At 71.2% G+C, this 230686-nt stretch carries 169 protein-coding genes and 2 tRNA genes (2 of these 171 only partly in view); 86 read left to right on the forward strand and 85 right to left on the reverse strand.

Translation table 11 applies throughout. The annotated features are described in order from the left end of the window. On the reverse strand, window positions 1-1541 hold the 5' end (the start) of the coding sequence (locus tag OOJ91_RS06800) for a S8 family peptidase (RefSeq protein ID WP_266243681.1). It extends 1810 nt beyond the left edge of the window; only the first 1541 of its 3351 coding nucleotides appear in the window; the start codon lies at window positions 1539-1541; the stop codon falls past the left edge of the window. Window positions 1542-1917: 376 nt separating this feature from the next. Between OOJ91_RS06800 and OOJ91_RS06805 the strand changes: the two genes are divergently transcribed. From OOJ91_RS06805 to OOJ91_RS06815, 3 genes are all read left to right on the forward strand, one after another. After that, window positions 1918-3801 (forward strand): Xaa-Pro dipeptidyl-peptidase, encoded by a 1884-nt coding sequence (locus OOJ91_RS06805; protein WP_266243684.1) that lies wholly within the window; start codon window positions 1918-1920, stop codon window positions 3799-3801. Between the two features lie 234 nt (window positions 3802-4035). Further along, window positions 4036-4929: a DUF1996 domain-containing protein gene (locus tag OOJ91_RS06810; RefSeq protein ID WP_266243686.1), complete on the forward strand. Its 894-nt coding sequence runs from the start codon at window positions 4036-4038 to the stop codon at window positions 4927-4929. A gap of 75 nt (window positions 4930-5004) precedes the next feature. Further along, on the forward strand, window positions 5005-5640 hold the full coding sequence (locus OOJ91_RS06815; RefSeq protein ID WP_266243688.1) for a DUF305 domain-containing protein: 636 nt from the start codon (window positions 5005-5007) through the stop codon (window positions 5638-5640). Between the two features lie 84 nt (window positions 5641-5724). On the opposite strand, the gene OOJ91_RS06820 is transcribed toward OOJ91_RS06815, so the two are convergent. Both OOJ91_RS06820 and OOJ91_RS06825 read right to left on the reverse strand, forming a co-directional pair. After that, window positions 5725-6465, reverse strand: a complete 741-nt coding sequence (locus OOJ91_RS06820; RefSeq protein WP_266243691.1) for an alpha/beta fold hydrolase — start codon at window positions 6463-6465, stop codon at window positions 5725-5727. Beyond that, window positions 6458-7081, reverse strand: coding sequence for a TetR/AcrR family transcriptional regulator (locus tag OOJ91_RS06825; RefSeq protein ID WP_266243694.1), 624 nt, complete (start codon window positions 7079-7081; stop codon window positions 6458-6460). The genes OOJ91_RS06820 and OOJ91_RS06825 overlap by 8 nt, the downstream gene beginning before the upstream one ends. A gap of 107 nt (window positions 7082-7188) precedes the next feature. Between OOJ91_RS06825 and OOJ91_RS06830 the strand changes: the two genes are divergently transcribed. After that, the gene (locus tag OOJ91_RS06830) at window positions 7189-8283 is read left to right on the forward strand and encodes an aldo/keto reductase (RefSeq protein ID WP_266243697.1); all 1095 of its coding nucleotides are present in this window, start codon (window positions 7189-7191) and stop codon (window positions 8281-8283) included. Window positions 8284-8356: 73 nt separating this feature from the next. Here the strand turns inward: OOJ91_RS06830 and OOJ91_RS06835 are convergent, their stop codons facing one another. The 5 genes from OOJ91_RS06835 to OOJ91_RS06855 form a co-directional block, all read right to left on the reverse strand. Beyond that, window positions 8357-9343: an alpha/beta hydrolase gene (locus OOJ91_RS06835; RefSeq protein WP_266243699.1), complete on the reverse strand. Its 987-nt coding sequence runs from the start codon at window positions 9341-9343 to the stop codon at window positions 8357-8359. Between the two features lie 79 nt (window positions 9344-9422). After that, window positions 9423-10319, reverse strand: coding sequence for an acetyltransferase (locus OOJ91_RS06840; RefSeq protein ID WP_266243700.1), 897 nt, complete (start codon window positions 10317-10319; stop codon window positions 9423-9425). A 156-nt stretch (window positions 10320-10475) separates the two neighbouring features. Then, on the reverse strand, window positions 10476-11675 hold the full coding sequence (locus OOJ91_RS06845; protein ID WP_266243701.1) for a low temperature requirement protein A: 1200 nt from the start codon (window positions 11673-11675) through the stop codon (window positions 10476-10478). Window positions 11676-11754: 79 nt separating this feature from the next. Then, window positions 11755-13158 (reverse strand): hypothetical protein, encoded by a 1404-nt coding sequence (locus tag OOJ91_RS06850; RefSeq protein ID WP_266243702.1) that lies wholly within the window; start codon window positions 13156-13158, stop codon window positions 11755-11757. A gap of 48 nt (window positions 13159-13206) precedes the next feature. Beyond that, window positions 13207-14100: an NAD-dependent epimerase/dehydratase family protein gene (locus tag OOJ91_RS06855; protein ID WP_266243703.1), complete on the reverse strand. Its 894-nt coding sequence runs from the start codon at window positions 14098-14100 to the stop codon at window positions 13207-13209. Window positions 14101-14219: 119 nt separating this feature from the next. On the opposite strand from OOJ91_RS06855, the gene OOJ91_RS06860 reads away from it, so the two are divergent. The 4 genes from OOJ91_RS06860 (at window position 14220) to OOJ91_RS06875 (ending at window position 17131) form a co-directional block, all read left to right on the forward strand. Further along, window positions 14220-14630, forward strand: coding sequence for a VOC family protein (locus OOJ91_RS06860; RefSeq protein WP_039908518.1), 411 nt, complete (start codon window positions 14220-14222; stop codon window positions 14628-14630). A 78-nt stretch (window positions 14631-14708) separates the two neighbouring features. Next, window positions 14709-15164 carry a pyridoxamine 5'-phosphate oxidase family protein gene (locus OOJ91_RS06865; protein ID WP_266243704.1) on the forward strand — a complete coding sequence of 152 codons (456 nt, stop codon included), beginning with the start codon at window positions 14709-14711 and terminating at the stop codon, window positions 15162-15164. Window positions 15165-15265: 101 nt separating this feature from the next. Further along, window positions 15266-15685, forward strand: a complete 420-nt coding sequence (locus tag OOJ91_RS06870) for a PPOX class F420-dependent oxidoreductase (protein ID WP_266243705.1) — start codon at window positions 15266-15268, stop codon at window positions 15683-15685. Window positions 15686-15805: 120 nt separating this feature from the next. Then, the gene (locus OOJ91_RS06875; protein WP_266243706.1) at window positions 15806-17131 is read left to right on the forward strand and encodes a glycoside hydrolase family 18 protein; all 1326 of its coding nucleotides are present in this window, start codon (window positions 15806-15808) and stop codon (window positions 17129-17131) included. A gap of 32 nt (window positions 17132-17163) precedes the next feature. Here OOJ91_RS06875 and OOJ91_RS06880 read toward each other — a convergent pair whose 3' ends face one another. Next, window positions 17164-17529, reverse strand: a complete 366-nt coding sequence (locus OOJ91_RS06880) for an effector-associated constant component EACC1 (protein WP_266245296.1) — start codon at window positions 17527-17529, stop codon at window positions 17164-17166. A 203-nt stretch (window positions 17530-17732) separates the two neighbouring features. Here OOJ91_RS06880 and OOJ91_RS06885 point away from each other — a divergent pair, with 203 nt between their 5' ends. The 3 genes from OOJ91_RS06885 to OOJ91_RS06895 all read left to right on the forward strand — a co-directional run bounded on the left by OOJ91_RS06885 (window position 17733) and on the right by OOJ91_RS06895 (window position 21678). Beyond that, complete coding sequence (locus OOJ91_RS06885; RefSeq protein ID WP_266243707.1) at window positions 17733-20507, forward strand: M14 family zinc carboxypeptidase; 2775 nt, start codon at window positions 17733-17735, stop codon at window positions 20505-20507. Window positions 20508-20713: 206 nt separating this feature from the next. Beyond that, the gene (locus OOJ91_RS06890; protein WP_266243708.1) at window positions 20714-21160 is read left to right on the forward strand and encodes a hypothetical protein; all 447 of its coding nucleotides are present in this window, start codon (window positions 20714-20716) and stop codon (window positions 21158-21160) included. Window positions 21161-21438: 278 nt separating this feature from the next. Beyond that, entirely contained in the window at window positions 21439-21678 is a 240-nt protein-coding gene (locus OOJ91_RS06895) for a hypothetical protein (protein ID WP_266243709.1), read from the forward strand. Between the two features lie 194 nt (window positions 21679-21872). Here the strand turns inward: OOJ91_RS06895 and OOJ91_RS06900 are convergent, their stop codons facing one another. After that, window positions 21873-26165, reverse strand: a complete 4293-nt coding sequence (locus OOJ91_RS06900; RefSeq protein WP_266243710.1) for an FtsK/SpoIIIE domain-containing protein — start codon at window positions 26163-26165, stop codon at window positions 21873-21875. Window positions 26166-26175: 10 nt separating this feature from the next. Further along, complete coding sequence (locus OOJ91_RS06905) at window positions 26176-28725, reverse strand: WD40 repeat domain-containing serine/threonine protein kinase (protein ID WP_266243711.1); 2550 nt, start codon at window positions 28723-28725, stop codon at window positions 26176-26178. A 171-nt stretch (window positions 28726-28896) separates the two neighbouring features. Between OOJ91_RS06905 and OOJ91_RS06910 the strand changes: the two genes are divergently transcribed. The 6 genes from OOJ91_RS06910 to OOJ91_RS06935 all read left to right on the forward strand — a co-directional run bounded on the left by OOJ91_RS06910 (window position 28897) and on the right by OOJ91_RS06935 (window position 34643). Continuing rightward, complete coding sequence (locus OOJ91_RS06910) at window positions 28897-29208, forward strand: hypothetical protein (RefSeq protein ID WP_266243712.1); 312 nt, start codon at window positions 28897-28899, stop codon at window positions 29206-29208. Further along, the gene (locus OOJ91_RS06915; RefSeq protein WP_266243713.1) at window positions 29201-29497 is read left to right on the forward strand and encodes a WXG100 family type VII secretion target; all 297 of its coding nucleotides are present in this window, start codon (window positions 29201-29203) and stop codon (window positions 29495-29497) included. The genes OOJ91_RS06910 and OOJ91_RS06915 overlap by 8 nt, the downstream gene beginning before the upstream one ends. 12 nt (window positions 29498-29509) lie before the next feature. Further along, window positions 29510-30862, forward strand: a complete 1353-nt coding sequence (locus tag OOJ91_RS06920; RefSeq protein WP_266243714.1) for an EndoU domain-containing protein — start codon at window positions 29510-29512, stop codon at window positions 30860-30862. Between the two features lie 5 nt (window positions 30863-30867). Then, on the forward strand, window positions 30868-31461 hold the full coding sequence (locus tag OOJ91_RS06925) for a hypothetical protein (protein WP_266243715.1): 594 nt from the start codon (window positions 30868-30870) through the stop codon (window positions 31459-31461). Window positions 31462-31686: 225 nt separating this feature from the next. After that, window positions 31687-32298: a hypothetical protein gene (locus tag OOJ91_RS06930; RefSeq protein ID WP_266243716.1), complete on the forward strand. Its 612-nt coding sequence runs from the start codon at window positions 31687-31689 to the stop codon at window positions 32296-32298. Next, window positions 32295-34643, forward strand: a complete 2349-nt coding sequence (locus OOJ91_RS06935; RefSeq protein ID WP_266243718.1) for a VWD domain-containing protein — start codon at window positions 32295-32297, stop codon at window positions 34641-34643. Before OOJ91_RS06930 ends, OOJ91_RS06935 begins: the two co-directional genes overlap by 4 nt. Window positions 34644-34718: 75 nt before the next feature. Here OOJ91_RS06935 and OOJ91_RS06940 read toward each other — a convergent pair whose 3' ends face one another. Further along, complete coding sequence (locus OOJ91_RS06940; protein ID WP_266243719.1) at window positions 34719-36779, reverse strand: cellulose binding domain-containing protein; 2061 nt, start codon at window positions 36777-36779, stop codon at window positions 34719-34721. A 315-nt stretch (window positions 36780-37094) separates the two neighbouring features. Between OOJ91_RS06940 and OOJ91_RS06945 the strand changes: the two genes are divergently transcribed. The 11 genes from OOJ91_RS06945 (at window position 37095) to OOJ91_RS06995 (ending at window position 45914) form a co-directional block, all read left to right on the forward strand. Further along, on the forward strand, window positions 37095-37988 hold the full coding sequence (locus OOJ91_RS06945) for an ABC transporter ATP-binding protein (protein ID WP_266243720.1): 894 nt from the start codon (window positions 37095-37097) through the stop codon (window positions 37986-37988). 1 nt (window position 37989) lies between these two features. Continuing rightward, the gene (locus tag OOJ91_RS06950; protein ID WP_266243721.1) at window positions 37990-38721 is read left to right on the forward strand and encodes an ABC transporter permease; all 732 of its coding nucleotides are present in this window, start codon (window positions 37990-37992) and stop codon (window positions 38719-38721) included. Between the two features lie 20 nt (window positions 38722-38741). Beyond that, a complete protein-coding gene (locus OOJ91_RS06955) occupies window positions 38742-39893 on the forward strand; it encodes a sensor histidine kinase (RefSeq protein ID WP_266243722.1) in 1152 nt (383 codons plus the stop codon). Further along, a complete protein-coding gene (locus tag OOJ91_RS06960) occupies window positions 39890-40495 on the forward strand; it encodes a response regulator transcription factor (RefSeq protein WP_266243723.1) in 606 nt (201 codons plus the stop codon). Before OOJ91_RS06955 ends, OOJ91_RS06960 begins: the two co-directional genes overlap by 4 nt. A gap of 319 nt (window positions 40496-40814) precedes the next feature. Further along, entirely contained in the window at window positions 40815-42179 is a 1365-nt protein-coding gene (locus OOJ91_RS06965) for an extracellular catalytic domain type 1 short-chain-length polyhydroxyalkanoate depolymerase (RefSeq protein ID WP_266243725.1), read from the forward strand. A gap of 167 nt (window positions 42180-42346) precedes the next feature. After that, complete coding sequence (locus tag OOJ91_RS06970) at window positions 42347-42745, forward strand: YbaB/EbfC family nucleoid-associated protein (protein ID WP_266243726.1); 399 nt, start codon at window positions 42347-42349, stop codon at window positions 42743-42745. After that, a complete protein-coding gene (locus OOJ91_RS06975; protein WP_266243728.1) occupies window positions 42732-43052 on the forward strand; it encodes a type VII secretion target in 321 nt (106 codons plus the stop codon). Before OOJ91_RS06970 ends, OOJ91_RS06975 begins: the two co-directional genes overlap by 14 nt. After that, window positions 43049-44332, forward strand: a complete 1284-nt coding sequence (locus OOJ91_RS06980) for a WXG100 family type VII secretion target (RefSeq protein WP_266243730.1) — start codon at window positions 43049-43051, stop codon at window positions 44330-44332. The genes OOJ91_RS06975 and OOJ91_RS06980 overlap by 4 nt, the downstream gene beginning before the upstream one ends. 4 nt (window positions 44333-44336) lie before the next feature. Further along, on the forward strand, window positions 44337-44567 hold the full coding sequence (locus tag OOJ91_RS06985) for a hypothetical protein (RefSeq protein WP_266243731.1): 231 nt from the start codon (window positions 44337-44339) through the stop codon (window positions 44565-44567). A gap of 41 nt (window positions 44568-44608) precedes the next feature. After that, the gene (locus OOJ91_RS06990; protein WP_266243732.1) at window positions 44609-45163 is read left to right on the forward strand and encodes a Uma2 family endonuclease; all 555 of its coding nucleotides are present in this window, start codon (window positions 44609-44611) and stop codon (window positions 45161-45163) included. A 43-nt stretch (window positions 45164-45206) separates the two neighbouring features. Next, a complete protein-coding gene (locus OOJ91_RS06995; protein WP_266243733.1) occupies window positions 45207-45914 on the forward strand; it encodes a SanA/YdcF family protein in 708 nt (235 codons plus the stop codon). A gap of 36 nt (window positions 45915-45950) precedes the next feature. Here the strand turns inward: OOJ91_RS06995 and OOJ91_RS07000 are convergent, their stop codons facing one another. The 4 genes from OOJ91_RS07000 to OOJ91_RS07015 all read right to left on the reverse strand — a co-directional run bounded on the left by OOJ91_RS07000 (window position 45951) and on the right by OOJ91_RS07015 (window position 50204). Further along, the gene (locus OOJ91_RS07000; RefSeq protein WP_439117051.1) at window positions 45951-46931 is read right to left on the reverse strand and encodes a LacI family DNA-binding transcriptional regulator; all 981 of its coding nucleotides are present in this window, start codon (window positions 46929-46931) and stop codon (window positions 45951-45953) included. A gap of 90 nt (window positions 46932-47021) precedes the next feature. Then, entirely contained in the window at window positions 47022-47861 is an 840-nt protein-coding gene (locus OOJ91_RS07005; RefSeq protein ID WP_266243735.1) for a carbohydrate ABC transporter permease, read from the reverse strand. Further along, window positions 47858-48856 (reverse strand): carbohydrate ABC transporter permease, encoded by a 999-nt coding sequence (locus tag OOJ91_RS07010; protein WP_266243736.1) that lies wholly within the window; start codon window positions 48854-48856, stop codon window positions 47858-47860. Before OOJ91_RS07010 ends, OOJ91_RS07005 begins: the two co-directional genes overlap by 4 nt. Before the next feature lie 52 nt (window positions 48857-48908). Continuing rightward, window positions 48909-50204 (reverse strand): extracellular solute-binding protein, encoded by a 1296-nt coding sequence (locus tag OOJ91_RS07015; RefSeq protein ID WP_266243737.1) that lies wholly within the window; start codon window positions 50202-50204, stop codon window positions 48909-48911. Between the two features lie 248 nt (window positions 50205-50452). Between OOJ91_RS07015 and OOJ91_RS07020 the strand changes: the two genes are divergently transcribed. After that, window positions 50453-52078: a glycoside hydrolase family 43 protein gene (locus tag OOJ91_RS07020; protein ID WP_266243738.1), complete on the forward strand. Its 1626-nt coding sequence runs from the start codon at window positions 50453-50455 to the stop codon at window positions 52076-52078. Between the two features lie 33 nt (window positions 52079-52111). On the opposite strand, the gene OOJ91_RS07025 is transcribed toward OOJ91_RS07020, so the two are convergent. Then, on the reverse strand, window positions 52112-52990 hold the full coding sequence (locus OOJ91_RS07025) for a dihydrodipicolinate synthase family protein (protein WP_266243739.1): 879 nt from the start codon (window positions 52988-52990) through the stop codon (window positions 52112-52114). Between the two features lie 70 nt (window positions 52991-53060). Between OOJ91_RS07025 and OOJ91_RS07030 the strand changes: the two genes are divergently transcribed. From OOJ91_RS07030 to OOJ91_RS07045, 3 genes are all read left to right on the forward strand, one after another. Next, window positions 53061-53960, forward strand: coding sequence for a LysR family transcriptional regulator (locus OOJ91_RS07030; RefSeq protein ID WP_266243740.1), 900 nt, complete (start codon window positions 53061-53063; stop codon window positions 53958-53960). A gap of 41 nt (window positions 53961-54001) precedes the next feature. Further along, entirely contained in the window at window positions 54002-55300 is a 1299-nt protein-coding gene (locus OOJ91_RS34345) for a chitosanase (protein WP_323178422.1), read from the forward strand. Window positions 55301-55583: 283 nt separating this feature from the next. Continuing rightward, window positions 55584-57197 carry an FAD-dependent oxidoreductase gene (locus OOJ91_RS07045; protein ID WP_266243741.1) on the forward strand — a complete coding sequence of 538 codons (1614 nt, stop codon included), beginning with the start codon at window positions 55584-55586 and terminating at the stop codon, window positions 57195-57197. A 72-nt stretch (window positions 57198-57269) separates the two neighbouring features. Here OOJ91_RS07045 and OOJ91_RS07050 read toward each other — a convergent pair whose 3' ends face one another. After that, a complete protein-coding gene (locus tag OOJ91_RS07050) occupies window positions 57270-57962 on the reverse strand; it encodes a type 1 glutamine amidotransferase domain-containing protein (RefSeq protein ID WP_266243742.1) in 693 nt (230 codons plus the stop codon). Between the two features lie 320 nt (window positions 57963-58282). Here OOJ91_RS07050 and glsA point away from each other — a divergent pair, with 320 nt between their 5' ends. The 4 genes from glsA (at window position 58283) to OOJ91_RS07070 (ending at window position 63165) form a co-directional block, all read left to right on the forward strand. Further along, complete coding sequence (gene glsA, locus OOJ91_RS07055; RefSeq protein ID WP_266243743.1) at window positions 58283-59968, forward strand: glutaminase A; 1686 nt, start codon at window positions 58283-58285, stop codon at window positions 59966-59968. A 65-nt stretch (window positions 59969-60033) separates the two neighbouring features. Next, window positions 60034-61053: a glutamine synthetase gene (glnII, locus tag OOJ91_RS07060; RefSeq protein ID WP_266243744.1), complete on the forward strand. Its 1020-nt coding sequence runs from the start codon at window positions 60034-60036 to the stop codon at window positions 61051-61053. An 80-nt stretch (window positions 61054-61133) separates the two neighbouring features. Then, the gene (locus tag OOJ91_RS07065; RefSeq protein ID WP_266243745.1) at window positions 61134-62453 is read left to right on the forward strand and encodes an ammonium transporter; all 1320 of its coding nucleotides are present in this window, start codon (window positions 61134-61136) and stop codon (window positions 62451-62453) included. 259 nt (window positions 62454-62712) lie between these two features. After that, window positions 62713-63165 (forward strand): GNAT family N-acetyltransferase, encoded by a 453-nt coding sequence (locus OOJ91_RS07070; protein ID WP_266243746.1) that lies wholly within the window; start codon window positions 62713-62715, stop codon window positions 63163-63165. 244 nt (window positions 63166-63409) lie between these two features. On the opposite strand, the gene OOJ91_RS07075 is transcribed toward OOJ91_RS07070, so the two are convergent. Then, window positions 63410-63841, reverse strand: a complete 432-nt coding sequence (locus OOJ91_RS07075) for a cold-shock protein (protein WP_266245297.1) — start codon at window positions 63839-63841, stop codon at window positions 63410-63412. A 297-nt stretch (window positions 63842-64138) separates the two neighbouring features. Between OOJ91_RS07075 and OOJ91_RS07080 the strand changes: the two genes are divergently transcribed. Beyond that, complete coding sequence (locus OOJ91_RS07080) at window positions 64139-66031, forward strand: ABC transporter ATP-binding protein (protein ID WP_266243747.1); 1893 nt, start codon at window positions 64139-64141, stop codon at window positions 66029-66031. A 64-nt stretch (window positions 66032-66095) separates the two neighbouring features. Here OOJ91_RS07080 and OOJ91_RS07085 read toward each other — a convergent pair whose 3' ends face one another. Both OOJ91_RS07085 and OOJ91_RS07090 read right to left on the reverse strand, forming a co-directional pair. Then, on the reverse strand, window positions 66096-66581 hold the full coding sequence (locus tag OOJ91_RS07085; RefSeq protein WP_266243748.1) for a PepSY domain-containing protein: 486 nt from the start codon (window positions 66579-66581) through the stop codon (window positions 66096-66098). Window positions 66582-66711: 130 nt separating this feature from the next. Continuing rightward, entirely contained in the window at window positions 66712-67191 is a 480-nt protein-coding gene (locus OOJ91_RS07090; RefSeq protein WP_266243749.1) for a GNAT family N-acetyltransferase, read from the reverse strand. A gap of 70 nt (window positions 67192-67261) precedes the next feature. On the opposite strand from OOJ91_RS07090, the gene OOJ91_RS07095 reads away from it, so the two are divergent. Beyond that, window positions 67262-68143 (forward strand): LysR substrate-binding domain-containing protein, encoded by an 882-nt coding sequence (locus OOJ91_RS07095; protein ID WP_266243750.1) that lies wholly within the window; start codon window positions 67262-67264, stop codon window positions 68141-68143. Window positions 68144-68177: 34 nt separating this feature from the next. On the opposite strand, the gene OOJ91_RS07100 is transcribed toward OOJ91_RS07095, so the two are convergent. From OOJ91_RS07100 to OOJ91_RS07115, 4 genes are read right to left on the reverse strand one after another with little or no spacing between them, the layout of a single operon-like run. Next, the gene (locus tag OOJ91_RS07100; protein ID WP_266243751.1) at window positions 68178-68732 is read right to left on the reverse strand and encodes a DUF5872 domain-containing protein; all 555 of its coding nucleotides are present in this window, start codon (window positions 68730-68732) and stop codon (window positions 68178-68180) included. Between the two features lie 28 nt (window positions 68733-68760). Then, window positions 68761-70050, reverse strand: coding sequence for a sensor histidine kinase (locus tag OOJ91_RS07105; RefSeq protein WP_266243752.1), 1290 nt, complete (start codon window positions 70048-70050; stop codon window positions 68761-68763). After that, complete coding sequence (locus OOJ91_RS07110; RefSeq protein ID WP_266243754.1) at window positions 70047-70730, reverse strand: response regulator transcription factor; 684 nt, start codon at window positions 70728-70730, stop codon at window positions 70047-70049. Before OOJ91_RS07110 ends, OOJ91_RS07105 begins: the two co-directional genes overlap by 4 nt. Before the next feature lie 24 nt (window positions 70731-70754). Next, window positions 70755-71453, reverse strand: coding sequence for an SDR family NAD(P)-dependent oxidoreductase (locus OOJ91_RS07115; RefSeq protein WP_266243756.1), 699 nt, complete (start codon window positions 71451-71453; stop codon window positions 70755-70757). 105 nt (window positions 71454-71558) lie between these two features. Between OOJ91_RS07115 and OOJ91_RS07120 the strand changes: the two genes are divergently transcribed. From OOJ91_RS07120 to OOJ91_RS07135, 4 genes are all read left to right on the forward strand, one after another. Then, on the forward strand, window positions 71559-72485 hold the full coding sequence (locus OOJ91_RS07120) for a helix-turn-helix transcriptional regulator (protein ID WP_266243758.1): 927 nt from the start codon (window positions 71559-71561) through the stop codon (window positions 72483-72485). 57 nt (window positions 72486-72542) lie between these two features. Then, window positions 72543-73040, forward strand: a complete 498-nt coding sequence (locus tag OOJ91_RS07125) for a septum formation initiator (RefSeq protein WP_266243760.1) — start codon at window positions 72543-72545, stop codon at window positions 73038-73040. Window positions 73041-73152: 112 nt separating this feature from the next. Beyond that, window positions 73153-73563 (forward strand): hypothetical protein, encoded by a 411-nt coding sequence (locus OOJ91_RS07130; RefSeq protein ID WP_266243761.1) that lies wholly within the window; start codon window positions 73153-73155, stop codon window positions 73561-73563. Beyond that, the gene (locus tag OOJ91_RS07135; RefSeq protein ID WP_266243762.1) at window positions 73521-73871 is read left to right on the forward strand and encodes a hypothetical protein; all 351 of its coding nucleotides are present in this window, start codon (window positions 73521-73523) and stop codon (window positions 73869-73871) included. Before OOJ91_RS07130 ends, OOJ91_RS07135 begins: the two co-directional genes overlap by 43 nt. Window positions 73872-73915: 44 nt before the next feature. Here the strand turns inward: OOJ91_RS07135 and OOJ91_RS07140 are convergent, their stop codons facing one another. From OOJ91_RS07140 to OOJ91_RS07155, 4 genes are all read right to left on the reverse strand, one after another. Next, window positions 73916-74560: a LysE family translocator gene (locus OOJ91_RS07140; protein ID WP_266243764.1), complete on the reverse strand. Its 645-nt coding sequence runs from the start codon at window positions 74558-74560 to the stop codon at window positions 73916-73918. Between the two features lie 159 nt (window positions 74561-74719). Further along, window positions 74720-74920 (reverse strand): helix-turn-helix transcriptional regulator, encoded by a 201-nt coding sequence (locus OOJ91_RS07145; RefSeq protein WP_266243765.1) that lies wholly within the window; start codon window positions 74918-74920, stop codon window positions 74720-74722. Between the two features lie 717 nt (window positions 74921-75637). Beyond that, entirely contained in the window at window positions 75638-79561 is a 3924-nt protein-coding gene (locus OOJ91_RS07150) for a ThuA domain-containing protein (protein ID WP_266243766.1), read from the reverse strand. Window positions 79562-79716: 155 nt separating this feature from the next. Further along, the gene (locus OOJ91_RS07155) at window positions 79717-80310 is read right to left on the reverse strand and encodes a hypothetical protein (RefSeq protein ID WP_266243767.1); all 594 of its coding nucleotides are present in this window, start codon (window positions 80308-80310) and stop codon (window positions 79717-79719) included. A gap of 287 nt (window positions 80311-80597) precedes the next feature. On the opposite strand from OOJ91_RS07155, the gene OOJ91_RS07160 reads away from it, so the two are divergent. Both OOJ91_RS07160 and OOJ91_RS07165 read left to right on the forward strand, forming a co-directional pair. Then, the gene (locus tag OOJ91_RS07160; protein ID WP_266243769.1) at window positions 80598-80990 is read left to right on the forward strand and encodes a hypothetical protein; all 393 of its coding nucleotides are present in this window, start codon (window positions 80598-80600) and stop codon (window positions 80988-80990) included. Beyond that, window positions 80987-81517, forward strand: coding sequence for a DUF6036 family nucleotidyltransferase (locus OOJ91_RS07165; protein WP_266243770.1), 531 nt, complete (start codon window positions 80987-80989; stop codon window positions 81515-81517). The genes OOJ91_RS07160 and OOJ91_RS07165 overlap by 4 nt, the downstream gene beginning before the upstream one ends. A gap of 169 nt (window positions 81518-81686) precedes the next feature. Here the strand turns inward: OOJ91_RS07165 and OOJ91_RS07170 are convergent, their stop codons facing one another. The 3 genes from OOJ91_RS07170 to OOJ91_RS07180 all read right to left on the reverse strand — a co-directional run bounded on the left by OOJ91_RS07170 (window position 81687) and on the right by OOJ91_RS07180 (window position 84536). Beyond that, entirely contained in the window at window positions 81687-82829 is a 1143-nt protein-coding gene (locus OOJ91_RS07170) for a caspase family protein (protein ID WP_266243771.1), read from the reverse strand. Beyond that, a complete protein-coding gene (locus tag OOJ91_RS07175; RefSeq protein ID WP_266243772.1) occupies window positions 82826-83215 on the reverse strand; it encodes an effector-associated constant component EACC1 in 390 nt (129 codons plus the stop codon). Before OOJ91_RS07175 ends, OOJ91_RS07170 begins: the two co-directional genes overlap by 4 nt. A 91-nt stretch (window positions 83216-83306) precedes the next feature. Beyond that, entirely contained in the window at window positions 83307-84536 is a 1230-nt protein-coding gene (locus OOJ91_RS07180; RefSeq protein WP_266243773.1) for a low temperature requirement protein A, read from the reverse strand. 84 nt (window positions 84537-84620) lie between these two features. Between OOJ91_RS07180 and OOJ91_RS07185 the strand changes: the two genes are divergently transcribed. Next, window positions 84621-85217: a class I SAM-dependent DNA methyltransferase gene (locus OOJ91_RS07185; RefSeq protein ID WP_266243774.1), complete on the forward strand. Its 597-nt coding sequence runs from the start codon at window positions 84621-84623 to the stop codon at window positions 85215-85217. On the opposite strand, the gene OOJ91_RS07190 is transcribed toward OOJ91_RS07185, so the two are convergent. Beyond that, the gene (locus tag OOJ91_RS07190) at window positions 85214-85825 is read right to left on the reverse strand and encodes a TetR/AcrR family transcriptional regulator (protein ID WP_266245298.1); all 612 of its coding nucleotides are present in this window, start codon (window positions 85823-85825) and stop codon (window positions 85214-85216) included. The two genes, OOJ91_RS07185 and OOJ91_RS07190, sit on opposite strands and share 4 nt — an antisense overlap. A gap of 66 nt (window positions 85826-85891) precedes the next feature. Here OOJ91_RS07190 and OOJ91_RS07195 point away from each other — a divergent pair, with 66 nt between their 5' ends. The 12 genes from OOJ91_RS07195 to OOJ91_RS07250 all read left to right on the forward strand — a co-directional run bounded on the left by OOJ91_RS07195 (window position 85892) and on the right by OOJ91_RS07250 (window position 104101). After that, complete coding sequence (locus OOJ91_RS07195) at window positions 85892-86833, forward strand: NmrA family NAD(P)-binding protein (protein ID WP_266243775.1); 942 nt, start codon at window positions 85892-85894, stop codon at window positions 86831-86833. 249 nt (window positions 86834-87082) lie between these two features. After that, window positions 87083-87898, forward strand: a complete 816-nt coding sequence (locus tag OOJ91_RS07200; protein ID WP_266243776.1) for a thioesterase II family protein — start codon at window positions 87083-87085, stop codon at window positions 87896-87898. After that, complete coding sequence (locus OOJ91_RS07205; RefSeq protein WP_266243777.1) at window positions 87895-94536, forward strand: condensation domain-containing protein; 6642 nt, start codon at window positions 87895-87897, stop codon at window positions 94534-94536. The genes OOJ91_RS07200 and OOJ91_RS07205 overlap by 4 nt, the downstream gene beginning before the upstream one ends. A 12-nt stretch (window positions 94537-94548) precedes the next feature. After that, complete coding sequence (locus OOJ91_RS07210; RefSeq protein WP_266243778.1) at window positions 94549-95937, forward strand: MFS transporter; 1389 nt, start codon at window positions 94549-94551, stop codon at window positions 95935-95937. After that, window positions 95934-96164: an acyl carrier protein gene (locus OOJ91_RS07215; RefSeq protein WP_266243779.1), complete on the forward strand. Its 231-nt coding sequence runs from the start codon at window positions 95934-95936 to the stop codon at window positions 96162-96164. The genes OOJ91_RS07210 and OOJ91_RS07215 overlap by 4 nt, the downstream gene beginning before the upstream one ends. After that, window positions 96161-97732: a hypothetical protein gene (locus tag OOJ91_RS07220; RefSeq protein ID WP_266243780.1), complete on the forward strand. Its 1572-nt coding sequence runs from the start codon at window positions 96161-96163 to the stop codon at window positions 97730-97732. Before OOJ91_RS07215 ends, OOJ91_RS07220 begins: the two co-directional genes overlap by 4 nt. Beyond that, window positions 97729-98757 (forward strand): 3-oxoacyl-ACP synthase III family protein, encoded by a 1029-nt coding sequence (locus OOJ91_RS07225; protein WP_266243781.1) that lies wholly within the window; start codon window positions 97729-97731, stop codon window positions 98755-98757. The genes OOJ91_RS07220 and OOJ91_RS07225 overlap by 4 nt, the downstream gene beginning before the upstream one ends. A gap of 80 nt (window positions 98758-98837) precedes the next feature. Beyond that, the gene (locus tag OOJ91_RS07230; protein WP_266243782.1) at window positions 98838-100721 is read left to right on the forward strand and encodes an HAD-IIIC family phosphatase; all 1884 of its coding nucleotides are present in this window, start codon (window positions 98838-98840) and stop codon (window positions 100719-100721) included. Then, window positions 100714-100962 carry an acyl carrier protein gene (locus OOJ91_RS07235; protein ID WP_007461643.1) on the forward strand — a complete coding sequence of 83 codons (249 nt, stop codon included), beginning with the start codon at window positions 100714-100716 and terminating at the stop codon, window positions 100960-100962. Before OOJ91_RS07230 ends, OOJ91_RS07235 begins: the two co-directional genes overlap by 8 nt. Beyond that, a complete protein-coding gene (locus OOJ91_RS07240) occupies window positions 100959-101897 on the forward strand; it encodes a thiamine pyrophosphate-dependent dehydrogenase E1 component subunit alpha (RefSeq protein WP_266243784.1) in 939 nt (312 codons plus the stop codon). The genes OOJ91_RS07235 and OOJ91_RS07240 overlap by 4 nt, the downstream gene beginning before the upstream one ends. After that, complete coding sequence (locus OOJ91_RS07245; RefSeq protein WP_266243786.1) at window positions 101890-102903, forward strand: alpha-ketoacid dehydrogenase subunit beta; 1014 nt, start codon at window positions 101890-101892, stop codon at window positions 102901-102903. The genes OOJ91_RS07240 and OOJ91_RS07245 overlap by 8 nt, the downstream gene beginning before the upstream one ends. Continuing rightward, a complete protein-coding gene (locus OOJ91_RS07250; protein WP_266243787.1) occupies window positions 102896-104101 on the forward strand; it encodes a 2-oxo acid dehydrogenase subunit E2 in 1206 nt (401 codons plus the stop codon). Before OOJ91_RS07245 ends, OOJ91_RS07250 begins: the two co-directional genes overlap by 8 nt. A gap of 8 nt (window positions 104102-104109) precedes the next feature. Here OOJ91_RS07250 and OOJ91_RS07255 read toward each other — a convergent pair whose 3' ends face one another. Continuing rightward, window positions 104110-104544: an Rv0361 family membrane protein gene (locus OOJ91_RS07255; protein WP_266243788.1), complete on the reverse strand. Its 435-nt coding sequence runs from the start codon at window positions 104542-104544 to the stop codon at window positions 104110-104112. 126 nt (window positions 104545-104670) lie between these two features. On the opposite strand from OOJ91_RS07255, the gene OOJ91_RS07260 reads away from it, so the two are divergent. Further along, entirely contained in the window at window positions 104671-104979 is a 309-nt protein-coding gene (locus OOJ91_RS07260) for a hypothetical protein (protein WP_266243790.1), read from the forward strand. 92 nt (window positions 104980-105071) lie between these two features. On the opposite strand, the gene OOJ91_RS07265 is transcribed toward OOJ91_RS07260, so the two are convergent. Continuing rightward, a complete protein-coding gene (locus OOJ91_RS07265) occupies window positions 105072-105683 on the reverse strand; it encodes a TetR/AcrR family transcriptional regulator (RefSeq protein WP_439117052.1) in 612 nt (203 codons plus the stop codon). 151 nt (window positions 105684-105834) lie between these two features. Between OOJ91_RS07265 and OOJ91_RS07270 the strand changes: the two genes are divergently transcribed. After that, window positions 105835-106854, forward strand: a complete 1020-nt coding sequence (locus OOJ91_RS07270) for an aldo/keto reductase (RefSeq protein ID WP_266243792.1) — start codon at window positions 105835-105837, stop codon at window positions 106852-106854. 213 nt (window positions 106855-107067) lie between these two features. Here the strand turns inward: OOJ91_RS07270 and OOJ91_RS07275 are convergent, their stop codons facing one another. Genes OOJ91_RS07275 through OOJ91_RS07290 form a run of 4 tightly spaced genes read right to left on the reverse strand, consistent with a single transcriptional unit; the run spans window position 107068 to window position 116150 of the window. Next, window positions 107068-107259, reverse strand: coding sequence for an MbtH family protein (locus OOJ91_RS07275; protein ID WP_266243793.1), 192 nt, complete (start codon window positions 107257-107259; stop codon window positions 107068-107070). Beyond that, entirely contained in the window at window positions 107252-110359 is a 3108-nt protein-coding gene (locus tag OOJ91_RS07280; protein WP_266243795.1) for a type I polyketide synthase, read from the reverse strand. Before OOJ91_RS07280 ends, OOJ91_RS07275 begins: the two co-directional genes overlap by 8 nt. Beyond that, window positions 110356-113646 carry an amino acid adenylation domain-containing protein gene (locus tag OOJ91_RS07285; RefSeq protein WP_266243796.1) on the reverse strand — a complete coding sequence of 1097 codons (3291 nt, stop codon included), beginning with the start codon at window positions 113644-113646 and terminating at the stop codon, window positions 110356-110358. Before OOJ91_RS07285 ends, OOJ91_RS07280 begins: the two co-directional genes overlap by 4 nt. After that, window positions 113643-116150: a non-ribosomal peptide synthetase gene (locus OOJ91_RS07290; protein WP_266243797.1), complete on the reverse strand. Its 2508-nt coding sequence runs from the start codon at window positions 116148-116150 to the stop codon at window positions 113643-113645. The genes OOJ91_RS07285 and OOJ91_RS07290 overlap by 4 nt, the downstream gene beginning before the upstream one ends. A 300-nt stretch (window positions 116151-116450) precedes the next feature. Between OOJ91_RS07290 and OOJ91_RS07295 the strand changes: the two genes are divergently transcribed. The 4 genes from OOJ91_RS07295 (at window position 116451) to OOJ91_RS07310 (ending at window position 120664) form a co-directional block, all read left to right on the forward strand. Next, entirely contained in the window at window positions 116451-118772 is a 2322-nt protein-coding gene (locus OOJ91_RS07295; protein WP_266243798.1) for a BTAD domain-containing putative transcriptional regulator, read from the forward strand. A 308-nt stretch (window positions 118773-119080) separates the two neighbouring features. Next, the gene (locus OOJ91_RS07300; protein WP_266243799.1) at window positions 119081-120490 is read left to right on the forward strand and encodes a hypothetical protein; all 1410 of its coding nucleotides are present in this window, start codon (window positions 119081-119083) and stop codon (window positions 120488-120490) included. 20 nt (window positions 120491-120510) lie between these two features. After that, window positions 120511-120582: transfer RNA gene (locus OOJ91_RS07305), tRNA-Lys, on the forward strand. A gap of 10 nt (window positions 120583-120592) precedes the next feature. After that, a tRNA-Pro gene (locus OOJ91_RS07310) sits at window positions 120593-120664 on the forward strand. Window positions 120665-120735: 71 nt separating this feature from the next. Here the strand turns inward: OOJ91_RS07310 and OOJ91_RS07315 are convergent. Together OOJ91_RS07315 and OOJ91_RS07320 are read right to left on the reverse strand one after the other, a co-directional pair. After that, complete coding sequence (locus OOJ91_RS07315; RefSeq protein WP_266243800.1) at window positions 120736-121809, reverse strand: glycerophosphodiester phosphodiesterase family protein; 1074 nt, start codon at window positions 121807-121809, stop codon at window positions 120736-120738. 191 nt (window positions 121810-122000) lie between these two features. Further along, entirely contained in the window at window positions 122001-124067 is a 2067-nt protein-coding gene (locus OOJ91_RS07320; protein ID WP_266243801.1) for a PQQ-dependent sugar dehydrogenase, read from the reverse strand. Window positions 124068-124966: 899 nt separating this feature from the next. Here OOJ91_RS07320 and OOJ91_RS07325 point away from each other — a divergent pair. Next, window positions 124967-126013: a polysaccharide deacetylase family protein gene (locus OOJ91_RS07325; RefSeq protein ID WP_266243803.1), complete on the forward strand. Its 1047-nt coding sequence runs from the start codon at window positions 124967-124969 to the stop codon at window positions 126011-126013. Window positions 126014-126168: 155 nt separating this feature from the next. Here the strand turns inward: OOJ91_RS07325 and OOJ91_RS07330 are convergent, their stop codons facing one another. Next, window positions 126169-126339, reverse strand: coding sequence for a hypothetical protein (locus tag OOJ91_RS07330; protein ID WP_266243804.1), 171 nt, complete (start codon window positions 126337-126339; stop codon window positions 126169-126171). 222 nt (window positions 126340-126561) lie between these two features. Between OOJ91_RS07330 and OOJ91_RS07335 the strand changes: the two genes are divergently transcribed. Both OOJ91_RS07335 and OOJ91_RS07340 read left to right on the forward strand, forming a co-directional pair. After that, window positions 126562-128682 carry a copper resistance protein CopC gene (locus OOJ91_RS07335; protein ID WP_266243805.1) on the forward strand — a complete coding sequence of 707 codons (2121 nt, stop codon included), beginning with the start codon at window positions 126562-126564 and terminating at the stop codon, window positions 128680-128682. 129 nt (window positions 128683-128811) lie between these two features. After that, the gene (locus OOJ91_RS07340; RefSeq protein WP_007461709.1) at window positions 128812-129183 is read left to right on the forward strand and encodes an ArsR/SmtB family transcription factor; all 372 of its coding nucleotides are present in this window, start codon (window positions 128812-128814) and stop codon (window positions 129181-129183) included. 34 nt (window positions 129184-129217) lie between these two features. Here the strand turns inward: OOJ91_RS07340 and OOJ91_RS07345 are convergent, their stop codons facing one another. Then, window positions 129218-130036 (reverse strand): SAM-dependent methyltransferase, encoded by an 819-nt coding sequence (locus OOJ91_RS07345; protein ID WP_266243808.1) that lies wholly within the window; start codon window positions 130034-130036, stop codon window positions 129218-129220. Window positions 130037-130112: 76 nt separating this feature from the next. Continuing rightward, the gene (locus tag OOJ91_RS07350; protein ID WP_266243810.1) at window positions 130113-131126 is read right to left on the reverse strand and encodes a PaaX family transcriptional regulator; all 1014 of its coding nucleotides are present in this window, start codon (window positions 131124-131126) and stop codon (window positions 130113-130115) included. A gap of 278 nt (window positions 131127-131404) precedes the next feature. Between OOJ91_RS07350 and OOJ91_RS07355 the strand changes: the two genes are divergently transcribed. Beyond that, window positions 131405-132814: an extracellular catalytic domain type 1 short-chain-length polyhydroxyalkanoate depolymerase gene (locus OOJ91_RS07355; RefSeq protein WP_266243811.1), complete on the forward strand. Its 1410-nt coding sequence runs from the start codon at window positions 131405-131407 to the stop codon at window positions 132812-132814. 148 nt (window positions 132815-132962) lie between these two features. On the opposite strand, the gene OOJ91_RS07360 is transcribed toward OOJ91_RS07355, so the two are convergent. From OOJ91_RS07360 to OOJ91_RS07370, 3 genes are all read right to left on the reverse strand, one after another. Further along, a complete protein-coding gene (locus OOJ91_RS07360; RefSeq protein WP_266243812.1) occupies window positions 132963-133577 on the reverse strand; it encodes a dihydrofolate reductase family protein in 615 nt (204 codons plus the stop codon). A 276-nt stretch (window positions 133578-133853) separates the two neighbouring features. Next, on the reverse strand, window positions 133854-136130 hold the full coding sequence (gene katG, locus OOJ91_RS07365; RefSeq protein WP_266243813.1) for a catalase/peroxidase HPI: 2277 nt from the start codon (window positions 136128-136130) through the stop codon (window positions 133854-133856). 23 nt (window positions 136131-136153) lie between these two features. Beyond that, entirely contained in the window at window positions 136154-136582 is a 429-nt protein-coding gene (locus OOJ91_RS07370; protein ID WP_266243814.1) for a Fur family transcriptional regulator, read from the reverse strand. Window positions 136583-137017: 435 nt separating this feature from the next. Here OOJ91_RS07370 and OOJ91_RS07375 point away from each other — a divergent pair, with 435 nt between their 5' ends. Next, window positions 137018-138058, forward strand: a complete 1041-nt coding sequence (locus tag OOJ91_RS07375) for a glycoside hydrolase family 11 protein (RefSeq protein WP_266243816.1) — start codon at window positions 137018-137020, stop codon at window positions 138056-138058. Between the two features lie 102 nt (window positions 138059-138160). Here OOJ91_RS07375 and OOJ91_RS07380 read toward each other — a convergent pair whose 3' ends face one another. Genes OOJ91_RS07380 through OOJ91_RS07395 form a run of 4 tightly spaced genes read right to left on the reverse strand, consistent with a single transcriptional unit; the run spans window position 138161 to window position 141855 of the window. Next, complete coding sequence (locus OOJ91_RS07380) at window positions 138161-138670, reverse strand: VOC family protein (protein WP_266243817.1); 510 nt, start codon at window positions 138668-138670, stop codon at window positions 138161-138163. Then, window positions 138667-140406 (reverse strand): multicopper oxidase family protein, encoded by a 1740-nt coding sequence (locus OOJ91_RS07385; protein ID WP_266243819.1) that lies wholly within the window; start codon window positions 140404-140406, stop codon window positions 138667-138669. The genes OOJ91_RS07380 and OOJ91_RS07385 overlap by 4 nt, the downstream gene beginning before the upstream one ends. Continuing rightward, entirely contained in the window at window positions 140403-140855 is a 453-nt protein-coding gene (locus tag OOJ91_RS07390) for a DUF6220 domain-containing protein (protein WP_266243821.1), read from the reverse strand. The genes OOJ91_RS07385 and OOJ91_RS07390 overlap by 4 nt, the downstream gene beginning before the upstream one ends. After that, window positions 140848-141855, reverse strand: a complete 1008-nt coding sequence (locus OOJ91_RS07395) for a carboxymuconolactone decarboxylase family protein (RefSeq protein ID WP_266243823.1) — start codon at window positions 141853-141855, stop codon at window positions 140848-140850. Before OOJ91_RS07395 ends, OOJ91_RS07390 begins: the two co-directional genes overlap by 8 nt. A 143-nt stretch (window positions 141856-141998) precedes the next feature. Between OOJ91_RS07395 and OOJ91_RS07400 the strand changes: the two genes are divergently transcribed. Both OOJ91_RS07400 and OOJ91_RS07405 read left to right on the forward strand, forming a co-directional pair. Continuing rightward, window positions 141999-143261 (forward strand): sensor histidine kinase, encoded by a 1263-nt coding sequence (locus OOJ91_RS07400; RefSeq protein ID WP_266243825.1) that lies wholly within the window; start codon window positions 141999-142001, stop codon window positions 143259-143261. Continuing rightward, complete coding sequence (locus OOJ91_RS07405; RefSeq protein ID WP_266243826.1) at window positions 143258-143920, forward strand: response regulator; 663 nt, start codon at window positions 143258-143260, stop codon at window positions 143918-143920. The genes OOJ91_RS07400 and OOJ91_RS07405 overlap by 4 nt, the downstream gene beginning before the upstream one ends. 69 nt (window positions 143921-143989) lie before the next feature. Here the strand turns inward: OOJ91_RS07405 and OOJ91_RS07410 are convergent, their stop codons facing one another. Beyond that, window positions 143990-144658 (reverse strand): SAM-dependent methyltransferase, encoded by a 669-nt coding sequence (locus OOJ91_RS07410; protein WP_266243827.1) that lies wholly within the window; start codon window positions 144656-144658, stop codon window positions 143990-143992. Window positions 144659-144719: 61 nt separating this feature from the next. Between OOJ91_RS07410 and OOJ91_RS07415 the strand changes: the two genes are divergently transcribed. Continuing rightward, on the forward strand, window positions 144720-145358 hold the full coding sequence (locus OOJ91_RS07415; RefSeq protein WP_266243829.1) for a TetR/AcrR family transcriptional regulator: 639 nt from the start codon (window positions 144720-144722) through the stop codon (window positions 145356-145358). 243 nt (window positions 145359-145601) lie between these two features. Here the strand turns inward: OOJ91_RS07415 and OOJ91_RS07420 are convergent, their stop codons facing one another. The 3 genes from OOJ91_RS07420 to OOJ91_RS07430 form a co-directional block, all read right to left on the reverse strand. Continuing rightward, entirely contained in the window at window positions 145602-148601 is a 3000-nt protein-coding gene (locus tag OOJ91_RS07420; protein ID WP_266243831.1) for a glycoside hydrolase family 95 protein, read from the reverse strand. A gap of 316 nt (window positions 148602-148917) precedes the next feature. Then, window positions 148918-150108 (reverse strand): MFS transporter, encoded by a 1191-nt coding sequence (locus OOJ91_RS07425; RefSeq protein ID WP_266243832.1) that lies wholly within the window; start codon window positions 150106-150108, stop codon window positions 148918-148920. 69 nt (window positions 150109-150177) lie between these two features. After that, complete coding sequence (locus OOJ91_RS07430) at window positions 150178-150669, reverse strand: MarR family winged helix-turn-helix transcriptional regulator (protein WP_266243833.1); 492 nt, start codon at window positions 150667-150669, stop codon at window positions 150178-150180. 103 nt (window positions 150670-150772) lie between these two features. On the opposite strand from OOJ91_RS07430, the gene OOJ91_RS07435 reads away from it, so the two are divergent. The 3 genes from OOJ91_RS07435 to OOJ91_RS07445 are packed head-to-tail and all read left to right on the forward strand — an operon-like array spanning window position 150773 to window position 153585. Further along, window positions 150773-151822: an LLM class flavin-dependent oxidoreductase gene (locus OOJ91_RS07435; RefSeq protein WP_266243834.1), complete on the forward strand. Its 1050-nt coding sequence runs from the start codon at window positions 150773-150775 to the stop codon at window positions 151820-151822. Further along, window positions 151815-152846, forward strand: a complete 1032-nt coding sequence (locus OOJ91_RS07440) for an LLM class flavin-dependent oxidoreductase (RefSeq protein ID WP_266243835.1) — start codon at window positions 151815-151817, stop codon at window positions 152844-152846. The genes OOJ91_RS07435 and OOJ91_RS07440 overlap by 8 nt, the downstream gene beginning before the upstream one ends. A 31-nt stretch (window positions 152847-152877) precedes the next feature. Further along, window positions 152878-153585, forward strand: coding sequence for an NADPH-dependent F420 reductase (locus OOJ91_RS07445; protein ID WP_266243836.1), 708 nt, complete (start codon window positions 152878-152880; stop codon window positions 153583-153585). A 190-nt stretch (window positions 153586-153775) separates the two neighbouring features. On the opposite strand, the gene OOJ91_RS07450 is transcribed toward OOJ91_RS07445, so the two are convergent. From OOJ91_RS07450 to OOJ91_RS07475, 6 genes are all read right to left on the reverse strand, one after another. After that, entirely contained in the window at window positions 153776-154495 is a 720-nt protein-coding gene (locus OOJ91_RS07450; protein WP_266243837.1) for a tetratricopeptide repeat protein, read from the reverse strand. Window positions 154496-154575: 80 nt separating this feature from the next. Next, window positions 154576-155334, reverse strand: a complete 759-nt coding sequence (locus tag OOJ91_RS07455) for a GNAT family N-acetyltransferase (RefSeq protein WP_266243838.1) — start codon at window positions 155332-155334, stop codon at window positions 154576-154578. Window positions 155335-155424: 90 nt separating this feature from the next. Next, on the reverse strand, window positions 155425-156114 hold the full coding sequence (locus tag OOJ91_RS07460; protein ID WP_266243839.1) for a TMEM175 family protein: 690 nt from the start codon (window positions 156112-156114) through the stop codon (window positions 155425-155427). Window positions 156115-156243: 129 nt separating this feature from the next. Beyond that, window positions 156244-157797, reverse strand: coding sequence for a pectate lyase family protein (locus OOJ91_RS07465; RefSeq protein WP_266243840.1), 1554 nt, complete (start codon window positions 157795-157797; stop codon window positions 156244-156246). Between the two features lie 388 nt (window positions 157798-158185). After that, on the reverse strand, window positions 158186-159976 hold the full coding sequence (locus OOJ91_RS07470; RefSeq protein ID WP_266243841.1) for a peptidoglycan recognition protein family protein: 1791 nt from the start codon (window positions 159974-159976) through the stop codon (window positions 158186-158188). A gap of 303 nt (window positions 159977-160279) precedes the next feature. Then, window positions 160280-160756 carry a hypothetical protein gene (locus tag OOJ91_RS07475; RefSeq protein ID WP_266243842.1) on the reverse strand — a complete coding sequence of 159 codons (477 nt, stop codon included), beginning with the start codon at window positions 160754-160756 and terminating at the stop codon, window positions 160280-160282. An 894-nt stretch (window positions 160757-161650) separates the two neighbouring features. On the opposite strand from OOJ91_RS07475, the gene OOJ91_RS07480 reads away from it, so the two are divergent. Both OOJ91_RS07480 and OOJ91_RS07485 read left to right on the forward strand, forming a co-directional pair. Further along, window positions 161651-163399: a cellulose binding domain-containing protein gene (locus OOJ91_RS07480; RefSeq protein WP_266243844.1), complete on the forward strand. Its 1749-nt coding sequence runs from the start codon at window positions 161651-161653 to the stop codon at window positions 163397-163399. A gap of 238 nt (window positions 163400-163637) precedes the next feature. Continuing rightward, the gene (locus tag OOJ91_RS07485; protein ID WP_266243846.1) at window positions 163638-164591 is read left to right on the forward strand and encodes a hypothetical protein; all 954 of its coding nucleotides are present in this window, start codon (window positions 163638-163640) and stop codon (window positions 164589-164591) included. Window positions 164592-164639: 48 nt separating this feature from the next. On the opposite strand, the gene OOJ91_RS07490 is transcribed toward OOJ91_RS07485, so the two are convergent. The 3 genes from OOJ91_RS07490 to OOJ91_RS07500 form a co-directional block, all read right to left on the reverse strand. Beyond that, the gene (locus tag OOJ91_RS07490; RefSeq protein ID WP_266243847.1) at window positions 164640-165722 is read right to left on the reverse strand and encodes a glycosyltransferase family 2 protein; all 1083 of its coding nucleotides are present in this window, start codon (window positions 165720-165722) and stop codon (window positions 164640-164642) included. A 60-nt stretch (window positions 165723-165782) separates the two neighbouring features. Then, window positions 165783-167567: a hypothetical protein gene (locus tag OOJ91_RS07495; RefSeq protein ID WP_266243848.1), complete on the reverse strand. Its 1785-nt coding sequence runs from the start codon at window positions 167565-167567 to the stop codon at window positions 165783-165785. A gap of 171 nt (window positions 167568-167738) precedes the next feature. Next, window positions 167739-169205 carry an endo-1,4-beta-xylanase gene (locus tag OOJ91_RS07500; RefSeq protein WP_266243849.1) on the reverse strand — a complete coding sequence of 489 codons (1467 nt, stop codon included), beginning with the start codon at window positions 169203-169205 and terminating at the stop codon, window positions 167739-167741. 605 nt (window positions 169206-169810) lie between these two features. Between OOJ91_RS07500 and OOJ91_RS07505 the strand changes: the two genes are divergently transcribed. Then, window positions 169811-170617 carry a hypothetical protein gene (locus tag OOJ91_RS07505; RefSeq protein WP_266243851.1) on the forward strand — a complete coding sequence of 269 codons (807 nt, stop codon included), beginning with the start codon at window positions 169811-169813 and terminating at the stop codon, window positions 170615-170617. Between the two features lie 12 nt (window positions 170618-170629). Then, window positions 170630-170911, forward strand: a complete 282-nt coding sequence (locus OOJ91_RS07510) for a hypothetical protein (RefSeq protein WP_266243852.1) — start codon at window positions 170630-170632, stop codon at window positions 170909-170911. Between the two features lie 59 nt (window positions 170912-170970). Here the strand turns inward: OOJ91_RS07510 and OOJ91_RS07515 are convergent, their stop codons facing one another. The 10 genes from OOJ91_RS07515 to OOJ91_RS07560 all read right to left on the reverse strand — a co-directional run bounded on the left by OOJ91_RS07515 (window position 170971) and on the right by OOJ91_RS07560 (window position 181182). Further along, the gene (locus OOJ91_RS07515) at window positions 170971-171357 is read right to left on the reverse strand and encodes an AtzH-like domain-containing protein (RefSeq protein ID WP_266243853.1); all 387 of its coding nucleotides are present in this window, start codon (window positions 171355-171357) and stop codon (window positions 170971-170973) included. Between the two features lie 80 nt (window positions 171358-171437). After that, window positions 171438-173081 carry a regulator gene (locus OOJ91_RS07520; RefSeq protein WP_266243854.1) on the reverse strand — a complete coding sequence of 548 codons (1644 nt, stop codon included), beginning with the start codon at window positions 173079-173081 and terminating at the stop codon, window positions 171438-171440. 12 nt (window positions 173082-173093) lie between these two features. Continuing rightward, window positions 173094-173786 (reverse strand): cysteine hydrolase family protein, encoded by a 693-nt coding sequence (locus OOJ91_RS07525; RefSeq protein ID WP_266243855.1) that lies wholly within the window; start codon window positions 173784-173786, stop codon window positions 173094-173096. 9 nt (window positions 173787-173795) lie between these two features. Beyond that, window positions 173796-174485 carry a biuret amidohydrolase gene (biuH, locus tag OOJ91_RS07530; protein ID WP_266243856.1) on the reverse strand — a complete coding sequence of 230 codons (690 nt, stop codon included), beginning with the start codon at window positions 174483-174485 and terminating at the stop codon, window positions 173796-173798. Window positions 174486-174523: 38 nt separating this feature from the next. Continuing rightward, window positions 174524-176326: an allophanate hydrolase gene (gene atzF, locus OOJ91_RS07535; protein ID WP_266243858.1), complete on the reverse strand. Its 1803-nt coding sequence runs from the start codon at window positions 176324-176326 to the stop codon at window positions 174524-174526. Window positions 176327-176416: 90 nt separating this feature from the next. Continuing rightward, window positions 176417-177073: a GntR family transcriptional regulator gene (locus tag OOJ91_RS07540; protein WP_266245299.1), complete on the reverse strand. Its 657-nt coding sequence runs from the start codon at window positions 177071-177073 to the stop codon at window positions 176417-176419. Window positions 177074-177220: 147 nt separating this feature from the next. After that, complete coding sequence (locus OOJ91_RS07545; RefSeq protein ID WP_266243860.1) at window positions 177221-178144, reverse strand: SpoIID/LytB domain-containing protein; 924 nt, start codon at window positions 178142-178144, stop codon at window positions 177221-177223. Window positions 178145-178150: 6 nt separating this feature from the next. After that, window positions 178151-179035, reverse strand: coding sequence for a peptidase inhibitor family I36 protein (locus tag OOJ91_RS07550; RefSeq protein ID WP_266243862.1), 885 nt, complete (start codon window positions 179033-179035; stop codon window positions 178151-178153). A 36-nt stretch (window positions 179036-179071) separates the two neighbouring features. Continuing rightward, window positions 179072-179926: a peptidoglycan-binding domain-containing protein gene (locus tag OOJ91_RS07555; RefSeq protein WP_266243863.1), complete on the reverse strand. Its 855-nt coding sequence runs from the start codon at window positions 179924-179926 to the stop codon at window positions 179072-179074. Window positions 179927-180144: 218 nt separating this feature from the next. After that, the gene (locus OOJ91_RS07560; protein ID WP_266243864.1) at window positions 180145-181182 is read right to left on the reverse strand and encodes an NBR1-Ig-like domain-containing protein; all 1038 of its coding nucleotides are present in this window, start codon (window positions 181180-181182) and stop codon (window positions 180145-180147) included. 137 nt (window positions 181183-181319) lie between these two features. Here OOJ91_RS07560 and OOJ91_RS07565 point away from each other — a divergent pair, with 137 nt between their 5' ends. Further along, a complete protein-coding gene (locus OOJ91_RS07565) occupies window positions 181320-181736 on the forward strand; it encodes a hypothetical protein (RefSeq protein ID WP_266243865.1) in 417 nt (138 codons plus the stop codon). Window positions 181737-181856: 120 nt separating this feature from the next. Here the strand turns inward: OOJ91_RS07565 and OOJ91_RS07570 are convergent, their stop codons facing one another. The 5 genes from OOJ91_RS07570 to OOJ91_RS07590 all read right to left on the reverse strand — a co-directional run bounded on the left by OOJ91_RS07570 (window position 181857) and on the right by OOJ91_RS07590 (window position 185257). Then, window positions 181857-182435, reverse strand: a complete 579-nt coding sequence (locus OOJ91_RS07570) for a dihydrofolate reductase family protein (protein ID WP_266243867.1) — start codon at window positions 182433-182435, stop codon at window positions 181857-181859. Continuing rightward, entirely contained in the window at window positions 182432-183631 is a 1200-nt protein-coding gene (locus tag OOJ91_RS07575; protein WP_266243869.1) for an RNA polymerase sigma factor, read from the reverse strand. Before OOJ91_RS07575 ends, OOJ91_RS07570 begins: the two co-directional genes overlap by 4 nt. A gap of 19 nt (window positions 183632-183650) precedes the next feature. Then, window positions 183651-184004 (reverse strand): YciI family protein, encoded by a 354-nt coding sequence (locus OOJ91_RS07580; protein WP_266243870.1) that lies wholly within the window; start codon window positions 184002-184004, stop codon window positions 183651-183653. 39 nt (window positions 184005-184043) lie between these two features. Next, the gene (locus tag OOJ91_RS07585) at window positions 184044-184454 is read right to left on the reverse strand and encodes a DUF6069 family protein (RefSeq protein WP_266243871.1); all 411 of its coding nucleotides are present in this window, start codon (window positions 184452-184454) and stop codon (window positions 184044-184046) included. Window positions 184455-184606: 152 nt separating this feature from the next. Then, complete coding sequence (locus OOJ91_RS07590; RefSeq protein WP_266243872.1) at window positions 184607-185257, reverse strand: TMEM175 family protein; 651 nt, start codon at window positions 185255-185257, stop codon at window positions 184607-184609. A 256-nt stretch (window positions 185258-185513) separates the two neighbouring features. Here OOJ91_RS07590 and OOJ91_RS07595 point away from each other — a divergent pair, with 256 nt between their 5' ends. Together OOJ91_RS07595 and OOJ91_RS07600 are read left to right on the forward strand one after the other, a co-directional pair. Next, window positions 185514-186992 carry a DUF1996 domain-containing protein gene (locus OOJ91_RS07595; RefSeq protein ID WP_266243874.1) on the forward strand — a complete coding sequence of 493 codons (1479 nt, stop codon included), beginning with the start codon at window positions 185514-185516 and terminating at the stop codon, window positions 186990-186992. A 189-nt stretch (window positions 186993-187181) separates the two neighbouring features. Next, window positions 187182-188267 (forward strand): hypothetical protein, encoded by a 1086-nt coding sequence (locus OOJ91_RS07600; protein WP_266243875.1) that lies wholly within the window; start codon window positions 187182-187184, stop codon window positions 188265-188267. 178 nt (window positions 188268-188445) lie between these two features. On the opposite strand, the gene OOJ91_RS07605 is transcribed toward OOJ91_RS07600, so the two are convergent. Beyond that, complete coding sequence (locus tag OOJ91_RS07605; protein ID WP_266243876.1) at window positions 188446-190077, reverse strand: hypothetical protein; 1632 nt, start codon at window positions 190075-190077, stop codon at window positions 188446-188448. Between the two features lie 316 nt (window positions 190078-190393). Further along, window positions 190394-190804 carry an allene oxide cyclase barrel-like domain-containing protein gene (locus OOJ91_RS07610; protein ID WP_266243877.1) on the reverse strand — a complete coding sequence of 137 codons (411 nt, stop codon included), beginning with the start codon at window positions 190802-190804 and terminating at the stop codon, window positions 190394-190396. Between the two features lie 191 nt (window positions 190805-190995). Here OOJ91_RS07610 and OOJ91_RS07615 point away from each other — a divergent pair, with 191 nt between their 5' ends. After that, window positions 190996-191793 carry a 4'-phosphopantetheinyl transferase family protein gene (locus OOJ91_RS07615; protein ID WP_266243878.1) on the forward strand — a complete coding sequence of 266 codons (798 nt, stop codon included), beginning with the start codon at window positions 190996-190998 and terminating at the stop codon, window positions 191791-191793. Window positions 191794-191815: 22 nt separating this feature from the next. Here OOJ91_RS07615 and OOJ91_RS07620 read toward each other — a convergent pair whose 3' ends face one another. Genes OOJ91_RS07620 through OOJ91_RS07635 form a run of 4 tightly spaced genes read right to left on the reverse strand, consistent with a single transcriptional unit; the run spans window position 191816 to window position 195181 of the window. Next, window positions 191816-192835, reverse strand: coding sequence for a 2-oxoacid:ferredoxin oxidoreductase subunit beta (locus OOJ91_RS07620; RefSeq protein ID WP_266243879.1), 1020 nt, complete (start codon window positions 192833-192835; stop codon window positions 191816-191818). Then, on the reverse strand, window positions 192828-194681 hold the full coding sequence (locus OOJ91_RS07625; RefSeq protein WP_266243881.1) for a 2-oxoacid:acceptor oxidoreductase subunit alpha: 1854 nt from the start codon (window positions 194679-194681) through the stop codon (window positions 192828-192830). The genes OOJ91_RS07620 and OOJ91_RS07625 overlap by 8 nt, the downstream gene beginning before the upstream one ends. Before the next feature lie 12 nt (window positions 194682-194693). Then, the gene (locus OOJ91_RS07630) at window positions 194694-194912 is read right to left on the reverse strand and encodes a DUF5988 family protein (protein ID WP_266243882.1); all 219 of its coding nucleotides are present in this window, start codon (window positions 194910-194912) and stop codon (window positions 194694-194696) included. After that, the gene (locus OOJ91_RS07635) at window positions 194909-195181 is read right to left on the reverse strand and encodes a hypothetical protein (RefSeq protein WP_266243883.1); all 273 of its coding nucleotides are present in this window, start codon (window positions 195179-195181) and stop codon (window positions 194909-194911) included. The genes OOJ91_RS07630 and OOJ91_RS07635 overlap by 4 nt, the downstream gene beginning before the upstream one ends. A 318-nt stretch (window positions 195182-195499) precedes the next feature. On the opposite strand from OOJ91_RS07635, the gene OOJ91_RS34350 reads away from it, so the two are divergent. The 4 genes in view from OOJ91_RS34350 to OOJ91_RS07670 are tightly spaced (at most 5 nt apart) and all read left to right on the forward strand, a layout consistent with a single transcriptional unit that may run on beyond the window. Then, window positions 195500-209068, forward strand: coding sequence for a type I polyketide synthase (locus OOJ91_RS34350; RefSeq protein WP_323178424.1), 13569 nt, complete (start codon window positions 195500-195502; stop codon window positions 209066-209068). A 5-nt stretch (window positions 209069-209073) separates the two neighbouring features. Beyond that, a complete protein-coding gene (locus tag OOJ91_RS07655) occupies window positions 209074-219834 on the forward strand; it encodes a type I polyketide synthase (protein WP_266243884.1) in 10761 nt (3586 codons plus the stop codon). Window positions 219835-219839: 5 nt separating this feature from the next. After that, the gene (locus OOJ91_RS07660) at window positions 219840-230534 is read left to right on the forward strand and encodes a type I polyketide synthase (protein WP_266243886.1); all 10695 of its coding nucleotides are present in this window, start codon (window positions 219840-219842) and stop codon (window positions 230532-230534) included. Then, window positions 230521-230686, forward strand: partial view of an SDR family NAD(P)-dependent oxidoreductase gene (locus OOJ91_RS07670; RefSeq protein ID WP_439117053.1) — the 5' portion only. It continues 6425 nt past the right edge of the window; the window shows 166 of its 6591 coding nt (coding positions 1-166); it begins with the start codon at window positions 230521-230523; its stop codon lies beyond the right edge, outside the window. The genes OOJ91_RS07660 and OOJ91_RS07670 overlap by 14 nt, the downstream gene beginning before the upstream one ends.

The raw sequence follows: 230686 nt of genomic DNA on the forward strand, positions 1-230686 counted from the left end.
GTGCCGGACTGCGGGTACGCGAACGTGCCGAGGTTGACCACCGGCTGGCCGCTGGTGGGGCCGCCGAGGGCACGGGCCGCGTTGAGGCGGCCGGCCCCGACGGCGTACGGGTCGATGCCGGTCAGCGGGTCGGACGCGCCGACGAGGGCCGCCTTGATCTTCTCACCGGTCCAGTCGGGGTGCCGCTGGACGAGCAGCGCGGCGGCGCCCGCCACGTGCGGGGTCGCCATCGACGTGCCGCTGAGGGACTCGTAGTACCTGTCGATCGGGTCCTGGAGGTTGGTGCCGGCGGCACGGGCGGCGACGATGTCGACACCCGGGGCGACCAGCTCGGGCTTGGCGGCGTGGCTGTTCACCAGCGGTCCGCGGCTGGAGAAGTCGGCGAGTTTGTCGTCGCGGTCGACGGCGCCGACGGTGAGCGCGCTGGCGGCCGAGCCGGGTGAGGAGATCTGCGCGCCGCTGTTGCCCGCAGCGATGACGAAGAGGACACCGGTCTGCTTGCTGAGACCGTCCACGGCCAGCGAGAGCGGGTCGCTGCCGTCGTCGGCCTCGCTGCCGCCGAGGCTCATGTTGATGACGTCGGCGCGGGCCGCGGCCCACTCCATGCCGGCGATGATGCCGGAGTCGGCGCCGGAGCCGTGGTCGTCGAGGACCTTGCCGATCACCAGCTTGGCGTCGGGCGCCACGCCGCGACGCTGGCCGTGGGCGGCGGCCCCGGTTCCGGCGATCGTCGACGCGACGTGCGTACCGTGGCCGTTGTGGTCGACGGCGTCACCGCCCTCGGCGGTGAAGTCGGCCCGCTCGACGACCCGGCCGGCCAGGTCGGGGTGGGTGAAGTCGGCGCCGGTGTCGAGCACCGCGACCCGCACGCCCGTGCCTGTGTAGCCGGCCTTCCACGCCTCCGGCGCGGCGATCTGGCCCAGGTTGCGGTCCAGTTTTCCGCGCTCGTCGGCGCCGGTCAGGGCGGTGGCGTGGACCTTGCGGTCGAGCCAGACCTTCTTCGCGCCGGCGAGCAGCGAGTTGGTCGCGAGCTTCGCGCTGGCCGGGCTCTTCTTGGGTACGTGGCCGGCCACCGCGCCGATGCTGGGCAGGGACCGCACGTCGCCGAGCGCGGCCACCCGGGCCGACGCGGTGGCGGGCTGCACGATGACCGGCAGGTTGGCGGTGGTCTCGTCGTCGTACCCGTCGGCGATCAGCGCGGTGACGTCGAAGAGGTCGGGGTCGAGGGTCGAGCCGATCTGGGACTCGACGCGGGCGGGCAGGACGTGCAGGTGGCCGTCCGGGCCGCAGGTCTGGCGGATGACTGTGTTCGCGTCGACGGGCCGTACCGTGGCCTGCGGGCATCCCGACCCGGTGCTCCGGACCGTCACCACGTCCCCGGTGAGCAGGGTGACGGTGTGGGTCGTGGGGCTGGCGGAGGTGCCGGGTGTGCCCGGCAGGGCTCCTCCGCTGGGACCGGCTGTGGCAGTGCCGCCGGGCACGGCGGTGAGCGCCGTGGCCGTGACGGCGACGGCCAGCAGCCAGCGCGTTTTCCTGAGCATCTAGTTTCCTGTCTCATGTGGACAAATGCGCCTCTTGGGCGACTTTTGCAAGATCATAGGTCCGCGTACGGGATCTTCAAGGGTTCGCGAGGGAGCAATTTCTGCCCGGCCCGCGCGGGATTTCCGCCGCGTGTCGCCGCCGGTCCCGGTTCGATGTCGGTTCGATTACCGCCGCCCGCGCCCGGTCTTCCAATGTGAACGAAAGCCGCATGCCCGTCCGAAGGGATCGACGCGTCCGCCCACCCGGCCCAAGGTTTTGTGTCAAAGCCTCGGTCGAGCCGAGGCTTTGACACAGGCCCTAGCATGGCGACGAATGGATCTTCGTGATTGGCCCGTGCCGAGACCCGGCAACCAGCCCGACCGAAGGGAGACGCGCGTGCGTCGACCCCGCCATCTGGCACTTCTCAGCGTCGGCGTGTCCGGCGCCCTGGTGCTGAGCGCCGCCCCGACCGCGGCGGCCGCCCCGCCCACGCCTCCCGCGCCCACCGGCATCGTGGTGGCCGACGGCATGACCCAGCCGGTGTTCTCGCTCGCGGACGCGATCGAGGAGCGGGTGTTCGTCCAGACCCCGGTGGACACCGACCACGACGGCCGTCCCGACCGGGTGGCGATCGACATCTCCCGACCCCGGGAGACCGCCACCCAGGGCTTCAAGGTGCCTGTCATCTTCGAGCACAGCCCGTACCGCAAGGACACCTGGGGTGACGTGCCGTACCCGAGCGTGCTCGTCGACGACCTGCCGCAGAACGGCCGGACGGACCGCGACGGGCGTCGCGCGCTCGACGCCGGCACGCAGCGGGCGCAGGCGAAGGCGAACCTGCCCGGCTCGCTCGACGACTACTACGTGCCGCGCGGGTACGCGGTGGTGCTCGGCCAGAGCGTCGGCACCGGCGACTCGGACGGCTGCCCGACCAGCGGCGACCAGGCCGAGACGCTCGGCACCAAGGCCGTCATCGACTGGCTCAACGGCCGGGCCAGGGGGTACGACGCCAGCGGCGCCCCGGTCACCGCCGGTTGGACCACCGGCGCGGTGGGCATGACAGGCGTCTCCTACAACGGGACGCTGCCCAACCAGGTGGCCACCACCGGGGTCAAGGGGCTGAAAACCATCGTGCCGGTCTCGGCGATCAGCAGTTGGTACGACTACTACCGGGCCAACGGCCTGGTGGTGGCGCCCGGGACGTTCCAGGGCGAGGACCTCGACATCCTGGCCCAGTACACGGCCGGACAGGAGCGGGCCGAGGGGCCCTGCGCCGACGAGCTCGCGACGATCACCGCGAAGCAGGACCGAGCCACCGGCGACTACTCGAAATTCTGGCAGGACCGCGACTACCTCGACGCCCGCGACGTCAGGGCGAGCGTCTTCGTCGTGCACGGCCTCAACGACTGGAACGTGAAGACCGAGCACTTCGCCGGCTGGTGGGACGAGCTGGCGAAGCGCGACGTGCCGCGCAAGATCTGGCTGCACCAGGGCGGGCACGGCGGCCCGGGCAGCAGCGCATCGGTGACCCTGCCCAGCGGCCAGACGTGGACCTACAAGCAGACCGAGAACCGCTGGTTCGACTTCTGGCTGTGGAACGTGCGCAACGGCATCATGGACGAGCCGACCGCGGTGCTCCAGCGCGAGGACCGGGCCTACACCACGTACGCCAACTGGCCCGACCCGGCCGCCCGCGAGGTCGGGCTTCGCTTCGCCGCCACCGACGCCAGCGCCCCGGGCACGCTGACCACGGGCAAGCCGCCGAAGGCCCGCGTCGAGCAGAGCTTCGTCGACGAGGGGCGGACCATCCACCCGGACACCCTGGTCGCCGATCCGGACACGGCCAGCGCCAACCGCCTCGCCTACCGCTCCCCCGCGCTGACCCAGAGCGTACGCATCTCCGGCCGCCCGGAGATGCGGGTGCGGATGGCGATCGACAACAAGCCGGACGCGAACCTCACCGCGTACCTGGTGGACTACGGGGCGGCCGGGTCGACCGACGCGCCCACAGTCGTGACGCGCGGCTGGATGGACCCGCAGAACCGTAAGAGCGCCGTGCGCACCGAGCCGGTCAAGCAGGGCAAGCTGTACGACTACCGGTGGACCATGGAGCCGAAGGACTACATCTTCCCGGCGGGGCACCGGATCGGCGTGGTCGTCTTCTCCACCGACCAGGAGTACACGTTGTTGCCGTTGGGCGGCACCGAGCTGCGGGTCGCCCCGAACGACAGCGAGCTACGGCTGCCGGTGGTCGGCGGGCGGGCCGTCCTCGGTTTCTGATCTCAGCGCGGCACAGGTGGGGCGGTCCGGCTCGTCGGGCCGCCCCACCCGCGTCATGTGCACCAACTGCCGCATGTATTGACAACTGTCGACTTGAGGGTGACGCTGGGGTGGTGAGAGCGCTCTCTCGCCTCGGGCCGACAGGCCCACCGCCACATCCGGCCAGGCCAGACCCCGACGTCTTCGGCGGCGGCGTCGGAGCTGCCCCTGGCCCGTCCCGACAGGAGTCACGCGATGGACAGGGCCGCACCCCTCTCCCACCTCCCCCGCCGGCTACGCCTCGCCACGGCGATCGGCGCCCTGCTGGCGCTCCTCGGCACCTACCTGGTCTCCACCACCGACCGGGCCGACGCCGCCCCGGTCGCCAATGTCATCCGGGTCGCCGAGTTCCCCGCCGACTGCACGTACAGCCACCGGCTCCCCGACGACCCGATCGTCTTTCCCGGGCTGCCCGGGGCCTCACACATGCACAGCTTCTTCGGCAGCACGGTGACGAACGGCAACACCACGCTCCCCGACCTGGTGAAATCCACAAGCACCTGCAACCCGGCGGTGGACGTCTCGTCGTACTGGGTGCCGACCCTCTACCGGGACAACGTCGCTGTGGAGCCGGCCATCGCCACGTTCTACTACCTCGGTGAGGGTGTCCGCGCCGACGTCGTCGCCAACACCCAACCGATCCCGCAGGGCCTGCGACTCGTCGCGGGCAACGCGAAGGCCACCGGGGCGAACGACAGCATCGCCCGCTGGTCCTGCCTGCACGCCGGGCAGGTGCCACCGTCGAAGGACTTCGTCAACTGCCCGGCCGGCACGATGCTGGAGTCGTACCTGGACTTCCCGCAGTGCTGGAACGGTCGGGACCTGGACTCCGCGGACCACAAGAGCCACCTCGCGTACCCGGTGAACCAGGCCTGCCCCAGCACCCACCCGGTGCACGTGCCGAAGCTCCGGCAGGTGCTGCGCTACCCGGTCAACGGTGACCCGTCGCACTTCCGGCTCGCCTCCGGGCCGGGCTACACCATGCACGGCGACTTCTTCAACGCCTGGCCGACCGCGGAGATGGCCCGCCGCGTCCAGGACTGCATCCGCCCGGTCATCAAGTGCGGGCACGACGGCCGACCCATCTGAGCCGACACCGTCGCACCCGAGGCGGCGGGCCCGGTCACGCCGGGCCCGCCCGCCGCGGGACGGGAAGGAGGCCGCGTGCGCGCCCACGTCGCGCTGCTCACGGTGACGGTGCTCATCGCCGGCTGCGCGGGTGGGTCACCCGGCACCGCGGACAGCGCCGCGCCACCGACGGTCGTGCCACAGTCGGCCGCGCCACAGTCGGCCGCGCCGGCCGCGTCCACAGCGTCGAACGTCTCATCGCCAGGCGCCTTCAGCCCCACCGACATCGCCTGGCTGCAACTGACGGCGGCGATGACCCAGCGACTGCTGCCGGTGCTGGACCTGGTGCCGACCCGGACCACCGACCCCACCTGGCGACGGCTGGCCGCCCAGGTGCGGGCCAGCAACAGTGCCGACCTGACCCGGTCCCGCGAGCTGCTGGGCGAGGCCGGAGCGCCGACGACCAACCCGCACGAGGGCCACGACATGCCGGGCATGGTCACGGCCGACGAGCTGGCCGCGCTGCGGTCGGCCACCGGGAACACGTTCCACCGCCTGCTCGCCGCGCACCTGCGCGCGTACCTCACGCAGACGGTCCGAGTCGCCACCGCGGAACAAAAAGCCGGCACCAACCCCACCACCAAAACCCTGGCCACCACCCTGATCCACACCAACCAGACCCACCTGAACAACCTCCCCAACCCCAACCCCAACCCCCGCCCGCCTCGGTGATCAAGAGGTTGGCGTCACGACACGCCGGTAGGGATGACGCAAACCTCTTGATCAACGGCGAGGGGGTGGGCGTGCGGGCGGGGGTCAGTCGGTGGACAGCAGACGGGCGATCGTCGCCGGCTCCGCCAGGTGCGGGAAGTGGCTACCGGGCAGTACGGTCACCGTGACCTCCGGCAGGGTTTCCGTCAGCCAGGCCCGGTAGCGGGCCGGCGGCTCGGCCGAGGTCACCCAGCGGTAGGGGATCGCCCGCTCGCCGATGGACCGCAGGTCCCGACGTCGCGCGGCGGCGATCTCCTCGTCGGATCCGTGCAGGATCTCGTCCCAGTAGCCGAGCAGCAGGTCCGGTCGGGGATCGGTCGCCGTCGTCACGACCTCGCGCGCCTCGGCCGGCAGCGACTCGATGCCCATCCCCGCCAGCATGCGATCCCACACCTCCCGCCACTGCGGGCCGCGCAGCGTCGGCTCGGCCAGACGTACCGCCGCACCGAACGGGCCGGGCAGCAGGATCTGGTCCAGATTCACCACTCCGCGCACCGGATAGCGTGCCGCGTACGCCGTGGCGACCACCGCGCCCACCGAGTGCCCCACCACGACCGGATCGGCGAGACCCGCAGCGGTCACCTGGCCGTGCACGACCGCGGCGACCTCCGCCATCCGGTAGGAGTCCCGCCGGGGTGAGTCGCCGTGACCAGGGAGGTCGACGGCGAGGACCCGCCGGGTCGGTTCGATCACCGCGAGTTCGCTGCGGACCGGATCCCACTGCCGCCGGTCGAAGGTGAGGCCATGCAGCAGCACCAGCGGCGGACGGTCGCCGTCCTCATTCATTGACGTGCCTTCCCCGATTTGTCGGTGCCGCCCGCAGGCGTTCGATGGTGAGGTCGAGAGCCGCTTCGAGGTGGTCGATCTTGCCGGTGGAGAGCAGCAGCAGCACGCCACCCTGGATGCCGGCCAGCAGCGCCGCCGCGGCGCGGTCGGCGTCCACCTCCCCGGCGATGTCGCCTGTCGACTGCATGTGCCGAATGCCCACGGCGATAGCCTCCTGCCACCGCCACATGAGCCCCGTCACGATGGCCTGCGCGCCCGGAGCGCGTCGGCCGGTCTGGCCGAGCAGACCGTTGAGCGGGCACTTCACGCCCTGCGCGAGGTAGCGCTCGATGAGCCGGTCGCGCCACGCCTGCCAGGCCGACCAGGACGTCAGGTTGCTGAGCATCGGCTCCTGGTCGACGAGCACCTGGTCGGCCTCGTGCTGGGCCACCGCGAGCAGCAGCTCCTCCTTGCCGTCCGGGAAGTAGTGGAAGAGCTGGCCCTTGCTGGTGCCCGTGTGGGCCATCACGTCCTCGAGGCGTACCTCGTCGACGCCGCGCTCGCGGATCTCGGCCGCCGCGCCGGCGACGATCCGCGCCCGGGTCGCCTCGCCCTTGCGGGTCAACGCGCGTGTCATGGCCCCACCCTAGCCCAGTTCTGGACTTGCAGGTCCAGATTTGCCGAGCAATGGTCGGGGACGCGCGGTCGGGTCCGCGCCCCCATCACGATCGAGAGGGCACCACGATGAACCACTACTACCTGCTCGGACGTTCGGGTCTGCGGGTGAGCCGGCTGGCGCTGGGCACCATGAACTTCGGCGTCGACGGTTTCCACGCCGCGTACGGCAAGACCGAGGAGGAGTCGGAGCCGATCTTCCGCAGGTATCTGGAGGCGGGCGGGAACTTCATCGACACGGCGGACTTCTACACCGCCGGGGAGAGCGAGAAGATCCTCGGCCGCCTGATCGACAGGGCCGACGTTCGCGACCGGCTCGTGCTCACCAGCAAGTTCACCAACACCGTCGACCCGACCGACCCGAACGCCAGCGGCAACGGCCGCAAGCACATCATGCGGGCAGTGGAGGCGTCGCTGCGCCGGCTCGGCACCGACTACCTCGACCTGTACCTGCTGCACACCTGGGACCGGATCACCCCGATCGAGGAGGTCGTACACACCCTCGACGACCTGGTGCGCTCCGGCAAGATCCGGTACGCCGGGCTCTCCGACGTGCCGGCCTGGTACGCGGCCCGCGCGCAGAGCTACGCCGAGGCGCACGGCCTGGCTCCGATGATCAACCTGCAGCTCCCCTATTCCCTGGTCGGCCGGGGGATCGAGGCGGAGTACGTGGCGATGGCACAGACCGTGGGGATGGGGCTCACCGCGTGGAGCCCGATCGGCGGCGGCCTGCTCAGCGGCAAGTACCGGCGCACCGGCGACGGCCTGAGCGGTACCGGCCGGTTGACCACCCCCAACGCCGCGGGTCGGGAGATCAGCTCCGACGACTGGAAGGTCATCGAGGCGCTGGAGAGCGTGGCGGCCGACCTGGGACGCAGCATGGCGCAGGTGGCGATCAACTGGGTGGTCACCCAGCCCGCCGTCGGCTCGGTGATCATCGGGGCGAGCAGCGCCGAGCAGGTCGGCAGCAACTTCGAGGCACTCGACTTCGAGATCCCGGCCGACGCCCGCCGTCGGCTCGACGAGGCAAGCGCCCCGAACCTCGGACTGCCGTACGGCATGTTCACCCCGCAGTACCAGTCCTGGGTGGTGAGCCCCGGCCTCGGCATCGGCGACAAGCCCGCCGGTTACGCCCCGCCGGTGTTCAACGCGGCGGCGCGGTAGTCGCGGCCCGCAGCGGTGCGCCGCGGAGGCATGTCGACTGCTCCGCGGTGCGCCGCCGGGTCGGCGGTCGCGCTCAGCCGCCGACGGTGACGGTCTCGACGAGCCCGGACGTCGGCGCCGGACCACCCTCGTAGAGGTCGACGTAGAGCCGGAGCAGCTCGGCGGCGTCGGCGCCGAGCGCGGTGAGGTCGAGGGTGTTGTGGCGGACGCCCCACGACTCCGGCAACGCGCAGACCCGCAGTGTGACGCCGTTCGCCCGCGCGATCCGGCGCGGCACGGTCACCGCCGCGCCGGGGTCCACCACCGCGTCGAGCGGGCTGATCGCCACGGCCGCGCTCAGCAGGCCGGTCCGTCGTGGCGGACGCGGCAGCGTCCGTGCGATCGTCAGGTACTGCGTGACGGCGGAGAACGAGTATCCCCGCGAGGTGACGCGATCACGCAGGAGACGACGCCCGTACAGCGTGATGAGTGGTCGGACCGCGAAGGCCGGCGCCTGCCGGGGATCCGGGCCGAAGAACGGCGACAGCACCAGCAGCCGCCGCACGACGTCGCCACGGACCTGGGCCAGCCAGGCGGCAAGCACCGCGCCGCCGGAGATGCCCACGACACCCACCTCGTGCCCCAGGCCCGCCGCGACCGTCACGGCCTGCGCGGCGTACGTCGTCAGCTCGGCGGCCTCGACCCGGTGGTGGGCCCGCGTGTCGACGGTGCCGTGGTGCGGCGCCCGCGGTATCCACACGTTGTAGCCCCGGGCGAAGAACACCTCGGCCAACTCGTCGTACTGCTCCGGCGCGAGGGTGTATCCGTGCAGCAGCAGCACTGCCCTGTCGGTACGCGAGCCGTGGCTCAGCAGGCGGCTGCGCGACTCCGGCCGGATGTCCGGGTCCGCGGTCTCCGCCGCCCGGATGGTCTCGGCGACGCGTGTGGCGGCGTCGAAGTCCAGCGGGTCGGCCGGCACGAGCCGCAGCTCACGGCGGCGCAGCGGCCAGAGGTAGAGCCCGGCGACGGCCGCCACGACAAGCGCCGATCCGCCGACGACGAGGGCGATGATCTCCGGCATGGGCACAGATCCTGGCAGGAGGCGGCGTTGCCGCCGGTGCGGGGTGCGCCCCGGGTGACGCGGGGCGCACCCCGAGTGGCTACGCCGTCTCGGCCGGCGGCTCGAACAGCACGCGCGAGCGGAGCTGCCGGAACCCGGTGCGTTCCAGCTCGGCGAGCACCGCGACGCGGTGGGCGTCCACGTCGGCGATCACCTCCCGGGCGCCTCCGGCGGCGAGCACCCGGACCGCCTCGGCCAGCAGCTCACCGCGCGCCGCGTCGTCGAGCAGGCCGAGGTACGCCAGAAGTGGGTAGCAGGCGTCACCGGCGGTGCCGACCAGGCCCACCGGTTGCCCGGCCCGCACCCCGACGCGCCACTTGTCGGTCGACTCCCCCAGCCAGGCGAGCGGATCGCTGGCCAGGTCGACGCCGGCGACGGCACGCGCGATCTCCATGCCGGTCAGCACGTCCGGCTCCGCGACCCGGGCGACCAGGGCGTTGATCTCGGCCGCGTCCACTGGTGGACGGAAGCTGTACCGCCCGGAGGTCGTCGGCAGCGGCGTGCCCGTCCACGAGCACCTCAGCCGCTCACCGTGTTCGACAAGCCCGGCGAGCCGCGCCGCCTCCATCGGCGCGGTGACGACGGCCAGCACCTCGGGTCGGCGTCGCCAGTGCGCGGGCAGGGCGGCGTAGTACCGACGGGGACCGCCCAGCGCCTCGTGGGCGGCGTGCAGCAGCGCGGCGCCCACCTCCGGCTCGGCGGCCAGGTCGAACCGTTCCAGCCAGGGGGCGCCCACCGCCCCGGGCGGGAGCAGCCACGCCGCCCGGCCGACCACCCGGCCGCCGCGCAGGGCGACCCAGGTTCTCTCGGGCCGATAGCCGCCGCCGGTGATGCCGTCGGCGTACGCGATCTGCCGCAGCTGGGGCAGCGGATCGATCATGGAGTCGAACAGGTTTTCCTCGCCCGCGACGAGCGGGCGGATGACCAGAGTGGTCATTGGTGGACCTCCGGAAAGCGAGCGCCCCGGGTCAGATCCGCGTGGACGCCTGTGCGCGGAGGGGGCGCAGAACATCGGACATTGTTCTGACCTCCTCTCGGCTCGACGGCGTGCCCGCCAACATACGCGAAACGCCAGCACCCCACAATGCCCGGCTCACAACGTCGGGTTGGTCTCCGAGCCGCGTCTGTGGACCTGCCCGTCGGCGACGGCGATGCCGGCGAGGATCAACGCGGCCACGGCGGTCACGGCGACCGGTGGGAGGAAGACGCTGGGCAGCGCGGCCACCGCCAGCACCAGCGCGCCGACGAACAACATCTGGCAGCGCGGAGCGGACCGGTACCTGCGCTCCAAATAGCTCCGGCCGATCAGGAACAGCACCGGGCCGCCGAAGATGATGGCCACCAGAGCCCAGTCGATGGGCGGGTGGGGATCCTCGATGACCTGCCCGAAGCCGACGGCGGTGCAGATGATGCCACCGACGATCAACAGCAGGCTGTAACTCGCCCACCGGGACAGCTCCAGGCCCTCGCCGGTGGCGCTGCCGGTGGGCTGCCGGCCCGGTCCGACGTGGTAGAAGTAGATCCGCCAGAAGGCCACCACCGACACGAACGCCGCGACCAGCGTGATGGTCCGTCCGGTCGAGAAGCCGGGAAAGCTGACTGCGGCGCCGGCTTCGAGCACCACCTCGGCCAGCGCGATCATGAAGAACTGGTTGAACCGCTCGGCGAGGTGCACCTGAGAGACCTCGGCCATGCTGGCGAGCGGTCGTCGGCCGCGCCGGGGCACGGGCCAGGTGGTCGCGGCCCCGATCAGCTCGACGGCCACCGCGAGGGTCCAGAAGACGCCCCGGCCGAGGCCTCCGTCGATGCCGCCACTGATCCAGAGCGCGCCGGACACCGTGTGCCAGGTGAGCACCCGGACCGCGAACGACTGGCTCGGATGGCCCCGCAGCGCGAACGTCAGGTAGAGCGGTCTGCCGATCTGGATGAGGACGTAGGTGCAGGCGAAGATCACGCCGCGCTGGCCGAACGCCTGCGGCAGGGAGACCGCAAGCACCAGTGTGCCGAACATCGTCGCCAGCAGGACGACCTGCAGATCGGTGCGCCGGGGGTCGTAGGTGCTCGCCAACTGGGCGTTGAGGGCCCAGATCATCCACACCGCAGTGAAGAACAGCAGCGTCTGGCCCGCTTCGGACAGCAGTGTGTGCCGGACGATGGTCAGGTCGTCGGCGACCCGCCCGGCGAGACGGGCGAGCGCGAAGACGTACACGATGTCGAAGAGCAGCTCCAGGACGGTCGCCGAGCGCGGGCTCCTGCTGTCGGCCAGCCCGCGCATCCAGGTGCGCGTCAGCATGGCCGCACCCCCTCGCCGACCGGTCCCGCCTCGTACCCGTTGAGGGGACTTTATCCCGGTCTGTCGGTACGCCCGGCGGTTATGCCGGATCGCCCGGCGGACGGTCGCCGATGCCGCCTCGCGCTCGACCGACCCCGCGCCGCCACCGCCTCGGACGCCTCGTCCGGGCCCGCCGCCGCGGTCGCACCCGCCGGTCCGTCCGCAGGCCCGCGCGGCCGAGCAGCCGGATCAGCAGCCAGCAGAACAGCGCCAACGCGCCGAACAGAGCGATGGTCACGATCCGCCAACGCATGCTGTCGACCTGCAACATCTCCGGCAGGAGCGCCGCGACGCCGGCGACCGCGGTGACCGCGAACAGCCACTGCAGACGCTGCTGGAACAGCGCCGTCTGCAACCCGAAGAGCTGGCTCAGATTGCTGCGCAGCAGTTCGAGGCGCTGCCGGGCCGCCTGGAGGTGCCGGGGAACCCGCAGCCCGTCGATGAGGAACGTGGCAACCGCGATGCGCATCGGATCGCGGTACATGAGGTCCACGTTGCCGACCTCGGCCAACCCTCGGCTCAGTTGCAGTTGGACCCGCGCCAGTTGGGTGATGCGCGCGCCGAGCGAGTGACCAGGCCCGACGAGTTCGTCGCGGTCGTTCGGGTCCACCCCCACCCACAATTGGCAGAAGAACCACTGGGCGTGGATCTGGCCGTACATGTCCTGGACCATCCGTACGGCCGTCGGCGCACTCTCCACCCCGTCGTGCAGGACGGCCACGGTGGACCAGCCGGTGGTGCGGACCAGCAGGCCGGGCAGGCGCAGCGGCCCGTCGTCGGCCGCCGAGCCCGAGGTCACCGGCAGGGCGGAGAGCCGCAGCAGCGACTCGACGAGCGGGTCGTTCTCGTTCCGCTCGGGACCGCGCAGGACGAAGAACTGACGCATGTTCTGGAACGGGTAACGGCGTTCCCGAGGCTCGAAGCCCTCCGACGCGCGCAGGATGGCGCGGACCGCCTGCACGTGGGCGGCCACGGTCAGCCCGCCGTGCTCCCGGGGCTCGGCCTCGATCACGCTGAGGTGCCCGGCCAGGTTCGGCGGGAAGGTGTCCAGGTCGCGCAGGTGCCGGAAGTAGTCGAGGGTGTTCTCGCGCACGAGGTCGTCGTAGAACCGGCAGATCTCCTCGGTGCCGACCGCCGGCTCCGGCGCGGCGAACCGCAGATCCACCGAGATCACGCCGAGCGCCGGGTAGATCACGATCCGGGTGCTTGTCGCCCAGGTCGTACGGCCGATCCGCACCGGCGACGTGCCGAGGGAGATCTGCAGCACCGGCGGATGGGTGGCCAGGTAGGAGATGTTGTACGCCCGGGTCTCCTCGTGCTGGACGACGTCGACCGAGGTGGCGCCGAGCCTGGCCAGCAGCGGGAGCGCCGGCTCGACGTCCTGCACCGTGCCGCCGAGGTCGAACTTGACAGGCACGTACACGTGATCGATATCGAGGGCCACGTATACATTCTGGGCGTACGGCACAACCGGGTTACCCGCCGAGGTGACCTACCGGAGGTCGACGTGGTCGCGCCACGAGTGCCGGGGCTCGTAGCCCAGCACCCGCCGCGCCTTGTCGATGCTGAGCAGGGTCTCGTGCTCGCCGAGGTCCTTACGGATCTCGACACCCGGGTAGACCTCGGCCATCAGGCTGGCGCTCGACGAGGTCATGACGGTGTCGGCGTTGGCGATGATGAACACGTCCGCGCCGGGCCGGTCGTACGCGAGCGCCCGCTCGACCGCCTGGGCGCCGTCGCGGGCGTCGATGTAGCCCCACAGGTTCCACCGCCGGGAGTGCGGGTCGGCGTCGAAGGAGGGGAACGGCGCGTAGTCCTCGACGTCCATCACGTTGGAGAACCGCAGACCCACCATGACCAGCTCCGGGTCCCAGCGGCAGAAGTGCCGCGCCATCTCCTCCTCCAGGGCCTTGTTCAGCGAGTACGTCGACTCCGGTCGCGGCGCGTACTCCTCGTCGACGGGCGCGTACGGCGGCGGGGTGTCGAACGGCAGCCCGAGCACCGTCTCGCTGGACGCCCACACCACCCGCCGGATGCCGGCCGCCCGGGCGGCGGCGAAGACGTTGTACGTGGCGGCGGAGTTGTTCGCGAACGTGGCCGCGTTGGACATCAGCCCGGGCGCCGGAACCGCGGCCAGGTGCACGACGGCCTCGACGCCGCCGGCGTGCTCGTCGGCCCCTCCGGTGAACGCCTCCACCACCTGCCCGTAGTCGGTCAGGTCGACGAGCAGGAACTCGCCGTCGACGTCGCGGGGGTCGCGCCCGCCGACACGGTCCACGGCCAGCACGTCGACGCCCACGCCGCGCAGGTGGGCGACCACGGCGCGGCCGAGTTTGCCGGTGGCGCCGGTGACGACGACGCGTCCGGGGAGTACGGAGTCGGTCATGGCCCCATCCTCTCCGGCCGGCCGGGACACCCCGCACGCGGGTGCGTCCGCGCCGCCACCAGCCGCATCGATCAGGAATCGAGAAGTACGGGCCGGGGGTCCTACCTAGCATGGCCAGCATGGACATCACCATTCACACGACAGTTCTTCCGCACGTCGACCCGGACGCCTCGGTGGCCTTCTACCGCGACGTCCTCGGCTTCGAGGTCCGCACCGACGTCGGTCAGGGCACGATGCGGTGGATCACCGTCGGCCCCGTCGACCAGCCCGGCACGTCAATCCTGCTGGCGCCGCCGGCCGCCGACCCGGGCATCACCGAGGACGAGCGGCGCACCATCGCCGAGATGATGGCCAAGGGCACCTACGGGTGGATCCTGCTGGCCACCCACGACCTGGACGGCACCTTCGAGAAGGTGCAGGCCGGCGACGCCGAGGTCGTCCAGGAGCCGACCGAGCAGCCGTACGGCATCCGCGACTGCGCCTTCCGCGATCCGGCCGGCAACATGGTCCGCATCCAGGAACTGCGCTGAGCCATGTGTCTCGCCGCCTGGGGACGTGCACGCGCCGAGGCGCAGCACCAGAGGATCACGGATCTGACTGGAGGAGACATGGCGGGCGTGCCACCGCGTGGGCTCGAGGAGCGGCTGAGAGACACGCGCGAGAGGCTGGAGAGCGACATCGATCTGTGGGTCGCGACCTCGGGCTCGCCCGGCGGCGTACACCTCATTCCGCTGTCGTTTCTCTGGGACGGGACCGCCTTCCTTATCTCGACGCCGCGCGACTCGGTCACCGGCCGCAACCTTCTGGCGGATGCGCGGGTGCGGCTCAGCCTGGGGCCGACGCGCGACGTCGTCATCGTCGACGGCGTCGCCGAACCGGTGGACAGCACCGACCTCGGCCCTCGAAGGCGCGACGCGTTCGCGGCCAGGACGGGCTTCGACCCGAGCGGGCTGGACGAGCCCTACCAGTACTTCGTGATCCGGCCGCAGCGCATCCAGGCCTGGCGGGAGGCGAACGAGCTGCGGGGACGCGTCCTCATGCGCGACGGTCGTTGGCTCGACTGAGCCACTCGGCCTCCCGCGCGCCGCAATCCGCGTCCTGGCGTGCGCGGGCCGGGCGGGTGCGTACCGTGCAGGGGTAAACGCTCATGCGAGGAGGAGCCCTCATGTCCAAGCCACCGCTTCCCGAGGCCGCGGTCGAGATGCTGCAGAAGCCGAACCCGGCAGTCATGACGACGCTTCGCAACGGTGGTCAGCCGGTGTCCGCCGCGACCTGGTACCTGTGGGAGGACGGTCGGATCCTGGTGAACCTGGACGAGAGCCGCCGCCGGTTGGAGCACATCCGCAACGACCCCCGGGTGTCGCTCACGGTGCTTGACGAGGCCGGCTGGTACACCCACGTCAGCATCGTCGGGCACGTCGCCGAACTGCGCGCCGACGAGGATCTCGCGGACATCGACCGGCTGTCCCGGCACTACACGGGCAATGACTATCCCCGGCGGGAACGCGCTCGGGTCAGCGCCCTGATCGAGATCGACCGCTGGCACGGCTGGGGCTCGCTCAAGGACAACAGCCAGGTCGGCTGACCGCCCGCCGCAGGGACGGCGGCGGAGTGACGGCTCTTGACCGCAGAGCGTGATCGGCTTAACTTCATCAATCAGATAAGTGTCTTTACTAATTCTGCTTGATCCCTCGTGGGAGTGCCGATGCGACAACTGCGCCACCGCCGTTTCACCGCCGTCGTCGCCCTGGCGACACTGCTGCTCACCGCCGCCCCGCCCACCGTGGCGAGCGCCGGCGGCAGGCCCGACCGCCAGCCCGGCTACCACCGGGTCGGCTACTTCACCCAGTGGGGCATCTACGGCCGGGCCTTCACGATCAAGAAGCTCGACGCCTCCGGGGCGGCGAGCCGCCTCACCCACCTCAACTACGCCTTCGGCAACGTCAGCGAGGACGGCCGCTGCTATGTGGACGGCGGGCCGGGCGAGGGCGACGCCTGGGCCGACTACCAACGGCCGGTCCCCGCCGAGGAGAGCGTCGACGGCGTCGCCGACGCCCCCGGGCAGGCGCTCAACGGCAACTTCGGCCAGCTCGCCAAGCTGAAGGCCAAGCACCCCGACCTCAAGGTGCTGATCTCGCTTGGCGGATGGAGCTGGTCGACGTACTTCTCCAACGCCGCCCGCACCGACGCCTCCCGCAAGGCGTTCGTCGCGTCCTGCATCGACCTGTACCTCAAGGGCAACCTGCCCGGCAGCCCCGGTGCCGCGGCGGGCGTCTTCGACGGCGTCGACCTCGACTGGGAGTGGCCGAACTGGGACGGCGAGCCCGGCAACGTCATCCGCCCGGAGGACCGGGAGAACTTCACCAAGCTGCTCGCCGAGTTCCGCCGCCAGCTCGACGCGTACGGCCGCACGACAGGCGCGCACCACCCGCTGACCGCGTTCCTGCCCGCCAACCCGGCCACCATGGACGCCGGCTACGAGGGCCGCAAGATCTTCAAGTACCTCGACTTCGGCACCGTGCAGGGGTACGACTTCCACGGCGGCTGGGAGGCAGTTGCCAACCAGCAGTCCGCCCTGCGCGTGCCGGCGGGCTCGCCGGACAACCCGGACTTCTCCGTCGAGGTGGCGATCGACGGCTGGCTCGACCGTGGAGCGCCGCGCGGCAAGCTGGTCCTGGGCATCCCCTTCTACGGTCGCGGCTGGACCGGCGTCACCGGCGGCGGCAACGGGCTGTTCCAACCGGCCGCCGGGCCCGCCCCGGCGACGTACGAAGCCGGGTACGAGGACTACAAGCAGCTCAAGACCCTCGCCGGCAACGGGTACACCGTGCACCGCGACCTGCGCGCCGGACACGCCTGGCTCTTCGACGGTACGACCTTCTGGACGTACGACGATCCGGCAGTCGTGTTGCAGAAGATGCTCTACATCAGGCGTACCGGCCTGGGTGGCGCGATGATCTGGTCGCTCGACGGCGACGACGACAACGCCACGCTGACCAAGACGATCGGCCTGGGCCTGACGACCCGGTAGGCGTACCCAGCGCGGCTCCCCTGATCAGGTGATCAGGGGAGCCGCCCCTTTTCCGGGGTCACCGAACGCACCGCGGCCTCGATGACGGAGGTCACCTGGTCCATGTCACGAGCCTGGTGGACGTCCAACTCAGCCGACCACCCGCCCGGGCCGGCGAGCCGCACCGTCACGTCCTCGCGACGATGGGTCAGCCAGCCGGCGACCGCCTGGACCAGCACCATGGCGGACGCCGCGTCGCCGACTCCCACCCGCAGCACGTCCGTGTCGTCGGCCGACACCTCATCGGGCGGCGTTGACCTCACCCCGTCGCGCAGCCGGTCCTCGGCACGCAGCCAGGACGCCAGCGACCGCCGAGCATCGGCGGACGGAGAATCCGGATGGACCGAGAGCCTGATCATCTCCGACACGGCCTGCTCCTTCGAGAGGACGACGAGCCCACCGCATCATCCTGCCAGTCCGCATCGGTACCGGCACGCCGTGTAGTGAAGAATGTCGATCAACCCTTGACCGTCGTGTCGGCCGGTTCATAGGCTCCGGCCACTGCGAGGCTTTCCCCGAGAAGGGAACCCGAGACATGGCCCCATCGTCACGTCCGTTCTGGATGGTCCCCCCGAAGCGGCTGGCGGGCGCCGCCACGATCGCGCTCCTGGTCGGCATGACTCCCCTGCTCGGCGGCACGTCGGCCGCCGGCGCCGCCCGACCCGCGCCGTGCAGCGACGACCCGACCGCACGCATCAGCACCGTGCCGAGCCCGGAGGCCGCGCTCGGCTTCCCCCTCGGCGCGGGGCAGGAGCGGGTGGTCACCAACGACGAGGTCCGCGCCTACCTCGGGGCTGTCGACAGGGCCTCCGACCGGGTCGTCACGGGCGTGACTGCCACGAGCGTGCTCGGCCAGCCCCTGCCGTACGCGGTGGTGTCCAACGAGCGCCACGTGCGACCGTCCGCCCTGCGAAAGATCGCCGACGACGTACGGGACCTGCGCGATCCCCGCCGTACGAGCGCTCGGACGGCCGCCCGTACGGCGAAGGACGGCCCGGCCATCGTGTGGGTCACCGCGAACGTGCACGGCGGTGAGAAGAGCGGCACCGACGCGGCGCTCAAGACGCTGTACGAGTTGGCCGCCGGCCTGTCCTGCGAGGTCGCCCGGCGCAACGACAACCTGGTCACCATCATCGTCCCCACGCAGAACCCGGACGGCCGCGACGCCACCAGGCGGCAGAACGAGTTCGGCTTCGACCTGAACCGGGACTGGTTCGCCCGCACCCAGCAGGAGACCGACGGCAAGCTCGAACTGCTGCGCCGCTACCCGCCGCAGGTGTTCATCGACGCCCACGAGATGGGCGGCAGGCAGTACTTCTTCCCGCCCAACGCCGACCCGATCCACCACGAGATCGCCGGCGAGGCCGTGGACTGGATCAACCGGATCGGCGAGGCAAACAAGGCGGGCTTCGGCTACAACGGCGCCTGCGACGACACGGTCACCACCGAGTGCTACTTCAACTACGACACGTACGACCTGTTCTTCATGGGCTACGGCGACACCGTGCCGACCGCCGGCTTCGGCGCTGCAGGCATGACGTACGAGAAGGGCAGCGCCTCGGCCGTCGCCGACCGGGTGCAGCAGCAGTTCCACACCCAGTGGTCGACGCTCGGCTGGGCCGCCGCGAACAAACGTGAGGTGCTGGACGGCTACTTCGACATCTGGACCGACGCGCTCGCCGAGGGCCGGGCGGGCATGCTGGAGCCGAACGAGGTGGTGCAGCCGACCAACGAGGTCCAGTTCCCGGTGCCGGCCGTCACGATCCGCTCCTACTTCCTGCTGCCCGACAGGCAGCTCGCCGACGTCCGCCGGCTCGTCGAGCGGCTGCGCCGCATGGACGTCGAGGTGTACGAGGTGCGGCAGCCCACCCGGGTGCCCACCGCGCGGGTCTTCGGCGGCCGGAGCGCCACGAACGTGACGGTGCCGAAGGGCGCGTACTGGATTCCGATGGACCAGCCACAGAAACACTGGATCCAGGCGATCATGGGCGAGGACCCGTACGTCCCGTTCCCCTACTTCTACGACGTGTCGTCCTGGAGCAACCCGCTGCTGATGGGTGTGTCCACGATCTACACGGGGGACACCGTCCGGCCGAAGGCCCAGCTCGTCCGGGGCGTCACCGGCGGTCGGAACGGGCTGGCGTGGCCGTGGGGCTCCTACACGTACCCGCTTGACTCGGCCGCCGCCGCGGAGTTCACCTTCGCCCTGCTCGGCCGCGGCGTGCCGCTCGTGCGGGACCTGACCACCAGCCGGGTCGCGATCCCGGCGGCCAGACTGAGCCGTACTGTCGACGACCTGGCGAAGGCGGCCGGGGTCACCCTCACCCCGGGTGGACGACCTACCGGCACGAGCCTCGCCCTGCCCGACGTGGGACTGTTCCAGGGCACCGGCATCTCCACCACGTCCGGCTCGCACGGTGAGGCCCGCTACGTGCTCGGCAAACGGTGGGGCCTCGACCTGAAGCCGGTCACCACCGCCGACATCAACGACAACACCGAGGCGTTCACCGGGCGTACGGTGCTGCTGGTCCCCGACGGCAGCAGCGCGACAGGCGGTCTGACCGCCACCGGGCAGGCCCACCTGCGCGACTGGATCGCCCAGGGCCACACCTACGTCGGGCTGCGCAACGAGGGCACGCGGCTGGCCCGCGCCGCCGGGCTCACCTCCACCACGGAGAAGACCACACCCGCCGACTACCTGGTGATCGGCTCGCACCTGCGGGTCGACGTCGACACCGACAACCCGGTCGCCCTGGGCCGCCCCGCCGAGGACTTCGAGTTCAACAACAGCGACCCGATCCTCAACCCCAGCACCACCGGGACGAACGTGCTCACCTACCCGACCGGCGACACGTTCTGGGCCAACGGCTACACAGTCGGCGCGGACATACTGAAGGGCACGGCTGCCGTCGTCGACGAGCCGACCGGCGCCGGCAGGTCGGTGCTGTTCGCGTTCAACCCGCTCTTCCGGGCGTACAACGAAAATGGTCTGCACCTGGTGGCGAACGCGCTGCTCTACCCGCCCGGCGTGCCCGACGCCCGACGCGCGCCCGGCATCGACGCGGCGCGCGCGAGCGCCGCCGCCGCGCCGGTCGCGGCGGACCTCGGCGGCGGATGGCGGCCGATCACGATCGAGGTGGCGGCGACGGACCTGGCTCGCACGCGGGCCATCGTCGAACGCTTCGCCACCGACGCACAGACGTCCGCGAAGGGCACCTCGGCGTACGTCGTGATCCCCAACCCGCGAGGGCTACAGGCCGACGAGCACCCGTTCACCGCCGATCTGGTACGCGCGCTGCGCGCCGCCGGAGTGCCGCTGCGATCGGTGGTCGCCTGACCGTCCCCCGCACAGCGAAGCGCCTGAGCGACGTCTTGTCCCGAACGAACTGTTCGGGACAGGCCCGAACTCGCCGTTGACCGGGCCGGACAGCCGCCGCCTGTGCGGAACAGACCTCAACGGTGGAAGTGTGTCGAACCGCGTCAATACGCTGGTGCCGGCCGCCGGATCCGTCGGCCCGACAGCACCACTCTCGGAGGTGGCACATGCAGGTCCAGCGTCTTGCGCTCACCATGTCGATGGCGCTCGCGGCGGTCGCCGGCGCCCTGGTCGTCGGCGCCGCACCGGCCTCCGCGGCCGTCAACGACGACCATTACGTGACCTATTGGGACAGCAACGCGGGCTGTCAGGCCGGTCGCCTCGACTTCGTCGACTACGGCGAGGGCGCACCCGGCGGCGGCATGAACGACGACTACTTCGTCGTGCGGGACACCTGCGCCAACGGTGACGGCGTCCTGGGCCGCTTCTACCTCAATGGCGTCCTGACGGACACCAGGTACAACGGCGGCGGCTCCGGGAGTTCGGTCATCTGGGACCCGGCTCAGATCTACGCGAACGACGTCGTCCGGATGGAGATCTGCGGGGCGGACGGTCCTCAGGACTACACGGGCTACTCCTGCAACTCCACCACCTTCCGCAGCGTCGACGGCTGACGAAGCGCTCGTCGGCATCGAGCATGCCGACCACGTCACGCCGCGTTCGACGTCACGGCCGACCGGGGGGCGGTAGAGAGGTTCGGAGGCTGTGGAGCTGATGTCGTCAACGAATCAGGTGCGCGCGTGGGGCGCCGGGTGATTCGTTGGCGACATCAGCTCCACAGCGTCGATCCGATGGTGGTGCCCTCCGATGCGGGGGCGATCATCCGTCCGCCGGTCACGACCGCCGGGCGACCTCCGAGACGAACCCCTTCCCAACGCCTGCAGGGGGGATCATGCCCATCGACCAGCAACCACAGGTGCGGTCCGGTGACCTTTTGCACCTGACCCGCGCCGCGAGCCCGCAGTTCGCCCGGCCCATCATCGTCCGCGTGATTCGCGCCCTCACCGACCGACACACGTACCACGGTTGGTTGTGGATCGACGCCTACGGCCGGTCCTCGACGTGCGACGTCAACGGCTCGATCACTTCCGCACTGTCCGGCGGGCAGTGGGGTCGGCGCCTTTGGACCTGATGCCGTAAACGAATCACGCGGGCGGGGCGAGAGGGTGATTCGTCTACGACATCAGGTCCAAAGGGTCTCGACCAATGGCGCCGCCCTTTCGGGGGCGGGCGGTGAAGCCCGGCGCTACGCCGAACACCGTGAGGACGGCGGCTGCGATCCGGCGGGCTCGTCCTGACCACCGCCAGCGCCCGCTCGCGGCTTCGTCATGCCATCGCGGGAGATGCGGGTGGGCGCGATGCCGCCACCTGGATCAGTACCGGGGTACGGCCCGTGGAGAGGTAGCCGCGCCCTGGTGGGCCGGTGAGGTACTGGTCGGCTTCCAGGGTGATGCTGTGGGCCACCGCCGTCGTCCGGTTGCTCGGGGCCAGCACGAGTCGCGTCCCGGCCATCATGACGGCGTTGACCAGGCGGGTGAGCGGACTGGGGAAGCCGGTCAACAGGGGCGTGGCGTCGGCGGTGACGATCAGGGCCCGCCGGCCGCGAGCCGCGGGCTGGGCGATGTCGTCGAGCAGCGTGGGGCTGCTCGCGAAGCCCTGTTCGGTGGGCAGCACGGTGAGCCGGTCCACGTCGTCGACGACCACCGCGTACGGGTCGTCGCCGAAGGGCGTGACGGCGTCGCGCAGGTCGGTGTCCCTGATCGCGACGCCGGTGAGCACCCGAAGCCCGGGGTCGTCGGGGAGCAGCCCCGGCAGCGGGGACTGCGGCGGCGCGACGGCGAGTACGGCGATGCCGCGTCGGCGCAGCGCGTGTGCCACAGTGGCGGCTGCCGTCGTACGGCCGGTCCCGCCGGTCCCGGAGATCAGCATCAGGTGCGGCCCGGCCTCGAACAGGTCGACGCCGATGGCCGTGGTGTCGGGCCCACCGACTCCCAGCGGTATCCACGTCGACGGGCCCTGGTCCGCCGCAGGGGTGTCGAACGCGGCGAGGTCGATCCGGGACGGCAGGGCCGGGAACCGCCGGGGCAGCCGGTGGGCGGGCGTGTCGGGCGACGCGGCGGCGAGGTCCGTGGCCGACCGGGTCGGTAGGCACATCTGCACGTGCCGTCCGCTGCCGGCGTCGACGGCCCTCCCGGGCAGGACGGGTGGACTGGCCATGCCGCTCTGCAGATGCGCCCGCCGGGTCTCCTCCTTGGGGAACGGCAGGAGCAGCCGCCTGTTGTAGAGGGTCGGCAGCCGGTGGTTGAGCATGTCCTGGCCGCCGATCGGCACGACGTGCACCCCGAGTGGCGTACCCGCGCTGATGACGCCGCGCAGCGTGGCGACCAGGGACGTCTCGACGAAGGCCGGGTCAGCGTGGTCCTCGAAGTGTTCCCAGCCGTCGATGACGACCACGATGTGCGGTCGTGCCCCGTCCGGCGAAGACGCGGTGCCGGTGCGGCGCTGAATCTCCTCGTCGAGCCATGTGACCAGGCGACGGATCCGGTCGGGCTCCGCAGGCGAGAAAACCCCGCCGCAGTGCGGCAACGCCGCGTACTCGGCCAGGCCCGCCGGGTGCCGTTCCACGACGTACAGGTGGGCCTGGTCGGGCCGGAACCGGCCGGCCAGTCCGGTGATCAAGGTCCGGGCGAAGGTCGTCCGGCCGGACTGCGGGCCACCGGCGACGAGGAGCCGGTCGACACCGGCGAGGTCGAGAAAGTCCGCCGGCTGCGCCTGGCGTGCCGGGTCGTCGGCGAGGCCGAAGGGTACGGCAGTCGTCGGCGCGGCGGTGGTCTCCCGCGTGGGAAGCTCGTCGACCGGAAGCGTGGCCGGCAGCGGGGGCAGCACCGGTCGGAAGGGGGCCGCCAGCCCGGAGCGGCCGGCGGCGTCCTCGATCGCCGCGATGGTGAGCTCCTGGTCGGTGGGGCCACCGCCGGCCGTCGGCGCGACGGTGGGTCGTGGGGCGCCGAGGTCCGTCGGGCTCAGGACCCGGACCACGGCCGGGGCCGCCCCACCGGCGGGCGGCGGGTCGCCGAGATAGCCGGACTGGAACGGTTGCGGGACGCGGCTCTCGGCGGTGGTGCACAGGATCATGCCGCGCCCGCGCAGCGCGCCGGGGATGCGTGCGGCGTCCGCCACACCGAGCACCTCGGTGCTGTCGGCGGGTTCGTTCTGCCGCAGGCTGATCCGCAGGGACACGTTGTTCTTCAACTCCGGCGACAGCTTGCCCTGCAACGACTGTGTGGCCAGCACGAGGTGCATGCCGAGCGAGCGGCCCTTCGCAGCGACGTTCACCAACTCCCTGACGAAGGCCGGAGAGGCGTCCAGCACCCGGCCGAACTCGTCGAAGATCAGCACGAGTCGGGGCAGCGGCGGCAGGGCCGCGCCGCCCAGGCGCTTCTGCCAGTACCTGTCGATCTCCCCGTCGTAGCGGGCCAGCAGGGACTCGCGTCGGCTCACCTCCGCCCGGATGGAGGCGAGGACCCGGGCCGCCGCCGCCTCGTCGAACACGTCGGCGGGGGTCTCCCCGGTGGATCGGATGAGGGCGACGACGTGTGGGCAGTGTTCGAAGGGCAGGAAGGCGCTGCCGCCCTTGAAGTCGACGAGCACCAGGTTGAGCTCGTCGGGCCGGTTGGCCAGCAGCAACGACGTGACAAGGGTTTGCAGCAGGATGCTCTTGCCGGCGCCCGTCGCGCCGCCCAGCATGGTGTGCGGACCCTGGCCGGCGAGGTCGACCGACACCGGCCCGGTCGCGTCCGCGCCGAGCACGACACGGGTACGCGGACCCCGGCCCCTCTCCCACAGCGCCAGCACGTCGGCGGCGGTAGGTGTGCCGAGGTCGAGAAGGTCGAGCAGGCGTACCGCGCGCGGGATGGCGTTCTGGGTCGCCCCGAGGGTCGCCCGGTCCCGCATCGGCGCCAACGCCCGCGCCAGCCGCTCGGCGGTCGCCGCATCGATCCGGTCGGCGTCGACAGTCACCGCCTGGCCGTCGGGGCTACCGGTGAGCCGCGCCGAGTCCCCCGACACCTCGATCAGTCCCCGGCACTCGTTCATGCTGTGCCGGTCGGCGCAGATCAGGTGCACCCCGACCGCCGGCCCGTCCCGCAGCACCTCGTCCATCCCGGGCAGGTCGCGCAGCGCCAGCGCGCCGTCGAGGACGACGACCACCTCCGCGAACCGCTGCGGGTCGCGCTCGGCACGCCGGGACGCGACGAGGGTACGCAACTCGCGGACGCGCTCGGCGCGGGTGGCGGCGGTGTTGCCGATCCGGCACGAGTAGGGCGCGGCGTCGCCCGCGTCGACGTGCGGCAGCCAGCGTGCCCAGGCCAGGGCGCCCACCTCGGCGGTGCTGAGCAGCACCATCCGCAGTTCGTCGGGGCCGCGCAGGGTGGCCAGTTGCAGCAGCAGCCAGCGCAGGACGTCGCGGACCGCCTCGTCCGGGCCGATCACACCGAGCACACCGACGGCGCCCAGGTCGACGGTGATCGGGACAGCCGACAGCTTCGGGGGGCGGAACTCCGGCCAGGGCTCACCGCGTACCGTCACCGACGCCGGCTGGTCGGCGGTGCCGACCCGCAACGTCAGCGCCTGCGGTGACCCGGCCCGCCGGGTCCACAGACCGGATCGCACACCGCCGGCGATGTCCACGATCTCGGCAGGGCTCGGCGCGAGTGCCAGGCGTACCCCCTGCTCCGCCTCGACCTGGGCGGCGATGGCCGATTGGACGGCCTTCTTCGTCGTGGTGAAGGCGGCCTCGCGCTCCGCGTCCTGCTTCTCCTGCGCGGACTGGTTGAGCAGGAAGCCGACGAACGACAGCGCCGTGCCGACCAGCAGGATCGGCTGGTGAGCGAGCAGGGCGGCCCCACCGAATCCCCCGGCCGCCGCGAGGATCCCCGCCGCCGCGGGACCGCGCGCCATTGTCGTTCGCACCGGCATGGTCACCCCGGTGGTGGGGATGACCGGAACGCGGGCGAAGGCGCTGTCGAAGTCGATCCGAGCATCAGGGGCCCGGACGAGCCGCCGCGCCCCGGCGGGCAGGGGCGTCCACCGCAACTCGTCGCCGCCGATCTGGACGACGCTTGTCGACGACACGGGGATCGTGTGGGTGACCGCGCCGCCGTCGACGAACGTGCCGTTGCTCGATCCGCCATCCGTGATGGTGGCCGTGCCGTCCGGCGACACCTCCAGCAGGGCGTGCGTGCGGCGGGAGACGTCGGCGTCGCGCAGCGGCAGGGCCGCGCCTGAGCTGCGAGCTATCGGGTGGGTTCCGGGCCGCAGCGCGACGGCCAGGCCCGCGTCCGGGCCGGCAACCACATCGAGTACGCCCACCGCGCCGTCCGTGACGAGGCGACCGGCCGGGCCGGGGCCGCCCACGCTGAGCACCGAGCCGGCCAGCAGTGGGGTGTCGGCCAGGCGCGCGGCCGGGTCCAGCGCGACGGCACCGGCGAAGCAGCGGCGGCCCGTGGCCGGAATGGGCAGCACGGCCAGCAGGGATCGCACACTTGTGGCAGGCGTCGCGGTGATCTCGACGTCGTGCGTCGCCCCGGTGTCGACGTCCCGCACTGTCATTCGCAGGATCATGTCCGAACCTTCACGAGCCGTACGTCCACAGCCGAAGCCCCTCGGCGCCGCCGAGGGCCACGGTCTCGCCGCGCGGGGCCATTGCCACCACGTCGGACGGCAGGATGTCGGAGTCCAGGAAGCCCTCCTTGTACCTGTGCGCTGTCCGGGCAACCGTGGTGTGCCAGATCCGCACCTCTCCCTCTTCGGCCGTGACGAAGAGGTCCCCCGGCCCGAAGGCTGTCGCGTCGGGAGGGCGCGACCCTCCGTCCAGGATCGCCACGACGTTGCCGGAGCCGGAGGCCCGGATCACCGTCTCCCCGTCGGACCTGATGTCCACCCACGGCGCGATGGGTCCAGTGATCCGGGCGGCGCTGCGGCCGCTGGCGGCCTCCCAGGCCCGCACCGCCCCCTTCCCATCGAGGCCCACGAGGACGCGTCCGTCCGGAGTGAAGCGGATCATCTCGATGTCCACCTCCCCCGCCGACAGGGTGACCGGCTTGCTCAGCGCGGCCATCGGCCAGACCTTGACGTCACCGGATCCAACGGCCGCGATGCTGTCCCCGGTCGGCGAGAACAGCACGCGCGTGACCGTGTCGTACTCGCCGACGACGAGGGTCGCCCTGACCTGCTGATCGGCGACGTCCCAGAGCTTGACGGCGCCGTCACGCCCGCCGCTGGCGAGGGTTTTCCCGTCGGGGCTGAAGGCGAGCACCGTGACTTCCTCGCGGTGCCCCGCGGCGACGGCCTTCGTCTTCCCCGTCGCCACATCCCAGAACGTGATCGCGAACGTCCCGGCGTCCGCGCTGGCGAGCGTGGCGCCGTCCGGGCTGAACGCCACCGCGCTCACCGCGTCGTCGTCGAGCGTCTCCATCGTGGAATTGCGCTGGTGCAGGACCAGGTGGCCGCACAGGATGACGCCGGCCAGCAGCGTGAACCACAGCAGCGCCCGTGGTCGCCGTTGGCCGAACGGTCGAAAGGCCCGCGCGGACCAGGGCGGCACCTCCCGGGACCGATCGACGCGGACGTGGTCAGGGACGACCGCGTCCAGTCTGGTCGCCATGGTCGCGGGGCCGAGGCCGATGTCTCCGACGATCCACGTCGGCCCGCGGCCGCCCTGCTCCGGGGGAGCCTGAAAGATCTTCCCTGGCGTCGGCCCGGGCGTCGGCGCACGTGCCGACAGCTCGATTCCCAGTCTGGAACCGCCTGTCGACGACGCTGCGCCCGGCCAGATGGCGATGGTGGCCACGTGCTCCCAGGGCAGATCAGGCGGTGATCCGCGGGAGCCGGCAAAGTGGAGGCCGCGCGAACCGAACCCGATGGTGCCGTGCCACGGGTCCACGATGGTCTCCGCCAGACTCCACACCAGTAGCCCCAGCATGACGACGACTGCGGGTATCGACATCCACTCGGGAAGGGCGCTGGCCGTCACCAGCTCGACGAGCAGGACTACCGCCCAGAACACGAGGACGAGCAGGGCCAGCCGAGCCCACGCGTGGGCACCTCGGGTCTTTTCGGGTACCGCGACCGGGAACGTCGTCGTCTGCGCCCCGGTCGACTGTGGCGGCGACCCCGCGCTCTGCCGCTGGCGAGGTGGCGTGGACCGGTCCGGGTGCACGGTCGTGGCCTGCCGTTCCCAGGATTCGCCCACCGGGGCGGCGTCGGCATCGGCCTCGACGCTGTCCGCCGCGGGAGGGTCGGCCTCCGCGGCTGCGGCGGAGGCCGTGCTGTCCCGGCGTCCCGTCGCCCCGGCCTCGACCGGAACGGCGAGCAGGTCGCGGGCCTGCTGAACGGTGAGCCGTTGCGCCACATCCCGGATGAGCAGACCACTGATCACCGTGGCCAGTGGGTCCCCACAGGTCATGGCCGGGATGTCGTCGTAGAGGATGGCGTGCAGGGTGGCCGCGGTGGACGCCCGCTCGAAGGGCAGCTCACCGGTGACGGCCTGGGCGAGAGTCACGCCCGCCGACCAGAGATCGGCGGCGGGTGTGGGGTCGCTGCCCTGAAACAACTCCGGCGCGAGGTAACCGGTCGAGCCCATCACCCCGTGGCGGGTCAGACGTGCGTCCCCCGCGGCCTGCGCGATGCCGAAGTCGAGCAGCTTCACCGCGTCGCCGGGGAGCACCATGATGTTGCCGGGTTTGACGTCGCGGTGTACGACGCCGACCGAGTGCGCGGCGTCCAGTGCGTCCAGCATGCGTACGCCGATCGCCGTCACGCGGGCCGGCGACAACGCCCCCTCCCGATCGAGGAGATCGGCCAGCGTGGGCGCGTCCACCAGCTCCGTCACGATGTAGACGGCCTCGTCGTCGCCGCTTGCCGGCACGAGGTCGTGGATCGCCACGACCGCCGGATGGTTGATCCGCCCGGCGGTCCGCGCCTCCCGCAGCGCCCGCTCGCCGAACAGCCGCCGCTCGTCGCCGGTCAGGCCACCCGGGGCGCGGACCTCCTTGACCGCGACGACGCGCCCGATCAGCTCGTCGGTCGCCCGCCAGACGACACCCATGCCGCCCCGGCCGAGCACACTCTCCAACCGGTAGCGGCCCGCGACGAGCCGCTGCGCCGACTGGGGATCTGGCACCCTCGCGCTCCTTGCCGTCGACCACTACAGTCGGCGCGTACGTTACTCCGCCCGATCGTGGGTCGGTGTCCGTCCACAACAGACCGGATCCGCTGCGTGAGCCGGTCCCAGTGGTCCGCGAGGCCAACTCCGATCGTACGAGAAGGCGGCTTCCGGAGGGGTCACGGGGCGATGGCAACCGGGTTCGGTTTTGATCGGGACAGGGTCGTCGACGCCGCCCGGCAGTTGACGCACGTACGCTCGGATCTGGAGTCGGCCGGGCAGCGGACCCCGCGCCTCGCGCCGACCGGCTCGAGTGAGATCGACGCCGCGCTCCAGCAGTTCAGCACGGCGGCGACGCGGCACCAGACCGGCCTGCTGGCCGCCGTGACGGCGGCCGCGGCCCGGCTCGACGGTGTGGTCGCGGGCCACGCCCAGCTCGACAGCTCGCTCGGCAGTCAGTTGCCGACCAACAAACCCTCGAAGGGAAAGACTCATGAGTGACGTCAGCGTCGGCTACGAGGGTCTCCAGTCGGCGGCCCGGAGCCTGACCAGCGGGCAGGAGGAGATGACCCAGAAGCTGAGCGCACTGAAGGCGATGATCGACCAACTGGTCAACAGCGAGTTCCGCACCCAACTGGCCTCGGGCCGTTTCCAGGACTCCTACCAACAGTGGACGACAGGCGCCCAGAACATGATCGGTGGCCTGGAGGGCATGTCGTCGTTCCTGGTCGGGGTCGTCCGCGAGCACCAGGAGCTGGACGCCAGGCTGGCCGGGGGCATCAACGGCTGAGCGCCTGCCGACATGGACGACTGGCAGGTCCTCGACCTCTACGACGGTGACCCGACCCCGGGCGATCCGGCCTCGATCCAGGCGATGGTGGCCGATCTCCAGCGTCGGGCCGGGGAAGCCAACGGGCACAGCGCCCGGCTGCGATCCGTCGCGGCGAACAGCGGTGCGCTGGCCCTCCGGGGCGACTTCGCCGCGACCGTGGACCGCGAACTCGCACAACTGCCCGACGACGCCAAAGCCCTGGCCGACGCTTACCTCGCCGGCGCACAGGCGCTGTCCGTCTTCGCCAACGAGCTGGCGCGTGCCCAGGCACAGTCCCGGGCCGCGCTGCGTCTCGCGGTGGCCGCTGACAGTCAGTACCGGAACCTGCTCGGTCAGTTCTGTGGTCTGACCGGTCGGCGCACCTACGGGCCGGGTGTCTGGCGAGGGCTCAACGAGTCGTACGCGGCGGGGCAACGCGAGCCGGTCTTCACGATGGTCGTCCGCATCGGTCAGGCCGCGCGGTTGTGTGAGACGGAACGCGAGCAGGCTCGGGCCTCCGCGCTGCAGGCGAAGGGCCTCTATCAGGCTGCCGCAGCGCGGTGCGCCGCCGCGATCCGCGCCGCGGTGGTGCCCCTCGGCCGTCTGCAGTCCGGAGGCTCACCGATCTCGGGGGGCAACCCGGCGACCGGGCGGGTGTCGCAGCAGAGGCACCCGGCCGGGTCGAGCGGCTCGGGAGCCACCACCGCCGCGCCGAAACAGCGCAGCACGCCACCCACACCGCCCAGCACGCCACCCACACCGCCCGCGCCGACACAGACCAACCGGCCGCCCGCGCCGACGCGGCCGCCCGACCCGGGCGACATCCGGTACACCGATGCGTCGAAGAAACACATCGTCGAGGGTGAGGGCAGCCGGCAGGGCGGCCACCTCGCGGGCACCGGCCTGCCCGGCAAGACGGAGTTCCCGAAGGACTGGGACGAGTCGAAGATCCGCGATGCCGTGCTCCAGGTGACGCAGCAGGGCCCGCCAATGAAGGGGCCGTACCTGACCAAGGACGCGGACGGCAATCGGCGGTGGGCCTACGACTACGAAGGCGTGGTCAACGGCGTCAAGGTCAAGACGACAGTGCTCGCCGACGGCGAGATACGTACGTCCTACCCGACGGACCCCAGCGATCCGGGTGTCATCAGGAACCCGAACGCGCCGACGCCTGCTCCGCGGGGAATCCCGAACAGCACCACGCCTCGTTACAGTAATCCCGCTGTCGGTGGCGACGGCAGTTGGACCTGGGAAGGCCCGAAGGGCAGAAAGATCATCAGGGTCGTCCAGGACGCTCAGGGGAACGTCACGACGACCGAGCTCGGCGACTACAACAAGAGATGAACACCATGGATGTGAAGTCCTACGCGGCGGTCGCCGAGGTGTGTCGACGCCTCGCGGGCCGGCTGGCCGACGACACCCTCGGCACCGTGCGGGAGCACTATTCCGCAGGCGAGTCGGCCCTGGCCGACGACACGCTGCTGCTCAGCCTCGCGTACCACGGGGTCGGCATCACCGTCGAGGAACAGGCACTGATGCGCTCCTTCCTCGGTGACCCCGACGGCCCCGACCTGGCCGAGGTGCCGATCATCGCCGAGGTGCCGACCCCGCCGTACCGGTTCAGCCCCACCGGGCCGACGGACGCCCCCGACCCGACCGCGGCCGACGACCTCCTGTCGACCGATGCCGCGCGTCGGAACGGCCGCAGCCTGCACCGCGTCTGGCGGGCCCCGCTCGACGGCGCACCGGACGAAGCGGCCTGGCTCTACGTGCTGCGGGTGGCCGAGGGCACCGACGAGCTCGCGACGTACGCGGGCGTGACGGCGCAGCTGTGGACGACGCTGCGGCAGAGGTGGCCGGTCGAGGTCGTCGCCGACGGCTCGACGCGGACGCCGTACCAGGAGGCCGCCCTGGCCGGCGCGGCGACGATCTGGCACACCTGAGGGCAACGCCCGACGGTGTCCAGGGCGGCGCCGGGGCGGCGTAGGAACCGATCCAGTCCGGCCCGGCTCTGCCGCAGCGTAACCACCACGATGGTGGGTCGACTGCCCCTGGGGTCGGCTAGCGGACATCCGCCAGGCCCAATCACGACAGCACCCGCCGTCCTCGACGGCCAGGCTGGCCGGGATCGCCGACGACGGACGTCGGTCCGAGGAGGCGCGCGGCCCATGGGCGTACCCCGGGCAGGGTCGGTAGGGCGTGTGGCGCTCGCCGGCTGCCTCGCCCTGCTGCTGCTCGCCACGACGGCCGGATGCCGCAGGTCGCGTCCCAAGCCGGCCCCCTCCGGCGGTACGGCGACTCTCGGCCTCACCGTCACGGCGTCGCAGCCGGTGTACCGGGTGGGTGAGCAGGTCACCATCCGGCTCAAGCTGGTCAACAACAGGGACGCCGAGTGCAGGCTGAGCCGGGTGCCGGCCGGCGCGGTGACGGTCATGGCGCTGACCCGTGACGGGGCGCCTGTCGCCCCCGCCATCGGTGCTGCCGCCTACTACCGGGACTTCACCGCGTACCTCATCGAGAACCTGGTCGCGGTGCCACCGCGCGGCGCGGTGGAACTGACCGTCGACAGTGACCCGCAGAGCCCCGTGGGAGCGGCCGTGACCACCTCCGCCTCCGACGGGCGCGGCGGGGCCACCGTGACGTGGTGGCCAGTGGATCAGCCCGGGGCGTACCGGCTGGTGGTGGGTTACCTGCGGGCGCCCCTGCCGGGGGTGCCGGCGGACGCCTGCGCCGCGACGGCCGAGCAGGGCACTGTCGAGTTCGAGGTGAGGGGCGGGTGAGCGGCGTGCGCGCGATTCGGCTGGGCGTGGTCCTGGCGGGGGTGCTGGTGCTGTTGGCCCCGCAGTCGGCGTCCGCCGTGGTCACCGTCAATTCCGACGTGCAGACGGAGTACGCGGGCTGCGTCGGGCAGATCCGCGGCTCGGGCAACGGCGCGGTGCTCGACGAGTTGGAACGCTCCGGTAAGGAGATCAAGGTCCGCAAGCCCATCTTCGGTTCGGAGAGCGACACCACGACGTACATCCCGGGCAGTGACGTGCAGATCAACTGGGTGCCGGGCAACGACGGGCGGAAGCTGCCGGAGGAGGGCCCGGGGTTCACCGAGGACCAGTGCGCCACCCTCATCCACGAGATGAACCACGCCCTCGACATGGTGAACAACACCGACCGGGGCCAGTTCTGCACCCAGGGCGGTCAGTTCGCGAGCGGGGCGGACCCCGGCGAGGTGCACGCGGTGCTGGCCGAGAACGCGTACCGCAAGGCCGTCGGGGTGCCGCTGCGCACGACGTACGGCGGCTTCCCGCTGCCGACGAACGGCAAGGACTGCGACCCGCCCGGCCCGCAGACTCCCCGTGGCGGCTGCTCGATCTCGGTGGTCGGCAAGGGTTATCGCTGTGCGAACAGCAACGGCGACCCGCACCTGCTCACCTACGACGGTCTCCGCTACGACTTCCAGGCCGCCGGTGAGTTCGTGCTCAGCCGCTCGACGACCGACGACTTCGAGGTCCAGACCCGGCAGACGATGTTCCCGGCCAGCTCGGTGGTGGCCGTCAACGCCGCCGTCGCGGCGCGGGTGAAGGGTGACCGGGTAGGCGTGTACGCGACACCCGGCGGCCCGGTGGTCCGGGTGAACGGCGCACCGCCTGTCGTCACGCCTACCGGGACGAAGCTGCAGCACGGCGGCACGGTCACCACCTGGGGCGACGGCACGGTGACTGTGGACTGGCCGGACGGCACGCGGCTGACCGCGCACCCTCTCGGCGTCTGGGGGCTGAGCGTGAGCGTCAGCGCCCCGGACGCCCGGGCCGGGACGCTTGAGGGGCTGCTCGGGGACCGCGACGGCGACCCGGGCGACGACCTGGCCGTCCGCGGCGGCAAGCGGGTGGCCCTGCCGCTCACGTTCGAGGCGCTCCACCCCGGCTTCGCCGACAGTTGGCGCGTCGAGGCACCTCGGTCGCTGTTCGACTACGAGCCGGGTCAGGACACCGGCACGTTCACCGATCGGCGCTTCCCCGAACGGCTGCTCACCGTCGGCGAACTGCCCAACCGGGCCACCGCCGAACTCGTCTGCCGGCGGGCCGGCGTCACCGACCCGCAGACCCTCGCCGACTGCGTGCTCGACGTCGGGCTCACCGGACAGGTCGCGTTCGCCACCGACGCCGCGCGCGCCCAGCGGGACGCCCCCGCCGCCGGCGACGTCACCCTGGAGGTCACCCGACCCGGCGCCACCGCCGCCCTGAAGGTGCCCGGTCGAGCCGGCCAGAAGATCTTCGTCGAGGTGCCGACCGCGACCACGCCGGATCGGTGCGGCATCCTGCTGCTGCTCGACCCGCAGGGGCGTCAACTGGCGAGCGGCTGTGTCATCTCCGGTGTCGGCTTCATCGACACCACCACGCTTACCGAGACCGGCGACCACCAGGTGGTGCTCGACCCGTGGGGCACCGACCTCGGCCGCGCGACGGTACGGGTCGTCACCGTCACCGACGAGGAGAAGACGCTCACCCTGGACGGGCCGGCGGTGCGGGCGACGCTCGCCCAGCCGGGAGCGGTGAGCCGCCTGGCCTTCGACGGGCGTACCGGCCAGAAGGTCTTCCTCCAGGTCACCGGCGCGACCCTGCCGGACCGGTGCGGCCTGCTGCGGCTGCGCGACCCGGCGGGCGCGGAGGTGGCCACCGGCTGCGTGATCGGCGGCCTGGGCAACGTGGACGGGTTCGTCCTGCCGGCCACCGGCCGCTACGTCCTGGAGGTCGACGGGACCTCCACCGACACCGGCTGGGCGGACGTGCGGCTGCGCGACGCCCACGACGAGCAGGCCGACACCGTCGCCGACGGGCGGGCCGTCACGCTTACCGTCGGCCGGCCGGGCGCGGTGAGCCGGCTGCGGTTCCCCGCCGACGCCGGTCGCCGCGTCACAGTCGAGGTGACAGGCGCCAACCTGCCCGACAGGTGCGGGATCCTGCTGCTGAACGGTCCGGACGACGCGACGGTGGCAAGTGGCTGTGTGATCGGCGGAAGCGGCAGGTTCGAGGCGGGTCCACTGCCGAAGAAGGGCACCTACACACTCGTTCTCGACCCGTGGGCGGACGACACCGGGTCCGCCACGGTCACCCTGCGCCAGGCCGGATGACCCGCCGCCTGGCGCAGGGTGACCGGGAGGGCCCGGTCCGGCCGGCCCGGCGAGCGGGCCGGCCGGACCGCGGTGTCAGCCGGTCGTGCAGACGGTGCCGTTGAGTCTGAACGCGGTGGGCAGCACGTTCGGCCCGCTGTACGCGCCGACGAAGCCGGCGCTCACGCTGGCCCCCGCGGCGATCTGCCGGTTGTCGTCGGTCGGGGTGACGCGCACGGACGCGCCGACCTGCTCCCAGGTGGCGCTCCAGCCGCTGCTCACCTGCTGCCAGCCGGTGGGCCAGGTCCAGGTGAGCGTCCAGCCACTGATGGGCTTCGTCCCGTTGTTGGTGATCTCGACGCCGCCGATGTAGCCGTTGCCCCAGTCGTTGGCGGTGGTGAAGCGGACGGTGCACGCGCTGGCCGCCGGGCTGCCGGTGGCGAACGTCAACGGCGGTGAGGCCCAGGACACCCGGCCGGCCGTGTCGCGGGCCAGCACGTTGACCGTGTACCTACTTCCCGGCACCAGGTTGCCGACGGTGAACGACGTGGTCGCCGTCTCGCCGAGCTGCTCGCTGACCGCGCCGTTCTGCCGGAACACCTCGTACTTGGCGATCGGGCTGCTGCCTGCGGTGGCCGCCGGCCAGGTGATCGTCGCGGCCCGGTCGGTGACGGTGGTGGCGGTGGGCTGGCCCGGGGCCGAGGGCCGCCCGGCGGTCGCGCCGGCCGGGCGCAGCACGAGCGTCGTCAACGAGTACGGCGGCAGCGTCCGACTGGTCGCCGAGCCGGACTGGCCGGTGGCGATGCCCGTCGCGCCGTTGGTGAGGGTGGACACCGTCGGCGCGGCTGTCGACGGCGTGAACCCGGCGTAGTCGATGGCGACGTCGTGGGCCGCGTCCGGGTCCTTGTTGACCAGGAGCACGGCCAGGTCGCCGTTGGCTCGCCGCACGGCGTGCGCGCTGACCAGCGGCTCGTCGGTGCCGGCGCGCACGAACTGGTCGCCGGTCGTCGCGAACAGCTTCATCATGCCCAGCGCGTGGTACGGCGCGAACGGCGTGTTCAACGGCGGTTCGCACACCGAGCCGTCCGCCGTGCAGCCGCCACTGGACAGCATCCCGAAGTCGCCGTAGTCGGTCTGGCCCGCCACCTCGCTCACGGTGCCGATGCCGTTGTGCACGTTCCACCACTGGGCGGTGAAGACGCCGTTCTCCAACAGCCCGCTGTACGCGTCGGCCAGGAACAGCGCCCCCGGCTGGGTGTTCTGGCCGGTGCCCACGTTCAGTTCGGTGAAGCTCATGCCGATCCGGTCGGCGTTCGGGCCCGCGTACCGGCTGAGCTGCTGCCGGAGCAGGTAGGTCGCGTCGGGAAGCTGGTTGGTGCGGGTAAGCGACTCCGCGGCGGTGCCACCCGGGTACCAGTGCACGTCCACGAAGTCGATCTTCGGGCCGGCGAGGGAGAGAACTGTCTGGTTCCACGGACCCGGGTCGCTGCCGGCGGTGATCCCGTCCGGCCAGTTGCCAGGCATCGTCAGCACCGCGCCGACCCTGATGCTCGGGTCGACCGCCTTCATCGCGTCGGCGTACTCGACTACCAGCCGCGCGTACTGGCTGGCGCTCTTGTCCGGGTGGTCGTCCGCCTCCCACGCCGACCCGTAGAGCCCGTTGCCGTAGTTCTCGTTGCCGATGGTCCAGTACCGCGCGCCGTAGCCCTTTGTCACATTGGCGTAGCGCACCCATTCGGCGGCCTCGGCCGGTGTGCCGGTGCCGTAGTTAGCGATGATCATCGGTTGGGCGCCGACCCGCTCGACCGCCGCCATGAACGTGTCGAAGTCGGTGTTCGGGGCGACGTACCCGCCGGGAGCAGTGTGGTCCTTCCAGTGGTAGATGTCCGCGTACGAGCCGCCGGGATAGCGCATCATCTGCACGCCTGCGTCGCGCAGCAGGTCCGACGTCTCGGTGGTGCCCAGGTTCTGGTCCCAGATGGCATGGTTGACGCCCAACGCGGTGTCGGGCACCGTCGCCAGGCCGGCGCGGGCGTTCACTGTCACGGCGACCGGGTCGGGCGCCGCGCTGGCGGTCGGGGGGTTGATGCCGGAGAGCGCGCCCGCGGCAAGCAACAGGCTCGCCAGGACTGCCGTACGGCTTCTCGGGATGTGCATGGCTGGGTTCCTTCGCGATGAACGACAGTGAGTCGCCCAGCCGGCAGGGTGCGGCGCGGTGACGGGCGGACTCGTGGACGGACAGGCCCCGGCGTCCCGTCGCTCGTGCCCCATCCCCCGGGTGTCCTGCTCGGACCCCGGTTGCCCAGTGGATGGGCGTCAGCCCCGCGCGCAGCAGGTCATCGACGGCCAAGAATGTCACGGTCGAATCAGGGATCTCAAGGGGTACGCGGCGGCACCCAGGGACAAATGTCCTGGCCGACTGCGTATCGGTGGCTCTGCCGGCCCCGCTGGCCCGCGCCTAGCGTGCTGGACATGGATGACACAGCCGTACGCCTCACCGGACTGACCCGGCGGTTCGGCCCGGTCCGAGCCCTCGACGGAGTCGACCTCAGCATCGCGCGGGGCAGCACTGCCGCCCTGCTCGGCCCCAACGGCGCAGGCAAGACCACCGCCATCTCGATCATGCTGGGCCTCGACCCGCCCGACGGCGGCGAGGTGACCCTGTTCGGCCGGCCTCCGGCCGATGCTGTCCGGGCCGGGCAGGTCGGCGCGATGCTCCAGGACGCGGGGTGGGTGCCGGCCGCGACGATCCGGGAGGTGGTCGAGCTCGCCCGGGCGCTCTACCCCCGCCCGCTGGCCACCGACCGGATACTCGCTCTGGCCGGGCTGACCGACCGGGCAGACCGCCGACTCGACAGGCTCTCCGGCGGTGAGGCGCAACGCGCGCGGTTCGCCTTCGCGCTGGCCGGTGGCTCGGACCTGCTGATCCTCGACGAGCCCACCGCCGCGATGGACGTCGCCGCCCGGCAGGCGTTCTGGACGGCCATCCACCGGTACACCGCGGAGGGGCACACCGTCCTGTTCAGCACCCACCATCTGCACGAGGCCGACGAGTTCGCCGACCGGGTCGTGGTGCTCGCCGCGGGTCGGGTGGTCGCCGATGGACCACCGGCCCAGATCCGTGCTCTGGCTGGCGGGCGCACGGTCTCCTTCGACCTCGCCGGGAGACCGGCCGAGGGGCTGGAGGCACTTCCCGGCGTCCGGTCGGTGCAGGTCCGGGGCGACCGGGTCGTACTCACCAGCGACGACTCCGACGCCACCGTGCTCGCCCTGGCCGGCACCCGCGGGTTCCGGAGCCTGGAGGTCAGCACCGCCGCGCTGGAGGCCGCGTTCCTCACCCTCACTGCTACTCCGCCGGAGCACTGACATGCGCGCATACCTACGATTCGAGCTGCGTCGGCTGGTCCGGGACCCACGGCTGCTGCTGTTCAGCGTCCTCGGACCCGTGGTCACGTACGTGATCTTCTCGATGCTGAGCGCCGACGGTGATCAGCTGGAGGGCGTGGACGCGTCGGCCGCTCTCATGGTCGGCCTGGCCGGCTACGGCGCGCTGGCGGGCGTTCTCTCGGTGGGTTCGTCGGTCTCCCAGGAACGGGCGGTGGGCTGGCTGCGCCAACTTCGCGTCACCCCGCTGCCCGCCGGGCAGGCGGTGATCGCGAAGGCGCTGGTCTGCACGCTCAGCGGGGTGCCGTCGGTCGTCGCGGTCGGCGTCGCCGGGCGGATCCAGCACGACGTCGACCTGGGTGCAGGCCGGTGGGCCGCGCTGCTGCTGCTGATGTGGGTCGGCACGTTGCCGTTCGCGCTGCTCGGGCTCGCCATCGGGTACGGCCTCACTCCCCAGATCGCCCAGCCGGTCAACTTCCTCGCCTTTCTCGGCCTGTCGGTGCTCGGCGGTCTGCTGGTGCCGGTGGCGTACTTCCCCGCCGCGCTGCGGCACCTCGCGCACGCCCTGCCGACGTACCGGTTCGCGGAGCTCGGTTGGCGGTCGGTGGCCGGGCTGGCGCCCTCCCCCTCCGGTCTCGGCGTACTCGCCGCCTGGGGCCTGGCCTTCGCGGCGCTCGCGGCGTGGGCGTACCGACGGTCGACCGTCCGCCGTTGAGCCTCGCTACCGTGGCCACCATGTCGTCAGGTACGGAGGAATCCGTCGGGCGGGTTCGGAACCGTCGCGGTTTCCTGCTCGTCGCGGCGCACACGCTGTGGCTCTGGCTCCTGCTGACACCGGCCGCAGCCATCGCACGCGGGCAGGTGCACCCCGCGGCGGCGGCGACCGTCGGGCTTGTCGTCTTCGCGCTGCTCTACCTCGCCCTGGTGGCCGTACCCGTGGCCGACCTGGCCGTCCGACCAGCCCTGCACCACGCCGGCCTGGCGGCTTTCGCGCTGCTCGCGGTCGGGCTGGCGGTCGCGTACGGCGGCGGGCCGGAGGGCTGGCTGGTCCTGTTCATGTACGTCGCCGCGGCCGGCGCGGTCGGTTTCGTCCGAGCGGCCTGGGGGTTCGGGTGGGTCGGCGGGTCCGTCGCCGCCGTCGTGGCGATCGGAGTGGCGCACGGTCTGCCCGCCGCCGACACCGCTCAGACGGCACTGATCACCGTGCTCGCGGGCACCCTGACGTTGGCGTTCTCCCGGACGGCCCGCCTGGTGGAGGAGTTGCGCCGCACCCAGCGGGAGTTGGCCCGGACGGCGGTGCAGCAGGAACGGCTGCGGTTCGCCCGGGACCTGCACGACCTGCTGGGCCACACACTGTCGCTGGTAGTGGTGAAGGCGGAGGTGGTGCGCCGGATCGCCCCGACGGATCCACTCCGAGCCGCGGCGGAGGCGGCCGACATCGAGCGGATCGGTCGCACCGCCCTCAGCGAGGTCCGCGAGGCGGTCACCGGTTACCGGGAGCGCAGCTTCGGCCGGGAACTTGACAGCGTCCGGACGGCACTCGCCGACGTCGGGATCTCGGTCACCGTACGGGAGACACACCATCCGCTCGGCGTGGAGGCCGACGACGCGTTCGGTTGGGCGCTCCGGGAAGGGGTGACGAACGTGCTGCGGCACAGCCGCGCGTCGCGATGCGAGATCGAGGTCGCCGCCGACGCCCGCGAGTCGGTACTGACCATTCGGGACGACGGGGTGGGCGGCCGGCCGCAGCCGGGTAACGGCCTGCGCGGCCTCACCGAGCGGCTGGAGCAGGCGGGCGGCGAACTGCACGTCGCGCCGGTACGCAGCGGCGGAATGCTGCTCACCGCCCGGGTCCCGCACTCCCCCGCCGGACGGTGGCCCCGATGATCCGGCTGCTACTCGCCGAGGACCAGGGCATGATGCGCGGCGCGCTGGCCCTGCTGTTGAACCTCGAAACCGACATCAAGGTGGTGGCCGAGGCCGCCACCGGGGCCGAGGCGACCGAGGCCGCCCTTCGGGTCCGTCCGGACGTGGCCCTCCTGGACATCGAGATGCCCGACGGCAGCGGCCTCGACACGGCCGCCGTCCTGCGGGACAGGCTGCCCTCCTGCCGGGTGCTGATCCTCACCACGTTCGGTCGGCCCGGCTACCTACGGCGGGCGATGGAGGCCGGCGCCCGTGGCTTCCTGGTCAAGGACGGGCCGGTCGAGGAGTTGGCGGTGGCCGTCCGACGGGTGCTCGCGGGCGACCGGGTGATCGACCCGGCCCTCGCGGCGGCAGCCCTGTCGGCCGGCCCGAACCCGCTCACCGACAGGGAACGGGACGTGCTCGCCGCCGCCGTGGACGGTGCAACGGTCGCGGACATCGCCGCCGGGCTGCACCTGTCGGAGAGCACCGTCCGCAACTACCTGTCCGCCGCCATCGGAAAGACCGCGACCCGCAACCGGATCGAGGCGGCCCGCACCGCGCGCGCCAACGGCTGGCTCTGATGCACTGCGGTCGGCCAGGCATGTCATGGTCTCCGGAGGACCCGCCGGACGCAGGCCGCTCACCCACGTGAACTGACGTCATACGTTACGTCTTGACGAACAGCATGTTATCGCTCACAGTCGATGCGGGGCGATCAGCGTCCACGGCTCACCGGGAGAGCCTTCGCTGGTCAGGGCACCCTTCGGCGGGCGGGCGGCGCAACAGGACCAGTCAGCAGCCGCGCATGACGCGCGGCAGACGTCGCGCGTCCGGGCCTCCTTCCCGCGCGGCATCCCCACCCCCACCACCCCCGCTGCACTCACTGCGAAGGAACCGCCGATGAGAACAAGACTCGCTCTGCTGGCCGCCGGGTTGGCGACGGCTCTGGCCACGATGACGGCTGTGGTCACGCTCGCCACCCCGGCGTCTGCCGCGACGCTCACCCAGGTGAGCAACTTCGGCACCAACCCGACGAACCTGCAGATGCACCTGTACGTGCCCGACCGGGTCGCGGCCCGCCCGGCGCTGCTCCTCGCACTGCACTACTGCACCGGCAGCGGCCCGGCCGTGCACAGCGGTTTCGGCCTCAGCTCCCTGGCCGACCGCTACGGCTTCATCGTGATCTACCCGTCGGTGACCCGCAGCAGCAAGTGCTGGGACGTCTCCTCCCCGCAGGCCCTGCGCCGCGACGGCGGCAGCGACCCCGTCGGCCTGAAGTCCATGCTCGACTACGTCCGCGGCCGCTACCCCGTCGACTCGACACGCATCGCCGTGGGTGGCTTCTCCTCCGGCGCCATGATGACCAACGTCATGCTCGGCCTCTACCCGGACGTGTTCAGCGCCGGCTTCAGCTCCTCCGGAGTCCCGTTCGGCTGCTTCGCCACCACAAACGGCGCGGAGTGGAACAGCGAATGCTCCGGCGGACGCATCACCAAGACCCCGCAGCAGTGGGGTGACCTGGTCCGCAACGCCTACCCCGGCTACACCGGCGCCCGCCCCCGTGTCCAGATCTGGCACGGCACCACGGACACCACGCTGAGCTACGTCAACTTCGGCGAACAGATCAAGCAGTGGACAAACGTGCAGGGCGTCTCCCAGACCCCCAGCTACACCGACTACCCCCAGACAAGCGCCACCCGCACCCGCTACGGAGGCACCGGCCCCACCGCCCCGGTCGAAGCGATCAGCTTCCAGGGCTACGGCCACTCCATTCCGTTCGACGCCGCCCAGGCCATCCGCTTCCTCGGCTTCGACACCACCAACCCCACCACCCCGCCGCCGACCACCGCGCCGCCGACCACCCCGCCGCCGAGCGGCACGGCTGCGCCGCTGCGCAACGTCAACGCCGGCCGGTGCCTGGACGTCCCCTCCAGGTCGCAGACGAACGGCACGCAGGTGGCGTTGTGGGACTGCAACGGCGGCACCAACCAGCAGTGGACGTCGACCGCAGCCAGGCAACTCCAGGTGTACGGCACCAAGTGCCTGGACGCCGAGGGCGCCGGGACGTCCTCCGGCACCCGGGTGATCATCTGGGACTGCAATGGTGGCACCAACCAGCAGTGGAACATCAACACCGATGGCACGGTCACTGGAGTGCAGTCCGGCCTGTGCCTCGCACCGAACGCCGCCGGCACCGCCAACGGCAGCCAGGTGGTCCTCTCGACCTGCAACGGCGGCACCAGCCAGCGGTGGACCCGAAGCTGACGCGGTAACCCGATCGGCGCTGCGGCCCGGCCCGGGATCCTTCCCGAGCCGGGCCCCGTAGTCGATGCGTCGCAGCGCCGCCACGGGGGACGACACGCAGCGCCACCGGTTGGTAACGTGGCGACGGCTTGACGGTGATGGGCGCCGATGTTTCGCGGGGGGTCGGCATGTGGGCGGACGACGCCGCGCTCGACGCGGCGGGGCGTCGCCTCGACGAGTGGGAAGCCTCCGTGACCGAGCGGGCCGCCCGGGCGACAGCCCTCTCCGCACGGCTGCGGGCGCTCACCGGCACCGCCACCAGCCCCGACCGGTCCGTCGTGGTGACCGTCGACTCGTCCGGCCTGCTGACCGGTCTTCGCCTCGACGAACGGGTCCGGCAGCACTCCTCGGCACACACCGCCCGGCAGATCCTGGAAACCACCACCGCCGCGCACGCCGACCTGCTGCGGCAGATCACCGACGCCACCGCCGAGACCCTCGGCGACGAGGTGAGCGCCCAGGCCATCGTCGACTCCTATCGCAGCCGACTCCGGCCCGACCCGGGGTCGTCCGATGCCCGGCGGTGATGAGGTGCGGGTCGATCCCGACGCCCTGATCGCCCACGCCGCCCGCCTCGACCGCATCGCCGACCGGGTCGACACCGCCCGTCAGGCCGGTCAACACGTCCGGCTGGACGCCGACGCGTACGGGCAACTCTGCGCGGTCATGCCCACCCTGCTGGACGGGCTACAACGCACGCTTGTCAACGGCGTCGGCGCTGCCGCCGAATCCGTACGGGACACCGCCGGGAAACTGCGAGTCGGCGCCGACCGCTACCGGGCCTCCGACACCCGCGCCGACCAACGTCTGCGCCAGCCTCGGGGCGGACTGTGACGGTCAACCCGCTCGTCGCATCGGCCCCCGACACGCCACCCACCGCCTGGGCCGGCATCTGGATCTGCGAGGACATCGACCTCATCGCCCAGGGCGTACACAACGGCAGTTGGATCGACGGCAGCCTCGGCGTCGTCAGCGCCGGTCTGGACGCCCTCGCCTTCGTCTCCGACCCGGCCGGCGCGCTACTCCAGTACGGCATCGCCTGGCTCATCGAACACGTCAAACCCCTCAGCGAAGCCCTCGACTGGCTCGCCGGCGACCCCGCCCAGATCACCGCCCACGCCCAGACCTGGCGCAACATCGCAGCCTCCCTCCACACCGAGGCCGCCGCGCTGGGCGCCGCCGTTCGCGCCGACGTCGCCGGCTGGGGCGGCAGCGCCGGCCCCGCCTACCGCACCTGGGCCGCCCAGCAAAACCAGGCCATCATCGGCCTCGCCCAAGGCGCCGACACCATGGCCGCGATCACCGAAGGTGCCGCCGGCCTCGTCGCAGCCGTCCGACTCCTCGTCCGCGACGCCATCGCCACCTGCGTCTCCCACCTCATCGTGTACGCCGGTGAACTCGTCGCCACCGCCGGCCTCGCCACACCACTGGTCGTGGAACAGGTGACGACGCTGGTCGCCTCCTGGGGAGCGCGGATCGCGCGACTGCTGCGGGCGCTACTGGCAAGCCTCCGCCGACTCAGCCCGGAAGTTCGCCGCCTCGGCGACCTCATCGAGAAGCTGAGGCAGGCATTGGGTCGGCTGCAACGTGGCAGCCCTACCCAGTCAGCCAGGACTCGCGCGGAGCAACGTGATGTTCATGGCGGTCACAGCACGCGTCCTCGGAAGGTCGATGACTACGGACGGCAGGAACGCTGGGCAGGAGAGGCGTATGACGCGATCCGTCAGCACGACGATGTGAACACGATCGCTGATCACCTCGGGGCTGCCCCTCGTCTCGACGGCTCCACGGGCTTCACCCGGGAGGAGGTTGCGCAGATCCGGCGGCACGTCTTCTTTGACGAACATCCGATGGACGACTATTCAGGTGGGATCATCCGTCAACGGTACGATCCAAGCGCACCAATGGCCGAGGCGTGGCTCCGTCTGCGGCGCGGCGATCCGTTACCGGAGGACTACGTTCTTCTGGAACACGAACTGGCTGAACTGCGGTACTACAGGACACATCCGCAGGCCGACTACCGGGAAGCACACCTGGCAGCCAACAGGGTCTCCAACTGGGAGTCGTCGATTCCCGGGCCCACCTACGAGGACTACGCAACCACGGGGAGCTAGCGCGATGGGCATGATGGTGGCCGCCAGGCGGATCGACGCCACCGCGACCGGAGTCCGCTACGAGTTCGGATTCGAAGACAGGTTCGATCGGATTCTCACGATCGACCCCAGCACTCTTGAGGCACAAGTCGAGGATGGAGACTTCAACTCGGCCGCCAGCGCGATCACGGCGAAGATCGTCAACGCCTGGCGTTCAAGCGGCGAATTCCCCCCGAGGATGCTGTTCGCCAGTTGACGCAACCGCTGTTCTCCACCACAAGCCGGTACGATGCGTGCATGAGCTCCGAGGCCGTCGGCAGGTACATGCCCCCTGTCGTGACGCTCGACGACCTCACCGCGATGATGGCCGCAGACGAGAACCACAGGTATGAAATCAGCCCCGAGGGAGTCGTCTCGATCATGCCGCCGCCGGGATACGCCCACGCGATCATCGCGACCCGGCTCATGGTGTGGCTCGCGCAGGGCGGTCTCCCGGCCGATCGTGTCGCGCAGGCGGTCGGGCTTCGAATCCCCGGTCGCGACGGCGGTGTGGGTGGACGAATTCCGGACCTGGTGGTGTGGAGCAAGGCGCAGACGGACGCTGTCTGGCTGCCCGTCGCCGACGTGCTCCTCGTGATCGAGATCATCTCGCCAGGCTCGGAGGGTGTCGATACGGTGACCAAGCGCAATGAGTACGCTGCCGCCGCCATCCCTCAGTACTGGGTGGTCGATCAGGATTCGACGCAGACCGTCACCATGCACCGGCTGGAGGGCGACCACTACGTAGCCCGCGCGACCATGCCGCTCGCCTGGATCCTCAACACCTCCCCCGAGGAGCACGACCTCGGCTGAACCCGGGCCGTTCTTGACGGCGCGGTCCGCATACTCTCGCGGGATGCGGGGACGATTCGGCACTGTCGCGCGGTGGTACGGGAAGCATCGGCGGTTCGTCCGTCGTACCTCATTGGCCTTGGTCGTGGGTGCGGTGCTGCTGGCCGGAGGCACGGTCGCCAGCGTGGCCTGGGTCCGCGGCGCCGCGGAGGGCCACCTCTATGACGAGGCCGAGGTGCCGGCCGCGCCGGTCGCCCTGGTGCTGGGCACCCAGGTGGACGCCGACGGCACGCCGTCACCCTTTCTCGCGGCCCGCCTGGACATCGCCCGACGACTGTTCGAGCGGGGCAGGGTGGGCGCGATCCTGGTGTCCGGCGACAACATGAACGTTGACTACAACGAGCCTGCGGCGATGCTGCGGTGGCTCGTCGAGCGGGGTGTGCCCGCGCGGAAGGTGGTCCTGGACTACGCCGGCTTCGACACGTACGACTCCTGCGCGCGGGCGCAGCGGATCTTCGGGGTGAGGCGCGCGACGGTCGTGACCCAGTCGTTCCATCTCCCCCGCGCCGTGGCGCTGTGCAGGCGTCTCGGCATCGACGCCAACGGTGTGGGTGACGAGACCGCGAAGCGGTACGCGCCGACGTGGCGGATCAGCGCCACCCGGGAGAACGGCGCCTGCCTGAAGGCGGCGCTGGATGTGCTCTCCGGCCGGGACCCGGCACACCTGGGCCGCCGCGAGACGGGGGTCGACGACGCCCTCCGCGACACCTGACGTCAGCACCGAATCCTGTCGCGCCGACCGCGCCGGTCACCGGGGTGGTCTGGCGCTGTCGCGGACGACGAGTTCGGTGGCGAGTTCGATGCGCGGGCTCTCGGTCTTCTCGCCCCCGGCGAGCCGCAGTAGCGTCCGGGCGGCAAGCATGCCCATCTCGGCCAGTGGCTGGCGGACGGTGGTCAGCGGCGGGGAGCACCAGCGAACCTCCGGCAGGTCGTCGAAGCCGACCACGCTTATGTCGTCGGGCACCCGCAGGCCGCGTTTGCGGACGGCCTCGTAGACGCCGAGCGCCATCTGGTCGCTGGAGGCGAAGATGGCGGTGGGTGGGTCGGGCAGGGCCAGCAGTTGCGTACCCGAGGTGAAACCGGCCTCGTGATAGAAGTTGCCGGGTCGGATGAGGGCGTCGTCGACGGCGATGCCTGCGGCGCCGAGCGCGGCGCGGTAGCCGTCCATCCGGGCCCGGCTGCACATCAGGTGTGGTGGGCCGGCGATGAAGCCGATGCGGCGGTGACCGAGGCCGAGCAGGTACTGGTTGGCGCTCAGGCTGCCCGCCCAGTTGGTGGCGCCGATGGTGGGTGACTCCTGCGGGTCGACACCGGCCGGGTCGATGATGACCACCGGCAGGTGCAGCCGGCGCAACTCCGCCTGCAGAGGAGGGTTCACCATCGAGGTGACGAAGATGACGCCCTCGGTGGATCGGGTCCGCATGTTGTCCAGCCACTGCTTGGCCGAGGAGATGCGCCAGTGGATGGCGGAGACGACGGTGCCGACGCCATTGGCACGGGCGACGTCCTCCACCCCGCGGATGATCTCCACGGCCCAGGGGCTGTCCAGGTCGTTGAAGACCAGGTCGATAAGTGCGGCCTCGGTCCGCCGGGCCTGGGTACGGCGGCGGTAGCCATGGTGGTTGAGTAGCGCCTCGACGCGCTCCCGGGTCTCGGGAGCGACGTCGGAGCGGCCGTTGATGACCCGGGAGACCGTGGGCACTGACACACCGGCCAGTCGCGCGATCATTGCGATGGTGACGTTTCGGCCGTTGTCGGAGCCCACGGTCCGCTCCTTCGTCTGGCGGGACTCTTCAGGTGGCTTGGCGATCCGGTGCCGTCACCCCTTGACGCTGCCGGTCAGGCCCCCGATGAGTTGGCGTTCGGCCACGGCGTAGAAGCCCAGGGCGGGAATCATGGACAGCACGACGTAGGCGAGCACCCGTGCGGTGTCGTCGGCGTACTGGCCCTGGAAGGCCTGGACCCCGACGGGGAGGGTCCACCAACTCTGGTCGCTGAAGACGACGAGCGGGAGCATGAAGTTGTTCCAGCTCGTCACGACGGCCAGCACCGAGACGGTGGCCAGGGCGGGACGGGCCATCGGCAGCAGGACCCGCCAGAAGAACCCGAAGGAGCTGCAACCGTCGAGGACTGCGGCCTCCTCCACCTCGGCGGGGATGGTCCGGAAGAACTGGCGCAGGATGATGATGGTGATCGGCAGCCCGAACGCGGCCTGGGGCAGGATGACGCCGAGTGGGTTGTCCAGCAGGCCCATGCTGCGGAGCAGGACGAACAGCGGCAGGATGGCCACCGCGAACGGGAACATCAGGCCGATCGCGAACAGGGTGACCAGGAACTCGCGGCCCCGGAAGGCGTAGCGGGCGAAGACGAACGCCGCCATCGCCGCGGCGCCGACCACGATGACGGTGCTGCTGACGGCGATGAGCAGACTGTTGCCGAGCTGTCGCCAGAACACCCCGGAGGCGAAGAGGTCGGTGTAGTTCTGCGGCACCCACGGGTCGGGTAGGCCCAGCGGGTTCGTCGACAGTTGGCCGTTGTCCTTGAAGCCCCCGATCACGCCGAACCAGACCGGCACGACGATGAGCGCGCCGACGCCGATGCAGATGAGGTGCAGGACGAGGCTGCGGGTCCGCTGGGCGCGACTGGTCGTGGCGGTCATCGCTGGCCTCCCTGGTTGGTGATCGCGCCCGCGGTGTCCCGACGCAGGACGATGCGCTGGTAGAACAGGGCGAAGACGAGGCTCAGCAGGAACATGACGATGCTGATCGCGCTGGCGTAGCCGACCTCGAAGCGGCGGAAGCCGTACTGGTACATCGTGACGGCCATCGTCTCCGAGGTGTGGATCGGGCCGCCGCCGGTCAGCACCCAGACCATGTCGAACAGCTGGATGGTGCCGATGACCGACAGGAAGATGCTGATCCGGATCGTCGGGCCGAGCAGGGGCAGGGTGACGTGGCGGAACGCCTGCCAGGCGGTGGCGCCGTCGGTGACCGCGGCCTCGGACAGCTCCTTCGGGATGCCCTGACGGGCGGCCAGGAAGAGCATCATGTAGAGGCCGAAGTACTTCCAGGACACCACCAGGAAGACGGCGAACAGCACGGTGTCCGGGTCGGCGAAGACGGCGCCCGCGTCGGCGCCCAACCACCGGGAGACCGACTCGCCAAGGCCCCGGTTGGGCGAGAAGACAAGGGTGAACAGGACGGCCGTAGTGACCTCGGAGAGCACGTACGGGGCGAAGAAGATCAGCCGGTACGCGGCCCGGCCGCGCAGCGGCTGGTTGAGGAGCATGGCCAGGGCCAGCGCCGCGGGCAACTGCACGGCAAGCGACAGCAGCACCAGTACGAGGCCGCGCCACAGGTCGCCCCGGAACGTCGGGTCGCTGAAGGCGCGTGTGTAGTTGTCCAGCCCGACGAAGTTCTCCGGCAGCCCGAAGCCGTTCCACTTGTAGAGGCTGGCGTAGCCGGCCACCAGGATGGGCGCGACCACCAGCAGCAGGAACAGCGCCAGGGCAGGCGCCAGGAAGACGGCGAGGACGCCACCCCGCCCCGGCCGGGGCTGGCGGCCACGCTGACGCGTGGTGCCCGGCCCCGGTGCCGGCGGATCGGTCGCCGTGTCGCCGCGCCTCGTGTCCGACACGGTCGATGGCCTGGTCATGCCTACTCCACTCGGGTTCTATCGCCGGCTAGGGATGGATACGGGGACACGGTCAGACGGTCTTCGCCACCTGCGTGATGTCCTTGAGGATCGCCGCAGGCGCCTTCTTGCCGGCGATGATCTCAGCGACACTGTCGTTGATCTGCTGGCCGAGAGCGGGCGCGTACGCCTGGTCGAGGTAGAGCTGGAAGCCCGTGTTCTTGGCCAGGGTCTCCGCGACGACCTTGTTGTTGGGGTCGCTGATGGCGTCGGTGGCTTCCTTCACCGTGGGCAGCACCGCGCCGGTCTTCGCGGACCGGCGCTGGTTGTCGACGCTGAGCAGGAACTTCAGGAAGTCGATGGTGGCGGCCGGCGCGTCCTTGCCGACGGCGAAGCCGTTGCCGCCGCCGAAGACCTCGGTGGAGGTGCCCTTGCCGCCGTCCACGGCCGGGAACGGGAAGAAGCCCAGCTTGTCGCCGATGCCCTTCTTGCTGGTGGAGCTGGACGCCTGGACCGCCGGCGCCCACTGACCCATCAGCTCCATGCCCGCCTTGCCGTTGCCCATGGTGGCGGCCTGCCCGTCGGGCGAGCCGAACTCGGCGCCGAGGAAGCCCTTCTGGAAGGGCTGCAGGTCGACGAGTTCCTTGAGGCGCTCACCGGCGGCGGCGAGTTCGGGGGTGTCGAAGTTCTTGTCGTCGACGGCCTTCTGCAGCGCGCCGACGCCGCCGATGCGCATGGCCAGGTAGGACCAGTAGAAGTGGGCAGGCCACTTGTCCTTGCCGGCGAGGGCGACCGGAGTGATGCCTGCGGTCTTGAGCTTGCCGACCGCTTCGAGCAGATTCGCCCAGGTGGTGGGCGTCTCGGTGATGCCGGCGCGGGCGAAGAGGTCCTTGTTGTACCAGAACCCGACCATGCCGATGTCGAACGGGATGCCGTAGATCTTGCCGTCGATCGTGTACGGCTGCATGGCGGCGGGCAGGATGCCGGCGACCAGGTCTTTCAGGTCGTCGGTGAGGTCCTTGACCAGACCCGCGTCGACCTGCTGCTTGAGCACGCCGCCGCCCCACGACTGGAAGAGGTCCGGCGGGTCGCCGGCCTGCGTGGCGGTGGTCAGCTTGGCCTTGAACGCCTCGTTCTCCAGCGGCTGGATGGTGAACGTGACGTTGCTGTGCGCGGTCTTGTACTCGTTTGCCATCGCGGCCCAGACCGGCAGCATCGGCTCGGTGTTCTGGATGTGCCACCAGTTGATGGTCTGCGGGGCGTTCGGGTCGCTTGACTTCTCGTCGCCGCTACACGCGCTGAGCAGGTAGGCGCCGGCGCCGGCGCCGGCGAGGCCGAGCAGCGATCGGCGGGAAAGGTGCGCTGTCATGATCCATCCCTTCGGGGACTCACGGGTTGCTCGGACGCCGGCCGAGCCGGCAAGGGTTCGAACCTGGATCTCCGGAACTTTCATTGCTTCGTCGGTATTACCGATCGATGGCCGGGACGCTACGAGCAGTTCCCCCAGCGGTCAAGACCCCTGTCCTATCGCGATAAGACCGGCTACCGTACGAGGGGCTTCCAGTGATCTGGTCCCGCAAGTTTCCGGAAGTTTCATAGCCGCACAGAGGAGCCCTCGTGTCGACCGACACCGCTGACGTGGCGACCGCTGCCTGGTCGATCCGCAACCCCGTCCTCGCCGGGTTCCACCCGGATCCGTCGATCCTGCGCGTCGGCGACGACTTCTACCTGGCCACGTCGACGTTCGAGTGGTACCCGGGGGTACGCGTGCACCACTCGCGCGACCTGGTGAACTGGCGACCCCTGGGCGGGATCATCACCGACCGCCGCCTGCTCGACCTGCGTGGCTGCGGCGACTCCAACGGTGTGTGGGCGCCCGACCTGACGTACCACGATGGGGAGTTCCACCTCGTCTACAGTGACGTGGCCAGCTTCGCCAGCGGCTACTGGGATCCGCAGAACTTCCTGATCACCGCGCCCGACATCGCCGGCCCCTGGTCGGATCCGGTGAAACTGCACGGGCGCGGCTTCGACGCCGCCCTGTTCCACGACGACGACGGCACCAGCTGGCTGCTGAGCATGAGCGCCGACTGGCGACCCGGCCGGGACCGCTTCGGTGGCATCGAGATCCAGCAGTACGATCGCGCGGCGCGTCGTCTCGTCGGCCGTCCGCGCATCCTGTTCACCGGCACGCCGGTCGGGGTCACCGAGGGCCCGCACCTGTACCGCCACGACGGCTGGTACTGGCTGATCACCGCCGAGGGCGGCACGAGCTGGGAACACCAGGTCACTGTGGCGCGCTCGCGGGAGCTGTTCGGCCCGTACGAGGTGGACCCGGACGGGCCGCTGCTCAGCTCCGTGGGTCGGCCGGACCTGCGGTTGCAGAAGGCCGGTCACGGCAGCCTGGTCCAGACCCCGGACGGCGGGTGGTATCTGGCCCACCTGGTCGGCCGCCCCTACTCGCCGCTGGGCAACTGCGTGCTGGGCCGGGAGACCGCGATCCAGCGTGTCGAGTGGCAGTCGGGCGGCTGGCCCCGGATTCCCGGAGGGGTGCCCGCCGAGGAGGTCGCCGCTCCCGACCTGGCCCCGCATCCGTGGCCGGAGGAGCCCACCACCGACGACTTCGACGCCGCCGAGCTGGGCTCCTGCTGGTCGACGCTGCGGCGGCCGGCCACCGCGGACTGGGTCGACCTGCGCTCCCGCCCCTCGCACCTGCGGGTCCACGGTGGGCAGTCGCCGGTGGGTCGGCAGGCTCCGAGCCTGGTCGCGCGACGTGTCGGCGCGACGCACTGCTCGCTGGAGACAGTTGTCGAGTTCGAGCCGGTCGACCACCGTCAGCTCGCCGGGATCACCGCGTACTACAACACCCTCAACTGGCACCACCTCTACCTGACCCGCGCCGACGACGGACGTACGGTGCTGGATCTGCTCAGCTCCGACAACGGGCGGCGCACGCCGTACCCGGATCTGAGCGTCGATGCGAGCGGTGTCGACCGGGTCGGTCTGCGGGCGGTGTTCGACGGGCCCGTGGTGCGCTTCGACTACGACCTCGGCGCGGGTTGGCAGCGGCTGCCTGTGGACCTGGACGCGACAATCCTGTCCGACGAGCACGCCGCCCTGATCATCGACGGGGAGCCTGCGGCATGGGGCTTCACCGGGGCGTTCGTCGGCCTGTGGGTGCAGGACCTGGGCGGCGACGGGGTGTACGCCGACTTCGACCGGGCCACCTACCGGGAGCACTGACCACGCGGACGCGGCCCGGCGGGCGCCGTCCGGTCACCTCGACGCGCTCGTCAGCTCGTCCAGGCGCCGCAGCGCCCGCCGCGCGGCGTCCGGACCGGCGGGGAGCAGCGGCAGCCGTACGGCGGCCGTCGGGATGCGACCCTGCGCGTGCAGCACCGACTTGATCACCGTCGGGTTGGGCTCGGCGAACAGCGCCGCCGACAGGCCCGCGAGCCGATGGCCGAGCGTTCGTCCACAGGCGACGTCGCCCGCGTGCCAGTGCGCGACCAACTGGACGAAGTCCACGGCGGCGACCTGGGCTGAGGCCGCGATGGCGCCGTGCGCGCCGAGGGCTAGCAGTGGGGAGATGAGCGGGTCCTCGCCACCGAGGACGGCGAAGCCGGGCCGGATGTCGGCGAGGAAGTCGACGGTGTCCCCGTCGATCCCCCCGCCTGCGTACTTGATGCCTATGACACCGGGCAGGCCGGCGAGCTGCCGCAGATCGCCGGCGCTGAGCTGCTGCCCGGTGCGGTACGGGACGTGATAGACGACAAGCGGCACCGGGCTGGCCTGGGCGAGGTGGGTGAAGTAGGCGAGCACTCCCGCCGCGCCGGGTCGGAGGAACGGGGGCACCAGGCAGAGCGCCGCCGTCACCTCGGGCCGGTCGGACAGGGCGCGCAGCGCCTCGACGCTGTTGGCCCCGACGAGCAGGTGCGCGCGGCGCGCACGGCAGACCGCGGCCAGGACGTCGAGCACCGTGCCGCGCTCCTCGTCGCTGAGCGCGGCCGGCTCCCCCGTCGTGCCGAGCGCGACCAGACCGGCCGCGCCGGCATCCAGGGCCTCGGTCGCGAGGGCCGTCAGCGCGTCGGTGGCGACGCGCCCCGCCCGGTCGAACGGCGTGATCAGCGGGACGTACAGGCCGGTCAGGGTCATGCCTCCACTCTCGGCCGACCAACCGGCAAGGTCCAGTTCCGATTGCTCAACCAATACGTAAGCTGAGCTGATGCTTGACGTGCGCCGTCTGATCCTGCTGCGGGATCTGGCCCGCCTCGGCACCATCGCCGCGGTCGCCCAGGCGCACGCGTACACGCCGTCCGCCGTCTCGCAGCAACTGGCGGCCCTGCAACGGGAGGCGGGCACCCGCTTGCTGGAGCGCACCGGACGCCGGGTCGGCCTCACGTCGACCGCCACCGCGCTCGTGCGGCACACCGAGGTCATCCTCGCCGCGCTGGAGGCCGCCGACGCGACAGTGGCGGCCGCCCGCACCGGTCTGCACGGCCGCGTCCGCATCGGGGCCTTTCCCAGCGCCGTACGCACCCTGCTGCCGGCCGCCCTGGTCACCCTGGCCCGCGACCATCCCGCGCTGGACCTCATGATCAGTGAGCTGGACCCGGTCGGCATGCCGGCCGCCCTGCGGAGCCGCCGGCTCGACGTCGCGCTGCTGCACGACTACGACATCGCGCCGACCCCACCCGACCCGGCGTTGGACTCGATCGCGCTGCTGGAGGAGACCGTCTTCCTCGCCGTACCCCACGACGCCGCAGCGACCGACACCACCGCCGACCCGATCGGCGGAGCGCGCGACGCGCAGTGGATCATCGGCAGCCCCGGCACGCTCTGCCACGCGGTGGCAGTGCACGCCTGCCAGATGGCGGGCTTCACTCCGGCGGTGCGACATCACGCCGACGATTTCGACGCCATGCTCGCTCTCGTCGCCGCCGGTCAGGGCGTCGCCCTCATTCCACAGCTCGCCATCGCGCAGCCCTCCCCGCAGGTCCGGCTCCTGCCGCTGGCCATGCGCCGCCGCACGCGCGTCGCCTACCGCAGGGGCGCGGGCGGTCATCCCGCGGTGGTCGCGTGCGTCTCCGCGCTACGCAGGGCTACCACCGCCTTCCTCGATTGACAGTTGATCGACGTACCGCTATCTGTTAATACTGTTTCCTGATGCTCGCGGTGCCCGCCGGGGCCGATCGCCGCGCCGGGCACCGACCGGCCGGCGGCACGCCGCCCCTTCCCCCGAGGAACACCATGGTGCGCAAGAGAACAGCCGCCTACGTCGTCGGCACCCTGCTGATCGGCGTCGCTGCCGTCGGCTACGGCCTGCCGTCGGCCAGCGCCGCGACCGCCGGCCCGATCACCGGCCTCGGTGGCAAGTGCGTCGACGTCGCCGGCGCCAATTCGGCCAACGGCACGGCGGTGCAGCTCTACGACTGCAACGGCAGCGCGGCCCAGACGTGGACTGTCGGAAACACCGACAACTCGATCCGCGCGCTCGGCAAGTGCCTCGACGTCACCGCCGCGTCGACAGCCAACGGCGCCAAGATCCAGCTGTACGACTGCAACAACACCGGCGCCCAGAAGTGGACGGCCAGCAGTGGCGCCCTGATCAACTCCGCGTCGGGCAAGTGCCTCGACGTGACCGACCGGAGCACCGCCAACGGCGCGCGGTTGCAGATCTGGACCTGCGGCGGCACCACCAACCAGCTGTGGACCCTGCCGGGCGGCGGCACCACAACCCCCACGCCGACCGCCACCGCGCCGGCCGGCACCAACCTCGACGACGCGGCGAAGAAGGACGTCGCCATGCAGCTCGTCTCGGCGGCCGAGAACTCCTCGCTCGACTGGCGCGCACAGTTCTCCTACATCGAGGACATCGGCGACGGCCGCGGCTACACCGCAGGCATCATCGGCTTCTGCTCCGGCACCGGCGACATGCTCGAACTGGTCGAGGCGTACACCAACAGCAAGCCGGGCAACGTGCTTGCCGGCTACCTGCCGGCGCTGCGCAACGTCAACGGCACCGCGTCGCACGCCGGGCTCGACCCCAACTTCCCCCGCGACTGGCGCACCGCCGCCAACGACTCGATGTTCCGGGCCGCGCAGGAGGCCGAGCGGGACCGGGTGTACTTCAACCCGTCGGTCCGCGACGGCAAGAACGACCAGGTCCGGGCACTCGGCCAGTTCGCCTACTACGACGCGGCCGTCATGCACGGGTACGAGGGCATGCGCCAGATCCGCAGCCGCGCCCTCGCCCGCGCGAAGCCGCCGGCCCAGGGCGGCGACGAGCGGACCTGGCTCAACGCGTTCCTCGACGAGCGGGTCATCGAGATGCGCAAGGAGGAAGCCCACTCGGACACGTCCCGCGTCGACACCGCCCAGCGGGTGTTCCTCAACAACGGCAACTTCAACCTGAACACGCCGCTGACGTTCGCCGTCTACGGCCAGCAGTTCCGCATCGGCTGACGCAGACGCTCAGGGCGCCGCCCGCGCGGCGCCCTGAGCCGTCCCCCGTGCGCGACCCCGCCTCGACGCTGACGACGCGGGGCTCAGCCCAGTCGAGGAGGTCTGCCGCTGGTCGGGGCTCGGGTCGTCGCCCTCCGGGAGGCGGTCCCGGCCCTGTTCGCGCGCGACCGGATGGTCCAGCGCCGCAAGAACGACGTGACGTGGTGGTCAGCGAGTGGAGGGTTCCTGCGCCCGCCGGCCGAGGATTCACTTGTCGTCAACACGCGGAACCTATCGTTCGAGCATGAGCACCGGAGACGCCGACGGCCCTGTCCTCGACACGGAGCAGTTCGACCGCCTCGCCAGCTACGGCACCGAGGAAGAAGTCCAGCCGGGACAGGATCTGTACGCCGCCGGCGACAACTCCTACGACTTCTTCCTGTTGCGGACGGCCACCGCGGAGGCGGTCCGCGACGCGACGGCGCTGGAGCCTGAGCGCCTCATCTACCGGCGCGGACCAGGCGAGTTCCTCGGCGAACTGAGTCTCCTCACCGGGCAGCAGGTCTTCCTCACGGTCCGTGTCGTCGCGGCCGGGACTGTCGTCCGGATCTCGGCCCCGGAACTGCGCCGCGTGCTCGCCGAGCAGGTCGACATCGCCGACGTCCTGATCGAGACGTTCCGCGCTCGGCGTGAACTGATGCGCGGTGCCGCCGGCAACGCCCTGGAGATCGTCGGTCGGCCGCACGCGGCGGAATCGCTGGAGCTGCGCACGTACGTGACCCAGATGCTCCTCCCGCACGTCTGGCTCGACGCGGCCTCGCCGGCCGGTCGGGAGCTCATGCGGACGACAGGCGTCGGCGAGGACGACCTTCCGGTCGCGGTCACGGCCGGACGGGTACTGCATCGCGCCACCCCGGGCACTGTCGCGGAGGCGCTCGGCCTGACCTATGTCGCCACGGCGCGTAATCCTGACCTGATCGTGGTCGGTGCCGGGCCGGCGGGGCTGGCCGCTGCGGTCTACGGCGCGTCCGAGGGCCTCGTCACCGTGTTGCTGGACGGCACCGGCCTGGGCGGCCAGGCGGCCAAGAGCGCGCGGATCGAGAACTACCTCGGCTTCCCCGCAGGTGTCAGCGGCGAGCATCTGGCCCGGCTGGCGATGATCCAGGCGCTGAAGTTCGGCGTGCAGATCTACGCCCCCTGCGCGGCGGTCGGCCTCGATGTCTCGGACGAGTCGCGGCCCGTCGTCGAGCTGGCGGACGGGACCCGAATCGAGACGTCCGCGGTCGTCGCCGCCACCGGAGCGCGTTACCGACGCCTGGACATCGAGCGCTGGGCGGAGTTCGAGCAGAGCGGATGCATCAGGTACGCCGCGACCGAGCTTGACCTGCGCGGCTACGAGTCGCAGCCGGTGGCGGTCGTGGGCGGCGCCAACTCGGCCGGGCAGGCGGCCCTCTCCCTGGCCGCGCGCGGCTGCACTGTGCATCTGGTGGTGCGCTCAGCCGACCTCGGGGCGAAGATGTCGACGTACCTGGCCGACCGGATTCACGCCCATCCGGAGATCCGCGTCCACACCCGCAGCACCCTGCGAGAGCTTCAGGGTGACGACACCCTGACGGCGATCGTCGTGGCGTCGGGGGGCGAACGCGAGAGGCTTGTCTGCCGAGGGCTCTTCTGCTTCATCGGCGCCGACCCGGCGTCGGACTGGATGAAGGGCATCGCCACCGACGACAACGGTTTCGTGCTTACCGACAGCCGGCTGCCTCCCGGCACGCACCAGGCGCCGCTGCCGTTCCAGACCAGCGCTCCCCGTGTCTTCGCGGTCGGCGACATCCGCTCCGGCTCCACCAAGCGGGTGGCCACCGCTGTCGGTGAAGGCGCCGCCGCGGTCTCCGCCGTGCACGCCGTACGGGCCGGCTGAGCGTGGTCTCCGATCGGTGTCGACCGTCCGGCGGGCCCGCACAGTGGTCCCGCCGGACGGAGACGATCGAGGTTACGCGCCGGCCCGGCTCACCAGCGAGATCAGCTGATCCGCCGCCGGACCCGAGGAAGCCGGGTTCTGGCCCGTGATGAGCAGCCCGTCGCTCACCACGTAGGACTCGAAGTTACCCGCCTTGGAGAACTCGGCGCCCTTGGCGACCAACTCGTCCTCGACGAGGAAGGGCACGACGGTGGTCAGGCCCATGTACTCCTCCTCGCTGTCGGTGAACCCGGTGACCCGCTTCCCGGCGACCAGGGGCTTGCCCTCGGACGTCGCGCAGTGCCGCAACGCGCCCGGCGCGTGGCACACCAGCGCGATCGGCTTGCCCGCCGCGACGACCTGCTCGATCAGCCTGATCGAGTCGTTGTCCTCGGCGAGGTCCCAGAGAGGGCCGTGGCCACCCGGGTAGAAGACGGTGTCGAAGTCGTCGACGGACACCGAGTCGAGCCGTACCGTCGTCTCGAGCTGACGTTGCGCCTCGGCGTCCGCCGTGAACCGGCGGGTCTGGTCGGTCTGGAAGTCCGGCTCGTCGCTCTTCGGGTCCAGGGGCGCCCGGCCGCCCCGGGGCGAGGCGAGCGTCACGTCCCACCCCGCGTCCCGGAACCGGTAGTAGGGCGCGGCCAGCTCCTCGAGCCAGAAGCCGGTCTTGTGCCCGGTGTCGCCCAACTGGTCGTGCGAGGTCAACACCATCAGTACCCGTGTCATGTCCACTCCTTGCATCATCAGTTGGCTCCTACGTGCCCTGGTTCGCCGTGATCATTCCTGGGCCGAGGATGAGGCCCGTCACGGCTTGGTAGTTGTACGTGGCCGCGGTTTACGAATAGTTGACGACAGGAAAGGCTCGGCACCGATGTCGATGCACACCCTCTGACCTGCCGTTGGTCAGTCGGAATAAAGCGAATGTGCACTGGCCCCACGTAGCCTTTCGAATGTGCGAGGCTGGCCGGCCGAATGCCGTGAGGCGCGAGCAACCAGGCCGGTGGTCGCATTGACACAAACTTTCTACGGAGTGGTCGAGCCAGGTCATGCCCACGATCAAGAAACCCCGAACCACGGCTGGTCGCATCGAGCAGGCGTGGTCGGGCAGCCCCGACAAAACGTCATCCACCGACGATTCGGGAGCCGGTGAATACGGGAAACTGTTCGCCTCCTTCACCGTCGACGCGCAGGGCACTGTCTCGTTGACCGACCTTGCCAACCGGCTGCTCGCGGCGGGGATCTCGGAGGCTGATCCGCGGCTGGCCCAGGTCTGGGGCGAGCTGCGTCCCGCCGTGGGCGCCGAGGGGCCAGCACGCATCGACCTGACCCGCTTCATCGCACTGTGCAGGGCGGGCGGCGGCGTCATGGAGAAGTCGCTTCGCGGTGATCTCGTCATTCCGGACTTCGCCGCGCTCCGAACGGAGATCTTCGCGATCTACGAAGGGCTCCGGGGTGTCGACGAGGGCCAGGTCGCCGACTACATCCCGCAACTGGGCCGCGTCGATCCGGAGAAGTTCGGAATCGCGTTGTGCACCACCGACGGTCAGCGGCTGGCGCTTGGAGACGCCGAGACTGTCTTCTGCGTCCAGTCGGTCTGCAAACCCATCAACTACTGTCTCGCGCTGGAACAGCACGGCGCCGAGCAGGTCCACAGGCATGTGGGGCGGGAGCCCAGCGGTCGCGGATTCAACGAGCTGACGCTGAACAGCGAAGGGCTCCCGCACAATCCGATGATCAATTCCGGGGCCATCATGTGCTGCTCGCTGCTGCGCCCCAGTTGGGAGATGGCCGACCGCTTCGACCACGTCGCCGAGACGTGGCGCAGGTTGGCCGGTGGCGGGGCGGTCGGGTTCAACAACGCCGTCTACCTCTCGGAACGCCGCACTGCCGACCGGAACTTCGCCCTCGGCTACTTCATGCGTGAGCACCGTGCCTTCCCGGACGGGACGGACCTCACCGAGACGCTTGAGTTCTACTTCCAGTGCTGCTCGATCGAGGTCGACGCACGCTCGCTGTCGGTTGTCGCCGCCTCGCTTGCCAACGGCGGCGTCAATCCCCTCACCAGGGAGCGGATCTTCTCGGCCGACACCGTACGCAAGTGCCTGTCCCTGATGTCGTCGTGCGGGATGTACGACTACTCCGGGGAGTTCGCCTTCACGATCGGTCTGCCGGCGAAGAGCGGCGTCTCGGGCGGACTCATGATCGTGGTTCCCGGCGTGCTGGGCATCTGCGTCTGGTCGCCGCGCCTCGACGCGCTGGGCAACTCCGTCCGAGGGGTCGCCTTCTGCGAGGCCCTCGTCAACCGGTTCAACTTCCACGTCTACGACTCCCTGGCCACCGGCGAGGACTCCGGCAAACGCGACCCGCGGCGCGGGCGCAACGAGGAGGAGGTGGCGTCGACCACGCGGTTGCTGTGGGCCGCCAGCCACGGTGACCTGGAGTACGTCCGGCTCGCGCTGGCGGCGGGAAAGGACCCCAACTCCGCCGACTACGACAGACGTACGGCGCTGCACCTGGCCGCCTCCGAGGGGAACCTCGACGTGGTCCAGTACCTCCTGGACCGCGGGGCCGATCCAACCCTGCGGGACCGTTGGGGAGGCACCCCGCTCTACGACGCCGAGCGAGGCGCACACGACCGGGTCGTCACTGTGCTCACGTCGGCGCTACGCGCTGCGAGTCCGGCAGCGGACACCCACCTCGTGCGAACGGACGCGTCGCTCGCGGCGGTCTGAGCCCGGCACTCGTCCGAACACGATTTCGACTGGCCATCCGGCCCGAACACAGGAGAAAGAGACACATGGCGTACAAGGCTGAATACATCTGGATCGACGGCACCGAGCCGACAGCGAAGCTTCGGTCGAAGACGAAGATCATCGCCGACGGCGTCGAGCCGGGTACCTGGGGCTTCGACGGCTCCAGCACCAACCAGGCCGAGGGCCGCAGCTCCGACCGGGTCCTGGAGCCGGTCGCCACGTACCCCGACCCGATCCGCGGTGGGGCGCACCTGCTGGTGCTGTGCGAGGTGTTCAACATCGACGGCACCCCGCACGAGTCGAACGCCCGGGCCCTGCTGCGCCCGGTGGCCGACCGGTTCGCGGCCCAGCAGCCCCTGTTCGGCATCGAGCAGGAGTACACGTTCTTCCAGGGCTCCCGCCCGCTGGGCTTCCCCGACGGTGGCTACCCGGCCCCGCAGGGTGGCTACTACTGCGGTGTCGGCGCGGACGAGATCTATGGCCGCGGCGTGGTCGAGAAGCACCTGGACAACTGCCTGGCCGCCGGCCTGACCATCTCCGGCATCAACGCCGAGGTCATGCCCGGCCAGTGGGAGTTCCAGGTCGGCCCCCTGTCGCCGCTGGAGGTCGCCGACCAGCTCTGGATCGCCCGTTGGCTGCTGCACCGCACGGCCGAGGACTACGGCATCTCGGCCACCCTGGAGCCCAAGCCCGCACGGGGTGACTGGAACGGCGCCGGCGCCCACACCAACTTCTCCACCGGCGCGATGCGCGAGAACTACGCGGCGATCATCGAGGCCTGCGAGTCCCTCGGCCGGGGCGACAAGCCCCTGAAGCACATCCGCAGCTACGGCGCCGGCGTCGAGGCCCGCCTTACCGGCGCCCACGAGACGGCGCCCTGGAGCGAGTACAGCTACGGCGTCTCCGACCGTGGCGCCTCCGTCCGCATCCCGTGGCAGGTGGAGATCGACAAGAAGGGCTACATCGAGGACCGTCGACCGAATGCCAACGTCGACCCGTACACCGTCACCCGGCTCATCGTCGACACCTGCTGCACCGCCTTGGAGGCGGCGGACCTCGCCTGAGGCACCGGCCCCTCCTCTTGTACGAAACCCAACCGCCGCCGCTGTGACGCGGTGGCGCTCAACACGTGGAGTGCACATCGATGCCCGAAGGCTTCGACGCGGGTGACACCGCATTCGTCCTGACCAGCGCCGCGCTGGTCATGCTGATGACCCCGGGACTGGCGTTCTTCTACGGCGGCATGGTGCGCGCGAAGAGCGTTGTCAACATGCTGCTGATGAGCTTCGTCAGCCTGGGCATCGTCAGCGTTCTCTGGGTGGCCTACGGATACTCGCTCGCCTTCGGCGAGGACGTGGGTGGGCGCGGACTTGTCGGTGACCTGTCAAACGTGGGCATGGGCGGAATCTCCGACACCACGTTGACCGGCAGCGTTCCGGTGCTTGCCTTCGCGGTCTTCCAGATGATGTTCGCTGTCATCACGCCGGCGCTGATCAGCGGGGCGATCGCCGACCGCGCCAGGTTCGGCGCGTGGATGCTGTTCGTCGCCCTCTGGGTGACAGTTGTCTACTTCCCGGTGGCCCACTGGGTCTGGCAGTCCGACGGCTGGATCTACAGGCTCGGCGTCAAGGACTTCGCCGGAGGCACTGCGGTCCACATCAACGCGGGCATGGCCGCCCTCGGTGCGCTACTGGTGCTCGGCAATCGGGTCGGCTTCCGGCGGGAGTCGATGCGGGCGCACAGCCTGCCCCTCGTGATGCTCGGCTCGGGCCTGCTCTGGTTCGGCTGGTTCGGATTCAACGCCGGATCGGCCCTCGCCGCGAACGGCACCGCAAGTGTCGCCTTCATGAACACGCAGGTGGCGGCCGGCGCCGGTCTGATCGGCTGGCTTCTGTGGGAGCGGGTCCGCAAGGGCGGTTTCACCTCGCTTGGCGCCGCCTCGGGAGCGGTCGCCGGCCTGGTGGCCATCACCCCGGCCTGCGCGGTCGTGAACGTCTGGGGTGCGATCGCCATCGGTGTCATCGCCGGCGTCGGCTGCGCCTGGGCCGTCAGCCTGAAGGACCGGTTCGGCTACGACGACTCGCTCGACGTCGTGGCTGTGCACGCGGTCGGCGGTGTCGTCGGCACCCTCCTCATCGGGGTCTTCGACGTGACAGACGGCCTCGTGGCAGGTGCTGGCGCGGGCCAGTTGCTGAAGCAGGCGATCGGCGCCGTCGCCGTCGCGGCGTACTCCCTGGCGCTGACGTGGCTGCTGGTCAAGATCATTGATGTGACCATCGGTTTCCGGGTGACGCGTTCGGACGAGGTCACCGGGATCGACCAGATCCTGCACACCGAGAACGCCTACGACTTCGCCACGAGGGAGGCGGACACCGTTCCGGCCGGCACGATCGGCACCTGGTCGCACTCCCCGACCGCCCGACACCAGAGTGTCGGTGACTCCACCGGGCCGTCGGCCCGCTGAGCGGCCGCGTCGAAGCTCTGCCGCCGCAGAGCCGGACCGGGAGGGTGGGCCGTCCCTCCCGGTCCGGCGGCGCACACACTCACCGGGGGCGCTATGCCCGTCCGGCGTCGAGGGTGAGGTTGACGCCGTTGGCCGCCGGGTTCTCGGGCCGGAACAGGCATCAGTCGACGATGTGCCGCGTTCTCGGAACGGCCTTCGTTACCAGCCTTGGAGTAGATTCGTGCCGCAGGGTTTCCTCGTCGAGAGTCAGCACGACAACGTGGACGTGCTGACAGCCGCCGGGCGCCGACTGCACCTTCGCCGCGCCACTCTCACCGATCTTGAGGCGGTCAACCACCTGCACCGCTGGGAATGCTCCGCGAAGAGCCGCAGGGCCCGCTACCACGCATCGCGAGACCGGATCCGCCACGCCGAGTGGCGGCACCTGATCGACCCTGATCGCGGCTACACGTTCCTCATCGCCTGCCCGCAGTGGCCGGGGCCGATCGGTCTCGCACACCTGTTGTGGCAGGACGGCGGCCCGCCGGAGATCGCACTGTTGATCGCTGACGCATGGCAGGGCCGTGGAGTCGGCACCGCGGTGGCCCGGCACGTGGTCGGCCTCGCCGTCGCACACGGCCACTCCGTGCAACAAGCCCGTATCAGGTCGGAAAACGCTCCGGCCATCCGCCTGGCGAATCGCTTCCGCGCCATCATCGACGACGCGGCCTGACACCGCACCGACAGTGATGTGGGCGGCCGGGCAAGCGGGCACGCTTGTCGCGATGCTCGGCTACGGCCTGCTCGCCGACCAGCTCGAGATGCGGGCGGCGGCCCGTCCGATCCCACTCACCATCGGCGTCAGCTTCATCGGTGAGCGCTGGCCGTGACCCGTCGGGGCATCGACCTACGGGTGCCGTTCGCACCCGAACGCCGATGACGACAGCACGCCACCGGGCACCGGGACGGGCCAGCGCTCAGCTCTCGACCCAACCGTGCGATCTGGCGTGGTCGACCAGCGACTGCCGGATCGCGGCGATCTGGGCCCCGGTCAGCGTCGGCACCCGCTCGATCAGCAACTCCGTCACCTCGTAGGTGAACTCGCGGGGCGACAGGACGTCACACATCCCGTCATCCTCACCGGTCTGCCCGGTCCGCGTCGGCACGATGTCCGGTGCCCGTTCCGGCCGGGAGACCGCGACCGGATCGACGATCCGCAGGGCCGCCACCTTCAGACCACGGTCGCCGGCCTCCACCTCGTACTCGACCCGCATGCCGGGATGCACCAGATGCCGTTGCTCGCCGAAGTCGTTGGCGTGGACGAAAATGTCCTCGCCGCCCTTCGCTGGCGCGATGAAACCGTAACCACGTGTCTCGTCGAACCGGATGACCTTACCTACCGCCCACACAGCCACCACCCACTCCCACCACTCAACCAGGATCTCGACAGCTTCCACACACTGCCCGACAACGGTACCGAACACGTCGTGACAGGGGTTCCACGATCGCCGGGCCGACCGTTCCGGGGACTGCCCGCGCGGCGGGTCTGCAGCTCACCGCGAGGGTGGGCTCCCGTGACCAGCACACGCTCGCATGGCGACCCGCGCGGCGTGTTCGGTCAGAGCCACGCCGAGCTGGCATGCCCAGCGCGGTGGCTTGACCTCAAGCTCGGGTGAGGTCCTAACCTCCGGTATCGGAGGTGAGGCATGAGCATGGAATTTACCGCGTGGACGTCTCTGCACCACGCGATGAACGCGCAGGAAGAACGACCGCTGTCCCGTGTCACCCTGAAGCGCGTCGCGGGGTTCGCGCGGCCGCACCGGGCCCTGATCATCAGGTTCCTGCTGTTGAGTGTGGTGACGGCGGTCCTCACGGTGGCGGCACCGGTCCTCGCCGGACGGGTGGTGGAGGCGATCGTCGACGGCGCCGACAGCGGCGTCGTCATCCGGTTGGCGGTGCTGATCGCCGTGATCGCCCTGGCCGAAGCCGGCCTGGGTCTGGTGACGCGGTTCCTGTCCGCCAGCATCGGTGAGGGGCTCATCGTGCAACTGCGGACGGCCGTCTTCGACCACGTCCAACGCATGCCGGTGGCGTTCTTCACCCGGACGCGCACCGGTGCGCTTGTCAGCCGCCTGAACAACGACGTGATCGGCGCGCAGCGGGCCTTCAGCGACACCCTGTCCGGGGTCGTCGGCAACGCTGTCACCCTGGCGCTGACGCTTGCGGTGATGCTCAGTTTCTCGTGGCAGATCACGGTGCTGGTGCTCGTGCTGCTGCCCGTCTTCGTCCTCCCGGCGCGCCGGATGGGTTCGAAGCTCGCCCAGCTGCAGCGTGAGGCGGCCGAACACAACGCGGCCATGAGCACACGGATGACCGAACGTTTCTCCGCGCCCGGCGCGACCCTGGTCAAGCTGTACGGGCGGCCGGCCGAGGAGTCGGCCGAGTTCGCGGCACGGGCGCGTCGGGTGCGGGACATCGGCATCCGTGCCGCCATGCTCCAGTGGGTCTTCATCACCGCGCTCACCGTCGTCGGCTCGCTGGCGCTGGCGCTGGTCTACGGGCTGGGTGGTCTCTACGCCCTCCGGGGCAGCCTCGATGCCGGGACCGTGGTTGCCCTCGCGCTGTTGCTGTCGCGCCTCTACGCGCCGTTGACCTCGCTGGCGAGCGCTCGGGTGGAGGTGATGAGCGCGCTGGTGAGCTTCGAGCGGGTGTTCGAGGTTCTCGACCTCAAGCCGCTGATCCTCGACCGGCCCGACGCGCGTCCGCTTCCCGACGGGCCGGTCGCCGTGGAGTTCGACAAGGTCCGGTTCGGCTACCCCTCGGCGGACAAGGTGTCGCTCGCGTCCCTGGAGGACGTGGTGAAGCTCGATGCCCGCGGCGGCGAGGAGGTGCTGCACGGGGTGTCGTTCCGCGCCGAGGCGGGGCAGATGGTCGCCCTCGTCGGCTCCTCCGGGGCGGGCAAGTCGACGATCGCGCAGCTCCTCCCCCGCCTCTACGACGTCGAGGACGGCGCGGTGACGCTCGCCGACGTCGACGTACGCGACCTGTCGGCCGAGGCGATCCGGACCGCGCTGGGCGTGGTCACCCAGGACGGGCATCTCTTCCACGAGAGCATCCGCGCCAACCTGGCGTTCGCTCAGCCGGACGCGACGGAGGACGAGATGTGGGAGGTGCTTCGGCGGGCCCGCCTCGACGACCTGATCCGCTCACTTCCCGATGGGCTCGACACGGTCGTCGGTGAACGCGGGTACCGGCTGTCGGGCGGGGAACGGCAACGCCTCACCATCGCCCGGCTGTTGCTGGCCCGTCCGCGCGTGGTCATCCTCGACGAGGCCACCGCACACCTCGACTCCACCTCCGAGGCGGCGGTTCAGGAGGCCCTCGCCGAAGCCCTGACCGGCCGGACGAGTGTCGTCATCGCGCACCGGCTCTCCACCATCCGTGCGGCGGACCAGATCCTCGTCGTCGAGGACGGTCGCATCGTCGAGCGTGGGCGACACGGCGACCTGCTCGCCGCCGGTGGCCGGTATCAGGAGTTGTACCGCACCCAGTTCGACCAGGCCCAGCCGACGGTGCAGGAGCAACGCGTCGCCGTCTGAGGCCGCGACCAGAGCCGCCGCCCGCCTTGGGGGGATCCCCGTGCCGGGCGGCGGCACCTGGTGGTCAGTCGTCGTCGTTGTCGTCGTCGATCGGCTCCTGCTCGGCCTTCACCACCGAGCCGTTGTCCCGGTCGACGTCCACCTCGTGCTCGGTGTCGCCGGCGATGATCTCGACGCTCCACACCGGCCGGCCGTTCTCCTGCTCGGCCTCGACCTCGACGATCTGGCCGCCACCGGCCCTGGCGAGCGCGATCTCACCGGCGCGCTTCTCGTCGACCGCGCTGCCCGTCGGTGCGGCGCCGATCGACGGCGTGCCGCTCGACGGCGTACCCGATGGGGTGCTTGCCGACGGCGTGCCGCTGGTGCCCGGCGCGGCGGTGGTGGCGCTGTCGTCCGGCGCGTCCGTGCCCGTCGGGGCAACGGTCGCCGCGGCGAGCGCCGTGTCGCCGGTCCGCGTGTCGTTCGCGGCGGCGACGCCCAGCGCGACCCCGGCCACCGCCAGCACCGCCGAGCCGCCGACCGTAGCCAGAAGCAGATTGGTGCGCTTCATCGTGGTGTCCACCTCTCCTCGGTTGTCGACTCCGAGGATCGGCTGAACGGGGATAGCGCAGCGCTGTCCAAACGCTAAGGCCGGGTTAAGCCCGCGCCGAGCCCCGGAACTCCGCGTTGGCCGGACGTGGTCAGAGCACCATCTTCATGAAGACGTCGGCGCGGGCGTACGGCGGCAGCGGGATCTGTTCCGGACCGACGTGCTGGAAGCCGGCAGTTTCGTAGAGGTGCACGGCGTCGGCAAGCTTGGTGTTACTGCCCAGGAACAGGGTTGTCGCGCCGAGTTGGCGGGCGCGCTCGATCGCCGCCTCGATGAGCTGACGGCCGAGACCCCTGCCGCGCGCCGACGGGAGCACGGTCATCTTCGACAGTTCGAAGACGTCGTCCGAGCTGCGGACCAGTGCGACACAGCCGATGATCTCCCCGCCGTCGCGGACGATGAGCACGTCGCCACCCGGCTCGACGATGGCGGCGAACGGGTCGTTGAGCGTCTTGCGGTCCGACTCCTCGATGGTGAAGAAGTGGGAGATCCATTCTTCGTTGAGCGTCCGGAAGGCTTCGGCCTCCGCAGCGGTCGTCATGGACGTGATGGTCAGCGTGCTCGGCTTCATGGTGGGATTCTCCGGCCACCGCCATTCGAACGTCCAATATCTTGTTCGGGGTCATCCGTATCCTTGAGGTATGGAACCCGAGTTGCGCCACCTGCGCTACTTCGTCGCGGTCGCCGAGGAGCTCCATTTCGGTCGGGCCGCGGTGCGGCTGCGGATGGCCCAGCCGCCGCTGTCGCAGCAGATCCGTCAACTCGAGGCGATGATCGGCACGCCGCTGTTCGTGCGTACCTCCCGGTCGGTGGCGCTGACGCCCGCGGGCGAGGCGTATCTGGACCGGTGCCGGCGGGTGCTGGCCACCGTGGCCGACGACGTGCACGAGGCGGGCCGGATCGGGCGCGGGGAGCAGGGGCGCTTCGACATCGGTTTCGTCAGTTCGGCGATCCAGCTCGGGCTGGCCGGGCCGATCCGTCGATTCCGCGAGCGCCATCCGGCCGTCCACCTACGCCTACACGAGGCGTACACGGCGCACATCGTCGACCGGCTGTTGAAAGGCGAGGTCGATCTCGGCGTGGTTCGGGACGCGGACGACCACGACGACCTGGTCGGCACCACGTTTGCCACCGAGTCCTTCGTCGCCGTCCTGCCGGCCGATCACCCGCACGCGGGAGACCCCGCGATCGACGCCGTCGTGCTGCGTGACGACCCGTTCGTCTTCTTTCCCCGGGTGGCCGGCGAGCGGGCCTACCAGCGCAATCTACGGCCGTGCCTGGAAGCCGGCTACACACCGAACATCGTCCAGGACGCCACCAGCTGGGCCACGGTGGCGCACCTGGTCGCGGCCGGCCTCGGGGTGACGATCGCCCCGGCGAGCATCTCCGCCGTGGTGCCCGCCTCGGTGGGAGTGCTGCCGTTGACAGGCACCGAGGCGGGCACCGACGTGCGGATCCTGCGCCGCCGACAGGACGACCGGATCACCTCGACGGGCTTCGAGGCAGCGGGTCGGGCTCGCTGAGCTGCCCGGTGCGCCACCTGCCGTACCCGCACGGTCAACCGCGCCTGTTGAGTTCCGCTTCGAGCCGCTGGACGAGTGTCTTGCGGTCCTTGCCGGCATGCTCGTTGCGCAGGGCGGTCCTGAGCTGCCGCGTGTCGAGGCCACGGACCAGCTTGGCGGCCTCGGCGACCGACATCTCCGACATCCGGCCGGCCGTGGTGGCGTCTCGACGCGCCTTCTTCGCCGGCCCGGTGTTGGCGACGAATTGCTTGCCGGTTCGGCTGGCCGCGCGCTTCTTGCTGTCGGTCGCGCGCTTCTGGCTCTCCGACATCTCGTCCCAGGCCTTCTTAGGCAGATAACGACTCGTCGTGCCGCCCTTGCGCGCACGAGTGTCGCCCTCTTTCGTCTGCCACTGCTCGTTGCCCCAGCGCTGGAGCGACTTCTGCCGCTCGTCCTTTTCGCCCAGGAATCCCCCGCCACGCTTCTTGTACTCCTGGGTGACCAGTTGTGACTTGCGTGCCGACCACTGTCCCGGTCGGCCGCCCTTGTCGGACGCCTTGATCTCTTCCTTGATCTGCTCTCTGAGCTCGGGTTTCGTATACCGCGCCATGGATGGCAGCTACCCGGCAGCGCAGCGGCTATGCCTCTCGCCGCGACGTCGGCGGACCGAGCCGGAGCAGCACCTGCGCCCCGCCCTCCGGACCGGACCGCAGTTCCAGCCGACCTCCGCCGGCCTGCGCGGCGCGGCGGGCGATGTCCAGGCCGAGCCCGGTCGACCCGGCCGCGCTGGCACCCCGTCGGACCGCGCCGGACGGCATGCCCTGCCCCTCGTCGGCGACGGTGAGCAGCACCTCCCCGTCGTCGCGGGCGAGCCGGACGGTGAAGGGCGTGCCGTCGGGGGTGTGCGCGAAGACGTTGCCGAGCAGCGCGTCCACGGCGGCCGTCAGGTCGTCGGCGGGCACCCCGACGGAGAGCGGGCCGGGAGCAAGGTCGAGGTGGACGGCCCGACCGGTGTCCTCGGCCAGCACCGACCAGAACGCCACCCGGTCCGCGACGATCGCCGCGGCATCCGAGGCGGCCGTGCCCGGCGTCGGCGCGCGACGCCAGCGGGCCTGCTGGATCAGGCCGGTGACCGCCCGTTCGAGCCCGTCGGCGGCGGTGGCGATCCGGGCCGCGTCGTCCGGGTCGCGCAGCGACTCCGCCTCCAGGCGCAGCGCCGTCAACGGCGTCCGCAGTCGGTGGGACAGGTCGGCGACCTGCTCGCGCTCCTGCAGCAGGAGAACCTGGATCCGACCGGCCAGGTGGTTGAGAGCACCGGCCACCTCGCGCAGCTCCGCCGGGCCGGCGGGCGTGACCCGGGCGTCCAGCTCGGCGTTCGCCAGGCGGTGCGACACGGCGGAGAGTTCGCCGATCGGCCGGACCAGCGTGCGCGCCAGCCGGTCGGCGACCGCCAACCCGATCAGCACCAGCACCAGTCCCAGCAGCGCCAGCACCAGCCAGGCTCGGGTCACGCCGGCGGTCAGCTCCTGGCGGGGCACCACGATCCGGATCACGCCGGTGCCGTCCGTCCGACCCTGCACGGCGATGACCACCTCCCGGCCGGCCGCCGACTCCCCGGTCAGGCTCTGGCCACGCGCGGCAAGAGCCACCGCGGGCGTACGGGGCGCCTGGGCGCCGAGCACCGTGCCGTCGGGCAGGAAGACGCTCACCTGCCGACCGGACTCCACGGCGAGCTGCTCGACGGTCAGCCGGATGGTCGACGCGTCGGCGGTGCCGACCACCGGCACGAGGCTCTGGGCGTCGGCGGTGGCCCGCACGGTGGCCCGGTCCTGGGCAACGGTGCGGACGAGCAACGCCAGCGGCACCAGGAAGGCGATCAGCGTGAGCACGCTTACCGCCGCGACCAGCAGCGCGAGCCGTGCCCTCACGGCGCTTCCAGTCGGACCCCGACGCCGCGCACGGTGTGCAGGTAGCGCGGCTGCTGGGCGTTCTCCCCCAGCTTGCGGCGCAGCCAGGACAGGTGCACGTCGACGGTCTTGTCGGCGCCGCCGTACGGGATCTGCCAGACCTCGGTGAGCAGCTCACGTTTGGTCACCACCTGGCCGGGCCGGCCGGCCAGGTGGTGCAGCAGGTCGAACTCGCGCGGCGTCAGCTCCACAGTCCTGCCGTCCAGGGTGACCTGCCGGGATCGGCTGTCGACCCGCAGCCCGCCGACGACGAGGGCCGGATCCTGCGCGTCTGCGCCGGCGGGGCCCCGCCGCAGCACCGCCCGGGCACGGGCGTCGAGCTGCGCGGCGGTGAACGGCTTGACCACGTAGTCGTCGGCGCCCGCGTCGAGGACCCGGACGATCTCGGTCTCGTCGTCGCGGGCCGTGGCCACGATGACCGGCACCGAGCTGACCGCGCGCAGCATCCGCAGCAGCTCGCGTCCGTCCAGGTCGGGCAGGCCCAGGTCGAGCACGACGAGGTCGGGCCGGTCCTCCAGGGCGTCGCGCAGCCCGGCCATCGCGGTCGAGGCCGCGGCGACCGCGTGGCCGCGTTCCCGCAGGGCACGGATCAGCGGGGTACGGATGGTCAGGTCGTCCTCGATGAGCAGCAGGCGGGCCACACCTGGCAGGCTAACGGCTCGTCATCAGGACCACGCGATCTCGCCGTGACGGTCGACGAAGCGGCCCGAGCGGTGGCCCGGTCCTTCGGTGGCGAGGATGACGATGGCGTCCGTGCCCTCGGTGACGGTCTGTGGACCGCTGTGGCCGTTGAGGTCAGTGGCGGTGTAACCGGGGTCGGCGGCGTTGATCCGGACGTCCGTCAGCGCCTTGGCGTACTGGGTGGTCAGCATGGTCAGCGCCGCCTTCGACGACGTGTAGACGGGGGCGATGACGCCCGATTCGGGTCGCGCCGGGTCGTGCGTGGCCGACAGCGAGCCCATCGCGCTGCTCACGTTGATGATCACCGGGTCGGACGAGCGGCGCAGCAGCGGTAGGAAGGCGGTGGTCGTCCGCACCACGCCGACGAGGTTGACGTTGAGGACATCGAGCACGGCGTCGCCGGTCAGGTCGCTCGGGTCGCCGAACGGCCCGTGGACGCCCGCGTTGTTGATCAGTACGTCGATGCGGCCCTCGTGCTTCTCGACGTCCGCCGCCGCGGCGGCCACGGAGTCGTTGTCGGTGACGTCGATCTGCACGAACCGGGCTCCGAGCGTGTCGGCCGTCACGACGCCGAGCTCGGGGTCGCGCGCCCCGACGACAACCGTGTGGCCCAGGTCGATGAGGCGGCGGGCGGTCTCGCGGCCGAGGCCCTTGTTGGCCCCGGTGATGAAGGTGATCGTCATGCGTCCCAGCGTTCGTCGAGATGCACGCGTGTGCCAGGGACGGCGCCTCGGTAGGAAAAGCAATACCACCTTCACGATGGGGGTGTGCGCAACAATCGAGGCGTGATGACGCAGGCTGCGGGGCTGGGGGCGACGATCCGCGCCTGGCGTGACCGCCTGTCGCCGGCCGCCACGGGTCTGCCCGCCGGCCGTGGGCGACGGGCCGCCGGGCTGCGCCGGGAGGAACTGGCCGAGCTGGCCGGCGTGTCGGTCGACTACATCGTGCGCCTGGAGCAGGGACGGGCGACCACACCCTCGGCGCAGGTCGCCTCCGCGCTCGCTCGCGCCCTCCGGCTGACCTCCGCCGAGCGCGACCACCTGTTCCGGCTGGCACACCTCGCTCCCCCGACGGATGACCAGATCTCCGACCACATTCCGCCCGGCGTGCAGCGGGTGGTGGGACGCCTGAATGACGCTGCCGTCGCCGTCTTCGCCGCGGACTGGCAGGTGATCTGGTGGAACAGGAGTTGGGCCGCGCTCCTGGGCGACCCGTCGACGTCCCCGCCGGGCCTGCGCAACTTCGCCCGCGACACCTTCCCGGTGACCGCCGACGGGCCGGGGATGTCGCGCTGGCCGGTGATCTCACTGGACGCCGACGCCACGAGCGCCGCAGTCGTCTCCGACCTCCGGCGTGCCACCGGCCGGTTTCCCCGTGATCGCCGTCTGGCGAGGCTCATCCGCGACCTCACCGAGGGCAACGAGCAGTTCGCCGAGCTGTGGGCGACCGGGACTGTCGCCGCACACCGCGAGGACCGCAAGATCATCGAGCATCCCTCGGTCGGCACCGTCACTGTCGACTGCGACGTTCTGACCGACGGCGACGCCGAGCTGAAGATCGTGATCCTCACCGCGGCACCGGACACCAGCGACGAGACCAGCATGCGCCTGGCCGTCGTGGCAGGGGTTTCCGCCCCGTCGACTTCTGACGACTTCGGCGACACCACCCGGCGTTACCCGACGCCGCCGGCAAAGGGCAGTAAGGGCTGGCCTTAACTCTGCTTTAGCGTTGGGATGCGTCGACGACAACTTCGGATCGGGGATAGTCGGGGCATGAGCCGTCGTTCGATCCTCGTCGCCAGCGGCTGGGTGACCACGGTCGCCGTGGCCACCCTGATCGGGTTGGGTGCGATCCGGCTGGTCGGGGAGAGCATCACCGGAACCCCGGGCGGGGTGCGCAGCGAGGCGGAGATCGAGCGGGCCCTCGCCTCGCCGGAGTCGACGCCCAACGGCACCACGGGCGCCCCGCCGGCCGGGCCCGGCTCGGCGAGCACCGCGTCACCCGGCGCGGGCACGGCGAGTGGCGCCGCGCCCGGCCCCAGCTCTGGGGTCCGCCGCAGCTTCGCCACCGACGGCGGAACGGGCGTGGCCGAGTGCGGCCCCGCCGGCGTACGCCTCGTCTCCTGGGCGCCCGCGCAGGGTTACCGGGTGCGCGACGTGGACCGGGGCCCGGACGACGACGTCGAGGTCACGTTCGAGGGCTCGGCCGGCAGGCACGAGTTGAAGGTCCGTTGCATCGGCGCGGAGCCGGTGGCCGTCGCCGACGACTGACGTCGCAACAGGTCACAGCGCCTCCGTCCGGTCGAGCAGTGACTTGCCGGCCAGGACGAGCAGGTCGTAAGGGCTCGGCATCAGGACCTGCAGATCGTTTAAGCTCCCTGCCGTGATCCGCACCCTCGTTGTCGCCTCGCTGCTGCTGACCGCCTGCTCCCCCGCCGAGGCGCCCTCCCCCGCCCCCAGCTCCACCACGCCCTCGGACAAGGCGGCCGCCTCCGCGTGCACGCGCGTGGTCCGCAGCATCGAGGCGAAGGATTCCCCCATGGGGGACGTGACCACTGCGATGGCCTCCATCGACTCGACGGATCCCGCCGTCCGGGAGGCGGGTCAGCGGCTGGGATCGGCGGCCAAGGAAGCCGGCGACCTCTGGGTGAAGAACGACCCCACTGTGGACACGGGGCCCGCCAACCAACGCCTGGCCGACGCCCGACAGGGAATGCTCACGGCGTGCACCAACCTGTTCGGGGAGTATCCGTGGCCATTCACTCGGACGCCCGCACCGACGCCCAGCAGGTGACGCCGGAGCCGGTGCCCACCGGCACGACGGGCGCCAGCCCCGCCGGGCCGGGCATGACCAGCCCCGCGCCGAGCGCAAGCTCTGGGGTCCGCCGGGGTTTCGCCACCGACGGCGGCACGGCCGTGGCCGAGAGCGGTGCCGGTGGCGTACGCCTCGTGTCCTGGGCGCCCGCGCAGGGTTACCGGGTGCGCGACGTGGACCGGGGCCCGGACGACGACGTCGAGGTCACGTTCGAGGGCTCGGCCGGCAGGCACGAGTTGAAGGTCCGGTGCATAGGCGCGGAGCCGGTGGCCGTCGCCGACGACTAGTACCGCAGCGTAGGTGTCGCCGCGGCGGGAGAGGTTCGGCGACGTCAGTGACTGCTGGCAGCGAGCCGGATCCCGAATCCGGTGATCACAGTCCCGGTGACGCGGTCCAAAAACCGACGAGCCGTGGGACGTTGCAACACCGTGCGCAGCCGACGTGCCAGGACGACCAGCACGGCCGACCAGGCAGTACCCAGAAGGATATGCACGCAGGCGAGGAACACACCGAAGGCAAACGGGGAAGCGCCGGAGGGGATGAACTGAGGTAGGAGCGCGACGTAGAACACGCCCATCTTCGGGTTCAGCAGGTTTGTCAGCGCGCCGCGACGCCACCCTGGGTAGAAGTCGTTGCCGACCGTCGCGGGTTCGTCGATCGGCGGGTCCGCTGCGTCTGGTTGACGGTGGCGGGTGGCCCACAGCATGCTCAGCCCCATCCAGATCAGATAGCAGGCGCCAGCCCATCGCAGCACCTCGTAGGCCAGGTGCGAAGCCGTCAGCAACGCGGTGACACCAGCAGAGGTGAGCGCGCCCCAGGCCAGGGTTCCAGTTTGGATTCCGAGAACGACTCCCCAGGCACGGCGGGTTTCTCCGAGGGCCGCGGTGCGCAGGATGAGGGCGGTGTCCATCCCGGGGGTCATGGTGAGCAGGCCCACGACTATGACAAAGGACCACAGAGCGCTGAGGGCTGCCACGATGATCAACCTATCGTAGGCGGCTACCCCGTGAGCCCTCGAGCGTTGCAGAGGCGCTGGCCGGGCGGCGCGGCACGCGGCCCCAGAGGACAGGCGTCTCAGTTTGCCTGAAGGGTCGCCGCCGAACGGCCCGGCCTCCGGCAGGGTCCGCGGGCCGTCTCAGCTTTCGTCGCGCGCTTGGTGTGGCCGGTGCTTCTTGATCCACGCTTCCACGTCAGCGCGATCCCAGACGCGCACCTTGCCGCTGGCCACCGTGTCGATCGGTGCCGGGAAGGTGGCGCGGTTCGTGATCTCGGTGGTCCGGGTGCGCGATATGCCGCCGAGCATGTCTGCGATGTCGGAGAGCGCCACGAGTCTCACGCCATGACCGTATGTACGTGCTACCTGCAAACGTTGCCACTTGCAACCTTGACGGTGCCCACGTTACAAGGGAGGCTGGTGGGGCGATAACTGGACGCGGTTCGGTCACCTGATCGGGGATCGGTGGCCGGACCTGCCGTTTTTGGAGGTGGAGCCGTGGCCATGGACGACGGACCCGTGACGCCAGCGTTGGTCATTTGGACCGCGCAACGAGTGATCAGCCAGCATCACGAGCAGCCCAGCGAGTACAGGGCCGTCGGTGGCTGCGCGCAGTGCCGGGACGGCCGATGCGACATGCTGACGTGGGCGCGGGACACACTCAAGGCGCACCGCAGGTGATCGAGCGAGAGCTACCCCGGTCGGTATGGGTGCCGATGCTGGCGCGGCAGACCATCGCGCAGCACCGGGCGCACGGATCGTGCGGGCGCTGCCGGCCGGATGGGTGCCCGCCGCTGCGGTGGGCGCGCGATCGGATCGAGGCGTGCCCGGTGCGTCGCTACTAGAAATCCCTCATGTGCACAATCGCCAAGCCGCGCGCCAACGCCTCGCCGCTCGCTGCTCACAACCAGCGGCCGGCCGGACCCGCGCAGGGCCGCAGGGTGATCACGTGTTGAGGAATAGGTGTCAGGGGACCACCGAAGCTACTGGGCATCACGTGATCGAGGCGAGTCCGCCCCCACCGCTCGACCGGCGGTGGGGGCGGACTCAGGTGGTGGTTCAGCTCGTGTACGCCTCCACCTCCCACAGCGAGTGCCCGTACCCGGTCCCCCGGGCGGTGCCGTAGATCCGCAGGTAGCGACCGTTGGCGTTGAGGCCGCTGTGCTCGTCCACGCCACCGTCGGCGCCGGTCACCGTCTTCACTGTGGTCCAGGTGGTGCCGTCGTTGGAGGTCTGGATCTGGTACGCGCTGCTGTACGCCGCCTCCCAGGCGAGCTTGACCCGCCCGATCGCTGTGGGACTGCCGAGGTCGATGCGGATCCACTGCGGGTCGGAGAAGGTGCTCGACCAGCGGGTGGTGAGGCTGCCGTCGACGGCCTGGGCGCCGCTCACGTCGGCCCCCTCGGTGCTGGACGTCGACGTCGGCTTGTTCAGCAGCAGGTTGCCGCCTGTCGGGTTGCCGGTGGCGCCGTACACCTCGAACTCGAACAGCGAGTAGCCCCACGCGGTGCCCCGGGCGGTGCCGAGGAGCCTGACGTAGCGGCCGGAGCCGGTGAGCCCGGTCAGGTCGTCCACGCCTCCGTCGCCGCCGGTCACCGTGCGGATCGTGGTGAAGGTGACCCCGTCCGTCGAGGTCTGGATCTGGTACCCGCTGCCGTACGCCGCCTCCCAGGTCAGCTTGACCCGGCTGAGGGCGTACGTGGCGCCCAGGTCCACGTCGATCCACTGCGGATCGCCGAAGGCGCTGCCCCAGCGGGTGCCGGCCACGCCGTCGAACGCGTTCGCCGCGGTGTAGGCCCCCTCGAAGCTTGACGCGCGGGCCGGCTTGCCCTGGGCCAGGTTACCTGTCGGCTCCGGGTCGGGGCCCGGGCCGCCGGGACTGGTGGACAGGGTGAACTCGTCGATGTCGAACCACGGCCCGGCGCCCTTGAAGACCAGGAACAACGTCCGGGTGCCGGTCGGCGCGGTGACTCCACCGGTGACCGTGGCGAAGTTCGCGTACCCGCCGGTGGGAACGACTGTGGCCGAACCGACAAGCGGCCCGGTGGGCGAGTCGACGCGCAGTTCCAGCGTCCCCCCGCCGCCGGCCGGGGCACCGACCCGGGCGCTGAACGACTGGACGCCGGTCAGGTTGTACGGGCGGAACGAGATCCAGTCGTTGTTGTCGATGTAGCCGACCGCGGCGCCGCCGTGTCCGGCCGCCCCGGCGACGATCTGGACACCTGAGGAGTCGCCGAAGTGCTCGGCCTGGCGTACCCGAGGTTGCAGCACCGCCTGGGTGTGCGTGGTCAGCGCGGGTTGGCCGCCCCCGCCCAGGTCCGTGTACTCGGCGTCGATGATGCCGAAGATGTTCGCCGCCGTGTCGTGCTCACCGTCGGCCGAGGTCTGGATGACCCCGGTGCAGCCCTGCGCGCTGCCGAGCTGGTGGCCGTGCGAGTCGTGCCCGAGGACGTAGTTCACCTTGACCCGGGCGCAGTTGATCGTGCCGTCCTGGGCGTCGGTGACGGTGACGCTGAACGGCACCGCGTCCCCGAAGGCGAAGGTCTGCCCGTTCAACGGAGTGTTCACTGTGACGACGGGGGCGCTGTTGCCGACGGTGACGACCACGCTCGCGGTGGCGCTCTTGCCTGTGGTGTCCCGGACCGTCAACGTCGGGCTACGGGTCCCGTTTGTGGTGTACGTGAAGCTCGGGTTCGCGGCAGTCGAGTCGGTGGTGCCGTTGTTGTCGAAGTCCCAGGCGTAGGTGAACGGGTCGCCGTCCGGGTCGAGGGTGCCGGCCGAGGAGAAGGCGACGGTCAGCGGCGCGGTGCCGCTTGTCGGGGTGGCGGACACCCTGGCGACGGGTGCTCTGCCCTCGCGGGCGTACTCGATGCGGTAGAGCGCCGAGTTGGCGTCGCCGTTGAACCAGCCGGTGCCGTAGTCGAGCACGTACAGCGCGCCGTCCGGGCCGAACTCCATGTCCATGACCTGCGTGCCGGTCCACGGGAACGGGTTGATCTTCAGCGGCTGGCCGGACGCGTCGATCTTGATGTTCTTGATCCAGCGGCGGCCGAACTCACCGGCGAAGAAGGTGCCGTCGTAGTACTGCGGGAACGCAACGGCGGAGGTGTTGTTCGGGTCGTACCTGTAGACCGGCCCGGCCATCGGTGACAGCCCACCGCCGGTGAACTCCGGCGGCGATCCGGAACCGCCGTACGGCAGCCACGCCGGCACGGCCGGCGGGAGCTGCGTGATGCCTGTGTTGTTGGGCGAGTTGTTGACCGGTCCGCCCGCGCAGTCGAACTTCGCCCCGGACGGTCCGGACGGGAACGTGTAGTCGTTGTAGGCGTCGTTGCGGGCGGTGCAGTACGGCCAACCGTAGAAGCCGGGCCTGTCGATGCGGGCGAACTCCACGTTGCCCGCCGGCCCCCGGTTCGGGTCGGCGGTGCCCGCGTCGGGGCCGTAGTCACCGAGGTAGACGACGCCGGTGGCCTTGTCCACACTCATCCGGAACGGGTTGCGGAACCCCATCGCGTAGATCTCCGGGCGCGTCCGCGCGGTGCCGGGCGCGAACATGTTGCCGGTCGGGATGGTGTAGCCGCCCGCCGCGCTCGGCTTGATGCGCAGCACCTTGCCCCGCAGGTCGTTGCTGTTCGCCGCGGTGCGCTGGGCGTCGAAGGCCGGGTTACGACCGGCCCGCTCGTCGATCGGCGTGAACCCGGCCGAGTCGAACGGGTTGGTGTCGTCGCCTGTGGACAGGTACAGGTTGCCGGCCGCGTCGAAGTCCATGTCGCCGCCGACGTGGCAGCACATGCCCCGGCTGGTGGGCACGTTGAGGATCAGCGTCTCGCTGGCCAGGTTGATGGTGTTGTCCGCGTTCACTGTGAAGCGGGACAGCCTGTTGACGCCGTCCCAGACGGCGAAGTCCGCAGGCGTGCCGGTGGCCGGGGCGCCGCCGCCGGGTGTGCTCAGCGGGGGCGCGTAGTAGGCGTACACCCAGCGGTTGGTGGCGAAGTTGGGGTCGGCCTTGATGCCCTGCAACCCCTCCTCGTCGCCGCTGTAGACGGACAGGGTGGCGGCGACCTTGGTGTTGCCGGCCGCGTCGGTGTGCCGGATCACGCCGTCGCGCGAGGTGTGCAGCACGCCCCGGTCGGGCAGGACGGTCAGGCTCATCGGCTCGCCGGTCTCGGCCGCGCCCTTGGCCAGCTCGACCTGCTGGAAGTTGGTGGTGACAGTGGGGCCGCAGTCGGCGTCGACCGCCCCGGCGGCGGTCTGGATGCCGCCGAGCAGGTGCTGGCGGAAGGCCGTGTCGGTGTACGACGCGTCGGTGTGGCCGAGGCCCGTGTACCAGGCCCGCCCGCCGGAGTAGTTCTGGCACCAGGAGATCGGGTGGTCGTACCCCATGCTGCCCCCGCTGTAGGTGCTCTCGTCCAGGGTGGCCAGCACGTGCACGTTGCCCCGGGGATTGGCGCGGTAGTTGTACAGCTCGTCGAACCGGCTCCAGCGCTGCGGCAGCGCCCGGGTGGACGGGTGCACCTGGTCGGCGACCGTCACGGTGGCGGTCTGCTCGGCCGGGTGCGAGGCGAAGTACGCCCCGACGAGCCCGCCGTACCAGGGCCAGTCGTACTCGGTGTCGGAGGCCGAGTGCACGCCCACGTACCCGCCGCCGCCGGTGATGTAGCGCTCGAACGCCGCCTGCTGGGCGGCGTCGAGCACGTCGCCGGTGGTGGACAGCCAGATCACCGCCGCGAACCGGTCCAGGTTGGCGTCCGTGAACGCGGCCGCGTCCTCGGTGGCCTCGACGGTGAACCCGTTGGCGGCGCCGAGCTGCTGGATCGCCGTGATGCCGGGGGTGATGGATCCGTGCCGGAAGCCGGCGGTCTTGCTGAACACCAGCACGGTGAACGGCGCTGCGCTGGCGGCGGGTGGCGTGGCGACGACGCCGCCCAGCACGAGGATCGCGCTCAGCGCGGCGCCGAACCACGCTCTCAGGGATCTGCGCACGGGTAGGTCCTTTCGCGGGTGCGGGACGACGTGCGCCGATCACGTCGGGCGGTGGTGCATGCATCGTCGCGGCTCGATACCCGGCCCGTCAAGACGTCTCGCACTATCCGTGAGAGCGTTATCTCAGCAGCTCAGAGCGACTCTGGCCGGCAAGGTCAAATTACGGTTTCCACGCTGGCTCCCGGGGCGGGCCGCCGCAGCGCCGGCGCCGCCGGCGCGAGCGCCACAAGCATGCAGAGACCGCCGAGTGGCAGCAGGTCGAGCGTGACAGCCGGCAGGACGATGCCGACGAAGAGCAGGGCGACACTCCACCACGGCAACCGCCGCCGCGCGGCCAGCATGCCCGCCAGGACGAGCAGACCAAGAAAGAACAGCTGCGGTACGACGTCGTAGAAGGCCACCTCGACACCGGGTACGTCCTTGAAGTCCGCGCCGAGCGCCGACATCTCGGCCCGGTCGGCGGCCAGCAGCCCCTCGACGATGTCCGCCCCGAACTGCACCATGGTGGCGGCGAGCCCGACAAGCGTGACGGCCACCAGGACGCTGCGCCACGGGCCGGGGCGCAGCAGGCCGGCCAGCGCCAGCACCGCCGGTACGAAGCACACCATGCCTGCCAGGGCGACCAGGTGCGCGGCCTGCCAGTCGAACCCCGGACCGTACGTGCCGTCGGACTTCCCCCACAGGCGTACGAGCCCGTAACCCACGATGCAGGCCGGCCCGGCGATCACGAAGAATGCGGCACGTCTCATGCCCAACATCATCTGGTCGTGAGTGTGCGCCCGACTCCGGGCGAAGCCCGGTGACAGCCCCGGTCTTCGCCTCAGGTCTTCCACCGAGCAACCCTGAACCCCGTGGGTTGAGGCTCCCGCTCCTGGCAGCCCGATTCTCGAAAGCTTGCGGACCAAAATCCTTCTCGGATCACGGTGGATGTTCCAGCCCAAGCTCGGCGGGCACCGCGGGCCTCGTCCAGCCAGATGGCGCCTCCAGACCTGTGGCTGACCCTGGATCTGCCTGTGCGTGTACTAGCGTCACGGGTGTGAAAGATCGTGCTGCGGCTTATGAGCCCCTGACGGTGGAGCGGCTAGGTTCCCTTCTCGTCGGGGCTGACGAGACGCGACGCTGGCGGCTGGTGGCGGAGTTCCTGGAAGAGTACCGCTGGGAGCCAGCCGAGGTCCGGGACCGTCTGCTGGACGCCGAACCGGCCCTTGTCGGTGACGAGCATTGGGATGTGTTCCTCGCGGCGTTGGTAGAGCACCTGGCGGCCAAGGACGGGCGCGGCGCGCCGCCGTGGGTTGCTACGCGGTCGCTACGGCAGTTCTGGTTCCCATTCAACAGCCGCGCTGCTCGTGTGGACGCGGTGGTGCACGCGCCAGCGGCGTTCAGACGTCGCGGCATATTTGTGGCGGAGCAGGAGTTGAACGTCGCGTGAGTGCCGATGATCCGCTGTTGGACCGCACCGCGATCGAAGACGCATTCCGCCGGCTGGGGGAGCGTCTTTCCCGACGGGGAGTGGTTGCGGACATTTACATCTTTGGTGGTGCGGCGATGGCCCTGGCCTATGACGCCCGCCGCGCTACCCGGGACATCGATGCGGTCTTTCAGCCACATGGCATCGTGCTCGACGAGGCGAGGGCCGTCGCCGACGAACTCGGCCTTCCATACTGGTGGCTCAACGAGCAGGCAAGCGCCTACGTCGCCCCGGGCGGCGATGCGATGGCTCCTCGTGTCTTCGACCATCCGGGCCTGCGGGTAGCGGCAGCGTCGCCGGAACACCTGTTGGCAATGAAAGTGCTGGCCGCACGCCGCCGGGATGCCGAAGACATCCGCTTCCTGGTCGAGCGCCTCGGACTGACCAGTACGGAGCAAGTCCTCAATCTGTGCACGGAGATCTTTCCGGACGAGGAGGTCCCAGCTCGGGCAAGGCTCGTGCTCGAAGATGTCTTCGATGACCGTTAGCCCTTTCATCGGACTTCAACCGAGCACCGATCCTTGCAGCAGGAGCAGCAGCAGTCCGCCGACGATAGTCGTGACTGGTTCGCATGATGGTGCCGCCGGACCGCAGGATGGCATGTCGGTCGAGCCCACAGGTCCGTGAGAGCTCGGCGGCCCTGCGTCAGGGGTGTGGTCAGGCTGGATAGTGACCGTATTGGGCGAGCCGGTCGCGCGCAATCTGAAGTTCGTCGTCGGTGAACAGCCCGGACCACGGCTGTTGCAGGACGAAGGCCTCCACAGTGAGGTCGAGGCGGCCCTTCTCCCAGAGGGTGGTGAATCCGCTGGAGACCGAAGAGGCATGCAGGAGCTGACGGGCTGCACTAAGTCCGCCCGATGTGGAGATCATCCGGATATAGATGGTCGCGTTGTAGTTGATCTCACGCTTCATGGCACGGTAACCATCGACAAGCGCCTGGTGGAACTGCTTCGCGAGTGCGTCCGTGTCGACTGGAGGTGGGCTGCTTACTTCCTTCGTGCGAACCGTGGCGGATAGTGAGGGTGCCACCACGGAGCGCGCTGCAGGCCTTCCGAGGCTGTCAGCCGTGTTGGGGCCGAGCGCGATATGGTCGGCGAGGCCGGTGCCGAGGTGCTGGGGACGCGGCATGCTACGTGCGTGCAACCCGCGGACGAGCGCGGTGTAGATATCACGCATCGAGAGAAGGGCGCCGGCGCCAGGGATACCATCGCGGAGCACCCGCAGCAGTTCGCCGGTGAATGCGGTGAATCGGTCCCCCGGTGGTGCGATGGAGGTCGAATTTGCTGGTGCAGAGGCGATGGTGTAAGTGCCGTTGATGTCGATGGCTGCAGTCAGCGCCGAAGAAACTGAAGTCATGGCCGTTGTGGCGTGGCCCGAGAAACAACAGTCAAGTATCAGGATCCGATTTCTCGCCGGACTCTCGGCCATAGCCATACGGAGCCACTCGATCGGCACGGCGGTGTATGCAACACGTCTCGGATCTGTGTTGGTGACCGCGAGATGCAATGCTCCGCGTGGCGTGAGCAACCCGTGTCCGGCGTAATACACGATCGCGGTGTCGCTGGCGGCGTTCACAGTCTCGTCAAGCGCGGTACCCACCTCGTCGAGCGTCTTCGGGTTGATGAGCCGACGGCAGCGGGTGGGCCCGACCACTCCGTTGCGGGAATCGCTGAGGGCCTCTGCCAGCGCAGTGATGTTGTTGGTCACCGACGGCAGGTCGTTGATGGCCTCACTCACGAAGTTCGCGGCCCCGACGATCAACGCATTTGAGCGGTCAGGTTCGGGTAGGCGGCTGGTCATTCCAGCCCGCCAGCCGAGGCGATCGCCTTGCGCAACAGTTCCGCAGCAGCACTGGCGTTCGCTGTGTCGATCTCGACGCGACAGGCATAGCCCCCGTTCGTGATCTCGACGCTGACCTTCGTGCGTCGTGCCGCGATCCAGGCGTTCAGAGTGCCGCCGAGCGCGGCCACCGCGCCGCCGCTGCCGAGTGCCACGGTGAGCATCGCAGTGACACCGCCCATGTCGCCGGGTTTCAGCTCGGCCGTCACCGTCTTGACTCGGCCGCGAAACTCATCGTCTCGTTGAAGCCACGAGTAAAGGGACGCCAACTCGTGCGCCACGTCGTTACCAAGCGCGATCTTCGCATACACGCGGCGATAATCCCCGTTCCGAAACGGGAACGCCATACGTCGATGCTGTCGGCTTGACGACCGGGCTGGCGTGAGCGCTCAACGAGCAGGCGAGCGTCCACGTCGCCCCGGGCGGCGAAGCGCTGGTTCATCGTGTGCCCTGGCCGCCCCCGGACGGACCCGCGCCATCACCGTGTGAACCTCGCAGGTGGCCCGCCAGCGTGTCTGCCCCACCGACAAGGCTGAGCACCACGGCGGCCATGACCAGGACCGCCAGTCCCGGCAGCAGGGCGCCGACCGGGACTGCCGCCACCAGCACCAGCACCCCGGCCAGCCGGCGGAAGGGGCGCCGCCCGAAGACCTCGTGCTCCGCCCAGCTCTGCGCGAGGAGGAACAGCGCCGGACCGCCCAGCACGATGACGGCCGTCGGCAACGTGCCCTCGCCGGTGGGGTGGGCGATGACCAGTTCGAATCCGACCGCGGTGATCAGCACGCTGGCGACCGTCACGAGGTGGACGTAGGTCGCCCTCTCGCCGAGTCGCGCCGGGGTCCGCGAGTCGCGGATCGCCGTGGGGAGCCGGTGTCCGGAGCGGTGGAAGTAGATCCGCCAGAACAGCACTGTGACAGCGAACGCGACGACGAAGCCGGCGACCTCCGCGGGGGTCATCGGGGCCGCGCTGGAGGCCAGGCCGATCACCAGGATGGCCTCGCCGAGCGCGATCAGGAACACCTGCTGGTAGCGCTCCACCAGGTGGACCCCGTTAATCACCCACTGGTTCACCCGGGAGGCGCCGAGCCGGGGTATCGGCCAGCCGGTGGCGAACCCGACGTACTCGATGGCCAGGGCGCCGGCCCAGGTCGCGGGCCGGGCGTGCTCGCTCACGGCGACCCCGACGAGCCAGGGCACCGCGGCGACGGCCGTCCAGATCGTGATGCGGGTGGTCACCAGCCGTCGCGGGTGGCCGCGCAACGCCAGGGTGAGCGCGAGCGGCCGACCGAGCTGAATGGTGACGTAGGTGCCGGCGAACAGCACGGCTCGACTGCCGAACGCGTGGGGCATCGCGATGGCCAGCACCAGCGCGCCGAACATGACCACGATCACCAGCGCCTGGACGAACGCCAGCGCCGGGTCGTAGAGGCTGGTGACCCAGGCCGCCAGCATCCAGATCAACCAGAGCAGAAGGAAGAAGAACAGCGCCTCGGCGGCGCCGGCCAGCACGTCGCGCTCGGGCTCGCGGGCGTTCAGCTCGGTGATCAGCCGTTGTGCGACACGGGTGAGGGCGAAGACGAAGGCCAGGTCGAAGAAGAGTTCGAGGAACGCCGCCCGGGGTGCGGCCACCGGATCCCGCAGAAGCCGTCCCGTCCACGCGTCCGACATCCGGTACACCCCTCGGGCATCAACGATCTTTCGGACGGGGGGTTGCGCGCGACCCGCCCGGTGCGGGGTTCCTATAGTCGGGCGGTGGGCACGGAACAGGTACGGCAGGCGTACGCCTCGGTCGCGGATCTCTACATCGAACTGTTCGGCACGCGCGAGAAGGTGGACCCCGACGATCTCGCCCTCATCGGCCGACACCTGGGCAGCCGACGCGGTCCGGTGCTCGACCTGGGCTGCGGCCCGGGTCACCTCACGGACTACCTTCGTTCGCTGGGTGTCGACGCCACGGGCATCGACGTGGTCCCCGAGTTCATCGCCCACGCGCGGGCGACCCACCCCGGTGGCAGCTACCGCCTCGGGTCACTTGACGACCTGGACGTCGTTGACCACTCCGTCGCCGGGATCCTGGCCTGGTACTCGCTGATCCACCTGCCGCCGCAGCGCCTCGACGGCGTGCTCACCACGTTCCGGCGTGCCCTGGCCCCGTCCGGGAGGTTGGTGCTGGGCCTCTTCGCCGGGGACGAGGTCGACGCCTTCGACCACAAGGTCACCACCGCCTACCGGTGGCCGGTCGACGAGATCTCCGAGCGACTGACGCGCGCCGGCTTCACCGAGGTCGAGCGCCTGGAGCGCCCCGACGGAGGCGCCCACCGGCCGCACTACGCCATCGTGGCGGGCTAGGAGATGTCCGTTCCATGGCGCAGTTGGGCGAAGGCCTGGTCCGCCTCGACGATCGCCTCAGGTAGAACATCGTGTGCGGTTCGCCCCTCGGCGATCCTCTGCCAGTTGGTCCGGGCCAGAACGCGGTGAACCGCGATCACCTGGGCGGCCTGCAGTCGGGCTCCGATGCCCGGGCCGAGGACGGCGGCCAGTGCGTCCTCATCGTCGAGCAGGTACTGCGTGAGCCGTCCCGCCAGGCTCGGGGTGGTGAACACCAGCCGATGAAACGCCACCACCTCGGGGTGATCGTTGAGACCGGTGACCGGCTCGAAGCGTTCGAGACCGGCTCGGAAATGCCTGTGCAGCGCTGTCATCGGCGCGATGCCGGGCCCACGATCGCGTACCACGCGTGCGGCCTCACCGTTGTGGTCCGCGAAACGGTGCAGGACCAGGTCTTCCTTGGTGGCGAAGTAGCGGAACAGGGTCGGTTTCGACACCTCGGCCGTGGCGGCGATGTCGGAGACCGACACCTGCTCGAACCCGCGCGCCAGGAACAGCGAGATCGCCGCATCGGCGATCGCGTCCCGCGTTCGCAGCTTCTTGCGGGCGCGTAGACCGACAGGCTCCATCACCGTGCCAGACTAACATTCGTTACCGGGTTGCATTTTTAACTCAGTAACGGTTTCATGGGAGCCATGGAACCGTTGGACACCCCGCTGCACTCCGTCACCGATGGCGAGGCTGCCATGACACCCGTAGGAGGACCTCCGGTGCTTGTCACCGGAGCGACCGGCCGCGTCGGACGCGCCGTCGTCGACCTGCTGACCGGTGCGGGCGTGCCGGTCCGTGCCCTCGTACGCCGCCCCGAGACGGCGGCGACACTGCCCGCCACCGTCGAGATCGTCACCGGCGATCTCACCGTGCCCGAATCGCTCGACGACGCACTGCACGCCGTCAGTACGGTCTTCCTGGTCTGGACCGCTCCGGCGCAGACCGCGGCGGACGTCGTGGAGCGGCTGGCCGCCCGGGCGCAGCGGATCGTCTACCTGTCCGCACCACACCAGACCCCGCACCCGTTCTTCCAGCAACCGAACCCGATGGCGGCGTTGCACGCGGAGATCGAACGGCTCATCTCGGCCTCCGGACTCGACTCGACGATCATCCGACCAGGGATGTTCGCGTCGAACGCCCTCTCCTGGTGGGCCGCCGCCATCCGTGGCAACGGCGTGGTCCGGTGGCCGTACGGCGCAGCCGAGACGGCCCCCGTCGACGACCGAGATGTGGCCGAGGTCGTCGCGCGGACCCTTTACGAGGACGGGCACGCCGGCGGTGACTACGTCCTGACCGGCCCCGAATCACTCAGTCAGGCCCAACAGGTAAGCATCATCGGTGACGCGCTGGGCCGCCCGATCACGTTCGAGGAGATGCCGCCCGACGACTTCCGACGCGAGACTCCAGAAATCGCACGCTCGGCAGTGGACATGCTCCTGGCCGCATGGGATGCCACGATGGGACACCCGGCACACGTCACATCCACGATATTCGACATCCTCGGAACACCACCGCGAACGTTCCGCCAGTGGGTCATCGACCACGCCACCGCCTTCACCGACAACCCCCACCCAGCGAAACCCTGACCACCCTCGGGTCAGTCAGCCGTTTCCACGGATCAGCTGACGGACGAGGGACCGTAGCCATGGTTCGGCGAGCGCCGGCGCGATTGTGCCTTCCCGGGCCCGAACACCGCGAGATCAGTCCCTGACCTGGTCCGCGCCGTATTCGTCGACCTCCCGCTCGACCTCACACGGGCCGCGCAGCGGACACCCCGAGGAACCCTCAGCAGACACTAAGACCGCTGTCACGGCCCGTTCCTAGCGTGTGCGGGCATGGCGACACCACACGTATCCGTGCCGACGACAGCCACCCGAGCGGCAGGCGCCGCAGCCTGGTTGAGCTGCGTCGCGCCCCGCCCGGCCGCCCGGCTGCGGCTGGTGTGCCTGCCGTACGCGGGTGCCGGCGCTGCCGCGTACCGGCCGTGGGCCACCCTGCTTGGCGACGACGTGGAGGTGTGGACCGCGCAGTTGCCCGGCCGTGAGCGTCGGTTGGCCGACCCGCCGCTGAGCACGATGGACGAGCTGGCGCCTCCGCTCGTCGACGCGATCGTCGAGCGGGTGCCGGCGCCGTTCGCGATCTTCGGTCACAGCATGGGCGGCATCATCGGGTACGAGGTGGCCGCCCGTCTGGTCGCGCGGGGCGGCCCCGTACCCCAGCGTCTGGTGGTCTCGGCGGCCCGTCCGCCGCGAAACGCCGCGCCGCTCGGCGCGGCGCACCGCCTCGACGACGCCGCGCTGACCCGGTGGCTGCACGACCTGGGCGGGATCCCCGACGAGGTGCTCGCCGATCCGGGCCTGCTGGAGCTGATCCTGCCCACCGTGCGAGCCGACCTGACTGTGGTGGCGTCGTACCGGCCGGCGACAGTGCCGCCGCTGCCACTGCCTGTGGACGCGGTGGCGGCGGCCGACGACCCCCTGGTCGACCCGGACGAGGTCGCCGGCTGGGCGGCCTGCACCGACGCGGGTTTCTCGCTGACAGTCGTGCCCGGGGGTCACCTCTATCTGCACGACTCCCCTCCCCCGCTGTCCCGCCTGCTCGACGGCGGGCCGGCCACCGACCGCGCGTACGTCGAAGGGGCCACCCGATGACCCAGGACCTGCACCCGGACCTCGCCGACCTCACCCCCGAGCAGCGGGAGCTGCTGGCCCTGCGCCTGCGGCAGACCCGTACCAGCCAGGACCGCGCCAACCGCCCCGACGCCGACGTGCCGACGCCCCGATCGGGCGGCGCGGCGGCCAGCTATCCGCTGTCCTTCACCCAGGAGCAGCTCTGGTTCCTGGATCGGCTGGAGCCGGGCACGCCCGTCTACAACGTGCCCTTCGCCGAGCGGATCAGCGGGCCACTTGACGTCGCGGCGCTGCGCCGGGCGGTAAACGCGGTGGTGGCGCGGCATGACGCGCTGCGCATCGTGTTCGCGCCCGTCGAGGGCATGGTCACCCAGCGGGTGTCGGACGCCCTGGAGGTGCCGCTCCCGGTGCTCGACCTGACGGCGCTGCCGGAGGCGGAGCGGCAGGCGGCCGTCGATCGGGAGGTCGCCGCGCACGCGGCCGTCACCTTCGACCTCACCAGCGGGCCGCTGCTCGCCGTACGGCTGCTCGCCCTCGCCGCCGACGAGCACCTGCTGTTGGTGACGGCGCACCACATCGTCTTCGACGCCTGGTCGGCAGGCGTGTTCGTCGAGGAGCTGGTGAGCTGGTACGGCGAGTTCGCCGCCGACGTGCCGGCCGGGCTGCCCGCGCTGCCCACCCGGTTCGTCGCGCACGTCGCCGCCCGCCGCCGGCCGGAGGCCGAACGGGAGCTGGCCGGCCACCTGGCGCACTGGCGGGAACGACTCGCCTCGGCGCCGGCCCGTTCGACGCTGCCACCGGACCGCCCTCGGCCGCCGGTGCAGACCCACCGTGGCCGCAGCCTGCCGTTCACAGTCGACGCCGACGTGACCGACGCTCTCGCCGGGCTGGCCCGGAGCGCCGGCGCGACAGTGAACGCTGTGGTCCTCGCCGGGCTGACCGCCCTGCTGCGGCAGGCCACCGGCCAGGACGACCTGCTGCTCGGGATGCCCGCCGCCGGCCGGGCGAGCACCGAGCTGGAGCCGCTTATCGGCTGTTTCGCCACCATGCTGGTGCTGCGGGTGGACGTCGGCGGCGACCCGAGCGTGCGCGACCTCGTCCGTCGGGTGCACCGCACGGTCAGCGAGGCGTACGCGCACCAGGAGGCCCCGTACGCGCGGGTGGTGGAGGAGGTCCGGCCGGTCCGCGACCCCAGCGTGAACCCGCTGTTCCAGGTGCTGGCCACGATGACCGACGGTGGGGTGCGGCAGCGGCAGGCCGCCGGAGTCACCTTCCGTCCGGTGCCCGCGGAGAGTGGCCTCACCGACTTCGACCTGTTCGTCAGCCTGACCGTCCAGGGTGACCGGATCGAGGGCGCTGTCGACTTCAACGCCGACCTGTACCTCGACGAGACCATCGCCGCGACCGTGGGCCGACTGCCGGAGCTGCTGCGCGCCCTGGCGGACGCTCCGGACCGGCCACTGTCGGAGGTGACCGGGCTGCGCCGGCATCGCATCGCCCTGGCGGCCACGTTCACCGTGGACCCGCTGCGCGACCCGGTGGAGTTCTGGCTGCGCTTCCTGCGCGTACCCGCGTCGGTGGAGCTGGCCGGGTACGGCCAGTTGGTGGCCCACCTGCTGGCCGGGCCGACGGCCGACGCGACGGTGTGCCTGCTGCGCTGGGAGGACTGGCTGCGCCGGCAGGACGACACCGTCGGCGAGGCGGCCCTCGACGCGGCGATGGACGACCTGGACGCGGCGGTGGCCGCGTACCGGCGGCGGACCGACGCCCCGCTGCTGCTTGTGGTCTGCCCGGCGTCGCCGCGCGCCGGCGAGCGGTCCGGCCGGTTCGACGACAGGCTGGCCGCGTTGGGAGCCCGCACCCCTGGCGTCCACGCGGTCTGGGCGGCCGACCAGGCCGGCGTCTACCCGGTGACGCAGATGAGCGACGAGCGCGCGGACGAGTTGGGCCACGTGCCGTACACGGGCGAGTACTTCGCGGCGCTTGGCACGATCGTGCTGCGTGAGCTGCGGCGGCTCGTCGGCCAGCCGCGCCGGCTCGTGCTCGTCGACGGCGAGCGGCTGCCTGTCGACAGACTCGCCGACGCGCTGCCCGGTCACGAGGTGCGGCCGTTCTCGGCCGGCGAGCTGGCCGACGCCGACCCGGCCACCACTGTGGTGCTCGACACCGACCCGGAGGCCGTCGCGGCGCTGCGCGACGCGTACCCGGGTGTGCTGGCGCTGGCCGTGCCGGCCGGGTGGGACGAGCTGCGCCGGCTGCTCGCCCACGTCTGGCCGCTGGACCCGCCCGCGCCGGTGGCGGCCACCGGAGCGAGCGGGCTGCTGACGACGATCGGGGCGGAGCGGGCCGCGTACGTCGTCGAGGAGTTGAGCACCGCCGCGGCGATCGCCGACCGCAGCCGCCCGGCCCCGGTGCGCGTCGACGTGGACGACGAGGAGATCGTCGCGCCGCGCACCCCGACCGAGGAACGGCTGGCCGGTCTCTGGGCCGCCGCGCTCGGCGTCGAGCAGGTGGGCGTGACAAGCGACTTCTTCCACCTCGGCGGACACTCGCTGCTCGCCACCGGCCTGCTGTCGCAGGTGCAGGCCGAGTTCGGCCGGGAGGTGTCGCTCTACACCCTGTTCACCAACCCGACGGTGGCCGGGCTCGCCGCCGTACTGGACGCCGACCCGGACGCCACGGCGCTCGCCCCGCTCACGCCCGCCCCGGCGGGCACACCGGCGGTGGCGTCCTCGGCGCAGGTGCGGCTCTGGGCCCTCGACCAGCTCGGCGACGACGTCGTCCGGCACAACACCACGGCCGCCGTCGAGCTGCGCGGCGACCTCGACACGACGTCGCTGCGGCGGGCGTTCGACGACGTGCTGGCCCGGCACGACGTGCTGCGGACCACCTTCTCCGACCGGGGCGGCGAGCCGGAACCCGTCGTGCGCCCGCACGTCGACCCGTGGCTGGAGACGCTTGACCTGACCGGTCTGCCGGCGGCGAAGCAGGCCCGGGCGCTGCGCCGGGCGGCCGCCGACCTGGCCGCGCACAGGTACGACCTGGCCGCCGGCCCGCTGGTGCGGGCCCGCCTGCTGCGGCTGCCGGACCAGCGCTGGCACCTGCTGCTCGGCATGCACCACATCGTCTGCGACAACACCTCGTGGAGCATTCTGCTCGACGACCTCGCCGCCCGGTACGCCCACCACGCCACAGGCGTCGACCGGGCGCTGCCGCCGCTGCCGGTGCAGTTCGCCGACTACGCCCGACACCAGCGCGACTGGTTGGCGTCGGCGGCCGTCGAACCGCACCTGACGTACTGGCGGGAGCGGCTCGCCGACGCGCCGCCGCTGCTGGACCTGCCCACCGACCACCCCCGACCGGCAGAGCGCTCGGACGTCGCCGGCTACCAGGCGCAGCGGCTGGGCGCCGGGCTCGGCGCGGCGGTGCGGGAGCTGGCCCGAGCGGAAGGGGTCACCCCGTTCGCCGTGCTGCTGGCCGGTTTCGCCGCCCTGCTGCACACCGAGAGCGGGCAACCGGACCTGGTGCTCGGCGCACCCACCGCCGGCCGGGAACGCGCCGAACTCGCCCCGCTGATCGGCTGCTTCGCCGACCTGCTGCCGCTGCGGATGGACGCGGGCGGCCGGCAGACCTTCCGACAGTTGGTGACCCGGGCGTACCGCACGGCGCGGGAGGCGTACCGGCACCAGGGGCTGCCGTTCGCGACGATCGTGGAGGCGCTGCGGCTGCCCCGGCAGGCCGCGTACCACCCGCTGTTCCAGTGCGTGCTCAACGTCCTGGACGGCGCCGACGAGCTGCCGGAGTTCGCGGGGCTGGCCGCCACGCCTGTCGACGTGCCGAGCGTCGGCGTCGACTTCGACCTCTTCCTCAGCGTCACCTGGCAGGGCGACGACCTGCACGCCGATTTGGCGTACCGGGCCGACCTGTTCGTGCCGGAGCGGATGGTCCGCCTGCTGACCGGGCTCGCGAAGGTGCTCGACGAGGGAGTTCGCCGACCGGACGCCCCGCTCGGCGGGGGACGGCGCGCGGCGGCGCCCCGCCGCGTCGCGCCGCCGGCGCCCCGGCTGGTCGTCGGCGGGACCGTCGAGGTGCCGGGGCTGGCGGCGACGGTCCGCTTCTGGACCGGGCTGCTCGGCCTGCCGCACGCCCTCGACCAGCTCGCGCCCGGCGCGCTGCTGCGGCTGCTGCGCGACCCGGCCGCCGGCCTCGCGACCGGCCGACGGGACCACAACGTGCTGGTGCTGCGCTGGGAGGACCGGCGGACGCCCGGCCCGCTCGGCGCGGGCATCGTCGGGCTGCGCGACTTCTCCACCGAGCTGCTGGCGGCACTTGACGTCCACCGGGGACACAGCGCGGCGGCGTTGACGATCGTGGTGTGCCCGCCGTCGCCGCCGTACCGGACGTCGCCGTGGAGCGCGGTCCTCGCCGAGCTGACCGCGCGGCTGGCCGAGGCCCGGCCGGACGTCGACGTCGTCACGGTCGAGGCGTGGGCGCGGCGCTACCGGGTGCCGGAACTGTTCGCCGACGACGCCTGGTCACCGGAGCTGGCAGCGGTCACCGCGACGCTGCTGGTGCGGCGGGCGGTGCGGCACCCGGCCCTGGGCCGGCTGGTCGTACCCGCCGGGCCCGCGCACCGGCAGGCCGAGCTGGCCCGGCTGCTCGCGGCCCAGGCCCGGTCCGGACGCGAGGTGCTGCTCACCACCACGCCGCAGGGCGCGGAGCTGTCCGCGCTTGTCACCGCCGGAATCATCGGGTACGCCCCGACCCCTCCCACCGACGCGGCCACGCTGGTCCTGCACCCGGCCGGCGAACCCGCCCCACCGGACGCCCAAGCGCTGCCCTTCGACCCGGCGAACGGGCCGGTGGACGTGCTGCGTGGCCTCTGGTCTCTCGACGCGGCGGTCACCGGGGGCGCGGACGCGCCTGTCGACCGGATTCCCGCCGGGCTGCTCGCCGAGGTGGCCACCGAGCTGGGCGACGCGGCGGCGCTGCGCGGCGCTGTCACCGACGGGTACCGACGCTCGGCCGAACGGGCCGCCGCCGCGCCGCGTACCGAGCGGGAACGTCAACTCGTGGCGATCTGGTCGGAGCTGCTGCGCACCAACCAGCTCGGCATCAACGACGACTTCTTCGCCGTCGGCGGTGACTCGCTGCTCGCGATGCAGCTCGTCGCCCGCTGCGCGACGGCAGGAATCCAGGTGACTCCGCGACAGCTCGTGCGCCATCCCACAGTCGCCGAGCTGGCCGCCAGCCTCGGTGACTCGGCCACGGCCCCGACCGCGCTGGACGCCGAGCAGGGCGCGGTGCACGGCGACGCGCCGCTGACCGGCGCGCAGCGCTGGTTCACCGACCTGGTCGCCCCCACCATGGGCCGGCCCGCCCTGTTCAATCACCCCTACTACCTTGAGCTGGCCCGCCCGCTGCCGGCCGAGCTGGTCCGCGAGGCGGTCCGCCGGCTGGTGGCCCAGCACGACGCGCTGCGGCTGCGCCTGACCCGCCAGCCGGACGGGAGCTGGCGTCAGGACCACGCCGACCCCGCCGACGCCGTCCCGTTCGTCAGCCACGATCTGACCGGGCTGCCTGTCGACGAGCGGGAGGCCGCCGTCGAGGCCCGTTGCGCCGAGGCGCAGACCGGCCTTGACCTCACGGCCGGCCCGCTGGCCCGGGTGGCGCACTTCCGGCTCGGCCCGGAGCTGCCCGACCGGCTGCTGCTCGTCAACCACCACCTCGTCGTCGACGCGGTCTCCCGGGGTGTGCTCCTCGCCGACCTGGAGACGCTGTGCGACCAGCTCGAACGCGGGGTCGAGCCGGCGTTGCAGGCGAAGACCACGTCGTACCGCGCCTGGGCGCGGCGGCTGACCGAGTACGCGGGCTCCGCGGCGCTACGCGAGCAGGTGCCGTTCTGGCTGGCGCAGGCCGACGACTCTGTGCTGCCCCGGCTGGCCGACGAGCCCGCTGCCGCGCCGTTCCGCCTCGGTGACCTGGGCCTGGCCACCGTGACGCTTGACGAGACGGCCACCCGGGGACTGCACGCCGCGGCCCGCCGACTGCGGGCAAGTGTGCGGGACCTGCTCGTCTGGGCCGTGGTGGCCACAGTGGCGGGGCGTACGGGTGGCGCGGTCACCGTCGCCACGACAGGTCACGGCCGCGAACCGCTCTTCGACGACGTGGACGTCAGCCGCACCACTGGCTGGTTCCAGGTGCTCTATCCCCTGCGGCTGGAGTTGCCCGCCACCGCAGACGCGGCCCGCTCGGTCCGCTCGGTGATCCGCCAGCTCGGCCGGGTCCCGGACAACGGCATCGGGTACGCCCTGCTGCGGTACCTGTGCCCGGACGAGGACGTCCGGGCCCGGTTGGCCGCGACACCGCCGCCACTTGTCGCGGTCAACTACATGGGCGGCTTCGGATTCGACGACGTCGCCCCGGCCAACCAGCTCCTCGACGTCTGCGCGGCGCCGTTCGGACCGACCGAGGACCCCGACGGGCACTGGCCCTTCCCCTTCGACGTGACGGGGTCGCTCTCCGGCCCCGCGCTCCGCGTCGATCTGAGCTACGCCACTCCGGCCTTCCGGCCGGAGACCGCTGAGAACCTGCTCGACGGCATCCGGACCAGCCTGTTGCGCCTGGCCGGAAACCCCGGGCAACCGCCACGGCAGTAGGAGGAGACCCCCATGGCGTTCCGACGCCCGTCCCGGTTCGCCGGGTTCACCACGATCTGGTTCGGCCAGCTGCTGTCGGCGCTCGGCACCCGGATGACGAACTTCGCCCTGAGCATCTGGGTGTGGGACGCCACCGGCCGGGCCTTCGACCTGACCATGCTCATGGCGTTCGCGTTCGGCGCGACCGTGATCTTCAGCCCGATCGCCGGCGCGCTCGTCGACAGGTGGGGACGACGACTGACGATCGTGCTCAGTGACGTCGGCTCGGCGGTCACCACGGCCGTCGTGCTGCTGCTGTTCCTCACCGGCTCGGTCGAGGTGTGGCACCTGTACCTGGTCAACCTGGTCACCGGCGCGTTCCTCGCGTTCCAGCTGCCGGCGTACCAGGCGACCATCACGGTGATGATGGAGAAGGGCCAGTACCCGAGGGCCAACGCGATGATGTTCGCGGTCCGGACCATCCCGGTGATCTTCGCCCCCGGCTTCGCCGCCGCGCTGCTCGGCCTGATGGACATCAAGGTCATCCTCTTCGTCGACGCGCTGTCCTACCTGGTGGCGATCGGCGCGGTGCTGCTGGTGAAGCTGCCACCCATCCCCCGCTCGACGCAGCAGGACGAGGGCGGCTTCTGGTACGACACGATCTACGGCTTCCGCTACATCCTGGCCAGCCGGGCGTTCACCGGGCTGGAGGCGATCATGTTCGCCATCAACGTGCTCGCCGCGGTCGGGTTCGCCCTGCTGGTGCCGCAGATCCTGGCCCGCACCGACAGCAGCACCAACGCGGTCGGTCTGGTGCAGACCATCGGCGCGGTCGGTGGCGTGGTCGGCGCGCTCCTGCTCGGGCTGCTGCCCAACACCCGCCACAAGATCCGCCGGATGCTCATCGCCATCCTGGTCTTCAGCGTCCTCGGCCGGATCATCTACGGCGTCGGGGACAGCATCATCGTCTGGTCGGTCGCCCTGCTGTTCCTGCACCTGTCCATCCCCTTCATCGACGGGTACGCCCAGTCGGTGTGGCAGGAGAAGGTCGAGCCGTCGCACCAGGGCCGGGTCTTCGCCGCCCGCCAGTTCATCGAGGACCTGGCGTACCCCGGCGGCACGGCCCTGGCAGGCATCGCCGCGGACCGCTGGTTCGAGCCGATGATGCGCGACGGCGGGCCCGGGGTGCCGTACTTCGGCTGGCTCGTCGGCAGCGGGCCCGGCGCCGGAATGGGCCTGATCTTCGTGATCGTGGGCCTGTTCGGCATCGGCGTGGCCGCCGCCGGGTTCGCCTCGCCGAGCCTGCGCCGGATGGAGGCCGACCTGCCCGACTACGACGAGCCGACCGACCCGCCGGCCCCGCTCCCGTCGCCGAGCGGCACCGAGGAGCTGACCGACGACCGCGCGGTGGTGGCGAAGTGACGCTCACCGAGGTGGTGGCCGGGGTCCTGGAGGTCGACCCGGCCGAGGTGACCGACGAGTCCGGGCCGGAGACCATCGGCACCTGGACCAGCCTGCGGCACCTGCAACTGGTGGTGACCCTGGAGGAGGTCTACGGGCTCTCCTTCGCCTTCGAGGAGATCCGCGACGTACGCAGCGTCGGCGAGCTGCGGACCGTGCTGCGCGCCAAGGGCACGGAGACCCGATGAGCGCCGAGTTGTTCGCCCGACGCACCCGCTGGCAGGCGCTCACACGCCAGCCACCGACGCCCGCGCTGCGCGTGGCGCTGTTGGCCAGCTACACGGTGGACCCGCTGGTGCCGTACCTCGGCCTGGGTCTGCACGACACCGGTCTGCCCGCCACGCTCGCCGTCGGCCCGTTCCAGCAGGTCGTCCAGCAGTGCCTCGCCACCGACGGCTTCCTCGCCGAGGCGCGACCCGACGTGCTGGTGGTGGCGCAGCGCCTGGAGGAGGCCGGCGATCCCGGCCCGTCCGGCGACGCGTGGGCGGCGGAGCTGCTGGCCGGGGCCGAGGCGGCAGTCACCGCAGCGCGCCGCCACGGCGCCCTGCTGGTGTACGTCCTGCCGCCCGTCCCCACCTCCCGCCCGTACGGGCCGGCCGACGCGTTGCACGTCGACGGGGTGACCCCCAGCGCCACAGCCGTCCGGCAACGGCTGCGCGACAGGTTGGCAGGCGACCCGTGGGTGCTGCTCGTCGACGCCGACGAGGCGGTACGGGCCGTCGGTGACGAGCGGGCGTACCACCCGGCGCTGTTCCGGTTCGCGAAGGTGCCGTACACCGAGGAGGTCTTCGCGCGGCTCGCCGCCACCACCGCCGCGCTTGTGGGCCTGTGGTTCGGCGCGGGCTGCCGGGCGCTTGTCCTCGACGGCGACGGGCTGGTCGGTGGCGCGGTCCACCTGCTGCCGGCGCTGCGTGAGCTGCGGGCCGCAGGCGTACGGGTGGCGTTGCGGGCCACAGGCGTCGACTGGTGGTCGCGCGCCGACGCCACGGACCTGTTGAGCGTGCTCGACGGCTGGGTCACCGACGACCGGCCGCTGACCGACCAGCTCGCCGAGATCGCCGACGAGCTGGACGTCGCACCGGCCCAGCTCGTGCTGGCCGGCACCGGCCCGGCGCAGTCGCCGCCGCGACACGTACCGCTCGGGTCCGACCCGGCGGGCTGGTCCGACGAGCTACGGGCTGCGGGACTGACCGACCGGCTCCCGGCCCGACGGTGGAGCGGCGGCACGTCCCGACCCGCCGTCGCGCCCACCGAGCTGTCCCTGGACGACTTCGTGGCCGGCCTGGACGTGCACGTCGACTACCGGCCGGTGACCGCCGACGGCGTCGCCGAGGTCGCCGAGGTGGTCGCCCGCGCGCACGACTTCGCGCTGGCGCCCGCCCCACCGGCCGCCGCGCTGGCCGACCGGGCCGCCGACCTGCTGGCGATCCGGGTACGTGACCGACTCGGCGACTACGGCACCGCGGGTCTCGTGGCGCTGGACCGGACCGTCGACGAGTGGACAGTCGACGTCTTCTCGCTCTCCTGCCCGGTGCTCGGCAAGGGCGTCGAGGCGGAAGTGCTGCGGGAGCTGACCCGGCGTGCCGGCGCGGCCGGAGCCGGCGAGGTGCGCGTGCGCTGGACCGACACGGGCCGCAACGGCACCGCCCGGCGCTTCCTGTCCGAACTGGACGGTGTCGCGCCCGCCGACCCCCGGGTCCGGCTACGTGCCGCCCACACCGACGCCGACAACGACACGACGGCGGTGCCGCGATGAGTGGTCCGCCGGTCGGCCTCGGGGTGGCAGCCCTCGCCCACGTGCTCGGCGAGCCTGTCGACGTGGCGGCGGCAGCGGCCACGTACACCCGGGATCTGGATCGTCTGCGGTCCTGGGAGTACCGCGCCTTCCACCGCGCCGGCCCCGGCGTCGGGGTGACCGACCTGGCCGTGGTCGCCGGCGGCACCGCCCTGGACCGGGCCGGGTTGTCCGCCGCCGACGTGGACCTGGTGGTGCTGGCCATCCCCGACCTGGCCGAGTACCTCTACTGGGATCCGGCCGCGCACACCCAGGCCCGCCTCGGCGCGCACCGGGCCGAAGCGGTGCTGATCAACCAGGCGTGCGGCGGTGGGGTGGCCGCGTTCGACACGGTTGCCGGGCGGTTCGCCACCCACCCCGAGTACCGGACGGCGCTGCTGATCGGCGCGAACCGGGTGTGCGAGCCGTACTGGAACCGGATGGAGGTCAACACGAGCGTCTTCTCCGACGGGGCGGCGGCTGCCGTGCTGGTGCGCGATCACGACAGGTGCCGCTGGCTGGCCACCGAGACGATCACCGACGGCCGGTACGCGGGCTTCATGCGTATGCCCGTCGGTGGCGCGGCACAGCCGTTCACCCCGGGCGGCGGCACCCCCCGCGTCGGTGACCCGGCCGACCGGCTCAACGAGTTCTTCGCCGGGGACGTACGCCGGATGTTCCGGTTCGTCGCCACCATCCGGGAGCGCAACCGGCAGGTGGTGGAGGCGGCGTGTGCCCGGGCCGGCGTGACGCGTGCCGACGTCCGCCGGTTCGTGCACTTCCACGACAACGCCCGACAGTTCGCCGAGCTGGCCAAGGACCTCGGCGTCGAACTGGAACGGACGAACGTCGAGCTGGCCCTCGCCCACGGCCACATCGGCTGCGCCGACCAGCTCATCGGCCTGGAGCGCCACCTCGACAGCGGCGAGCTGACCGACGGCGACCTGGTCGCCCTGACCAGCACCGGCAGCGGCATGCACTGGGTCTGCACCCTGCTGCGGGTCTGACCTGCCGCACCCACCGACGGGAGCACCATGCCGGCCCGTCGACGACCACCCCGCCCGGCGGGAGAGGAAGGACACCGACCATGCGAGACGAGGAGGTCCTGCACCGGATCCGCCGGCTGCGTCGACCCGACGCGGCCGCCGACCCGGAGCTGGCGCCCGGCCTGGTCCACCTGGACGACGCGGCGGTCACCGTCGTGGCGTCCGCCGGTCGGCTGCTCGCCGACGTGCCCGTCGAGAAGCTCGCCAGCCCCGACTTTCCGCTGCGTCCGCTGCGGGTCGCGGTCACCGGCACGTTCACGCCGGGCACGCTGGAACCGCTGCTGCGGGTGGCGCTGCTGCGCATCGGCATCGCCGCCGAGATCCACGTCTCCGGCTTCGACCAGCTCGTGCTCGACCTCAGCGATCCGCGCTCGGCGCTCGCCGAGTTCCGGCCCGACGTCACGCTCTGCCTGCTGCACGACGGCTGGTTCCTGCCCGCCGAGTGGGACCCCGGCGACCTGGCCGGCCTCGCCGACGTGCTTGGCGAACGGGCCGGCGTGCTCGCCGCCGCGCTGCGCGGGTACGCGGCCCGCAACGAGGGCGCGGTGCTGCTGCACACCGTGCCGCTGTCCCCGTTGGAGCACCGTGCCCTGGTCAGCTTCCGCGGTCGCGCCGAGCTGGGCCGGATCTGGCGGGAGCTGAACTCCCAGCTGTTGGAGCTGGGCGAGCGGGACACGACGTACACACTGGATCTGGAGACGCTGCTTGTGGACCACGACGGCCCGGTGCGCGACGAGCGCCTTTACCGGTTCGCCAGCATGGCGTGGACTTCCACCGTGGAGCGCCGGTACGCGCACGAGGCCGCCACCTTCTGCCGCGCCGTCCTCGGGCGGACGGCGAAGGTGCTCGCGCTGGACCTGGACAACACCCTCTGGGCGGGCGTGCTCGGCGACGACGGGCTCACCGGCATCCGGCTGGGCACCGACTACCCCGGCAACTGCCACCGCGACGTGCAGCGCCGCGCCCTGGCGCTGCGTCGGCAGGGCGTGCTGCTCGCGGTGTGCAGCAAGAACGACCCCGACCTGGTGACCGAGGCGTTCGCGCAGCACCCGGACCTGCTGCTGCGCGCCGACGACTTCGTCGCCCAGGCGGTCAACTGGGGGCGCAAGGACGAGAACCTGCGCCAGCTCGCCACCACCCTCAACCTGGGCCTGGACGCCGTCGTGTTCGCCGACGACAGCCCGTTCGAGTGCGAGCTGGTACGCCGCGAGCTGCCGACCGTACGGGTGGTGGAGCTGGCCGGCGACCCGGCGGGCTTCCCCACCCGGCTGCTCACCGAGGGGCACTTCACAGTGCTTGCCACCGGCGCCACCGACCGTGCACGCACCGAGCTGTACCGGGCCCGCGCCGGGCGGGAACGCTTCGCCGCCACGTTCGACTCGGCTGCCGACTACCTGCACGAGCTGAAGCTGCGCGTCACCGTCCGGGAGGTCGACGAACACAGCCTGCCCCGGGTCGCGCAGCTCGGGCTGCGCACCAACCAGTTCACGATGACCGAGCGCGCGCACACCGAGGCGCAGACCCGGACGCGCGCCGGCTCCCCCGACCGCCTGGTGCTCACCGTCGAGGTGACCGACAGGTTCGGCGCCGAGGGGCTGGTGGGGGGCCTGTGGCTGGATCGGAACGACCCGGACGCCTGGGTGATCGAGAACTTCGTGTTGAGCTGCCGGGTGTTCTCCCGGGGCGTCGAGCAGGCGGCGCTGCACCGGGTGGCGGAGCTGGCCCGAGCCGCCGGCGCGACCCGGCTGGAGGCCCTGTTCCGGCCCACCGCCCGCAACAAGCCCGGCGGGGCCGTGTGGCCCGCCGCCGGCTTCACAGTGGCATCCGTCGACGACGGCACCACCCGGCACGTGTTGCCGCTGCACCCCCCGCCCCGGCTGCTGCCGGCGTGGATCGCCCTGGAGGAGGGAGACATCCGTGCCTGACCTGTTCACCACCGTCGCGGACCTCATCGAGCAGGTCGCGGACGTACCGGCCGAGGAGATCTCGCCAGACGTCCGGTTCGCGTCGCTTGCCAACTGGACCAGCCTGGAGGCGCTGCGTCTGCTCTCCGCGCTGGAGGACGACCTCGGCGTACGCCTGGACCTGCGGGCGTACCTGGCGGTGACAGCGGTCGGCGAACTGGTCGACCTGGTCGCCGGCGAGCTGGACGGGGCGACCCGGTGACCGCCACCCGCACCGAGGCGCCGCCTATCGCACCGACCCGGCTCGCCGCCACCGACCTGGACCTGTTGCTGCTGATCCGGCACTTCGAGCTGGCGCTGCTTGACATGTTCGGCCGCGGTGAGCTGAACGGCACCACCCACACCTGCCTGGGCCAGGAGTACGTGCCTGTGGCGCTGCGCCCGCTGCTCGGCGACGACGACTTCGTGTTCAGCAACCACCGGGGGCACGGCCACTACCTGGCCCGGTTCAACGACCCGCACGGCCTGCTGGCCGAGGTGATGGGCCGCGAGGGCGCGGTGTGTCAGGGCGTGGGCGGCAGCCAGCACATCCTGCGCGACAGGTACCTGTCGACAGGGGTGCAGGGCGAGAGCGTGCCGGTGGCCGCCGGTGTGGCGCTGCACCTCAAGCGCACCGAGCCGGGCCGACTGGCGCTTGTGTACCTGGGCGACGGCACCTGGGGTGAGGGCGCCGTCTACGAGGCGCTGAACATGGCCGCGCTGTGGGGCCTGCCGCTGCTGCTGGTGGTGGAGAACAACGGCATCGCCCAGTCCACGCCGACAGTCGCGCAGCTCGCCGGCAGCATCGGCGGCCGGGCGCGGGCGTTCGGGGTGGACCACCTACGGGTCACCTCCACCGACACCGAGGTGGTCCGGGCCGCGCTGACGCCTGTGCTGCGCCGGGTCCGCGAGCGGTCCACGCCGTACGTGGTGGAGCTGCTCACGCACCGGGTGGGACCGCACAGCAAGGGCGACGACAGCCGCCGCCCGGAGGAGATCGCGTACGCGCGGGCGCACGACTGGTACGCCCGCTACGCGCAGGCGTACCCGGAGCAGTTCGGCGTGCACGACGAGCGGCAACGGGCGTACGTGGCGCAGGTGGTCGCGGACGTCGCAGGCCGGCCGGCGAGTGACTGGGCGGAGGCCGACCGTGGCTGAGCGGGTGGTGGAGAACCTCAACCAGGCGTTGCACGGGCTGCTCGCCGACGACCCCGCGCTTACCGTGCTCGGGGAGGATCTGGTCGACCCGTACGGCGGGGCGTTCAAGGTGACCCGGGGGCTGTCGGCGCGCTGGCCGGACCGGGTGCTGTCCACCCCGTTGAGCGAGGGCGGCATCGTCGGCGTGGCCGGCGGGCTGGCCCTGGCCGGGCAGAGCGCGATCGTCGAGATCATGTTCAGCGACTTCGTGGCGCTGGCGTTCGACCAGATCCTCAACTTCGCCAGCAAGTCGACAGCAATGTACGGCAGGCGGGTGCCGATGCGGCTGGTGGTGCGCTGCCCCAGCGGCGGCAACCGGGGGTACGGCCCGACGCACAGCCAGAGCCCGCTGAAGCACTTCGTCGGCATCCCCGGGCTGAGCCTGCACGAGGTGTCGCCGTTCCACGACAACCGGGCGGTGCTCGCGGGCATGCTCGCCACCGGCCGGCCGGGGTTGCTCTTCGAGGACAAGGTCCTCTACACCAACCGGATGTACGCCGACGGCGTGGTGGACGAGCTGTTCCGCTACGACCTGATCGGCCCGGACGCCGACGTGGCCCGGGTCCGGGTGGACGAGGAGGAGCAGGCCGACTGTGTGCTTGTCGTACCCGGCGGGTTGGCCGCCCGCGCGGTGGCGGTGGCCCGGGAGCTGCTGCTGCGCGACGACATCGTCTGCCAGGTGCTGGTGCCGTCGCGGCTCTGGCCCCTGGACGCCGACACCCTGCTTCCGCCGATCGCGCGGGCCGGCCGGGTGGTGGTGGCCGAGGAGAGCACCGCCGGCGGCACCTGGGGCGCGGAGTTGGCGCAGGTCGTGCACCGGCGGCTCTGGGGAGCGCTGCGCGCGCCGGTGCGCCTGGTGCACTCCGCGGACAGCGTCATCCCGACCGCCGCGCATCTCGAACGCACAGTGCTGGTGCAGGACACCGACATCCGCCAGGCCGTGAAGGAGGTCGTCAGTGGTGACTGACCTGGTCGTCCCGAAGCTCAACAACAACGACACGACGTACGTGCTGCTCGACTGGCTGGCCGGGGACGGCGAGCAGGTGCGCGCTGGCGAGCCGATCGCCGAGGTGGAGACCTCCAAGGCGGCCGAGGAGCTACTCAGCGACGGCGACGGCGTCCTGCACCGGCTCGTCGAGGTGAACCGGGAGTGCGCGCCTGGCGACGTCATCGGTCACGTCTTCGACAGCGAGGAGGCCCGGCAGCGCTTCCTCGCCGCGGCGGTCACCCCGGCTGTCGTACCCCTGCCGGACGTCTCCCCCGGCGGGCCGGTGCTCACCGACTCGGCCCGGGAACTCGCGGCGGCGCACGGGCTCGACGACGACGAGCTGCGCGGCCTCGGCAAGTCGGTCGTGCGGCGTACCGACGTGGAGCGCCTGCTGGCCGACCGGTCGGCGGCGCCCGCGGCGACGACCGAGCCTGTGGTGGTGGCCGCGGCCGCCGCGCTGGCGGCCGGCGACGGCCCGGAGCCGGACGACCCGCGCCAGGTGCACGCGCTCTCCCGCGCCCAGCGCGCGGTGGCCGCCGTGGTCACCGAGTCCCACCGGGAGGTGCCGGCGGCGCTCGCGGTGATCAAGGTCCGGGCCGACGCCGCTCTCACGGCGGCCCGCGACCTGACCCGCGCCACCCGCACCCTTGTCGGCCTGCCGGAACTGCTGGTCAAGGCCATCGGCGGGTTGCGCGAGGACCACCCGTTGCTCTTCGCCTCCCCCGGCGACGGCAGCAGCGTACGACTGGCCGAGGCGGCCCACGTCGGCGTCACCATCGACGTCGGCACGGGGCTGTTCATCCCGGTGGTCCGCGACGTGGAGGAGCTGACCTGCGCGGAGATCGCCGAGACGCTCATGGACTTCCGCTCCCGGGCCGGCGGTGAGGGCTTCCGGGCCGGTGAGCTGGCCGGCGGGACCATCGTCGTCTCCCTGCACACCGATCCCGACGTGGTGCTCGCCGGGCCTATCGTCTTCCCCGGCCAGACCTGCGTGGTGGCGATCGGCGGCACGCAGGACGAGTTGGCGCTGGACACCGACGGCCAGGTCGTGACGCGCCGGTTCGTCAACCTCAGCGCCGTCTACGACCACCGCGTGGTCAACGGGCGGGAGGCGGTCGCCTTCCTGCAAGCCGTGAAGGCGGCACTTGAGTCCCCCGACCAGCTCGGCGAGGAGTGAGGCGACGGTCAGCCGAATTGCTCGTCGCACACCTGCCAGCCGACCTCCGATTCTAGGTACAGATCCAGCGTCGTGGTCTGGCCCGTCCGGCCGGTCAACTCGACGGTCACGGCGGCGCTCTTCCCGGGCTCGTCCAGGAAGGCGGCCCGACCCATGGTGTGCGACACCGGCCGGCCGATGCGCTCCACCGCGGCGGTGAAAGCCGCCGCGCTGGTCCGTGCCTTGACATCGGAGCACTGGGACTCGTACGCGGCCGCGTCGTCGTTGCTCTCCAGCCGACCGACGAACTGGTCGGCCGCCGCGCGCGGCTCGTCCACGTCCGGCCCGCCGTACATCCACAGCAGGAAGCCGCCAACCGGTAGGGCCAGCGCGCCCAGGCATCCGAGAATGACGGCACCCGCGACGATCCACGCGGTGCGCTGGGCCTTCGGGGGTTGGTCCACCGACGGAGGGTGGGGCGACAGGGCTGGGTGCATGGCGAAACGTTAACGATTACCGATACCTGCCCCGCGGCTGTACGGCCACGAATCGATCTCGATGCCCGCGCGGCCAGTCGTACCCTTGGCGCGGTGACCTCCGCTGCTCTGCACCGTGCCCTGACCGCACCCGGGGACCCGAGGCTCCGCCCCCTCCCCGACCGGGTCGTGGCCCTGCTGGAGGAACTGCACGCGCCGCCGCGCCTCGCCGCGCACCTGCGGGCCGTCCACGACGTCGCGGCGCAGCTCACGGACGCCCTTGTGGACCGGTTTCCACAGGTGAGCGTCGACCGTGCGGCGGTGCTGTTCGGCGCCGCCACCCACGACATCGGCAAGGTCCGGCACCCGGAGGAGCACCTGCTGCTGGAGCGATGTCTGTTTGTCTTGATCGTTGGCAGCTGAGCAGGGATTGGGCCGGCGTGTCGCACTGCTCAGCTGCCAACGATCACGATCGGTGGGAGCGGCAGATGACCGCGGCGATCACGCGGCGGCAGCTACCGGACGTGGAGCCCGGCGATGAGGATCTCGACCATGCGCCGCGCGTCGTAGCGGGGGTCGCCCGCGCCGACGCAGAGGTTGCCGACGCCGCGCAGCAGCTCGACGGCGCTCAGGTCGGTACGGATCTCGCCCGCCGCGGCGGCCGCGTCGAGCAGGTGGGCGCACACCGGCACCAGGCGGTCGAGGAAGTAGGTGTGCAGGGTCTGGAAGGCGGCGTTGTCGGACTGCAACGCCTCGGCGAGACCGTGCTTGGTGACCAGGAAGTCGACGAAGAGGTCGATCCACTGCGCGAGGGCGGCGTGCGGCGTGCCAACGGTGGCCAGCAGGGCCGGACCGGCTTCGGCGCAGGCCTCCACCTGGTGCCGGTAGACGGCCACGATCAGGTCCGCGCGCGTCGGGAAGTGCCGGTAGATCGTGCCGACGCCGACGCCCGCCCTGGCGGCGATCTCGCGAACCGCAACGTCGACGCCGGACGCCACGAAGGCCGCGGCGGCGGCGTCCAGGAGCGTCGCCTCGTTGCGTCGCGCGTCCGCCCGCTTCCGTGGCGCCGGCTCCCGCCGCGACGCCGCCGCCCGCCCCGATGCCGCCGCAGTCGATCCGCCGTCGATGTCGGCCACCGCGCCCGACCTCCCATGATCAGTGTTGGCAAAACGGAACACGGTTCCGTATATTGGTTAGCGGAACACGGTTCCACTTGTTCAGGATGCCAGAACGGGTGGGCCACGACCAGCCACACCCCTTGAGCACGGAGGATCAGCAATGCAGTACCGCACGTTGGGTCGTACCGGTGTCCAGGTCAGCACACTCGTGCTGGGCGCCATGAACTTCGGCAAGCTGGGCCGCACCAGCCAGGACGAGGTCACCGCCATCGTCGACGCCGCCCTCGAGGGCGGGATCAACCTGATCGACACCGCCGACATGTACAGCCAGGGCGAATCGGAGGAGATGGTCGGCCGGGCGATCACCGGCCGCCGCGACGACATCGTCCTGGCCACGAAGGCCGGCATGCCGATGGGCGACAAGCGCGAGCACCGGGGCAGCTCACGCCGCTGGCTCGTCACCGAGCTGGACAACAGCCTGCGCCGCCTCGGCGTCGACCACGTCGACCTCTACCAGATCCACAGGTGGGACCCGACCACAAGCGACGAGGAGACGCTGTCGGCGTTGACCGACCTGCAGCGGGCCGGCAAGATCCGCTACTTCGGCTCGTCGACCTTCCCCGCGTACCGCATCGTGCAGGCCGAGTGGGCCGCGCGGGAGCACCACCTGAGCCGGTACGTCACCGAACAGCCCAGCTACTCGATCCTGCAACGCGGGATCGAGAGCCACGTCCTGCCGGTGACCCAGCAGTACGGCCTCGGCGTGCTGGCGTGGAGCCCGCTCGCCTCGGGCTGGCTCTCCGGCGCGGTCCGCGCGGGCCGGGAGATCACCACCAGCCGGTCGGCGATCCTGCCGGAACGCTTCGACACCGCGCTGCCGGCCAACCGGGCCAGGATGGACGCCGTCGAGCAGTTGGCCACGCTCGCCGACGAGGCCGGCCTGACGATGATCCAGCTCGCGCTCGGCTTCGTCACCGCGCACCCCGCCGTGACCAGCGCGATCATCGGCCCCCGCACGATTGACCACCTGCGCTCGCAGCTCGCCGCCGCGGACACCGTGCTCTCCGCCGACGTGCTGGACGCGATCGACGCGATCGTCGCGCCGGGCGTCGACCTCGCCGCACACGAGAAGTTCGACACCCCGCCCGCCCTGCTCGACCCGGCCCTGCGCCGCCGCTGAGCCCGGCGCGAGCGCCCCATCGATGCGCCGCCGCTGACACCACGTCGGTGTGCCGCCGCTGACACCACGCCGGTGTGCCGCCGCTGACACCACGCCGGTGTGCCGGCGCGGGCACCACGCCGGTGTGCCGGCGCGGACACCACGTCGGTGCGCCAGCGCGGGCACCACGTCGGTGCGCCGCCGACGTCACTCGACGGATCGGTGACCCGGCGCTCAGCCGGTGGCGAGGTGTTCGCGGACGCTGCGGGGGCGCATGTCGGTCCAGGTGCGTGTCACGAAGTCCAGGCACTCCTGGCGGCTGCCGGCGCAGCCGGCGTCCCGCCAGCCGTCCGGCACCTCCTTGTGCCGGGGCCACAGGGCGTACTGCTCCTCGTCGTTGACCACCACGCGGTGTTCGTCAGCCATCGGGGTTGCCTTCCTCGTGTCGGGCCAGGTGCAGCTCGCGGGCGAGACTCTCCGGGGACAACGCCCGGATCTCCGCGAGCAGGTCGGTGAGGTCGCCGTCCGTGGGCGGGAGAACCGCCTGGGGTACGGCGGGCGCCGGCCGCGCCAACGCGGCGACGGTACGGGCCAGCGCGGCGAGGGTGGGTGACTCGAAGATCGCGGCGGGCGGCAGGTCGACGCCGAGCGCGTCGCGCAGTCGCGCCACCACCCGGGTGCCGAGCAGCGAGTGCCCACCCAGCTCGAAGAAGTCGTCGTCGGGGCCGATCTCGTCGACGCCGAGCAGGTCCACCCAGATGCGGCGCACCACCTCGTACGGCTCGTCGCTCGGCGCGGTAGTCGTCGAGGCCGCCACCGGTTCCGCCGCGACCGGCGCCGTTGGCGCGGCGGCCGGCGCGGCCTCGGCAGGGGCGACGGGTCCCGGCCGGTACGCGTCGACCCAGTGCCGCTCGCGGGCGAACGGGTACGTGGGCAGGGGCACCCGCCGTCGTCCGTCGGCGCGGCCGTCGGGGCGGCGCACCGGCGCCCCGGCGAGCCAGAGCCGGCCGACGGCCAGGGCGACTGCGTCGACCTCGCCGGTCGGGGTGCGACCGGCGGGCAGGCTTGTCAGCACCGGCACCCCGCGTGCGGCGTCGTGCTGTCGGACGAGGGTGGCCAGGGTGCGTCCCGGGCCGACCTCCAGCAGCGCGTACCGCTCACCGAGCAGCAGGTCCGCGGCGGCGGTGAAGTTGACCGGGCGGCGCAGCTGCCGCACCCAGTAGTCGGGATCGGTGGCCTCGTCGTCGGTGAGCCAGCCGCCTGTCACGTTCGAGACGACAGGCACTGTGGGCGGGCGCAGCGGAATCTCCCGCAGGTGCGCGGCGAAGCCGGCCAGGGCCGGGTCCATCAGGGCCGAGTGGAACGCGTGGGAGGTGCGTACCTCCCGGCAGGCCACCCCGCGCCCGCGCAGGTCGGCGGCGAGCGCGGCGACGGCGGCGGTCGCGCCGGAGACGGTGGTGAGGCGCGGCGCGTTGGCGGCGGCCACCTCCACGCCGGCGGGCAGCAGGGCCGTCACCTCGTCGACGCCGAGGGCCACCGAGAGCATCGACCCGGGGGCCTGCGCCTGCATGAGCCGGCCACGCACGGCGACTGTGGCGAGCGCGTCGGGCAGGGTGAAGACGCCGGCCAGGCAGGCCGCCACGTACTCGCCGAGGCTGTGGCCCGCCATCGCGGCCGGGCGTACGCCGTGGTGGCGCAGCAGTTCGGCGACTGCGTACTCGACGGCGAACAGGGCGGGCTGGGTGAGCCGGGTCTCGTCCAGCTCGGGTGCGGCGGGAACCGCGTCGCCCGGTGGGCAGAGCAGTGCGCGCAGGTCCACGTCGAGGTGCGGACGCAGCAGGTCGGCGCAGCGGTCGAAGGTTGCCCGGTAGACCGGTTCGGTGCGGTAGAGGGTGCGGCCCATCCCGGCGTACTGCGCGCCCTGGCCGGGGAAGAGCAGCGCCACGCCGGCCGGCGTACCGCTGGCGATGCCGGTGCGGACGAGCGCCGAGTCGCGGTCGGCGAGCTGGGCGGCGGCGGTCGTGGCCTCGCGGGCGACGGTGACCAGCCGGTGGCCGAACTCCCGCCGGGTACGCGCGAGGGTGTACGCGACGTAGGCCAGCGGCACGTCGGGGTGCTCGCCCAGGTGCGTGGCGAGTTGGTCGCGGGCCCTGTCGAGCGCGTCGGCGTCCCGGGCGGAGAGCACCAGCAGATGCGCGGACCCGCCGTCGGCGGGGACGTGATCCGCCGGTTCGGCGGCCTGGAGCACGACGTGGGCGTTGGTGCCGCCGATGCCGAAGGAGCTGACCGCGGCACGGGGCGGCGTGCCCAGGTCGGGCCAGGGTTCCGACGTGGTGGGTACCCGGAACGGCCCGCCGCCGGCCAGCTCGGGGTGCGGCTCGGTGCAGTACGGGCTGGGCGGCACCACCCTGTGGTGCAGCGCCAGCGCTGCCTTGATCAGCCCGGTCACGCCTGCGGCGACGTCGAGATGACCCACTATCGACTTGACCGAGCCGAGCGCGCACCGGCAGGCGTCGGCGCCCTGGAACGCCTCGGCCAGGGCGCGCAGCTCGATCTGGTCGCCCAGCTCGGTGCCGGTGCCGTGCGCCTCGACGTAGCCGATGGTGGCGGGGTCGACCTCGGCGACCTGCTGGGCGGCCCGGATCGCGGCGACCTGACCGTCCACGCCGGGCGCGGTGAAGCCGACCTTGACCCGGCCGTCGTTGTTGATCGCGGAGCCAAGGATCACCGCGTACACCGTGTCGCCGTCGTCGCGGGCGTCCGCCAGCCGGCGCAGGACGACCACTGCGGCGCCGTCGCCTCCCACGGTTCCGGTGGCGCGCACGTCGAAGGGGCGGCAGTGCCCGTCGCGGGACATGATGCCGCCTGCCTCGTGGCGGTAGCCGGTGCCGGTGGGCAGCAGGACGTGCGCGGCGCCGGCGAGGGCGACGTCGCACTCCCGGGCGAGCAGCGCCTGCGCGGCGAGGTGCACGGCGACCAGTGACGACGAGCAGGCCGTCTGCACCGCCACGGCCGGTCCGCGCAGGTCCAGGTGGTACGCCACCCGGGTGGGCAGCGAGTCCTTGTCGGTGGCGAGCATCAGCTCGTACTCGGAGACCGAGCCGAGCCGCGGGTTGCGGAACAGATGGTGCAGAAGGTAGCCGCTGGCCGCTGCCGCGGCGTACACGCCGACCAGGCGGTCGGAGTCCCCGGCGAGGTGGCCGGCGCGTTCCAGGGCGGCCCAGGCGGTCTCCAGGAAGAGGCGTTGTTGCGGGTCGAGCAGCCGGGCGTCGCGGGGCGAGTAGCCGAAGAAGCCGGCGTCGAACCGGTCGAGGTCAGGCAGCGCGCCGTGCGCCGGAACGAGGTCGGGGTGCCGCCGCTCCTCCTCGGTGAGGCCGGCGGCCGCCAACTCCGCGTCGGTGAACCGGGTGATGGTCTCCTGTCCGGCGAGGATCCGCTGCCACAGTTCGTCGACGTCGGCGGCGCCGGGAAAGCGGCCGGCCATCCCGACGATGGCGATCTCCAGTCCAGTCTCCTGGTCGGTCACTGTCGTCCCTCCCCCGCCGGCACCGGGCGGGCCCGGCGGGCCCGGTCGGCAAGCGCCTGCTTGCGTTCGTCTCGCCGCCGGCCGGCGGCCGGCCCCGTCGTCGGTGCGGCGGCGCCGTCGAGGAACCGGGCCAGCAGCGCGATTGTCGGGTGGCGGAACAGCTCGACGGCGGGCACCTGTCGACCCAGCCGTTCGCTGAGCCGGGTCTGCACCCGCGCCAGCAGCAGTGACGTGCCACCCAGGTCGAAGAAGTTGTCGTCCGCGCCGACGTCGTCGATCCCGAGCACCTGCCGCCAGGTGTCGGCAATGGCCCGTTCGACGGCGCCGTTCGGTGCCACGTACGCGGCGCCGAGGTCGGCGCGGGCCACTGTGGGGGCGGGCAGTCGGGACGGGTCGAGCTTGCCGCTTGCCGTCACCGGCAGGTCGGCGACCACCACGAAGGCGCTCGGCACGAGATAGCGGGGCAACCGCCGCAGCAGGCTCTGGCGCAGTTCGTCGATCGCCAACCCGTCGCCGACGAGGTAGCCGACCAGTCGTCGACCGCCGGGCGTGTCGGTCCGCACCACGGCGGCGGCCCGGCGCACCCCGGGGCACTGCCGGAGTTGGGCCTCCACCTCACCCAGCTCGATCCGATAGCCGTTGATCTTGACCTGGTTGTCCGCCCGGCCGAGGAAGACCAACTGCCCGTCGGCACGCCAGCGGACCAGGTCGCCGGTGGCGTACATCCGCTCCCCCGCCGTCGGCGCGTACGGGTCGGGAAGGAAACGTCCGGCGGTGAGCGCGGGGTCGCCGTGGTAGCCCCGGGCCACACCGGCGCCGCCGAGGTGCAGCTCGCCGGGCACCCCGGGCGGTACCGGCCGCAGCTCGGTGTCGAGCACGTAGGCGCGGACCCCGGTCAGCGGCCGGCCGATCGGAAGCTCGACGTCGACGGGCGCACAGCGGGCGGCGGTGGCGGTGACGGTCGCCTCGGTCGGGCCGTACCCGTTGATCAGGAGCCTGTCGCGCGACCAGGCGGCGGCGACGTCCGGCGCGCAGGGCTCCCCGCCGACGGTGAGGATCCGCAGGTCGGGCACGGCGGCGGGGTCCAACGCGTCGAGGACCACCGGCGGCAGGTCGGCCACCGTGACGCGGTGCCGGGTGAGCGCGGCGGCCAGGTCGGGGCCGGGGCTGCGCTCGTCCGGGCCGAGCAGGCGCAGCGTGGCGCCCGCCGTGAGCGTGGTGACCACATCGGACAGCGCCACGTCGAAGCTGATCGAGTGGAACTGCAGGACCCGGTCGTCGGCCCGGACGCCGACCAGCCGGGCCTGCGCCGCGGCGAGGTTGGCCAGCCCTCGGTGGGTGCCGACGACGCCCTTGGGCAGCCCGGTCGAGCCGGACGTGTAGATCAGGTAGGCGGCGGCGTCGGGGTGGGCCGCCGCCGGGAGCGGGGTGTCGACGACGGGCGGTTGCTGCTCGTCGAGGCGGAGCAGCGGCACGCCAGTGGTGGGCAACGCCAACTCCGCGTCGGCAGTGGTGACCACCAGGGCGGCGGCGGAGTCGGTGAGCAGGTGCGCCAGCCGGGCCGCCGGCAACTGCGGGTCCAGGGGCAGATAGACCCCACCCGCCCGGAGTACGGCGAGGAACGTGACCACCCAGTCCGGTCCGGCGGGCAGGCAGACCCCGACTGTCGTCTCGGCCCGCACGCCCCGCCCGGCGAGGGTTTGGGCCAGGCGGTCGGCCCGCGCGTCCAGCTCCCCGTAGGTGAGGGCCTGATCGCGGTACGCCAGGGCTACCGTCCCCGGTGCCGCCGCGGCCTGGCGGGCGACCAGCTCGTTCAGTGTCGGTTGGCCCGGCGGCGCGGGCGCGGTGGCGGCCCAGCGGTCGATCAGATCCCGTCCGGCGGCGGCGTCGAGCAGCGGCAGTCGGTCCACGGGGGTGTCCGGGGCGGCGAGCGCGGCGGTGAGCAGGGTGTCGAGCTGGTCGGCGAGCGCACGGGCGGTGGACTCGTCGAAGAGCCGCGTCCGGTACTCGATCCGCCCGTCGATGCGTCCGTCCTGCGGGATGACGGTGAGCGTCAGGTCGAACATGGACGTGCCGGTGTGCGTCTCGCCGCTGGCCAGCACGCTCACCCCGGGCAGGGTCAGTCGCTGCTCCCAGCCGTCCTCGACGGCGAACATCACCTGGGCGAGGGGGTGACGGCCGGGGTCGCGGACCGGGCGCAGGTCCTGCACCAGGGCGTCGAACGGCACCGGGTCGGTAAGCGCGGTAAGCGCCGAGTCCCGGAGTCGATCCAGCAGCGCGGCGAAGGTCAGTCCACCGTCGACCCGGCTGCGCAGCACAAGCGTGTTGACGAAGAAGCCGACAGCGGTCTCGCTGTCGAGCGTCTGCCGGTTCGCCACAGGCGTGGCGATCAGCAGGTCCGGCTGCTGGCTGCGGCGGTGCAGCAACGCCGCCCAGGCCGCCGCGAAAATCATGTACGGCGTCGCGCCGGTGCGGCGGCCCGCCTCGGCGACCCGGTCGGCAAGCGCCGGCGGCCAGGAGAACTCGATCTCGTGGCCGGCGTCCTCCAGCTCGGCCGGGCGGGGCCTGTCGGTGGGCAGGTCGAGCCCCGGCGGCGCGCCGGTCAGCGCGTCGCGCCACCAGTCCAGGCGGCGGGCCAGCTCCCCCGGGCCGAGCAGTCGGTCCTGGGCCAGCGCGGCAGGCACGTCCCGGGACGCCTGCGGCAGCGTCGGAGACCGCCCCTCCCGCAGGGCCGCGTACGTCGCCGACAGCTCCTCGAACAGCAGGCCCATGCTCCAGCCGTCGCACACCACGTGGTGCAGCGACAGCAGCAGCGAGAAGTCTGCGGGGCCGGTGCGGCACAGGGTGGCCCGCACCAGCGGCCCCCGGGCCAGGTCGAACGGGCGTACCGCCTCGGCGGCGGCGTACTCGTCGATCCGCTCCGGCGCGACGTCCTCGACCGCAAACGGCAGGCCGGTCGGCGGGAGGACCAGCTGGTACGACTGCCCGTCCAGCGGCACGAACACCGTACGCAGCGCCTCGTGCCGCGCCACGATCTCGTCGAGCGCGCCACGCAACGCGGCCACGTCCAGGTCGCCGCGCAGGTCCACCCGGTACGGCACGTGGTAGGCGGGACTGTCCGGGCGGAGCTGCGCCAGCAGCAGCATCCACTCCTGGGCGGCGGTGAGCGGGTGGATGCCGTACCGGTCGCCGTCGGCGCGAATCGCGGCGAGGAACGCCCGCCGCCGCTCGGGCGGCAGGGCGTCCACGCGCTGGCGCAAGCCCACGGGCGTGAGGGCGCCGATCATCGGGCCATCCCCTGTTCGAGCTGGTCGAGCAGGCCGGCGAGGTCGGCGGGTGGCGGCCCGTCCAGCGCGACCGGCGCGGCCGGCTCGGCGGGCTCGACAGGCGCCCCGCTGATCTCGTCGGCCGCGGCGGCCAGCCCGGCCACTGTCGGGTGGTCGAAGATCAGCCGCAGCGGCACCTCCGCGCCGATCGCGGCAGCGAGGCGGGAACGGACCCGGGTCGCCTTCAGCGACCGCCCGCCGAGGTCGAAGAAGTCGTCGTCGCGGCGGCGCACCGGCACGCCGAGGACGTCCTGCCAGATCGAGGCCACCGCCCGCTCGGTAGGCGTCTGCGGCGCGGCGTCGTCGTCGCCGGTGGCGGCGGCGGCGTCGTCGTCGGGCACGGGCAGCGCCGCGACGTCCACCTTGCCGTTGCGGTTGAGCGGCAGCCGGGGCAGCACCACGAACACGGCCGGCACGAGGTGGTCGGGCAGTTGCTCGCGGGCCCGTTCCCGGACCGCCTCGACGCGCACCCCGTCGTCGAGCACGACGTACGCGACAAGCCTCGCGTCACCGGCGGCGTCGCGGTCGGCGCGCACGATCGCGTCGCGCAGCAGACCGCCGCCGCGCAGCGCCTCCGTCACCTCGCCCGGCTCGACCCGGTACCCGCGGATCTTGACCTGGTGGTCGGAGCGGCCGACGAACTCGATCAACCCGTCCGGGCGTTGCCGGACCACGTCGCCCGTACGGTAGAGCCGACCTCCCGTGCGCGGCCCGAACGGGTCGGGCACGAACTTCTCGGCTGTCGCGTCGGGACGGCCGAGGTAGCCGCGGGCCACCCCGTCCCCGCCGATGAACAGCTCACCGAGCACGCCGGGCGGCACCGGTTGCAGGAGCCGGTCCAGCACGTACACCCGGGTGTTGGCGACCGGGCCCCCGATCGGCACGATCGGGTCCGCCGCGGTGAGCCGGGCGCAGTCGTACGTCGTGGTGTAGGTGGTGGCCTCGGTCGGGCCGTACCCGTTGACAAGCGTGGTGTCCGGGCAGGCCGCTCGCAGCCGGTCCACGGCCGTCCGGTCGGCCTGCTCGCCACCGAACGTCAGGTAGCGCAGCGCGGCGAGGGCGTCCGGCGCCTCGGTCGCCACCTGCCGGGCCACGGACGTCGCCAGGAACATCATCGTCACGCCGCTGTCGCGCAGCCGGGCGCGCAGCCGGTCCGGCACGATCACGTCGTTGATGTCCAGGTCCGCCAGGCAGGCGCCGTTGAGCAGGGCGCCCCAGACCTCCAGGGTCGCCGCGTCGAACGACATCGTCGCGGCCTGTCCCATCACGTCGTCGGGGCGTACGTCGACGAAGTTGGTGTCGCGGACCAGCCGGACGATGTTGCGGTGGCTGACGCCGGTGCCCTTGGGCCGGCCGGTGGAGCCCGACGTGTACATGACGTACGCGAGCTGGTCGGGGTGGATGGTCACCGCCGGCGGGTCCACCGGGCCGTCGTCGGCCGGGAGCCGGTCCACGACGATCCGGGGCGTGTCGTCGGCCGGGAGCCGGTCGGCGAGCGCTGCGGTGTGCAGGATCGCTCCCGGTGTGGCGTCGCGGCACATCAGCGCCAGCCGCTCCGGCGGGTATCCGGGATCCAGCGGCAGGTACGCGGCGCCGACCTTGAGCGTCGCCAGCGCGGCGATCACCCAGGTGGTGGTGTCGGCGAGGCAGATGCCGACGAGCGTCTCGGCGCCGATGCCCAGCCGGCGCAGGCGCCCGGCCAGGTGGTTGGCCCGCCGATCCACCTCCCGGTAGGCGAGCACCTGGTCGCCGTCGCGCAGCGCGGGCGCGTCCGGGGTCGACCGTGCCCACTCGGCGAACAGGTCCGGCACCGACTTCGCACGCGGATAGTCGGTGTCTGTGGCGTTCCAGTCGACCACCACCTCACGCTCGATCGCCGGGTCGAGCAGCGGCAGGTCGGACAGACGGGCCTCCGGCCTCTCCTGTGCCCGGGCCAGGAGTACGGCCAGCGCCGCCCCGATCGACGTGGCGTGCGGGTGGTGGCGCACCGTGGCCGCGGGCCGTTCGTCGGTGTCGTCGACCAGCAGCCGCACCACACCTCGATAACCGGAAAGTGCCGGATCGGGACCGATCGATACCACCGGCCGATAGTCGGGAACCGTTTCGGGCAATTCCGCGTCGTGCTCCCGGGCCTCGCGCAGAGCCGTTCGGACCAGGTCCCGCAGCTCCGTCCACGTGGGATCCTCGGGCAACCGGACCCGCACGGGCAGCCAGCGTCCCGAGTCGGTCGACGCGGCCGGCGCCTCGGCGAGCAGGTCCCGGCCGCCGGTCCAGCGGGCCAGCAGCGCGAACACGCCGGCCAACGCGCTGACCTGCGGCTCCACCGAGTCGCCCGGCAGCTCCACGCGGGCGTCGGCGGCGGGGTCGGTCGTCGGCGCGAACGGCAGGTCCGGCGGCTCCGGAGGGGCCGCGAGCTGTCGTTCCCAGAAGGCGGAAAGGCCAGGGAAAATTGTCTGTTCGGTCATCGGATCTCAGCTCCGATCGGCGGGTGACACGCAATGCCGGGAAGTCTGGACCGCACCCGTGCCAGTTGCTTGTAGGGGCCGTTCGGGTGCCGTTGCGGCGGTCTGAGGGAAACCTGAGTGCGCCTTTATGCCGATAGCGCATTGCAGTCAGTAAGTACACCGACTCTTTTGGTTATGGCGATGCCGCTCGATGAAGACAATGATCGTGCCGGGGGGAAGCCACGCCGGGGGCGACGACTCGTAGTGCCCGGTTGTCTCTTCGCTCGCCTGAGCCTCCACGAGAGAACACAGGAGCGGTGCATGTCCGGAGACAATGTCAACCATGCCTGGCGCCCGTCGACGCCGGCTCGCAGCGAAGGTGGAGGCGAGGCATCGTTCGCAGAACAACACCGTACGGGTGGTGACCCGGGGCGAGGGCTTCGTCGCCTCGCCGCCGCCGGTGACCGCGCGGCCGCGCACCTGTGGCTCGCCACCCAGCCCGACCTGCTCACCGCGACACCCGACCCGGCCGACGCCCCGGTCGCGGAGATCTGGCGCGCGGCGCTGCGGCACCACCTCGCCGGGGAACCGCACCTGGCGGCGGCCCGCCTGGCTACCGCGCCGATCGGCGCGACAGGCCCGCACGCCGTGCAGATGTACTGCCACGCTGCGGTGCGCCACCTGCTCGACGACGACATCGAGCGGGCCAGCGCCGACGTCGAGGAGGCGGCGCGTGCCGCCCACGCGTGCGGCGCCCCGACCGCCCACCAGGCGTACGCCCGGGTTGTCGTGCTGCTCGCCGCCGCCAGCGGCGACGCGGCGGCGACCCGCGGGCGTGCGGAGGCGACCGACGGGCTGCGCCGCGCGGACGCCGACCTGTTGCGGTTGATGGTCCACCTGGACCTGGCCGGTCACCTGCTGTGGGCCGGTGACGCCGCCGACGCGCTGCGGCACGCCGAGGCGGCCGTCCGACTGACCGAGGTGGCCGGCGACACCGGTTACGAACCGTACGCGCTGACCCTCGCCGCCCTGGCGAAGTGTCAGCTCGGCCGGTTGGAGGAGGCGCTCGCCGACGGGGCCGCCGGCCAACGCCTGCGGGAGCTGGCCGGAGTCGCCGTCGACGAGGCGATCTCGCTGGCCGCCCTCGGGATGGTGCACCGCCGCCGGCGGGAGCCGCGGCAGGCCCGGCAGGCGTTGGAGAGCGCCCTGGCCGCGGTGGGCAGCGGTCAGCCCCGCATCGTCTCGTCGGCCTGGGTCCTGGCCGAGCTGGCACGGATCCGCGCCGCCGACGACCTGTGCGCCGCGCAGGATCTCGCCGAACGGGCGGTCACCATGGCCCGGGAGCCCGAACGGCCGTACGCCCTGCTGGCCCGCGGTTGGGTGGCGCTGCTGCGGGGTGACACCGCCGCCGCCCACTTCGACGCCGCCGAGGCCCGCACCGGCGCCACCGTCGGACGGCGACGCGCCACCCTCGTCGAGGCGCTCCAACTCACGGTGCTCGCGGCGGACGACCCGCGCGCGTCCGCCGGGCTGCTCGACGACGCCGCCGCGCTCTGCCGGGAACTGGGCGATCCGGCCGAGGAGGCCACCGTCGCGCTGATCGCCGCGCGGTTGCAGGGGCGCCAGGCCCGCCGCGGCGCCGAGGGCGCCGAGCAGAAGCTGCGCCGCTGTGGGGTACGCCTGGACCCCGGCGTCGCCGACGGGCTCACCGCGATCACGCTGCGCGTGCCGGCGGTGGTCATCCACACCCTCGGCGACTTCCGGGTGTTCCGGGCCGGCGCCGTCGTCCCGTACGGCGAGTGGCAGTCCAAGAAGGCACGGGACCTGCTGAAGATCCTCGTCGCGCACAGGGGACGTGCCGTGCCCCGGCCCCGGCTGATGGAGCTGCTCTGGCCGGACGAGTCGCCGTCGCGCACCGCGAACCGGCTGTCGGTGCTCCTGTCCACGTTGCGCCGGGTGCTGGGCACCGGCCGCCGCACCAGCGGCCGGGGCGCGGTGCTTGCCGACCGGGGATCGGTGGCGATCGACCTGGACGTGATCGACGTGGACGTCGAGACGTTCCTGACCGCCGCGGAGGAGGCGCAGGTCGCCCTGCGGGGCGGCCACCCGGACACGGCCCGTGCCCTGGTCCGCGCCGACGAGCTGTACGGCGGGGACTTCCTCGCCGACGACCCGTACGAGGACTGGGCGCAGCCGCTGCGGGAGGAGGCGCAGGTCGCCCACACAAGCGTGCTGCGGGCTCTGGCCCAGCACGCCTCGGACACGGACCAGAAGCTGGTCTACCTGATGCGGCTGGTACACCGGGACCCGTACGACGAGGACGCCCACCTGGAGTTGGTGCAGGTGCTGCGCGCGGCCGGACGGCACGGCGAGGCGCAGCGGCGCTACCGCACGTACGTCGAGCGGATGCGGGAGTTGGGCATCGCGCCTGCCGGCGGCGAGGTGACCGGCCCCGACGCCGGCCCCGCCGGGCAGTACGCCGACCCGTCGGCCGAGGCGGGGGCACGGGTGACCCGGTGGCGGGCGCCGACCGGCGAGCCCCGGCCGTGGACCACGGAGTTGGGCGCCACCCACCGCCCCCCGACCGGCGTCCCGGCGCAGCGAACGGGGAACCCGAGGAGGCTCATCGAGCATCCGGCCTGACCGGGCTGCCCGACTGTCGCCGGCCGTGGCGAGGCGCGCCCGCCGGCCTGCGGGTTGAGGGCCCAGCGCGTCGACCGGATCTCGTGATCTGGCCCGACGCTGCGGGTGGACGAGGCGATGATCGCGCAAGGCTGGAACCGTTCCCCGTTGCCGGAGCCGTCGGCCTCGTATGGAGGGGCCTTTCGTCTGCGGGATCTGTCCCAGGGTGGGATGCGCCGGTTCGGACGGTGGTCCCCGACATCGGCGGGGGTGTCACCGATCGTTTTTGCGATTGCCGCGGCAGGGCCGCCGCTGCCAGGATCGCGGTCATGCCTGATACCCGGTTGTCCGTCGACGATGCGCTGCACGCGCTGCACGCATCGCTCGATGAGCGGCGCCGGCCAGAGGAGGTCGCGCTACTCGTGTGGCGTGCGGTGGGGGGCCGACTCGGGGCGCAGGATCGGATGGTGCTCGGCCGCGCGGCCCGTGCCGCCTCCCGCTGGGCCGGCTCGAGTTCGATGTCCGCGGATTTCGCCCGTCCGATCGGTGGGGCACGTCAGGTCGACGCCGCGCGGCGGCTGTTCGAGCTTCCCGTCGGCGACGTCGACCCGGACGACCCCACGTCGCTGCTGGAGTTCGGCGCGCAGCTCAGCGCGTCCCTCGGTGCGCTCGACGCGGAGCGGTTGGACTTCCTGCGGGACCGGTTGAACCGGGAGGCGCGGGCGGTGGCGGGGATCGAGTTGTCGAAGCGGCAGTACAACAGGCGTTTCCGTGTGGCGCAGCGGGTGGCGGCGAAGGCCGGGCGGTTGGACATGGAGCGAACCAAGCGGCAGTTGACGATCGTCGCGCGGGCCGGGTTCGCCACGGGCATCGACCGGGACGCCTTCGTCGCCGATCCCTGGGCCGGGAGCTTCGTGGCCTACCTGTCGGCGAAGCGCAAACTGCGGCGAGAGTTCACCCTGTCCGGCCGGGACAACCCGTACGACGAGGTCGCTGACCTGCTGTTCCGCAAGTGTGCCGAGAGTCCGGGCACCGACTGGTGGATGATCGCGCAGGTCTGGCCGAGCCCGCAGGTGCTCGCGCGGCTGTCCGAGGCGCGGCGCGGTGAGCTGCTGGGCCGGTGGTGGGCGACGATGCGGCAGGTCGCGGGTCTGCTCGCGCGGGTCTGGTCGGCAAGTGAGTTCGACCGTGCCACGATGGTCGTCCGCCGGGGCAACGACTCGTCGACGTGGAACCTGCTGTGCGGTGCCTACAACACCGCTCGGGCGGCCTGGATCAACACCCTGGACGCCTCGGGCAGCATCGGCCTGCTGGACGCGTCCTGCCCCGGAAAGGCGATGATGCTGATCGCCGCGGATCTCGCCTCGTGGCATCGCGCCACCGGCGGCGGGCTGCATCCCGACGTGGGGGTCTGGTCGCGACTGCCGCTGCCCTGGGACGTGCTCGACGGGGCGTCGACGTGCACCCGCGCGGACGTGGAGGCGGCCTGCGCCGAGGCCGGCGTCGACCCCGTCAGGTCGGGTTGGGTCGGATCACGCGCGACAGGCGCGGTCGGAGCGTTCCGGCCGACACCGGAGCTGGTGCACGGAGTGTCGGTCTCCGATCCGTCGTGGGCGGCCGTGCTGCGGTCCGCAGGCGTGTTCTCGGGCAGGCAGGTGAAGAGCGGCGGGGCCGTCTGGGTTCCGGCCGACGTCGTGCTCGACGAGCTGCCGGAACAGGGTGGACAGCGCTCCACCTGAACGGGCAGCATCGCCGGTGCCTCGTCGTAGCTCAGTGGTAGAGCGCCCGGCTCTTATCCGGGTGGACGCCGGTTCGAGCCCGGCCGACGGGACGCGCGGAGATCCGTTGTAGCTCAGTGGTAGAGCAGCCGGCTAGGGACCGGCAGGACGCCGGTTCGAGCCCGGTCGACGGATCTTCGCCCGCATCGACGACACCGGCCCCGCGAGCGCCGTGGCGTGCTCGCGGGGCCGGTGTCGGGAGAGCATCAGTGGCGGGGCCGGTAGCTCTTCGGCAGGCGCATGCCGCGCTCGGCCATGATCGCCCGGACGCGGTTGGGATAGTTGGTGATGATCCCGTCGACGCCCATGTCCATGAGCGCGGCCACGGTGGCCGGGTCGTCGCAGGTCCACGGGATGACCTTCAGGCCCCGGGCGTGCGCCTCAGCCACCATTGTCGCGTCCGGGTAGAAGCGGAAGTTCGGGTCGCTGATGGTGCCGTTCTGCGGGAACCCGTAGTTCGGCGACAGGGCGGTGACGCCGGGAATGGCGGCGGCGGCCTTCACGAAGTCACCGTCGTAGTCGTCGGCGTCGATCCCGCCCAACCAGGGGGACGCGCCCGGCTGGCCGACCTGGAGGAAGTCGTAGTTCGTCAGGGCCACCAGCGGCCACTTCGGCGCGAGCCGGTGCATCTGCCTCAGCGCACCCCAGTCGAACGACTGGATGGTGACCTGCTTCTCGATGCCGGAGGCGTGGATCTCCTCGAAGACCCGCCGGACGAACAACTCACGGGGCGCGGTCTGCTCGGGCGCGCCCGCCTCGACCTTGGTCTCGATGTTGAGGGTGAGTTGCTTGGCCTTGTAGCTCCTGACGAGGCCGAGGACGTCCTTCAACTCGACCATCCTGAAGCCCTTGACCTGCTCCTGCTCGGGGAAACCCGGAAGCTGCTGGTAGCCGCAGTCCATCGTCTTGAGCTGGGCGAGGGTGAGGTCCTTGATGTACTTCCCGACGTACGGGTACATCGGGTCGCCGGTCGTGACCGGTGCGGTGTCGGCGCACTTCTGGGCGCTGACCTGGCGGTCGTGGTTGACGACGACCTTGCGGTCCTTGGTGATCTGGGTGTCCAGCTCCAGCGTGGTGACGCCGAGGCGCATCGCCTTGCCGAAGCCCTCCAGCGACTCCTCGGTGGTCATGCCGATGCCGCCGCGGTGGGCCTGGAGGTCGAAGTGGGTCTTCTGGGGGTGCAGCGCGCCGGCGCTGTCGACAGTCGACGCGTGCGCGGCAACCGGAGCGGCGAGCGCTGGCAGAACGGCAAGGCCCGCCAGAACGTGACGCAGGGACATGGTGCAAACCTCAGCTCTTCAGGTGCAGATGCCCTGGTGAGGCTAGGTGGGAGGCCGTCCGGCACGATGACCTCGCCGCAAGCGGAGTGTGAACGGTCGCCGAACCTCAGAGGTGCGCACACCACGGCAGCGCGTCGCCGCCGCGCCGGAGTTCGCCGACGGCCACCGGACGGCGGCCGTCGGCGAAAGCCCTAGTTGCCGAGGGTGACGTGCAGGACGCGTTCGTTGCTGTTGTTCGGGGTGCTGTCCTTGTCACCGGTGGTGGTCGTGGTGAGCCACAGTCCCCCGTCGGGCGCCGGCTCGACCGTCCGCAGCCGGCCGTAGGTGCCGCTGAAGTACGTCTGCACGTTCGTCAGACTGCTGCCGCTGATCACGGCGCGGTACATCCGCGTACCACGGGCGCAGGCGACGTAGAGCGCGTCGCGCACGATCGCGATGCCGGAGCAGGAGCCCTCGGCGGTCGGGTAGGTGCGCGCCGGCGCGATGTAGCCGGCGGTGCCGCAGGTGCCGCTGGTGCCCTCGCAGGCCGGCCAGCCGTAGTTGCCGCCGCGCGTGATCAGGTTGGTCTCATCCATGATCGAGTTGCCGAACTCCTGCTCCCACAGGCGGCCCTGCGAGTCGAACGCGAGCCCCTGCGGGTTGCGGTGACCGTAGCTCCACACGTAGTTGCCGAACGGGTTGTCCGACGGGACGCTGCCGTCCGGGTTGAGGCGCAGGATCTTGCCCTCGAGGGTGGAGCGGTCCTGGGCGTAGGCGCCGTTCTGCGCGTCGCCGGTGCTTGCGTACAGCTTGCCGTCCGGGCCGAAACGCAGGCGACCGCCGTCGTGGAACTTGTTGCGCCGGATCCCGCTGAGCAGGACCTGCTCGCCGGAGGTGGTGAGCCTGTCGTTCTCCATCTTGATCCGTACGATCCGGTTGTCGCTGGGCGAGGTGTGCATGATGTAGAGCCACCTGTCGCTGGCGAAGCTCGACGAGATCGCGAGACCAAGCAGGCCACCCTCACCGTCGGTGCTCTGCACGTTCGGCACGGTGCCCACTGTGGTCTTCGCCCCGGTGGTGGGGTTGAGGTGGATGATGTCGTGCGCGTCGCGGCGGTTGTAGAGGACGGTGCCGTCCGGCAGCGTCACCAGACCCCACGGGATGTCGGTGTCGGTGGTGACCTGCCGCACCGTGCACACCGGGTTGGCGCAGCTGGCGCCGGTGCTCACCGCGACGGTGCCGCTGCGCGACGAGGCGTTGTCCTGCCCGTCGCGGGCGACCACCTGGTACTGGTACGTGGTGTTCGCCGCCAGGCCGCTGTCGGTGAAGGTGGTGGCCGGCGGGGCGCCCGTGACGGCGCCGATCTTCACGCCACCGCGGTAGACGTCGTACGCCCGGACTCCGACGTTGTCGCTGGACGCGGCCCAGCTCAGGGTCACAGTCGTCCCCGACGCGGTGCCCGTGAGCTGCGTCGGAGTGCTCGGCGGCACGGTGTCGGCCTGGCACTGCGGCGGCGTGATCGTCACGGTGGAGCTGGCCTGCGACACGTTCCCGGCGGCGTCACGCGCGTTGACGTACAGGCCCCAACTCGCTCCGGGAACGACCGTGAGGCCTGCGGACAGGGTGCTGCCGCTCACCGAGGTCATGAGCTGACCGTCGTGGTAGATGTCGTAGAACGCCACCGCGACGTTGTCCGTCGAGGCGTTCCACGCGAACGTCACCGAGTTGCAGGTCAAACCGCTCACCCGGGGATTGCCGGGCGGGGTGGGCGGCTGGCTGTCGGTGCTGCCGAGCGACGACGTCCAGCGCTGGTTTGCCTGCCCGTTGCACGTCCAGAGGCCGACAGTCGTGCCGTTGGCGGTGCCTCCGCCGGTCACGTCCAGGCAGAGGCCGGACTGGACACCGACGATGCTCCCGTCGGTGTTGATCCGCCAGCGCTGGTTGGCGCCGCCGGTGCAGCCGTAGATCTGCAGCGCGGCAGGTGCGCTGGTGTCCTGGCCGACCACGTCCAGGCACATCGTCGCGTCGTACACCCGCAGCTCGCCGGCAGTGGTGAACGTCCACGCCTGGTTGGCCTGGCCGACGCAGTCGTAGATGTTGATGCCGGCGCCGGGCGTCCGTGAGTTGCCCACCACGTCCAGGCACCGGCCGGACGCCGCACCGACGACTGTCGACGGGCCCGCCGCCGACGCCGGCACGCCGACCGTCACCGCCAGCAGCACCGCCACGGCAAGCGCCGGCAGCAGCCGTCGTGGTCTGACTCGGGCGAGGTTTCGCATCAGTCCTCCAGGGTCGGGGCATCGGACGGCCCGACCCCACGCCGGACGACGCAGCGTCCGACCGGACCGACGAGGAAGCAACATCGACCATCAAAGATGTAATCACGGCACATGTCAACGATCTCGCTCCATCGAGGACAAAACCTCTCAACGAGGTCGTCGTGCGCTCACCGTCCGAGGTCGGAGGAGGACACGCCGCCACCGCGTCGTGACCGCGGTGATCCACCCCGTCGGCCGGACCGCCGTGCGGGGCGGTCCGGCCGACGGTCGGCTCGCCCTGCGGAAGACCGTCTGCCAACGTCCGGCCGTCTGCCGTCGCCGCCCGGCAGGCCAGGTCGCCACGAGCGACCCACATCGACACCCGTCCCGGTCTGTCGATGGCGAAAGTATTGGGAGGACATCGGCGCGCTGTCAACGTTTACCGGAAACGTTGCGAACGTACTCTCCGGCTGCCGCTCCCCTGGGCGACCTGTTGGTCCTGGCCGGAAGCGTGATCAACCCGCGGACCGACGGAGCCTTCGACGAAGCCTTCAGCCGATCGGTCGGATCCACGCCGATAGTTCCGGGAGGTTTCCGGATCATGGCGTCATGGCTCGCCCGGATCGAGAGGCGAGGCCGCCTCTGTTACGGGTGTCGGAGCGTCATCGCGGCAGCATCCTGGCTGCTCCGGGTCGGGCCTGGCCGCGAGGGCGACCACCGATGCCCATCGGCAGGGGTTCCGGAAATTGTTGACGCTGCGGAATTCCCGCTGTAATACTCCGATCCATTCCGATCGATGCAATCTCGCTCCCGGCGGGTTTCCGTTGATCTCCCCACCCACCACCCACCACCCACACGCCCGGACCGGACCGGCTGCCCTCGCCTGTCGGGGCGCGTCCGGGCCGGTAGAAGGAGCACAGATGAGCACTGTCTCCGCTGGCACGCTCGTACGGTCGAGGCGACTCCGTGCGGTGCTGTCCATCCTCGCCACCGCCGTCGCGACGTGCGGCATCGTGGTCGTGGCCACCGCGACACCGTCGAGCGCCGCCACCTGCAACGGCTACGTCGGCCTCACCTTCGACGACGGTCCGACCGGCAGCACCAGCGCCCTGCTGAGCGTGCTGCGCGCCAACGGCGTACGGGCCACGATGTTCAACATCGGGCAGAACGCGCAGAACAACAGGTCGGCGGCGCAGGCACAGGTGGCCGCCGGCATGTGGGTCGGCAACCACAGCTGGAGCCACGCCCACATGACGTCGATGAGTCAGTCGCAGATGCAGTCCGACCTGTCCCAGACGAGTTCGGCGATCCAGTCGGCGACCGGCAGCCGGCCGCAGCTGTTCCGGCCGCCGTACGGCGAAACGAACTCGACCCTCCAGTCGGTCGCCTCGTCGCTCGGGATGCGGCAGGTGATCTGGGATGTCGACTCGCAGGACTGGAACGGCGCGAGCGTCAGCCAGATCGTGTCGAACGCCAGCCGTCTCCAAGCCGGCCAGGTCATCCTCATGCACGACGGGATCCAGAACACCCGGGACGCCATCGGCCAGATCGTGGCCAACCTGACCAGCCGCAACCTCTGCCCCGGCATGATCTCGCCGTCCACGGGTCGCGCGGTCGCACCCGATGGCGCGACCTCGCCACCCACCGGCACGACTCCACCGCCCACCGGCACGACCCCGCCGCCGTCCGGCGGCAGCTGCACCGCGACGGCGACGACGACGAACGTCTGGGGTGACCGGTACAACACCTCGGTCACCGTCAGCGGCGCCAGCACCTGGGCCGTGGTCGTCGCCCTCACCGCCCCGCAGAAGGTCTCCACCATCTGGAACGGCAGCGCCACCTGGGACAGCAGCGGCAACGTCATGACCGTACGTCCCAACGGCAGCGGCAACACGTTCGGCTTCACCACGATGTTCAACGGCAACAGCGGCGCTCGACCGCAGATCCGCTCCTGTACGGCCGGCTGACACCGCGACCGTCCTGCGTGGCGTCGGCCCGGGCGCCACGCAGGACCGGAGCCGGTGTCCGACGACCTCCGACGGGGCGGACGGACCGGCACGGGAAGCCGGCAACCGCCTGCGCCGGCGGGCCGGGCGCACTCGTCGCCGCACGACGTGCACGGTCAGGTCGGCGACCATCTCCTCACCGAGGCAGGCGTCGGCGCACGCGATGCGAGCGGGGCGTCGGCCAGGGCGACTGCCGCGTACGCCGCGAACGTCTCCAGGATCACCACCGTGCGATGCCGGCCGATCACCGCGATCACTCGACCGGGTTTCCGGACAACAAGGCTCATCTACAACGTCGTCCAGTACGAGCAGAGCATTCCACCCGCGACCTGCTGAGCGACGGCCCCGGGCCACGCGTCCGCGGGACCCGGGGCCGAGGTGGCGCGGCGACGGTCGTGGCCCCTCACGGCGTCGGCCGACCGAGCGCGCGGTGCGACACCACCTTTTGCCCGGCGTGAAAAAAGATCAGCTCCTTGTGAAGAAAGCCTCACCCCGGTGAGGATATTCAGATGCGTCGTCTCCCTCAGAGCGTCGGCCGGCCGGTTGCGGGCCTGCTCGCGCTCGTCCTCGCCACGGCGGTCACCCTCCTCGCGTCCGCTCAGCCCGCCGCAGCTCACGGGACGCTCGCGATGTCCACTCCCGAGAGCGGCGCCACGGTGCGCGAGCCGCTGACGTCGGTGGCGCTGTACTTCACGGAGAAGGTCGGCGCCAACGCCTACTTCACGATCACCGCGCCGAACGGCGTCCGCGTCGACAACGGCTGGGCGTACGGGGAGCCGAAGGCGCTGACCAAGCCGGTGCGGGAGTACTTCCTGGTCGACGGCCAGTTCCAGCCACGCGAGTACGCGACTGGGTTTCCGGCGGTGGTGTCGGTCGCGCACCTGCCGGCGGCCGGCCAGTACTCGGTGAGCTACCTGTCGTTGGCCTCCGACGGTGACGCGGTGCGCGGCACGATGACGTTCCGCTACACCGGCCGTGCGACCACGGCGCCGCAGGGTTGGCAACCGCCGACCCAGCAGCCCGACCCCGCGCTTATCGCCGCCATCGACAGGCACGCGTCCTCGGGGCAGGAGCCGGTGGCCTCGGCGGCGCCCGCGGGATCACCAGCCACACCGCAGGCGGCCCCCGCCGCGCCCTCGGATGAGGGAAGCGGCCCGGGCGCGCTTGTCTGGATCGGCGGGGCGGTCGCGGTTCTGGCGGCGGTGGCGGGATTCGTCGTCTGGCGTCGTCGCACGTCCCCCGCCAGTGGACCGCCCGGTCGGGCCCGCGCGTCGAAGGCTCCGGCCGGCCGGGGTGGTCGCGTCGCTTCCTCGGCACGCAAGCCCGTCGCGGGCAGGAGCACGGCGACCACCGGCAAGAGCACGGCGACCACCGGCAAGAGCACGGCGACCACCGGCAAGAGCACGGCGACCACCGGCAAGAGCACGGCGACCACCGGCAGGAGCACGGCGACCACCGGCGGCAGTCGCGCGGCCACCGGTTCCGGCGGCCGGCAGCGAGGCGCCGCCGTGCCGGCGGCACGTGGGAGCGGCGCGCTCGCCGCCGCCCGGAGTTCCGTCGCGGTCGAGGCCGCGCCACGGCCGGCGCCGTCCGCGCAGGCCCTGGCCACACCTGAGGACGCGTCGCCCGCCGAGCGGTCGGAGCCCGAGACGCAGGACACCACTGCGGTACGCGGGTCACGGCTGACCAACACCCATCTGGCGCTGCTCGTCGGCGGGCTGGTGATGGCCCTGCTGGCCGGCTTCGGGCTCGCCCGCATCGGCGCCGGTGGCGCGTCGCCGGCCGGTGACGCTCGCCGGCCCGCGGCCCCCGCCGGGGTGCCGGCCGGCTCCGGGGAAGCCCTGTCGGCCGGGAACGGGCACGACCACGCGCCCGGGACCGGCCCGCACTCGCATCCGGGAGACGTCAGCGCGGGTGAGACGCTGGCGACCGGGACGACGGTGAGCGCGGGCGGCTACACGTTGCAGCCCCTGGAGCGGACCCAACCGCCAGGTGTACGCGCGGACTACCGGTTCCGGATCGTCGGGACCGACCGGCAGCCGGCGACGCGGTTCGCCGTCGTGCACGAGAAGCCGCTGCACCTGATCGTGGTGGGGCGCGACCTGGGCGGCTACCAGCACCTGCACCCGACGATGGCGCCCGACGGCACCTGGAGCGTCCCGCTGACCCTGGCCCGGCCTGGCGGCTACCGCGTCTTCGCCGACTTCTCCGTCGCCGCCCCGGACGGTCGACAGGTGCCCCTCGTGTTGGGCGTCGACCACCACGTGCCGGGCGCGTACGCCCCGGCCGCGTTGCCACCGGCTCAGGCGCAGGCGACGGCCGGGCCGTTCACGGTGTCGATGACCGGGACGCCCACGGCCGGGGTGACGGCACCGGTGCGGTTCCAGCTCACGCGCACCGACGCCGCCGGGCCGGCCCAGCCGCAGCGGTACCTGGGCGCGTACGGGCACCTGGTCGTCGTTCGCGAGGGTGACCTCGGGTACGTGCACGTCCACCCGGAGCAGGATCTCGTCGACGGCGCTGTCGCGTTCTGGCTGACCGTCCCCAGCTCCGGCCGGTACCGGGCCTTCTTCGACTTCCAGGTCGACGGGAAGGTCCACACCGCCGAGTACACGATCAACCTGCCCTGAGACAGCTCTCCCCCGGGAACGATTTCGCCGGCACGGAAGCCGCCCCGAGCCGCTGGTGTTGCGGACAGCACATCATCGGCTCGGGGATTTGTCCGGTTCCGCTGCTCAATTCCCCAGGTAGGTGGAACGATGGCTGTCGTGGGAACTGCCGAGACTGCCATGCCTGCCATCTCACCGCTCGCCGGTGAGCCGATCAAACGCGCGGATGCCGAGCGGCTCGCGGGGGTGCTGAAGGCGTTCGCCGATCCGGCCCGACTGCGCCTGCTCAGCCTGATCCAGGCCGCCCCGGAGGGCGAGGCCTCGGTCACCGACCTCACCGCGCCGCTCAACCTCTCTCAGCCGACCGTGAGTCATCACCTGCGGATCCTCACCGAGGCCGGTCTGATCGAGCGCGAGAAGCGCGGTGTCTGGGCGTATTACCGCATCGTGCCGTCGGCGATCGCGGCGATCGCCGACCTGCTGACGCCGCCCCGCAAACGGCCGACGAAGAAGACCCGCTGAGCGACAGTCGCACCGGCTCCGGTGGCGGTCGTCGTCACCGGACCCGGGCGACGGCGGCGTTGAACGACACGTCCTGCACCGACGGACGCGGCTGCGGCGCGTCGTCGGCGTGCCACCGCGCCACGGACACGATGCCGGGCTCGACGAGCTCCAACCCGTCGAGGAGCGCCGTGAACTGCTCGGTGCTCCGGGCCCGGAAACGGCCGTCGCGGTTGTTGGCTTCGAGCTGGGCGGTGACAACGGGCGGCAGGTATTCCCAGGTCACGTGCGAGGCGACCACGTAGCTGCCGGACGGCAGCGCCGCGATGAGCCGATCGAGGATGCCCTTGGGGTCCTCGTCGTCGCGGATGAAGTGCAGGATGGCCACCAGCATCAGCGCGACGGGCTGGGTCAGGTCCAGTGTCGTACGCAGATCCGGGTGGGCGAGGATCGAGTCGGGTTCCCGCAGGTCGGCGTCGAGGTAGGCCGTCCGCCCCTGGGGGGTGCTGGACAGCAGCGCGCGGGCGTGGGCCAGGACGATCGGGTCGTTGTCGACGTAGACCACCCGTGCCGACGGGTCGATGGCCTGGGCGACCTCGTGGGTGTTGTCGGCGGTCGGGATGCCGGTCCCGATGTCCAGGAACTGCCGGACGCCACGCTGCGCCAGGAAGCGCACCGCGCGTTGCAGGAACATCCGGTTCTCCACGGCGGAGAGCCGGATGGTGGGCATCGCGGCAGCGAGCGCGTCGCCGGACTCCCGGTCGGCGGCGAAGTTGTCCTTGCCACCCAACAGGTAGTTGTACCTGCGGGCCGGGTGCGCGACGGAGGTGTCGATCCGCTCGGCCGCCGAAAGGTCTGCACCGTGTGACGTCATCCGGCCTCCCCAGCGCTGCGCGTTCTCCACAAGGTACACACCTCGCCGCCGGTGGGCAGACCCCGCCGGCCACCGTTCAGGTCGCGCAGCTCTCGACCGCCGCCGACCCGCCGCCCCGGTCCGGAGCCGGTTCCGCATCGCGTACCCCGGCCAGGAGGTCGGCGGTGGTGTGCGCCTGGATGCCGGGCTGCGTGCCGTCGGCGAACCGCGCGACGACCGACCGGACGTGGCGCGCGGCAGGTTCGGCGAGGCCGTCGTAGACGGCCTCGAACAGGTCCCGCGCCGGTTGTCGGAGCCAGCCGGCCGGCAGCAGGTCGAGCGGCAACCGGGGATCGAGGGTGGGGAACCGTCGGAAGGTGTCCATCACCTCGGTACGCGCCCGCACCGCCGCCGTGCCGTCGACGCCCCCGGATCGCAGCCTCGGCACCAGGGGCGTCCACAGTCGCAGGAACTCCTCGTAGTGCCTACCGATCGCCTCGACGTCCCAGGCGTCGATGGGAGCGCGCTGGCCGATCACGTCGAGCGCGGCCTGTGGCCCGCGAAACACCGTGACGGCGCCGAGGGTGAACCGGGCGAGCTGCGCCCTGCCCAGCGCGCTCAGTTCGTACGGCGAGATCCACAGCCCGTCGTACAACGGCGCGTACCCGAGCCAGCGGAGTTGGCCACGCAGGGCCCGCCGCTGGGTGCTGCGATCCTGCGGCAGCGAGAAGGCGACGATCGTCCAGCATCCGTCCCACGCGGCGACCTCGGTGGTGGCGGCCAGGATCCAACTGCCTCCGCTGGACAGGTTCGCGGCGGCGGCGCGGCTGATCCGGTAGGAGCTGCGCCGCCCCTCCCGGCTGCCCTCCAGCACGCCGCGACGGGCCAGGCGGCTGATCGCGGCACGCGCGCCGGCCGTGCTCACCCCGGACTCGGCGAGCAGCGCGACGAGGGCGGCGGACGGGATCCACGCGCGGTGCCGCAGGGTGTAGTCGGCCAGCAGGGTCACCGCGAGATCCTGCGGCGAGCTGCCTGCCTGCCGTCGGGGCAGCCGCGGCGCGTCGTCCCCGTCGTCGGGATAGATCTCCTCGATGGTGAAGGGGCTTGCCACGGGCGCTCCCGGCTCGGCTCAGGGACGGTCCACCGACTGTAGACGGCCTGCCTGGCCGCCGGGCCCGTCGCGGTGGGCACCACCGAGCCAGGAATTGAGGTACGTCGATTGACACTTGGGCGACCGCGAGGAACACTATCTGCTACGCGACGCCGTACGAGCCGGGCAAGGGCGAGCACACGTAGTGGGCGAGGCGCGATCACCACGGGAGTCGGGCGTACCCGTGACCGCCGCGCGACCACACGCAACCCGCACAGGTGATCGAAGGAGTCGTCCCCGTGAAGATCCGAAGGAAACTGCTGCTCGGCCTGGTCACGTCGCTGGCGGCGGCCGCCCTGGTGGCACCCACGCTCCAGCCCGCGTACGCCGCGTCGCTCACCGAGGTGACAGCCTTCGGCGACAACCCGGGCCGGATGCGCATGCACGTCTACGTGCCCGACACCCGCCCGACCAGGCCCGCGGTCGTGGTGGCCATGCACGGCTGTGGAGGGTCGGGCCCCGGCTTCTACTCCGGCAGCGAGTTCGCCGCCCAGGCCGACAGGTACGGATTCATCGTCATCTACCCGAGCGCGACCCAGCAGGCCGGATTCGGCAACTGCTTCGACACCTGGTCGGATGCCGCCAAGCGCCGTGGTGGCGGCAGCGACCCGGTGTCGATCATCTCGATGGTCCGCTACGCGCAGCAGCAGTACGGCGCCGACCCCGACCGGGTGTACGCCACCGGCAGCTCCTCCGGCGGCATGATGACCAACCACATGCTGGCCCTCTACCCCGACGTGTTCAAGGCCGGCGCGGCGTTCATGGGAGTCCCCTACAACTGCTTCGCCAACGCGGCGGACTACCCACCCACGAGCAGCCAGTGCACCGGCGGGAACATGAACAGGACCCCGCAGCAGTGGGGTGACGCGGTCCGCCAGGCCTACCCCGGCTACTCCGGACCCCGCCCGCGCGTGCAGTTGTGGCACGGCACCAGCGACACCCTCGTGCCGTACTCGCTGCTTCAGGAGACGATCGAGCAGTGGACAGACGTGTTCGGGCTCAGCCAGACACCCACCTCCACCGACACGCCGCAGACCAACTGGAACCGACGGCGGTACGCGGACGCGAACGGGACCGTCCAGGTCGAGGCGTACAGCATCCAGGGCGCCGGGCACAGCCTGCCCGCCGGCGGCATGGCTGCCGCCGCGGTCGCCTTCTTCGGCCTGACCGCGCCGCCCGCGACCTCCAGCCCGACCGCGACGCCCAGCCCGACCGCGACGCCCAGCCCGACCACGACACCCAGCCCGACCCTGACACCCAGCCCGACCACGACACCCAGCCCGACCACGACACCCAGCCCGACCGTCACGCCCACGCCGCCGCCGGGGTCCGGCGCGTGCCGGGTGAGCGCCGCCATCAACGCCTGGAACACCGGCCTGACCGAGAACATCACCATCACCAACACTGGTACCGGCGCCGTCAACGGCTGGTCGCTCGTCTTCACCCTGCCGGGTGGGCAGAGCATCACCTCGGGCTGGAACGCCTCCTACTCCCCCGCGTCGGGGCAGGTGACGGCCAGGAACGTCGCCTACAACGCCAGCATCGGACCGAACGGATCGGTAACCATCGGCTTCCAGGCCACGCACACCGGCAACACCGCCCGGCCGGGTTCGTTCACCCTCAACGGGGCGGCCTGCACGATCGCCTGACCGCGACCGGCCCAGGACTGCAACCCGTCCACGGGCCGGACAGATCGGGCCGGCCTCGTCGCGCGGCGACGACGAGGCCGGCTCCGGCCAGGCGGCCGGCGAGGTGTGCTTCCGTGGGAGGCACGCCGTCGCCGCGCGGCGGTATCGCCTAGTTACCCGCGGACAGCTGCTCCTTGGCGTCGTCGTAGCCGGCTGCGCCTGGCGCGTCGGTCGGCGCGTAGATCACGCGGAGCACGCCCGTCGGGAAGACCTCGCTCGCCGTCACCCGCAGGTGGTACGGCGTGTCGCCGTCGTCGAACAGCCGGCGGCCCTTACGCGCCGCCACCGGGTGCACCAGCAGACGCAGCTCGTCGACAAGCCCTGCGGCGAGGAGCTGCTGCACCACGGAGATCGACCCGGGGATGAGGATGCCCTTGATACCGGCGTCGGCCTTGAGCGCGGCGACGGCCGCCGGCAGATCGCCGTCGACGACCTCCGAGTTGCGCCAGGAGAACTCCAGTGGTTGGCGGGAGACGACCACCTTGCGCACGTCACCGAGCTGCTTGGCGAACCCGGCGTCCTCGCCGCCCGCCGCCTCCCGGTCGGGCCAGGCGCCGGCGAAGCTGTCGTAGGTCACCCGGCCGATGAGCAGCACGTCGGAGGTGTCGTAGTCCTCGGTGACGGCGCGGCCCATGTTGTCGTCGAAGTACGGGAAGTGCCAGTCGGGGTCGATCTCGGCCACGCCGTCGGCCGAGATGAACAGCGTGGAGATGACCTTCGCCATCGCGTGTGCTCCTTCACGTCAGGTGTTGTCGGCAGATAGACGGCCACAGCATCGCAAACTCGTCGGACACTCACCGGCCTCTCGAACCGCGCGCCGCCGACGGAACACCACCGAACACGGCGGGATGCTGCGCGAGGTGGGCAACCGTGACCGCGCGGCCGAGGACAAGTTCCTGGCCCGGCATCACCGGGTCAGGACGCGCGTCCGGTGGCAGAACGCGGACGAGCCCCGGTCGATCGCTGACGGATCGGCCGGGGCTCGTCGGTGAGCGCAGGGTCAGACGAGGTCGAACCGGTCGAGCTCCATGACCTTCGTCCAGGCCGCGACGAAGTCGTGCACGAACTTGTCGCGCGCGTCCTGGCTGGCGTAGACCTCGGCGAGGGCGCGCAGCTGGGAGTTGGAGCCGAAGATGAGGTCGACCGCGCTGGCGGTCCACTTCACCTCGTCGGTGCCCAGGTCCCGGATCTCGTACACGTGCTCGTCGGACTTCGACGCGCTCCACCGGGTGCCCGGGGAGAGCAGGTTGGCGAAGAAGTCGTTGCTGAGCACACCGGGCCGGTCGGTGAGGACGCCGTGCCGGCTGCCGCCGGTGTTGGCGCCGAGCGACCGCAGACCGCCGACGAGCACGGTCATCTCGGGCGCGGTCAGGTTCAGCATGTACGCACGGTCGATGAGCAGCACCTCCGGCTGGGTCTTCTCGCCGGCGCGCAGGTAGTTGCGGAAACCGTCCGCGCGCGGCTCGAGGACCCGGAAGGAATCGGTGTCGGTCTGCTCCTGGGTCGCGTCGGTGCGGCCGGCCCGGAACGGCACGGTCGCCTCGACGCCCGCGTCGCGCGCCGCCTTCTCGACGGCTGCCGAACCGGCCAGCACGATCAGGTCGGCGAGCGAGATCTTCGCCCCACCGGCGGCGTTGAACTCCTGCTGGATGCCCTCCAGGGTGCTCAGCACCGACGCGAGCTGCTCGGGCTGGTTCACCTCCCAGCTCCGCTGCGGCTCCAGGCGGATGCGCGCCCCGTTGGCGCCACCGCGCTTGTCGGTGTGCCGGAAGCTCGCGGCGGACGCCCAGGCGGTGGAGACCAACTGGTCGACGGTCAGACCGGACTCCAGGACCTTCGCCTTGAGCGCGGCGATGTCGGCGTCACCCACCAGCTCGTGGTCGACGGCCGGCACCGGGTCCTGCCAGAGCTGCGGCTCGGCCACCCACGGCCCGAGGAAGCGCTCGATCGGGCCCATGTCGCGGTGCAGCAGCTTGTACCACGCCTTGGCGAAGGCCAACGCGAACTGGTCGGGGTTCTCCAGGAAGCGGCGGGAGATCTTCTCGTACGCCGGGTCGACGCGCAGCGACAGGTCGGTCGTGAGCATCGTCGGCCGGTGCTTCTTCGCCGGGTCGAACGGGTCCGGGATGATCGCGTCGGCGTCCTTGGCGACCCACTGCTTCGCGCCACCCGGGCTGGTGGTCAGCTCCCACTCGTAGCCGAAGAGGATCTCGAAGAAGCGGTTGCTCCACTGGGTCGGCACGTCGGTCCACGTCACCTCGAGACCGCTGGTGATCGTGTCGGCGCCCTTGCCGCTGCCGTGGGTGCTCAGCCAGCCGAGCCCCTGCGCCTCCAGCGGGGCGCCCTCGGGCTCCGCGCCCACGTGGCTGTCGGCGACGGCGGCGCCGTGGGTCTTGCCGAAGGTGTGACCACCGGCGATGAGGGCGACGGTCTCCTCGTCGTTCATCGCCATCCGGCCGAAGGTCTCCCGGATGAAGTGCGCCGCGGCAGCCGGGTCCGCGTTACCGCGCGGGCCCTCCGGGTTGACGTAGATGAGCCCCATCTCGGTCGAGCCGACGCCGGCCGCCATCTCCTTCTCGGAGGCGTACCGCTCGTCGCCCAGCCAGGTGTCCTCCGGGCCCCAGAAGATCTCCTCGGGCTCCCAGACGTCCTCGCGACCGAAGCCGAAGCCGAAGGTCTTGAAGCCCATCGACTCCAGGGCCACGTTGCCGGCGAGCACGAGCAGGTCGGCCCAGGAGATCTGCTGGCCGTACTTCTGCTTGACCGGCCACAGCAGCCGGCGGGCCTTGTCCAGGTTGGCGTTGTCCGGCCAGCTGTTGAGCGGGGCGAACCGCTGACCGCCGTCGCCGGCGCCGCCGCGACCGTCCTCGATGCGGTACGTGCCGGCGGCGTGCCAGCTCATCCGGATCATCAGACCGCCGTAGTGGCCGAAGTCGGCAGGCCACCAGTCCTGCGAGGTGGTGAGGACCTCGGTGATGTCCCGCTTGAGGGCCTCGACGTCGAGCTTGGCGAACTCCCTGGCGTAGCTGAAGTCCGCACCCAGCGGGTTGCCCTTCGACGAGTGGGCGTGCAACACCGAGAGGTCGAGCTGGTTGGGCCACCAGTCCCGGTTGGTGCGCGGACGACCGCCGGTCTTCGGGGTGGGCGAGTCGATCGCCGGGTTCTCGCTCTCGCTGCCGTGCGCGGTCACCGAGTCGTGCGCGACCGGGCAGCCGGCCGCGGCCTTCTGGTCCACGCCCTGCGCGCTGGTGGGGCCGTTGTCCTGGGTGTCGCTCATGTACTTCCTTCCGAACTGGCGGATCACTGGGAGGTGCGAGCGGCCGCACAACCGGGGCAGGTGCCCCAGTAGACGACCTCCGCCTCGTCGACCACGAACCCGTGGTCGTTCGAGGCGGTGAGACAGGGGGCGTGGCCGACGGCGCACTCGACGTCGGCGATGGCGCCGCAGGAGCGGCACACGACATGGTGGTGGTTGTCCGCGACCCGCGACTCGTAGCGGGCGGTGGCTCCGGCCGGCTGGATGCGGCGGACCAGACCGGCGTCGGTGAGCACCCGCAGCACGTCGTACACCGCCTGGTGGGACACCGTGGGGTGCTCGGCCCGCACCAGCGCGATCACCGCGTCGGTGCCGACGTGGGGGTGGTCGCGCAGGGCCGCGAGCACGGCCAGTCGGGGCCGGGTCACGCGCAGCGAGGCGGCCCGCAGTTGCGCCTCGAAGTCGACCGTCACCCGACGAACACTAGCTCACTTTTCTGGAACGAATCAAGTTTCATCCCTTCCGGCACGTCGGCGTGGCGGTGAACCCCCCTCCGGGCCCACTCTCCACAGCCACCGACCCCCGAAAAGTCCTCGGAAATTTCGGCGGTCCGCCATCGGGTCGAGATCGTGAGCGCGGGCATTGGTATGACGATGCCGAACTCCGATTAACTACTGACCTGGCTCGACACGCCCTCCCGGAGGCGGGGAGCAGAAGCGGTGTTGCCACCGCGTTTCCGGAAATTGTTGACAAGTCGACGACCGGGTTAATACGGTCGCCATCGACGACGCTCAATTGCCGTCACCACCAGCCACCACGGCCCACTCCTCCGGTCGTCGTGCAGGACGACCGGCCAACCACCACCACGCGGCACGACGCCGTGGCCGTTTCGAGGAGGAACCACCCACATGACCGACACCAGCCACACCCCCACCAGGCCAGGGAGGCGCGGCCGCATCCGGTTGCTCCTGGGCGCCGCGTGCGCCGCCGTCCTGGCCGTCGCCGGCACGGTGACGGCGACGAACGCGTACGCCGAGGCCGACCGGACGCTCACCTCGAGCCTGACCGGCACGCACAACGGCTACTACTTCTCCTTCTGGAAGGACGGCGGCAACGCCAGCATGACGCTGCGCGCCGACGGCCGGTACTCGAGCAGTTGGGACCGCAGCACCAACAACTGGGTCGGCGGCAAGGGCTGGGCCACCGGCTCGCGGCGGACGGTCAGCTACTCGGCCAGCTACAACCCGGGCAACAACAACACCTACCTCGCCCTGTACGGATGGACGCGCAACCCGCTCATCGAGTACTACGTGGTGGAGAACTTCGGCAGCTACAACCCGAGCAACGGCGCCCAGCGGATGGGCACGGTGACCACCGACGGCGGCACCTACGACATCCTCCGCAGCCTGCGGACCAACGCGCCATCGATCGACGGCAACCAGACGTTCTACCAGTACTGGAGCGTCCGCCAGCAGAAGCGTTCGAGTGGCACCATCACCACCGCCAACCACTTCGACGCCTGGGCCCGCGCCGGCCTGAACCTCGGCACCAACCACGCCTACCAGATCATGGCCACCGAGGGCTACCAGAGCAGCGGCAGCTCCGACGTCACCGTCCGCGAGGGCAGCGGCGGCAACCCGACATCCGGGCCCACCTCCAACCCCACCACCGGCAACCCCGGGACCGGCACCTGCAACGCGACGATCTCCGCCGGTCAGCAGTGGGGCGACCGCTTCAATCTCAACGTCGCGGTAAGCGGCACCAACAACTGGGTCGTCAGCCTCGGCCTCGGCGGCGGCCAGAGCATCCAGAACAGCTGGAACGCCTCCGTGAGCGGCACCAGCGGAACCGTCACCGCCAGGCCGAACGGCAACGGCAACAACTTCGGGATAACGGTCATGGCCAACGGCAACTGGAACTGGCCCACGATCAGCTGCGCCACCGGCTGATCCCGACCGACTCCGCACACACAGGCACCCGGCCCCGCCGCCACGCGACGGGGCCGGGTGCCGCGCCGGCCCGATCCGGCCCGCGGTGCGACTCCGCCGGCACTACAGGCCCTGTCCGATCTCCACCAGATAGCCGTCCGGATCGCGGAGGTAACAGCGGATCTCCGTGCCGTGGTCCTTCGGCTCGGTGAGGAAATCCGCGCCACGGGCCTTCCACTCGGTGTAGAGCGCGCGGATGTCCCGGACCCGGACGTTCATCGCGCAGCTCAGGGTGTTGGAGTCGGCCGGGGCCTTGGCCTGGACCGTCGGCTTGTCGTCAGTCGGGCCACCCTCGACGTTGATGATGATGTAGCTGTTGAAGAACCTCATGATCAACGGGTTCGCGTCGTGAACGCACGTCGCCCCGAACACGCGCTCGTAGTACTCCCGCGACCGATCGATGTCACGGACGATGAGCAGCGTCGCCAGGAACATGCCGTCTTCGGGCTGGAAATAGTCGGGAGCCGGGTTGGCCAGGGTCATAACCACCTCTTCGTCGCCTGCCTCTGCTGTACGGGCGCGACGGGTTCCCGCCAGGGTCGGGCCGAAACCGGCAACGGCGCGGGAGATCACGAGTACATCAGGTGCAGCGTCATCCCGGCGTCGGCGTGCCCCAGATTGTGGCAGTGGTTCGCCCACATCCCCGGGTTGTCGGCCCGGAACGCCACCTCCCACACCTCCCCCGGACGGACGTCGAACGAGTCCAGCCACAACGGACTACCGACCGCCGCCCTCCGAGTGCGGGACAACACGAGAACGTGGTGGCCGTGCAGATGCCACGGGTGCACGGTCTGCGACCTGTTGACGATCGTGAACCGGACGACGTCGCCTCGGCGGACGACCTGCGGCGGGATGTCCGGATCGGCCGCGCCGTTCACTGTGTGGGCGTAGCGCGGGAGCAGTCCGTGCAGGTCGAGGCCACGGTCGAGGACGAGGGTGAACTCCCTGTCGAACCGGGTCCACGGCGCCGGCGCCGGCGCACCGTAGGTGAACGGGTCCAGGACGGGCCACCCGCCCGTCGCCGTCGACACCTCACCGGTGGAGTAGACAGTCCGTCCGTCGACGAACAGGGCCACCGGCGTGGCCGGCGCGGTGAACACCAGGTCGTAGCGGCCCCCGGCCGGGATCAGCACGGCGGTGTCCGCGAGCGGCGTCGGACCCCGCAGGTCGACGCCGTCGATCGCGGCGACCTGGAAGGCGGTCCCGGCCAGGGCGTAACGGTGCGTCGTGTTGTCGGTGTTGATCAGGCGCAGCCGTACCGGTACGCCGGCCTCGACCCGCTCCGCTCTCGCCGCGGGCAGCGGACGACCCGCCAGGGTGTGCACAGGCACTGTGACGTCGACGCCGGTCGGCGGCCCCGGGCGCACGACCAGGACGCCGTAGAGGCCCATCCGCACACCGACGTCGGACACCGCGTGGGTGTGGTACCAGTACGTCCCGGCCTGATCGGCACGGAACCGGTAGACGAACTCCTGGCCGGGCAGCACCGCCGCCTGCGTCACCCCGGGTACGCCGTCCTGGCTGTTCGGCACGTCGTACCCGTGCCAGTGCACTGTGACGCCCCGCCCGATGTCCCGGTTGCGCAACGTCACCTCCACGACGTCGCCGACGGTGGCGGTCAGCTCCGGCCCGGGCACCTGGGCGTTGAACGCCCACGCCGCGACGTCACGGCCCGCCGCGCGCACCGTGGCGGTCCCGGCCGTCAGGGTGAACCGCCGGGTGGGTTCGTCGGAGGTCCGGACCTGCGGATAGCCATGATCGTGCGGTACGGCGGGCGCGGCGCCCGGGGCGACTGCCAGCCCGGTCCCGGCCAGCAGCGCCGCGACAGTCACCACGACTGCCGCCCGGGACGCCGTCCGGGACGGCCGGGCGTCGAGGAAGCGCCACGAGACAGCCGTCGCCGCGCCGACCCCGGCGACTGCGAGCAGCCCCACCGACGCCGACGCCGGATAGCCGTGCAGGATCGTCACCAGCAGGGCGCCGCTCACGGCGTACCCGGCGAAGAGGAGCGGGACCGCGACGGGCCGGCCGTCGCCCGCGGCCCGCAGCAGCCACGGCCCGGCGACGACCACCGCCGCGAGCGACAGGGGTCCGGCGATGAGGACCTTCTCGGCGGCGAACCACCAGCCGGCGCGGGCGAGCGCCACCACCGTGATCGCGCGGCCGACCGTGGCGAGCAGCGCGACGGCGGCCAGCCCGCGTGCGAGTGGACGCCGCCGGGCGGCCGCCGCCGCGCCGCCGCCCAGCCATCCGCCGGCGGCGAGGACCGTGAGCACGAGGTCCGCCACGAGCAGCGAGCCGGTCGTCATGCCGGCTCCCCCTCCCGGACGGCCTCGCGGGTGTGGCCCACCGGCGCCGGGCCGCCCAGCCTCCGCGCTGCCCGAAGGACGCCGACCACGACGTGCACCGCGACGATGCCGTTGAGCGCGTGCAACCCGCCGAGGATCAGGCCGAACGCGGTGCTGACTCCGGCGGCGTCGGTGGAGGCGTTGGCGAGCATGGCGAGCAGCGCCTGCACGACGACGAGGCCGAGCGGCAGGACCGCCAGTCCGACGAGCCGGCCGGGCGCCTTCGCCAGCGCGGCGAACAGGGCGGTGAGCAGGGTGAGGACGGGGATGACGGCCATGCCGTTGACGCTGTGCAGGGCGTAGGCGCCGTCGCCCCCGGGCTTCGTGAACCCGCCCACGGCGGCGAAGACGAACTGGAGGGCGAACGCGGCGAGCAGCAGGGAGGCGCTGACGACGAATGCCTTACGCATGGTGACCCTCCTGAAGGTGCGCCGAGGCCGGGGCCTGGGCGACGTGGTCGGTGGCAGTGATCGCCCCGTACGCGACCAGCCGGACGAGGTCGGCGTCGGCGGGGTGCGACAGCCGCCAGAGGGCGACGTCCCCCACGCTTATCGCGCTGGGCGCGAACGCCGCCAGCAACGCGATCCGGGTCCCGATGCGGTCCCTGCCGGGCACGTCCCGGACCAGGTCGACGGCCCAGTCCGCGGGCCGGGCCGGGAACCGCCCGTCCTCCCAGCGCACGGTGGCCGTCACGGTCTGGCGGGCCACGTCGCCCAGCAGGTCCCCGCCCCGGGTGGCGGCGGCCCGCAACGACGCGTAGGCCACTCCGACCGGGCTGTCCCCCGCCCAGGCCGGCGGCGACGTCGTACCGGCGTCGAGGAGCGGCAGGCTACGACCGGGCTCCTTCCGCTCCCGGGCCGCCCGGGCGTACAGCCGGCCCCCGACCGACCGCACCAGCGGGGAGCGTTGCAGGCCGCCGGGGAGCAGATCCTCGTCGAGCAACGCCGAGACGATCCGGTTGATGAAGTGGAAGGCGAGCAGGGTGCCGGTGACCTCCGGGCGGTACGCGCTGCTCCAGTCGGCGGCGCGCGGGCTGCGGCTGGCCTGGGCCCAGCGGACGAGTTCGGCGTGCCTCGGGTCGGGTGGTGTCCCGCCCCGGACGATGACCTCGGCCAGCCCGTGCTCGCCCAGGGCGTGCAGCAGCAGCACGTGCGAGTCGACGCAGAACTGGCAGCGATTGGCCCGGGACACGGCCGCCGCGACGAGTTCGCGCTCGACCCGGGACGCGTCCCCGGCGAGCAGGGCCTCACGAAGCAGCGACCAGGTCGCGGCCAACACCTCCGGCACGGCCGAGAGCACCTGGAAGGTGGGCAGCGGCCCGAGGAAGTCGTCGCGCGACTGCTGGTAGACGTCGGCGGTGCGCCCGGTGGCCGCCTTCGTGGGTACGGGGGTGAAGAAGCGATATGTCATGGGCTCGATGCTTGCCGTGGCGGGCTGGGAAAACGTCGTGCGGCCGCAGACACTTGCCCCGACGCGATACCACCGCCGTGGTACGCCCGATCTACCGCGCGCGTGGGATGCTCCACGAACGACTGCCGTTCTACAGTGCGACCATGCGCCGCGACCTGCCGTACGCCCTCAGTGGCCTCGCCCTCGGCGGCCTCCTGCTCGGCAACGCCGCGCTCGCGCCGGACGCCGCGACCGTCGGAGCCCTCGACGTCGTCCTCGTCGTCGCCATGGCCGCGGGCCTGGCGGTGTGCCGGCGGTACCCGGTGGTCGCGCTGGGCGTGGTGACCGCCACGATGCTGGCCCTGCACATCCGGGTGCACTCGGGGGTCTCCGCCGCGTTTCCCGTCCTCGGCGTGGTCTACGTCGCCGCCTGGCGGAGTCGCCGGGCGGCCGCCGCCGTGGCCAGCCTCGCCTTCCTCGGTGGCTTCCTGGCCCGCGACGTCTCGGTGGCGGCGGTCGACCGGCCCAACCAGCTGATCGTCGAGCGGACGGCCCTGCTGCTGGGATGGTTCGTTGCGGCCAACGTCGCCGGACTGGTCGGCCGGCAACGCCGGGCGTACCTGGAGCAGGTCGAACAGCGGGCCATCGAGGCCGAACGCACACGCGAGGAGATGGCGTTGCGGCGTGCCGGGGAGGAGCGTCTGCGCATCGCCCGCGACCTGCACGACTCGCTGACCCACAGCATCTCGGTGATCAAGGTGCAGGCCGGGATCGCCGTGCACCTGGCCCGCAAGCACGGCGACGAGCCGTCGGCCACGCTGCTGGCTATCCAGGAGGCAAGCAGCGCCGCGATGCGGGAACTACGCACCACCCTCGACGTCCTGCGCGCCCCCGACGACGACCGCGTCGGGCTGGCCCGGGTGGACGAGCTGGCCGAGCGGACCCGGGCGGTCGGCGTACCGGTGCAGGTCACCGTCAGCGGTCCGGCCCGTGACCTGCCCGCCGAGATCGACCAGGCTGCCTATCGCATCGTCCAGGAGGCGCTGACGAACGTGGCCCGCCACGCCGGCCCAGCCACCGCACACATCCACGTCGAGTACGCACCGGCGCAGCTCACCCTCTCGATCGCCGACGACGGTCAGGCCTCACCGGCTCACCCGGTGACGCCGGGCGTGGGCCTGCGCGGCATGCGGGAACGGGTGACCGGTCTGGGCGGCACCCTCCGCGCCGCCGCCAACGACGACCACGGATTCACGGTACGGGCCGCGATCCCGCTTGACGGCCCCGACAGGACCGGGCGCTCGCAGGAGATCCAGCCAGCTCAGCGCGGCGCGGAGTTGGCCCGACCGCGCGCCCCGCGCGAGGTCCAGCCAGCTCGGTCCGCGGCGGATCGTCGCGGCGCCGACCGGAGGGAGGAGTCGCGATGATCCGGGTTCTGCTCGCCGACGATCAGGCCCTGATGCGAGCCGGATTCCGGGCCCTGCTCGACGCCGAGGACGGCCTGGAGGTCGTCGGCGAGGCCGCCGACGGCGCCTCCGCCGTCCACCTGTCGCGACGTCTGCGCCCGGACGTGGTGCTCATGGACGTGCAGATGCCGGGGCTCGACGGCATCGAAGCCACCCGCCGCATCGCCGCCGATCCCGACCTCGCCGCGATCCACGTCCTCATCGTCACCAACTACGGGCTCGACTCGTACGTCTTCGCCGCCCTCCGCGCGGGTGCCAGCGGTTTCCTGCTCAAGGACGCGGACCCGGCCGACCTGCTCCAGGCCGTCGCCGTCGTGGCTCGCGGCGACGCCCTGCTCGCACCGGCCGTGACGCGCACGCTCATCAGCGAGTTCGTGTCCGGCCCACCGCCGGCCGAGCCGGCGGCCGGGCGTGACGTGCTGACCGCACGCGAGCAGGAGATCGTGGAGCTGGTCGCGGGCGGGCTGAGCAACGACGAGATCGCCCTGCGGATGGTGATCAGCCCGTTGACCGCCAAGACACACGTGAACCGGGCGATGACGAAGCTGCACTGTCGTGACCGCGCCCAACTTGTCGTGTGGGCGTACGAGTCGGGACTTGTCGCGCCGCGCCGTCGATGATCGTCAACGCGGTCCGGGGGCACTCGTCGCCACACGGGGTGGGGTTGTTGTTCGCCGATACGGCTTGGGCTAGGCGTCGCGGCGCAGCGTGAACCAGAAGGTCGGCACGGAGTTGGTGCCCGGTGTGACGTCGAGCAGTTCCCAGCCGGGGAACCTGGCGCGGAGCTCGTCGGCTGTGACGCCTGCCGCCCATGACGTGATTTCGTGGGTCGGATTGCCGAGCGGCTCGGGGCCATACCCGAACATCAGCAACAGTGCTCCGGGAGCGGCGCGGTGGGTGAGCCCGGCGGCGTAGGCGTCGCGGCGGTGTAGCGGGACCCCGCAGTAGCAGCTCAGGTCGAAGAACAGGTCGAAGGGGCCCGGCACGTCCAGTTCGTCGAGGCGGGTGGCGTCTCCGTGCAGCACCCGTACCGTCACTCCCGCCGCCGCGGCCTTCTCCCTGGCGTGGTCGACGGCGCGGTCGATCAGATCGACGGCCGCCACCTCCCAGCCGTGCCGTGCGAGGTAGGTGGCGTTGGTGCCTGTGCCGCAGCCGAGTTCGAGGGCGCGGCCGGGCGGCAGCGCCGCGTGGCCCTCCACCAGGTCGACCAACTCGGGTGGCGTCACGCCGGTGTCCCACGGCGGCTTGCCGGTGCGGTAGTAGCCCTCCAGCGCGCGGTGGACGGCCTCCTCCTCCGGGTCTCGCTGCGCTGAGGCCAGGTCCGGTTCTGGCTTCTGGGTGGCGTTGGGCTGACCCATGACGTCCTCCAAGAATATAGAGTTCAACTCTAGCGACGTGCTCTAAAGATAGGCTCGCCATATGGACACCGTCAAGCGACCGGACAAGCGAGCCGAGCGCTCACGCCGCACCCGTGAAAAGGTCGTCGCGGCGGCTCGCGAGCTGTTCGTCGCGCAGGGTTACGGGGCGACGAGCCTGCAGGAGGTCGCGGACCAGGCGGGCGTGGCCGTCCAGACTGTCTACTTCGTCTTCCGCAACAAGCGCACGCTGTTCAAGGACGTCGTCGACACGTCCATCGCCGGGGACACTGAGCCGATCGCCACTATGGATCGTGAGTGGTTCCGCGCCGCATGCGCCGAACCCACCGCAGCCGGGCAACTGCGCGCGCACGTCCACGGCACCCGCGAGATCCTGGGCCGGGTCGCCCCGATCATGCCGCTGATCGCGGCTGCCGCGGCCACCGACCCCGAGATCGCCGCACAGTGGCCCGACGGCCCCGACCCGCGTTACACAGTGCAGTACGCAGCGGCCGAAGCCTTGGCCGGAAAGCCCGACACCCGTCCCGGCCTCTCCATCGAGATGGCGGCGGATCTGCTGTTCGGCCTGCTCAGCCCGCAGCTCTACCTGATCTTCGTCCGCGACCGCGACTGGTCACCGGACGCCTGGGAAGAATGGGCCCGCACCGCCTTGATCTCCCAACTCTGCGCCGATCCCGGCTGAGCCGACGGACGTCACGATCGTCCTCCAGCCCGGCACGGTGATCTGCCTGACCGGCGTGCCTGGCGAGGGGCGACACGCGGGCCGACGAGGTGCAGGTACCGGACCCCGACGGGCTGGTGGCGGCCACCCTCACGACGGTGTCCGCGTGTGTCGCGGTCCCGCCGCCGCAAGCACCGAAACCGCGACCGGGCCCGCCCCCTGGGGCGGGCCCGGTCGTGCTCCCCCGAGCGGAATCCGTCGCCGTCAGCCCCCGATGGCGATGGCGAAGACGTGCATCGTCGGCACGTTGGCCGCGGCCCCTGCGCTGATGTTGGGCAGCACGACCTGGGTCACCGCCTTGCTCTGCAACGCGACACCCACGTAGTAGACGCAGGCCGCCGTGGCCTGACGGCCGTTGTTGGGCCGGTTCTGGTACGCGGACACGATGGCGGCGGTCGCACCGGACTGCGGTCCGCCGTACCAGTCGGGCGTGCTCAGCGTGAACGTCTGCCGGGTGCCGTCCGCGTACACCACAGTGCCGGTGCCCGACACGGCGCCGTACGTGCCGGCCACGAGGAAGCCGAGCGTGCTGCCGGTGCCGCTGATGCCGATGGTCTGGCCCGAGGCGATGGCGTTGTCGGCCGTGCCGGGGCTGACGTTGGGCCAGCGGAAGTTCACCCCGTTGCGGCTCACCGTGCTGCCCGGGCTGGCACCGGCCTGCGCGAGAGCCTGCGCGGAGAGACTGGCCCCGTTGCCGTCGAAGTTGCCGACGTTTGTGTTGCTGTCGTTGGTGATGCCCGCGTTGGTGAAGCTCTGCTCCAACGTCGGCGTGGCGACGCCCGTGCTGGTGACCCGGTAGGTGCGTCCGGCCTGCACGGCGACCTCGATCAGGTCGGACTCGATCCGGGTGACCCGGGGCGCCGTGCCGTCGGCGGTGTCCACGACGGTGACGGTGCCGGTGAGGATCCGGGCGCGCAGGCGGACGGCGCCGGCGCGGTCCGGTCGGACGAGCACCTCGGTGGCCTGACCGCTCGCCCACGTGATGCCCACCGTGTGCCCACCGCGACCCCGCAGGCCGGTCACCCGCCCGCTCGGCCAGGCCGGCGGCAGCGCGGGCAGGATGTGCAGCTCCCCGATGTGGCTCTGGAGCAGCATCTCGGCGATACCTGCGGTGGCGCCGAAGTTGCCGTCGATCTGGAACGGCGGGTGCAGGTCGAACATGTTGGGCGCGAGCCGTGCGGTGGTGGCGAGGTAGCGGATCAGGTCGTGGGCCCGCTTGCCCTCCTCCATCCGCGCCCAGAAGTTGATTTTCCAGGCCAGCGACCAGCCGGTGCCGTCGTCGCCGCGCAGCGCCAGCGTCCTGCGGGCAGCCTCGAACAACTGCGGGGTGCCGCGCTTGGTGATCTGGTTGCTCGGCGCGAGCCCGTACAGGTGGGAGATGTGCCTGTGGTTGGGCTCGGTCTCCACCCAGTCGTAGAGCCACTCCATGATGTTGCCCCGCGAGCCGATCTTCATGGGTGGGAGGCGGTCCCGGGTGGCCCGGACCTGGGCCCGGAAGGTGCTGTCCACATCGAGGATCTCGCTGGCCCGGGCGCACGCCTCGAACAGGTCACGCAGGATCTGGTTGTCCATCGTGGGGCCGGCGCACACGCTGGCGTTCGAGTGGTGGCTCAGCTCCGGGGAGTTCGACGGGTTGGTCACCAGGTAACCGAGAGTCGGCTCGGTCACCAGGGTGTTCAGGAAGAACTGCGCCGCGCCCTTCATGGCCGGGTAGTTCGTCCGCAGGAACTCGATGTCGCCGTTGAACAGGTAGTGGTCCCAGATCAGCGTGGACAGCCAGGCGCCGCCGGTCTGCCACATGCCCCAGAACGCGCCGTCCACCACAGCGGTGGCCCGCCACGCGTCGGTGTTGTGGTGGGTGACCCAGCCACTGGCAGCGCCGTACTGCACCTGGGCGGTCCGCGTTCCGGTGACGGCGAGGTCTCTGACCAGGTCGAAGACCGGGTTGTGGCACTCGGCCAGGTTCGTCGTGTTGGCCGGCCAGTAGTTCATCGGCAGGTTGGCGTTGATCGTGTACTTCGAGTCCCAGGAGGGGGCCAGCGAGTCGTTCCAGATGCCCTGGAGGTTCGCCGGCTGGGTGCCGGGCCGCGACGACGAGATCAGCAGGTACCGGCCGAACTGGAACAGCAGCGCGGAGAACTGCGGGTCGTTGACGCTGTTGTGCTGCGCGATCCGGACATCCGTCGTCTGGTCGGCGGCGGAGGTGCGGCCCAGGTCGAGGGTGACCCGCCCGAACAACGCCTGGTAGTCGGCCACGTGCCGGCTGCGCAGTTGGTCGTAGCTGCTGGCCCGGGCGGCGCTGAGACGCTGTCGCGCGATGCCCCCGTAGTCGCCGCCGACGTTGCGGTAGTTGACGTAGCTGGAGCCGATCGAGACGAGCAGCGTCACGCTTGTGGCGTTGGTGACCCGCAGGGTGCCGCCGGAGCTGGACACCGTGCCCCCGCTGACGGTGGCGTTGGCCAGGGCGAGGAAACGGACCTGCCCGGTGACGCCCTCCATGCTTCCGGAGACACCGTCGAGGCCGATCGTGGCGCCGTCCGGGCTGGACACCGTCGTACGCTGCGGGCTGTCGAAGGTGGCGGTGAAGCTGATCGAGTTGCTGCGGTCGGCGGTCAGGCGCATCGCGATGACCTGGTCCGGTGCGCTGGCGAAGACCTCGCGCTGGTAACGGATCCCGTTGAGGACGTACGACGTCGTGGCCGTGGCGGTGGTGAGGTCGAGCGTACGGTTGTGCTGGGACGCTCCGCTGGCGGATCCGAAGGCGAGCCTGAGGTTGCCGACGGTCTGGTAGGCCAACTGCCCGCCGGGGTTGCCCATCATGGTCTGGTTGATGAGGTCCTGGGCCTGCGTCCACTGGTTCGCGTTCACCAGCCGCCGGATCTCCGCCAGCGCCGCCGCGCCTCGGGTGTTGCTGGGGTCGTGCGGGCCGCCGGCCCACACGGTGTCCTCGTTGAGTTGAAGTCGTTCCGTGTCGACGTTGCCGAACACCATCGCGCCGAGCCGGCCGTTGCCGATCGGCAGCGCCCGGAGCCAGTCGGTGCCGGCGCCCTCGTCGTACCAGAGGGCGAGGTCACCGGCGGCCAGCACCTGCGGCGGCGCGGCGGAGTCGGCTCGGGCGGTCGCCGTCCAGGGCAGCGGCAGCATGGCGCCACCCGCGCCGGCTGCGCCGATCTTGAGGGCCTGCCGCCGGGTCAGGTCTGACATCGATCCTCCAAACGGTGACCGATCCGGCCACCCCGAGCGCGACAACGACGACCCCCGATGGTGGGTCCGCGCGGTGGCACCGACCTTGTGGTGCAGGCCGTTGGCAGACCCTCAGACGACCAAACGTCTGATGTGTTTCGGGAAGATTACTCCGGTGTCACGCGATAGGCAACGGTCGATTGCCGGGAGGATCACCGGCGGCGGATCAGGCGTGCCGGCCGTTCGGGGCACCCCAGCTGATCGCGGGATCGCCGCGCCGCGGACACGTCCGCCAATACATCTGACGAATTGTCGGCAGCACTTCTGGTGGCGGACATCAGCCGGCTGCCGACCTCGTCGCCCTGCGCACCCCGAGCAGGGCGACGAGGGCGAGGAGGATGACGGCGACCGAGTACTCGTCGGCGGTCCGCGGCAGGCCGCCGGCGTAGACCACGAGGAAGCCGGCGATCACCGTGGGAAGGCCGAAGCCGACGTAGCAGACGACGTAGAGCAGCGACAGCACACTCGCGCGTTCGTGCGCCTCGACCAGCGGCATGATCGTCTTGAGGCTGCCCTGGAATCCCCCGCCGAAACCGACGCCGCCGAGCGCGAGGCCGACGAAGAACCCGGGCACGGACTGGGCCATGACCGACACGACCGTGACGACCATGCCCAGGATGAGGGCGACGATCCCGGTCAGGATCACGGTCCGCGCCGCGGTGTTGCGCAGCACCAGGACGGCGACCGACCCGAAGAGGGCGAAGACGAAGAGAACCAGACCCGCGACCACGATCGACGTGGCCATGAGGCTGCGGACGAGCGCCGGGCCGAGCGCTCCGAAGAAGCCGGCCAGCGCCCAGACCGCGAACAGCACCGGCACGACGACAAGCACCGGCCCGCGTACGGAGCGCGGCAGCCTGACCTCCGGCCGCAGGCTCTGTCGGGCGCCCGCCCTCGGCGTGACCGTCTCCGGCATCAGGGCGACCCCGACGGCCTGGATCAGCAGGATCACGATGAGGACGACGTACACCAGCCTCGTCGGCGCGGGCAGGTAGCGGATGAGCAGTGCCGAGAGCAGCGCGCCGCTGCCGGTGCCGAGACCGGGCGCGATCGAGTTCGCAAGCGTGCCGCGGGCACGGTCGATGTCGAGCATGGCCGCGCCGACGGCGCCTGTGGCGGCCCCGGCCGCGAGCCCCTGCACGAGGCGGGCGGTCAGCAACGCGGGTACGCCGTTGGCGAGGACGAAGACCACAAGCGACAGGATCTGCACGGCGATCGCGACGGCCAGCACCGGACGCCGCCCGACGTGATCGGACAGCCTGCCGAAGGTGAGCAGCGACGCCAGCACCGCGAGCGCGTAGACCGCGAACACCAGGGTCGTCGTGACCGGCGAGAAGTGCCAGCGCTCCTGGTAGATCCCGTAGAGCGGGGTCGGCGCCGCCGACGCGGCCAGGAACGACACCAGGATCGACGCGAGCAGCACCAGGGAGACGGCCGGTGGCAGTCGTACCCGCCCCGCGACAGACATGTGGGTGCTCCTCCGGCTGCGGCTAGTCCTGCGGCGTACCCGATTAGTCGCGTCGCATGCGGGCCCGGCCTACTCCTCGTGCCGCGGCCCGAGGTGCTCGCGCAGCGCCGCCGCGATGTCGCCTGCCGCGCGGAGCTGGTCCGGTGTGAGAGCGTCGACGAACAGCTCACGGATGGCACGCAGGTGCGGGAAGGTGGCCTGCCTGAACGCCTCCGCCCCGCTCGGCGTGAGGTGCACCTCCGCCCCACGGGGCACTGTCGCGCACTCCTCGCGACGAATGAGCCCGCGCCGTTCCATCCGCCCCAGGTGGTGCGAGAGCCGGCTCCGTTCCCACCCGATGTGCGCGGCCAGGGCGGACGAGCGCATCCGCTGGCCCGGCGCCTCGGTGAGAGCGAGCAGGACGGCGTAGTCCCCCGACGAGAGGGAAGAGTCGAGTTGGAGGCGCGCGGCGACCCGGGAGGTGAGCACCTCCGTCGTCTCGACGAAGTCCCGCCAGATCCGCAGCTCCTCCGCGGTCGGCAGCTGGCGGCCCCTCCGCCGCTCGGGTGTGGCGTCCGCCATGTGTCTCTCCCGGGGAATTGACGCGTCAATCAGCAGGTTAGCATCATTGACACGTCAACCGATCCTTCCACGGGTTGGCGGCGAGAAGCGCCGAGGAGGAGACATGACGGGCGAAGGCTTCGAACTGGGGCTCAACTCGTTCGGCGAGGTGGCCACCGACGGCGGCCGGGCCCTGAGCGACGCGGAGACCGTACGACTGCTCGTGGACGAGGCCCGGCTCGCGGAGTCGGTAGGGCTCGACGTGTTCAGCCTGGGTGAGCACTACCGGGAGGGCCACAACGACTCGGCCACACCCGTCCTGCTCGCGGCGATCGCGACAGCGACCGAGCGGATCCGCCTCGGCACCTCGGTCACGGTGCTCAGCACGAACGATCCGGTACGCCTCTACCACGAGTTCGCCACCCTCGACGCGGTGAGCAACGGCCGCGCCCAACTGGTCCTCGGTCGGGCCTCGGCGACCGAGTCGTTCCCGCTGTTCGGCTACGACCTGGCGGACTACGAGCGGTTGTTCGAGGAGAAGCTGGACCTCTTCCTGCGACTTCAGCGCGAGGAGACGGTCACCTGGTCCGGAACGGTGCGCAGTCCCCTGGTCGCCCAGCGACTGCATCCACGGATGCGGCCGGGCGGCATCCCGACCTGGATCGGCGTCGGTGGGAGCCCCAATTCGGTGGTCCGCGCCGCCCGTCACGGGCTTCCCCTCATGCTCGCGATCATCGGGGGGCGTCCCCAGCGGTTCGCCGGCCACGTCGACCTCTACCACCAGGCGCTCGAACAGTTCGGGCAGCCGGCGCAACCCGTCGGGCAGCACTCGCTCGGCCTCGTCGCGGACACCGACGAGGAGGCGGTGGAGACCTGGTGGCGGTACTGGCAGCCGACCGTGGCGCGGCTCGCGGAGGAGCGCGGCTTCTACAAACCGGACCGCGCGCGCTACGAGGCCGAGATCGACCACGGGGCGCTGTTCGTCGGCTCACCGGAGACGGTCGCCCGCAAGATCGCCACGATGGCCCGCGACCTGCGACTGAGTCGGTTCGACCTGAAGTACGACATCATGCACCTGCCTCGCGAGGCACGGGCGCGCACCATCGAGCTGCTGGGCAGTGAGGTCGCGCCACGGGTCCGGGAGCTGCTGGCGAAGGAGCCCACAAATGTCTGATCTCGTGTTCGGTCTCGACACCTTCGGTGACGTGCCGGAGGACGACTCCGGCAGGCCCGTGTCGCACGCCGCCGCGATCCGGCAGGTCGTCGACGAGGCGGTGCTGGCCGATGACCTCGGCGTCGACGTGATCGCCCTCGGTGAGCACCACCGCCCGGAGTACTCGGTGTCGACGCCGGAGACGGTGCTGGCGGGGATCGCCACCCGCACCTCGCGGATCCGACTGTCCTCAGGCGTGACTGTGCTGAGCTCGGACGACCCGGTCCGGGTGTTCCAGCGTTTCGCCACTGTCGACGCGCTGTCGCACGGCCGGGCCGAGGTCATCCTCGGCCGGGGCTCGTTCACCGAGTCCTTCCCCCTGTTCGGCTACGACCTGGCCGACTACGACGTGCTGTTCGAGGAGCGGATCGAGCTGTTCGCGAAGCTGCTCGACGAGCAGCCGGTCACCTGGAGCGGCACCACGCGCGCGCCGCTCAACGACGCCGACGTCTTCCCCAAGACGGAGTCGGGGCACCTCACCACCTGGGTGGGCGTGGGCGGCTCACCGCAGTCGGTGGTGCGCACCGCCCGGTACGGCCTGCCGCTCATGCTCGCCATCATCGGCGGTGCTCCCGAGCGTTTCGCGCCCTACATCGACCTCTACCGCCGGGCGGCCGACCAGCTCGGCACCACCGCGCACCCGGTCGGGATGCACTCACCCGGCTTCGTCGCCGACACCGACGAGGAGGCCAAGGAGCTGTTCTGGCCGCACTACCGGGTCATGCGGGACCGGATCGGCGCGCTGCGGGGCTGGCCACCGATCCGCCGTACGGAGTTCGACTCCGAGGTCGAACACGGCTCGCTCTACATCGGCTCGCCCGAGACGGTGGCCCGCCGGATGGCGGACGCCATCCGCAGCGTGGGCGTCGGCCGGTTCGATCTCATCTACACCGCCGGCGCGCAGCCCGTGAGCGCCCGCATGCGAGCCGTGGAGCTGTACGGCTCCCGGGTGATCCCCATGGTCCGCGACATCCTGGCCGGCTGACCCGCCGGCCGACACCCTCTGGAAGGACGACATGTTCGACAGCGGCCCCGACCGACCCCGAACCCTCGCCATTCTCGGCGCCGGCAAGGTGGGCACGGTCCTCGCCCGGCTCGCGCTCGCCGCCGGCTACCGGGTGCTCGTCGCCGGCTCCGGTGACCCGGCGAAGATCGCGCTGACCGTCGAGGTGCTCACGCCCGGGGCGATGGCGACCACCGCGGCCGACGCCGTGGCCGGCGCCGACACCGTCATCCTCGCCCTCCCGCTGGGCAAGTACCGGGCGCTCCCCGCCGAGGCGTTGCGCGGCAAGCTCGTCGTCGACGCCATGAACTACTGGTGGGAGGTCGACGGCATCCGCGACGACCTGACCGACCCGCGCACCTCGTCCAGCGAGATCGTCCAGGCGTTCCTGTCCGGCTCTCGGGTCGTCAAGGCGTTCAACCACATGGGCTACCACGACCTTGAGGACGAGGCGCGGCCGGCCGGCGCGGCCGGCCGCAAGGCCATCGCGATCGCCGGTGACGACGAGACCGACCTCGCCCCGGTCGCATCCCTGGTGGACGCCCTCGGCTTCGACCCGGTCGTCGCCGGGCCTCTCGCCGAGGGGGTACGACTCGAACCGGGCAGCGAGTTGTTCGGCGCCAACGTGACCGCGGACGAGGTGCGCGCGATGCTCGACCGCTTTCCCACGTCGGAGCGGGGCCGAGCCGTCGCCGCCGCGCGAGCCGGCACGAGCGACTAGACGAGTAGGTCCACACTCGAGACGGAGTTGGGGCTGGGGGCGTTCGCCATCGCCTCTGGCTGCCCGGCATGCCGATGTGCTGTTGAGCGGTATACCTCAGAGGTATGAATATGACTCTGAGGTATACCGCTCGCGACCCCATCCGCCCCCACGGAGTACCGGGGGGCCGACCGACCCGGGCCCGGATGTCTCAGTCGTCGAACGCCGTACGGGGATCGAGGCGGCGGCCCCGCTCGTGCTCGGCGGCGAAGGCGGCCGGACCGAGCGCCTCGATCGCGGCGTCCCGCACGGCGGCGAGGTCGGCCGCGTCGTCCGGGTCCGGCACCTGACCGATCGCCGCGAACGCCGCGTCGGCGAGGGCGACCATCCGCGCCGCCCGCGGATGGTCGCCCTCGGCCGAGGCGAGCGCCGCCCCCGCCACACAGACGTACGGCACGAAGTCGTCCCAGCCCCTGAGGAACACCCGGGCACGGCTTACCGCGAACAACCTCCTCGCCTCGGCGAGGTTGCCGAGACCCAGCTCGCAGAAGGCCAGGTTGTGCGTCTCCGAGTTGACGATCTCCGGCTGGCCCAGAGCCTCGTTCAGCGCGATGCTCTCCCGGTACAGGTCCCGCGCTCGCGCCAGGTCACCTGCCATCCGCGCCACCGCGGCCAGCACGTGCCTCGGCCGCTCCTCCAGCGCGCGGTCACCGGAACGCACCGCCACGTCGAGCGCCTCCCGGGCCCGCGTCTCGCCGAGCGGCAGGTCACCGCCACGAATCGCCACCCGGGCCAGGCTGTACCGGGCCTCCACCTCGCCCGCGACATCGCCAACCGCCCGGGCCCGCTCGATCTCGGCCGTGCTCATCCGCACCACCGCGTCGGTCTCGCCACGCCGGAAGGCCGAACGGACGTCGTCACTGAAGCTCACGGATGGCGCCCTCTCGTGTGTCGTGCCTGGTCGAATCGGCGCGGTGGTCCCGCCGCGGCCCGGGTCGCCTCCGCCCACAGTCAGGCATGGAAGGCGGTCCAGTTCTTCAGGAGGCGGAAGCCCATCGACTCGTACAGCGGCCGACCGAGCGCGCTGGACTGGAGGTACGCCGCGTCCGCGCCGGCCGCGACGCCGTCGCGCAGCACCTCCTCGGTGATGACGCGACCCAGACCGCGACCCCGCGCGCTCGGGACGACGGCGATGTTGAACACGCCGACCACACCTCGGGTCCGCATCGCGAGCCCGGTGCCGACCGGCCGACCGGCCTCCTCGCACAGGTAGCCGGTGATGCTCTCGGCGGCGAGCACATCGCCGCCCATCAGCGACCCGAACAGACCCTCCGGGACCTCGAATCCCCTGGTGAGGACGTCCGTGTACCGATCACTCTCGGCCGCGCCGACCCGGCGCACCAGCTCGCGCCGCGCCGGGTCGGCCCGGAAGACCAACTCGCCCGCCGTACAGCCCAGCAGCGGCAGCTCACTGCGGTCCCGGAGCCCGTGACGGCCGGCGAGATCCGCCACCGTGCCGTCGGCCGCGCCCCGGACCATGATCGACCACACAGGCACCTGCCGGCTTACCTCGGTCGCCAGCTCGTCAAGCGCCTCCAGATCGGGCTCGGGCGACAGGTCGTAGGCGACGTTCAACGTCGCCGCACCCGCGTGGGTCACCGCACCGCGGGCAGTGCCCCGCTTCGCGTACCAACCCTGCGGAGTCGCCCCGCACAGATTCTCGATGGCATCGTCGTACGCCGCGGCCATCCGATCGGCGATGGTGTTCATGGCCCTCCCCCGGACGATCTCCACCGAATGCAGAAAGATAGCCGCAGCGGCGTGACCTGCGCGAATCGGGTCGATCGGGGCGCGGGTGGATCAGCTCCGGTGGGCGTTGCGCCTCCGCCACCAGGGCGCGTGACGGAGGCCCTGGCTGGTGGCGCCGTGGAAGATGATCATCACGACCACGCCGATCAGGCCGAGCAGTGGGGTCACCAACCAACCGAGCACCCCGGTCAGGCCGTAGAGGACCAGGCCGACGATCGGGCGGGCCTCCTGCACCCGGACCTGCTCCTGGTCGACGTTGTCGGCACGCAGCGCCGGATGGCGGCGCACATAGGCGAAGAGCACCCACCAGGGCGCCGACATGAGTGCCGCGGCGAACGCGTACAGGACGACCGCAACGCGCAGGTCGTCGGTGGTGCCGTCGGCCAGCGCCGACGCCAGGACTGCTGTCGGAAACGGGATGATCACCACGCCGAAGAGGATGGCGAGATTGATCGAGCTGAAGGCGGGGGTGGTGCCCTTGACCAGCTGGAGCACCGCGTGGTGGTTCAGCCAGAGGACGCCGACATAGATGAACGACACCACGAAGGCCAGATAGGACGGGCCCTCTCCGAGGAGCCCTTCGGCCAGCTCACCCTCGTGGAACTCCGGGACCCGCAGATCCAACACCAGCAGGGTGATGACGATGGCGAACACACCGTCGCTGAACGCCGCCAGGCGACCCGCGTCGGTCACCGCGGGACCGCCATCGCCCGCCTGGATACCCTCTTGAGCTGCGGACATTGCCGTACGCTAACAGCCGGCGAACCGCCACGAGCACGATTGCCGCGACCGGTGCGTCCTTCGTAGACCGATGTGGCAGCGCGCTCGGTGGGCGGAAGCGGCCCTCGCCGCCCCCACCCACCCCGGTCGTCAGGAGGCGTACGTCTCGAACTCGCCGACCCGCGGCGTACCGCTCGAGCTGTTGATCTTGAAAGTGATCTTGCTCAGTGCCGTCGCGGAGAAGGTGATCACGCCCGCGCCGCTGCCCGAGGCCAGGACGGCGCCCGTGTCGTGGTTGACGAGCTGCCAGGAGCCGATGGAGCCCTGGGTCCCGGAGGGCTCCCGGATGATCACCCGGGACACCCTGGTGGCGGACCCCCACTTGATCGAGATGGAGCCGGTCGACCCGGCCGGCGACCACCAGGTGCCGATGTCGCCGTCGCGCACGTTGCCGTAACTGGTGCCGCTGGCCTTGCTGGAGCCGTCGGCGCCGGCGCCCAGACTGAGGTTGGTCCCGCTGGTCGGCGGAGGCGTGGTGGGCGGCGCGGTGGTCGGTGGCGCAGTGGTGGGCGCGGCAGTGGTCGGCGGTGGCGTCTGCGGCGAGCAACTGCCGTCGGAGACCCGCAGGCCCGTGTTGGCGCCGGCCGTCTGGCGGACGACGTCCGGCACGCAGCTCGCGGCGTCGAGGCGGTACGCGTACGGGATGCTGACTGTGGTGTTTGACGTCGGGTTGGGCCCGGCGGGGTAGTTCTCGCTGCCGGCGCTCGACCAGGTGACATTGTCGAAGGTGTTGCCGCTGACCTGCCAGTAGCCGCGCTCGTTGGTATAGAAGGTGCCCAGGACGTCCTTCGAGTTGCGGAAGTAGTTGTTCTCCACCTTGGCCCGTGCGCCGGCCCGGGAGTTGATGCCGGACTCGTGCAGGCTCACGTAGTGGTTGTTGTAGATGTGCGCGATGCCGCCGCGCAGCAACGGCGTACGAGAGTCGATGTTCTCGTACAGGTTGTGGTGGAACGTGACGAAGCCGTTGGAGAGGTCGCTCTCGCTGGACCCGATGAGGCCGCCACGACCGGAGTTGCGCAGGACGCTGTACGACAGCGTCACGTACTGGGTGTTGTCCTTCATGTCGAAGAGGCCGTCGTAGCCCTCCGACTCCCCGCCGGACGCCTCCAGGGTGACGTGGTCGACCCAGACGTTGCGCACCGTGCTCTCCATGCCGATGGCGTCTCCACCGTTGGAGGTCGGCGAACCCGACTTCTTGACGTTCCGGACCGTCACGTTCTGGATGATGATGTTGCTGGAGTCGCGGAGGTGGATGCCCAACTGGTCGAAGACCGCCCCGCTGCCGACACCGATGATGGTGACGTTGCTGATCTGCTTGAGCTCGATCACGCCGTCCGCGGTGTTACAGCTGGACCCCGACACCTTGCTGGTGTTGCCGTGGTTGATCGTCCCCGTGACCTCGATGGTGATCGGGGTGCTGCTGCTGGCACGCCCACACAGCGCCGCGTGGATCGCGGTACCCGTGCTGGCCCGTACGGTCTGCCCGCCCGCGCCGCCGGTGGTCCCGCCGTTCTGGGTGGCGTAGCCGGTGGCGGCGCCCACCGCGGCTGCGGGCTGAGGATCCTGCAGGACCACGCCTGCCGCGACCCCGACGGCCACTGTCGCGAGCGCTGCCTGAAGCCGCCGCACGTCTGCTCGTCTCATCTCGCCTCACCTTCACAATTCGAGGGGTGTGCCGATGTCGGACGGCGGTCGTGGTGGCCGACCCTCGAAGGGATGCGACTTCCGCGGGCGACGCGTGTTGACAACTATCAATTTGACATTGATGGACGAAAATGTCCTTGGCCCGATTGACACGGCGAAGCCGCTGGCCAGGCGGCACATAGCCGCAGCCGTCGAGATGCGCGCACATCCAGTTCGGGATTATGACATCGACATGACGCAATCGTAAGAAAGCGATTTCCCTCAGGGCAAGAGTTATCGTTTGCAGGTTTTTTGCAGTCCGGCGGCTACCGTCGCTGTCGCTCGCGGTGTACAGCGGCAGCGACGGTAGCCGCGACGGCGATCGCGACAGCCGGACGTGGAGCAGATCCTAGAATCGGGCCCGGTTCAGAGCGCGCTGCAAGGCTGCGATGGTCGCGTAGCCCCAGATCCCGTCCAGCGCGAGCCCAGCGCCGACCATGGTGTTGAGGTGCCGCTGCAGGGCCTTTACCGCGACGGGTCCCATCAGGCCGTCGACGGCCAGGCCCGCATCGCTCCAGGTGTTGAGATGGCGCTGCAGGGCTCGGATCGAGGCCGGGCCCCACTGGCCGTCCACGGTGGTGCCGATTGCGCGCTGGGTTGCCCGAATCGTCGACGGTCCGAAGTCACCGTCGACGGCCAGCAACGCACCCTCGTCGTAGTACGCCTGGTAGGCGGCCTCGGTGCCGGGACCCCACAGTCCGTCGGCGGTGACGCCCAACTGACCCTGCAACCAGCGGACGCCGGCATCGGTCTTCGGACCCCAGGCCCCGTCCACCACGAGCGGCGGCGCATACCCCAGACCGTTGACGGCCTGCTGCTGCGATGCGGCGGAGCGCACGGACGTCATGCCGCCACCCGGCGACGTGTCGTTGATCTGGGCCCGGTAGGCCGCCTCCGTGTTGGGGCCCCACAGTCCGTCGGCCGGGACGCCCAACCGGCCCTGCAACCAGCGGACGCCGGCATCGGTCTTCGGACCCCAGAACCCGTCCACCACGAGGGCCGGCGAATAGCCCGCCTCGTTGACTGCCTTCTGCTGGGCGGAGATCGAGCGGACCGAGGTCATGCCGCCACCCAGACCACCGCTGCTCGGAGGCGGATCGGTGACCGCTGGGACGTTGTCCGAGTTCATACCGGCCTGCACCCACGCGCGCAACTGCGAGCCGGGGCACTCGGTCGAGTTGCCAGACAGTCCCCCGTGCCACGTCTTTGCCAGGGTTTTCCCGGTCAGGGCGTTGGCGCGGTTGTAGAGCGCCCTGAACGAGCGGAGCACGGCCGGCGTCACGTCGCCGTCGTTGCCGATGAAGCACGCTCCGATGTGGGTGTCGTTGTGACCGCTCGCGTGGGCGCCCATGACCTCCCACCCGCGCCCCTCATAGATGCGCCCGGCCGTATCGACAAGGAAGTTGTACCCGATGTCGGACCAACCGTTGCTGTCCATGTGGTAGTTCTGGATCTGCCGCGGGGTGGTCGCGGCGGCTCCCGCCGAATAGTGCACCGTGAATCCCGTACGTGCCGCGAGCGCGACTCGTGTGACCTCGACCGGCGGCCGTGCGCCCCACTGCTTTCGCGGAATGATGCTCAACGGCTGGGAGGTGTCCGGTGGGCTCGCGGGAGGCTGCAATGATCCGTTCGTCACGTAGGGATAGAGCGTGCCGGGGCAGTCGGTGTCGAAAAGGTCCCGGTGCCCCTTGATCTGCGGTCCGGCCGAACCGTACTGACGCAGATAGCCGATGAGGTCTCGAATGGCGACCAGCATGCTGCTGCTCGGCTTGTCATCGGCACCCCAGGGCAACGATGTCGTACCGATGAGACCCATGATCGCGTAGTACTTCTCGTTCGCTCCCGTCGTCGTGGTGCCGTTGGCACCCGACCGGACCGACTTCCCGCGCCCCTCGAAGATGACGCCGTGCTGGCAGACGACATAGTTGTACGCGATGTCGCTGCCCTCGCCCTCCATGCCCTCGTCCTGAATCTCGCGAATCTGCTGCGGACAGTCCTGGTGGTTGTCGGCAGGGCTCCACAGGTCCGTACTGCCCTTGTGGTGGATGGCGACACCCCCCTCGAACGGCTTCCAGCTGTAGCGGCTGAGATCCTCCTCGGGCGGCTTCGCGCCCCAGGCGGAACGGGGGACGATCTGCACGTCGCCTGCCGCGGCGGCGGCCGACGTACGGGCCGAACCACGCGCTCGCGCATCCGCGGACGATGCGGGAAGCAGAGCGGCCACCACTGCGGCGGTGCCACCCAGCAGCGCGGTCCGACGGCGAATCGGCACGCTCGGCCCGGTGGGGGCCGGCAATGACTCGAAGGGGTCGGCAGCAGCAGGAAACGCTGCGTCTCGGTCGGCAGAACGATCACTATCCACCGTTGGCCTCCTGAATCGACGATGTGACGGGGACGGCTGGTGGCTCACACGGGGAATCCGTGTGAGCCACCATGGACGTGCTCAGGTGCCAACCGTTCTCCACGCCGAGCAGGTGCCTTCGAAGACCGTGTTGGACGGGTAGTTTCCCGAGCAGGCTCGGAACGAAATCTGCTTCAGGGTGACTCCCGGCTGGTTCTCCGGGAACGACTTGTTCATGTAGCGCGCCCCGGCGACATAACCGGCGGTGTGCCAGATCCGGCCCTGGCGTACGATCGCGCCGGTCGGGCTCACCTCGTCGTCGAAGAACCGCCAGTCGATGACCACGGGGTAGGTGTCCTCCCACGTGTCCTCGATGCCGAACCACTCGCCGTACGGCGCGAAACAGGCCACGGCGTTGGCACTGCCATTCGTGCAGTACCACTGGGGTTCGTCCAGGGGGCCGACCGAATCCGTCGCGAGCTGCTTGCCATCCGCGGCCAGGGCCGGCGCCGCGGTACCAATGACCGTGGCAGCTGTGGCGAAGAGCGCCACCATGGCGATTCGCAACTTCTGTCTCATCCTCTGCTCCTTCTGCTCGAGGCCAATTGCCCGGTCGGGGCTTGGCCCACGAATCCAATCACTGCAGCGATGTAATTCGATGCTCAGGTGGTGTTCGGACTTGTTCGGACCTGCACGTGAATGGACAGCCGTACACGTTCGTACGGAACGCCAGTAACCGAACATCCGAAGGCCGCCACCGCGCTCATTGACGATTCGCCCTGGTCCCCACCGCCCGAGCGACACCGGCGCCAGGCTCGACCCGCGGGACCGGGCGCTCGACAACGCGGACAGCCGACCGGAGCACCCACGGCCGCACAGATCGCGACCGTGACGCCCCTGCCTGAGCGGCGGCGGCTTCCACGCCGGAACGGCGAACCCGACCGGCCCGCCCCCAGCGATACCGACACCTCGGATCTCTGCTCGTGTACGCGTGACGGCATTGACATCCACCACTTGAGCAAATAGTTTCCTGGCAACGAGAAACTGCTTCGTACGCTCGCCGTGCGGCACTCACCCGCGAGCCTGCGAATGAGCAACGAGGCCCGCCCCGCTCCACAGGCCGGCCGACAGAGGAGGGTGCCGCAGTCCCGCCCGACCCGTTCGCCGCACCGTCGCAGTCGTGCCGCCGTTCGCGCATCCGCGACCGGTGACCCGGCTGTCGATCCGGTACCGATGTCCCGGTCGCCACACCGGCGTTCTCCCGGTGCTTTCCGCGCGCCTGTCTGCGCAGCGCGAGGGCTGGCGACCGACTGGCGATGTCGCGGGTGATCGGGCGGGGCTGAACTGGACCGGCGACATGACGACACACCCCCCCCGTCGCACGCTTGGGAGCGCTCCCAGGCGCGTGGGCGCTCCACGAACGACCGCGCCACCCGACGCGTCGGTCGCCACCACCACGTCAGGAGAAGTCCCGTGAGAAAACGAAGAGTCACCAACGCCGCCCTGGTGTCGGCCGGCGCCGTCCTACTGGCATCGACTGCGGTCGCCCTGGCGGCACCGGCCGGAGCCGCCGCCGCGGGCTGTTCGGTGAACTACGCCGTGTCGTCGCAGTGGCAGGGTGGCTTCGGCGCGAACGTCACCATCACCAATCTCGGCGACGCGGTCGGCAGTTGGACGCTTACCTGGTCCTACAGCGCCGGCCAGACTGTCACGCAGGCGTGGAACACGACTCTGACCCAGAGCGGCGCCGCGGTCACCGCCAAGAACGTCAGCTACAACGGGGCCATCCCCACCAACGGCACGGCGTCGTTCGGGTTCAACGGCTCGTGGACGGGCAGCAACCCCGATCCGGCCAGCTTCGCGCTGAACGGTGTGACCTGCACCGGCGACACGACGCCGACCACACCTCCGCCGACCACGCCACCCCCGACGACTCCGCCGCCGACCACACCACCCCCGACCACGCCGCCACCCACCACCCCGCCGCCCACCGGGCCGGCGGACATCACGGTGAACAGCGCCACCAGGTACCAGACTGTCGACGGGTTCGGGGCCGCGCAGTCCATCTGGGGCAGCGCGTGGTCGACGACCGACACCCAGACTCTGGTCGGGCTGGGCCCGAACCAGTTGGGGCTGTCCATCGTGCGCACCGGCCTGTCGCCGGTGTCCAGCGAGTGGTCGACCCACGTGAGCTCGTTGCAGACGGCGAAGTCGTACGGGTCGAACGTCAAGATCCTCGCCTCCCCGTGGACCGCGCCGGCGGCATGGAAGACCAACAACAGCCGAACCGGCGGCGGCAAGTTGAAGACCGACTACTACGACGACTACGCGAACCATCTGAACAGCTACGTCCAGTACATGCGCGGCCAGGGCGTCACCATCGACGTCACGTCTGTGCAGAACGAGCCGGACTGGCACCCGGACTACGACTCGATGGACTGGAGCGGCACCGAGCTGCGCACCTTCGTCCACGATCAGGGCACGAAGGTGCAGAACAGCAAGCTGATGGTCGCCGAGGCGGTCAACCTGAACTACGGCTACACCGATCCGACCCTCAACGACGCGACAGCCCGGAACAACATCGGCTACATCGGTGGCCACCTCTACGGCACCGAGGACGCGGGCCGGCTGAAGCCGTACCCCTTGGCCCAGCAGTACAACAAGCCCGTGTGGATGACGGAGTGGAACTACCACGAGGCGGACGGCAGCGGCTCCAACATCTGGGGCAATCCCGCCAACCAGGCCGTCTGGAACGAGACGCTCGACGACATCATGCGTACGGTGCACAAGTCGATGGAGGCCAACTGGAGCGCCTACATCTGGTGGTACGGCAAGCGCTACTACTCCTTCATCGGCGACGGCGAGGCGGCCTACGGCACCACGGCGGGCGCTCCGCTCAAGCGCGGGTACGCGTTCTCGCAGTACGCGAAGTACGTGCGGCCCGGCTATCAGCGCGTAGCGCTCACCAAGAGCTCCAAGGCCTCGCCGCTGGAGGTGACCGCCTACCAGGGTGACGGGAAGATCGCGTTGGTGATCCTGAACCGGTCGAACAGCGCGGTCAACAACGCAGTGATCCAGGCGCCGCAGAACGTCAGCAAGGCCGAGTACTACCTCACCTCACAGAACGCCAACGCGGCCAGCCAGCCGACAAGCGTGAACGGAGGACAGGCCACCATCAACGTCGGCGCACGCAGCATCTCCACCCTCGTGTTCACTCTCTGACGGCGCCGGCCGGGCGTGGGGGTGTGCGCGATCGTGCCCACCCCCACGCCCCGCCGCCTCCCGCGTCAGCGCGTGGAACCACCACCGCGTCGACATTTGAACACGTTCAACCATGTGTCGTGCGTACGGCGGGACGCCCGGCGGATCAAGATCGAACACCGCGGCTCCCTCTCGGCGGGGAGCGCCCTCCCCGACCGGAGGGGACCGCTCCTGCCGGCGTCCCGCGAGGATCGGACGCATGACGACACCGGCAGCGACAACGCGCGGCAGCGGCACCGGCACCGGCACCGGCACCGGCCTGACCTACGCCGTCCTCGCCTGGGTCGTGGCCTACGGCGGCCTACGTCTGGCGTGGACGATCGGAGAGGTGCCGGAGTTCCCGCCGTTCGGGTCCGACCTGCTCGGATTCACCGGCTGGCGGTCGGTGGCGTTGTGCCTGGCCGTGGGCACGGCGGCGGTGGCGCTGGGCCGTGCGACGACCTGGCGGCCGATGCTCGCGGGAGTCGCCTGGGCCCTCTCCGGAGCGCTGGTCGCGGCCGCCGCGATCCTGCTGCCGGAGCTGGTGAGCATCCTGCTGTTCGCCCCCGGGCCGTCCTTCGACCCGGTGGCGTTCGCGAGCCGGCTCGGCTGTGTCACCGGAGCGGCCCTGCTCGGCCTGGCCACCGCCCGCTACCAGCGGCGCACCCGGGGCGACTGCCCGGACTGCTGCCGGACGGTCCGGCCCGGCCGCCGGCGCTCGGCGCCCGCGCCGTGGGCACGCTGGGCCGCGTACGTGGCGGTGGCCGGCCTCGTGACCCGGTTCGCGGCCCAGGCCGTGGTGGGCTTCGACAGCCTCACGCAGGATGCCTCGGTGATCGGGTTGGAGATCGGTCTGGTGCTGGCCGGGGCGCTGTTGCCGCTCGCACTTGTGCAGCACTGGGGTGAGGTCTGGCCGCGGTGGGTGCCGCTCCTCGCCGGCCGCACGATCCCCCGGCGGTTGCTGCTGGTGCCCGGCTTCGGGCTCGGCGCGGGAATCGTGGCCTACTTCGGAATGGGGCTGACGCAGGTGGCAACGGGGTCGGCAGGCGAGTTCTCCGACACGTTCCTCTGGGTGGCCATGTCGGCGTACTGCCTCCTGGGGCTCGGCCTGCTCGCCGCGGCAAGCGATTACCACCTGCGCACCCGCGAGGCGTGCCGGTCGTGCGGTCGCTGACCGACCCCGCCCCGGCGCGGACGCCGAGCACCCGCCGGCCGGTCGGCCTCAGCTCGCGTCGCGGTCGTCGACGCCCCGCCGGTCCTGCGCAGCGGGCCGGCGGCGGGCGCCCTCCCGGGCCGACACCGTCCGCTGGCCCCCCACTGTCGAGCGCGGCGCGTGTGGGACCGGCAGCCGTGGCGGCTCACCGGTCTCCGCGAGCAGATGCTCGGTCTCCTGCACCAGGTAGTGCGGCCGGCGCTTGGTCTCGTAGTAGATCCGGCCGATGTACTCCCCGATCACCCCCAGGATCGTCATCTGGATGCCGCCGAGCCCGATCACGCTGACGATGATTGTGGTGTAGCCGGGGACGTCGATGCCCTTCTCGACGGCGTCCGCGACCACCCAGGCCATGTAGACGAGCGCGATGAGGGTGAGGAACAGGCCGCCGTAGATCGCCAGTCGCAGTGGTCGGTTGTTGAACGACAGCAGGCCGTCGAACGCGTAGTTGAAGAGCTTGCCGAACGTCCACCTGCTCTGCCCCGACTGCCGGGTCTCGTTGGGGTGGGCCACCACCGCCGTCCGGAAGCCGATCCAGGAGAACAGGCCCTTGGAGAAGCGGTTGTATTCCGGCATCGCCAGGATCGCGTCCACCGCGAGTCGGGACAGCAGCCGGAAGTCCCCCGCGCCGTCCTGCAGGCGCACGTCGATCCACCAGTTGATGACGCGGTAGAAGGACCGCGAGGCGACCATCCGCACGAACCGGTCACCGCGCCGGTCCCGACGGGCGATCACCTGGTCGAAGCCCTGCTGGTAGAGCAGCACCATCTCGGGCAGCAACCGCGGTGGATGCTGAAGGTCGGCGTCCATGATGACGACCGCGTCGCCGGTGGCCCGCTGCAACCCGGCGAGCATCGCCGCCTCCTTGCCGAAGTTGCGGCTCAGCGACGTGTAGCAGACAGCGGGGTCAGCGGCGGCGAGCCGGCGCAGCGCCTCGAGAGTGCCGTCCTCGCTGCCGTCGTCGACGTACACCACCTCGACGTCCACGTCGGCCAGGTCGGCGAGGGCGGCGCACACGGTCTCGTGCAACCGTTCCACAGACGCTTCCTCGTTGAAGCAGGGCACCACTACCGACAATCGCACTGTCGTCACCCCGCCCCACCCGTACGCGGGCTTCCGCCACCGACGCCGGACCGCCCGGCGACCGCGCGGTCAGAGATGGTAGACAAGCGTGCCATCGAGATCCTCCCGGGTGATGCCCAGCCCGTCGATGGGTCGGGCGGCGATGCCGTCCCACGGCGTCCCCGCGGCGCGGCTCGGCACCACCACCACCGATCGCACGCCTATCCCCCGCAGGTACGTCACGCTGCCCGCATCGGGGAACGACGCCACGGCGGTCCGGGTCTGCGCCTGGCTGACCGGCTCGAACCCGGCCAGACCGTTTGTCACCCGCGGGAACCCGTCGGTCGTCCACAACATGTACGTCAGATCGCCCACGCCGCCGGCCGGCAGCACCAGGATCGGGTCCTGCGCCGTCCGCATCGCGGCAGGCGGCTGTGGCACGGTCGGGTGGGGCGTCCGGTTGACGCCCTCCAGGGTGACCATTGTCAACGGCACCAGCAGGACCAGCGGCGTGATGATCCGGGTCCACTGGCGGGGTGAGGACTCGCGCAGCGACTCGGCAAGCGCCGTCACCGCTCCGGCGGCCAGCACCGCCAGCAGCAGGCTCGTCCAGTGCATCATTCGCCCGGGTGTGCGCAGCGCGTCCCAGCCCGGCAGGAGCGTGGACAGGGTCAGGTAGCCGGGGTCGCCGTCACCGCCGAGGGTGGCGCCCAGGCCCAGCAGCACCGTACCGAGCACGCCGAGCCCCAGCGCGACCCGGTGCCGGACCGGATACGCCGAGAGGAACAGCCCCGCCGCGGCCAGCCCGATCAGCATCATCCCCGGCAGCAGCGCCATCTCCGGCGGCCAGGACAGCTGTTCGCGTGCCCCGGCGTGCCGCTCGCCCCACAACCACGAGTCCGCCGGCGCGGTGACGAACCCGATCAGCGGAGGCGAGAACATCTTCGTCCAGTCAAGCGTCCGCTCGGCCTGCGGGTTGAGATCGACGACGCGCAGGTAGACCATGCCCAGCAGCAGCGTCACCGCGCCGAACGCACCCCCACCGAGCAGATCCGCGAGCAGCAGCCGCCGGCCGAACGGCGGACGCTCCCGCCGCCGCCACCAGGACCAGCCGTAGCAACCCGCCGACACCAGCACCGCGGCCAGCAGGAAGTACACGAGTGGCAGGCCGATGCCGAAGCCGAGGCTGATCTGCCAGGCGGCGACGAGCCACCCGGCCAAGGCCCAGCCGGGTCGTCGTAGCTCCGGCCGGTACCCGTGGCGCAGCGACCAGCCGTGGCCACGGGCCAGCATCGCCAGGGACAGCGCGATTCCCGCGCTGGACAGGATGTTCAGGTGCCCGGAGTGCGCCAACCGCCAGGGCGCGTACGCCCACGCGACGGCGGCGACCGCCCCGCCCCACCGATTCGCGCCGAGCTGCCGCGCCAGCGCGTACGCCCCGAGGGACGCCAGCGCGTGCAGCAGCACGTACAGCACGTTGTATCGGACGACGGCGGCCCCGAAGCCGGAGCCGAGCAGCCCGATCGGGGCGTAGCCGAGCAGGGTGTCGCTGTAGGCGTACGTGTACTTCTCGGGGTAGAACGTGTTGGAGTCCCAGAGGCCGGCCGGGTTGCTCAGCAGGGCGTGCCCCGACCAGGCGACCTGCCACGCCTGCAACAGCGGGTCGCCCAGGTCGCCGGGGATCGTGCTCGCCGGGTGCCGCAGCGTCGGCCAGGTCAGCACCGCCGCCAGCAGCAGGCTCGCCAGCACTGCCACGGTCCATTCGGAACGGGCCCACTGCCATCGTCCCCAGTCGGCCGGTGGCCGATCGTCGGAGGTCGGCTCGGGCGGCACGTTCTCCGTGGTCGGTGGCGGGGTGGCGGACCGGATAATCATGAAATAGATGCTCTCCAATAGTCCCGGGCTTGTCCATCCGCTGTCCGAAGCGTGGATGTGCAGGCACCGGGTTCAACGATCGTGTAGCGATGGGCGTCGCCGTCAGCGGCGACGGTGGCGCGGACGAGGTGCGTCCGCGCCACCGCGCTGCCGGTTCAGCGGGTCAGGAGGCTACCCGACACGGACCAGTTGCCACTGCTGGTTGTTGCCGCCCCAGTCGGCATACTGCACGATGTTGCCGCCGTCGGCGGTGGACGCGCCCTGCACCTCGACAGCCTTGCCGCTGTTGCGGTTGAGCAGGCGCAGGTAGCCACCCGAGGACTCGGCCAGCCGGAACTGCTGGTTCGTGCCGTTGCTGTCGCTCCACTGCACGACCGGCGCGGAGTCGGCGGTGGAGCGGTTGGCGACGTCCAGCACCTTGCCGGAGTTGCGGGACTTCAGCCGGTAGTAGCCACTGCCGGAGTCCACGAACTGCCACTGCTGCCACGCTCCGTCGTTGCGGGCCCACTGGTCGATCCGCGCGCCGTCGGTGGTCGACCGCTCGTACACGTCGAGCGCCTTGCCGCTGTTGCGGTTCACCAACACGTACCAGGCGGTGGTGTCCACCGAGCCGCTCGGCGGGGGCGTGGTGGGGTTGGTGCTGCCCCCGTTGAGGGCGTTGAGGACTGACGTGTACGCCGCCTTCTTGTTGCCCGATCCGTCGAACAGCAGCGCGTTGTCGCTACCGCGCCAGGAGTCGGTGTCGCGGACGCCCCACGTGGTGATGCCGGTGCAGCGCGCCACCGCCATGCAGGCACGGGTGACCGCGCCGTAGATGTTGGCCTGGTTGGAGCCGGTCATCACGTCCAGCTCGGTGATCTGCACGTCGACGCCGAGGTCGGCGAAGCGCTGCAGGTTGGCCTGGTAGTCGCTGGCCAACGAGGTGCCCAGGTGGGACTGGAAGCCGACGCAGTCGATCAGCACGCCGCGGGACTTGAAGTCGCGCACCATGTTGTAGATGCCCGTGGACTTCGCGTTGATCCCGTCGGTGTTGTAATCGTTGTAGCAGAGCTTCGCGCCCGGGTCGGCGGCGCGGGCGGCGCGGAACGCCGCCTCGATCCAGTCGTTGCCGGTGCGCTGCAGGTTCGAGTCGCGCCGTGCGCCGCTGCCACCGTCGGCGAACGCCTCGTTCACCACGTCCCAGGCGTAGATCTTGCCCCGGAAGTGGGTGGCGACCTGCGTGACGTGGTTGATCGCGGCGTTGCGCAGCGCGGTGCCGGACATGCCCTGCGCCCAGCCCGGCTGCTGCTGGTACCACAGCAGCGCGTGCCCCCGCACGCTCATGCCGTTGGCCTGCGCGTGACTGACGAGACGGTCACCACCGGTGTAGTTGAACTGGCCCTGGTTCGGCTCGGTGGCGTCCCATTTCATCTCGTTCTCGGGGGTGACGCTGTTGAACTCGCTGTTGAGGATGCCGACGTACTGGCTGTTGGAGAGCTTGCCCGTCGCGACGGCGGCGCCGAAGTAGCGGCCTTTCTCGGCCGCCGACGCCTTCAACGTCGTTCCGGCGCTGGCCATCGGCGCGAGCGCCATCGTCATACCCGCAGTCAGCGCGACCGCGAGGGTCGCCGTCGCCAGCAGAGCTTTCTTGGGTCTCATGTCGTTCCTTCTCAGTGGTTGCATCGGTGGTGGTGATGTGCCACGTCACTCAGGACGAACGGGTCCGGACGTCGGTCGCCGGCGTGGGCCAAGGAATCCGGGACGGTCATCCTGGGCACCTCGCACCGGCGCACGCAGCCTGGCCGGCGCTCACCGGCAACCACGCGAGTCCTGAGACGACGTCCGCTGCCCGGGGACGCCGTGCTTCGAAGCGCGACCGCGGGACTCGCCCGGTGAGCCACCGACGCCGCCACCTCTCCATCGAGAGTGAGCGATAACATGCTGTTCGTCAAGACGTAACGAGCCGGCCACATAGTCACCCAGCCGAATCGGTTCGCGGAGCGTGCCTCATCGTCACCTGTCGACGTCGGAGCGGGATCGGGTCGACGATCTGTGCCGCATCGACGCTCCGGGCGCACTGCACCACGGCCTTGTTATCGTTCACAGTCCTGGTCACCTGCCCCGCGTACCGCCGGGACGCCGAGCGGGGATGCTCGCACCGCTCGGCCCGGCGGCGCCGGACCGGCGCGGTGGCCGCGGATCAGCCCGCGAGAGGTGTAGCCCGTGTTGCCCGGGGGCAACAGTCCGCGCATGGGTGGGACGGCGTGAGGCGGCCGAAGCGGTGTCTGCCGCCGGCGGCTCTCGGCGCGGCGGCGTTCGGGGCGGCGGCGCTGGGGGCGGCAGCCCTCGGCGTGACCCTCGGCGCCGAGCCCGCGCACGCCGACCCGTCGCCGTCGCCGACCACCCGCGCGCCGACCGAGGACGCCACCGCGGCGGGGATCGTCGGGTCGCTGCTGCACGACGTGGTCGAGACGCCGCTGGACATCGACCTACCCCTGCCGACCGCCCTCCCCCTTCCCGTGCCGACGACCCTTCCCCTGCCGGTGCCGACGACCCTCCCCCTGCCCGTTCCGACCGGCACCGCCGCGCCGACTGTCGAACCCTCGACCGCCGCGCCAACCCGACGCCCTCGTGCACGGCTGTCGACCCCGCCGCCAGTCGCGCCCGTCCCCTCGGAGTCGCCGGCCGCACGCCCCACCTCGCCACCACCGCAGGCCCCGCTGACGGCGAGGGCGTCGGTTGCCGGCCTCCCCCGCAACGCCAGCGGTCGCGCGCCGACTCGTACGCCTGCCGCGATGACAGCTCAGCCGCTGCCGGCGCCGTCCCGTCCCGTCGGTCCCCTGCCGGGGCAACCGGCGCTGGTGCCGGCATTCGCGTCCGCGCCCGCGGGAACCGGCGCCGGCGGGCTCGACCAGTCGGCGTCCGCGACCGACGGACCGCCGGCCGTCGCACCGCTGCACCGTGGGCGCGCGGTCCTCCCCTTCGACAGCCACGCCGCCAGTCGACCCGTGGAGCGGGGTCCCCCGCCGCCACGGCAGCTCCTGATCTTCCACAGGCGTCCACTGCGTTGATCAGGAGAGATCATGGAACTAGCCGTTATCTGGGTGCCCGCCGACATCGAGCCGTCGGAGCACGCCATCACGATGTGTCTTGACCACCTGCGCCGACATGACTACCGGTTGAACGGGATCATGCGGGCATCGTGGGAGAGGGTCGAGCAGAAGATGGTCGACGGGGAGGTGGACGTCGTCGTGATCGCCGACCTCGCCCATCTACCGCCGGACCGGTCACCCCGGATCGAGGTGGCCGCCACTGTGTCGAGCGCCGACGAGGCCCGCCCGGTGTCCGGCACAGACCTCGGCTGACACGACGAAGCGCCCCGTCCACAGCAGGACGGGGCGCTTCGTCGAGCCGTCGGGCCCGCTCAGGCGGGGTCCGCGGCTGGTTCGGAGACATGGGCGGTGACGATCCGCCAGCCGACGGGCAGGCGTACCCAGGTCTGGGTCTGCCGCCCGGTGGCGGCGGTGCCGGCGTACCCGAATCGGGTCGTCACGACCGCGAGGTCCGCGCCGAACGTGCTGATCGTCGGGTCGACCAGCCGGCGGCCGGCCGGCAGCGGTGGCTGCGCCGCCCGCCACTTGCGCTGCTCGTCCAACCCGTACTGGTGGTCGGCCAGGCCGAAGCGCACAGTCCGGTCGGAGTCCCAGAAGTACCCGCAGACACCCTCGGCGTCGCCGTCGGCCAGCGCCCGCTCGTAGCCGGCGAAAGCCGCCGCCACCTCGGCGACCACGTCAGTCCGGTCGATCTCCATGCGGTACGTCCTCTCGATCCGTCGGGTCGGCGCCGGCCGGCCGGTGGGGAGGCGTCGGCATACCCACCGGGCCTGCCGGCTCAGCCGCTCAGGGCCGACGTCCTCTGCTCGGCCTCCGCACGATCGGTGGCGGGATCGGGGCTGGTGGGGGCGGCCGGACCGGGTGTCCGGTCCAGCTCGGCCTCCTCCGGTTCGGGATCGCGCGGTGTGGGGCGACCGAGCGCGAAGATCACACAGATCGCCGCGACGAAGAGATAGCCGAGCGCGACCTGTCCGTTGGCGTTCCACTCGATCCGTTCACCGTGGATCAGCCCGATGAACGAGAGCACCGCGCCGGTGCCGGCGAAGATCGCCGCCCGGACGAACCGCTTGTCGATGATGAAGACCACCACCGCGCCGAGCACCAGGCCGGCGAGGATGGCGCCCCGGCCGAGCACCAGCAGCCCGTCGTACACCACGCCGGCGCCGTTGAGAGCGTCGTCGCCGACAGCGGCGGCGCTGGTGCCGGCCGCCGCCAACGCGTTGTCGATCTGACCTGTCGCCCAGGCCGCGATGTTGGGAATCAGCGCGGCGACCACCGCCGCGGCGTGCGCCCGTGGGGTCGCCTGGAACGCCTGCGCCCCGATCAACAGACCGATGTAGAGCAGGATCGGCACGATGGCCGCCGTCGGGAAGATCGCCGCGAGCAGCCCGAACATGCCGAGGAAGCAGAGCACCGCGATGACCACGCCGGTCGCCATCGAGTAGCCGCTGCGGCCGCCAGCGGCCTTCCAGCCGGGGTGGCCGACGTAGACGGCGGGCGGGAACGGCGACCCGAGCGCCGCGCCGATGACCGCGCCCGCGCCGTCGGCCAGCAGCACACTGCGCAGGTTGTAGTTGTCCCCGGCGGTGGCCGCGCTCTCCACGTTCGTCATGCCCTCGGTGAAGTTGTAGACGCCGAGCGGAATCGCCGTCGCCAGCAACGGCGCCATGTCGGCCAGTCCGGTGAACAGCAGGTCCAGCTTGAACGAGGGTACGGCGAACGCGATGTCCCGTGCCGCGGCCGTGACGTCGGGCACCGACATCGCCCCGCCGGCCCAGCCGATCGCGGTGCCCACCAGCAGCGCCGCGAGCCCGATCGGAAAGTTGAACGGCAGCTTCACGTCGGTGAGCAGACCGATCAGCAGCAACGCGAAGACCGGCAGGGCGACCCAGGCCATGCGCCACATCTGCCCGGCCGGGTTCATCGAGATGAAGGTGATCGAGATCCCCGCGAGGGTGCCGAGCAGCGCGGCCCGGGGCGCGTACCGGCGGATGTAGGGCCCGACGAACGCGCCGATCAGCACGATCACGCCGATGATGAAGGCCCACGCCAGCCCGGCCTCCCAGGCCCGCACCGGATCCTGGGTGCGCAGGTAGATGGGCAGCATGATGACGAAGATGACGATGAACATGTGCGGCACGCTCGGCCCGTACGGCAGGGCCGTCACGTCGGAACGGTTCTCCCGGCGGGCGAGGCGGCGGGCCAGATAGGTGTAGTAGACGTTGCCCGCGACCAGGGCGATGCCGAGTGCCGGCAGGATCGTGCCGAACACCTCCCCCTCGGGGAGGTTCACCACGGCGATGCAGAGCCCGGTCAGGGTGAGCACGTTGACCAGGACGTTGACGCCGAAACCGAAGAACGCGTTGGTGTCGCCGCGCACCCAGAACGGGAGCGGGACGACTGTGGACTTCGTGGAGACCATGGCTGCTCCCGGTCAGGAAGAGGGCTGCAACGCGGACGTGGTGGACAGCGCGACGCGTACCTGCGCCGAGTCGGCTACCCAGCCGAAGATCCCGCCCTGGGCGGCGATCATGTCGAGTCCCACCCGCTGGAACTCCGGGAAGTAGGAGCCGACGCAGTCGGCGAGCACGAGGCACTCGTACCCGCGGTCGTTGGCCTCCCGGACTGTGGTGTGCACGCACACCTCGGTGGTGACCCCGGTGACCAGGAGGCTGCGGATGCCCCGTTCGGCGAGCAGGGCATCCAGGTCGGTGGCGTAGAAGGCCCCCTTGCCGGGCTTGTCGATCACCGACTCGCCGGGCAGCGGCGCCAACTCGTCGACGATGTCGTGGCCGTACTCGCCGCGGATCAGGATCCGGCCCTTGGGGCCGGGGTCGCCGATCCGCATGCTCGGTGCGCCCCGGCTGAGCTTGGCCGGCGGGCAGTCGGACAGGTCGGGCAGGTGACCCTCGCGGGTGTGCACGATGGTCAGGCCGACGGCGCGGGCATCGGCCAGCAGGGCCGCGAGCGGCGCGATCGTCGTGCGTAACTTGCTGACGTCGTTGCCCAGGCTCGCACCGAACCCGCCGGGCTCCAGGAAGTCACGCTGCATGTCGATGACGAGCAGCGCGGTGGTCGAGATGTCGAAGGAGTACGGGCCGGGCCGCGCGGCGGCGACTGTCGACATGGGCGCACCTCACTTCGCCGTGGCGGCGATGACGTCGTCGGATGTGGTGACGCAGCCGAAGACGCCGCCCTGCATGGTCACCATGTGCAGTGCCGCGTCGTGGTTGGCCTTGTCGGTGGCGCCGGTGCAGTCGGAGAGGACCAGGCACTCGTACCCCCGGTCGTTGGCCTCGCGCATCGTCGTGTGCACGCAGACGTCCGTGGTGATCCCGGTGAGGATCAGGTGGGTGATGCCCCGGGTACGGAGCACCAGGTCGAGGTTGGTGGCGTAGAAGGCGCCCTTGCCCGGCTTGTCGATGATCACTTCGCCGGGCACCGGGGCGACCTCGGGCACGATCTCCCAACCCGGCTCGCCCCGGACCAGGATCCGGCCGGCCGGACCTGCCGCTCCGATCTCGGCACCGATACGCGCCGACCGCCACCGCTTGTTCGCCGGCAGGTCGGACAGTTGCGGATCGTGCCCCTCCCGGGTGTGCACGACGAGCATCCCGAGCGACCGGGCGTGCTCCAGCAGCCGGGCGGTGGCCGGCAGGCCGGCCCGGGTGAGGCCGATGTCGTAACCCATCGCGTCGACGTAGCCGCCCGGTCCGCAGAAGTCGATCTGCCAGTCGATGCAGAGCAGTGCGGTACGCGCGGTGTCCGCTGCGCCGTCGTACGGCCACGGGTAGGGGTTGGCCGGTACCGGCCCGATGCTGCCCATCCTCTCGCCTCCTGTCGTGATCGCTGGTGCCGCCCGCGTCAGCGCCGGGCGGCGGAACGGCGGTAGGCCCGCCACCCACCGCTGGCGCTGATGTCCTCGGCCTGCGGGCCCGCGGCATACGCCTCGCAGAGGAAACCGAGCACGTCCCGCCCGTCGTGCAGGCGGACCCAACCGAGTGAGAGAGGTGCCGGCACGCCTGCCAGCAACCCACCGACCGCGGCGCTGGGCAGCCGCCACAGCTCGACCTCGATGGGATGGCCAGACGGCCCGTCCGGGGCGGTGCGGACCAGACCGGGCAGCCCCTCGCCATCGGGCGTGTCCATCCGGTAGAGCCGGTAGAGCGGCGCGGTGCGGGCGGTGCCGGCGAGGACCGCGCCGTGCCCGACCAGCTCGCCGTTGCGGGACTCGCCCGCCAGGTGCCGACCGACCACGGCGATCAGCACGTCCGCCGAGCGCTGCGCCGGCGGTGAGCTGGCCTCGACAGCCCCGGTCGGCGTGCCGCCCTCGGTGAGGGTGGCGGCCAGCCTGGCCAGAGTGGTGTCGCTGAACGCCGGGCCGAGCAGGGTCAGGCTCGCCGGCCGACCGGTGGCGGTGAATCCGTTGGGTACGGTCACCGCGGCCAGGTCGAGCAGGTTCGCGAACTGCGTGTAGCGGCCGAGCGTGGCGTTGCGGCCGATCGGGTCCTCGGCGATCTCGTCGAGCGTGAACGTGGTGCCGACGGTGGGCACGACCACCACGTCGACGTCCTGCCAGAGCTTGTCGACCTGCGCGCGCAGCTCGCGTAGCCGGTGCTGGCCCCGGAAGGCGTCGAGCGCGTCGTAGCCCCACCCGGTCTCCAGCACGGCCCGGGTGACCGCGAGGACCGACTCCGGGTGTGACCGCAGGAAACCGCCAAGCGCGACGAGCCGCTCGGCCACCCAGGGCCCCTGGTAGAGCAGGTCCCCCGCCGCGAAGAAGGCGCCGAGCGGCACCGACCGCGGGGACCCGACGAGGGTTCGCAGCAGTTGCACGCCGGCGGCGAACCGGGCTTCCTGCCCGGTGTCGCCGAAGAATTCGAGGTCTTCTGCCTGCGGCACCCCGAGGCGTAGGGTCCCCGGCATGCGGGGAACCACCCGCTCCGCCGGCAACGGACGTCCCCACGGGTCGGCCGAGGTGACGGCACGGGCGGCGTGCAGCACGTCGAGCGCGCCGGCCACGTCGGGGGCAAAGACCGACACGCAGTCGAGCGAGCGGCAGGCCGGCACCACGCCGGCAGTGCTGAGCAGACCGCGGGTGGGCTTGAGGCCGACGATCCCGTTGAGCGCCGCCGGCACCCGGCCGGAACCGGCCGTGTCCGTGCCCAGGGCGAAGCTGACCTGGCCGGTGGCCACCGCGACCGCGGAGCCGGAGCTGGAGCCGCCGGAGATGAGGCCGCCGCCGAAGACGCTCTGGCAACTGCCGTACGGCGAGCGGGCACCCGTGAGACCGGTGGCGAACTGGTCCAGGTTGGTCTTGCCGACGAGGAGCGCGCCGGCGTCGAGCAGTCGGCGCACCACCGGCGCGTCCTCCGCGGCCAGGTATCCGAAGTCGGGGCAGCCGGCCGTGGTGACCATGCCTGCCACGTCGATGTTGTCCTTGACCGCGAACGGGATCCCGTACAGCGGAAGTGCCGGATCACCGTGGCGGGCCAGCGACTCGGCCCGTTCGCGCAGGCGGTCGGCCGGGACGGTGCTGATCCAGACCGGCTCGCCGTCACGCCCGGCCAGGCCGTCCAGGATGCGCTCGGCCTGGTCGACAGGGGTGCGGCTCCCCCCGTGGTACGCCGTCCGAAGCTCCGAAATGGACTCGACTCGTTCTGGCATACTGTCGATTGTCGACCGTTCTGTTACAGGGAATCACGCGCTCTGTAACGAGGACATGACGGCACGCCTAGCGCGTCCGCCCGTCGTCGGCTAGTCGAGGTACGAGCGCGCCCCGTGCGCGGAGAGCACTGCGAGAACCTCCTCGGGATCTCCCCCGACGACCGCCTCGAACAGCCGCTCGTGCCGGTGCACCCCGTCCAGCGGCTGCGCCACCTCCGCCTCGCGGCGCAGGTTGATCGCCATGTAGAGCTGCAACTTCACCAGGATCGAGCCGTACACGGCGGAGAGTTGGCGGTTCCCGGCGAGCGCCACGAGGGCGACGTGGAACGCCCGGTGCGACTCCGCGACAGTCATCCGGTCGCCGGCCCGGGTCGCCTCCCGCATCTGGTCCAGCGTCGCCCGCAACCCCGCCAGGTCGCTCTCCCGACCGACCGGGATCCCCGCCCGCACCGCGAACCGCTCCAGCACGTCACGCAGCTCGTACAGCTCGCGCACGTCACGGTCGGACAGGGTGGCCACCCGGACACCGCGTCGAGGCACGTGCTCGACCAGGCCCTGCTGGGCCAGCAACCGCAGCGCCTCCCGCAGCGGAGCCCGGCTGATCCCCAGTCGGCGGGTCAACTGCTCCTCGACGAGGCGTTCGCCCGGGTCGCTCTTGCCGCTGAGGATTTCCCGGGTCAGCCGGGAGACGGCGAGGTCCACCAGACTGACGCTCTCCAGCTCGCCGTCCACAGTCCATGCGGCCATGTCGTTCACGCCGACGAGTCTGCCACCCGTCGTCCTACGGCCGGCGCGGGTGCGTCCCCTCGGCCCGGTGAACGGCCCGGCCGGATGGCCGGTTGGCAGCGTGCCGCCCGCCGCGGGCGCGGCGGGCGGCACAGTTGACGCGGAGCGTCAGGACACGACCACGTCGCGGTAGTAGTAGCGCAGGATCGTCTGGTAGCTCTTGCCCGCGTTCGCCTGGTCACGCGAGCCGTACTGCGACAGCCAGTCTCCATCCACCCAGCCACCGCACGCCGTCGTGGTCGCGCAGTAGTGGGCCTGCAGGATGTTGCCGCTACGGGTCATCCGTGTCGACCAGGTGCTGTCCACGGCCGCGGACGTCGACGTCTGCGCCGACGACGGCCGGTAGACCTGGTCGCCCGTGTCGTCCCGGACGTCGTAGCACTGGCCGCCGGAGGTCTTCCGGGTCGAGTGCAGCGCCCAGTACCAGCCGTAGCTCTTGACGGCCACGGCGCCGGCCTCCAGCGAGGCTCGCGGCCAGCTCGTGATCCACTCGTTCGGCAGGACGTTCTTGACGTACGTCTTGAAGTCGACCCGGTCGACGCGCCCGAGACCGACCCGGTAGACGAGGATGGTGCTCGGCAGCTTGGTGTTGGTGCCGTCGGTGCTGCAACCCGTCGGCCCGCTCACCAGCTCGTGCGAGGCGTTGTTGTTCTTCAGCGTGGCGTTGAGGTTGCCCTTCGCCCCGGCCGCGAAGTCCTGGGTCGCACCGGCGAAGTTGCTGTTGAAGTAGACACGCACGGTCTTGCCGGTCCGGTTCCACACCGACGCCGCGTTGTTCTTCACGCACAGGCCCTTGCCGGCGCCCGCGCCCTTGAAGTCGTAGCAGCTCGGTTGGGTGGTGCCGTAGTCGTCCAGGGAGTCGGTGAAGTCGGAGACCGAGCCGGCCTGGTTGCTGTTGTAGTAGTAGCAGAACTCGCCGCTGTCGCAGGCTCCGTCCCGTGCCGCCGCCGATGCCGGCGACGCCACAGTCAGGATGGAGGTGCACATGGCGAGGACGGCGCCGACGATGGCGAGGCCCTTACGGATATTCACGGCGTCCTACTTCTCGTTGTAGCCCTGGGAGTTCCAGAACGCGGTCGGGTCGGCGTTGTCCAGGGTGGGGTCGCCGACGCTGACGGCCGCGTGGGTCTGCCGGCCGGCCCGGACCTCGACGTGGGTGTGCGCGCCGGAGCTGGAGGACACCCCGTGCCACGACTCATCGGCGATGATCTCGCCCTTGCTGATGGCGTCGCCCACGCTCACCCCGGACCTCGGCGCGGTGTGCAGGTAGATCACCGTCTTGTTGAGCGAGGAGTTGTAGACGGAGATGGTGGACAGGCCGCCGCTGCCGGTGCTGCCCTGCGCGACGTAGGTGACAGTTCCGGAGACCACCGCGTGCACGTCCGAGCCGACGCTGCGGGCGATGTCGATGCCCTCGTGTCGGCCGGAGGTGGTGGTGTAACCGTCGAAGCCGCACGTGACCGATCCGCCGCTGGCCTGGTACAGGGCGTACGACAGGTTCGTGCGCGTCGACGGCGAGAACTGGTGCGAGGCGTTGTTGTTCTTCAGCGTGGCGTTGAGGTTGCCCTTCGCGCCGGCCGCGAAGTCCTGGTAGGAACCGGCGTAGCCGCTGTTGTAGTAGACGCGGACGGTCTTGGTGCTGCGGTTCCAGACCGAGGCGGCCTCGTTCTTGATGCACAGGCCCTTGCCGGCGCCAGCGCCCTTGAAGTCGTAGCACGAGGGCTGCTCGGTGCCGTAGTCGTCGAGCGATCCGGTGAAGTCCGAGATCGATCCCGCGTTGTCGCTGTTGTAGTAGTAGCAGAATTCGCCGCTGTCGCAGACGCCGTCCCGGGCCGCCGCCCAGGCGGGCGATCCGACGCTGAGGATCGAGGTGGTCGCGGCCAGCGCGACGCCGACGGCGGCGAGGCTCTTACGGATGTTCATGGTGTCCTTTCAGAAACGGTGAGTGGGGGGTGCGGGTCACTGCCCGCGCTGGTACTGCTCCCAGGTCTGGATCGGGATCCGGGGGCCGTCGTCCGGGCCTTGGTTGGCCAGGCCGTTCATGCCGAGGTAGTAGTCGCCGACCTGGTGCTGCGCCTGGCTGGACAGGTCCGTGTCGTTGATCGCCGTGGCGTGGACGTGCCACGGCCAGTCACCCTGACTCGGGTCACGGACCCAGGCGGCGAAGCCGACCCTGCGCAGAGCCTTGGCGACGGCGGTGCGCTTCGCCGCGGTCATGCCGACGACCGAGATGTCCACGACTCCCCCGCCGTCGTGCGTGCCGGCCGAGGTCGGGTCGCCTCCGGGGTTGTACGAGCCCTGATCGAGCACCAGGGTGTAACCGAGCAGACGCTGGGCCTCGGCCAGCATCGCCTGGGTACGGGCGTTGACGACGTACCCGTCACGCTGAACCTTCGCGCCCGGTCCGATCGTGTTGCCGACCGTGTAGCGGTTCAGCCCGAGCTTCGTCAGCGACGTCGCTCCGGGCAGGCCGTTCGCGGCCAGGCCGGTGTAGCCGAGCGAGCGCTGGTAGGCCGCGTACGCCGAGATGGTCACGGTGCCGAAGTAGCCGTCGACCCACTGCGCGTCCAGCAGATTCTTGGCCTGGAGCGCCTGCTCGACGGCGAGCACGGAACTCTTCGCACCCGGGGTCAGCGTGTTGTCGGCACGGCGAGGGTCGATCTGGGCGGCCAGGACGCTGGCCTCCATGTCCACGACAGGCCGCGCTGCCGTCGCGACGGTCCGCTGCGCGGCGGCGCCGGATGCCGCGTGTGCCGGGACGCCGACGGCCACGCAGAGCGCGGCGAGCCCGACGGTTAACCAGGGACGGCGCAAGACAGGTCCTCCTCGTAGCTGGTGAGTCGTTCTCGGTTCGACATCACCATGCGAGAAATGCCCTGCTGTTCGGTACCCCCGGCGTCCTGTCAGATCCGTCAGGACCTCATTGACCTCGATAAACGTGGCGTTGTCAGGTTGGGCTGGGACCGCACCTGACACCGTGCGTTCGCGTCCGGACGCCGCTTGAGGGCGACCCGGAGCCCGGGAGCGACCCGTTAGGCGGTCACGGTGACCATGAAGTACACCGGCCGGCGGGTGGGGAAGTACTCCCGCCCGGTCTCGTCGACCATCTTCCAACTGACCCAGCACTTGCCGGGGCGGTTCGGCGCGGTGACCCGAACGCGGATCATCACCTGCTCGCCGGGCGGCGTGTCACCGATCGACACCCGATCCGGTGTCCGGCAACCGGCACCGTCGGCAGCGGGGTCAATTCGCGCCAGGAACCGGTTGTGCCAGTCGACCTTCCCCACGTTCGCGAGGGCCCACACCTTGTCGAACTGGGCGTTCACCTTCACCTGCGTGCCGTCGGGGATGGTGACGTCGGCGACGAACTTGCTCGCGTCCCCGGGAATCAACGAGTCCGAGAACGCTGACGCCGACGGCGACGCCACCGACGGTGACGCCGACGGGGTGTCGGAGTCGGCCGGGGACGACCGACCGCGGACGGTCACGGCCAGGACAGCGGCCATCGCCACCACCAGCACCACCGCTGCGGCGTTGAGCCACGGCAGCCGGCCCCGCCACCTACTCTCGACATCATCCTCGGCCTGCGGGTACTCCACGGTCGTCAGCGCGCCCTGGTCCTTCGACGCGGACGCGTCGACTCCCGACACGGCGGGCCCGTGGGCCGCCGGAGTGCCCAGGCCGCCGGACGTCTCGACTCCGGTCTGCGTTCCGTCGGCGGTGGCTGGGCTGCCGGCCCCGGTCGGGAAGTCGGCGACGACCGGCGCGAGGCCGCCCTCCGGGATGGTCTGGCTCTCGCCGGGGCGCTGCGCGTCCTCCCATCGGCGCCGCCACTGGGCCTCGTCCGCCTCGCAGGCTCGGACGAACTCCCGCGTGGTCTCCCAGGACGGGAACCTGGTACCGGCGGCTGCCTCGTGCAACGTGGTGTGCGAGATCCGGCCCGACCGCCCCGCCATCTTGCGGAATGAGGGGTCTCCCGCGGCGCTCCGGAGTGCCCGCAACTGTTCGGCGAACCTCTCGGCAGCCTGTCTGTCCTGAATCGACTCCGCGGCGGCACGCTGGTCCTTCATCACTCCCCCATGTCAGACGCCTTCGTCAGGCGTTGTCAGAGCGTGTCAAAGGCTACCGAACGGGCCGTGGAGACCATCAATGTGGTGCACCGACGACACGGGGATCGACGGTCCCGGTGCATTGAAGGAGGTCACCGATGAAGAGCCTTTCCCGACGCGGCGTACGAATCCTCGCGGCCACCGGGCTGGCTGTGCCTGCGACGTTGGCATTCGCCGGACCCGCCCACGCCGAGACCAACCCGCGCTGCGCGGGTTCGGTGCAGATCGGCGCGACGGCGTACGTCACCGTCGGCGGGCAGACCGCCGCATCGGTCAAGCAGTACAAGGGCTGTGGCAAGAACTACGCGTACACGTACGTGTGGCAGCAGTACCGGGCCAGCCACGGCTCGTACCAGGTCTGCACCTCGATCGTCACCGGCAGCACGCTGCGCGACCTGCAGTGTTCGAGCGGCCCCGACGTCTGGTCGCTGGGTGCCAACACGTTGACGGTGTGCACCCGGGCCCTCGGTGGGATCTCGGACGTGGCGCAGAAGGAGACCGAAGTGCGCTGCTGACCGGCGGGGTCGACGCGTGGTGACGCGGTCAGGTGGTCACCCAAGCGGCGTGGACCGCCGGCGGTGGTGGTGGTGTGGCTCGTGCCGGCCACACCACCACCGCCGGGTGCGAGGGACGACTCAGGTGTGCAGGGTGGGTCGGTAGATGAACTCCTGGGAGCGGCCGTCGAGCGTCCGGCTCTCGATCAGCTCCAGGTCGTAGTCGGCCGTGCCGTGGAAGATCGGCTCCGTTCCGGTCTGACCGGTGACCACCGGAAAGAGTGTCACCTGGACGAAGTCGACAAGGCCGGCGGCCAGCAGTGCCCGGTTCATCGAGAGGCTGCCGTGCGATCGCAACGGCACCTCGGACTCCTTCTTGAGTCGGGCGACGACGTCGACGGCGTCACCGCGCACGACGGTCCCGTCCGGCCAGTCGAGGGGCCCCTGCACCGTGTTCGACACGACAGTCGCCGGAAGGTTGATCATGCGGGTGACCCACGGGTCCCGGACGTCGGACTCCTCGGTGCTGTCGGCAAGCATGCCGGCGAACATCCGGTAGGTGCCGCCACCGAAGACCATGCGCTGGTCCTCGCCGTACGTGGCGAGACGGCGCTCCAGCAGCTCCGGGCCCTGCTTGCCCCAGTAGCCACCCCAGTTGCCCGTGGTGCTGCCGAAGCCGTCGAGGCTTGTGAAGACGTCGAAGGTGTAGGTGGCGGTCATGCTGATCTCCTTGGGTGGGTGAGTTCGGTACGACGCGTCCGCAGGAAGGCACGCTCGGTCTCGTTGCTGGTCAGCGCGATGGCCTGGTCGTAGGCGGCTCGGGCCTCTCCGTCGCGGCCGAGCCGGGCCAGCAGCTCGGCCCGGGTGGCGGGCAGCCGGTGGTAGCCCGGGAGGTCGACGTCCTCCAACGCGGCGAGGGCCACCGCCGGGCCGTGCACCTCGGCGACCGCGACCGCCCGGTTGAGCGCGACGACAGACGTCGGCGCGAGCACGAGGAGCTGGTCGTACAGCGCCAGGACCTGCGGCCAGTCGGTGGCCGCGCCGTCGGTGTGCACCGCGCCGATCGCGGCCTGGATCTGGTACGGGCCGGGCCGGTTACGCCGCAGGCAGCGACGGACCAGGTCGTGGCCCTCGGCGATGAGTGCCCGGTTCCACAGCGACCGGTCCTGGTCGGGCAGGAGCACGAGTTCGCCTGTCGGGCCGAGCCGGGCCGGACGGCGTGCCTCGGTGAGCAGCAGTAGGGCGAGAAGGCCCAGGACCTCGGGTTCGTCGGGCATCAACGCCGCCAGCTCGCGGGCGAGCCGGATCGCCTCGCCGCACAGGTCCGTCCTGATCAGCGGCCCGGCGGTGGACGCGTAGCCCTCGTTGAACATCAGGTAGAGCACTGTGAGCACGGGTGGCAGCCGGTCCGGCAGCTCGTGTTCGGCGGGCACCCGGTACGGGATGGCGGCGTCCCGGATCTTCTTCTTCGCGCGCACGATCCGCTGTGCGACAGTCGTCTCCTGGGCCAGATAGGCCCGGGCGATCTCCGGTACCTCGAGACCGCAGAGGAGACGGAGCGTGAGGGCCGTCCGCGCGTCCGGGGCGAGCGCCGGGTGGCAGCAGGTGAAGATGAGTCGCAACTGGTCGTCCTTCACAGGTCCCACCTCCTGGGGCTCGTCCTGTTGGTGCAGCAGCAGGGCCTGGGCGTGCCGGGCCTCGCGGGTCGACTCCCGGCGGAGCCTGTCGACGGCTCGGTTGCGCGCGGTCGTCACGATCCAGGCGCCGGGGTTGGGCGGCAGGGTCTGCCACTTCTGCAGCGCCGTGGTGAAGGCGTCCTGGACGGCCTCCTCGGCGAGGTTGATGTCACCGAGGAGGCGGGCCAGGGTGGCGACGCAGCGGCCGTACTCCGCGCGGTAGACGCTCGCCAGGTCCATGTCGAGTGACGGCTCCCGCTCAGGCCTGGGACAGGTCGTCGAAGGGGCGCACCTCGACCGGACCGCAGGCCGCGGCACACCGTTCGGCCCAGGCCAGCGCCTCGTCCAGGTCCGCACACTTGATCACCCAGAATCCGGCGATGTGTTCCTTCGTCTCGGCGAACGGCCCGTCGCTCATCGCGGTGGCGCCGTTCTCGACCCGGACGACCGTGGCGCTGTCGGGTGACGTGAGGCCCCCGGCGAAGACCCAGGCGCCCGCCGCCTGCATGTCGTCGTTGATCCGGCCGGTCTCCCGGAACATGGTCTGCATCTCCTCGTCGGACGGCGTCGGCGCGCCCTCGACGAAGTGCACGGACAGCAGGTACTGCTTCATGGTGATCCTCCGATAGCTCGATTGTGGGATGGGGAGAGGTCAGGCGGCCAGTCGGCGCGCGACGGCCGGGATCACGATCACGGCCGCGACCAGGTGGCTGAGCATCAGCAGCGCCCTGGTGGCCGTCCCGGCCTCGACGAGCACGTCCGGCACCAGGGACAGGACTGTCAACACCACTGTCGTACGGACGAACGCGCGCTGCGGACGCCGCGCGATACGGGCCAGCAGCACGGCGAGGAGCACGCCTACCGACGAGAAGACGGCGGTCAGCACGCCGAACCCCGTCACCGGGATCGGGGCGCCGCTCACGTCGAGGCTGATCCCTGCCGCACTGCCGACGGCGGCGACGGCCATGGTGGCGGCGCTCGCGGCGACCGTGGCGAGCACACCTGCCCCGATCAGCGCGCCGAAGGCCGTGGTGGTGCGGGTGGTCTGCGCGGTGGTGGTCATCGTGCCCTCCAGCGGGTGCGTGGCCCGTCTCGATGCCGGGCTCTCACTAGGGCTACGAAGAGAGCCCGCCCCGATCGACAGCCACGCCCACAATATTTTGACGAATCTCGACCACGGTGTCCGCCGAGCCGGTCTCCGGGCAACGGGCCGGTTCAGCCGGGACTGTCGGTGGTCCTGTCGTCCTCGCCGTACTCGCCGCGGATGGGCAGGTAGTAGGCGGGCAGGAAGGCCGCGATGATGGCGACGCCCGCGATCGGCACGAACGCGCCGACGAGGATGCCGGCGCCGATCCAGGCCAGCGCGAATGCGTAGCGACGGCCGATGGCCCGCACCCCGAAGGAGCCGAGACTGGGGTCCAGGAGTCCCGCCCGGCGAAGATGGGCCCAGATGACGTTGAACAGGGCCGCTGCCACCCACAGTGTGCTGCCGTAGACGACCACCGTCGGCCGTAGCCCCTGCTCCGCGCGGAGCGCGTCGGCGAGCAGCGACGTGGAGAACGGCAGGAACGCGATCACCATCAGGAGCAGCGTGTTGAGGAACAGGACCGGACGGTCGACGTGCCGGACCCGGTCGAACATGACGTGATGATTGACCCACACCTGCCCGACGAGCAGGAAGCTCAGCGCGTACCCCAGGTACGACGGCCACAGTGCCCCGAGGCCCGGCAGGAGATGCCCGAAGTCCTTCGGCGGTTGGATCTCCAGCACGAGAAGCGTCACGGCGATGGCGAAGACCCCGTCGCTGAAGGCGACAAGCCGCCCCGGCTGACGCGTCAGCCGAGGGTTGCCAGGTCGAGACGACATGCCCCAGTATCCGATCGGGACGCGATTCGTTACCGCAAAATTCGTAATCAGCAGGCCCCGGCCGCCTTCGAGGAGTTAAAACAAACTTAAGGCTGCGCGGGCGAAAAAGTGTTATCCGGAGCGGGGACGCCGGCCACCAGGAGACCTGCTCACGACCCTCCTTAATTCTTTTTCCGCACGTTGCTGCGGGCTCGGGACGTGCACATACTTCATCCCGACCGGAGCGTTATCGCCAACTCGAAGGACACCACTGGCAATGCGGACTCCCCCCGCGCATGTCGCACCGCCGGACCGGGCGCGGAAGCGCCGTCGCCTCGCCCGCACCACGCTCGCCGCCGCGGTCGTCGCCGCGATCGGCGGCAGCGGCATCTACATCGCCGGCGCCCAGGCCGAAGAAGTCATCGTGCCCGGCCGGGTCCAGGCGGAGGCATTCGCCGCGCAGTCCGGCGCGCAGACCGAGAGCACCGGCGACACCGACGGCGGCAGGAACGTCGGCTGGCTGGCCGACGGCGACTGGCTGCGGTACGACAACGTGTCGATAACCGGCGCCGACCTGACGGCCCGGGTCGCCGCACAGAACACCACGGGCGGCTCGGTCGAGTTGCACCTCGGTGCGCAGGACGGTCAACTGCTGGCCAGCTTCCCGATCGCCTCCACCGGCGGCTGGCAGAAGTGGACGACAGTCACCGCGAAGGCGTCCGGCGTGCCGGCCGGCGCGCAGACCGTCTTCGTCGTCCTGAAGAGCATCGGCACCTCGGACTTCGTGAATCTGAACTGGTTCACGTTCGGTCCGGCGACGGCCACGACGCCGAGCGCCACTGTCGCGCCGAGCTCCAGCCCGTCGGCGTCCCCCTCGACGTCCCCGTCCAGCGCTCCGGCCGGCGGCGGCTGGGTGCCTGTCGACCAGGCCAGCTGGAGCAAGGAACTGGCCGCCTTCAACGCGATCAAGCCGAAGGCCGTGCCGCCGGGCACCACCCGCGTCCCCGAGTTCCACACCGACTGCGAGCTCGCCAACTCCGCGCCGGACGACCCGATCGTCCTGCCCGGCCTCGCGGGCGCCTCGCACATGCACACGTTCTTCGGCCCCAAGGTCGACGCCTTCACCACCACCGACAAGCTGCTCTCCTCGACGACCACCTGCAACGCCCCCGGCGACCTGAGCGCCTACTGGGTTCCGGAGCTGCGCAAGGACGGCAAGCCCGTTCCGATGAAGAGCTTCCGGGTCTACTACGGCTCGCGGGTCAAGGACCCGTCGACCGTCAAGCCCTTCCCGCCGGGCCTGCGGGTCGTCGAGGGCGACGCCAAGCGGCAGGTGGACACCCCGAAGAACGCCGGCAGCAACCAGTTCTGGTGCGCGGGCAGCGCCGAGATCGGCCGCAGCGCCGACGGCAACTGGCCGGTCTGCGCCCCCGGCGGCAACCTGATCTTCCAGCTGGTGTTCAAGGACTGCTGGGACGGCAAGAACATCGACTCACCCGATCACAAGTCGCACATGGGCGACCCCGTCAACGGCGTCTGCACCGGCAAGTACCCGGTCGCGGTGCCCGACCTGTCCTTCATGGTCAACTACGAGTCGCTGGGCGGGGACGGTCTCAGCCTCTCCTCCGGCAAGCCGTCCTCGATGCACGGCGACTTCATGAACGCCTGGGAGCCGGACCACCTGGGCGCCCTGGTGAAGTCCTGCCTCAACCAGAACGCCAAGTGCGGGGTGGAACCGACGTTCGCCGGGGGCTGATCCCCGCATCCGCACCTAGGACGGCCCTCTCGCCCCCCGGGCGCGGGGGCCGTCCGCCGTCCGCCGCACCGATCGGCTCGATTTCGGGTGGCCGACACCCGACACCGGCGCACGTGGTAGCCGACTGTGACCATCGTGTGACCACGCGCAGACTCCTCCCCGACATGTTCCCGTCGAATGGAGGAACAGATGCGTCTCCGCTCGTTCGTCACCGCCGCGCTGGCCGCCGTCCTGGCCGCCGGCGCACTCACACCGCCGACGCCGGCCGCCGCGGCCACCGCCGACCGCTGGGGGTTCGCGTACGTACAGGACCCCACGGTGCCGGTCTGGACCGTGCTGGACACCAGCCGGCAGTGGGGTAGCTGGAAGACGGCGTTCCCGGCCGCCTGGGCCGCCGGCGTCAAGCTCGCGCCCGGCCGGTTCCAGGTCCGCTTCCCACAGGTGGGCGCCAGCTCGCGGGGCGTGCCGCACGTGACACCTGTGAACCGGACCGGGCACTACTGCGAGGTGGTTCGCTGGTTCCAGTCCGGCGCCGACGAGATCGTCGACGTGCAGTGCCACAAACCCGGCGGCACGCGCGAGGACACCCCGTTCACAGTGCTCTGGACGACCAGCTCAGGCGTACTGCCGGCCGGCACCTCCCACGCGTACGTGCAGTGGGGCAGCGGCGTGGTGGTGCAGTCGTACAACTCGACGGGCGTGGTGAACACGGTCGGGCCCCTGGGGGTCGGGCAGTACCTGGTGCGTCTGCCCGGGGTGGGGTTGGCCGGGGTGCTCGCCGGTGACGTGCAGGTCACCGCCGTGCAGCCGAACGCCGGCCCCCGTCGGTGCAAGGTCTACGCCTGGACCGCGGTCGGCAGCGACGTGCAGGTGTACGTCTTCTGCTACGACCAGGCCGGAGCGTTCGTCAACACCGACTTCGCCCTGTCCTACCACCGCCGACGGCCGGTGATCGGCTCTCTCGCGCCGCCGTCACGCTTCGGGTACCTGGGCACCGCCGTCGGCGGGCCGACAAACGACAACTCGGTGCTCGGCGTCGGCGCGAACACGGTGGCGCCGCTGGCGCCGGCCGGCCGTTACCTGGCGACCTTCCCGCAGATCGGCCTGAAGGAGACCCACGTCCAGGTGGTGGCGCAGGGCGCCGGCAGCAACTACTGCCACCTCACCCAGCCGTGGACGTACACCACGAACGCCGACGTCGACGTGATCTGCTTCGACAACGCCGGTGTGGTCACCCCGCACCGTTTCCTGGCCACCTTCACCTCCCGGCTCTGACGCCACGAGGGCGCCGGCGGTGGCCCCTCGCGGTCGCCGCCGGTGGGACGAGGCCGTTCTGACGCAGGCATCCGGTCCCGCCACGGCCCGATCTGGTGATCGTGCCGGAGCGGGACCGGATGCCCCCGCGCTGCTGTCGGTCGCGCTGGTCCACTCGTGGAGCCGGCCGAGCAGCCGGTCAGCCGAAGCAGTTGGCGACGGGCGGTGCGCTGGGCGTGCAGTTGGTGGGCCGGTTGCCGCTGACGACCGACTTCTCGTCCACGGTGGCCTGACCGCCGTCGTTGAAGATCCCGCCCGGTGCCAGGACGGAGATGTTGTCCGTGACCCTGGATTCGGTCAGGTTGACGGTGCCCCTGTTGTAGATGCCGCCGGCCCGCGAGTTCGTACCGAACGCCTTGTTGCGGACGACCTGGGTGCGCCGCAGCACGACGACGCCGCTGCCGACGAAGACGCCGCCGCCGTTCTCGATGGTGCTGTTCGTGCTGGCGGCGTTCTCACTGATCTGGACGTCCTCGGCCACGAAGCGACCGATCTGGTTGAAGATCCCGCCACCGCGCTGGCCGGCATTGTTGCGGCTGATCTTGCTGTGCTCCAGGTGGAAGACGCCGTCGCTGAAGATCCCGCCGCCCTCGCTGCCTGTCGAGTTCTCGCTGACCTCGATGTTCCGGGCCGTGGTGGTCGCGTTGATTCCGCTGCGGATGCCACCGCCCCGGAAGCCTGCGGTGTTGTGGTGGACACGGACGTCCTCGAGCACGGCGACGCTTGAGTTCGACAGGCCGCCACCCGTGCCACCGATCGGCAGGATGTTGACGACCCCGATCGTGCTGTTGTCGCTGAGTCTGGCGTTGCGCACGGTGAGGTTGCCGTTGTTGTACACGCCTCCACCGTCGAACAGGGAACCGTTGTCGCTGATCCTGCTCTCGTCGTCCCCGTGCTTGTCGCCGTCCTTGCCGTCCCGGCCCTTGTCGTCCCGGCCCTTGCCGTCCCGGCCCTTGTCGTCCCGGCCCTTGTCCGCGTCGTGGTCGCTCCGGCCGAGGATGCTGGTGTCACCGAAGTTGGCGATCCCGCCGCCCGAGCCGTTGGTGTGGTTGAAGACCACGTCGATGTTCTCGAGTGTGGCCCGGCCGCCGATGTCGATCCGGATACCGCCTCCGCCACCGCCGATCCCACTCGTGTCCTCGCCGCCCTTGATGGTGACGTCGCGCAGCTTCAGGTCACCGCCGGCGCCCACCTCGAGAATCCGGAACGGTGTGGCGGTGGCCGCGCGGACGATCGTCGACCCCCTCCCGTCGATCGTGACCGGCTGCGTGATGATCGGCAGGCCGATGGGACCGTGGGGCACCGGCGGCTGAGGCGCGGACGCGTTGAGCGTGTAGGTGCACCTCTCGGCGAGCTTGAGTTTCGCCCCGTGGCCGGCGTTCGCGCGGACGAGCGCAGCGATCAGCTCGTTCGCGCCGCAGGGTACGTCCCTGACGTCGTCGCCCCCGCCGCTCCACTTGTCGTCGCCCTTGTGATCCTTGTCGTCGCCCTTGTGGTCCTTGTCGTCGCGACCGCCGGAACCGTGCCCTCCGTCGTCGTCGCCCGCCGCCCGGCTGCTCCCGGTGAGGACCTGCTCTCCGACGTTGAGCAGTTTGCCGCCGCTCGTCGCGAACGCTCCGGTCACGCCTGTCGGCGCCCCGACGGCGACCAGGCCGGCCACCCCGGTCAGCCCGGCGACGCCGGCGACGAGCCAGCGCGCCCGTCGCCTCCTCGACCGTTGTGGTTGATCTGGCGCTGGATCGCCGGCGCTCGGGTGTCGATGGTTGGACATACCTGGCCCTTCTCCGTACACCATGTCTCTGCACGTCACACTCGGTGCAGACAGCGACAAATCGGTTGTCGCCCCCACGGGGAACGTAGCCGAGCGGAACTCGCATTAACCGGTCTTATGCGAAGAAGTCCTACATTCGGTGCAGGTGGCGCGTGACGACCACGACGGACGACGGGCCCGGCACCGACCGGCCCATCGATGACAAACAGATGCCCTCCAGCCCGGTGGAGTCCTTGCGGACGGGGGGATGAACTCCACCAGGGGCTGGAGGGACGTCGGTATCTCGCTGCCTACCGCGACATCGGGCCGGAGCCGATCACGGCCCCAGCTTGATGTTGGAGACCAGGGGAATCAGCGGATCGGTCAGGTCGATCAGCCGCCAACTCCACAGACCAGACATTCCCAGGTAGATTCCGGCCGTTCCCTTCACCGGGATCTGCACCCACTCCTGGGCGATCACCGCTTCACGGTCCATGGGGCCCTCGGCGCAGAGCGAGCCGTCCTCGAGGTGGAACTGCTCGGTGACGTACTGGATCATGTGACCGTCGGACTTGCGCTCGCCGATCGCGTGATTGACGCCGTACGCCTTGCCGATGAGTTCCGTGCCGGACTCGTCGTACAGGTCGTCGAAGTAGAGCGCCACCCAGCCGACCGGCACATGGCGTGGATCCACCTCCATGTTCACGTGGATCTTGGTCGTCTTCTCGATCATCCTGAGTTCGAGCATGCGGACTCCATTGATGGCGGGCGTGATTTCCGAGATTGAGATGAACAGTATTCGACCCCTCTTACCTCCCGCTAAAGCGATTCCATAGTCATTATTGGGCGGCAATTCGAACGTGTTGACCGCCATCTTTGGCGATGGTTAATGTGACGGCGAATCGAGCTGGATCGAACAGCATCGAGGGGATTAATCGCATGACGGACACTGTCGACACACCATTGGCGCCGCCGACCGCTGCCCTGCCCCGTACCGTGCCGGTGATCGTCGCGCCCGACCGCCGCGACGACGGCTCGGTGCTCGGCGGCCTGCTGCCACGGGATGTGGCGTGGGCCGAACGTTTCGACGACGCCGAGCCCGGCGTGCTGTTCCCCGAGGAGGCCGCGACGATCGCCCGCGCGGTGACGCCCCGGCAACGCGAGTTCGCGAGCGGGCGCTGGTGTGCCCGTCGCGGCCTGGCCCAGCTCGGGTACCCCGCCGTGCCCATCCTGCCGGGAGAGCGAGGCGCGCCGACCTGGCCGCACGGCGCGGTCGGCGCGATCACCCACTGCGCCGGGTACCGTGCCGCGGCGGTGGCCCGGACCGAGACGACGCTTGCCATCGGTGTGGACGCCGAACCGAACGCCCCGCTCCCGGACGGCGTGCTGAGCGTGATCTCGCTACCCGTGGAGCGTGCCGACCTCGCCCGACTCCGCGACGCCGACCCGGCGACATCATGGGACCGCCTGCTCTTCTGCACCAAGGAGACGATCTACAAGGTCTGGTACCCGCTGGTGCGACGCCCGCTCGGCTTCGAGGACGCGCACGTCCGCTTCCACAGGTCCGGCGTCTTCGAGGCACGCCTGCTTGTGGACGGGCCGCTGGTGGAGCTGTCGGGCCGCTGGGCGGTCCGCAGAGGTCTCCTGGCCTGCGCGATCGTCGTGCCGGCCGCACGGCGTCAGGTCCTCCTCGGCACCGGTGCCAACGCGCTGACCAGGGTGCCCCGCACGGCCTGACGCGGCACTGCGGCGCCGAGTCTCAGGGGTTGGTCCAGGTGTCGCCGGAGGCGAGGAGGTCGTCGAGCATCTCCTCCGGGGTCCCGACGGCCGCAGACCGCGCGTCGACGAGTTGTTTCCGGACGATCTGGTCGTAGGACGGGCGGCGCACGTCGCGGAAGACACCGATCGGGGTGGTGTTCAGGTCCGAGCCGGAGAGTCGACTCAGCGCGAACGCGTACGCCGGGTCGTCGATCGTGACGTCGTGCACGATGGCGACGCCGCCCTCCCGCACCTGGAGCCCGAAGCCGCCCGGCGGGTGCACCACCGCGTACCGGCCGTCGGCGCCGAAGGTGATCGGCTGCCCGTGCTCCAGGCGGATCAGGTGGTCGTCGCGGGTGGACGGGTCCTTGAGCTGCTCGAACGCCCCGTCGTTGAAGATGTTGCAGTTCTGGTAGATCTCCACGAACGCCGAACCCTCGTGCTCGGCGGCCGCCCGCAGCACCGACTGCAGGTGCTTACGGTCGGAGTCGATGGTCCGACCGACGAAGCTGGCCTCCGCGCCGAGGGCCAGCGACAGCGGATTGAACGGCGCGTCCGCCGAGCCGGCAGGCGTCGACTTGGTGACCTTGCCGACCTCGGATGTCGGCGAGTACTGACCCTTGGTCAAACCGTAGATCCGGTTGTTGAACAACAGGATCTTGAGGTTGACGTTGCGCCGCAGCGCGTGGATCAGGTGGTTACCGCCGATCGACAACGCATCACCGTCACCGGTCACCACCCACACCGACAGATCCGGCCGGGACACCGACAGGCCCGTCGCGATCGCCGGCGCACGACCGTGGATCGAGTGCATCCCGTACGTGTTCATGTAGTACGGGAAACGCGACGAGCAGCCGATCCCGGAAACGAACACCGTCCGCTCCCGCGGAATGTTCAACTCCGGCATGAACTGCTGGATCGCCGCCAGGATCGCGTAGTCACCACACCCGGGGCACCATCGCACCTCCTGGTCGGACTTGAAGTCCTTCGCGGTGAGCTTGAGAGCGACAGGCTCAGGCATCGGCGATCACCTTCTCCAACGCGGCCTCCAGCTCACCGCTGATGAACGGCAGGCCACTGATCTTGGTGTGGGGCAGGGCGTCGACCAGGTAGCGGGCGCGCACGATGCCGGCGAGCTGGCCGAGGTTCATCTCCGGGACGACGACCCTGTCGTACGCCGCCAGGACCTCGCCGAGGTTGGCCGGCAGCGGGGCGAGGTGCCGCAGGTGCGCCTGGGCGATGGACAGCCCGCGCTGCCGCAGCGCCCGACAGGCGGCCCCGATCGGGCCGTACGTCGAACCCCAACCGAGCACCAGGACGCGAGCGTTCCCGTCCGGATCCTCGACGTCGAGGTCGGGAACGTCGATCATCTCGATGCGGGCCGCCCGGGTACGCACCATGAAGTCGTGGTTCGCCGGGTCGTACGAGATGTCACCGGTCTTGTCGGCCTTCTCCAGCCCACCGATCCGGTGCTCCAGGCCCGGGGTTCCCGGAATCGCCCACGGCCGGGCGAGGGTCTGCGGATCGCGCAGGTACGGCAGGAACCTGCCGTCCTCGCTGTTGGGAGCGGTGGCAAATTCGACTGTGAGATCGGGCAGCTCGTCGGCCGAGGGCAGCAGCCACGGCTCGGCGCCGTTCGCCACGTAGTTGTCCGACAGCAGGATCACAGGCGTCCGATACGTCAACGCGATCCGGGCCGCCTCCAACGCCGCGAAGAAACAGTCCGACGGCGACTTCGGCGCGATCACCGCGACCGGCGCCTCGCCGTGCCGCCCGTACAACGCCATGTTCAGGTCGGCCTGCTCGGTCTTGGTCGGCATCCCCGTCGACGGGCCGGCCCGCTGCACATCCACGATCACCAGCGGCAGCTCCAACGCCACCGCAAGCGAGATCGTCTCGCTCTTGAGCGCCACACCCGGACCGGACGTGGTCGTCACCCCCAGGGCCCCGCCGTACGACGCGCCCAACGCCGCCCCGACCGCAGCGATCTCGTCCTCGGCCTGCATCGTGATGATGCCGAAGCGCTTGTGCTTGCTCAGCTCGTGCAGGATGTCCGACGCCGGCGTGATCGGATACGCCCCGAGGAACAGCGGCAGCTTGGAGCGGACCGCGGCGGCCACCAGCCCGAGCGCGAGCGCCTGGTTGCCGGTGATGTTCCGGTGCCGGCCCGGCCGCATCGTCGCCGGCTTGACCTCGTAGCGCACCGAGAACACCTCAGTGGTCTCGCCGTAGTTCCAGCCGGCCCGGAAAGCTGTCTGGTTCGCCGTGACCAGGTCCGGCCGTTTCGCGAACCGACGCTCCAGGAACCGCAGGGTCGACTCGTACGGTCGGGAGTACATCCAGCAGAGCAGACCGAGGGCGAACATGTTCTTCGCCCGCTCGGCGTCCTTCTTCGCAATTCCCAGATCCGCCAGGGCGCCGACAGTCATCGAGGTCAACGCGACCGGGTGCACCACGTAGCCGGCGAGCGAGCCGTCCTGGACGGGATCGGCCGCGTAGCCCACCTTGGCCAGGTTGCGCCTGGTGAACTCGTCGCTGTTGAGAATGATGTCGGCTCCGGCGGGCAGCTCCGACAGATTCGCCTTGAGCGCGGCCGGGTTCATCGCCACCAGCACATTCGGCGCGTCGCCCGGGGTCAGGATGTCATGGTCGGCGAAATGGACCTGGAAGCTGGAGACACCCGGCAACGTGCCGGCGGGAGCCCGGATCTCGGCGGGGAAGTTCGGCAACGTCGAGATGTCGTTGCCGAGCTGGGCCGTCTCCGAGGTGAACCGGTCGCCGGTCAACTGCATGCCGTCGCCGGAGTCACCGGCGAAGCGGATCACCACCCGCTCCACCTGCTCGACGCGTTTGCGGCTCGTCACCATGGCCGCGGTGGCCTACTCCGCAATCCGGGTGCGCGTCGTCCAGCGGTAGACCCGCGGGCTGACGTCCGCGGCCGGATCGCCCACGACCTCGAAGTGTTCGGTGCCGCCCAGCAGCGGGATCTTGATCTTCAGCCTGGTGTCCTCGGACAGCACGATCCGCTGCTCACGCGGGACGTCCATCGGGCCGCCCTCGAGGAGGACGTCGACGACAGGGGCTCCATGATCGCTCATCGGGGATCCTTTCGACGGTTTCCGGGGGTGTCCACCGGTCCTGCCAACTGCCGGGACAGGTCGAGCCAGGCACACCGCTCGGCGGCGCTGAGCACGACACCGTCGTCGCCGGCCGGGTTGGAGGCGGCGACCGGGTCGGCCTCGGTCTTCCAGACCTCGGGCGGCGGGAAGCCCCAACAGATGGCGAGGCCCGCAAGTGACCGGTTCAGCTCGGTCAACAGCCCGGCGAGCACCGCTCGCGGTCGTCTTCGCTGGGGACGCTCGACCACGCCGACCTCCATTACCGGAAGCGACCGGGTCGGCCGCGCCGTCAAAACTGCCAACCGCCGCTTGAACCGCTCTAAAGCCTCTGTCGACCCGACCCGGTGACGGCGGACCATCGGGAACCCCCCGCGGACGTACGTCCCCAGCTCGCGGCGCGTCACCGAGCCGCGTCCGCGTCCCCGTCCCCCCGGCCGCTTTAGCACTCGGCAAGCGGTGCCTAAGCACCCACCACAACGGTGGGGGTCTTGAGCGACAGCGGTCCGGGTCGACAGACCCGGCATGAGCGAGGCGAGGTCTGGATGGCGCACCCGCCCTTAGCTGCGATGTCCCCGGGCACCTCGGCCAGCACTCCGGCGCAGGAGCCGATCGCCGTCGTCGGCATGTCGTGCCACCTGCCGGGCGCTGCCACCCCGGACGCCTTCTGGGAGTTGCTGCGCAGTGGCACCGACGCGATAGGCGACGTGCCCGAGGGCCGCTGGCCGGGTGCCGACGCCTCGGTACCCACCAGGGGTGGCTTCCTGGAATCCGTCGACAGGTTCGACGCCGGGTTCTTCGGGATCTCGCCGCGGGAGGCGGCCGAGATGGATCCCCAGCAGCGGCTGATGCTCGAACTCGGCTGGGAGGCCCTGGAGCACGCGGGCATCGTGCCCGCCACGCTGAAGGGCACCGCGACGGGCGTCTTCGTCGGCGCGATCTGGGACGACTACGCCACCCTGAGCTACCGCCGGGGCCTGCCGTCGATCTCACCGTTCACCGTGACCGGCCTGCACCGCAGCATCCTTGCCAACCGCGTCTCGTACACCCTGGGTCTGCGCGGCCCGAGCCTCGCGGTCGACAGCGGCCAGTCCTCGTCCCTGGTTGCCGTGCACCTGGCCTGCGAGAGCCTGCGTCGCGGCGAGTCGACGACGGCCCTGGTCGGCGGAGTGAACCTGAACATCACGGCCGAGAGCGCGGCCGGTACGGCCCGCTTCGGCGGCCTCTCCCCCGACGGCAGATGCTTCACCTTCGACGCCCGGGCCAACGGTTACGTGCGTGGTGAGGGCGGCGCGCTTGTCGTGCTGAAGCCTCTGCGGCAGGCCCTGGCCGACGGCGACCGGATCCACTGCGTGATCCGGGGTAGCGCGATGGCGAACGAGGGCGACACCGACGGCCTGACGGTGCCGGACGCGGACACCCAGGAGCGGGTGATCCGGACGGCCTGCCAGGTGGGCGGAGTGGACGCCGCCGAGGTGCAGTACGTGGAGCTGCACGGCACCGGGACCAGGCTCGGCGATCCGATCGAGGCGCGGTCGCTGGGCGCCGCCCTCGGTCGAGCGGCAGACCGCGAAGAGGCCCTGCGCGTCGGATCAGCGAAGACGAACGTCGGCCACCTCGAAGGCGCGGCCGGAATCACCGGCCTGCTCAAAGCGGTCCTCGCGATCAGTCACCGGGAGCTGCCGCCGAGCCTGAACTTCGCGACGCCCCACCCGGACATCCCGCTCGGCGAGCTGGGCCTCAGCGTGCAGACGGAACTGACACCGTGGCCGGAGCCGGACCGGCCGCTGGTGGCCGGTGTGAACTCGTTCGGCATGGGCGGCACCGACTGCCACGTGGTGCTGTCCGACGTACCCGAACAGCCGTACCCCGACCAGGCGGCGCCGCAGCCCCCCACGCAGGTGGCCTGGGTCCTGTCCGCAGTCGACGAGGCGGCGCTGCGCGGACAGGCGCGAGCCCTCCAGGAACGCCTCGCGGGTGATGCCGACACGTCCGCCGCCGAGATCGCCGCGGCGCTCGCCCAGACCCGCACGGCGTTCCCGCACCGCGCGGTGCTGATCGGCCGCGATCGGGACGACCTGGCCGGCCGTCTCGGCGCGCTCGCCGACGGGCACCCGGCCGCCGGCCTGGTCACCGGACGCGTTCGCGCCGAGGCGCCGGTCGCCTTCCTCTACACCGGTCAGGGCAGCCAACGCCTCGGCATGGGCCATGAGCTGTACCGGGAGGTACCCGCCTTCGCCCGCGCGCTCGACGAGATCGACGAACAGTTGCGCCCGCACCTGGGCCGTTCGCTGCTCGACGTGATGTTCGCGCCGGAGGGCTCGCCCGGGGACGACCTGCTGGACCGCACGGAGTACACCCAGCCCGGCCTGTTCGCCGTGGAGGTGGCGCTGCACAGGCTGCTGGAAGGGTGGGGCATCGTCCCCGGCGCGGTCATCGGGCACTCGATCGGCGAACTGACCGCCGCGCACGTCGCCGGTGTGCTGTCGCTCGCCGACGCCTGCGCCCTGGTCGCCGCTCGCGGACGCCTCATGCAGGCGATCGACGCCGCCGGCGCGATGGTCTCCGTCCAGGCCGGCGCGGACGAGGTCGCCGCATCCCTGGCGGGCTACGAGGCCACAGTCGACATCGCCGCCGTGAACGGCCCACGGGCCGTGGTGATCTCCGGGGACGAGCAGGACGTGCTGCGGATCGCCGAGCGGTGGCGCGACCGCGGAGTCAAGGTCAAACGGCTGTCGGTCAGCCACGCCTTCCACTCGCCACACATGGACGCGATGCTCGACGACTTCCGTGCGGTCGCCACCGACCTCACGTTCTCGCCGCCGACAGTTCCGGTCATCTCGAACGTCACCGGCGACGTGGCCACGGCCGAGCAACTGTGCTCACCCGACTACTGGGTGGACCACGTACGCGCCACCGTGCGCTTCGAGCAGGGCCTCACCACCCTGCTGGGCACCGGCGTCGGCACGCTGGTCGAGGTCGGCCCCGACGGCGTCCTGGCGGCTCTGGCCCGCGACACCCTGGCCGACGCGGACGGGCCCGCCCCCACGGCGGTGATCCCGCTGCTACGCGCCGGGCAGCCCGAACTGACGGCCCTCACCCAGGCCCTGGGTCAGGTCTGGACCGAGGGTGTGCCGGTGCCGTGGACGGAGATCCACAACGGGACGCCGGGCCGCCGGGTCAGCCTGCCCACCTACGCCTTCCAGCGCGAGCGGCACTGGCTCGACGAAACCCCCGGAGCACACCGGACCGGGGTACGCCCGCAGACCGCCGGCAACCTCCTCGACCTGGTACGTGCCCACGCGGCGGCGGTGCTGGGTCATCCCTCGACGAGCGCGGTGGACCCGGCCAAGCCGTTTCGGAGTCTCGGCTTCACCTCGCTCACCTCGGTGGAGCTGGTCGGCCAGCTCGCCGCCGCGACAGGCGTCGCCCTGCCGAACACGCTGCTCTTCGACTACCCGACGCCCGAGGCCGTCGCCGAACACCTGCGGACGGTGCTGACGGGTGAGCCGGAGCGGGCGGACGAGACCGGCCGCGCCCCGGTGGCCGCCGACGAGCCGATCGCGCTGGTGGCGATCGGCTGCCGGTATCCCGGCGGCATCCGGTCCCCCGAGGACCTGTGGCGGCTGCTGACCGAGCGCCGGGACGCCGTCTCCGGCTTTCCGGTCAACCGTGGCTGGGACCTCGACGGGCTCTACGACCCCGACCCGGAGCGGACCGGCACGTCGTACACCCGGCACGGCACCTTCCTGCACGACGCCGACGAGTTCGACGCGGACTTCTTCGGGATCAGTCCCCGCGAGGCCGAGGCCATGGACCCGCAGCAGCGCATCCTGCTGGAGATCGCGTGGGAGACGCTGGAACGCGCCCGGATCGTTCCCGCGAGCCTGCGCGGCAGCCGCACCGGTGTCTTCGTCGGCGCCACCTACCAGGACTACGGGCCGCGGCTGCACCAGAGCACACCCGCCTCGGGCGGCTACCTGCTCACCGGCCAGACCGCCAGCGTGATCTCGGGACGCATCTCGTACGTCCTCGGGCTGGAGGGTCCCGCGCTCACCGTCGACACCGCCTGTTCGTCCTCGCTCGTCGCGCTGCACCAGGCCTGCCAGTCGCTGCGGGCCGCGGAGTGCGACCTGGCCCTGGCCGGCGGCGTCACGGTGATGGGTGAGCCCGGCATGTTCGTGGAGTTCAGCCGCCAGCGTGGGCTGGCCCCCGACGGGCGCTGCAAGCCGTTCGCGGCCGCCGCGGACGGGACCGCCTGGGGCGAGGGCGCCGGAATGCTGCTGCTGGAACGGCTGTCCGACGCCGAGGCCAACGGCCACGACGTGCTGGCGATCGTCCGCGGCAGCGCGGTGAACCAGGACGGCGCGTCCAACGGGCTCACCGCTCCCAACGGGCCGTCGCAGCAGCGGGTCATCCGGCAGGCGCTCGTCGGCGCCCGGCTGACCGGCGCCGACGTCGACGCGGTGGAGGCGCACGGCACCGGCACCACCCTCGGCGACCCGATCGAGGCGCAGGCGCTGATGGCCACCTACGGCGTCGGCCGTCCGGCGGACCGGCCCCTCTACCTGGGCAGCGTCAAGTCGAACATCGGGCACACCCAGGCCGCCGCGGGAATGGCCGGAGTCATCAAGATGGTCCAGGCGATGCGGTACGGAACCCTTCCGGCAAGCCTCAACATCGACGCGCCGAGCCCGCACGTCGACTGGTCGCCCGGCACCGTCGCGCTGCTGACCGACCCGGTCGAGTGGCCCGCGACAGGCCGACCCCGTCGGGCCGGAGTCTCGGCGTTCGGCGTGTCCGGCACCAACGCCCACGTCGTCCTGGAACAACCGCCGACGCCGGAGCCCGCGCCGGCGCCTGCGGTCGACGACCCCGGCCCGGTCGCCTGGCTGGTCTCCGGACACAGCCCGGAAGGCCTACGGCGGCAGGCCACGGCACTCGCCCGCTGGGCGCGGTCGGCCGAACGCCCGCCGGCCGAGGTCGCAGCGGCGCTTGTCGCGGGGCGGGCCCGGCTGGACACCGGCGCGGTGGCGATCGGGTCGCACACCGACGAGCTTGTGGACGCGCTGGAGAGCCTCGCCGCCGGCCGGTCGCATCCCGGCCTGGTCACCGGATCCCGTACGTCCGGGCGAACCGTCTTCGTCTTCCCCGGTCAGGGCGCGCAGTGGGCCGGGATGGCGTTGGACCTGTTCGCCAGCACGCCAGTCTTCGCCGCGCAGTTGCGGGCCTGCGCCGACGCGCTGCGTCCGTACACCGGTTGGGACCTCATCGACGTCCTCGCCGAGCGGGACGACGCGCCCGCGTTGGAGGCGGTCGAGGTCGTACAGCCGGCACTGTGGGCGGTGATGGTGTCGCTCGCCCGGCTCTGGCAGCACCACGGTGTACGGCCGGACGTCGTGATCGGGCACTCCCAGGGGGAGATCGCCGCCGCGACCGTCGCCGGGGCGCTCAGCCTGACCGACGGGGCCAAAGTGGTGGCGCTGCGGGCACAGTCGTTGATCCGGATCGCCGGGCAGGGCGGGATGGCCTCGATCCCGCTCGGGGCCGCCGAGACCGAGCAGCGGCTGGCCGAGTTCGACGGCCTGTCCGTGGCGGCGTACAACGGGCCCGCGCACACGGTGGTGGCCGGGGACGCCGACCTGTTGCGCAGGTTCACCGAGCGGTGTCAGCAGGACGGGCTCGACCCCCGCACGATCCCGGTCTCGTACGCCTCGCACACGGCGCACGTCCAGCCGTTGCGCGATCACCTGCTGGAAGTGCTGGACGGCATCGCCCCGCGCTCCTCGGACGTGCCGTTCCACTCGACCCTGACCGCGGCCGAGCTGGACACCACGGAGATGACCGCGGAGTACTGGTTCGAGAACCTGCGCCGACCGGTACGCCTGCAGACCGTCCTGGCCGATCTGCTGGCCACCGGCCACACCCGGTTCATCGAGGTCAGCCCGCACCCGGTGCTGATTCCGGCGATCGCCGCCACGGCCGGCGACGACAGCACGACGGTGACCGGGACGCTCCGCCGCAACGACGGCGGCCCGTCCCGGTTCCTCACCGCGCTTGCCGTCGCGGGGCTCGGCGGCGCCGACGTCGACTGGGCCGGCCTCTTCCCCGCCGACGCGGCGCCCGTCGACCTGCCCACCTACTCCTTCGAGCCGCAGCGGTACTGGCTGCGCCCCGTCGCCGGCAGCGACGTGCCCTCGGCCGGCCTCAACGCGACGGAACACCGGCTGCTCGGCGCCATGATCACCACCCCGCGTGAGGACGGTCTGTTGCAGACCGGCCGGATCTCGCTCACCGCGCACGGCTGGCTCGCCGGGCACATGGTCAACGGTCAGGTGCTGTTCCCCGGCACCGGGTTCGTCGACCTGGCCCTGCACGCCGGTGAGCAGGTCGACTGTGACCTGCTCGACGACCTGACCATCGAGGCGCCGCTGCGGTTGGCGCCGACGTCCGCAGTGGACGTACAGGTGGCCGTCGAGGGCGCCGACGCCGCCGGCCGCCGGAGCATCGGCATCTACGCCCGGGAGGCCGGCGGGGGTCCCGACGCCGGGTGGACGCGGCACGCGATCGGCACGCTCGCGCCGACGCCGCACACGCCACCCGCCCCGGTGGCCGCATTGCCGCAGGGCTCGGTCGAGGTGGACGCGGGCGACCTGTACGAGACCCTGTCCGACCACGGTTACCAGTACGGGCCGGTGTTCCAGGGCCTGCGGTCGGCCCGACGCCTGGACAGCCAGGTCAGCGCCGAGGTGGAGTTGCCCGCCGAGGAACCCGTCGACGGATTCGCCGTGCACCCGGCGCTGCTGGACGCTGCCCTGCACGCCGTCGTCGGTGTGCTCAACGACCCGGCCCGTCTGCTGCTGCCGTTCTCCTGGACGGGAGTCCGGCGGCACGGCGACATCCCCCGGCGGCTGCGGGTGACGGCCGCGGCGGACCGCCCGGACACCGCCGCGCTGCTGCTGAGCGACGAGAACGGCCGGCCGGTCGTCACCGTGGAGTCGGTCGCGCTGCGCCCGGCCGGAGCCGACCTGCTCGGCGACCCCGACGCCCTGCCGTTTCACGAGCTGCGGTGGCAACCACTGGAACCGACAGGCACCCCCACCACGGGCGAACCGCTCATCGAGCGGCTGGCGCCCGGTGAGCCGGACATGCTCCTGGAGCGTCTCCCCGCCGTGCTGGAGCGGCTGCGCTCCTGGATCGCCGACGGGCCGGAGGGAACCGTCCTCGCCCTTGTCGCGCGCACCGGTGACCTTACCGCCGCGGCCACCCGTGGGCTGGTGGGCTGCGCGCAGACCGAGCATCCCGGCCGGATCGTCTGGCTGGAGAGCGACGACGCCGCGTCCGACGCCGAGGTGCACCAGGCGGTACGGGCCGTCCTGGCGGCCGGTGAGACACAGGCCAGGCTGCACGATGGACACCTGTTCGTGCCTCGTCTGACCCGGACGGCGCAGACCGAGCCGGAGCGACCCCCGGTCCTCGATCCGGACGGCACGGTGCTCATCACGGGCGGGACCGGGGAACTGGGACTGCTGTTCGCGCGGCACCTGGTGCAGGTACACGGCGTACGTCATCTGGTGCTGGCCAGCCGCAGTGGCAGCGCGACGCCCGCCGCCGCCGAGGCCGAGCGCCAGCTCGGCGAGGCGGGCGCCGAGGTGACCGTGGTGGCCTGCGACATCGCGGACCGGGACCAGGTCGCGGCCCTGCTGGCCGGGCTGGACCGCCGGCTCACCGCGGTCGTGCACGCCGCCGGCATCCTCGACGACGCGATCCTCACGTCGCTGACCTCCGAGCAGCTGGAACGGGTGGTACGCGCCAAGGCGGTGAGCGCCTGGAACCTGCACGAGCTGACCGCCTCGCACGACCTCGACGCGTTCGTGCTGTTCTCCTCGATGGCCGGTGTCCTGGCACTCCCCGGCCAGGCGAACTACGCCGCGGCCAACGTCTTCCTCGACGCCCTCGCCGCGCACCGGCACGCCCTGGGGTTGCCCGCCCAGGCCCTGGCCTGGGGATACTGGGACCGGGCCTCGGCGATGACCGATCACCTCTCGGACGCCGACGTCGCGCGGATGGCCCGCAGCGGCCTGATTCCGCTGACCACTGCCGAGGGCCTCAGCTACTTCGACCGGGCGCTGCGCCGGCCGGAGACGGAACTGGTGCTGATCCACCCCGACCCTCGCGCGCTGCGTGAGCAGGCCCGGGAGGGCACTCTGCCAGCGGTGCTGCGGGACCTGGTGAGCCGGTCGCCGGGCCGGCCCACCGCCGCTGTCGACTGGCGCGAACGGCTGGCCGCAGCACCGGCGACGGAGCGCGGCGTGCTCTCCCTCGAACTGGTCCTCGCCGAGGCCGCCACCGTGCTCGGTCGCGCCGGAACCGACCGGATGGCGGCGGAGAAGTCCTTCAAGGAGCAGGGCTTCGACTCGCTCACCGCTGTGGAGCTGCGCAATCGGCTGGGCACGGCCACCCGGCTGCGGCTGCCGGCCACGGCCGTCTTCGACTACCCGACCCCGGCGCTGCTGGCCGGGTTCGTCGACGACCAGTTCACCAGCACGCCGGTCACCGTGCCTGCCGCGACGGCCACGAGCGCCGTCCCGGTGGACGACGACCCGATCGTGGTGGTCGGGATGGGCTGCCGGTTCCCGGGTGGAGTGACCTCACCCGAAGAGCTGTGGGAACTGGTGGTGGAGGGCCGGGAGACGGTGTCGGACTTCCCGGTGAACCGCGGCTGGGACCTGGATGAGCTTTTCGGAACGGGCCCGAACACCTCGCTGACCCGGCGCGGCAGTTTCCTGCACGACGCCGGTGACTTCGACGCGGACTTCTTCGGGATGAGTCCTCGGGAGGCTCTGGCCACCGATCCTCAGCAGCGGCTGTTGTTGGAGACGGCGTGGGAGACGATCGAACACGCCGGGATCGACCCCACCACCCTGCGCGGTTCCCGCACCGGCGTCTACGCCGGCGTCATGTACGCGGAGTACGGCGCGCGCCTGCTGCAGACGTCCCGAGCCGAGCTGGCCGGATATTTCGCTACCTCGTCGACGAACAGCGTCGCGTCGGGGCGGATCGCCTACACCCTCGGCCTGGAGGGGCCGGCAGTCACCATCGACACGGCCTGCTCATCGTCGTTGGTGGCTATCCACCAGGCCGCGACCGCCCTGCGCAACGGCGAATGCGACCTCGCCCTCGCCGGCGGCGCCACGATCCTGGCGACCCCCGGGATCTTCGTCTCGTTCAGTCAACAGCACGGGCTCTCGGAGGACGGACGCTGCAAACCCTTCTCCGACACCGCCGACGGCACCGGCTGGAGCGAAGGCGCAGGACTCCTCCTGCTCGAACGCCTCACCGACGCCCACACCAACAACCACCACATCCACGCCATCCTGCGCGGCTCCGCCATCAACCAAGACGGCGCCTCCAACGGACTCACCGCCCCCAACGGCCCCGCCCAACAACGCGTCATCCACGCCGCCCTCACCAACGCCCACCTCACCCCCACCGACATCGACGCCATCGAAGCCCACGGCACCGGCACCACCCTCGGCGACCCCATCGAAGCCCAAGCACTCATCAACACCTACACCCCCCACCGCACCCACCCCCTCTACCTCGGCTCCATCAAATCCAACATCGGCCACACCCAAGCCGCCGCCGGAGCCGCCGGCACCATCAAAATGATCCAAGCCATCAACCACGCCACCCTCCCCCCCACCCTCCACACCACCACCCCCACCCACCACATCGACTGGCACACCACCCCCCTACAACTGCTCACCACCACCACACCCTGGCCCACCACCAACCACCCCCGCCGCGCCGCCATCTCCTCCTTCGGCATCTCCGGCACCAACGCCCACATCATCATCGAACAACCACCCACCCCCACCACACCAAGCCCAGCGCCACACCAGCAGACAAACGAGCCACCCAGCCCCGAAGCAGCCCAGGCAACAGGCACGGAAAACGGCGTCAAGACCGCCGAAGAAACGGCCCCAAAAGCAGGCCGCAAAACACGCGACAAGACCGGCCAGGACACCGGCGTCAAAACCGGCGAGGAAACAAGCCGCGAAACGGGCCAGGACACGGGCGAAGACTCAAGCCAGGACGCAAGTCCGGAGTCAGGTCAGGAAAGCGGCCGGGAATCAGACCAGGAGTCGGGTCAAGAGGCCGACTGGACCACACCGTGGCTCATCTCCGCGAAAACACCACAAGCCCTCACCGCCTACGCCCAACAACTCACCCACCACCTCGACACCCACCCCCACACCCCACCCGCCGCCATCGCCGCCACACTCCACCACCGCACCCGCTTCCCCCACACCGCCCTCATCTTCAACACCCACCAACTCCACGCCCTCGCCACCAACCAACCCGGACCCACCCACCTCACCAACCCACCCCCCACCGGCAAAACCGCCTACCTCCTCACCGGCCAAGGCAGCCAACACCTCAACATGGGCCGCCAACTCCACCACACCTACCCCGCCTTCGCCCACGCCTTCGACACCACCTGCGCCGCCCTCGACCCCCACCTCCCCCAACCCCTCAAAACCATCATCTGGGGCACCAACCCCCACCACCTCAACCAAACCCTCTACACCCAACCCGCCCTCTTCGCCATCCACACCGCCCTACACCACCTCCTCACCACCCTCAACCTCACCCCCGACTACTACCTCGGCCACTCCATCGGCGAACTCACCGCCGCCCACCTCGCCGGACTCTGGACCCTCACCGACACCGCCCACCTCATCACCACCCGCGCCACCCTCATGCACCACCTCCCACCCGGCGGCACCATGCTCGCCATCAACACCCACCCCCACAACCTCCACCACACCCTCACCCACCACCCCACCGCCACCATCGCCGCCCACAACTCCCCCACCAACACCGTCATCGCCGGCCCCACACACACCCTCAAAACCCTCGCCCAACACTGGCGAAACGAAGGCTACAAAGTCACCCCCCTCAACGTCTCCCACGCCTTCCACTCACCCCTCATGCACCACGCCGCCCAACAATTCGCCAAAACCGCCGCCACCGTCACCTACCACCCCACCACCACACCCATCATCTCCAACCTCACCGGAACCATCGCCACCACCGAACAACTCACCAACCCCCACTACTGGGCCACCCTCATCGAACAACCCGTCCAATTCGCCACCGGCCTCCACACCCTCCACAACCACGGCGTCACCACCTACCTCGAACTCGGACCCGACGCCACCCTCACCCACCTCACCCACGAAAACCTCCCCACCACCACCGCCCACCCCACCACCCGCAAACACCAACAAGAAACCACCACCCTCCTCACCACCCTCGCCCACACCCACCACCTCCCACCCCCCACCACACCACCCACCACCAACCTCCCCACCTACCCCTTCCAACACCACACCTACTGGCTCACGGACGAGGCCAAGACGGACGCGGCCGGGCTCGGGCTCGTGGCCGATCCCCACCCGCTGCTCGGCGCGCGGCTCAACCTGCCCGACGACGGCCTCGTCCTCACCGGCCGGATCGGTCTCAGGACCCAACCGTGGCTGGCCGACCACGCGCTCGGCGGTGTCCGCCTCGTGCCCGGCAGCGCGTTCTTCGACCTGGCCCTGCACGCCGGTTCGCTCACCGACGCTCCGCACGTGCAGGAGCTGACCCTGCAGCAACCTCTGGTGCTACCGGACCGCACGGCTGTCGACGTCCAGGTCGCCATCGCGGCCACCGACGATCCGGGCGAGTGGACGATCGCGATCCGCAGCCGGGACGACGACGAGTGGACCGAGCACGCGACAGGCGTCCTCACGGCGACACCGCCGATGCCGTCCGGCGGAGCGGCCGCGTGGCCCCCGCCCGGCGCCACGCCGCTGCCGGTCGTGGACTTCTATCTGGACCGGGAGCAGCTCGGCTACGAGTACGGCCCGGTCTTCCAGGGACTGACCCAGGCGTGGCGCACCGGCACCGGCGTAGCCGCCGAGATCACCCTGCCGGCGGACCTCGACGTGACCGGCACCCACCTGCACCCAGCTCTGCTGGATGCGGCGCTGCACACCATCCATCTACTGCGCGACGACGCCCCCGGCACACCCCGGCACGCGCCGTACACCTGGGCTGGCAGCCTGCACCGCGACCCGGATGCGCCGACAGTTCTGCGGGTCACCACGACCCCGGCGTCCGAGCCGGACCGCTACACCATCGCCGTCGCCACGCCGTCGTCACCGGAGCCGGTCGCCACCCTGTCGGTGACCACCCGCCCGGTCGCCACCGAGGCGGGCGGCGCGCTGCGCAACGCTCTGTTCGAACTGACCTGGGTGCCGCTGCCCGCCACGAACACGCCCACCATCGGCTGGACCGGACTCGTCCTCGACGAGGACTCCGGCGGCGAGCCGGAGAACGTCCTGCGGGTCACCACCGAGGTGCTGTCCCGGCTGCGGGCGCATCGCGACGCCGACTCCGACCTCGGCCCGCTCGTCGTGATCACCCGCGGCGCGGTGGCGAGTCATCCGGACGAGGCCGTCACGAGTCTCGCCGCAGCCGCCGCCTGGGGTCTGGTCCGGTCGGCGCAGACGGAGAGCCCCGGCCAGTTCTGCCTGGCCGACGTCGACGGGTCCCCGGACGATCCACAGGTGCGGACGGCCGTCGAGGCGGCCATTGCCGCCGGCGAGGGGCAGATCCTGGTGCGAGGTGGGCAGGCCCTGGTGCCACGTCTGGCCCGCCTGGCCATGGACCCACAGGCCGAGAACGACGGCCCCATCTGGGACGCGCAGGGCACGGTCCTGATCACCGGGGGCACCGGCGCGCTCGGTTCCCGCACGGCCCGGCATCTGGCCAGCCAGCATGGCGTACGTCATCTGTTGTTGGTCGGCCGGCGCGGACCGGATGCTCCCGGCGCGGATGCGCTGCGCGAGGAACTGGCCGGGCTCGGCGCCGAGGCCGCGATCGTCGCGTGCGACGTCGCGGACGAGGCGCAGCTACGCGCCCTGCTGACGCAGCACCTGGCGGGCCGTCGGCTCGCCGGCGTGGTGCACACGGCCGGCGTCCTGGACGACGCGATGATCACGTCACTGACCACGGAACGGCTCGGCGGCGTCCTGCGAGCCAAGGTGGACGCGGCCTGGCATCTGCACCGGCTCACCACCGAGATGGGCCTGGACCCCGAGCTGTTCGTGCTCTTCTCGTCGGTGGCCGGCACGGCCGGGACGATGGGTCAGGGCAACTACGCGGCGGCCAACGCGGCGCTGGACGGGCTCGCCGGGCTCCGACACGCGCAGGGTCTTCCCGCCGTCTCGCTCGCCTGGGGCCGATGGGCCGAGACCTCGGGCATGACCGCCGGGCTGGACGCGGCCGACCGCGCCCAGCTCGACCGGATCGGCCTCGTCCCGATGCCCGTCGAGCAGGGCCTGGCCCTGCTGGACGCGGCGCTGACACACAGGCGCACCCATCCGGTGCTGGTGACCGCCCGGCTGGACCTGGCGGCCCTGCGGCGACGCGCCGATGAGGACCCTCGTCCGACGATCTTCTCGGGCCTGCTGCCGACGACACGGGCCGGTGCCCGCACGCGAACTGGTCCGAGCCCGGAATCCCTGACCGAGGAGCTTGGCGCTCTGACCGACGAGGATCGCAGGGCGCGGATCCACGCGCTGATCATCGCCGAGGTGGCCGGGGTGTTGGCCCACTCTCCGACGACCATCCAGGCGGGACGCTCCTTCAAGGAGTTGGGCTTCGATTCGATGACCGCGATCGAGCTTCGCAACCGCCTGCACAGCCGGACCGGACTGCGGCTGCCCGCCACCCTGATCTTCGACCACGCCAATCCGGATGCCCTCGCCGAACACCTGGCGACCGCGCTGGCACCACGCAAGCCCGCGCCCGCGGTCGGCCTGCTCGACCAGATCGAGGGTCTGGAGAAGCTGCTGGCGGGCCTGTCGCCGGAGCACCTGACCAGTGCGGTGCCCGACGACACGCGCCGCGACGAGATCACTGCACGACTGCGGGATCTCTCGTCCGCCTGGGCGTCGGTGCAGCCCGTGCCAGCGGTCGCCGAGGGGATCGACGCGGTCAGCGACGACGACCTCCTCGATTTCCTCGACAACAAATTCGGAGTCACCGGCGGCGCCGACCAGCTTCGTCAGGACGGGTGATGCAGATGACAAGCAACGAGGATCGCCTACGGGAGCACGTACGACGGCTCGCCCGCGAGGTCGACGAGGCCCAGCGGACCGTCCGGGATCTGGAGTACCGCGCCCGTGAGCCGATCGCGGTGGTGGGCATGGGTTGTCGTTTCCCCGGGGGTGTGCGGTCGGCCGATGACCTGTGGGACTTGGTCGTTCAGGGCCGCGACGCCGTATCCGGATTCCCCACCGGACGAGGCTGGGACATCGACGCCCTCTACGACCCCGACCCCGACCACCCCGGCACCACCTACTGCCGCGAAGGCGGCTTCCTGCACGACGCCGGTGACTTCGACGCGGACTTCTTCGGGATGAGTCCTCGGGAGGCTCTGGCCACCGATCCTCAGCAGCGGCTGTTGTTGGAGACGGCGTGGGAGACGATCGAACACGCGGGGATCGACCCCACCACCCTGCGCGGCACCCGCACCGGCGTCTACGCCGGGATCATGTACTCCGACTACGGCGGTCGTCTGATCCAACGAACGCCTGAAGATGTCGAGGCGTACGTGATGACGGGCAGCGCCGGCAGTGTGGCCTCCGGCCGCATCGCCTACACGTTGGGCCTCGAAGGCCCCGCCGTCACCATCGACACCGCCTGCTCCTCATCACTGGTCGCCATGCACCACGCCGCCACCGCCCTACGCAACGGCGAATGCGACCTCGCCCTCGCCGGCGGCGCCACCATCATGGCCACCCCCAACGTCTTCATCGAATTCTCCCGCCAACGCGGCCTCGCCCCCAACGGACGCTGCAAACCCTTCTCCGACACCGCCGACGGCACCGGCTGGAGCGAAGGCGCAGGACTCCTCCTGCTCGAACGCCTCACCGACGCCCACACCAACAACCACCACATCCACGCCATCCTGCGCGGCTCCGCCATCAACCAAGACGGCGCCTCCAACGGACTCACCGCCCCCAACGGCCCCGCCCAACAACGCGTCATCCACGCCGCCCTCACCAACGCCCACCTCACCCCCACCGACATCGACGCCATCGAAGCCCACGGCACCGGCACCACCCTCGGCGACCCCATCGAAGCCCAAGCACTCATCAACACCTACACCCCCCACCGCACCCACCCCCTCTACCTCGGCTCCATCAAATCCAACATCGGCCACACCCAAGCCGCCGCCGGAGCCGCCGGCACCATCAAAATGATCCAAGCCATCAACCACGCCACCCTCCCCCCCACCCTCCACACCACCACCCCCACCCACCACATCGACTGGCACACCACCCCCCTACAACTGCTCACCACCACCACACCCTGGCCCACCACCAACCACCCCCGCCGCGCCGCCATCTCCTCCTTCGGCATCTCCGGCACCAACGCCCACATCATCATCGAACAACCACCCACCCCCACCACCAACACCCAAGACACCACCTCACAGCCACACCAGCAGACAGACGAGCAACCCACCCCCGAAGCACCACAGGAAACCGGCGTCAACACCGCCGAAGAAACGGCCCAAAAAGCAGGCCGCAAAACACGCGACAAGACCGGCCAGGACACCGGCGTTAAAACCGGCGAGAAAACAGACGCCGAAACAGGTGAAGACTCGCGACGGGACGCGAGCCTGAAGTCAGGTCAGGACACGGGCCAGCAATCAGGTCAGGAAAGCGGCCGGGAATCAGACCAAGAGTCGGGGCACGACACCGAGCAGGCCGACTGGACGACGCCGTGGCTCATCTCCGCGAAAACACCACAAGCCCTCACCGCCTACGCCCAACAACTCACCCACCACCTCGACACCCACCCCCACACCCCACCCGCCGCCATCGCCGCCACACTCCACCACCGCACCCGCTTCCCCCACACCGCCCTCATCTTCAACACCCACCAACTCCACGCCCTCGCCACCAACCAACCCGGACCCACCCACCTCACCAACCCACCCCCCACCGGCAAAACCGCCTACCTCCTCACCGGCCAAGGCAGCCAACACCTCAACATGGGCCGCCAACTCCACCACACCTACCCCGCCTTCGCCCACGCCTTCGACACCACCTGCGCCGCCCTCGACCCCCACCTCCCCCAACCCCTCAAAACCATCATCTGGGGCACCAACCCCCACCACCTCAACCAAACCCTCTACACCCAACCCGCCCTCTTCGCCATCCACACCGCCCTACACCACCTCCTCACCACCCTCAACCTCACCCCCGACTACTACCTCGGCCACTCCATCGGCGAACTCACCGCCGCCCACCTCGCCGGACTCTGGACCCTCACCGACACCGCCCACCTCATCACCACCCGCGCCACCCTCATGCACCACCTCCCACCCGGCGGCACCATGCTCGCCATCAACACCCACCCCCACAACCTCCACCACACCCTCACCCACCACCCCACCGCCACCATCGCCGCCCACAACTCCCCCACCAACACCGTCATCGCCGGCCCCACACACACCCTCAAAACCCTCGCCCAACACTGGCGAAACGAAGGCTACAAAGTCACCCCCCTCAACGTCTCCCACGCCTTCCACTCACCCCTCATGCACCACGCCGCCCAACAATTCGCCAAAACCGCCGCCACCGTCACCTACCACCCCACCACCACACCCATCATCTCCAACCTCACCGGAACCATCGCCACCACCGAACAACTCACCAACCCCCACTACTGGGCAAGCCTCATCGAACAACCCGTCCAATTCGCCACCGGTCTGCACACCCTGCACAACCACGGCGTCACCACCTACCTCGAACTCGGACCCGACGCCACCCTCACCCACCTCACCCACGAAAACCTCCCCACCACCACCGCCCACCCCACCACCCGCAAACACCAACAAGAAACCACCACCCTCCTCACCACCCTCGCCCACACCCACCACCTCCCACCCCCCACCACACCACCCACCACCAACCTCCCCACCTACCCCTTCCAACACCACACCTACTGGCTGCACCCCACCGCCGGCGGCGACGTCAGGACGGCGGGCCTCACGCCGACCGGGCACCCGTTCCTGGGCGCGGCGCTGCGCCAGGCGGACGGCACGGGCTGGGTCTTCACCGGCCGCATCGCGGCGGGCAGCCGCGCGTGGCCCATGGTCAGCGGGACACCTGTCGTACCGGGAGCGGCACTTGTGGAGCTGCTCCTGCACGCGGGCGCGCAGATCGACGCCCCGCGGGTGGCCGCACTCGATGTCGCCGTGCCGATCACCCTCGACGGAGATGGCGCCCTCACGGTTCAACTGCGGGCCGGCGCACCGGACGGGGAGGGACACGTACCGATCGAGATCTACGGGAGCGCCGACGGCGCCGTCTGGACCCGGCACGCCACCGGGTCGCTGGCAGCCGAGGCGCACGTGGGCGGGCCAACCGACGAGGAATGGCCGCCCGGCGGGGAGCCGGTCGATGTGGACGGCCTCTACGGCGAGCTGGACGCCGACGGGCTGACGGTTCCGCCCGACCTGCGCCTGGTGCGCGCCGCCTGGGCGCGGGACGACGTCCGTTACGCCGAGATCTCAATCCCGACCGCCGACGACGCGTACGCCATCGCCCCTGCTCTGCTCGACGCCGCGCTGCACGCGGCCCTGCCGGGGGCGGGCCCGGCCGGCGCGGTGGCGTTGCCCTGGACCTGGCGGGACGTACAGCTCCACGCCACTGGATCGGCGACACTGCGGGTGCGGGTCAGCCCGAACGGCACGGACGATGTCGATCTGCTGGTCAGCGACCCCGCCGGCCATCGGGTGCTCACCGCCCGGGTGCGGCTGGACGACCGAACCGTCCCGGCCACGACGACGGCCGTCGCGCTCGCCCAGGCGTACGTCCCGGACTGGGTGACGATCGAGGGGCCGGAGACCGCCGACCCGGGCCGGTGGGCGGCGCTTGACGATCCGGAGCTGGCACAGGCCCTGAGTGGTCCCGGTCGGACGGTCGCCGCGTCGCCGACAGGTGCTGAGGACGCGGTGCTCCTCGTCTGCCGGCCACGGCCCGGTGACGATGACGACCTGCCGGCGCGCGCCCGCGAGGCCGCCGAGCACACACTCGACGTGGTACGCGAGTGGTTGGAGCGCGATCCCGACGGCCGCCTCCTGGTGGTGCTGACCGACGGTGGGGTCGCCGTGGGGGACGAGGACGTACGCGACCTCGGCGCCGCGGCGATCTGGGGCCTGCTCGCCTCGCCCCGCCTGGAGGACACCGATCGGATCCGGCTCGTCGACGCCCCGCCGGACTCCGCCGTCATCGCAGCCGCGCTTGCCACACAGGAGCCCCGGGTCGCCGCTCGCGACGGTCTGCTGCTGGCCCCCCGGCTCACCCGCGTCACCAGCACGCCCGGCGGCACGGCTGGGCAGGTCGACGAGGAGGACGCGGTCCTGGTGACCGGCTCGGGGCCGTACGCCGATGTCCTGGCCGAGAGGTTCGGCCACGCGCACGTGCTGCGCGTGGCCGACCCCGGCGAGCCGGGCGCGTTGGAGGCGGCGGTGCGGGAGATACCGGCGGACCGGCGGTTGGCCGCCGTGATCGACACCGACGCGGCCCGGCACCCGGCCCGCCCGGAAACGGCCTGGCGGCTGCACCGCCTGACGATGGACCGGCAGCCCGCCGCGTTCGTCACGCTGGCAGTCATCGCCGATCCCGCCGGCGCGACCGGCGATCATGGTCCCGACCTGCACGACGAGGCGGCGGCCGGCTTTCTTGGCGCCCTGACCGCGGTGCGTCGGGCTGCCGGTCTGCCGGCGCTCACCATCGTCTTCGCCACCGAACCGACCACCGACGTCCTCCCGCTCGTGGAGCAGGCGTGGGAGACCGGGCAACCGGTGACCGTGCTCGCCGACCTCCCGCCGGGCCGGCTGCGCGCGCGGGCGCGGGCCGGAGTGCTGCCGGCGGCACTGTCCGGGCTGGTGCCCGCGCGGCTGCGGCGGGCGGCGGCTGCGGCGGGGGCGGAGGGCGGCTCACTCCGCCGTCGGCTGTTGCCGATGAGTGCCGCCGACCGGCTGGCGGCGATGCTCGCCGTGGTCCGTACCCACGTGGCCGGCGTGCTCGGCCACGCCGATCCAGCCGGGATCGAACCCGGGCGGGCGTTCAAGGAGTTGGGCTTCGACTCGCTGACCGCGGTGTCCCTGCGCAACCGGCTGGTCGAGGCGACAGGCCTGGCGCTGTCGCCCACGCTGGTGTTCGACCACCCGTCGCCGTCCGCGCTCGTCGACGTGCTGATCGCCGAGCTGCTCGGGGAGGAGGTCGCACCGTCCCGGACCGTCGCGGCACACCGGGGAACCACAGACGAACCCGTGGCGATCGTGTCGATGGGCTGCCGGTTCCCCGGCGGGGTGACAGGGCCGGAGGACCTGTGGCGGCTGACCATCGAGGAGAGGGACGCGGTCGGGGGTTTCCCTGTCGATCGGGGCTGGGACGCGGCAGGCCTGTACGACCCGGACCCGGATCACACCGGGACCAGCTACACGCGTGAGGGTGGCTTCCTCTACGACGCGGCGCACTTCGACGCCGACTTCTTCGGGCTGAGCCCGCGCGAGGCGTACGCCACCGACCCGCAGCAGCGGCTGCTCCTCAAGGTGGCCTGGGAGGCGATCGAGCGGGCCGGCATCGACCCGGCCGCCCTGCACGGAAGCGACACAGGCGTGTTCGTCGGTGTCGTCTACCAGGACTATCGCTCACGGCTGCACCGCAAGCCGGACGGGTACGAGGGGTACCTCGACATCGGCAGCGCGGCGAGCGTCGCCTCCGGCCGGATCTCGTACGTCCTGGGTCTGGAAGGCCCCGCCGTGACTGTCGACACCGCCTGTTCCTCGTCGCTTGTGGCGATCCATCAGGCGGCGCAGTCCCTGCGGCAGGGCGAGTGCGATCTCGCGCTGGCCGGCGGGGCGACCGTGATGGCCACGCCCAGCACCTTCGTGGAGTTCAGCCGGCAGCGGGCTCTGTCCCCGGACGGCCGGTGCAAGCCGTTCGCGGCCGCCGCGGACGGCACCGGCTGGGGTGAGGGGGCCGGAGTCGTGCTGCTGGAACGGCTCTCCGACGCGCGTCGTAACGGCCACCCGGTGCTCGCTGTGATCCGCGGCTCGGCCGTCAACCAGGACGGCGCGTCGAACGGGCTGACCGCTCCGAACGGGCCGGCCCAGCAACGGGTGATCCGGCAGGCGCTGGCGAATTCGGGGCTGGAGCCGGACGGCGTCGACGTCGTCGAGGCGCACGGCACCGGCACCACGCTTGGTGATCCGATCGAGGCCCAGGCGGTGCTCGCCACGTACGGCCGCGACCGCGACCCCGAGCGGCCGCTCTGGCTCGGGTCGGTGAAGTCGAACATCGGGCACACGCAGGCGGCGGCAGGCGTCGCCGGGGTGATCAAGATGGTCGAGGCGATGCGGCACGGCCGACTTCCGGCGACCCTGCACATCGACGCGCCGAGCCCGCACGTCGATTGGAGCGCCGGCTCGGTCAGCCTGCTCACCGAGGCCGTCGCGTGGCCGGAGAACGGCCGTCCACGCCGGGCCGGGGTGTCCGCGTTCGGAATGAGCGGCACCAACGCGCACCTGGTCATCGAGGCGCCGGAGCGAGTCGAGGCGCCGGAGCAGCCTGCGGCACCGGAGCAGACCGGCGACACGTCGCCGCGGCCGTGGCTGCTGTCCGGGCGTTCCGACGCCGCCCTACGCGCCCAGGCCGAGCGGCTCGCCGCGCACCTGGCCGAGAGCGTCGTGCCGTTCGCCCAGGTGGCACGGGCGATGGCGACCGGGCGCAGCCGCTTCGAGCGACAGAGCGTCCTGGTGGCCGACGACTCGGACGCGGTGGCCGGGCTCCGCGCGGTCGCCGCCGGCGTCGAGGTGCCCGGTCTGGTCGGACCGGGCGAGCGGGCGGACGGCAGAACCGTGTTCGTGTTCCCCGGCCAGGGTTCCCAGTGGGCCGGGATGGCGCGCGAGTTGATGGAGCAGTCCGCGGTCTTCCGTGCCGCGCTCGAGGACTGCGCCGAGGCGCTGGCCCCGTTCGTGGACTGGTCGCCGATCGAGGTGCTGCGTGCCGGGCCGGAGGCCGGCCCGCTGGACCGGGTGGACGTGGTGCAGCCGCTGCTGTGGGCCATGATGGTGTCCCTGGCGAGGCTCTGGCAGGCGTCGGGCGTACGCCCGGACGCGGTGGTCGGGCACTCCCAGGGTGAGATCGCGGCGGCCTGCGTCGCCGGCGCGCTGTCGGTCTCCGACAGCGCGAAGGTCGTCGCCCTGCGCAGCCGTCTGCTGGTGAAGCTGGCCGGGCTCGGTGGGATGGCCTCGGTCGCGCTGGCCGCCGACGAGGTTGCGGCGCGGCTCGCGCCCTGGGGCGACCGGCTCGCCGTCGCCGCCGTCAACGGGCCCGCCTCCACCGTGGTGGCCGGTGACGCCGAGGCGTTGACCGAGTTCGTCGCGGCGACGAGGGACGACGCCCGGGTCCGGGTCATCCCGGTGGATTACGCCTCGCACACCGCGCACGTCGAGGCCGTGCGCGACGAACTGCTCGCGGCGCTCGACGGCATCCGTCCCCGCGGCACCGACATCGCCTTCTACTCGTCGGTCACCGGCTCACGGATCGACCCCGCCGAGTTGGACGCCGACTACTGGTACCGCAACCTGCGTCAGACCGTCCACTTCGACCACGCCACCCGGTCCCTGCTCGCGGACGGCCACCGCCTGTTCGTCGAGAGCAGCCCGCACCCGGTACTCACCGTCGGGCTTCAGGAGACGTTCGAGGCCACGGAGGTCGGTGCCGGCGTACCGGCCGCGATCGGCACGTTGCGGCGTGACGACGGCGGATGGTCGCGTTTCCTCGGTGCCGCGGCGGCGGTTCACACCAGGGGTTGCGCCGTCGACTGGGCCGCGATGCTGGGCGAGCGGCTGCCGGCGATCGGCCCGGTGCTGCCCACCTACCCGTTCCAGGAGCAGCGGTACTGGCTGGACGAGCCGCCCACGGCCGCCGTCGACGTCAGCTCGGCCGGCCTGGACCGGACCGCGCACCCGTTCCTGTCCGCCGCCCTGTCGCCCGCCGACAGCGACACCCGGTTGCTCACCGGTCGGCTGTCGCTGCGGACGCAGCCCTGGCTGGCCGACCACGCCGTGGCGGGCGTGGTGCTGCTGCCCGGCACCGCGTTCCTGGAAATGGCGCTGACCGCCGCGGGCGACGTGGGCTGCGCCGCCGTCGAGGAACTCACCCTGGACGCCCCCCTCATGCTCGATGCCGAGCACGACGTCCAGCTCCAGGTGGTGGTCGGCGCCCCGGCCGCGGACGGCACACGTCAGGTGTCCGTGCACAGCCGGCAGGCGACACCCGGAGAGGACCGGCCGTGGACCCGGCACGCCGCCGGCCTGGTGACCGACGCCGTCCAGGCGGCGGCGCCTGCCGACGCGTCGTGGCCGCCCGAGGGCGCCGAGCCGATCGACGTCACGGACCTCTACGACCGGCTCGACCAGCTCGGCTACCAGTACGGGCCGACGTTCCAGGGGCTTGTCGCCGCCTGGCGCCGCGGCCCGGAGCTGTTCACCGAGGTACGCCTGTCGGACGCCCTGGATCGCACCGGTTGGACGCTGCACCCGGCGCTGCTCGACGCCGCGCTGCACACCGCGGCGTTGGAGCCCGGTGGCCTGGAACGGGTACGCCTGCCGTTCTCGTGGAGCGGCGTCCGCCCCCATGCAGTGGACCCCGCCGTGCTGCGGGTCCGCATGACGCCGGTCGGAGCGGACCGCCCGGACACCGTACGACTCGCGCTCGCCGACGGCTCCGGTACGCCGGTGCTGACCGTCGAGTCGCTGGCACTGCGCCCCGTCGACCCGGAGCAACTGCGCAGCGGCGGGTCGGCCGGCACCGAGAACCTCTTCCAGCTCGGCTGGACGCCGATCCCGCCGGGGACGCGGGCCGAGGCGGTGCGCTTCGCCGTGCTCGGCTCCGACCGCGGCCTGGCCGGGGCGCTGTCACGCGCCGGGGAGTCGGTGCGGGAGTTCCCCCACCTGGAGGCCCTGACCGAGGCCGTCTCGAACGGCGAGCGCGCACCGGACGTCGTGCTGGCATCCGCCCGCGACGCCGTACCGGACACCCTGGCCGCCGCACCTGACGGTCCCGCCGCCGATCCGGTGTCCGCCGCGCACGGCGGGGCCGAACGGATCCTGCTGCTGGCGCAGAACTGGCTGGCCGCGCCGGACCTGGCCGAGACCCGCCTGGTGCTGGTGACCGAGCGGGCCGTCCGGACCGACGACGACGAACCGCATCCCGACCTGGCCTGCGCGCCGCTGTGGGGCCTGCTGCGTTCGGTGCAGTCGGAGAATCCGGGCCGCTTCGTGCTCGCCGACCTCGACGGCACCGACGCGTCGCTGCAACGGCTACCGGGCGCGCTGGCCACCGACGAGCCGCAGTTCGCGGTACGCACCGGCACGGTGCTGCTCCCCCGACTGAGCCGGGCCGCGGCGACCACCGACGCGCCGCGCCTCGACCCGGAGGGGACGGTGCTGATGACCGGCGCCACAGGCGTGATCGGCGGGGTCGTCGCCCGGCACCTGGTCACCCGGCACGGCGTACGCCATCTGGTGCTGGCCACCCGACGCGGCCCGGATGCGCCCGGCGCCGAGGCGTTGGTCGACGACCTGCGCGCGGCCGGCGCCGAGGTCCGGGTCGTCGCCGCCGACGCGGCGGATCCGCGGCAGGCGGCCCGCCTGCTGCGGGACATCCCGGCCGCGCACCCCCTCACCGCCGTGATCAACGCGGCGGGCGTGCTCGACGACGGCCTGATCGAGACGATGACCGCCGACCGCCTGCACGCCGTTCTGCGGCCCAAGGTGGACGCCGCCTGGAACCTGCACCGGCTCACGGCGGCCGCCCCGTCGGTCCAGTTCGTGCTCTTCTCCTCCATCGCCGGGGTGATCGGCGCCGCCGGCCAGTCCAACTACGCGGCCGCCAACGCCTTCACCGACCAGCTGGCCCACTACCGGCAGGCGCGGGGCCTGCCGGCGGTCGCCCTGGCCTGGGGTCTGTGGGAGCAGAGCAGTGGCATGACCGCCCACCTGAGCCAGGCCGACCTGGCCCGGATGAACCGCACAGGCGTGCTTCCGCTGACCGTCGCGGAGGGTCTGGCCCTCCTGGACGCGGCACTGCAACGACCCGCCGGGCCGACGCTCGTACCGGCCCGGCTCAACCGGGAGTCGCTGCGGGCGCAGGCCGCGGCGGGGCTCATCGCCCCGGTCTTCCGGTCGCTGGTACGGGCGCCCCTGCGGGCCGCCGCCGACCCGGTCGCCGACCAGCCGCTTGGCGACCGGCTGGCCCGGCTCACCCCGGACGAGCAGGAGCGCGAGGTCGCTGCCCTGGTCCGCGGGCAGGCCGCGATGGTCCTCGGCCACGACGGCAGCGCCCTGATCGACCAGAACCGCGGGTTCCTCGACCTCGGATTCGACTCGCTGACCGCCGTCGAGTTCCGCAACCGGCTCAACGCCCTCACCGGGCTGCGCCTGCCGGCCACGCTGCTGTTCGACCATCCCTCACCCGGTGAGCTGACCCGACACCTGCTGACCCTGGTGACACCCGAGGCGGCGCCCAGCGGCGAGGACGCGGTGCTGCGGGCGGTGCTGGAGCTGGAGGCGGCACTGCCCGGCGTCGGCGAGGACGACGAGGCGCGCACCCGGCTCGCCGGCCGCGTACGCGAACTGCTGGCGCAGTTGGAGGACGACCCGGGGGGCGGTCGTGACGAGGTCTCGCTCGGATCGGCAAGTGACGACGAGATCTTCCAATTCATCGACAACGAGCTCGGAATCGAGGGTTGAGCGGGATGTCCAGCGCCAACGAGGAAAAGCTGCGCGACTACCTCAAGCGGGTCACCACCGACCTGCAGCAGGCCCGGCAGCGGGTGCGCGAACTGACCGCACAGCGCGCCGAACCGATCGCGATCGTGTCGATGAGCTGCCGCTTCCCCGGCAACGTCGGCACCCCCGAGGACCTCTGGGAGCTGGTCGCCGACGGGCGCGACGCCATCGGCCCGTTCCCCGCCGAACGGGGCTGGGACACCGAGCGGCTCTACGACCCCGATCCGGACCGCGCCGGGCACATCTACGCCCGCGAGGGCGGCTTCGTCTACGACGCCGACCGGTTCGACGCGGAGTTCTTCGGCATGAGTCCGCGGGAGGCCCTGGCGACCGACCCGCAGCAGCGCCTGCTGCTGGAGACCGCGTGGGAGGCGTTCGAGCGGGCCGGCATCGACCCGGCCACCCAGCGGGGCAGTCAGACGGGGGTCTTCGTCGGCGTGATGTACGACGACTACCGCTCCCGCCTGCACACGATCCCGGACGGCTTCGAGGGCTACCTGGGCACCGGAAGCGCCGGCAGTGTCGCCTCCGGGCGGATCGCGTACGTCCTCGGCCTCGAAGGCCCGGCCGTGACAGTCGACACCGCGTGTTCGTCGTCGCTCGTCGCCATTCACCAGGCGTGTCACGCCCTGCGCCAGGGCGAGTGTGACCTGGCGCTGGCCGGCGGGGTCACCGTGATGGCCACGCCGATGGTGTTCGTCGAGTTCAGCCGCCAGCGCGGGCTCGCGCCGGACGGGCGGTGCAAGCCGTTCGCGGCCGGGGCGGACGGCACCGGCTGGGGCGAGGGCGCCGGTCTCCTGCTGCTGGAGCGCCTGTCCGACGCGCGGCGCAACGGTCACCGGGTACTCGCCGTGGTTCGCGGCAGCGCTGTCAATCAGGACGGCCGCAGCAGCCAGCTCACCGCGCCGAACGGGCCGTCGCAGCAGCGGGTGATCCGCCGGGCGCTGGCCGCCGCGCGGCTCACGCCTGACCAGGTGGACGCGGTGGAGGCGCACGGCACGGGCACCCGGCTGGGTGATCCGATCGAGGCGCAGGCGCTGATCGCGACGTACGGCAAGCAACGGCCGGCCGACCGGCCACTGTGGATCGGATCGATCAAGTCGAACATCGGCCACGCGCAGGCCGCCGCCGGCGTCGCCGGGGTGATCAAGATGGTGATGGCCATCCATGCCGGGCGGCTGCCCCGCAGCCTCCACCTGGATCAGCCCTCCGACCAGGTGGACTGGTCGCAGGGCGCGGTGGCGCCGCTCGCCGAGGCCGTCGACTGGCCGGACGTCGGGCGCGCGCGCCGGGCGGCGGTGTCCTCCTTCGGCATCAGCGGCACGAACGCCCACCTCATCCTCGAACAGGCCGAGGAGACGCCCGCCGAGCCGATGCCGGAGGCCGAGCCCACCGGCCCGGTGCCGGTGCCGTTCTCCGGACACACCGAAGCCGCGATGCGCGACCAGGCCGGTCGGCTGGCCGCGGCGCTGCGGTCGACCCCGATCGCGCCGGCCCGGATCGCCCATCAGGTGGCCGCCGCGCGCACGCCGTTCACCCACCGTGGTGTGGCTGTCGCCGAGGACGTCGACGAGCTGGTCGGGATGCTCGACGCCGTGGCTGCCGGCCGCGGCGCTCCCGGCACGGTCACCGGACGGGTGACCGAGGGCGCCACGGCGTTCCTGTTCACCGGGCAGGGCAGCCAGCGGGCGGGCGCGGGCCGGGAGCTGTACGACAGGTACCCCGTCTTCGCGGCCGCCCTCGACGACGTGCTCGCCCACCTCGACCCCGGCCTGCGCGACGTCATGTTCGCCGAACCGGGCTCTCCCGGGGCCGGCCGGCTCGACGACACCGGGTGGACCCAGCCGGCGCTGTTCGCCCTCGAGGTGGCCCTCTACCGCCTGGTCACCGCGTGCGGTATCCGGCCCGACCAGCTGATCGGGCACTCCGTCGGCGAGTTGGCGGCGGCGCACGTCGCAGGCGTGTTGTCGCTGCCCGACGCCTGTCGTCTGGTCACCGCCCGGGGGCGTCTCATGCAGGCACTCCCGAGCGGCGGCGCGATGATCGCCGTCGAGGCCGCCGAGGCGGATGTGCTGCCGCTCCTGGCGGCGGCCGGCGGACGCGTCGGGATCGCCGCGGTCAACGGTCCGCTCGCGACAGTCATCGCCGGCGACGAGGACGAGGTCGTCCAGGTCGCGGCCGAGCTGGCCGCCGCGGGACGGCGAACCCGCCGGCTGACCGTCAGTCACGCCTTCCATTCGGTACGCATGGACCCGATGCTCGCGGAGTTCCGCCAGGTCGCCGAGAGCGTCACCTACCATCGCCCCACCCTGCCGGTGGTCTCCAACCTGACCGGCACGGTGGCCGCCGACGGGGAGATGGAGAACGCCGGATACTGGGTCCGTCACGTCCGCGAGGCGGTCCGCTTCGCCGACGGCGTGACCTGGCTCGCCAACCGGGGCGTGACGCGCTACCTGGAGCTGGGCCCGGACGGCACGTTGACCGCGATGCTCCGCGGCATCCTGGCCGGTGACGACGGGCCGGACGTCGTGGCGGCGCCGGTGCTGCGCTCCGGTAGGTCCGAGGCACGTACGCTGCCCGCCGCGGTCGCCACCCTGCACAGCGCCGGCAGCACGATCGACTGGTCGCCCCTGCTGCCGCCCGCCCCACCCGGCCCGGGGCCCGACCTGCCGACGTACCCGTTCCAGCGCAGCCGGTTCTGGCTCGACGAGATCGCGCGGATCACCAGCCCGATCCACATCGGGCTGGGCGAGTCGGACCACCCGCTGCTCGCCGCTCAGGTGGACCTCTCCGACGGCGACGGCCTGCTGTTCACCGGCTCGGTGTCACCGGCCGCGCAGCCCTGGATCGCCGATCACGCCGTGCTCGGGACGTGCCTGCTTCCCGGCGCCGCGCTTGTCGAACTCGCGCTGCACGCCGGGGCCCGGGCGGGCGCACCGCACCTGGCGGATCTCACCCTGGAAGCGCCACTGACCTTCATCGGCCGGGACGCCGTCCACCTCCAGGTCCGGGTCGGCGAGACGGACGGCGACGGGCGTCGGACGGTCACCGTCGCCTCGCGTACCGACGACGAGGCGGCGTGGACCCGGCACGCCACCGGAACGCTTGCGGCCGGGGCGTCGACCGAGCCCCCGGTGGTGCCCGGGATGTGGCCGCCGGTGGGAGCGGAGCCGATCGACCTGGTCGACGCCTACGAGCACCTCGCCGAATCGGGTTACGAGTACGGGCCGGTGTTCCAGGGGCTGCGGGCCGCCTGGCACGACGGCGACGACCTGATCGCCGAGGTCACCCTCCCCGACGAGGCCGAGCCGGACGGTTTCGCGGTGCACCCGGCGCTCCTCGACGCCACCCTGCACGTCCTGGCCGTCGCATCCGCCGCCACGGCGCAGACCGCGGCCCGGATCCCGTTCACCTGGTCCGGCGTCAGCCTGACCGCGACCGGCGCACGGGAACTGCGGGTCCGGATCTCGACGTCCGGCGACGACCGGTTCCGGGTCCGGACCACCGACCAGCTCGGCAACCCGGTCCTCGACGTCGCCGAACTCGCCGTCCGCCCGATCGACCTCGACCAGCTACGCCGCTCGCAGCAGCCGGAGCAGAACGCGCTACGGCTGGACTGGGTGCCGTTCGCGGATCTCCCAGCGGACGGGACCGGGCCGGACGACACCCGAGTACTCGTGGTCGACGGCACGCCGCACCTGATCGAGGCGGTCCAGAGTGCGCTCACCGCGCTGCGCGACGAGATCGCGCAGGAACGGCCTGCGCAGGCCCGACTCGCGCTGGTGACCCGCCACGCCGTCGAGGCGGTCCCCGGCGAAGGAGTCGAGGACCTGGCCGCCGCGGCGGTGTGGGGTCTCGCCCGCTCCGCCCAGACCGAGAACCCGGACCGGATCGTCCTCGTCGACCTGGACACCACGACCGCCGTGGACACGGTCCCGGCGATCGTCGCCGCCGCCGTCGCGGCGGGAGAAGACCAGATCGCCGTACGCGAGCGCAGGATGCGGGTTGCCCGACTGGTTTCCACGGGGCCCCGCCAGGATCAGGGACGAGCGGCCGCGTTCGACCCCGAGCGTGCCGTGTTGGTCACCGGTGGCACCGGATCGCTGGGCGCGGTCACCGCACGGCACCTCGTGACGGCGTACGGCGTCCGGAGACTCGTCCTGGTGAGCCGCCGCGGCCTCTCCGCCCCCGGCGCCCCCGAGTTGCAGACCGACCTGGAGCGGCTGGGCGCCGAGGTCGAGGTGGTGGCCTGCGACGTGACCGACCGGGCCGAGGTGGCGGCCCTGGTGGAACGGCTCGGCGCCGGGCTCGGCGCGATCGTGCACGCGGCCGGCACGCTTGACGACGCGATCCTGCCCGCGCTCACCGCCGACCAGGTGGAGCGGGTCCTGACCGCGAAGGCCGAGAGCGCCCGTCACCTTGACGAGCTGACCGAAGCGTACGACCTGAGCGCGTTCGTGCTGTTCTCGTCGATCGCGGGCACCCTGGGCTCACCCGGGCAGGCCAACTACGCTGCGGCCAACGCCTTCCTGGACGCGCTGGCCCGCCGGCGCCGGGCCAACGGACGGCCCGCGGTCGCGCTGGCCTGGGGGCCGTGGGAACAGGCCGGTGGCATGACGGGTCACCTGCAGGATGCCGACGTCGCCCGGATGGGTCGGATGGGCCTGTCCGCACTCACCGTCGAGCAGGGTCTGTCCCTGTTCGACGGCGCGCTGGCCGGGTCGGATCCGGCGGTGGTGACCGCGCGGCTGGACACCGCGGCGCTACGCCGGCAGGCATCGGCGGGTCTTCTCCTGTCGGTCCTCGCCGAGCTGATCCGCAGGCCGACGCGCCGCTCGGGTGACCGGTCCGGTGGCGGCAACCTGGTCGCGGAGCTGGCGCGGCGATCTCCCGAGGACCGTCTGACGGCGCTCGGCACCCTGGTCCGGGAACACGTCGCGACAGTGCTCGGGCACTCCGGCGGAGACCGGATCGAACGTGGCAAGGCGTTCCGGGACCTCGGCTTCGACTCGCTCAGCGCTGTCGAGTTGCGCAATCGGTTGACAGCCGCGACGGGCCTGCGTCTGCCCGCGACGGCGATCTTCGACTATCCGACTCCGGCTGCGCTCGCCGTCTTTCTCGACGAGCAGATCGTCGGAACGAGCCCGGCGCCTGCGACGCCGACCGGGGCAACCACAGTGGTCGACGACGATCCGATCGTGATCGTCGGGATGGGTTGTCGGTATCCGGGGGGTGTGCGCTCAGCCGATGACCTGTGGGACTTGGTCGTTCAGGGCCGCGACGCCGTGTCCGGGTTCCCCACCGGACGAGGCTGGGACATCGACGCCCTCTACGACCCCGACCCCGACCACCCCGGCACCACCTACTGCCGCGAAGGCGGCTTCCTGCACGACGCCGGCGACTTCGACGCCGACTTCTTCGGCATGAGCCCCCGCGAAGCCCTCGCCACCGACCCCCAACAACGACTCCTGCTCGAAACCGCATGGGAAACCATCGAACACGCCGGCATCGACCCCACCACCCTGCGCGGCACCCGCACCGGCGTCTACACCGGCATCATGTACGCCGACTACGGCGCCCGCCTCATGCACAACCCACCCCCCGGCTACGAAGGATTCCTCGGCAACGGCAGCGCCGGCAGCATCGCCTCCGGCCGCATCGCCTACACGTTGGGCCTCGAAGGCCCCGCCGTCACCATCGACACCGCCTGCTCATCGTCGTTGGTCGCCATGCACCACGCCGCCACCGCCCTGCGCAACGGCGAATGCGACCTCGCCCTCGCCGGCGGCGCCACCATCATGGCCACCCCCAACGTCTTCATCGAATTCTCCCGCCAACGCGGCCTCGCCCCCAACGGACGCTGCAAACCCTTCTCCGACACCGCCGACGGCACCGGCTGGAGCGAAGGCGCAGGACTCCTCCTGCTCGAACGCCTCACCGACGCCCACACCAACAACCACCACATCCACGCCATCCTGCGCGGCTCCGCCATCAACCAAGACGGCGCCTCCAACGGACTCACCGCCCCCAACGGCCCCGCCCAACAACGCGTCATCCACGCCGCCCTCACCAACGCCCACCTCACCCCCACCGACATCGACGCCATCGAAGCCCACGGCACCGGCACCACCCTCGGCGACCCCATCGAAGCCCAAGCCCTCATCAACACCTACACCCCCCACCGCACCCACCCCCTCTACCTCGGCTCCATCAAATCCAACATCGGCCACACCCAAGCCGCCGCCGGAGCCGCCGGCACCATCAAAATGATCCAAGCCATCAACCACGCCACCCTCCCCCCCACCCTCCACACCACCACCCCCACCCACCACATCGACTGGCACACCACCCCCCTCCAACTGCTCACCACCACCACACCCTGGCCCACCACCAACCACCCCCGCCGCGCCGCCATCTCCTCCTTCGGCATCTCCGGCACCAACGCCCACATCATCATCGAACAACCACCCACCCCCACCACCACCCACGACACCACCACGAACCCGGAAACCAACACCACAACCAGCGAAGAAACCGCACCCGAAACACGCCCGGAAACGGGTAAGGACGCAAGTCCGGAATCAGATCAGAACCCGAGTCTGGAGCCAGGCGGAAAAACCGAGCAGGCCGACTGGACCACACCGTGGCTCATCTCCGCGAAAACACCACAAGCCCTCACCGCCTACGCCCAACAACTCACCCACCACCTCGACACCCACCCCCACACCCCACCCGCCGCCATCGCCGCCACACTCCACCACCGCACCCGCTTCCCCCACACCGCCCTCATCTTCAACACCCACCAACTCCACGCCCTCGCCACCAACCAACCCGGACCCACCCACCTCACCAACCCACCCCCCACCGGCAAAACCGCCTACCTCCTCACCGGCCAAGGCAGCCAACACCTCAACATGGGCCGCCAACTCCACCACACCTACCCCGCCTTCGCCCACGCCTTCGACACCACCTGCGCCGCCCTCGACCCCCACCTCCCCCAACCCCTCAAAACCATCATCTGGGGCACCAACCCCCACCACCTCAACCAAACCCTCTACACCCAACCCGCCCTCTTCGCCATCCACACCGCCCTACACCACCTCCTCACCACCCTCAACCTCACCCCCGACTACTACCTCGGCCACTCCATCGGCGAACTCACCGCCGCCCACCTCGCCGGACTCTGGACCCTCACCGACACCGCCCACCTCATCACCACCCGCGCCACCCTCATGCACCACCTCCCACCCGGCGGCACCATGCTCGCCATCAACACCCACCCCCACAACCTCCACCACACCCTCACCCACCACCCCACCGCCACCATCGCCGCCCACAACTCCCCCACCAACACCGTCATCGCCGGCCCCACACACACCCTCAAAACCCTCGCCCAACACTGGCGAAACGAAGGCTACAAAGTCACCCCCCTCAACGTCTCCCACGCCTTCCACTCACCCCTCATGCACCACGCCGCCCAACAATTCGCCAAAACCGCCGCCACCGTCACCTACCACCCCACCACCACACCCATCATCTCCAACCTCACCGGAACCATCGCCACCACCGAACAACTCACCAACCCCCACTACTGGGCCACCCTCATCGAACAACCCGTCCAATTCGCCACCGGCCTCCACACCCTCCACAACCACGGCGTCACCACCTACCTCGAACTCGGACCCGACGCCACCCTCACCCACCTCACCCACGAAAACCTCCCCACCACCACCGCCCACCCCACCACCCGCAAACACCAACAAGAAACCACCACCCTCCTCACCACCCTCGCCCACACCCACCACCTCCCACCCCCCACCACACCACCCACCACCAACCTCCCCACCTACCCCTTCCAACACCACACCTACTGGCTCACGGAGGGTCCCGCCCACGACCTGACGGCCAGCGGGCTCACCTCGACCGGACACCCACTCCTCGGAGCCGGGCTGACCCGCCCCGACGGCGGCCTCGTCCTCACCGGACGACTCGCCCCCGGCACGACGAGCTGGCTCACGGAGCACGCGCTCGACGAGGTGCCCCTGCTGCCGGGAACCGCGCTCGTCGACATGGCGCTGCACGCGGCCCGTGCCGCCGGGTACGCCTCGGTCGAGGAACTGACCATCCACGCGCCACTGCGGCTCGACGTGGCCCAGGACGCTCAGCTGACGGTGGAGGCCCCGGACCCCGACAACCCGGACCGGGTCGGGCTGTCCATCCACTCCCGGCGCGACGACGAATGGGTCCTGCACGCCAGCGGCACCCTCGCGACGGCGCCGGTCGAGCCCGGCGACCCGGGATCCTGGCCGCCGGCCGGCGAGACCTATCCCGTGGACACCCTGTACGAGGGGATGACCGACCTCGGATACCGGTACGGGCCGCTGTTCCAGGGCCTCACCCGAGCGTGGTCCACCGCGGACGGGGTGCTGGCGGAGATCAACCTTCCGGACGGGACCGACGTCGCGGGCTTCGGGGTCCATCCGGCCCTGCTTGACGCGGCCCTGCACGCCATCCAGGTGATCCGCCAGGCCGAATCCGGGGAGCCGCCGCACGCGCCGTTCGCCTGGGCCGGCATTGCCGAGCACCCGGCCGATGGTCACCCCACGTCGCTACGCGTCCACCTACGCGCCGAGTCCGCACCGGACACGTACTCGCTGGAACTGACCGATCCGGACGGCCGTCCGCGTCTGAGCATCCGGTCGCTGACCACACGCCCCATCCGACTCGGCGAGGACTCGGCTGTCGGTCGCAACTCGCTGTTCGAGCTGGCCTGGCCGGCCGCGCCGACGGGCGGAACGCCTACCGACGGGCCGTGGGCGGTGCTCGGTACCGAGCCGGTTGCCGGCATCTCGGCGGACGTCACCCGCTACGAGAGTCTTGCTGCCCTGGTGGTCGCGCTGAACTCCGGCGAACCGGTGCCCGCCGTGGTCGTGACGGCCGTATCCGGACCCGTCGTCCCGTCCTCCGACGGCCTGCACACCGTCACGCGGGACCTGATGGCGCTGCTGCAACGGTGGCTCGACGTCGACCTGCTCGAAGAGACGCCACTTGTGGTGCTCACCTCGGGCGCGGTCGCCGCGGAGCCGGGCGAGGACGTCACCGACCTCGCCGGCGCCGCCGTCTGGGGCATGGTCCGCTCCGCGCAGACGGAGAATCCTGGCCGGTTCTGGCTGGTGGACGCCGCCGACGTCGAGGCCGCGACATTGCGCGAGGCTGTCGCTGCGGCGGTCACCAGCGACGAACACCAGATCGCGGTACGCCCGACACAGACCCGCGTACCCCGACTGACCCGCTGCACGCCGGCCGTCGACGCGGCGGACGAGCCGGTCATCCGGGCGGACGGGACGGTGCTGGTGACCGGTGGCACGGGTGCCCTCGGCTCGGTGGTGGCACGGCACCTGGTGACCGCGTACGGCATCAGGAATGTGGTGTTGACCAGCCGACGCGGAGGCAGCGCGCCCGGTGCGGCCGAGCTGCGGGCGGAGCTCGCCGCGCTCGGCGCGCGAGCCGAGATCGTCGCCTGCGACGGTTCCGACGAGGCCGACGTGCGGGCCGTGCTGGCCGCGATCCCGCCGGAACGGCCGCTGCGGGCGGTGGTGCACACCGCGGGCGTCCTGCGCGACGGCCTGCTGGCCACGATGACCCCGGAGCACCTCGACGACGTGCTGCGCGCCAAGGCCGACAGCGCCTGGCACCTGCACCGGCTCACCGCCGAACTCGGTGTCGAACTGGACGCGATGGTGTTCTTCTCGTCGGTGGCCGGCACACTCGGCGGTCCGGGGCAGGCCAACTACGCGGCGGCCAACGCCGTGCTCGACGCCCTCGCCCAGCACCGCAGGGCGCAGGGGCTGGCGGCTTCGTCGCTGGCCTGGGGGCACTGGTCGGACGTGTCCGGAATGGCGGGCGACCTGACGGACGCGGACCTGGCCCGGATGCGACAGTCGGGTCTGGTCCCGTTGGGCACCAGCACGGCCCTCGCCCTGTTCGACCTGGGCGTGGCCGCCTCCCGTGCGCATCCGACGCTGGTGCCGGCACCGCTGGACCCGCGAACGCTGCGCCAGCGGGCCACCGACGGCGGGCTTCCCCGGATGCTTGTGGACCTCGTCCCGGTGGCCTCCGGCGCGGGACGGTCGACGGCGGGGGTCGCGGGGCCGCAGGCGCTGCTGGCGGCGTTGGCCCCGCTCGACACGGCGCAGCGCCAGGCGCACCTGCGGGAGATGGTGACGACCGAGATCATGAGCGTGCTCGGCCAGGCCGATCGCGGCGCGGTGCCGAGTCAGCGCACGTTCAAGGAACTCGGCTTCGACTCCATGATGGCCGTCGAACTGCGCAACAGCCTGCGTAATGTCACCGGGCTGCGACTGCCGGCCACGCTGATCTTCGACCGGCCGACACCGGAGGCGCTGGCCGCCTTCCTGGCCGACGAGCTCGGCGCCGGGCTCGGGGAGTCGGCGGGCACCGGCGAGGACGAAACGGTCCGCGAGCTGCTGCGGACCATACCGATCACCCGGCTGCGCGACGCCGGGCTGATGGACGCGCTTCTTCGGCTGGCCGGAAACGCCGATGACAGCGCCACCTCCGGCGACACCGGATCGGAATCGATCGACGAGATGGACGCGACAAGCCTCATTCAGTTCGCGCTCGAGAATCAGGGAGCTTGAGATGACAAATGGCAACGAACTTCTCGACGCTCTGCGCGCATCCGTCAAGGAGACCGAGCGGCTTCGGAAGCAGAACCGCCAGATCCTGGCCGAGGCGCAGGAGCCGATCGTCATCATCGGCATCGGCTGCCGCTATCCGGGCGGTGTCCGTA

Origin of the sequence: Micromonospora lupini (assembly GCF_026342015.1) — a bacterium.
Taxonomy (GTDB): domain Bacteria; phylum Actinomycetota; class Actinomycetes; order Mycobacteriales; family Micromonosporaceae; genus Micromonospora; species Micromonospora lupini_B.

Coding starts and splice junctions, on each gene's coding strand:
- OOJ91_RS06810 (WP_266243686.1), top strand. CDS start 4,036: ATGGACAGGGCCGCACCCCTCTCCCACCTCCCCCGCCGGCTACGCCTC.
- OOJ91_RS06820 (WP_266243691.1), bottom strand. CDS start 6,465: ATGAATGAGGACGGCGACCGTCCGCCGCTGGTGCTGCTGCATGGCCTC.
- OOJ91_RS06825 (WP_266243694.1), bottom strand. CDS start 7,081: ATGACACGCGCGTTGACCCGCAAGGGCGAGGCGACCCGGGCGCGGATC.
- OOJ91_RS06830 (WP_266243697.1), top strand. CDS start 7,189: ATGAACCACTACTACCTGCTCGGACGTTCGGGTCTGCGGGTGAGCCGG.
- OOJ91_RS06835 (WP_266243699.1), bottom strand. CDS start 9,343: ATGCCGGAGATCATCGCCCTCGTCGTCGGCGGATCGGCGCTTGTCGTG.
- OOJ91_RS06840 (WP_266243700.1), bottom strand. CDS start 10,319: ATGACCACTCTGGTCATCCGCCCGCTCGTCGCGGGCGAGGAAAACCTG.
- OOJ91_RS06845 (WP_266243701.1), bottom strand. CDS start 11,675: ATGCTGACGCGCACCTGGATGCGCGGGCTGGCCGACAGCAGGAGCCCG.
- OOJ91_RS06855 (WP_266243703.1), bottom strand. CDS start 14,100: ATGACCGACTCCGTACTCCCCGGACGCGTCGTCGTCACCGGCGCCACC.
- OOJ91_RS06860 (WP_039908518.1), top strand. CDS start 14,220: ATGGACATCACCATTCACACGACAGTTCTTCCGCACGTCGACCCGGAC.
- OOJ91_RS06865 (WP_266243704.1), top strand. CDS start 14,709: ATGGCGGGCGTGCCACCGCGTGGGCTCGAGGAGCGGCTGAGAGACACG.
- OOJ91_RS06870 (WP_266243705.1), top strand. CDS start 15,266: ATGTCCAAGCCACCGCTTCCCGAGGCCGCGGTCGAGATGCTGCAGAAG.
- OOJ91_RS06875 (WP_266243706.1), top strand. CDS start 15,806: ATGCGACAACTGCGCCACCGCCGTTTCACCGCCGTCGTCGCCCTGGCG.
- OOJ91_RS06880 (WP_266245296.1), bottom strand. CDS start 17,529: ATGATCAGGCTCTCGGTCCATCCGGATTCTCCGTCCGCCGATGCTCGG.
- OOJ91_RS06885 (WP_266243707.1), top strand. CDS start 17,733: ATGGTCCCCCCGAAGCGGCTGGCGGGCGCCGCCACGATCGCGCTCCTG.
- OOJ91_RS06890 (WP_266243708.1), top strand. CDS start 20,714: ATGCAGGTCCAGCGTCTTGCGCTCACCATGTCGATGGCGCTCGCGGCG.
- OOJ91_RS06895 (WP_266243709.1), top strand. CDS start 21,439: ATGCCCATCGACCAGCAACCACAGGTGCGGTCCGGTGACCTTTTGCAC.
- OOJ91_RS06900 (WP_266243710.1), bottom strand. CDS start 26,165: ATGATCCTGCGAATGACAGTGCGGGACGTCGACACCGGGGCGACGCAC.
- OOJ91_RS06910 (WP_266243712.1), top strand. CDS start 28,897: ATGGCAACCGGGTTCGGTTTTGATCGGGACAGGGTCGTCGACGCCGCC.
- OOJ91_RS06915 (WP_266243713.1), top strand. CDS start 29,201: ATGAGTGACGTCAGCGTCGGCTACGAGGGTCTCCAGTCGGCGGCCCGG.
- OOJ91_RS06920 (WP_266243714.1), top strand. CDS start 29,510: ATGGACGACTGGCAGGTCCTCGACCTCTACGACGGTGACCCGACCCCG.
- OOJ91_RS06925 (WP_266243715.1), top strand. CDS start 30,868: ATGGATGTGAAGTCCTACGCGGCGGTCGCCGAGGTGTGTCGACGCCTC.
- OOJ91_RS06930 (WP_266243716.1), top strand. CDS start 31,687: ATGGGCGTACCCCGGGCAGGGTCGGTAGGGCGTGTGGCGCTCGCCGGC.
- OOJ91_RS06940 (WP_266243719.1), bottom strand. CDS start 36,779: ATGCACATCCCGAGAAGCCGTACGGCAGTCCTGGCGAGCCTGTTGCTT.
- OOJ91_RS06945 (WP_266243720.1), top strand. CDS start 37,095: ATGGATGACACAGCCGTACGCCTCACCGGACTGACCCGGCGGTTCGGC.
- OOJ91_RS06950 (WP_266243721.1), top strand. CDS start 37,990: ATGCGCGCATACCTACGATTCGAGCTGCGTCGGCTGGTCCGGGACCCA.
- OOJ91_RS06955 (WP_266243722.1), top strand. CDS start 38,742: ATGTCGTCAGGTACGGAGGAATCCGTCGGGCGGGTTCGGAACCGTCGC.
- OOJ91_RS06960 (WP_266243723.1), top strand. CDS start 39,890: ATGATCCGGCTGCTACTCGCCGAGGACCAGGGCATGATGCGCGGCGCG.
- OOJ91_RS06965 (WP_266243725.1), top strand. CDS start 40,815: ATGAGAACAAGACTCGCTCTGCTGGCCGCCGGGTTGGCGACGGCTCTG.
- OOJ91_RS06970 (WP_266243726.1), top strand. CDS start 42,347: ATGTGGGCGGACGACGCCGCGCTCGACGCGGCGGGGCGTCGCCTCGAC.
- OOJ91_RS06975 (WP_266243728.1), top strand. CDS start 42,732: ATGCCCGGCGGTGATGAGGTGCGGGTCGATCCCGACGCCCTGATCGCC.
- OOJ91_RS06985 (WP_266243731.1), top strand. CDS start 44,337: ATGGGCATGATGGTGGCCGCCAGGCGGATCGACGCCACCGCGACCGGA.
- OOJ91_RS06990 (WP_266243732.1), top strand. CDS start 44,609: ATGAGCTCCGAGGCCGTCGGCAGGTACATGCCCCCTGTCGTGACGCTC.
- OOJ91_RS06995 (WP_266243733.1), top strand. CDS start 45,207: ATGCGGGGACGATTCGGCACTGTCGCGCGGTGGTACGGGAAGCATCGG.
- OOJ91_RS07000 (WP_439117051.1), bottom strand. CDS start 46,931: ATGATCGCGCGACTGGCCGGTGTGTCAGTGCCCACGGTCTCCCGGGTC.
- OOJ91_RS07005 (WP_266243735.1), bottom strand. CDS start 47,861: ATGACCGCCACGACCAGTCGCGCCCAGCGGACCCGCAGCCTCGTCCTG.
- OOJ91_RS07010 (WP_266243736.1), bottom strand. CDS start 48,856: ATGACCAGGCCATCGACCGTGTCGGACACGAGGCGCGGCGACACGGCG.
- OOJ91_RS07015 (WP_266243737.1), bottom strand. CDS start 50,204: ATGACAGCGCACCTTTCCCGCCGATCGCTGCTCGGCCTCGCCGGCGCC.
- OOJ91_RS07025 (WP_266243739.1), bottom strand. CDS start 52,990: ATGACCCTGACCGGCCTGTACGTCCCGCTGATCACGCCGTTCGACCGG.
- OOJ91_RS07030 (WP_266243740.1), top strand. CDS start 53,061: ATGCTTGACGTGCGCCGTCTGATCCTGCTGCGGGATCTGGCCCGCCTC.
- OOJ91_RS34345 (WP_323178422.1), top strand. CDS start 54,002: ATGCTCGCGGTGCCCGCCGGGGCCGATCGCCGCGCCGGGCACCGACCG.
- OOJ91_RS07045 (WP_266243741.1), top strand. CDS start 55,584: ATGAGCACCGGAGACGCCGACGGCCCTGTCCTCGACACGGAGCAGTTC.
- OOJ91_RS07050 (WP_266243742.1), bottom strand. CDS start 57,962: ATGACACGGGTACTGATGGTGTTGACCTCGCACGACCAGTTGGGCGAC.
- glsA (WP_266243743.1), top strand. CDS start 58,283: ATGCCCACGATCAAGAAACCCCGAACCACGGCTGGTCGCATCGAGCAG.
- glnII (WP_266243744.1), top strand. CDS start 60,034: ATGGCGTACAAGGCTGAATACATCTGGATCGACGGCACCGAGCCGACA.
- OOJ91_RS07065 (WP_266243745.1), top strand. CDS start 61,134: ATGCCCGAAGGCTTCGACGCGGGTGACACCGCATTCGTCCTGACCAGC.
- OOJ91_RS07080 (WP_266243747.1), top strand. CDS start 64,139: ATGAGCATGGAATTTACCGCGTGGACGTCTCTGCACCACGCGATGAAC.
- OOJ91_RS07085 (WP_266243748.1), bottom strand. CDS start 66,581: ATGAAGCGCACCAATCTGCTTCTGGCTACGGTCGGCGGCTCGGCGGTG.
- OOJ91_RS07090 (WP_266243749.1), bottom strand. CDS start 67,191: ATGAAGCCGAGCACGCTGACCATCACGTCCATGACGACCGCTGCGGAG.
- OOJ91_RS07095 (WP_266243750.1), top strand. CDS start 67,262: ATGGAACCCGAGTTGCGCCACCTGCGCTACTTCGTCGCGGTCGCCGAG.
- OOJ91_RS07100 (WP_266243751.1), bottom strand. CDS start 68,732: ATGGCGCGGTATACGAAACCCGAGCTCAGAGAGCAGATCAAGGAAGAG.
- OOJ91_RS07115 (WP_266243756.1), bottom strand. CDS start 71,453: ATGACGATCACCTTCATCACCGGGGCCAACAAGGGCCTCGGCCGCGAG.
- OOJ91_RS07120 (WP_266243758.1), top strand. CDS start 71,559: ATGACGCAGGCTGCGGGGCTGGGGGCGACGATCCGCGCCTGGCGTGAC.
- OOJ91_RS07125 (WP_266243760.1), top strand. CDS start 72,543: ATGAGCCGTCGTTCGATCCTCGTCGCCAGCGGCTGGGTGACCACGGTC.
- OOJ91_RS07155 (WP_266243767.1), bottom strand. CDS start 80,310: ATGAGACGTGCCGCATTCTTCGTGATCGCCGGGCCGGCCTGCATCGTG.
- OOJ91_RS07170 (WP_266243771.1), bottom strand. CDS start 82,829: ATGACCAGCCGCCTACCCGAACCTGACCGCTCAAATGCGTTGATCGTC.
- OOJ91_RS07175 (WP_266243772.1), bottom strand. CDS start 83,215: ATGGCGTTCCCGTTTCGGAACGGGGATTATCGCCGCGTGTATGCGAAG.
- OOJ91_RS07180 (WP_266243773.1), bottom strand. CDS start 84,536: ATGTCGGACGCGTGGACGGGACGGCTTCTGCGGGATCCGGTGGCCGCA.
- OOJ91_RS07190 (WP_266245298.1), bottom strand. CDS start 85,825: ATGGAGCCTGTCGGTCTACGCGCCCGCAAGAAGCTGCGAACGCGGGAC.
- OOJ91_RS07195 (WP_266243775.1), top strand. CDS start 85,892: ATGGAACCGTTGGACACCCCGCTGCACTCCGTCACCGATGGCGAGGCT.
- OOJ91_RS07200 (WP_266243776.1), top strand. CDS start 87,083: ATGGCGACACCACACGTATCCGTGCCGACGACAGCCACCCGAGCGGCA.
- OOJ91_RS07205 (WP_266243777.1), top strand. CDS start 87,895: ATGACCCAGGACCTGCACCCGGACCTCGCCGACCTCACCCCCGAGCAG.
- OOJ91_RS07210 (WP_266243778.1), top strand. CDS start 94,549: ATGGCGTTCCGACGCCCGTCCCGGTTCGCCGGGTTCACCACGATCTGG.
- OOJ91_RS07220 (WP_266243780.1), top strand. CDS start 96,161: ATGAGCGCCGAGTTGTTCGCCCGACGCACCCGCTGGCAGGCGCTCACA.
- OOJ91_RS07225 (WP_266243781.1), top strand. CDS start 97,729: ATGAGTGGTCCGCCGGTCGGCCTCGGGGTGGCAGCCCTCGCCCACGTG.
- OOJ91_RS07230 (WP_266243782.1), top strand. CDS start 98,838: ATGCGAGACGAGGAGGTCCTGCACCGGATCCGCCGGCTGCGTCGACCC.
- OOJ91_RS07270 (WP_266243792.1), top strand. CDS start 105,835: ATGCAGTACCGCACGTTGGGTCGTACCGGTGTCCAGGTCAGCACACTC.
- OOJ91_RS07275 (WP_266243793.1), bottom strand. CDS start 107,259: ATGGCTGACGAACACCGCGTGGTGGTCAACGACGAGGAGCAGTACGCC.
- OOJ91_RS07285 (WP_266243796.1), bottom strand. CDS start 113,646: ATGATCGGCGCCCTCACGCCCGTGGGCTTGCGCCAGCGCGTGGACGCC.
- OOJ91_RS07290 (WP_266243797.1), bottom strand. CDS start 116,150: ATGACCGAACAGACAATTTTCCCTGGCCTTTCCGCCTTCTGGGAACGA.
- OOJ91_RS07295 (WP_266243798.1), top strand. CDS start 116,451: ATGTCCGGAGACAATGTCAACCATGCCTGGCGCCCGTCGACGCCGGCT.
- OOJ91_RS07300 (WP_266243799.1), top strand. CDS start 119,081: ATGCCTGATACCCGGTTGTCCGTCGACGATGCGCTGCACGCGCTGCAC.
- OOJ91_RS07315 (WP_266243800.1), bottom strand. CDS start 121,809: ATGTCCCTGCGTCACGTTCTGGCGGGCCTTGCCGTTCTGCCAGCGCTC.
- OOJ91_RS07320 (WP_266243801.1), bottom strand. CDS start 124,067: ATGCGAAACCTCGCCCGAGTCAGACCACGACGGCTGCTGCCGGCGCTT.
- OOJ91_RS07325 (WP_266243803.1), top strand. CDS start 124,967: ATGAGCACTGTCTCCGCTGGCACGCTCGTACGGTCGAGGCGACTCCGT.
- OOJ91_RS07330 (WP_266243804.1), bottom strand. CDS start 126,339: ATGAGCCTTGTTGTCCGGAAACCCGGTCGAGTGATCGCGGTGATCGGC.
- OOJ91_RS07335 (WP_266243805.1), top strand. CDS start 126,562: ATGCGTCGTCTCCCTCAGAGCGTCGGCCGGCCGGTTGCGGGCCTGCTC.
- OOJ91_RS07340 (WP_007461709.1), top strand. CDS start 128,812: ATGGCTGTCGTGGGAACTGCCGAGACTGCCATGCCTGCCATCTCACCG.
- OOJ91_RS07345 (WP_266243808.1), bottom strand. CDS start 130,036: ATGACGTCACACGGTGCAGACCTTTCGGCGGCCGAGCGGATCGACACC.
- OOJ91_RS07360 (WP_266243812.1), bottom strand. CDS start 133,577: ATGGCGAAGGTCATCTCCACGCTGTTCATCTCGGCCGACGGCGTGGCC.
- katG (WP_266243813.1), bottom strand. CDS start 136,130: ATGAGCGACACCCAGGACAACGGCCCCACCAGCGCGCAGGGCGTGGAC.
- OOJ91_RS07375 (WP_266243816.1), top strand. CDS start 137,018: ATGACCGACACCAGCCACACCCCCACCAGGCCAGGGAGGCGCGGCCGC.
- OOJ91_RS07385 (WP_266243819.1), bottom strand. CDS start 140,406: ATGACGACCGGCTCGCTGCTCGTGGCGGACCTCGTGCTCACGGTCCTC.
- OOJ91_RS07390 (WP_266243821.1), bottom strand. CDS start 140,855: ATGCGTAAGGCATTCGTCGTCAGCGCCTCCCTGCTGCTCGCCGCGTTC.
- OOJ91_RS07395 (WP_266243823.1), bottom strand. CDS start 141,855: ATGACATATCGCTTCTTCACCCCCGTACCCACGAAGGCGGCCACCGGG.
- OOJ91_RS07400 (WP_266243825.1), top strand. CDS start 141,999: ATGCGCCGCGACCTGCCGTACGCCCTCAGTGGCCTCGCCCTCGGCGGC.
- OOJ91_RS07405 (WP_266243826.1), top strand. CDS start 143,258: ATGATCCGGGTTCTGCTCGCCGACGATCAGGCCCTGATGCGAGCCGGA.
- OOJ91_RS07410 (WP_266243827.1), bottom strand. CDS start 144,658: ATGGGTCAGCCCAACGCCACCCAGAAGCCAGAACCGGACCTGGCCTCA.
- OOJ91_RS07415 (WP_266243829.1), top strand. CDS start 144,720: ATGGACACCGTCAAGCGACCGGACAAGCGAGCCGAGCGCTCACGCCGC.
- OOJ91_RS07420 (WP_266243831.1), bottom strand. CDS start 148,601: ATGTCAGACCTGACCCGGCGGCAGGCCCTCAAGATCGGCGCAGCCGGC.
- OOJ91_RS07425 (WP_266243832.1), bottom strand. CDS start 150,108: ATGTCTGTCGCGGGGCGGGTACGACTGCCACCGGCCGTCTCCCTGGTG.
- OOJ91_RS07430 (WP_266243833.1), bottom strand. CDS start 150,669: ATGGCGGACGCCACACCCGAGCGGCGGAGGGGCCGCCAGCTGCCGACC.
- OOJ91_RS07435 (WP_266243834.1), top strand. CDS start 150,773: ATGACGGGCGAAGGCTTCGAACTGGGGCTCAACTCGTTCGGCGAGGTG.
- OOJ91_RS07440 (WP_266243835.1), top strand. CDS start 151,815: ATGTCTGATCTCGTGTTCGGTCTCGACACCTTCGGTGACGTGCCGGAG.
- OOJ91_RS07445 (WP_266243836.1), top strand. CDS start 152,878: ATGTTCGACAGCGGCCCCGACCGACCCCGAACCCTCGCCATTCTCGGC.
- OOJ91_RS07455 (WP_266243838.1), bottom strand. CDS start 155,334: ATGAACACCATCGCCGATCGGATGGCCGCGGCGTACGACGATGCCATC.
- OOJ91_RS07460 (WP_266243839.1), bottom strand. CDS start 156,114: ATGTCCGCAGCTCAAGAGGGTATCCAGGCGGGCGATGGCGGTCCCGCG.
- OOJ91_RS07465 (WP_266243840.1), bottom strand. CDS start 157,797: ATGAGACGAGCAGACGTGCGGCGGCTTCAGGCAGCGCTCGCGACAGTG.
- OOJ91_RS07475 (WP_266243842.1), bottom strand. CDS start 160,756: ATGAGACAGAAGTTGCGAATCGCCATGGTGGCGCTCTTCGCCACAGCT.
- OOJ91_RS07485 (WP_266243846.1), top strand. CDS start 163,638: ATGACGACACCGGCAGCGACAACGCGCGGCAGCGGCACCGGCACCGGC.
- OOJ91_RS07495 (WP_266243848.1), bottom strand. CDS start 167,567: ATGATTATCCGGTCCGCCACCCCGCCACCGACCACGGAGAACGTGCCG.
- OOJ91_RS07500 (WP_266243849.1), bottom strand. CDS start 169,205: ATGAGACCCAAGAAAGCTCTGCTGGCGACGGCGACCCTCGCGGTCGCG.
- OOJ91_RS07510 (WP_266243852.1), top strand. CDS start 170,630: ATGGAACTAGCCGTTATCTGGGTGCCCGCCGACATCGAGCCGTCGGAG.
- OOJ91_RS07515 (WP_266243853.1), bottom strand. CDS start 171,357: ATGGAGATCGACCGGACTGACGTGGTCGCCGAGGTGGCGGCGGCTTTC.
- OOJ91_RS07520 (WP_266243854.1), bottom strand. CDS start 173,081: ATGGTCTCCACGAAGTCCACAGTCGTCCCGCTCCCGTTCTGGGTGCGC.
- OOJ91_RS07525 (WP_266243855.1), bottom strand. CDS start 173,786: ATGTCGACAGTCGCCGCCGCGCGGCCCGGCCCGTACTCCTTCGACATC.
- biuH (WP_266243856.1), bottom strand. CDS start 174,485: ATGGGCAGCATCGGGCCGGTACCGGCCAACCCCTACCCGTGGCCGTAC.
- atzF (WP_266243858.1), bottom strand. CDS start 176,326: ATGCCAGAACGAGTCGAGTCCATTTCGGAGCTTCGGACGGCGTACCAC.
- OOJ91_RS07540 (WP_266245299.1), bottom strand. CDS start 177,073: ATGGCCGCATGGACTGTGGACGGCGAGCTGGAGAGCGTCAGTCTGGTG.
- OOJ91_RS07550 (WP_266243862.1), bottom strand. CDS start 179,035: ATGAACATCCGTAAGAGCCTCGCCGCCGTCGGCGTCGCGCTGGCCGCG.
- OOJ91_RS07560 (WP_266243864.1), bottom strand. CDS start 181,182: ATGAAGGACCAGCGTGCCGCCGCGGAGTCGATTCAGGACAGACAGGCT.
- OOJ91_RS07565 (WP_266243865.1), top strand. CDS start 181,320: ATGAAGAGCCTTTCCCGACGCGGCGTACGAATCCTCGCGGCCACCGGG.
- OOJ91_RS07570 (WP_266243867.1), bottom strand. CDS start 182,435: ATGACCGCCACCTACACCTTCGACGTCTTCACAAGCCTCGACGGCTTC.
- OOJ91_RS07575 (WP_266243869.1), bottom strand. CDS start 183,631: ATGGACCTGGCGAGCGTCTACCGCGCGGAGTACGGCCGCTGCGTCGCC.
- OOJ91_RS07580 (WP_266243870.1), bottom strand. CDS start 184,004: ATGAAGCAGTACCTGCTGTCCGTGCACTTCGTCGAGGGCGCGCCGACG.
- OOJ91_RS07585 (WP_266243871.1), bottom strand. CDS start 184,454: ATGACCACCACCGCGCAGACCACCCGCACCACCACGGCCTTCGGCGCG.
- OOJ91_RS07590 (WP_266243872.1), bottom strand. CDS start 185,257: ATGTCGTCTCGACCTGGCAACCCTCGGCTGACGCGTCAGCCGGGGCGG.
- OOJ91_RS07595 (WP_266243874.1), top strand. CDS start 185,514: ATGCGGACTCCCCCCGCGCATGTCGCACCGCCGGACCGGGCGCGGAAG.
- OOJ91_RS07600 (WP_266243875.1), top strand. CDS start 187,182: ATGCGTCTCCGCTCGTTCGTCACCGCCGCGCTGGCCGCCGTCCTGGCC.
- OOJ91_RS07605 (WP_266243876.1), bottom strand. CDS start 190,077: ATGTCCAACCATCGACACCCGAGCGCCGGCGATCCAGCGCCAGATCAA.
- OOJ91_RS07610 (WP_266243877.1), bottom strand. CDS start 190,804: ATGCTCGAACTCAGGATGATCGAGAAGACGACCAAGATCCACGTGAAC.
- OOJ91_RS07615 (WP_266243878.1), top strand. CDS start 190,996: ATGACGGACACTGTCGACACACCATTGGCGCCGCCGACCGCTGCCCTG.
- OOJ91_RS07620 (WP_266243879.1), bottom strand. CDS start 192,835: ATGCCTGAGCCTGTCGCTCTCAAGCTCACCGCGAAGGACTTCAAGTCC.
- OOJ91_RS07625 (WP_266243881.1), bottom strand. CDS start 194,681: ATGGTGACGAGCCGCAAACGCGTCGAGCAGGTGGAGCGGGTGGTGATC.
- OOJ91_RS07630 (WP_266243882.1), bottom strand. CDS start 194,912: ATGAGCGATCATGGAGCCCCTGTCGTCGACGTCCTCCTCGAGGGCGGC.
- OOJ91_RS34350 (WP_323178424.1), top strand. CDS start 195,500: ATGTCCCCGGGCACCTCGGCCAGCACTCCGGCGCAGGAGCCGATCGCC.
- OOJ91_RS07655 (WP_266243884.1), top strand. CDS start 209,074: ATGACAAGCAACGAGGATCGCCTACGGGAGCACGTACGACGGCTCGCC.
- OOJ91_RS07660 (WP_266243886.1), top strand. CDS start 219,840: ATGTCCAGCGCCAACGAGGAAAAGCTGCGCGACTACCTCAAGCGGGTC.